This window comes from Streptomyces sp. NPDC048211 (assembly GCF_043202315.1).
GTDB lineage: Bacteria > Actinomycetota > Actinomycetes > Streptomycetales > Streptomycetaceae > Streptomyces.
Genome location: NZ_JBIDAD010000003.1, coordinates 458,440 through 689,125 on the forward strand (window position 1 = coordinate 458,440; position 230,686 = coordinate 689,125).

The window sequence follows — 230,686 nt, forward strand, 5'->3', positions numbered from 1 at the left end:
GTGCGCCCACACGGTCGCGGACAGTCCGGCGATGGAGATCGTCGCGGCCACCAGGCCGATGTAGCCGAAGATCGGCTTGCGGCTGAAGACGGGGATGATCTCGCTGACGATCCCGAAGAACGGGAGCGCGATGATGTACACCTCCGGATGGCCGAAGAACCAGAAGAGGTGCTGCCAGAGCAGCGCGCCGCCGTTGGACGCGTCGAAGACATGCGCACCGAACTTCCGGTCGGCCTCCAGCGCCAGGAGCGCCGCCGCGAGCACCGGGAAGGCCAGCAGGACCAGCACACCGGTCAGCAGGACGTTCCAGACGAAGATCGGCATGCGGAACATCGTCATACCGGGGGCGCGCATGCAGATGATCGTGGTGATGAAGTTGACCGAGCCGAGGATCGTGCCGAAGCCGGAGAAGGCCAGGCCCATGATCCACATGTCCGAGCCGACCCCGGGCGAGCGGACCGCGTCCGTCAGCGGGGAGTAGGCGAACCAGCCGAAGTCGGCCGCGCCGTTCGGGGTGAGGAAACCGGCCACCACGAGGAGCGAGCCGAAGAGGTACAGCCAGTACGCGAACATGTTCAGCCGCGGGAACGCCACATCGGGCGCGCCGATCTGCAACGGCATGATCCAGTTGGTGAATCCGGCGAACAGCGGCGTCGCGAACATCAGCAGCATGATCGTGCCGTGGATCGTGAACGCCTGGTTGAACTGCTCGTTCGACACGAGCTGCGTGCCCGGACGGGCCAGCTCGGCGCGCATGACGAGTGCGAGCAGGCCGCCGATGAGGAAGAACGCGAACGAGGTGACCAGGTACAGCGAGCCGATCGTCTTGTGGTCGGTGGTGGTCAGCCACGTGACGACGACGTTCCCCGGCTCCTTGCTGCGCACCGGAAGCTCGTTGGCGTACGACTCCTCTTCGTCCGTCGGCTCTGCTGTGCCCGTCGTCGTCACTGGGACGCTCCTTCGGTTGTCTTCCGCGGGTGGACTGCGCACCCGGTGTGGCGCCGCTCCAGCGGGTCGGCCGAACGGCCCTCCCCGCGCGTCGCGCATGTTTCCGGTTGCAGCAAACCAGCCACGGGCCCGCCGAGGGCGGCCCGGCGCCCGCCACGGCGCCACTTTCACTCGTCAGGGCGTCCCCCGGTCCCTCGGCGGCCGGGCCAACTGGGCCGCGCGGGAACGGTGCTGAAAACAGCTCCGCCCCGGCTCGACGGAGAGTCGGCCGGGGCGGAACGGTCACAGGGCGTACGGGCGGGGCAGAGGCGCGGAGCCCCCGCCCCGTCCGCCCTGCTCACCTCAGGCGAGGCTCGCGATCGCCTGGTTGAACGTCGCCGACGGGCGCATGACGGCCGCGGCCTTGGCCGGGTCGGGCTGGTAGTAGCCGCCGATGTCGGCCGGCTTGCCCTGGACCGCGACCAGTTCGCCCACGATGGTCTGCTCCTGCTCGGCCAGCGTCTTGGCGAGCGGGGCGAACGCCGCGGCGAGCTCGCTGTCGGCGGTCTGCTGCGCCAGCTCCTGGGCCCAGTACAGGGACAGGTAGAAGTGGCTGCCGCGGTTGTCGATGCCGCCGAGCTTGCGGCTCGGGGACTTGTCCTCGTTGAGGAACGTGGCGGTCGCACGGTCCAGCGTGTCGGCGAGGACCTGGGCGCGCGCGTTGTCCGTGGTCTGCGCGAGGTGCTCGAAGCTGACCGCGAGGGCGAGGAACTCGCCCAGGCTGTCCCAGCGGAGGTAGTCCTCCTTGACGAGCTGCTGGACGTGCTTGGGCGCGGAACCGCCGGCGCCCGTCTCGAACAGACCGCCACCGTTCATCAGCGGCACGACGGAGAGCATCTTCGCGCTGGTGCCGAGTTCCAGGATCGGGAACAGGTCGGTGAGGTAGTCACGCAGCACGTTGCCGGTCACCGAGATGGTGTCCTCACCGCGGCGGATGCGCTCCAGCGAGAAGGCGGTGGCCTTCTCCGGGGTCAGGATCTCGATCTGGAGACCGTCGGTGTCGTGGTCCGCCAGGTAGGTCTTGACCTTGGCGATGAGCTGCGCGTCGTGGGCGCGGGTCTCGTCGAGCCAGAACACGGCCGGGTTGCCGGTCGCGCGGGCGCGGGTGACGGCGAGCTTGACCCAGTCCTGGATCGGCAGGTCCTTGGTCTGGCACATCCGGAAGATGTCACCGGCGCCGACGGTCTGCTCCAGCACGGCGTTGCCGGCGGCGTCGACGACGCGCACGGTGCCCGTGGCGGGGATCTCGAAGGTCTTGTCGTGGCTGCCGTACTCCTCGGCCTTCTGCGCCATCAGGCCGACGTTGGGCACCGAGCCCATGGTCGAGGGGTCGAAGGCGCCGTGCGCACGGCAGTCGTCGATCACGACCTGGTAGACACCCGCGTAGCTGCTGTCCGGCAGGACGGCGATGGTGTCGGCCTCCTGGCCGTCCGGACTCCACATGTGGCCCGAGGTGCGGATCATGGCCGGCATGGAGGCGTCGACGATGACGTCGCTGGGGACGTGCAGGTTGGTGATGCCCTTGTCGGAGTCGACCATCGCCAGGGCGGGGCCCTCGGCGAGCTCGGCCTCGAAGGACGCCTTGATCTCGGCGCCGACGTGAGGCACCGAGTCGAGGCCCTTGAGGATCCCGCCGAGGCCGTCGTTCGGGGTCAGGCCCGCTGCGGCGAGGACGTCACCGTACTTGGCGAAGGTGTTCGGGAAGAAGGCGCGGACCACGTGGCCGAAGATGATCGGGTCGGAGACCTTCATCATCGTGGCCTTGAGGTGCACGGAGAAGAGCACGTCCTCGGACTTGGCCCGGGCGATCTGCGCGGTGAAGAACTCACGCAGTGCGGCGACGCGCATGACGGCCGCGTCCACGACCTCGCCGGCGAGCACCGGTACGGACTCGCGCAGCACCGTGGTGGTGCCGTCGTCGCCCACCAGCTCGATGCGCAGCGAGCCGGGCTCGGCGATCACGGCGGACTTCTCGGTCGAACGGAAGTCGTCGACGCCCATGGTGGCGACGTTCGTCTTCGAGTCGGCCGTCCAGGCACCCATGCGGTGCGGGTGGGTCTTGGCGTAGTTCTTGACCGACGCGGGAGCACGGCGGTCGGAGTTGCCCTCACGCAGGACGGGGTTGACCGCGCTGCCCTTGACCTTGTCGTAGCGCGCGCGGACGTCCTTGTCCTCATCGCTCTGCGGGTCGTCCGGGTAGTCCGGAAGCGCGTAGCCCTGCTCCTGGAGCTCGGCGATCGCGGCCTTCAGCTGCGGGATCGAGGCCGAGATGTTCGGCAGCTTGATGATGTTCGCACCGGGAGTGGTGGCCAGCGCGCCCAGCTCGGCGAGAGCGTCGTCGATGCGCTGGTTCTCCTGGAGGCGATCGGGGAAACTGGCGATGATCCGGCCCGCCAGGGAGATGTCACGGCTCTCCACGGTGACCCCGGCCTTCGAGGCATAGGCCTCGACCACGGGCAGGAACGAATACGTCGCCAGGGCCGGGGCCTCGTCGGTGTGTGTATAGATGATGGTCGAGTCAGTCACCCTGTGCTCCGCTCCACGTCTGCAACATTGCTTGACATCAAGATATCTCGTGATCGCCCGTGTCTCGACAGGGCCCTGCCCCACACGATTTTGCGATGTCCTCGTCGGCCTGACAGCGTGCGGCAGCATGAGCACCGACAGCGAGCACGAGACGGCGGACGCGGCACTGGCGCAGGCGGTGCGCCTGCGCGAGGAGAGGACCCCCCGGGCGCACGAGGAGCTGGTGAGCCTGGCGGCGCGCCGTCCGCACGATGCCGCCATCGCCTATCAGACCGCCTGGTCGCACGATTCCCTCGGGCTGGAGGCGCAGGCTGTGCCGTTCTACGAGCGCGCGCTGAACGGCACGGGGCTTGCGGCCCGGGACCGCCACGGGGCCTTCCTCGGGCTCGGCAGCACGCTGCGGGTGCTGGGCCGCTACGAGGAGGCGCGCGAGGTGCTCGGCCGGGGGCTGGGCGAGTTCGCCCAGGATTCCGCCCTGCGGACGTTCCTGGCCATGACGCTGTACAACCTCGGAGAGTCCCGCGAAGCCGTACGGACCCTGCTCCTGGTGACGGCGGCCACCAGCGAGGATCCGCAGGTCCGGGCGTACCGTCCGGCGATCGAGTACTACGCCGATCGCCTGGACGAGACGGAGTAGGGCCGGTCAGGGCCGGTGCGACGGGGGAACCCTTTCCCCCGCCGGCACGGGACCGGGCGGGGTGCCGTCGCCGAACGGCCGGCCGCCGAGCCGCTCGCGGTGGTGCGGGGCCAGGAACCCCGACAGGTCGGGTCCGACGGGCACGATGCCGGTGGGGTTGATGCCGGTGTGGACACGGTAGTAGTGCTGCTTGATGTGGTGGAAGTCGACGGTGTCCCCGAATCCGGGGGTCTGGTAGAGGTCCCTGGTGTACGCCCACAGGACCGGGTCCTCGGCCAGTTTCGTACGGTTGCACTTGAAGTGGCCGTGGTAGACGGCGTCGAAGCGCACCAGGGTGGTGAAGAGGCGGACGTCGGCCTCGGTGATCGTGTCGCCGACGAGGTAGCGCCGGTCCGTCAGCCGGTCCGACACCTGGTCCAGGCGTCGGAAGAGTGCCTCGTAGGCGCTCTCGTAGGTGCTCTGACCGTCCGCGAACCCGGCCCGGTACACGCCGTTGTTGACGTCGCGGTAGATCCCGTCCATCACCGAGTCGATCTCCTCGCGCAACGGTTCCGGGTAAAGGTCGGGCGCCCCGGGGCGGTGCAGCGCGGTCCATTCGGTGGCGAGGTCCAGGGTGATCTGCTGGTAGTCGTTGGTGACGAGCCTGCCGCTGGGGACGTCGACGATCGCGGGGACGCTGACGCCGCCGGGGTAGCCGCGCTCCCTGGCGTCGTACGCGTCGCTCAGATAGCGGATGCCGAGTACCGGGTCCCGGCCGTCCGGGTCCAGGGTGAAGCGCCAGCTGCGGTCGTCCTGCAGGGGGTCGGCGACGGCGAGCGAGAGGGCGCTCTCCAGGCCCAGCAGCCTGCGGGAGACCAGGGCGCGGCTCGCCCAGGGGCAGGCGCGGCTGACGACGAGGCGGTAGCGGCCTGCTTCGACGGGCCAGCCGTCCCGGCCGTCGGCGGTGATGCGGTCGGCGAAATGGCTGCGGGACCGTTTGAAGGGTTTGTGTCCGTAGGCGCTGTTGCCGTCCTGCGCGGCGCCGTCGGGGTCGTTCATCGCGTCTCCTTAGGGCCCGCCGGGGAGGGTGCGGACTGCTGTGTACGGCTTCTGCCCCGCCGGGCCCCGCCCACGTCGGCCAGCGCCACGACGAGTCCCGCGAGCACGAAGGCGACGGAGACGATGAGCCCGTGGTCGTAGGCGGTGGACCATGCGGCGGAACCCACCTGGGCGAAGAACACCGAGCCGACGGCGGCGATCCCGATCGCGGAGCCGACACGCTGGCCGGTCTGCAGGGTGCCGCCGGCGCTCCCCGCGGTGGCCACGGGCACCTGCGACAGCGTCAGGGTCTGGTTGGGTGCGATGACCAGGCCGCTGCCCAGTCCGGCCAGCAGCAGCGGGGCGGCCATCGCCCATCCCGCTCCCCTGCCGGGCACCAGGTGGACGGCGAGCGCGGTGGCCGCGAGGCCCACCGCGACGGTGGCCATGCCCACGACGACGAGGGGGCGACCGTACCGGCCGACCATCCTGCCGCCGGGGCCTGCGGCGACGGCCGAGCCCAGCGCGAACGGGGTGATCGCCAGGCCCGCCTGCAAGGCGGTGTAGTGCAGACCGCTCTGCAGATAGAGCGTGGTGATGAAGAAGATGGAGGTGAATCCGGCGAAGTACAGCAGGATCAGCAGGCAGCCCAGCCAGTAGGAGCGGACCCGGAAGAGCCTGAGGTCGACGACCGGCTGCGTGCCACGGCGTCCGCACCGGGATTCCCAGGCGACGAACGCGGCGAGCAGCACGGCGGCGACCAGCAGGAGCAGCCACTTCCCGTTCCCGGGCCACTGATGGGCCTGGACGAACGGAAGCAACAGGGCCAGCACTCCCGCGCCCAGCAGCAGGATCCCGAGGGGGTCGAGGTCCCGCAGCCGCACCGGACCCGCGGAGGGGGTGTCCGGCAGCAGCCGGCGCGCCAGCAGAAGGCAGACGAGCCCGAGTGGCAGGTTGACGTAGAACACCCAGCGCCAGCCCTCCTCGGCCCCGGCCGCCTGGATGAGCAGTCCGCCCAGCAGCGGGCCGACGGCGGTGGAGATGCCGACCACCGTGCCGAACATGCCGAACGCCCGGCCCCGCTCCCGCCCCGAGAACATCTGCTGGATGAGGGCGGAGATCTGCGGCGAGACCAGACCGCCGGCCAGCCCCTGGACCAGTCGGGCGATCACCAGCCAGGTGCTGGACTGGGCGGCGCCGCAGGCCGCGGACGACAGGGTGAAGAGCACCAGCCCGGTCATGAAGACCTCACGACGCCCCCGGGCGTCACCGAGGCGTCCGGCGGGGATCAGGAAGAGACCGAAGGCGAGCGAGTATCCCGAGAGCACCCACTGCAGATCGGACTCCGGTGTGTTCAGCCCTTCGCGGATGGACGGCAGGGCTACGTTGACGATCGACACGTCCAGCAGGGTCATGAAGCCCGCGACCAGGCAGACCGCGAGCGCCTGCCACCGCCGGGGGTCGGGGGTGTCCGGCCCGGCACCGGGGCCCGTATCCCGCCCCGCAGAACCCCGGTACCCCGCGCTCTCTGCCATGGCTCGCACCCTAGGCCGCACGCCCCGATTCCTCATCCCGGCAGGGCCACCCGGCCCACCGGCCGGGTGACGGCTTCGCATCTGCCAGGTTTCATGGTCAATATTCTTGCATTTGCAAACTTTTCTGCCTTAGGATGCGGTACATGCAGTCCTACACCATCGGGCAGGCCGCACGCCTGCTGGGCGTCAGCCCGGACACCGCACGCCGCTGGGCGGATGCCGGCCGCGTCGCCACGCATCGCGAGGAGAGCGGCCGCCGCCTCATCGACGGCCGCGACCTGGCCGCGTTCTCCGTCGAGGTCGCGCAGAGCGGCACCGGCGAGGAGGAAGCGTCCTACACCTCGGCGCGCAACGCCTTTCCGGGCATCGTCACCGCGGTCAAGCTCGGGGACGTGGCAGCGCAGGTGGAGATCCAGGCAGGCCCCCACCGGCTCGTGTCACTGCTGACCCGGGAGGCCGTGGAGGAGCTTGGGCTGGAGGTCGGCATGACGGCGACCGCCCGCGTGAAGTCGACCAGCGTGCACATCGACCGCACCTGAGGAAAGACGACCACCCTCCCCCGCGAGGTACGGCCCGGGACGCTCCACGGGGCCGCGCCGGGTGGTCACCACGGACGCCGCACGGGCGGCACCCTGCGCCTCAGGCCGGTGCGGGTCCCGTGGAGTCCCGGACGACCAGCTGCGTGGCCAGCTCCACGTGCGCGGTGTCCACCGCGTGTCCGTCCAGCAGCCGCATCAACAGGGACACCGCCATCCGCCCCATCTCCTGCACCGGCTGACGGACCGTCGTGAGCCGGGGCACGGTACTGCGGCCCAGGTCGGTGTCGTCGAAGCCGGTGATCGACAGGTCCTCCGGCACCCGTAGCCCGCGTTCGTAGGCCGCCCGCAGCGCGCCGACCGCCGCCTTGTCGTTGAACGCGACCAGCGCGGTCGGGCGTTCGGGCAGACCGAGCAGTTCGCGCGCCGCCGCGTACCCCCAGTCGGCGGTCGGCTCGATACTGCGCAGCAGCGCCGGGTCATGCAGCACACCGACGTCGGCCAGCGCCGAGCGGTGGCCCGCGAGCCGCGCCTGGCAGGCCAGCCATTCGGACGGACCCCCGATGACTCCGATCCGCCGGTGCCCGAAACCGGCCAGATGCGCCGTCACCTCCCTGGCGCCCGCCAGGTGCGCAGCCGAGACCGAGGCGATGTCACGGGGCGGCGGCGTCCGCGGGTCCACCACGACGAACGGCAGTCCCTGCCCCCGCAGCGCCTCCAGTTCCGGACCGGGTTCGGGCGGCAGGATCAGCAGGGCGCCGCCGACGGCCGGGTCCGCCGCCAGTCCGGGCAGCACGGAGCGTTCCCGGGCGGCGTCGCCCGCACTGAGCACCAGTCGCCTGCCGTGTACGTCCAGGGCCTCGGCGATCGAGGAGACGATCACCCCGAAGTAGTCGGTGAGCACGTAGGGGCAGCGCACGAAGACCGCGCCCTCCGCGCTGCCGCGCCGCGCGGGCGGCGAGGCCCCCAGCCGTTCCGCGGCCGTACGGACGCGCTCCTGCGTGCCGGGCGCCACCCGGGCCTGCCCGCTCATCACGCGCGACACGGTCGCGATCGACACGCCCGCCTCGGCCGCGATCATCCGCACCGTCACCTGGGACCCCACCGGCCTAGCCACGTGTTACACAATCCCGTTTCATACGCGCAGACTACCGCGCCTCCGTAACCGCCGAAGCGGAGTATTGACAAGCGCGCGGGGCGGGGCTTTCCTGTGAGCGCCGCGTTCCACAGTTGTTACATTCCGTTTCATGGATGGTGGATTCCGGCGCCGCCGCACGCCAACCGTCAGCGAGGAGAACCATCATGAGACGCGCCCTCGGCGCGTCGGCCGTCATGGCCGCCGCACTCTGTCTGACCTGTCTGCCGGCCACCGCGTCGCCGGCCCCCGCCTCGCCGCCGCACACCGCCGCGCAGGCACAGGTGTGGGTGACCTCGGCCGACGGTGCCGAGCACCTGCAGAAGCGGACGCCGGTCGCCTTCCACGCCGGCGGGTCCGACCGGACCACGATCACCGTCGACCCGACGCAGGGCTACCAGCGGATGGACGGTTTCGGCGGCGCGCTCACCGACTCCTCGGCCGCGGTGCTGAGCCGGCTGCCGGCCGAGGACCGGGACGCCGCCATGCGGCGGCTCTTCGATCCGGAGCAGGGCATCGGCGTGAGCTTCCTGCGCCAGCCGGTCGGCTCCTCCGACTTCACCGCCTCGCCCGAGCACTACACGTACGACGACATGCCCGCCGGGCAGAGCGACTTCGCGCTCCGGCACTTCAGCATCGCCCACGACGAGCAGCAGATCCTGCCTCTGCTCCGCCAGGCCAGGAAGCTCAATCCGCAGCTGACCGTGATGGCCACGCCATGGAGCCCTCCTGCGTGGATGAAGGACAACGGTTCGCTGGTGGGAGGCCACCTCAAGGACGATCCGGCCGTCTACCGGGCGTACGCCCGGTACCTGGTGAAGTTCGTGCAGGCGTACGCCGAGGCGGGCGTACCCATCGACTACCTGACCGTGCAGAACGAACCGCAGAACCGCGCCCCCAGCGCCTATCCCGGCACCGACATGCCCGTCCGGCAGGAGGCGCGGATCATCGAGGAGCTCGGCCCGCTGCTGCACCGGGCCGGCCTGCGCACCAAGATCCTCGCGTACGACCACAACTGGAGCACCCACCCGGACGACATCGCCACGGCCGAACGGCTCGGCGAGGCCCCGGAGACCGACTACCCGTACCAGCTGCTGGACGGCCCCGCCGCCAAGTGGATCGCGGGTACCGCCTATCACTGCTACTCCGGCGATCCCAGCGCGCAGACCGCTCTGCACGACGCCCATCCGGACAAGGGCATCTGGTTCACCGAGTGCTCGGGCTCGCACGGCGCCGCCGACACGCCCGCCCAGTTCTTCCGTTCCACGCTCACCTGGCACGCCCGCACGATCACGGTCGGTACCACCCGCAACTGGGCCAGGTCGGTCGCCGACTGGAATCTCGTCCTGGAGGCCGACGGCGGTCCGCACAACGGCGGCTGCGACACCTGCACCGCACTGCTCACCGTGCAGAGCGACGGCACCGTGACACCCAACGCCGAGCTGTTCACCATCGGCCATCTGTCGAAGTTCGTGAAGCCCGGTGCCACCCGCATCGCCAGCACCAACTACGGCACCACCGGCTGGAACGGACAGCTGACCGACGTCGCCTTCCGTAATCCCGACGGCTCCACCGCACTGGTCGTCCACAACGAGAACGACGCCCCGCGCTCCTTCACCGTGGCCGTCGGAGACCGGTCGTTCGACTACACCCTGCCGGGCGGAGCACTGGCTACGTTCACGTGGCCCACGTCCGCGACGCCGCGCGGCCTGCTGCACGCCGTGCCGCTGGACGACGCCACCGCCACGGCGCAGCCCGCCGGCGAGGGCCCCGCCCGGCTCATCTCCGACGCCGACGGGTCCACCCGCTGGAGCGCCGGTACGGCGCAGACCCCGGGGCAGTACGTGCAGCTCGACCTCGCCCGGCGCACCACGTTCCGCCGGGTCGCGATCGACAGCGGGGACAGCCTGGGCGACTACGCGCGCGGCTGGCAGCTCTCGGTCAGCGACGACGGCAGGCGCTGGCGCACCGTGGGCAGCGGTACGGGCACCGGCCAGCTCACCACCGTCGACCTGCCGCTTACCGGCGCCCGCTTCCTCCGCGTGACGCAGACGGGCAGCTCCGACAGCTGGTGGAGCCTCGCGGACGTGCGCCTGTACCGCTGATCCGACCCCTTCAGCTTCCGCAGCAGCCGCCGGCCGGGGACTCCCCCGCCTCCTCGGATGTGCCGGCCGGAACGACGGCGGCCAGGTGCAGCGGTACCGGAACGGGTGCCGCACAGCAGCCCCCGCCGTCGGCCCGGCCCGCGGCGGGGGCGTCGAAGAGCCCGGCACCACCGCAGACCCCGGTCTCGGGCAGGGTGAGTTCGACGCGGTCGGCGGCTTCGATGTCGCCGGCGAGGGCCGCGGTGACGGAGCGGACCTGCTCGTAGCCGGTCATCGCGAGGAAGGTCGGGGCGCGCCCGTAGGACTTCATGCCGACCAGGTAGAAGCCCTGTTCGGGGTGGGACAGCTCGCGGTGGCCGTGCGGGTAGACGGTGCCGCAGGAGTGCTGGTTCGGGTCGATGAGCGGGGCGAGCTCCACGGGTGCCTGAAGGCGCTCGTCCAGGGCCAGGCGAAGCTCCGACAGGAACGAGAGATCGGGGCGCAGCCCTGTCAGGACGACGATCTCGTCGACCGGGTCGAGGCGTCGGCCGTCCTCACCGATGAGGGTCAGGCGGTCATCTTCAGCGGCCTCGACGACTTCGGTGCGGAAGCCGGTGACGGCGTCGGCGTGTCCGTGGTCGACGGCGGCCCTGGCGGCCAGGCCCAGTGCGCCGCGGGCGGGAAGCTGGTCGGCGCTGCCGCCGCCGAAGGTGGAGCCACTGATGCCGCGGCGCAGGATCCACACGCAGTGGGTGCCCGGGGCGTCCTTCGCCAGGTCGGCGAGGGTGGCCAGGGCGGTGAACGCGGAGGCTCCGGAGCCGATGACGGCGGTGCGCCTTCCGGCGTACCGGGCACGGACGAGGGGGTCCTCGAGGTCGGGGATGCGGTAGGAGATGTGGGCGGAGGCGGCGCGTTCGCCCAGTGCGGCAAGTCCGTCGGCGCCGATCGGGCTGGGGGTGGACCAGGTACCGGACGCGTCGATCACGGCCCGGCCGAGGATCCGCCCCTCGGTGCCATCGGCGCCCGTGACGCGGATGGTAAAGGGCTGCTGCTCGCGGTCGGCGTCGACGATCCGGTCGCGGCCGAGGCGGGAGACGCCGGTGACGGTGGCACCGTAGTGGACCTTGTCGCCGAGGACGTCGGCGAGGGGCTGGAGGTACCGCTCGGCCCAGTCGCCGCCCGTGGGGTAGGTGTCCGCGTCGGGCCGAGTCCATCCGGTGGGCGCGAGAAGCTTCTCGGCGGCCGGGTCGGTCAGCTCGCTCCAGGTGGAGAACAGCCGCACGTGCGCCCAGCCACGGACCGCGGTGGCGGCGGTCGGGCCGGCTTCCAGGACCAGGGGCTCGATCCCGCGTTGGACCAGGTGGGCAGCGGCCGCGAGCCCGACGGGGCCGGCGCCGATGACGACGACCGGGTGGTCTGCAGGGGTGGTCATGGCGGTGATGTCCTCCGCGTTGGGCGGCCGTCGGCGACCGCTGTTTCGATCCTTGTCTATATTCGAAGCTTGCCACTCACATAGATGGGCGTCAACATAGACACATGTCGAATTCGAAGAGCGCGGAGCTGCCGGTCCTGGACGCCGGGACAGTCGTGCCGTGCTGCCCGCCGATCACCGCGGGAGAGCTGTCGCAGGACGACGCGGAAAGAATGGCCGCGATGTTCAAGGCGCTGTCCGACCCGGTGCGACTGCGCCTGTTCTCGAAGGTCGCGTCGCATGCGGGCGGTGAGGCGTGCGTGTGCGACATCTCCGATGTCGGCGTCTCCCAGCCGACCGTTTCGCATCATCTGAAGAAGCTGCGCGAGGCGGGGCTGCTGACCTCGGAGCGGCGTGGAACCTGGGTCTACTACCAGGTCGCGCCGTCCGTCGTCGCAGCCATGTCCGCCTTGCTCGACCTGCGAGCCTGACGGCACCGGCACTCCGCACACAGCACCTGCGGGGCAGGCGCGCCGTCAGCCCTCCCGGCCCGCCGCCACGGGCGACACGAACCTGTCGCGCCAGGCCAGGGCGACGTACACCAGTCCGATCAGCACCGGGACCTCGATCAGCGGACCGACGACACCTGACAGCGCCTGGCCGGAGGTGACGCCGAAGGTGGCGATGGCGACGGCGATGGCCAGCTCGAAGTTGTTGCCGGCCGCGGTGAAGGCCAGAGTCGCGGTGCGGTCGTAGGCCAGCCCGAGGGCCTTGCCGAGCAGGAAGGACCCGAAGAACATGATCGCGAAGTAGACGAGCAGCGGCAGTGCGATGCGTACGACGTCCAGCGGTTGCGAGGTGATGGTCCTCCCCTGGAGCGCGAAGAGGATGACGATCGTGAAGAGCAGCCCGTACAGGGCCCAAGGTCCGATCCTCGGCAGGAAATCGGCTTCGTAGGCGTCGCGGCCCGTCCTCCGCTCGCCGAAGCGGCGAGTGAGGAAGCCGGCGAGCAGCGGGACGCCGAGGAAGACGACGACGTTGAGGGCGATGTGCCAGACCGGAACATCGAGGCCCTGCCCGTCCCCGAGGCCCAGCCACCGCGGCAGCACGTCCAGGTAGAACCAGCCCAGCACGCCGAACGCGATCACCTGGAACACGGAGTTCAGCGCGACCAGGACGGCCGCCGCCTCACGGTCGCCGCAGGCGAGGTCGTTCCAGATGATGACCATGGCGATGCAGCGTGCGAGTCCGACGATGATCAGGCCGGTGCGGTACTCGGGCAGGTCGGACAGGAACATCCATGCCAGGGCGAACATGACCGCCGGTCCGACGATCCAGTTGATGACCAGCGAGGACACCATCAGCCTGCGGTCGCCGGTGACGGCGCCGAGCCTGTCGTAGCGGACCTTGGCGAGTACCGGATACAGCATCACGAGCAGTCCCAGCGCGATCGGCAGGGAAATGCCCCCGACCTCGGTCTTGGCCAGCGCGTCGTTCATCCCGGGGATCGCCCGCCCCAGCCCCAGGCCGACGGCCATGGCGAGCAGGATCCACAGGGCGAGCCAGCGGTCGAGAACGGAGAGCTTCCGGACGACCGAGTCCGCACCGGACCCGTCTGCGGCCCGGCCGTCCGTGTGCACCTTCGCGGCGCCCTCGCCGGTCACGGGCAGGCCCTCTTGTTCCCGGCTGCCGTACGGGCGGACTCGGCCAGCGCCGCGAACTGCGCGGAGAGCCCGGCGAGAACCTCGGGGCGCAGCTTGTAGTAGGTGAAGCGGCCACAGGGTTCGGTGTCCACCACACCGGACTCCCGGAGGACCTTCATGTGGTTGGACAGGTTCGTCTGCTTCGCACCGGTCTCCTCGACCAGGTGCGTCGTACACAGCGTCTCGCGCGCCAGGAGGGTCACGATCCGGAGGCGGAGCGGATCGCTCAGCACCCGCATCAGATCAGCATCGACTGAAGTCAGCATGCGGGGATACTCTCACATCACTACCCGCTGATATCAGCCGGGAGTGATTCATTGACGGGCTGGATCCGTCACACGACGAGGGAGCACGATCACCATGGCCGAGCCCGGTCGCAAGCCGTCCGTCCTGTTCGTCTGCGTACACAACGCAGGCCGCTCCCAGATGGCCGCGGCCTGGCTGACCCACCTGGCCGGGGACCGCGTCGAGGTCCGGTCCGCCGGATCGGACCCCGGCAACGCCGTCAACCCCGCCGCAGTCGAGGCGATGGCGGAGGCAGGGATCGACATCTCCGCGCAGACCCCGAAGGTGCTGACGGCCGACGCGGTCCGGGAGTCCGATGTGTGCGTCACGATGGGCTGCGGGGACACCTGCCCCGTCTTCCCCGGCAAGCGCTACCTCGACTGGGAACTGGACGACCCGGCCGGCCTGGGAGTCGAGGCGGTGCGCACCGTCCGCGACGAGATCAGGGCACTCGTCGAGGACCTCGTCGCGGAGATCGCCCCGAGCACCGCGGCCTGACGGCCCGTTCCTCAGGCCGCGCCCTTCTTGGCCGCGGCGAGGATCTTCACCACGGTGTGGAAGAAGCGCGTCGTCGCGTCGTGGCCCAGGACGCGCTCCTGGAAACCCTTCGCGGCGGGCGCCTTGCCGTTGATCAGATGCCAGACGACGAAGGCGTCGTACCCGGAACTGCCGATGATCTCCATGTCCTTCTTCGGTGAGAGCATCGGCAGCGAGAGCGCGGGATCGATCCGCTCGGTCGCGAACACCACACAGCAGCGCAGGTCGTCGGTGACCGTGACGTCCTTGAACGGGTCGAGCGCGATGAGCGCTTCCAGTTCCGGCACCGTACGCAGACAGACCGCGACCTCGTAGCCGAGCGCCCCTTCGAGGTGCTCACCGATTCGCGCGCCGAGCGCGGACCGGTCCGCCTCGTCGGACTCGAAGAAGACGTTGCCGCTCTGGATGTAGCTGCGTACGGAACCGAACCCCATGTCCGTGAACAGACTGCGCAGATACTCCATCTTCACGGAGCGGCCCGGCACGTTCATCCCGCGCAGGAACGCGATGTACAGCAAATCAGATCACCTGTCCGCAAGGAGGTGTGGAAAGTGAGGGCGAGCCACGGTCGGCGCCCGACAGCGTAGCCCGCGCGCCGCCGGACGAGGGGGTGGCAGGTCCGAGCGCTGCGGTGCATTCGCCGCCGGGTCACGCGGCGTCCCCCAACGGCCGCTCGACGGGCGACGACTGCGCGATCCCGGTCGCCGTGCCCGCCAACGCGATGCCCAGCACGGCGATTCCGATGACGACGAAGACCGCGGTCACCCCGAATCCGGCCGCGGCAGTGGTGGCGGCGGCCGCGCCCAGCGGGCCGAGAGCCGAGTGGATGGTCCAGAACGTGGAGGTGACCCGCCCCAGCAGCCGACTCGGGGTCACCTCCTGACGCAGCGACATGGAGGAGATTCCGGCCACACCGGTACACACGGCGTTGACCGTCATCAGAACGGCGACCACCGGTACGCTCCTCGCCGGACCCATGCAGGCGACGGTCACCCCGGCGAGCGCGAAGGCCGTGATCCAGCTCGCCCCGAACCCCATCCGCGCGCGGACCCGGGCGACCACGGCGGAGGCGACGAACGCGCCGACCGTACCGGCCGCCAGCACATAGCCGACCGTGGTGTCACTGTGGCCGAGATCGTGCTTCAGCAGATAGATGACGAGGTCTGTCATCCCGTAGGTGAGGAAGGTCAGCAGCGCCAGCAGCACGGTCAACGGCCGGAGCACCGGATGTGCCCGGAGGAATTGTGCGCCTGCCAGGAACTCCCGCCGCACCGCACCGCGTCCGGCCCGCTCCGCGTCCACCCGCGGGGTCGTGCGGATCCTGATGAACAGCACCCCGATCGCGGAGACCGCGAAGGTCACCGCGTCGATGCCGATGGCAGCGGCCGGCCCGGCGGCCGCTGCCACGAAACCCGCGAGTGCCGGGCCGGCGACTCCGGCGACGGCGAAGGTGGCGAAGAGATGCCCGTTGGCTCTCGCGATCTGGTCGGGCCCCACGATGGCCGGGACGACGGTCACATAGGTGACCTGGAAGAGCATGGCGAAGGCACCGACGACCGGCACGATGAGGTAGATCAGCCAGATCGGCGTCGCGAACAGCCAGACCAGCGGGACGATCGCGTAGAGCAGACAGCGGGCCCCGTCGCTGATCACCAGCAGCCACCGACGGTCGAACCGGTCCGCGATCACCCCCGCGAAGACACCCGTGACGATCGACGCGACACCCGTGAGGCCGGTGACGACCCCCATCTGGACCACCGAACCCGTGCTGTGCAGCACCAGGAGCGGGATCGCCACGTACGAGAAGGAGTCCCCGAGGGCGGACAGGGCCTGGATGACAAGGAACATACGGTAGGCGGGGTTTCTCCGGAGCGCGGGGGAACCACGTTCACCCGCTGCCGTCGCCGACTCCTTCTGCGGCCCTTCACCTGCACCCACTGCATGCCCTCCCCGGTCCGGTCCGCCTCGACGGTATGCGTCCCGGTGCGGAGAGGCCCGTCATTTTCCGGCCGTCCCGGGGACATCGTCCACGAGCGGACACGTGCGGTTCTTCGCACGGGACCTCCGGCGTCCTACGGTGGTGGTCCACCGTCGACAGCCTTCCTGGGAGATTCCGTTGCGCATGCTGATCAACGTCCCTGAAACCGTGGTCGCCGACGGGCTGCGCGGCATGGCCGCCGCCCATCCCGAACTGACCGTGGACGTCGAGAACCGTGTCGTCGTGCGACGCGACGCCCCCGTTGCCGGAAAGGTCGCCCTGGTCTCCGGCGGCGGGTCCGGGCACGAACCGCTCCATGCCGGGTTCGTCGGCCCCGGGATGCTGTCGGCCGCCTGCCCGGGCGAGGTGTTCACGTCGCCCGTCCCGGATCAGATGGTGCGGGCCGCCGCCGCCGTCGACAGCGGTGCGGGCGTGCTGTTCGTCGTGAAGAACTACACCGGTGACGTGCTCAACTTCGAGATGGCCGCCGAACTCGCCGACGAGGAAGGGGTACGGGTCGCCCAGGTGCTCGTCAACGACGACGTGGCGGTGACCGACAGCCTCTTCACGGCCGGGCGCAGGGGCACGGGAGCGACCCTGTTCGTGGAGAAGATCGCCGGGGCGGCGGCGGAGGAGGGCGCGCCCCTGGACCGGGTGGCGGCCCTCGCGCGGCAGGTCAACGAGGCGTCGCGGAGCTTCGGGGTGGCCCTGACCTCGGTGACCGCGCCCGCCAAGGGCTCCCCCACCTTCGATCTGCCGCCGGGCGAACTCGAACTCGGGGTGGGGATCCACGGCGAGCCCGGACGGGAGCGGCGCCCGATGATGACGTCACGGGAGATCGCCGACTTCGCGGTGGACGCGGTACTGGAGGACCTGCGGCCACGGGGGCCGGTCATCGCGCTCGTCAACGGGATGGGGGCGACACCGTTGCTGGAGCTGTACGGATTCAACGCCGAGGTACAGCGGGTGCTCTCCGAGCGCGGTGTGGTGGTGGCCCGTACCCTCGTGGGGAACTACGTGACCTCGCTCGACATGGCGGGCTGTTCGGTGACGCTCTGCCAGGTGGACGAGGAACTGGTACGGCTCTGGGACGCACCCGTGCAGACACCCGCGCTGCGCTGGGGCCGTTGACCCGCCCGTTCCCCTGGAATGCCCTTTCGTCCGACGTACCGAGGAGCGCATGTGCTCGACGCCGAATTCTTCCTCCGCTGGATGTCCACGACCACTGCCGCGGTCGACCGTGAGGCGGCGCATCTGACCGAACTCGACTCCGCGATCGGGGACGCCGACCACGGCAGCAATCTGCAGCGCGGTTTCACCGCCGTCGCGGCAGCCCTGGAGAAGGAACCGCCAGTGACACCGGGCGCCGTGCTGATGCTCGCCGGGCGGCAGTTGATCTCGACCGTCGGCGGGGCGTCGGGCCCGCTGTACGGAACGCTGCTGCGGCGCACGGGCAAGGAACTGGGGGATGCCCCGGCTGTCGGCGCCGAGGAGCTGGCGCGTGCGCTCGGGGCAGGTGTGGCCGCGGTGGCCCAGCTGGGCGGCGCGCAGGCCGGGGACAAGACGATGCTCGATGCGCTGCTGCCCGCGGTCGAGGCACTCGGGACGTCGTTCGAGGCGGGACGGGACGCGGCCGGGGCGGGCGCACTGGCGACCGTCCCCCTCCAGGCGCGCAAGGGCAGGGCGAGTTATCTGGGTGAGCGGAGCATCGGGCATCAGGACCCGGGGGCGACGTCGGCCGCGTTGCTGATCGCCGCGCTCGCGGAGGCGGCCGGTGCGGACGGAGGTGACGCGTGAGCGCGGACAAGCAGGTCGGCATCGTGCTGGTGTCGCACAGCGGTCCGGTGGCCGCGGCGGTCGCCGAGCTGGCGAGGGGGCTCGCGGCCGGTGGGGCGACGGCGCCGGTGGCCGCGGCGGGCGGTACTCCGGCGGGCGGGCTCGGGACCAGCGCGGAGCTCATCGCGGAGGCGGCCCGGTCCGTCGACGGCGGGGCGGGGGTCGCGGTACTCGTCGACCTGGGCAGCGCCGTGCTCACGGTGAAGGCGATGGTGGCCGAGGGCGACGAGCTCCCCGACGGGACCCGCCTGGTCGACGCGCCCTTCGTGGAGGGTGCGGTGGCCGCGGTGGTCACCGCTTCGGCTGGCGGCGATCTCGACGCGGTGGTGGCCGCGGCCACGGAGGCGTACGACTACCGCAAGGTGTAGGCGGCCTGTCGTCCGCGCGGTTGCGGTCCTGCCACCCACACTTGACGGCATGGCACCCCACGCGCACTCCGGACGCAGCGCCGGTCTTCTCCTGTTCCGCCGCCGCGGCACCGGCTTCGAGGTGCTCGTCGGGCACATGGGCGGACCGTTCTGGGCGCGCCGGGAGGAGGCGGCGTGGTCGGTCCCCAAGGGCGAGTACGGGCCCGAGGAGGGGGCCGGGGCAGCGGCACGCCGCGAGTTCGAGGAGGAGTTCGGCCACCCCGTCCCGGACGGGGCGTGGGTGGCGCTGGGCGAGTCGCGCCAGGCCGGCGGCAAGACGGTGACCGTGTGGGCGGTGGAGGCCGACGTCGATCCGGCCACGGCGGTGCCGGGGACGTTCACCATGGAGTGGCCGCGGGGATCCGGCGTGCGGCGGGAGTTCCCGGAGATCGACCGGTTCGCCTGGTGTACGCCGGAGGTCGCCGCCGAGCGGCTGGTCAAGGGCCAGCGCGTCTTCCTGGACCGGCTGCGGGACCACCTGTCCGACGGACAGGAACCGGCCGGGCACGACGACGGGGCCTGAGTCCGCCCGCGGCGGACTCGGGCCCCGTCGTGCGGCACCGCGGTCAGGTGCGGGTGACGGTCCTGCCGGCCCGCAGTCGCAGCCGGTCGCCGGTGAAGCGGCTGCGGAAGCTGCGGTCGTGCGAGACGACCACGACGGCTCCCTCGTACGCCGCCAGTGCCGCCTCCAGCTCCTCCACCAGGTTCAGGGCGATGTGGTTGGTCGGTTCGTCCAGCACCAGCAGATCGGCGGGCCGGGTGACCAGCCTGGCCAGCGCCAGTCTGCGTTGTTGTCCGACGGAGAGCGCGGCGACCGGGACGGGCAGGTCCTCCGGGCGGAAGAGCCCGAGTGCGAGAAGCATGTCAGTGTACTCGTCGGCGTGACCGAGCCGTCCCGCCGCGAAGGTGTCCAGCAGGGTGCGCCGGGTCGGCCGGGCGGGAAGCTCCTGCGGCAGATAGCCGACCCTGGCCCGGCGGCGCACCGTGCCCGTGTCGGGGGCGAGGTCACCCGCCAGTACCCGCAGGAGGGTCGATTTCCCGGCCCCGTTCGCCCCGGTGACCAGCAGACGCTGCCCGCTCTCCACCCGCAGCTCCGGCATGCTCAGCCGCTCGCCCACCGCGACGGATGTGAGCTCCACGAGTGGCCCCGGCTCCCGGGCGCCGTCGGAGGCCAGGGTCAGCCCGGCGGAGAACCGCAGCGGCTGGGGCGGAGCCGGCACGGGCGCCCTGCGCAGCCCTTCCAGCCTCGTCCTTGCCGCTCTGACCTGCCCGGACAGCTTCGCCTCGTGCGACCGGCGATGCTTGCCCCAGCCCTCCCCGGGGTCCGTTCCGGTGACGGCGAGCCGCCGGCCCGAGGCGTTCACGAGTTCTTCGGCACGGGCCAGCTCGTCCTGCCATTCCTGGTGGTCCTGGGCCCAGCGGCGGCGTGCCGCGGCCTTCGCCGTGCGGTAGCCGTCCCAGCCGTCCCCGTACCGGACGGCGCTGCGCAGATCGCGGTCGACCTCGACGATGACGGTGGTCGTCCGCTCCAGGAACGCCCGGTCGTGAGTGATCACGACGAGGGTGCCGCGGTGGGCACGCAGCTGTTCCTCCAGCCAGGTGGTGGCCCGGAGGTCGAGGTGGTTGGTCGGCTCGTCGAGCAGCAGCAGTTCGGGGTCGGATGCCAGGACGCAGGCGAGCGCGAGCCTGGACTGTTCGCCCCCGGAGAGGCTGCCGAGCGTGCGCTCCCGGGTGATGTGCCCGAGCCCGAGTCCGTGCACGGCGGCGTCGACCCGGGCATCGGCCCGGTATCCGCCGCGTTCTTCGTACTCCGTCAGCAGGTCTCCGTACACGGTCAGTTGTGCCTCGTCGATTCCCCCGGACGCGGCGAGTGCCGCCTCGGCGGCACGGATCCGCCGCTCCAGTACGCGCAGTTCGGCGAAGGCGGCGTCCACGGCGTCCTGGACGGTGCGGGCGGGGTCGAGGGCGAGCGTCTGCGAGAGGTAGCCGGTGCCGCCGTGGAAGCGGACGGTGATCTCGCCGCTGTCCGGCGTCTCGGCTCCGGCGATCAGCCGCAGGAGCGTGGACTTGCCGGATCCGTTCTCGCCGATGACCCCGACGTGGTCGCCGGGGCGGACGGTGAGTGAGACCTGGTCGAGGACGGCACGGTCTCCGTATGCCTTGGAGACGTCCTTGAGGGTCAGCTGGGAGTGGTCGTGCGAGAGGGGCATGGTTGCTTGTCCCTGGGGTGGGTGCCTCGGCGCCTGTGGCAGGGCGCGGCGGGCGGGGCTTCCGGACGGTCCGAGGGGAGGGCTGCACGCGGCGCGGCGCGGACGTCACGGTGTGACGGCCCGGCGTCGCGCGGCGGTGGCCCTGCGCGCAGTCAGCGGAAGTAGTAGTACCAGCCCATGCAGGCAGTCTAAGGGGTGCCCATAGCCGGACACCGCGCCGACTGTCACAGCTTCTTGCGGGAGCGACCACGCGGGAGCGACCGTGAGGACCTGCCGTCCTGTGGGGCTCCCGCGCGGCAGAACGACACGCGTCGGCGCCTACGGGCTCTCGCCCTGTGCGATCTCGATGCTGCTGTGCAGGTCGTACGTCGCGTCGAGTGCGGCCGTCCCCGACACCACCAGGCAGGCGAGCAGCGCCGCGGCGGCAGCCCTGCCGACGCGCGGGCGTGCGGCGGCCTTGCCGAGAAGGGCAGCGACGCGGCGCGGGACGGGCCCCGCGGCGGCCGCGAGCGCATGGGCGGGGCGGGACGCGGGCGGCTCTCCGGCGGCCCGTACGGCGAGTGCGGCGCGCCCGACGGCCCGGGCCGCGACCCGGCGGTCCCCCACCGCCTGCGCGGCTGCCTCGTCGGCCCAGCGCTCCAGTGCGTAGGCCAGGGGAGCCCGCAGGGCGCGCAGGGCGGGATGGCAGCGCGCGGACAGTTCGGCGGCTGCGAGGTACAGGTGGTGGCGCCCGGCGAGGTGAGCGCGTTCGTGGGCGAGGAGCGCTTCCCTTTCGGCCGGGTCGAGGGCGTGCAGCATGCCGGTGGTGACGACGATCCGGCCGGGACTGCCGGGCCGGCCGGGCAGTGCGTAGGCGTCCGGCCGGTCGTCCCGCAGGACCGCGAGTTCTCCCCCGTCGCCCCGGTCCGGACCGGCGGACCGGTGAAGCCGGCCCCAGTGGCCGCGCACCGCGCGTGTCAGGGCGGCGGCGCAGCCGGTGATCAGCACCAGGGCGGCAGCGGCGAGCGGGACGGCCGTGCCCGGTGCGGGTACCGCGAGCGGGTGGACGAAGTCCCCCGCGGCGGCGACGACGGAGAGGCGGCCCGCACCTGGTACGACGAGCAGCGCGAGGGCGGACAGGGCGCAGAGCGCGAGGCCCGCACCGGTCGCGGCGAGGAGCCGGGCGGCCTGTACCGGGGGCAGGGCGTCGGCCAGCCGGCGGGCGGCGGGGACGACCGCGAAGGGCACCAGCAGCGGAATCCACACGGCGTAGATCACCGGGGGTCACCGTCGAGGAGATCGCGGAGCAGCCTCTCGTCCTCGTCGGAGAGCTGTGAGACGAACCGGGCCAGCACCGTGCTGCGGTCCTGTTCCTTGCGCAGTTCGCTGTGCATCCGGCGGGCGGTCAGTCCGGCAGCGTCCTCGGTGGGCGTGTATGCGAAACCGCGCCCCACCCTGCCGCGGGTGACCGAGCCCTTCTCGTAGAGGCGCGACAGGATCGTGGTGACGGTGGTGCGGGCGAGTTCCGTCTCGATCGCGCCCTGCACCTGGCCGGGTGTGAGCGGCGTCCCGGCCGCCCAGAGCGCCGCCAGGACCGTCGATTCCAGTTCGCCGGAGGGACGTCGCTCGGCGGCGCGGTCCGCCGGGCCGGGCACGGGTACGGCGGGGGGACTCGCCCCGGGCGTGTCCGATGGGGCCGGCTCGCCGGGCGCCGCACCGGACGGCCGGTGGGCGGATTCCCCGCCCGGTATCCCGTTCACCTGGGACATGGGAACGCTCCTCCCCGCTCGATCGTCTACAGTGACGTAGACCGTCTACGTTACTGTAGACGATCCGGGCGTTCCGCAAGGCCGCCCGCTGACCATTATGGAGACCCGCCACCGTGTCCGTACTTTCGTCGGCGCCCCTGCCTCAAGCGGTGAACCTGCTGGATGCCGGTTCACTGCTCGGCACGTTCGGCGCGCTCGGCATCGCCGTCGTGCTCTTCGCCGAGACGGGGCTGCTCGTCGGCTTCTTCCTGCCCGGCGACTCCCTGCTGTTCACCGCGGGCCTCTTCTGTGTGCCCGGCGCGCACGGACCGGTCGAGCTTTCACTGCCGCAGGTGCTGATGGCCTCGGTGGCCGGCGCGCTGATCGGCGCACAGGCCGGCTACTGGATCGGGCGGCGCGGCGGCCGGGCGCTGCTCGCCCGCAGCGGCTCCGGGCGCCTGCGCGAAGGCGCAGCCCGCGCCGAGGAGCTGCTCGGGAAGTACGGCCATGGCCGGGCGATCGTGCTGGCCCGTTTCGTCCCCGTGGTGCGGACCGTGCTGAACCCGCTGGCCGGGGCGCTCGACGTCCCGGTGCGGGTGTTCACGCTGTGGCAGGCGGTCGGCGGCGTGGTCTGGACCGTCGGACTGGTGCTCGCCGGATATGGGCTGGGGTCCTCGGTTCCCAACGTCGACCGGTACCTGCTGCCGATCGTCGCCCTGGTCGTCGCGGTCTCCCTCGTCCCGCTCGCCGCCGAACTGATCCGCGCCCGGCGCACCACCGAAGGAGACACCCACCGATGACGCCCGCCTCCACCGCTTCCTCGATCGACGGGGGGTTCTACACCTGGGTCACCGAGCTGGCCCAGCGTTCCCCCGCCGCCCTGGATTCAGCCGTCCGCGTCTGGTCGGACTACGGCCTGGCCCTGTTCGCCCTGCTGATGCTCGCGTCCTGGTGGCGCTCGCGGACCGCGGATCCCGCGCGGACCGCCATGGCCCTGTGCACCCCGCTGGTCGTGGTGGCCGCGTACCTCGTCAACGACCTGTTCAAGTCCGCCTTCCATGAACAGCGGCCCTGCCGGACGCTGCACGTCGTGACGGTGGAGGCCTGTCCCGCCCTCGGCGACTGGTCGTTCCCCAGCAACCACGCCGCCATCGCAGCTGCCGCGGCGACTGCGATCTGGCTGACCGACCGCCGGATCGGCGCGGTCGCGCTCGCCGCCGCTCTGCTGATGGGTGCTTCCCGGGTCTGGGTCGGGGCGCACTACCCGCACGATGTGCTGATCGGCCTGCTGGCCGGCGCCCTGGCCGCCTGGCCCCTGGCGGTGGCGGCCCGCCGCTGCGCGCCGGCGGTCGTGCGATTGCGCGAAAGCCGGCTGCGCCCGCTGGTCGCGGCGGGGTGAGCAGACGCGTGCGCCGTTCGATCCGCCGGAGGCCCTGCTGTGCCCGTGCGCCTCGCATGCGCACTGTGCGGGTCGCGAGGCTCCGTCACTCCCCCGGCAGACGGATGACGGCGAGGCCGCCGTCGAGGTCGACGGTGGAGCGGTGGGGCGGTGCTCCGTCCTCCTCGTCGTCGCGCAGCAGCAGGGCGCTCTGGCGTTCCTTGAGCTCGCTCTGCTTGCCGGGTGAGAACGTCGCATGCAGCTGCTCGAAGCCGGTCGCCGAGATCTGGCCCTGTCTGGCGCTGTTGCGCCACGGCAGCAGCCCCGCCCGCCCCGCCCTCAGCAGCAGCTGATCGAGGAAGGCGGCGACGGTCAGCCCGATCACCAGTACGGGCAGCGTCATCAGGGCGGCGAATTCCATGGGGGGAGTATCCGTCCGGGGCGGTGCGGTGTCCATCGGCCGCGAGGTACGACGATGCGGGCCGGCGCGCGGTGCGACGGCCCGCAGGGTCGTGAGGGAGGGGTCGGCCGGTCAGCCGTTGGGAAGGATGACCGCGCGGCCGTTGATCTTGCCGTCGTGCAGCCGCTCGTACGCCAGCGGGGCCTCGTCCAGGGAGTACGTCTCGACGTGGACCTTCACCGCGCCCGCGTGGGCCAGGTCGAGCACCTCGGCCAGTTCGGACCGGGATCCCCAGTACGGGGCGGTCACCGTCGTGCTGAACGGCAGGGAGCCGAAGCCCACCGGCAGCGCTCCACCGCCGATGCCCACGATCGTGACGTCGGAGTCGATGGCTGCGGCGGCACCGGCCGTGGCGACGGTCGGCGGCGCACCGACGAAGTCGAGGACGACCTGCGCGCCGATCCCTCCGGTCAGTTCACGGATCCGGTCCGCGGCGTGCTGGTCGGACAGGACGGTCTCGTGTGCCCCGACCGTACGGGCCAGGGCGAGCTTGTCCTCCGAGACGTCGAGGGCGATGACCCGGACGGCCGTCATGGCGCGCAGCAGCTGGATCGCCACGTGGCCGAGGCCGCCGGTGCCGATGACGACGGCGGTTGCTCCGGGCACCAGCTTCGGCAGGGAGCGCTTGATCGCGTGGTAGGGCGTGAGGCCGGCGTCGGTGAGCGGCACCGCCTGCACCGGGTCGAGGTCTCCGAGGGGCACCAGATGGCGCGGGTCGTCGACGATCATGTACTCGGCCATGGCACCGGGCGAGCCCAGTCCGGGCGGATTGATGCCGAGCTCCTTGGCGCGCAGGCAGTAGTTCTCCTTGCCCTCGGCGCACTTGATGCACGTACCGCAGCCCCAGGGGCCGTAGACCGCGACGGACTCGCCGGTCGAGAGTCCGCTGACGCCGTCGCCGAGCGCGGCGACGGTGCCGACTCCCTCGTGGCCGAGGGTCAGCGGCAGCGGGTAGGGGAACTGGTCGGCCGGCCAGGACATCACCGCGATGTCGGAGTGGCAGACGCCCGCCGCGGTGACCTTCAGCAGCACCTGGCCGGGGCCGGGCTCCGGGTCGGGCACGGTGACGACCTCGGGTGCGGCGCCGATTTCGCGGTACTGAACGGCTTTCATGGGGTCCTCCTTGACCTCTGCTGATCTATTTCTCGCCCCCCTGTCCCCCGTCCGATACTCAGGAGGCGGAGTATCCGCCGTCCACCAGGTGGTAGCTGCCGTGGATGAACGAGGCGCGGTCGGAGAGCAAGAAGGCGGCGAGCTCCGCCACTTCCTCCGCCGTGCCGAGGCGTCCGGCCGGGTGCAGCGAGATCAGGTGGTCGCGGGCGGGGCCCTCGGTGTCGCGCAGGAGCGGGGTGTCGATGAAGCCGGGTCCGACCGCGTTGACGCGGACGTTCTGCGCGGCGTATTCGAGGGCTGCCGTCTTGGTGAGGCCGACGACTCCGTGCTTGGCCGCGACATACGCGGGCGAGCCGGCGAAGCCGTTGGTGCCGAGGATCGACGACATGTTGACGATCGCGCCGCCGCCCGCGGCGACGATGGCGGGAAGCTCGTAGCGCATGGAGTAGAAGACGCCGCTCAGGTTGGTGGCGACGACGCGGTCCCAGTCCTCGACGGCGTAGTCACCGGTCGGGTTGCTGGGGCCGCCGATGCCGGCGTTGTTCACGGCGAGGTGCAGAGCACCGAAGGTGTCGACGGCGAATCGCACGCCCGCTTCGACGGAGGCGGGGTCGGTGACGTCCATGGCGACGGCGGCGGCCTTGGCGCCGGCCGCCTCCAGTGCGGCGACCGCCTTGCGGGCGCTCTCCTGGTCGTAGTCGGCGACGACGACGGACGCGCCGGCGGCGGCGAGCCGGTGGGAGAGGGCCAGACCGATGCCGGAGGCCCCTCCGGTGATGAGGGCGGTGCGGCCGGCGAACTCCTGGTCGGCGGGGGTGGTGGTGCTCATGATGTTCTGTTTCCTTCCGTGATGCTGTGTGACGCCGGTCCGGCGGGCAGCTGCGCGAGCAGGTCCGTCGCAAGGGCGTCGAATGCCTGCTCGACGAGCCGGGGCAGCTCTTCGGGGCAGCCTCCGCGCACCCAGGCGGCCTGGGCGGCGAGGAGTGCTCCGGCTCCCGCGGCGACGGTGACGGCGGGGCGGATGTCCTGCCGCGGGTCGACGCCGAGCCGTTCGGCGATGAGGGCGACCGAGTCCTCCTGGGCGTCCACCCGGATGTGGTGGAACGCCGCGTAGAGGGTCGGTTCCCGCTGCGCGAGGACCAGCAGCTCGAAGATCCTCGGGCGGCGGTGCCAGGCCTGCGCCTCGGGGTGCGCGAGCCAGTCCATGACGGCCCGGCGGTACGCGGTGAGCGGGGGTTCACCGGCGGGCCGGTCCCGCAGGGCGTCGTTGATCCGGTCGCCGTCACCGCGGACCGAGTCCAGGACCGCGTCTTCCTTGCTCGCGAAGTACCGGCTGAAGGTGCGCCGGTCGACGTCCGCGCGTTCCGCGATCTCCTCGACCGTCACGTCCCGCAGCCCTCGGTCGAGCACGAGCTCGAACGCGGCCTGGGCCAGCGTGTCCCGGGTCTGGCGCGCCTTGCGGCTCCGCCTCTCCGGGGTCTTCCGTTCCCGGTTCATATCTGCACCGTACACCTAAAAATGTCCCGACGCGACAAAAGTCGCATCGGGACATCTTCAGTCCGTCGTGGCCCTTCGGGCCGGGAGCGGGCGCGGTGCGAGGCATGGCCGCTACCGCCCGCTGAAAGCCTCCGCCGCCCGCCTCGCGCCATGGCCCGACGGCTCGGCGGGACGGTTCCCGGATGGCGTCCGCCGCACCGAGAGCACGGCGATGTCATCGCGCCGCACACCGCCGGAGAACTCCTCCAGGTCGCGATGGAGCGCGTCGAGCAGCTCCCGGGGGCCCAGGTGCGCCCAACGGCCCAGCCGGGTGTCGAGCGGGTAGAAGTCCCCGGCCGCGTCACGGGCCTCGGTCACTCCGTCGGTGAACATCAGGAGCGTCGCGTCGGACGGGACGTCCAGCCATTCGGTGACCCGGGCCTCGCCGCTGAGCTCGGCCATGCCCAGCGGCACCGACGTACGGCGCAGGGGGACGGGGCCCGCCACGTTGTCGTGCAGCAGCCGGGGCGGCAGGTGTCCGCAGTTGACGGCCTGGACGCGCCCGTCGTCGTCGAAACCGAGCACCAGGGCGGTGACGAAGCGCTCGATCTCCCCGGTCTGCGCGGAGAAGGCGTTGTGCCGGGCGACCGCGTCCTCGAGAGCGTCGACGACCCCGGTCAGCGTGGGTTCACGGATGGCCGCCTCACGAAACGCCCCGAGGACGGCGAAACCCGCCCCGATCGCGGCGAGCCCCTTGCCCTGGACGTCCCCGATGATCACCCGGGTTCCGTAGGGCGACGACACCACCTCGTAGATGTCCCCGCCGACCAGACGGTCCTCCTCGATCGGCGCGTAGGTCCCGTGGGCGGCCACCTGGTCGGTCACGATGGGCAGCGGGCGCAGGATCTGGCGCTGGAGCGCCACGGCGGCGGAGCGCAGCCTGGCTATCTCGATGGCGTGGCGGATACGCAGCGCGCACGCCCCGACGCCGAGGAAACAGGCGAGCACCGTGAAGACGACACTGCTGGTGATGTCCCAGAAGGTCCCGCCGCTCACCAGACGTGAGCCGACGACCACCACCATGACCCAGGAGGCGACGCCCACGGTCTGACGGATCGTGCCGAAGACCGAGACGAGCGCGGGCACGACGACCATCAGCGGCACGATGCGCAGTTCGTCGCCGGACCCCATGTCGAGGAGGACGATCATGGCGGTCAGCAGTGCCAGACCGCCGAACAGCGTCCGGTTGCCGACCCTGGGGGCCCGGACGGCCGCCTCTCCCGCGTCCGTACCCGCGAGCGCTGTTCCACGCGTCGCGGACAAGCGCTGAAGCCCGATCGTCACAGCCGTCTCCTCCCGGGACCTGCCGGCCCGACGCCGGCGTTCCCTCCCAGTGCACCCGAGTGGGGCGGGGCGGCACACGAGGCTTACGGCCTCACCCCCCGCGCCGAAGGTCCCGGAGCGCGGCGCCGGCACGGGCGTCGGTCCGCAGGCCGAGGGTCCATCTCGCGGACCTCCCGCCTGCCGCCCCCGGCCGGGCCGTCAGCGCGTGGCCGCCTCACGGACATCGCCCCGGACGCGTATCGGCGGGTTCTCCGGGACGAGCGCCGAGAGGAACGGCGTACGGCGCCGGAGCGCGAAGCCCAGCGACTCGTAGAGCCGGACGGCGTTGGTGTTGGAGGCGGCGGCGTGCAGGAAGGGGGTTTCTCCGCGTTCCCTGATCTCGTGGGCGACGGCCCGCACGAGTCCGCCGGCCAGCCCCTGCCCGCGTACGGACTCGTCCGTGCAGACGCCGCTGATCTCGCTCCAGCCGGGCGGATGCATCCGTTCGCCGGCCATGGCGACGAGCAGCCCGTCACGTCGTACGCCGAGGTAGGTGCCGAGCTCGACCGTACGGGCCTCGAAGGGGCCGGGCCTGGTGCGTGCGACCAGGTCCAGCATCTCCGGCACATCGGCGGGGCCGAGCCGGACGGCCTCCGGGTACGGCGCGGCATCGACTCCCGCGTCGACGAGCTGGACGCCCTCGGCACTGAAGACGACCTCCCAGTCGTCCGGCGGCGGCTCCCGGAAGGCGGTGATCGTGACGGCACCGCCCGGGCCGGCGAGCGCGGCCGCATCCGCCCAGTCGGCGGCCTGCGGCCTGTCCGGCAGGGCAACCCAGGGGGTGACGGCCGCCGGGTAGCGCAGAACGCGACCCCGGCGCTCGGCGAAGTGGGCGTGCGGACCCCTCAGCGAGGCGCCCACCGGGTCGTCGAGGGGGTGCGCCGCACGGCCGGGGACGGGGAGCTCGCTCATGCGGTCACCTCGATCACGGTCTTTCCGAGGGTGTGGCCCTCCTCGACCGCACGCAGCGCCTCGCCCGCCCCTGCGAGCGGGTGGCTCCGGGTGATGTGTGTGCGCAGGACGCCGGCGACGGCGAGGTCCGCCACTTCGCGGAGCACCGCGGCGGTACGGGCCCGCTCGACGGGCGCCCCGCCGAGCTCGGCCGCGAGCTGCTTGCCGCCGGCGCTGATCAGCGTGGCGGGGTCGGCGAGGAGCGAGGCCGCCTCGCTCAGCGTGTCACCGCCGACCAGGTCGAAGACCGCGTCGATCCCGTCGGGCGCCGCCGCCCGTACCCGGTCCGCGAGTCCGGCGCCGGATGCGACATGCACCGCGCCGAGCGACTCGACGAACTCCTTCTTGGCTGCGCTCGCGGCGCCGATGACGCGGACCCCCTCATGACGTGCGAGCTGCACGGCGGCGCTTCCCACCCCGCCGCCCGCCCCCGTGACGAGCAGGACGGCCCCCGGGGCGAGGCCGAGCTGACGCAGTCCGTCGTAGGCGGTGGCCGCCGCGACGGGCAGTACCGCGGCATCCGCGAACGAGAGCCCGGCAGGCTTGTGGGCGGTCACGGCCACGGGCAGCAGGGTGTGCTCGGCGTACCCGCCGGTCAGCGGGCTGCCGAAGACCTCGTCCCCGACCTCGAACCCCTCGACGTCCCGGCCGATCGCCTCGACGACCCCTGCGGCCTCGCTGCCGAAGACGGTGGGAAACGGCTGCGGCCCACTGCCGGGCCGGGTGTATCCCGTGCGCAGCTTCCAGTCCACCGGGTTGACCCCGGCGGCCCGGACGGCGACGAGGAGCTCCCCGGGGCCGGGCACGGGCGTGTCCTGGTCGACGAGGGCCTCCACCTCCGGACCGCCGTTGCGGGTGAACACGTACGCCTTGGACATGGGTTCCCTCTCCGTTCCGTTCATGTCTGTTCTGTTCTGCTCCTGGCCCGGGGCCGTTCTGCTCCTGGCCCGGGCAGCCGGGACGGACGCCGGCTCCCCAGCAGCGGGAAGTCCGTCGGCCGCGCAGGTATTCCCCGGGACCGGGGCGTTCACCGGGCCGCAATGTTCCGGCGCGGCCGACGCGGGCCGGGGCGCGGTCAGCCCGCTGTCGGGCGCAGCACCAGGGTGACGAATCCCCAGGTCTCCCGGTACACCCGAAGCCACTCGGTGCGGCGGGTCGCCGCCGTCGCCAGCACCTCGGCGCTCTCCGGGTCCGCGGGGTGGTCGAGGGCCCAGGAGGCCAGCGAGCCCCAGCAGGACCACTCGTAGGCGTCCAGTTCGGCGCGTGAACTGACGTGGCCGTGCACGGGTGTCCAGCCGTCCGCGGTGACCCGGTCCAGGGTGGTCGCCAGGTCGGCGAAGTCACCGAGCATCTCGACCGCCTCCGGCGTCGGCTCGCGTTCCCAGAAGCCGTCACCGATCAGGACGCGGCCGCCGGGAGCCAGGTGCTTGCGGGCTGCCGCGAGAGTCGGCAGCAGCCCGCCGAACACGTGCGCGGCCCCGACGCTGAGGACGAGATCGAACGGGTCCACGGACGCGAACGCAGCACCGTCCTGCTGGTGCAGGACGAGGCGCTCGCGCACCCCGAGGCGGTCCGCCGCCGCACCGGCCGCCAGGAGCGAGCCCTCGGAGATGTCGACGCCCTCGGCCCGTAGGCCCGGACGGCCGCTCAGGGCGCGCAGCAGCCATTCCCCTCCCCCGCAGCCCAGATCGAGGGCTCTCGCGTCAGCGTGCGGAACGGCGTGGTCCAGGAGCCGGCGTACCGAGTCGTCGTCGAGCGGCGCCTTGATCGGGTGGCCGGCGTGGGCGAGGGCGGAGATCTGATCATGGTTCACCGGCGCAGCCTGTCAGCGTCACCGGTCACGTGCACGTCGTTTTCGGAGCCGTCCGGGTATCCCGGCATCCGTGCCGCGTCCATGGCTCACCGACCGGCAGGGGAATCCACCCATCGAGAAGGCTTCGCACCTTTCATCACCTTATGAGGCATCAATCCCTCTTGGCCGTCCACCCCTTGGACGGTTATTAGCCACCCTTTGACGCCCCCAAAGGGTTCGGATACTGTCCACGCCCAGTTGGGCAGTTCCAGTGGACAAAGTGAGATGGGTGGTTCCCGATGACCTCGGAACCGGGTGGCAAGCTCAGCCGACGCCGCATGCTGCGCCTGGCCGGCGCGGGTATGGGCGTCCTCGCCGCGTCCGGTGTGCTCGCCGCGTGTGCGCCGCCGCCCCGGGAGAACTCCGGCGACGGGACAACGGGCTCGGGGACCGGGGCACAGGGCGCGGACGCGCCGATCGACACGCTGACCCTGGCCCTGCCCTCGTCCCTCTCCAGCCTCGATGTGGGCCGCGAGTCCGGCGTCCTCAACTACCTGGTCGCGGTGCTGGCCCAGGAGTCCCTGCTCGCGGTCGACCCCTCCGGGAAGCTCGGCCCCGGGCTCGCCTCGTCCTGGAAGCAGCCCGACGCCAGGACGTACGTGTACACACTGCGCCGCGGCGTCACGTTCACCGACGGCACCCCGTTCACGGCGGACGACGTGGTGGCGTCCATCGACGCGATCCGGGACCCCGAGAGCGGCTCCGCCCTCGGTTACGCCTACGCGGGCGTCGAGTCCGTGAAGTCCACCGGCGACCACGAGGTCACCATCCGGCTGAAGGCCCCGGACGCCATGTTCGCCTGGACGACGACCGCCGGCGGGCTCCTCGTCAGCAGCCGTGCCTTCCTCACCCGGAACAGGGGCAAGGTCGGCACCGCGAAGACACTGCTGCTCGGCACCGGCCCGTACCGGATCACCGGGTTCGCCGCCGACGACCACGTCCTGCTGGAGCGCAACGACGCATGGTGGGGCGAGAAGCCCGCCGTCCGGAAACTGAAGCTCTCCTTCGTCCCCGACGCCGGTACGCGGCTGGTCGCGATGAAGTCCGGTGCGGTGGACGGCGCCCTGGGGCTCGCGTCGGACGAGGCCCGTGGCTGGGAGTCGAGCGCACGCGTCTCGTACACCGGAGACCGCTCGGTGGTGTCGCTGGCCTTCGACACCGCCCAGGCCCCCTTCGACGACGTGCACGTGCGACGTGCCATCGCCCACGCGGCCGACCGCGAGGGCATGGTGAAGGGCATCCTGCACGGCCGGGCCGAGGTCGCCGACGCGCTGCCCTCCCGCGAGATGTGGGGCGACCTGATGCCGGCGGACCGGGTCCGCTCGGGCTACGACGCGATCCCCGCCCTGTCCTTCGACCTGGACGCCGCACGCGCCGAGCTCGACAAGTCCTCGGTGAAGGGGGGCTTCACGGCCGAGCTGCACTATCCCAACAGCGGTCCCCAGCTGGGCAAGGCCGCACTCGCGCTCGCCGCTTCGCTCAAGAAGATCGGCATCACGCTGAAGGTCAAGGAGATCACCCTGGAGCAGTGGGTCGCGGAGCTCGGCTCCGGCAAGCAGCCCCTGCAGTTCCTGTGGTACTTCCCCGTCACCGGCGACCCCGCCGAACTGGCCGACCCCTACCTCAACGCGGCGGCCACCGCGACGGACATCGCGCACTACGACAACAGCACGGTCAACACGGCGCTGGACACGGCGAAGTCCGCCACGGACAAGGACGTCCGCGCCCGGGAACTGATGAAGGCCGTGCAGACGGCCGGCGCCGATCTTCCGTACCTGCCGCTGTGGTGGGCACAGACCGCGTCCGCGTTCTCCAAGGAGTTCGTGCTGCTGGACCAGGGGCCTTTCGCGTTCATCGGCCCCTGGGCGACCCGGATCCGCAAGTCCGCGTGACCGGCGCCACCGCCACCGCCACCTCCTCCTTCACCTTCAAGGAACGGACTCCCATGCCCAGTACCGCCGCGACCCTCGTGCGGCAGGTCCGCGAGGCGATGCTGCGCCTGGTCCACCCGGTCGAGGCCAGGATCAGCCCGGACGGCCGCTCCGTCGCCGTGGCGGCATCCGGTCCCGAGCGGGCCGAGCTGGTCCTCGCCCCGGTACCGGCCGGACTGTCCGGCGGGAGCACGGACGCGCCGCCGCCCGTGCTTCGCGCGCCGGCCCGGCCGGACGCCCCGACGGACCGTCACAGCCCGCGCTGGCTGCCGGACTCCCGGACCCTGCTGCACATCGCCGAGCACGAGGGCCCGTCCGGGACGGAGGTGTGCCTCGCCGCTCTGGACACGGTCTCCGGCACCGTGCGCACCGTCGTCCGGGCACCCGGCGCGGTGGAGGAACTGCTGGTCTCCGACGACGGAGGCCAGGCCCTGCTGCTCTGCGCGGCGGACGGCGCCGAGCAGGACGGCATGCACCTCGGCCTGCCCGTGCGGCTCGGAGCCGTACCGGCACCGGAACGCTTCGCCCCGGGCACCGGCCGCCGGTCGCTGCATCTCGTCGACCTCGCCGAGGGCAGGCTGCGCGAAGCCGGGCCCGCGGGGCTCACCGTGTGGAACGTCGCCTGGCGCGGCGGGCCGACAGCGGTCGCCACGGTCGGCGAGGACACCCTGCCCGCCGGGTACTACGGTGCCCGGTTCGCCGCGCTGGATCTCGAAGCCCGTACCGCCAGGACCGTGTACACGCCCCACGGGCAGCTGGGCGCCCCCGCGCTCACCGCCGACGGCCGGTCGGCGGCGGTCTGCGAAGGCATCTCCATCGTCGCCGGACGCCCGGTCGTCGCCGACCTGGCCACGGGGAACACCACCGTGGTGGCCGGCGTCGAGGACGCGACCTGGCTGCGGTTCGACGACACCTCGCCCGGCGCCCTGTGGTTCGCGGGCTGGGACGGGACGGGCTCCCGCGTCGGCCGCACCGGCCGATCCGAGACCGTCCGCTGGTCGGGCCCCGTGACCCTCGGCGGGGCCGGATACCAGCCCGGACTGTCGCTCAGCCGCGACGGGCTGCTGGCCGCGACCGTGCTCGACGCACCGGGCCGTCCTCCCGAGGCCGTCGTCACCCGTACCGAAGGACCGGGCGCCTGGAACTGGACGCCCGTCACGGTGCTCAACGCGCCCGGCGCTCCCGAGCTCGCCGGTGTCCGCACCGAACAGACCCACTGGTCCGCGCCGGACGGCCGCACCGTACAGGGACTCGTCCTCTCGCACGGCGGCGGCACAGGGCCCCGCCCCCTCGCCGTCCTCGTGCACGGCGGCCCGGCCTGGCTCTGGTCCGCCGGATACGCGCCGGGCGACGTGCTGGGCCTCGCACCCGCCCTGGCGGCCGCCGGCTACCTGGTCCTGCTGCCCAACCCGCGCGGCAGCAACGGCCGGGGCCTCGAACACGCCCGCGCCGTGGTCGGCGACGTCGGCGGAGCCGACCTGGACGACGTGCTGTCCGGCGTGCGCCACCTGATCGACGCCGGTCTGGCCGATCCGGACCGCACCGCGGTCCTGGGCCACAGCTACGGCGGCTTCCTCGCCGCCCAGGCCGCGGCGCGCACCGATGTGTTCCGGGCCGCGGTCGTCGTCTCGGCGCCGACCGACTGGCTGAGCTTCACGCACACCAGCAACATCGGCGGCGGCTACGACCGGACGTACGCGATCGGGGACCCGGACGCCCCGCAGGAACTGATCCGGCGCTCGCCGGTCTTCGCCCGCGGCGGCAGCGGCACCCCGACGCTCATCGTGCACGGCTCCGCCGACCGGGTCACTCCGGTCGGCCAGGCCCACGAGCTGTACCGGTCGCTGCTGCGGGCCGGCCGCGCGCCCGTCGAGCTGTACGTGTACCCCGGCGAGGGCCATGAGTTCACCGACGGCGGGCATCTCCTCGATGCCGCGGCCCGGGTCGAACAGTGGCTCGCCACCCACCTGGCGCCGCGCCCCGCGGCCGCCCACCCGACCGCCGTGCCGGGGGACGCTTCCCCCGAGCCGATCCCCGGCACGGCTTCCCCGGCAGGGCCGGACGGTGACACCCCCCCGGAACCGTCTGGCCCTGCCATCCCGCGCCCGGTTTCCGCAGGCCCGGACGGAGGCACGCGATGACGGCCACCGCCCGCGCGCGGCTGAGCGCCGCGCTGCCCGCCCGGCTCGTGCTGCGCCGCCTCGGCGGCACGCTGGGACTCCTCGTCGTGCTGTCCGTCGCCGTGTTCGCCCTGCTCCAGGCCGCACCGGGCGACCCCGCCCAGACACTGCTGGGCCCGCGCAGCGCGACCCCCGAGGCGCTTGCCGCCGTCCGGACCCGCTACCACCTCGACAGCCCGATGGCCGTGCAGTACTGGTACTGGCTGAGCGACGCCGTCCGGCTCGATCTCGGCACGTCGATCCGCACCGGCGAGAACGTCGCCGGTGCGCTGGGCGACCGCCTGGTGCTCACCGGTCAGCTGGTCGGCCTGGGATTCGCCGTGGCCCTGCTCCTCGGAGTGCCGCTGGGCGTCCTGGCGGGCCTGCGCAACCGGCGCGCCACCGACCGCGTGGTGCAGAGTCTCGGCGTGGTGGCGCTGTCCACCCCCGCGTTCGCGGGCGGACTGGTGCTCATCTACGTGTTCGCGCTGATGCTCGGCTGGTTTCCCGCATACGGACCGGGCGAGGGGACGGGCGGCGACCGGCTGACGCACCTGGTGCTGCCGGCCTTGGCGCTCGGACTCGCCGTCACCGCCGTCCTGCTGAAACTGACCAGGGCGGCGGTGATCCGGGAACTCGACCGGGAGCACGTCACGTTCGCCCGCGCCCGGGGTGTGCGGGAGCGGGACATCCTGCTGCGCTACGTGCTGCGCGGCACCGTCGTCCCCGTACTCACCGGCATCGGTCTGATCCTCGCCTACCTCCTGGCGGGAACGGTCATGGTGGAGCAGGTCTTCGCGCTCCCCGGGCTCGGCTCCCTGCTCGTCGACTCGGTCACCTTCCGGGACGTGCCCGTCGTCCAGGCCGAGGCGCTGCTCATCGCCGCTCTGGTCTGTCTGGCCAACCTCGTCACCGACCTCGTACAGCCGCTGCTGGATCCGCAGTTGCGGACCGCACCCGCGGCAAGGACATCACCCGCCGCGAAGCCGTCCGCCGCGGCACTGCCGTCCGGCGTCCGTGAGGAGGAGAACGGATGAAGACCCGTACCCCCCGCAGGTTCTCCCCGCTCACCGTATGCTGCACCGTCCTGCTGGTGCTGTTCGCACTGGCCGCGGCAGTCGGCCAGCTGGTCCTGCCCGACTGGGACGCACAGGATCTCGCCACCGGCGCGGCCATGCCCGGCGGCGGGCATCCGCTCGGCACCGACGAACTCGGCCGCGACATCGCCCGGATGGTGGTCGCCGGCGCCCGGAGCACCCTGGCCGGTGCGGCCCTGGTCGCGATCGGCTCGATGGTCATCGGCAACGTCCTCGGTCTCCTCGCCGGATACCGGGGCGGCTGGATCGACACCGTCGTGCGGCGGTGGGCCGATCTCCTGCTGGCGCTGCCCGCGCTCCTGGTCACGATCGTCGTCGCCGGCATCGGCGGTGGGGGTTACGCGCTGGCCGTCGGCGTGCTCGTCGTGCTGACGTCGCCCGCCGACATCCGTCTGGTGCGGTCCGCCGTGCTGGAGCAGCGGCACCGCGCGTACGTCGAGGCGGCACAGACCCTCGGGCTCTCCCGCTTCACGGTGATGACGCGGCACATCTGGCCCAATGTGCTGCCCGTCGTGGTGGCCAACACCCTGCTGAACTTCGCCGGTGCCATCGTCGCGCTGAGCTCCCTGTCCTTCCTCGGTCTCGGCGTGCCCCCGGGCGCCCCGGACTGGGGCCGCATGCTCTCCGAGAACCGCACGCTGCTGTACGACAACCCGTCCGCGGCCCTGGCTCCGGCCGTCCTCATCGTGGCCGCGGCCGTAGCCCTCAACCTCCTCGGCGACCGGCTGTTCGAGGCGTTCTCCGACCGTGGGAGGTCATGATGACAGCGCACCCGGCGACGGACAGCCCTACCCTGCCCGCCGCACCGGCCACCCGGCCGCTGCTCGCCGTCGACGGTCTGCGGGTGGCGGCGACGGCCGCGCCGGGCGGGCCGGTCCCGATCCTGGACGGCATCTCGCTGGAGGTCGGCCGGGGCGAGTGCATCGGCGTCGTCGGCGAGTCCGGCAGCGGCAAGTCCCTGGCCATGCGGGCCGTGGCAGGGCTGCTGCCGTCCGGGACCGGGCTGACGGGTGGCTCCGTACGCATCGACGGAGACGAGGTCCTCACCCTGTCGCCGCGCGAGCGGCACGCGTTGCGCGGCCGTCGCGTCAGCCTGCTGATGCAGGATCCGTTCACCATGCTGCACCCTCAGCTCACCTGCGGGCGTCAGATCGCGGACGGGCTCCGTGGCCTCGACGGCGGGCGCCTGCGCAGGGACAAGTCGGCCCGGCGCGCGGAAGTGGAGCGGCGGCTCGCCGAGGTCGGCCTCTCCCCGGACGTCGCCGACCGCTATCCGCATGAACTGTCGGGCGGGATGCGGCAGCGCGTGGCGGCGGCCGCGGCGCTCGCGGGCGACCCCGAACTGCTGATCGCGGACGAACCGACGACGGCACTGGACGCCGCCAGCCAGCTGGCCGTGCTGGACCTGCTGCGCGGTCTGCAGCAGCGCCGCCGGATGGGTCTGGTCCTCATCACGCACGACCTGCGGGTCGCCTTCTCCGCCTGCGACCGGGTGTACGTGCTGTACGCGGGCCAGGTGCTGGAGCACGGCCGCTCGCAGGAGCTCGAATCGGGCCCGCTGCATCCGTACACCGCCGGTCTGCTGGCCTCCGAGCCGTCCGTGCGCGAGCGCTTCGCCGAACTTCCGGCCATTCCCGGCTCCGTGCCCGCCCCGGGGTCCAGGGGGCGGGGCTGCCCGTTCGCCGACCGCTGCGCCCACGCGGCTCAGGTGTGCCGCAGCGAGCCGGTCGAGCTGCTGCCGCCCAGGAGGGCCGAGGAGCCGGCCGGCCGTACGGGCCGGCTGTCGGCCTGCGTGCGGATCGCCGAGATCGGCGGCGAGCTCGCCGCACCGTCGGCGCGCAGGGCCGCCGTACCGGCGGCGGTGCCCGGTCAGGGCTCCGGTGGACAGCCGGACCCGGACCGGGATGCCGCCCTCGTGGCCACGTCCGTCGACCGCACGTTCCGCTCGTCGGCCGGGGATCACACCGCGCTGCTCGACGTGAGCCTGACGGTGCCGCGCGACACGGTCGTCGCCCTGGTCGGCGAGTCCGGCTCGGGCAAGACGACGCTCGCCCGGATCGCGGTCGGCCTGGAGACGTTCGACGGCGGCACGGTGTCCGTGGGCGGGACCGCCCTGCCCGCCGGGCGGCATCCCACCACGGCGGACCGGCGGCGTCTGGCGGAGCAGGTCCAGATCGTGTTCCAGGACCCGTACTCCTCGCTCAACCCGCTGCGCACCGTGGGCGCGACGCTGCGCGAGGCCCTGGCCGCGGCCGGTGGCGGGCGGGGCAGGAGCACCGTGTCCGGGGTGGAAGCCCTGCTCACGCAGGTGGGGCTGCCCGGGTCGTACGCCTCGCGGCGTCCGGCGGCGCTCTCCGGAGGCGAGCGTCAACGGGTGGCCCTGGCACGGGCGCTGGCGGCCCGGCCCAGGCTGCTGATCTGCGACGAAGCGGTGGCCGCGCTCGATGTGTCGGTCCAGGCCCAGCTGCTCAACCTGCTCGTCACGCTCCAGCGCGAGGAGGGCTTCGCGGTGCTGTTCATCACCCATGACCTGGGTGTGGTGCGGCAGATCGCGGACCTGGTCGCCGTGATGCACCGGGGGCGGATCGTCGAGCAGGGCACCGCCGCCGAGGTCCTGGACGCGCCGCGCCACCCCTGGACCCGGCGCATGATCGACGCACTGCCCGGAGCCGCGGAGACCCGCCGCACCGACTGACCGGCCCGCGTCCACGCGGGTAGAGTGTGCCGCCGGTCCGCGCGTACCACCGAGAGCGAGGAGGAACGGTGTCCGAACCGAACGCCGCCGCCGGACCGCCCCCGGTCACGCGGGGGCCGCAGGCCCACGAGTCCGGCGCGTCCGGTGTCCGGGCATCGCTGGCCGGGAACCTCAACCGGCGTCGTCTGGCCCGTGGTTGGAGCCTGCGCGAGCTGTCCGCGGCGACTGGCGTGAGCAAAGGGCTGCTGTCCCAGATAGAGCGGTCCGAAGCCAATCCGACCATCGACGTGCTCGTCCGGATCGCCGACGTGCTGGGCACCAACTGCACGGATCTGCTGCGCCAGCCCCTGCTGGAGCCGGAGATCATCCGGGCGGCCTCCCTGGACGAACCCGAGGACGAGACCTCGGTCAGCCTGCTCTACTCCGGCCACGAGCAGGGCCGCATGGAGATCTACCGGACCCGGCTCCACCCGCACGCACAGAGCCAGGTCAGCTCGCACGGCGCGGACTCGGTGGAGACGGTGCTCGTGATGTCCGGTCAGGTGACGCTGGTGGTGAACGACGTTCCGTACCTGCTGGAAGCGGGCGACACCGCACGGTTCTCGGCCCAGTGCAGCCACTACTACACGACCGAGGACTCGCCGGCGGTCACTCACACGGTCGTCGGCTATCCGCGCGACTGAGGCGCCATGGCCGGGACACCCGGCCGGGGGGACCGTCGATTTTGACTCAACTGCCGCCGGATATGAGTCGGCCGGCCCCTCCGAGGGCTGTGGCTGTGGCACTCTGGTGAAGACCGCCCCACCGGGCTCCCCCGTACCGGTGGGGCGGTTCTGCGCGACGGTCTCCGGCAGCACGCCGTGGGGCGCATCACCACGTCGCTTATCGGCCATTGACACCCCGTCATCTGATCGACTTCCGTTTGTGCGCATGGGCGGATCCTGACGGGGCAGACGCTTAGACCTCATGGCCTACCACCAGGGGAGCGTGAAGAGATGACGGCGCACACTGCGCGGACTGCCGGGGCGGGGCGAGCGGAGAGTGCACGGTCGGCACCGGCCGGCAACGGGGTGGCGGCAGTCGCCGGGCAGCGGGGACACACGGGCACCGCCCCGTCCCCCGCAGACCTCGGTGAACTGCCGTGGATCGAGGACGCGGGCAAGGTCGCGCCCACCGACGCACGGGAGCTGTCCCGGTTGTTCTTCGACCGGATCCAGGTTCTGGAGGAGGGGACGCCCGCTCATCAGTACGCGCGGAACACTCTGATCGAGATGAACCTCTCCCTCGTCCGGTTCGCCGCCGGCCGGTTCAGGAACCGGGGCAGCGGCGACATGGAGGACATCGTCCAGGTCGGCACCATCGGGCTGATCAAGGCCATCGACCGGTTCGACCTGTCCCGCGAGGTCGAGTTCACCTCCTTCGCGGTTCCGTACATCACCGGGGAGATCAAACGATTCTTCCGCGACACCAGCTGGGCCGTCCATGTCCCGCGCCGGCTGCAGGAGTTGCGGGTCGACATCGCCAAGACGAAGGAATCCCTCGCCGGAGAGCTCGACCGGGACCCCACGGTGCACGAGCTCGCCGAACACCTCGGGCTGAGCGAGGAGGAGATCACCGAGGGCATCGTGGCGGCCAACGGCTACACCGCGGGGTCGCTGGACATGCCGGCCGCCACGGCCGACTCGGGGCAGCACAGCCAGACGGGACGGACCTTCGCCGATGTGCTGGGCAGCCCGGACCCGGCCATGGAGACCGTCGAGAACCTGCACGCCCTGGCACCCCTGCTGGGCGATCTGGACGAGCGCGAGCGTCGCATCATCGACATGCGGTTCGGTCAGGAGATGACGCAGTCCCAGATCGGCGCGGAGCTCGGCATCTCCCAGATGCACGTCTCCCGGCTGATCAGCAGGATTCTGAACCGGCTCCGCGACGGGATGTTCGTCGAGGAGTGAGCCGGACGTTCGGGCCCCCGGCCGCTGTGGCGCCCGGGGGCCCGAACGTGTTCCCGTAACGTCCGCCCGCGGCCGGCCCAACATTGCGGCCCGATGAAATCGCCGCGCCCCGCCGCTCCGCCGGCCGCCCCTCCCCGCCGGACGTGACAGCCCTCCGCCCGCGGCGCGTACGCGCAGGTCGGGCGACGGAAACGGCGCGCTTCGCACGGCGGCCGGCCCGGCCCCCTCGTGGTCCCGGCGGGCCCGGGGCCGCACGGAGGGCGATTGACGCCCTGTTGAGCCGCTGCCACGCTCACCCGCACTGCCCGCGACCCCGGTTCGCATCCCCTGGAGTTGTTCATGAGATCCGTTGCTCCGTCCGAGGCCGCCTACGACGGAAGGCGGCTGCGCCAGTGGTCGCGCGGCGCCGCGCGCTCCGCGGGGATCGACCGCCGTGATCTGCTGCGGCTGGTCGCGGCGGCTTCGGTGGCGGCCCTGCCGGCCGGGCTCGCCGCCCCCGCACACGCGGCGGACAGAACCGTCTCCGCCGCCCCGGGCATCGTGAAGCCGCTGCCGCCCGAGGTGTTCACCGTGCGCGGCACCAACGCGGAGACCAACTTCGCGGCGCTGCGCTCGACCGGTCTGCTCACGCCGGCCGAGCGCTTCTTCGTACGCAACCACACCGTCACCCCGCGGATCGAGGCGGCCGACTGGCGGCTCAGGGTGTGGGGCGACGGGCTCAGCGGTCCGGCGGTGGAGTTCACGTACGACGAGCTGCGCGCACTGCCCTCGGTGAGCCGTACCGCGTTCGTCGAGTGCGCAGGCAATGCCCGCAGCTACTACACGACGCAGCAGAACCAGCAGGTCAGCGGAACCGCCTGGACCCTGGGGGCGATCGGCACGGCTCGCTGGCGCGGGGTACGGCTCGCCGATGTACTGCACCGCGCGGGCATCGCCCGGCACGCGGTCGACGTGCTGCCGAGTGGTCTGGACGACGAGGTGGTCAGCGACGGGATCAACCTCGGGCACGTGCGTCGGCCGCTGCCGGTGGCGAAGGCACTGGACGACGTTCTTCTCGCGTACGAGATGAACGGCGAGCCGCTGCCGCCCGACCACGGCCATCCGGTGCGGCTGATCGTGCCGTCGTGGGTCGGCATCGCGAACATCAAGTGGGTCGGCGACATCGAGGTCAGCGCGCAGCCGCTCGTCTCCCCGTGGAACACAGGTCTCTACCGGCTGTTCGGACCGGGCTACCCGGCGGAGGGGAGCGCGCCGCTGACCCGGCAGACGCTGAAGAGTGCCTTCGAACTGGCGCCGGGTGCGGCGATCCCGGCCCATCGGCGTCACGAGCTGACGGGGCGTTCGTGGTCGGGCGGGGCGCCTGTGCGCTCGGTCGAGATCAGCACCGACGGCGGTGCGCGGTGGCGCCGGGCGCGGCTGCGTGACGAGCCGCGGAGCGGGAGCTGGGTACGCTGGTCGGCCGACTGGCTGCCGAAGGACCGGGGACCGGCTGTCCTGCTGGCGCGGGCGACGGACCGGACGGGCCGCACCCAGCCCGCGACCGCCGCGCACAACACGCAGGGCTATCTGTTCGACGCGGTGGTCCGGCACCAGGTGCAGGTCGTCTGACGCACGGGGCGGTCCCCGGGTGCCGGAGCGTTCGCTCCGCGCCGGCACCCTCGGGAGGACGGAGGTCAGTCGCCGTCCTTCTCCGGGGCCCGGCCCGCGTAGTAGGTGGCGATCATGTCCTCGCCGCCGTGCCCGGCCGCTTCGGCGCGCTCGAAGCGGGCGGCCGACGCTTCCGTCAGGTCGAGCCGGACGCCGGAGTGCCGGGCCGCTTCGAGGATGAGCCGGGTGTCCTTGAGGGCCGTGGACAGGGCGAAGCTCGGGGTGAGGTCGCCGGTCAGAACCGCGGCGGACTTGCCGTGCAGGTAGGCGGAGTCGAGCGGTCCGCCCTTCATGACGTCGAGGAACGACTGCGGATCAATGCCCAGTCCCTCGGCGAGGTTGAGGCATTCCGCGACGCCGCCCACCATGTTGATCACCCAGGTGTTGACCACGAGCTTGAGCCGCGAGGCGGCTCCCGGTTCCTCCGCCACCCAGACGGTGCGCTGCCCGATCGCGTCGAGCACCGGTCCGGTCACCGCGCGGGCGGCGGACGGTCCGGAGACGAAGACGGTCAGCGTGCCCTGTTCCGCGGGCTGCCTGGTTCCGGAGACCGGTGCGTCGAGGTAGACGAGGCCGAGGTCCACGGCGCGCTGGGCCAGATCGGCGGTGGCCTCGGGTCCGACGGTGGAGCTCTGCAGGAGGACCTGCCCGCGGTGCAGTCCGTCGGACGCGGCAGTGAGGGCGGCGGCGACAGCGGTGCTGTCGTTGAGCACGGTGAGGACGACGTCGGCGCCGCGTACCGCTTCGGCCGCGGTCTCCGCCACGGTGGCGCCGTCGGCGGCGAGCGGTGCCGCCTTGGCGTGGGTCCGGTTCCAGACGCGGACGTCGAGACCGGCTCGGAGCAGGCTCCTGGCCATGCCCGAACCCATGATTCCGGTGCCGAGCACGGCGACGGCCGGCCGGCCGGGGACTGCGTCGACTGCTGAGGTCATGAGAGTTGCTCCCTTCGTCGGCCGCGCCGAACCCGGCTCGCGGCCCTTCGGATGCTCAGGATTGCCGCAGTGCGCCGTCGAGGACGGCAGCGTGCACGGCCCTGGCGAGTCGGGCGCCCCAGCGTGAGCGGGGACCCGCGAACGGCTCACCGGCCCCGGTGTCCGGGGAGGGGGCGGGGGCCGCCACGCAGACGGAGTCGGTGGGAGTGCCGGAACAGTCGAGTCCGGCATCCAGCAGCGCCTGCACCTTGGCCTCGGTGGCGGTGGCGACGGCGTTGACGAGTGCCGCGTCGGTGAGGGCCACGGGCAGCGTGACGACGATGTTGACCGTCCCCGGCGGCTGCGGTCCCGCGCTGCCCTCGGCCACTGCCGCCGCCCAGCCCCGTACGCCGAGACCGCAGGTCGCGGTCGCGGTGACACCCTGGTCGGCGGCGACCGCGTACGCGGTGACATCGGCAGCCGTCATCAGCCCGGCGCCGGGGCCGCTGAGCCGCTCGGCTTCGGCGATCTCGGCCAGGTGACGGTCGGGGTCCATCCGGGGATAGCCGCCGGGCACCTGGGCGTTGAGGATCCAGTCACGCGGTCCGATACCGCCGCCGAGCACCGCACTGCTGCACACCCGCCAGCCGGGCCCCAGCCGCCACACGAGATGGTGCAGCTCCCGGCCTTCCTCACGCCTGGCCAGCAGTTCACCGCGCTGTTCGGGCAGCCGGATGCTTACGGGACGGATGGGATACCCCCGGTGGTGCGGCAGGACGGTGGCCGTATGGGACCCGTCGATCATAGGTGCCGGGTCAGGGCTCCTCCGGGGCGCCCCGGCCGTCGCCGCGCGAGGTCAGGCCTCGCCGCGCGCCATGGCGATCAGCCGGTCCAGTACGGCGGCGTCGGCCCGGACGCCGTCGTGGGCGTAGGCGTCGGTGACCCAGGTACGCAGTCCCCGTACACCGTCGGCGGTGGTCAGGGCGTGCTCCCGGTCGACGTACATGTCGTCGTGGTAGACGGCGGCGACGACGGGGACCTCGTTGGCTGCGAGCCGGTCCAGGTCGTAGAGGGCGGGCCAGTCGGTACGGGCGGCGAGCGCCTCGGCTGCGCCACGCAGCGGGACGAGCGCGGGATCCTCCTCGAACTGCCAGGGGTAGACCATCTCGCCGGTGAAGCGGAGAGGGCCGCCTGCGGTGGCGTCGAAGGCCGGGAACTCCTGGCGGGTCCGGTGCGCGGACCATGCGGTGGGGCGGCCGCCCTGGGCGTAGATCGGCTCGTGCAGCGCGGCGTACAGGGGCCGTTCGGCGAAGGACACGGCGGCGTCGACGCCGCGCAGGAAGGTGTCGGTGAGCGCCGGACCGTCGGCGCCGTCGGTGAACGCCGTCTCCAGGAGGTAGTGCAGGGAGTCGAACTTGGCCGCGGTGCCGAACGTGATGCCGAGAGTCTGGAAGCGGCGCACGGTGAGGCGTTCGCCGGTCGGCATGCGGACGTCGTGCGTGTCCAGGTGTGCGGCGACCGCGTCGGCGAGGACCTGGTCGCCCGGATAGCGCGCGAAGAAGCGCTCGTTGTGGGCGAGGGTGCGGGCGTAGGCGGCGCGGTAGACGTCGTCGGCGTGACCGGTGAGCGTCGGCAGCCCGCCGGTGATGTAGGCCTGGGTGAGGCCTTCGGGGGCTAGGGAGAGATAGGTGAGGGTGGAGAATCCGCCGAAGCTCTGGCCGAGGACGCTCCAGGGCAGGTCGCCCTGGAGGTGGCGGCGCAGGCGTTCGGCGTCGCGGACGATCGAGTCGGCGCGGAAGTGCGCGAGATGGCCGGCGGCGGCTTCGGAGTCCGTACCGAAGCGGGCCAGGGTGACCCGGTCGGCCGGGGTGGAACGGCCGGTGCCGCGCTGGTCCATGAGGACGACGCGGTAGTCGGCGAGGGCGCGGCGCAGCCAGGCGCCCGCGGCGTTGGGGCGCTCGGCACGGCCGCCCGGACCACCCTGGAGCCACAGGAGCCGGGGCAGGTCTTCGTGCTCGCGGCCCTCGGCGACGACCTCGCGGGCGAACAGACCGATGGCGGCGCCGTCCGGAGCGCGGTGGTCGAGCGGCACGTCGAGGGTGTGGTCGGTGCAGACCAGGCCGCCATGGCGGTAGGAGACGGGGGCGGGGGTGGTCATGGGCGCTCCTTGCGCGTCTCGGTGCGGTTTCGCGGGTGCCGGACGGGCCCGCACGCGGCGAGTGCGGGCCCGTACGGAGGGTGCGGCCCGCATGGAGAACGTGCGGGGCCGTACGGAAGGGTGCGGAGCCGCACCGGGAAGGTGCGGGCCCCGCATGGAGGAGGTGCCGGCCCGTACGGGAGGGGTGCGGACCCGCACCGGGAAGGGCGGGCCCGTCCGGCGGTCGGCTCAGTAGCCGGCGACGCCCAGGTCGCGGCAGATCTCGACGAGTTCGGGGTGCACGTAGCGCCCGTTCTCCTCGATGGCGACGCCGTCCAGGTAGATGGACGGGCCGAGAACGCTGCCGTCGGTGTGGGCGGCGGCGACCCACGGCTCGCCGCCGATCCAGGCACCCTTGGTGCCGATGCCGAGTTCCACGCAGCCGAAGACGCGCTCGTCCTCGACGATGCGGCCGGTGGGGGCGAGGACGCCGGGGTTGAAGCCGAGCGACCAGTGGGCGACGCGGAACATGTTCGGGTCGTCGAAGGACTCCATCCAGCGACGGAAGGTGTCCGCGTCGGCGTCGCCCTCGATCTTGGTGACGACACCCTTCTCGACGGTGCAGCGGACCGGGGAGCGCAGCAGGCCGATCTCGTCCGGCGGCCACAGGGCCCCGTCGAAGACGAGCACGCCGTCCTGGGTCTCCTCCAGGGGGTTCCAGGAGATCTGGCCGGAGAGCATCACGGTCTCGCCGGGCTTCTCGGCGGGCTTGCCGCGCAGGTTGATCGGCCGGTCACCGTTGCGGCCGACCAGGTCGGTGCCGTTGGCGGAGGTGATCCGGACCTCGTCCGCGGCCTCCAGGAGCGCGACGAGCGCCTTGCCGAGGCGGATGACGCCCTGGAAGTCCGGACGGCCGACGGTGGCGACCAGCATCTGGACGTCCATCGCGGTCAGGTTGGTGTAGCGGCAGCCGTTGGCCATGGCGGCGCGGAAGGCGTCGGAGTGCATCAGGTACGAGACGGCGAACTCGATCCACACGTCGGCGTCGGCGATGGCTCCGGCGACGGGCCGGGGCGGCTCCATGGAGGCGCCGGGCAGCGTCTCGTACCAGACGACCACGGGGTGGGCGCCGGCTGCGGCGACGGCCTGGGCGGTGGCCTCGATGACGCGGCGGTCGCTGCTGGTGTCGCCTGTGAGGACGACGTGCTCGCCACGCTTGACGAGCATGACCTCCTCGACGAGCTTGCGGGCGGCCAGGGCGAGTTCGAAGCTGAGGTACTCGGGGCGCGGTTCGAGCCTGCTGTACATGTCCACGGGGTGGTTCTCCTTGCCATGCGGGTGGTGCTGAGTGGTGCGGTGGTGCGGGATGCGGTTCGGGGGTGGTGTGGCGCCGGGTCCAGAGGGCCTGGGGCGCCGTGGCATCAGGTCTTGAGGATCTGGGCGGAGTCGCCGAGCGAGCTGCCTGCGATCAGTCCGGCACCGACCAGGTTCAGCTCCTCGTCGGCGGCGGGGCCGCGCAGCTTGCGGTAGCCGACCCGGACGACGAGCGCGCCGAGGACGAGCCAGCAGGCCTGCGGGGTGAGGATGAGCAGACCGGTGGCGAGCATGACGCCCATCTGCCGGCGCGTGCCGCCGAGCAGTTGGATGGCGGCACCGGGAATGGCCCAGATCAGCATGGTGCGAACGGCGTCGGGGTCGCTGAGCCCGCTCTTGATGGTGTCGGCGTACACCTTGGCGACGGGCGGGATGAGTCCCTGTCCGAAGTAGGAGCGCCAGGCGAGGGCGACGACGACGAGGGCCACGGCGAAGCCGATGAGGGCGGCCAGGAACTGCTGGCGGCGGCCCTCGCGCTCGAAGGGGTCCCAGGGGCGGTGCTCGCGCCGCAGCAGCCAGCCGGCCTTGAGGTCGTAGCCCATGTCGGCGAACGCGGGCCCGGTGGCGGATACGTACCCGACCAGCAGGGCGAGGGGCACCGACGGGATGCCGATGGCGAGGCCCAGAATGAGGAAGATCAGGGTGACGGCGAAGGACGGGAACCAGCCGGACTGCATGGCGGCGAGGCCGACGATCAGTTCGTGGACCAGTGCGGCGAACGCGGCGAACAGCACCCAGCCGACGATGCCCAGGGGACTCATGTCGCCGATGAGTCCGCCGAGGACGGCGAGGAGGGCCGCTCCCCCGGTGAAGAGCGCGAAGCCTCGGATCAGGGAGAGCCGCAGGGCCCTCTCGTCGACGGTGTGGGCGGTGGTCGGGTCCGTGTCCTGGACGGTCGCGACGCTCGTGGCCTGTGCTGCGGCCTCTTTCCGCTTGCGTTCGCGTCGGCCCATCAGCAGATGGACGGCCTGGCCGAGGGCGACGATGCCCGCGCCGACCATGACGCCGTGCGGGATGTAGCCGGCGCCGAGATCGGTGTGGAAGACGTCGGGGCTGTACTGGCGCAGCATCAGGCCGATGCCGAACATCATCAGCGCCCAGACGTTGCCGAGGAAGGCCACACCTGCGGCGGAGAGCGGCAGGCTGAAGAGCGTCCCGGCGAGCCCGACCACGGTGCCGCCGGCCAGGATCAGGGCGCGGCGTCCTCCCCGGTCGCCGGCCTTGATCGTCTCCGCGGCGGCGGTGCCGGGCGGCCAGGCGGCGTCGGCGGGCAGCAGCCGGGAACCGAAGGCCCGGTAGAGGACCCAGGCGTCCACGACGAGGCCGATGGACGCACCGGCGAGCATGGGCCAGACCAGGTCCTTGCGGCCGAAGACGTACGGCACGGCGACGGACGTGAGCAGGGCGTTGGCCGAGGCGAAGGTCGCGGCGGAGATGGCGCTCTGGGCGAGGTTCTGCCGGTGTACGGAACGCATCCGGCGCAGGAAGCCCAGAGGGATGCGCCCGATGAGCATCGCGACGAGTGCGCCGACCACCGAGGTGTTGGCGGAGATGCCCAGTTTGGAAACCAGGTCGATGCCGATGACGGCTCCCACGGCGGAGAGCACCACCAGGATGACCAGCAGGACGGGTTCCATCACCCTCGGGTGGGACCGGGGCTCGTCGGGACCGGCCGACGGTGGGGCAGGGTGCGGCGCGGAGACGTGGTGCGCCATGAGGCACCCCCTTCGGTGAGCAGGGCTGGGAGGGGTCGGGGTGTCCGTGTCCCCCGGTACGTGCGCGGGAGAAATCGGGGGTCCCCCGGTGCGTGCGAGGTCGGGGCGTGAGGTCAGCCGCCGAGGGCGGCGGTGATCTCCGCCGCTCCGGCGCGTACCTGCGTCACGAGGGTGTCGGCGGCCCGGTCCACGCGGTGGGAGGGGCCGATGACCGTGAGGGAGGCAGGGACGCCGTCGCCCTGGAAGACAGGGGCGGAGACCGCGGTCACGGCTTCGTCGTACTCGCCGTGGCTGATGCAGTAGCCGTCGGCACGGACCTGCGCGTAGCAGGCGAGCAGGGCGTCCAGGTCCGTGATGGTGCGGTCGTTGAAGCGGGTCAGTCCGGCGGCGCCGAACATCTGCCGGATCTCGCGTTCGGGGTGGTACGCGAAGAGGGTGTGACCGGACGCGCCGGCGTGGCCGGGCATGACCGCGCCGATGATCGCGGTGTAGCGGACCGGTCCGGTGCCGTCGACGGCGGCTTCGCAGCGGTAGCTGCCGCCGTGCGGGACGTTAAGGACGACGCTCTCGCCGGTCTCGCGGAGCAGCCGGGCGAGTATCGGCCGGGAGATCGAGGACAGCACTCCGCTGTGCTCACTGACCCGGGCCAGCCGCGACAGGGCGGGACCGGGGCGGTAGCGGCGGCTGTTGTCGTCGCAGAGCAGGAACCCGCGCGCGCTCAGGGTGGTGAGCAGGCGCTGGACGACGGCCTTGTCCCAACCGTGGTGGCGGGCCAGTTCGCTGACCCCCCACTCGGGCCGCTGCTCGGTGAAGGTGAGCAGGACGAGCAGGGCGCGGTCCACGGTCTGCAGGACGCCGGGGGCCTGCTGTCCGGCCGGTGCCTGGGGGGTGGTGTCCGTGCCGTGCTCAGCCATGGGGCCGGGCCTCCTTCGTCCACATCGTTCGTCTGTCGGTGCGGAAATCGCAACGCCGTTGCGATTTCTGGCGAAAGAATGCGGCTGGGTCCAGCGGGTGTCAAGGGTTTCCCGGAAATTCGCTCCGCGGCGGGAACTGCCTGCTCAGGAGGGAGCAAGGGGGCGGGCAGGCCCGTGACCGGGAATGGGACGGTCGCGGTGGGCATCGTGCGGAGCCGGTTCGCTCCCCGGTCGGGCGCCCGCAGAGAACCGGGCCCGCACCACCTGTCCCACCGGCTCCTGCCACCGACTCCGGCCACCGACGAAGGCCGCCCGGCCCGAGGCGCACGGCATGCGAACGCCTCGGACCGCCGGCCCGCCCGACGGACATGCGGGAAGGACACACAGGAGGGGCCGGCGGCGAGTCGCCCCCGCACCCGCCACGGGCCGGTCCGGCGGCCGCTTCGTCAGCGTGCCGCCCGACGGGACGTCTGCCACCGGCCGGTCGGACAGCCGCCTCGTCGACACGCCGCACGACGGGCACCCGTAGCACGGCACCGGCGGAGCGCATCCGCGCCGGCCGGCGCGGCGTCCGCCCGCAGCCGGAGGAGGGAGACGGCGGAGGAGGGAGACCGGCGGAGGAGGGAGACGCGCGGCGGCGTGCACGGCCCGGTCGCCCTTTCACCCGTCACCCGATTGGCCTAATCGGGCGGGCGGCCCCGCAGTGGCATCGCACGGGGCCTGCACCGACGTGGGGCGGGTGCGGCCCCCGGGCTCCGACGGCCGGGCGGTTGCAGCGTCCATCCGGGTGAGGCGCGATGGAATCCGGACGCGCCTCCCCTGCTGGACCCACCCACAGGACGCGCCCGGGCGAGGAGGAATCGGTCATGGGAGCCGCTGACGGTTTCACGGATTCCGGAGAGCTCGACGGCCTGACGGTGTACGACACCGAGGGCGAGAAGATCGGCAACGTGGGGCGGGTGTATGTCGACGACAACACCGGCCGACCGGACTGGATCACGGTGAAGACCGGCCTGTTCGGTATGAAGGAGAGTTTCGTGCCTCTCGCCGGAGCCCGTCGCGTGGGCTCCGACCTGCACATCTCGCATCCGAAGGACCGGGTCAAGGAAGCCCCGCGGGTGGACGCGGACGCCCATCTGTCCGTCTCCGAGGAGGAGGAGCTCTACCGGCACTACGGCCTGAGCCGGAACACCAAGGCCAATCTCGGCGACCGCGCGGGGGCCGGCGGCACCACGAGCGCCGACGCACCGACCACGACCGGTACAGGCACCATGGGAGCGGCCGGAGCAGGAGCCGGAGCGGCAGCCGGGGCCGGGGCCATGGGCGCCGCGGGCACGGGGCGCACGGCCGACCGGACCACATCGGCCGGCATGGCCGGTGCGGGAACCGGGACCGGGACGGGCAGGCACCGCGACACCGAGACCTCGGGCACGTCCCGTCCGCTGGTCGGAGCCGGCGCGGGCGCCGAACGCTCGGCAGCCGACCTCGGCGGCAAGGAGGAGCTGATCCGCTCCGAGGAACAGCTCCACATCGGCACCGAGGAATACGAGAGCGGCAAGGCCCGCCTGCACAAGTACGTCGTCACCGAGAACGTCACCAGGACCGTGCCGGTGTCGCACGAAGAGGTGCGCGTGGTCCGTGAACCGCTCCGGCCGGGTGAGAAGGCGGCCGGCCGGACCGACATCACCGAGCAGGACGTGGAGGTCACCCTGCACGCCGAACGCGCCACGATGCGCAAGGAGACCGTGCCGGTCGAGCGGGTGCGGATGGAAACGAAGAAGGTGACCGAGCAGAAGGAAGTCTCCGCCGAACTGCGCAAGGAGCAGATCGACTACGCGGACGGCACCACCAAGAGCGGCAAGGACATGGGCGACAAGGACATGGGCGGTGAATTCGGTAAGGGGCGGCGCCGCTGACCCCCCGCGTACCGCGCCGCACGGCCGTACCGCACCAGCGAGGGGCGGGCCCCGCACGGGGGTCCGTCCCTTGCGTTCCACGGCTCGGAGCGCACCACGGCCGCCGCGCGGAGCCGGGCACGCAGCGTGCGCTCAGGACCGCTCCGGCCGGAAGCGCACCGAGGGACGCCCCTGCGGGCCGTCCGGTGTCACCACTGCCCGCACCCGGTAGACGTCGGCGATGAGCTCCTCCGTGATCACTTCCGCCGGGGTGCCGCCCGCGACCACGCGCCCGCCGTTCATGACCACGATCCGGTCGCAGAACATAGCGGCCAGGTTCAGGTCGTGCAGAGCGACGACAGCGGTCAGGGGCAACGAGGTGACCAGGGAAAGCAGTTCCAGCTGGTGCTGAATGTCCAGGTGGTTGGTCGGTTCGTCGAGCAGGAGTTCCTGTGGCTGCTGGGCCAGCGCGCGGGCGATCTGCACCCGCTGGCGCTCACCGCCGGAGAGCGTGTGCCACGACTGGTCCCGGCGTGCGGCGAGACCGGTCCGCTCCAGGGCCTCCCGCACCGCGCTCTCGTCCGCAGCGGTCGGCGCCGACCAGGCGCGCCGGTGCGGGATGCGGCCCAGGCGTACGACGTCCACGACGCTCAGCTCGACCTGGGTGACCGCGTGCTGGTCGACCACCGCAAGGCGTCGGGCCACGGTGCGGCGGCCGAGGGCGGCCAGCGGTTCGTCGTCGAGGGTGACCACGCCCGCGTCCGGGGCGAGGACTCCCGCCAGGATCCGCAGCAGGGTGGACTTCCCGGAGCCGTTGGGGCCGATCAGCCCGACGGTGGCGCCGGGCGGCGGGGCGATCGACACACCGTCGAGGATGAGACGGCCGCCCGCCTCCCTGCTGACCCGGCCGGCCCGCAGGCCGCCGGGGACGGTCCCGGTCACGGGGACCGCCGTGTGCGGTGGAGCACCAGCACGAAGGCGGGCACCCCGATCAGTGCGGTGACGACGCCCACCGGAACCTCCTGCGGGTCGAGTACGGTCCGGGCGAGCGTGTCGACCCAGACCAGGAAGACGGCCCCGGCAAGCGCGGTGACCGGCAGCAGCCTGCGGTGTCCCGAACCGGTCAGCGCACGGGCCGCGTGCGGCAGCACCAGTCCGACGAACCCGATGGCACCGGCCGAACTCACGAGTGCGGCGGTCAGCAACGCGGTCGTGCACAACAGGACGATCCGGGTACGGCCGACGTGGACGCCGAGGGCCGCTGCCGCGTCCTGGCCGAAGGCGAAGGCGTCGAGCGTGCGGGCGTGGCCGAGGCAGATCAGCAGCGTCACGGCGAGCACGGCGGAGCAGATCCACACATCGCCCCATCCGACGCCGCCGAGCGAGCCCAGCAGCCAGAACAGCACCCCGCGGGTCTGTTCGGCGTCGGCGGCGGTCATCACGACGAAGGAGGTGAGCGCGGAGAAGAGCTGCATGGCCGCGACCCCCGACAGGACGACCCGGTCGGTGCTGCCGCCGAGGGTGTGGCTGAGCAGCATGACCAGGGCGAAGGAACACAACGCCCCGATGAACGCCCCGGCCGAGAGGGAGACCGCTCCCCCGCCGACGCCGAGGACAACGACCACGACCGCGCCGGTCGAGGCCCCGGAGGAGACCCCGAGGACGAACGGGTCGGCGAGCGGGTTGCGCAGCAGCGACTGCATGACGGTGCCGCAGACCGCGAGCCCCGCACCGCAGACGGCGGCGAGCAGGGTGCGGGGCATGCGCAGGTTCCAGATGATGCCGTCGCGGATCGGGCTGATCCGCGAGTCGCCCGCTCCGAGGTGGGAGGCGACCGCGGACCAGACGTCGGCGACGGAGATCCGGGCCGGGCCGATGGTGACGGCGACGGCGACGGACAGGGCGAGCAGCACGAGTCCGCCCGCCCACAGGAGTCCTTCGCGGATACCCCGGACGCGGGGCCCGGCGGGCGCGGCCGTGTCCTCGCGCGCGGCCGCGGCCTGTTCGGTGTCCGTCACCCGGCGAGCCCGAAGGTGCGCAGGCCGGCGGCCACGCGCTCCACGCCTTCGACGGTCCGGATGGTCGGGTTCATCGCCTGGCCGCTGAGCAGTACGTAACGCTTGTGCCGGACGGCGTCCATGTTCTTCGTGACGGGGTTGGACTCCAGGAAGGCGATCTTCTTGGCGGCGCTCTCGGCGGTCTGCGACTTGCGGGTCAGGTCGCCGATGACCAGCACGTCCGGGTTGCGGTCGGCGACCGTTTCCCAGTTGATCTGCGGCCATTCCTCGTGCGTGTCGTCGAAGGCGTTCTTCGCGCCGAGCTCCCGGGTGATGATGCCGGGCGCACCGCAGCAGCCTGCCAGGTACGGGGCCTCGGAGTTGGCGAACCAGTACAGCAGCGTGGCCCCGGAGGCGTCGATGCCGCTCGTCGCCTTCCGCACCCGGGCGCGCAGCCCGGCGACGAGCTTCTCACCGCGCTCCGGTACACCGAACACCTGGGCCAGGTCGCGTACTTCGGCGTAGACGCTGTCCATGGTCAGGGCGCCGGTGCGGACCCCGTCGCCGTCCTTGCTGTTGTCCTTGGCGGTGCAGTCGGCGGGCGAGACGTAGGTGGGGACGCCGAGCTTCTCGAACTGCTCGCGGGGGGCGACACCGCCCTTGGCGAGGGTCGATTCGAAGGAGGCGCTGACGAAGTCGGGCTCCTGGTCAAGGACCTTCTCCGACGAGGGGCGGTTGTCGGAGATCCTCGGGACACCCGCGTTGGCCTTCTCCAGGCCCTTCAGTACCGGATCGGTCCAGGTGGCCGTGGCGGCCAGCCGGTCGGCGAGGCCGAGCGAGAGCAGGATCTCGGTCGATCCCTGGTCGACCGGCACGGCGCGCTTCGGCGCCGCGTCCACGGTGACGGTCCGTCCGCAGTTCTTCAGGATCACCGGATAGCCTTCGCCTCCGCCGGACTTGGCGGCGGAGCTGTCCGTGCCGCCGCCGCAGGCGGTCAGCAGGATCAGTGCGGCGGTGAGCAGGGCGGCGGAGCGGGCGGGGCCGGCTATGGGCGGCACGGAGTACCTCGGCGTCTCTGGGCCCATGCGCGGGGCCCGGTGTACGGAGTTCCGCGGCCCGGTACCGGACCGCGGGTGCCAGCAGGTCTTCGGACTCGGGTTCGCGCGGACGGGACGCCTTCCCGGGAAACCGTGGGTCTCCCAGTGGCCGTGGCCCCGCCCGTCCCCCTCACCGCTGCGCGTCAGTTCCGGATTCGCACCGGATTCCCTGACCCCTACGTGGAGTTCGACTGGCTCCGGGCACGCTACCACGGCCCTCCGCGCAGCTCAGCGGCGGTGCGGCCGGCTGACACGGGCCTGCCGCCGCGGGCGCCGGAGCGGTGCCGTGCACCGCCCCGGCGCCGGCGCGACCGCGCAGCGCCTCTCCGGCTACACCTTGCGGCGAACCGATTCGCCTGCGTGGCCGCGCTCTCCCCCGCACCACCGTGAGAGCACGGCCGGGGTCCCCCAGAAGGCCAGCAGGACGAACCGGACGCCCAGACCGCGCACCGTGTCCGCCGCCCGGCGCGGCAGCACGGCGGTCTCCTCTCGCGGTGTGCCCGTCATCGCTGGCCCCCGGCGGGTTCTCCGGCCGGGGCCGTGTGCCAGGACGCGCCCGGGTCGTCGTACGCGTCCGTATAGCGGGCTCCCGCGATGGGCCAGTCGGCGAGCAGTTCCCCGGGCAGCGCGAAGGACTCGGCCAGTTCCGGCAGATGACCGCTCACGGCGGCGACGAGCCGCTCGACGGCGTCGGTCAGCCCGTCGACCTGGCCGGCGGTCAGGTGGCCGGCGGCCAGCAGGTCCCCGCTGTGGCGCGCGACCCGGCGCAGCGCGAACAGCCGGGCCAGTTCGTCAAGACGCTCGCGGTCCTCACCGGGAGGCAGAGCCGCGAGCGCGCTCTCGTACGCGAGGGCCGCCTGCCGGACCGCATGGGCCTCGACCCCCCGCAGTGCGGGCCCGGAGGCCGCGTTCCAGCGCTCCAGCGGGCCGCCGTGCGGCACCCGTGCCATCCGTGCGGCCGCCCGGTCGAACCAGATCCGCTCCACCAGAGCCAGGAGCCGGACGAGGAACCGCAGATCGGTGAGGTCACCGCTCGCCCGACCTGCGGCCGGTTCCTCCTGCGCTGTCGCCCGTGCCGCGTCGAAGAGCAGTCCGGCGGCCGCCCGGGAGTGGATGGCCAGGTTGTCGCCCTCGGCGGTGATGGCGCCCTCGATCCCGGTGACGAGTTCGGTCATCCCGTTGTTCTCCAGCAGCCCCTGGGCACCGCACCGCTCCCGGCACTCGACGATCACCGACCGGGCCTGCCAGGTGATCCATCCCTTGGCGATGTCGACCAGCCGCTCGGCGGTCTCCCGCTCCGCGGGAGGCCGCGCCGCAGCCCGTTCCCAGCGGTCCAGGACGCGCCGGTGCAGCAGGCTCATCGCGAAGACGGCGGCCATGGCCTCGGCGAGCGGGCCGTGGTGGCTGCGGTGGGCGATCACCGGCACCGGCGGCGCCGAGCGGCTCCCCGAGACGAAGCGGTGGCCCCCGTAGCGGACGGCGATGGCCAGCGTGACGCGGGCCGAGCCCACCGCACTGGCGCTCATACAGATCCGGCCCGTGGTGACCCGTCCGATCGAAGCGAGGAAGCGTCGTCGGCGCCCCTCGGTGTCGCTGCGGAACACCCCGTCGCCGCCGACCCGCCCCTGGGCGCCGCCGAGCAGCGCCCCGCGGTCCACGAAGACCTGGTCGAAGGAGGTCAGGCAGTGGTCGACCGGACTGCCCATCCGTGCGGGGAGCCGGCGCACCCGGATCCCGGGCAGGGCCCGGGAGGCGTCCGTGAGCGGCACCAGCAGCAGGAAGACCCCCTGGTCCACGCCGTCGACGAGCAGCCGGGCGGCGACGAGTCCCGACTTGGGGCCGCCGGCCGGGCTGGTGTTGGGCATGAACTTCTGGGCGCCTGCGTGCGGGGTGTGCAGCACGAACCCGTCCCGGCTGGGATCGTAGGTGGCGGTCGTCTCGACGGCGGCCGCGTCATTGCCGTGGGCCACCTCCGTGCAGAGGAAGGTGCCGATCCGCCGCAGCTGGAGATAGTCCGACAGATCGCGTGGGCTGTCGGCGTCGTGGTCGAGGAGGCTGCCGAGGAAGAGGTTGTAGTGGATGCCCGCGACCGTGGCGAGCGCCGGGTCCACCGGGGCGAGCCATTCGTGCAGAGCGGCCAGGGCGCGTGGGTCGGCGGCCGGGCGGGCGGCGCTGTCCAGTGCGCCGTTGAGCGCGCGAAGCCGCGCGTGGGCGAGGGCGAGCCGCTCGTCGGAGGTGGGGCCGGAAGCGGGGCTGACGGGGCGGCGGAACGGCTCGGTGGCGACGAGCCGACGCCAGAACCCGTGCTCGCGGCGGGCGTCCGGACCGAGGAGCACGGTGGAGAGCAGGCCGGAGAACGGCCGGGTTCCGGCTCCCGAGGGGCCGGCGCTGTTGAGAATGGTGGTCATACAAGCGGGAACGATCAGAAAACGTCCAGGACACCCCATAACCGGCGCCCAAAATCGATTCTCCCCTGCCCGGCCGCGTCACCGGCTCCACTGCCCCGGCGACCGCCCGTCACCCGTATGCAGCAACCCGCCGCGCTGTGCGGCCGACCAGGACATCCCCTTGGTTCATGGAACGCCACCCCGGTCAGTCGCCCGCACCGGACGAGCACGCCGAACTGGAAGCCCTGCGCGCCCGGGTGGCGCAGCTGGAGATCCAGGCCCCCGCCCGCTCCCGGCCGCGCCTGCGCTCCTTCTTCGCTGCCCTGTTGATCCTGGTGGCGGCTGTGCTCACCCCGTTGAGCATCGTGTCGAGCTGGGCGAGCGACGTCGCCGGGGACACGGACCGCTATGTGGGGATGATGGAGCCGCTGGCCTCCGATCCCGATGTGCAGGCGGCGGTGACCACCCGCGTCACCGATGCCGTCATGGCCCATCTGGACATCGACGCGCTGCTCGCGGACGTCGCTCCGGCCGACCGGCCCGTGGTGGACAAGGCGCTGCGCAGGCTCGGCGATCCGCTCACCGCGGGCGTCACGAACTTCGTCCACGGGGCCGTGGAGAGGTTCGTGACCAGCGACGAGTTCGAGCGGGTGTGGAGCAACCTCAACAGGTCCGCCCACGCCTCCGTCGTGAAGGCGCTGACCGGCGAGGGCGGCGGCGCGGTGAAGCTGACCGACGACACCGTCACCCTGGACCTCGCCCCGGTCATCGACCGGGTGAAGCAGCGCCTCGTCGACCGCGGCCTGGCGGTCGCCGGGAAGATCCCGGAGATCCACACCGACTTCACGATCCTGACCTCCGACTCGGTCGGCAAGGCCAAGCGGGGTTTCCGGGCGCTCGAACTCCTCGGATTCTGGCTTCCCGTGGTCACTGTGGTGGTGGCGGCGGGCGGGGTGCTGCTCGCGGTTCGACGCCGGCGGGCCCTGGTCACCGCGGCGCTCGCGGTCGCGGCGGGTGCCGCACTGCTCGGGATCGGTCTGTGGGCCGGACGCGCCTTCTATCTCGACAGCCTTCCGGGGGACGTCTCGCAGCCGGCGGCAGGCTCGGTCTTCGACGCCCTGGCCGGCTATCTGCGTGCCGGGGTCCGGCTGGTGGTGACCGTCGGCGTCGTGGTGGCGCTCGCCGCCTGGCTCACCGGCGAGGGCCGCGCCGCGACCCGGGTCAAGGCGATGTGGAGCGGTGGCATCGGAGCCGTACGGGATGCGGCCGGAGTCACCGGCGGTCCGGTCGGCCGGTGGGTGCACCGGGCCAGGCGGCCGCTGAACTGGACGGTCGTCGTGGTGGCCGTCGCGGTGCTGGTGGCGTGGGACCGGCCGACGGGCCTCGTCACGGTGTGGATCGCCCTGTGCGCCCTGTTCGCCCTGGCCGTGGTCGAGTTCCTCGACGACGACAGCACACCGCATCTGGCGTCACCGGCCTGAGGGCTGTGGCGGCGGGGCGGCCCTGTAACGCCCGAGTAACGGACGGCGGGTACAACAGTGCCGTGCCGGTGACGGCTGGGCGGTGAGGAATGGGCAGCATCTCCGGAGCCACCGCTCCAGCATCTCCTCGTCGGTACGAGGGCGGTGCCGCCGTTCCCGTGGGGGGTGACGGGGGCACCGCCCGGTTCACATCCGGCTCAGTGCCGCGTCCAGTTCGGTCCCGTCGGGCGGGTTGGCGCCCGCCCGGCCGACGGTGACCGCCGCCGACGCAGCCGCGTGCCGCAGGACGTCCCTCATCGTGGCCCGGTCCACCGCGCGCAGTCGTTCCCGGCCGGAGGCGCCGAGCAGTCCGTGTGCCGCGAGTGCGTGCAGGGTGCCGGACATGAACGCGTCACCCGCCCCCACCGTGTCGACGACCTCGACCGGGAGCGCATCGACGGTCACCGGCCCCCCGGGCAGGACCGCACATGCTCCGTCCCCGCCCCGGGTGACGAGGACGACGGCCGGGCCGGTGGCGAGCCACCGCTCGGCGGCCTTCACCGGGTCCTGGCCCGGATACAGCCACTCCAGGTCCTCGTCGCTGGCCTTGACCACGTCGCTGAGGGCGACACAGCGCTCGGCTCTGCGCACGGCGGCCTCGTGGTCCCCCATCAGCGCCGGCCGCACATTGGGGTCGTAGCTGACGGTCGCCCCCGTCCGCAGCGATTCGACGGCCGCGACGACGGTGGCCGCACCCGGCTCCATCACCGCCGCGATCGACCCGGTGTGGAGGTGCTGCGGCGCCCTGTCCAGCGAGACCGCGCCGAGCGTCCAGGTGATCTCGAAGGTGTACGCGGCCCGGCCGATGCCGTCCAGGGCCACGACGGCGGACGGGGTGGGGGCGGCGGAGCCGTCCGTGCGGACGTCGACCCCGGCTCCGGTCAGGTGGTCGCGGATCAGCCGCCCGTTCTCGTCCGCCCCGAGCTGGGTGAGCAGCGTCGCACCGTGTCCGAGCCTGGCCAGGCCGTACGCGACATTGGCCGGGCTGCCTCCCGGGTGGACCCGGTCGGCCGCGTCCGGCGACCGGACGATGTCGGCGACGCATTCGCCGATGACCAGCAGGTCGAATCTGTCGAGCATGAAGGTGGGGTCTCCTGTTGTGCGGTGGCGTGGGCGTCCGGGCAGAGGTCACCGCCCGCGAACGCGTTGAGCCCGATCCTGCCGTGTCCGGAGCGCTCGGGTCCGCAGCGGGGGCGGAGCGCCCGCGATCGCGTCGAGGTCCAGCGGGGCGGCCCGCGCGAGCGTGCACGGCCGCGCAGGGCCCGGCGCTGTGAACGGCGAGGCCGGCCCGGGTGCGCCCCGCATCCTCGGTTACGCCTCCAGCGCGTCGGCCACGAGCGCCAGGAACCGCGCGTGGGCGTGCGCGCTGCACACCGGCTCGGGGTTCCAGGGCACGATCCGCGCGGAGCGCTCGACCGACGCCCAGTGCTCGTTGGTCCGGAGCTCGCCGAGCGGAGTGGCGTTGGCCCGGATGTCGGCGAGCACGACGGCCGGACGCAGCGCGGCGGCCTGCCCCCAGCCGACCGTCGACCAGTTGGCGCCGGGCCCCTCGGCGGGTTCCACCAGACCGACGCCGAGTTCGGCGAGCACCCGCAGCTCGGGCCACATGCGGGGGCGGGCCAGGTGCGCCTGCTCCTGGCCGGCCGGGGACAGCGCGAGGACCCGCGCCCTGTCCGGCCCCGCGGTGAGTGCGCGCAGCCGTGCCCGGGCCGCGTCCAGCTCCTGCGTGGCCGCCGCGGGCTCCTCGGCGCCGAGCGAGCGTGCCAGCTCGGCGAACCGGTCACCGATCTCGGCGAGGGTGCGCGCCTGGCCCACGTCGATGACGACGACCGGGACGTGCCCCTCCAGGTGCTTGGCCGTTTCCGGATCGAGGCCGTAGACCTGGCCGCCGCCGTAGCTGACGGCGACCACGAGGTCCGGTTCTCCGCTCAGCAGCGCGTCCACGTCCAGCGTGGTGCCGGCTCCGGCGTAGGCGATGTCGGCCAGGGGCAGCGATCCCGTCTTCGCCGCGTCCGGCACGGCGGGGTCGTCGTGCCCCGAGCCGAATATCCCGCTCGGGCGGATGCCGTGGTCCCATAAGGTCGCACCGGCCTGGACGTAGGCGAGTACCCGGGCCGGGCGCCGCCCGGCCGTCGCCACCTGCCCACGGTCGTCGGAGAACTGCCACACGGTCTGCTCGCTCACGTCACACGCCTCTCGCCACGCCATGCCCGCCCCCGTCGGGGGGGGCTCGTCCAGGACTACCTGCCCAGCGAAACCCCGTGGCACCCGCGGCACCTGGGACGGACTACAGGTCCGCCGCCGTGGAGCGCACCAGGTAGCTGACCGGGCCCGGGTCCGGGACCTCGACCTCGGCGAAGCCGAGCCGGTCGTAGAAGGCCCTGGCCGGGGTGTTCGCCGTGAGCATGGACAGGTGAACGCCCTTGACACCCTTGGCGTTCAGGGCAGCGAGGAACGTGCGCATCAGCTCCCTCCCGTACCCCTTGCGCTGCCAGTCGGGCAGCAGGTCGATGTGCAAGTGGGCCGGGTGGTCCGCGAGTTCGGGCAGGACCATCCGCTCCGGGTTGTGCAGGAGGCCGATCATCTCGTCGCTGGGGCTCTGCGCCTCACCGTCCGGCCGCGGGTACCGGTCCTCGACGAGGGGCAGCCAGCGCGTGCGGAACTCCGTCACGAAGCGGGGCGTGTCGGCCGTCCCGAGGATGTAGCCGACCGCCCGGCCCGTGCCGTCGTCGATGACGAAGGCCAGGTCGGGTTCGAGGTACGCGTACGGCGCGGCGAAGATCGACGGCATCAGTTCCGGGTCCGGGTACAGGTGCCGGGAGTCGCCGCCGTTGTCGGCCGTCCTCACGCAGATGTCGGCGAGGGCGGCGCGGTCGTCGGATCGGTAGGCCCGTGGGCCGGGGAGGAGGGTCACCGCCTCATCCTGCCGAACGTGAGAGCGCTCCCACAAGAGGTTCGGGGAGATCGCGCGACGGCCGGTGCGGGCCGGACCGGCGGCGGCCGTCAGTCGTTGACCGCGGTCAGCAGCACCACGGCGTCCTCCAGCGCGAGCAGCCCGTGCCGCTCCTGGGGGATGGGATGCAGGAGTCCGGCGGCCAGTTCCACGTCACCGGACGCGGCCGTGAGCCGCACCGAGCCGCGCAGTACCTGGAGGGAGGCCGCGGGCGGTGCGTTGTGCTCGTCGAGGGCGCGGCCCGAGGCCAGCGCGATGACGGTCTGGCGCAGCGGGTCCTCGTGGAGCAGGAGGTGGGCACTGCGGCCGTGCGGGGAGGTACGGGCCGCGGCCAGGTGTTCGTCGGCCAGGGCATTCAGATCGTTCGGAGCGTCCATATGCCCCACTCTGCCGCAGCCCCCGCTCCCCCGCGATCCTGCCGGACCCGGCCGTGCGCCGTACACGGCCGGGTCCGTCGGCAGGTGGGTCTTCGGCCGGACCGTCAGGCCCGCAGCCAGACCGCGGTGTCCTGCGGCAGCCTCCCCGCAGGGTCGAGTGGGCCACTGGCCAGGAGGACCTCGGTGTGCGCGGGCAGTCCGGCGGCCTCGGGGGCCAGATTGACCACGCAGAGGAGACCTTCGGTCCGGGCGAAGACGAGCACTCCCGGCCCCGCGTCCAGCCAGGTCAGCCGGTGTATCCCGGGCTCACCCGCCGTGTCGAACCCCGGTTCGGTCCGCCGCAGCCGCAGCGCCTCGCGGTACAGGCTGAGCATCGACTCGGGGTCGTCGGCCTGGAGGTCGGCCGCGTACGCGGCCCAGCCGGCCGGCTGCGGGAGCCAGGGGGCGGTGGTGGCGCCGAATCCGGCGTACGGCTCCTGCGCCGACCAGGGCAGTGGTACCCGGCAGCCGTCGCGTCCCGGGTCGGTGCCGCCCTTGCGGAAGTGCATCGGGTCCTGGATGCGGTCCAGCGGGATGTCGGCCTCCGGCAGTCCGAGTTCCTCGCCCTGGTAGAGGTAGGCCGCGCCGGGCAGGGCCAGCGAGAGGAGTGCGGCCGCGCGGGCGCGCCGGGTGCCGAGGGCGAGGTCCGTGGGGGTGCCGAAGGTCTTCGCGGCGAAGTCGAACCCGGTCTCCTTGCGGCCGTAACGGGTGACGGTGCGGGTCACGTCGTGGTTGCACAGGACCCAGGTGGCCGGTGCGCCGACCGAGGCGTGCTCGGCGAGCGTGTCGTCGATCGCGGTCCGCAGCAGCGCGGCGTCCCAGGGGCAGGCGAGGAAGTTGAAGTTGAAGGCGGTGTGCAGTTCGTCGGCCCGCAGGTACCGGGCGAAGCGCTCGCTGTCCGGGAGCCATACCTCGCCGACGAAGACGCCGCCGAACTCGTCGGCTATGGCGCGCCAGGAGCGGTAGATGTCGTGCAGTTCGTCGCGGTCGACGAAGGGGTGCGGGTCGCTGCCCCGGACGAAGTCGGGCAGGGCCGGGTCCTTGGCGAGCAGGGCCGCCGAATCGATCCGTACGCCCGCCACCCCGCGCTCGAACCAGAAGCGCAGTACGTCCTCGTGTTCCTGGCGGACCGCCGGGTGCGCCCAGTTGAGGTCGGGCTGCTCGGTGGCGAAGAGATGGAGGTACCACTCCCCGTCGTCCAGCCTGGTCCAGGGCGTGCCCCCGAATTCGGAGACCCAGTCGTTGGGCGGGATCTCGCCGTCGTCGCCGCGGCCGGTACGGAAGTGGAAGAGGTCGCGCTCGGGGCTGCCGGAGCCGGCTTCGAGGGCGGCCCGGAACCACGCGTGCTGGTCGGACACGTGGTTGGGCACGATGTCGATGATGGTGCGGATGCCCAGTTCGCGGGCCTCGGCGATCAGCTTCTCGGCCTCGGCGAGGGTGCCGAACGCGGGATCGATGGTGCGGTAGTCGGCCACGTCGTAGCCGCCGTCGGCGAGCGGCGAGAGGTACCAGGGGGTGAACCAGAGTGCGTTCACGCCCAGTTCGACGAGGTAGGGCAGCTTGGCCCGGACCCCCGCGAGGTCGCCGGTGCCGTCACCGTCGCCATCGGCGAAGCTGCGTACGTAGATCTGGTAGATGGCGGCGTCTCGCCACCAGTTCGCGGTGGCCTCGGACGGACGGTTGGCTGCCACGTGACGTTCCTTTCGGGCAGGTGGTACTCCGCCGCCGGCCCGGTGAGCGGGGCAGGACGGGAGGGCCGGCGGCGGAGTGCTGAGGGGAAGGCGGCGGGTCGGGACTCCGGCCGGGCGGGCGCGGTCCCGGAGGGGTCTACCCCTTGAGGCCGCCGGCGGTGAGACCGCCCATGATGTTGCGCTGGAAGAGCAGGAAGATGAGCAGCGTCGGGATCGACGCGATGGTGAGAGCGGCGATGAGCACGTTCTCGGGTACGCCGCTGGCCAGCGAGTAGATGCCCACGTTCAGGGTCTGCTTGCCCGGGTCGGGCAGGGTGAGCATCGGCCAGAGGAAGTCCTTCCACACTCCGACGACGGCGAAGATGGAGACGACGCCGAGGATCGGCCGGGAGATCGGCAGGACGATCGACCGGAGGGTGCGCAGGGGCGACGCGCCGTCGATGGCGGCGGCATCGAGGAGTTCGCGCGGGATGGAGTCGAAGAACCGCTTCAGCAGGAAGATGTTGAAGGCGTTGGTGACCGACGGGAGCCAGATCACCCAGGGCGAGTTGACCAGATTGCGCTGGAAGACCGGGACGTCCAGGACGGTGAGGTACTGGGGCACGACCAGCACGGTGGCCGGGATCATCAGGGTGGCCAGCATCATCCCGAGGATGACCTTGCCGAACACCGGCCGCAGCTTGGACAGCGAGTACGCGGCCGCGACGTCGAAGACGAGCTGGAACGCGAGCGCCCCGAAGGCGTAGTACAGGGTGTTGAACAGCAGCTTGGACAGGTCCATCACGGTCCAGGCCTGGCTGTAGTTCTCGGTGTGGAGGGAGCTGGGGAAGGCCGTGGGCGGGCTCTGCACCGCCTCCTGGGTGGTCTTGAGGCCACCGGTGACCATCCAGTACAGCGGCCCGAGGAAGACCACCGTGAACAGGATGATCACGAGGGTGAAGACGATCCAGTAGAAGGCCTTGCCGCGGGGCCTGCCGAGCTGGGCCGGTGAGATCAGGGTCCGCTGGCGTCCGAGGTCGGCGGGACGTGCCGCCCTGCGCCGGCCGGTCTTGCGTACGTCGCTCCCGCGCCGGGAGACAAGCGTGTTCGATGCCATGGTCGTGCTCCCGTCCTAGTCTTCGCTGCTGCGGCTCAGTCGTACGTACACCGCGGAGAATCCCGCGAGGACGACGAGCAGGACGAGGCCGAGTGCCGCCGCGCTGCCGTAGTTGTTGAAGTTGAAGGCGTATTGGTAGATGAGGTAGACGACGGTGGTGGTGGAGCCCTCCGGGCCGGCTCCGTTGGTGAGCAGGAACGGCTCGGTGAAGACCTGCATCGTGGCGATGACCTGCATGAGCAGGAGCAGGGAGAGGATGAGCCGGGTCTGCGGGATGGTGACGTGCCAGACCTTGCGCAGGAGCCCGGCGCCATCCAGTTCCGCGGCCTCGTACAGCTCTCCGGGGATGCCCTGCAGTGCGGCCAGGTAGATCAGGGTGGCGCCGCCCATGTTCATCCAGGTCGCCGCGATGACGACGGAGAGCATGGCGGTGTCGGTGTCCTGGAGCCACTGCTGGGCGGGCAGATGGAAGATGTCCAGGATGCGGTTGAAGAGTCCGTATCCGGGGTCGTAGAAGTACTTGAAGAGCAGGACGGAGGCGACCGGCGGCAGCATCACGGGGAGGTAGACCAGCAGCCGCAGGTAGCCCTGCCCGTGCCGGAACTCGTTGAGCACGACGGCGACCACGAACGGGACTACGAAGCCGAGCAGCAGCGCGAGCACCGTGAACAGCAGGGTGTTGCGCCAGGCCTGCCAGAAAGCCGGGTCGTTGAAGACGTAGGTCAGGTTGGACCAGCCGGCCCAGGTGGTCTTGCCGTCCTCGGTCTTCTGGAAGGCCAGAACGAATTCCCTGACCATCGGATACCAGGAGAAGAGCGAGAAGCAGAGCACCGCTCCGATCAGGAAGCCGTGCGCGGAGATGTTGCGGCGCACGGTGCGCAGGAACTCCTCGCGGGCGGAGTTCCGGCGGACGGGGCCTGGATGTCCCGGACGAGGCAGGGGCGCCTTGTGGGAGGACAGGGTAGGGGCCGACATGGTGTGTCTCCTCGGTGCAGGTGAACTCAGGGGGGCGGAATGCGGGACCGGGTCCGCGTGACCCGGTCCCGCGCGTCCGTTACTGGTTCGCGAGGACCTGGTTGACCTGCTGCTCGGCGGTGGAGAGCAGCTTGTCGATGTCCGCGTCCTTGTTGGTCAGCACGCCGGACATGGCGTTGTCGAGGATCTTGTAGATCTCCTGCGCCTTCGGCGGTTCGGCCTTGCCCTGGACGGGGTTGTCCATGAACGCCTTGAAGTTCTCGATGGGCATCGACGCGTTGGTGGTGCGCGACGCGTCGTCCTTGGCCTTGCTGTCACCCAGGAAGAAGTTCGGCTGCGGAAGCCCGACGGGCAGCTTGTCGGCCTTGGTGCGGGCCCAGTCGAACTGTCCCTTGCCCGGCGAGAGGTTCTTGAAGTTCAGCCAGGCGACGGCGGCCTTGATCTGGTCCGGCGAGCTGCCCTTCTTGATCAGGTAGTTGTTGCCGCCGAAGAGGGTGCCCTTGGCGCCGGGGATCGGGCCCAGGCCGAAGGTCTCGTACGAGGCGCCGAGCTGCTGCACCATGTAGGCGATGTCGTCGGGGGCGGCGAGGAACATGCCGAGCTTGTCGCTGGCGATCTGCTTCTGGAGGTCGCCCCATTTCAGCAGCTGGGTCTTGCCCATGCTGTCGTCCTCCCAGCGCATGTCGTGCAGCTGCTGGAGGACCTGCTTGCCGGTGGCGTCGTTGAAGGCCGCCTTCTTGCCGGACGCGTCGACGACGTCACCGCCGAGGCCGAACTGGGTGGCGGCGAAGTGCCAGCCGCCGTTGTTGCCGGCGCTGTACTCGCCGTAGCCGGAGATGCCCTTGCCCAGGCCCGCGATCTTCTTGGCCGCGGTGCGGACCTCGTCCCAGCTGGCCGGCGGCTTGTTCGGGTCGAGACCGGCCTGGGTGAACAGCTTCCGGTTGATCATCAGACCCATGGTGTAGTTGCTGGTCGGCAGGCCGTAGAGCTTGCCGTCCTTGCGCGCCACGTCGACGACCTGGGGCTGTATGTCCTTGAGCGCGGGCACGGTCTTGTCCGTGACGTACGCGGAGATGTCCTCGGCACCATCGTTGTCCAGCACCTGCTGGAGGTCGCTGAAGTACGCGTAGAAGACGTCGGGTTGCGACTTCCCCTTCAGCATGGCGGTGAAGCGGGGCGGCTCGTTGCACTGTCCGGGGGTGGACTTCCCGTTGATCTTGACGTTCGGGTAGGTCTTGTTGAACGTCTTGATGTCCTCGTTCCACTCGCGCAGTTCCGCGGCCTTGGCCGCCGGCGGCATGCAGTCGATCGAGATCGTCACCTTCGCCTTCGGGTCGAGCGGGGCGGAAGGGTCGGACGATCCCTTGGACGCACTGTTCGAGTCCTCGTCCTTGCTGCTGCTCGTGCCGCAGGAGGCGAGCGAGGTCAGGGCAAGTGCGGTGACAAGGGCAGCCGCGGAGGCACGGCTGATACGGCGTGTGCGGCGCAACCCAGCACTTCTCATCGATGGTCCCCTTTGGGCATGAGCGTGGATGGCCCTCGGCCGACTCTCTGCCGGGGCGAGGCACACTCAACCAGCGCCGACATGTGAACGCAATATCTCGCGCAGTTTTCGTAAAAGTTTGACAGCACTGCGCACGCGGCGTGCGGCCACCAGCGTGCGCACAGCACGGAGCGCCGTCCGGCGTACCGGACGGCGCCCTTGGATGCGGTGCGGACTACGGGTTGATGTTGATCTTCATGGTGGACGTCGTGTTCCTCACGTCCAGGGCGTTGCCGCTCAGCTTCAGGCCGTTGAACGTGACCTCACCGACGGCGGGCCCCTGGCCGGCCTCGGGCATCTCGTTGGCCCACAGTCCGAAGCCGGACTTGGCGTCGTAGGCGTCGCCGCTCTTGCGCGCGCCGGAGATCGAGATGTCGGTCAGGATCGTGTCCTTGATGGGGAACTGGGGCTGTCCTCCTACGTAGTTGGTCTGGAACATGATGCCGCTGTACGTCGGGTCGACGATGTCCACGTGGTTGATCCGGATGCCCTGGAAGACCTTGGAGGCGGAGAACAGCCAGATGCCGGGGAAAGTCTGCGACCCCCAGAAATGCCCGCCGGAGCGGAGCACCGAGACGTTCTCGACCGTGGTCGGATCGGTCCCGAAGCCGTTCATCGGGTAGCCGAAGTCCAGCGAGCTGACCGTGATGCCGGAGTAGACCAGGGTGTCCGCGATGAGGATGTTGCGGAAGGTGTTGTTGTACCCGCCGTAGACGGCGACACCCGCGGCCCGCCAGGTCAGCAGGGAGGTGAGGTTCTCGTAGACGTTGTTCTTCATGTCCGCGCCGCCGGAGTCGATCGCCGAGAACAGCGCGAAGCTGTCGTCGCCGGTGGCCCGGGACTCGTTGTTGAGAACGTGGTTGTCCGTCGAACCGTTGGTCATGTTGATGCCGTCGGCGAACGTGTTCCGGATGCGGGAGTTCTTGATGGTGATGCTGTCGGTGTTGGCCCCCCAGTAGAGGCACACCTGGTGCTCGTTCCAGACGTTGTCGATCACGATATCCGAGACGTTGGAGAAGTCGAACACCTTGCCCGGGCCGTCGATGCGCGAGGTGTAGTTCCCGAAGTACGCGAAGTTCGCGAACGACGAGCCCTTGGCGCTGGCCTCGGCACGGAAGCCGTTGTCCGTGTTCTCCTGGCCGGAGGGTGCGTAGAACCTGGTGTACCAGGGACCCGCGCCGACGACCTTGACGGCCTTGCCGTAGACCTGGAACTTGCTCGCGGTCTGGTAGTCACCGGCCGGCAGGTAGACGCCGACCAGCTTGCCCGTGGTGTCCATCCGGACCTTGTCCAGGGCGTTCTGGACGTCCTGGTGGGTGAACCCGGCGGGAACGGTGTAGGCGGCCGGGTCCGGGTTCGGGATCTGGGTCGCCTGCTCCAGGCTGATGAAGTCGATCGCGTACGTGCTGGTGTTCGCGGCGTCCTTCTGGAGCCGGATCTTGCTGCCGGCCGGGACGGTCTTGCCCAGCAGCATGTTCGCCTCGTCGTAGATGTGCCGCGGCGAGCCCGACCCCGGGGAGTTGCCCGGTCCGGTCTCGGCGCCGTACAGCCACGCGTACTTCGAGGTGAGGTCGATCGCCTTGAGGAAGGTGCCGTCCACGTAGACGTTCAGCTTGGAGTCGATGCCGCCGCCGCCCGCGGAATCCGGGATGGAGAAGCGGGTCACCAGGGAGTTGGTGCTCGCCCTGGTGGTGAACTCGACGTAGTTGCCAGTGCTGTTGAGGGTGACGGCCTTACGGCCGGACGCCTCGCCCGCGACGTCGCCGACGGTCCTGTTCGGGCCGACGACCTGCGCGCCGCCACCGGTGACCCCGTCCTCCGCCTCGTACATGTCGTACGGCATGTTGGCGCCGCGTCCGACGAAGAGGGAGCTGGTGGCGGTGTTGTTCGCGCGCTTCACCGGGAGTTCGTTGGTGTCGTCCGCGATCACCGTCTTCACGGAGTACGAGCCGTTGACCGCGGTCCAGCTGCCCAGGTTCACCGGGGCGCCGGTCGCGCCCGCGGCTATCGCCCCGGTGTAGGTGCCCGTGAGGGTCTTCACCGTGGCACCCTTGGAGTCGAGCAGGGTCAGCGTGACGGCATGGCCGCCGCCGGCGGAGGCCACCGAACCCTGGTTCTTGATGGCGACCGAGAAGGCGACGTTCTGCCCGGCCGACGGTGCCGAGGGGGAAGTGCTGACGCCGGTCGAGACCAGGTCCGAGCTGGCGACCGGCTTCACGACCAGGCCGGCCGCGCTGGTGTAGGTGTTGTCGGTCTCGTTCTGCTCGATGACCTCGCCTCCCGGGTCGGCGACCGCGCTCAGCGCGTACGTGCCCGCGTCGCGCGCGCCGATGTCGGCACTGACCTGGGTGGAGGCCCCGCCCGCCAGCGCGCCCACGGACGCGGTGGCGACCTTGGAGCCGCCGAGCCGGAACTCGACCTTGCTGGCCGGCGCCGCGACCGAACCGCTGTTGCGCACCGTCGCGGTGAGCGTGACCGGGTCCGACTCGACGGGCGCGGCGGGAGCCGCCGTCACCGAGCTGACCTGGAGGTTCGGGTTGGGAGCCGGAGCGCCCAGCACCTGGAACTCGGCGACCTGACCGGCACCCGATCCGGTGTTGGAGTTGAACTTCAGCTGGACGTCGGCGACCCGGCCGCCGACCGGAATGGTCACCGTGTTGCCGCTGCCCGGACTGAACGCGTAGTCCTTGGCCGCGACCAGGCTGGTGAACGCCGAGGCACTCTGCTCCCGGCCGAGCACCTGGATGTTCTGGGTCCTGGCGCCCCAGCTGCTGTCCGGGTTGAGCTTGACGACGACGTTCTCGGTGTCGGCGTTGGCACCCAGCTTCACGGTCAGCGTGTTGGGGTAGCTGCCCCCGGCGCCTTCCCAGTAGGTGGTCACGCTGTTGTCGTTGGCGTTCTCCGCGACGAACGTGTGGACCACGGACGAGGCGGTGATGGGCTTGCCGACCGCGAGGTTGGACGCCGTCCCGGTGCTGCCGTTGCGGGTGACGGTGTTGCTGTCGCCCGACACGTTGCCCGCCGCGTCCTTGGCCCGGACGGTGTAGGAGACCGTGGTGCCGGCGGACTGGGTGTCGGTGTACGTGGTGACATCGCCGGCCACGCTCTTGCGCAGCACGTTGTTGGCGTAGATGTCGTACCCGGTGACGCCCTTGTTGTCGGTGGACGCCTGCCAGACCAGCTTGATCTGGCCGGCGGTCGCCTCGGTGAAGCTCAGGTTGGCCGGTGCGGTCGGCGCCTGGGTGTCACCGGTACTCCCGGTCCTGGTCACGGTGTTGCTGTTCGCCGAGGCGTTGCCCGCCGCGTCCTTGGCGCGGACGTAGTACGACACGGTGGAGCCGGCCGGGCGGGTGTCGGTGAACGTGGTGACGTTGCCCGCCACACTGGTGAGCAGCGCGTTGTCGGCGTAGATGTCGTAGCCGGTGACGGCGGTGTTGTCCGTCGAAGCGTTCCAGGTCAGTTTGATCTGACCGGTGGCCGGTTCGGTGTACGCCAGTTGGGTGGGTGCCGTCGGCGCCTGGGTGTCACCCGACTCGGGTCCGTAGATCTCCAGCTCGGAGACCTGGGCGCCCGGCTGGACGGTGTTGGCGCTGACGAGCACGCGCACATAGCGGGTGGTGGTGGCGTCGAAGGAGATCGTGGCCGTCTCACCGGCCGTGGGGCTGAAGGTGTACGCCTTGGGCTGCGTCAGGTCGCTGAAGTCCGAGCCGTTGGCGCTGCCCTGGATCTTCAGCGTCTGGCTGCGGGTCTCCCAGCCGTCCGGTAGCCGGAAGACCACACGGTCGACCCGCACCGAGGACCCCAGGTCGGCCTGGATCCACTGCGGCAGTTCGCCGTTGCGGCTCTCCCAGTAGCTGGCCGCGTTGCCGTCGTTGGCGTGGGCAGCGATGTACGTCTGGGTGTAGCTGCTGGCCGTGAGCGTACGGCCGGCCGCCAGGTTCACCGACGACTCGGCGGCCGCTCGAACCTCCAGCTCGGCCAGCTGGCCGTTCTTCGACGCGGTGTTCGCGGTGATCTCCGCCCGTACGAACCGGGCCCGGGTGGCCGGGACGTCGATGGTCACCTGGTTGGAGCTGCCCGGCGCGAAGGTGTAGGCGGCCGAGGTCTTCAGTGTGGTGAAGCTGGTGCCGTCGGCGCTGCCCTGGAGCGAGAGCGTCTGGCGGCGGCTCTTCCAGTCCGCGGGGAGTTTCAGCGTGACCCGGTCGATGCGGGTGACCTTGCCCAGATCGCTCTGCACCCATTGGGGCAGCGCGCTTCCCGCCCCTTCCCAATAGGTGGACGGGTCTCCGTCCGCGATGTTCCCGGCAGCTCTGCCGCTGCCGGCACTGCTCGCCGCCGTCCTGTGACCTGCGGCGATGTTCGGCCCGCCGGCCGCCGACGCGTTGAGCGCCGGCCAGCCGACCACCAGCAGGCTGGTGGTGACGGCGGCGGAAAGGGCGCGCCATCTCCAGCGTTGGGTTCTCATCTGTCCCCGATCTTCGGCCTCGGCGCAGGGCGCGACCAAGGCGCGGCTCTGTCTGCGTACCTGCGGCAGCATTGGATTCCTGCAGCAACAGGATGGACTTTTGCGTTTTGCGGTCAGAGAGTTGCAGAGAATTGAGAGCGAGTCCACTGTTGCGGCAGAAGAGGAATCCTCGACCGACCAGACAGGTGCGCCTCAACTAACCTGACATTCATGGCATTTGACCGATCGAAGGGCAGAAGTACGGACACCCGGCTTTCCCGCAAGGAATGTGCGCTCCGATGAAAGGCTTTGAGCGGTTCCAGCTCGGAAGGGTGCGAGATAATGGCCGACGGCCCGTCCGCCGAGCGTAGGATCGGGCCGTTCGTACACCCGAGACCTCATGAGAGACCTCTGCCCGGTGACGGAGTCGGCGTGGGGCGCGCGTCCCCGCTCCACGCCAGCACTGGACGGTTCCAGGCGATGACCACGGGTCGGCACATCAGGACGCCGACGACCCCGGGTGGCCCGCCCCGCCGGGCAGCGAAAGAGACGCGCCGTGCCGTCGGCGACCTATCTCACCCTGCTCCGCATCCCCGGGGCCGTAGCCTTCTTCCTCACCGCCACCACCGGCCGCCTGGGCATCGCCATGACCAGCCTCGGCATCATCTGGCTGGTCCACGGCCGAACCGGCTCCTACGCCACGGCCGGGCTGGTGACCGGCGCCTTCGCCGTCGCCGAGGCGCTGGCCGGTCCCCAACTCGCCCGGCTGACCGACCGCTTCGGCCAGACCCGTGTACTGCCACCCGTTCTCCTCGCCCACGCCGGCGCCGTGACCTCGCTCCTGGCCCTCGTCGAAAGCGGCAGCCCGCACGCACTGCCGACCGCGGCCGGAGCGCTGGCGGGCGCCACGATCCCGCAGCTCGGCGCGCTGTCGTCCGCCCGCTGGTCGGCACTGCTGCGCGGCGAGCGGGCCGAGGCACTGCCCACCGCCTTCGCCCTGGAATCGCTCGGCAACGGACTGTGCTACCTGACCGGGCCGGCCCTGGTCACCGCGGTCGCGGCGAGCGGCGACCCGGCACACGGCATGGTGCTCGCCACATCCTTGGTGGTGGGCGGCGGGCTGGCCTTGGCCGCGCAGGGCCGCACGGCGCCTGCGACGACGGCCGACGCCACTCGGCGCAGGCGCGCGGGCCGTTCGCTGCTGCGGCCCGGATTCGCCGTTCAGGTCGGTGTCAACCTCGTCCTGGGCCTTCACTTCGGCGCCATGCAGGTCTCGGTGACGGCCTTCGCCGCGCAGCACGGCGCGGCAGACGCCGCCGCGCCGCTCTACGCGGTGTCGAACTGCGCCGGCCTGCTGGCCGGCTGGCTCTACGGCCTGCGCCGATGGCGGGGCGCACCTCGGGCACAACTGTCCATTGCGTCCGCCTGGCTGGCCCTCAACTGCCTGCCCCTGTTCGTCGCCGACTCGATTCCGGTGATGGGGCTCGTGCTCGCTGTCACCGGCCTGGCCATACCCCCGATCCTGGTGCTCTCCTCGGTGCTCACCACGGCAGCTGTGGACCGGGCCGCCCTCACCCAGGCGTTCACCTGGCTGAATTCGGCCAGCGCCGCAGGTTCTGCCGGTGCGGCAGCGCTGTCCGGGCGCGCGGTGGACGTGTACGGCGCGAACGGCGGCTTCGCGATCGCCTCGGCGGCTACGGCGACGATGGCCGCCCTGGCCGCGGCCCACGCGCGCGCGGCGTGGGGCCGCCGTACCGGCTCCGGACTCCCACCTCACCGACCGATGAGGTGATCACGGCTTGAGTAACGGGCCAAAGTCGCGTGCCACGGCTTCATGAAGAGCGGGCCGCGGCCGTGGGCCACGGCCGCATCAGGAGCGGGGCCCATGGCCGCGGGCCCCGCTCGTCCCCTCCGATTCCGTACGCCCGCCGGTTCAGCCCGCCGGGCTCCAGCGGTATCTGACGTCCGGCTCGTTCTCCTCGTTCCGGCTGCCGTCGTCGAAACCGACGGCGGTGAATCCGTGCCGCTCGTAGAAGGCCCGGGCATCGGCATTGCGCTGGAAGGTGTACAGGGCAAGCCCCTGCGGGCTGCGTTCCCTGGCCTTGGCCAGTAGCTGCGTTCCGATGCCCCGCCGCCGCATGTCGGGCCGCAGATAGAGGTGTTCGATCTCGTCGCCGTCGACCGAGACGAAGCCGACCGGCTCCGCCGCTCCCCCGTCCTCCTGGAGCTCGGCCACCCAGACGTCCGTGCCGGGCAGCACGACGTGTGTCATCCAGCCAAGAGTCGCCTCGTCGCTGTGCACCCTCGGCAGGTACGGCAGGGCGGCAGCGCGGGAATCGAGAAGGAGCCGGGTGAGGACGCCCGCGTCCTCGACGCGGGCCTCACGCAGCAGTGCCGCGCCCGAGTACGGCCGGCGGTCCGATGACATACGGGGTCTCCTGTCCGAGGGGGCCGGGCGGCCGGAAAGCCCGCCGCACCTCGTGAGCGCGCCGAACTGGCCACCCCTTGATCGAACATATGCCTGCCCCTGCCCGGACCTCCATAGGATATCGGTGACCGCTCCGCCGTGACACGCCCTCACGGCGCCCTACCCGGCGAAGGAATCGACGTAACGGTGTATCAGCCCGAGATGTTCGCATTCCCCGAGGACGGTCAGCGGATCCCTCCCCTCCGCCTCCCGCCCGGCCTCCCGTCGCTGTGGCTGGTGGACGCGGTGCGCCACGGTGGGATCGCGCGGCGCGTCGCGCCGGAGATCCTCGATGCCGGTGAACTCGCCAGGGCGGCACGCCTGGTCGTCGCGGCCGACCGCGATTGCTACGTCGCCGCGCATGTGGCCCTGAGACTGCTGCTGGGAGCGCGACTGGGGGTCGCTCCCGCCGCCGTGCCCCTCACCCGGGAGGCGTGCCCGTCCTGCGGTGGCCCGCACGGCCGTCCCGTGACCGGAGGCGGTCCGCACTTCTCCCTGTCGCACACCCCTCACATGGCCCTTCTGGCGTTCGCCGACGTGCCGGTGGGGGTGGACGTCGAGCGCATCCCGAAGCCCGGGACCGTGTCCGAGGTCGCCGGTCAGCTGCACCCGGAGGAGACCCGCGAACTCGCGGATCTGCCCGGGGAACAGCGGCCGGCCGCCTTCGGCCGGGTCTGGACCCGCAAGGAGGCCTATCTGAAGGGCGAGGGCATCGGCCTGGCCGGCGGCCTCGCGGCCGAGCACGTGGGCACCGGTCCCCTGCCCCGGCCGGGCCCTGCGGGCTGGAAGATCACCGACGTGGCGGTACCCGCCGGGTACGCGGCGGCGGTGGCCGTCCGTGCGGCGGGGCAGCCGCCCGCCGGTGACGGTGACCGGCGAAAATAGCGGGGCGGGCAGATCGTACCGACCGACCGATACGGAGGAGTGGCAGATGCCGCAGACACGAGCCGGGCAGCAGGCCCGCCCGGAGGACCTGACCGATGTGGCGCGGCTGGTGACGGCGTACTACACGCTGCACCCCGATCCGGCCGAACCGGGCCAGCGGGTCGCCTTCGGCACCTCGGGGCACCGCGGGTCGTCGACGGCCACCGCGTTCAACGAGGACCACATCGCGGCGACGAGCCAGGCGATCAGCGAGTACCGGGCACAGCAGGGAACGGACGGACCGCTCTTCCTCGGCGCGGACACCCACGCACTGTCGGAGCCCGCGCGGGTCACCGCCATCGAGGTGTTCGCCGCGAACGACGTGACCGTGCTGATCGACTCCGAGGACGGCTACACGCCGACCCCCGCGGTCTCGCACGCCATCCTCACGTACAACCGCGGCCGCACGGCGCAGCTCGCCGACGGTGTGGTGGTCACCCCGTCGCACAATCCGCCGGGCGACGGCGGCTTCAAGTACAACCCGCCGAACGGCGGCCCGGCCGGGTCCCAGGCGACCGGCTGGATCCAGGAGCGGGCCAACGAGATCATCGCGGGCGGCCTCAAGGACGTGCGCCGCGTGCCGTACGTCCGGGCGCTGGCGGCGCCGTCGACCGGAACGTACGACTTCCTGGGCAGCTATGTGGCGGACCTGCCGTCCGTGCTCGATCTGGACGCGGTGCGCGCGGCCGGCGTACGGATCGGCGCCGACCCGCTGGGCGGTGCGTCGGTCGCGTACTGGGGCCGCATCGCCGAGCAGCACCGGATCGACCTGACCGTCGTCAACCCGCTCACGGACCCCACCTGGCGGTTCATGACGCTGGACTGGGACGGCAAGATCCGGATGGACTGTTCCTCGCCGTACGCGATGGCCTCGCTGATCGGGCAGCGTGACCGCTACCAGATCGCCACCGGCAACGACGCCGATGCGGACCGGCACGGCATCGTCACCCCGGACGCGGGGCTGATGAACCCCAACCACTATCTCGCCGTGGCCATCAACTACCTGTACACGCACCGGGACCGGTGGCCGGCGGGTGCGGGCATCGGCAAGACCCTGGTGTCGTCCGGCATGATCGACCGGGTCGCCGCCGATCTCGGCCGGCAGCTGGTGGAGGTGCCGGTCGGCTTCAAGTGGTTCGTGGACGGCCTGGCCGACGGCTCGCTCGGCTTCGGTGGCGAGGAGTCGGCCGGGGCTTCGTTCCTGCGCCGCGACGGGTCGGTCTGGACGACGGACAAGGACGGCATCCTGCTGGCCCTGCTCGCTTCCGAGATCCTCGCGGTGACGGGCGATTCGCCGTCCCAGCACTACGCCGCGCTGACCGCCCGGTTCGGTGAGCCGGCCTACGCCCGGATCGACGCCCCCGCGGACCGCGAGCAGAAGGCCGTGCTGGCACGCCTGTCCCCCGAGCAGGTCAGCGCCGACACCCTGGCGGGCGAACCGGTCACGGCCGTCCTCACCTCGGCGCCCGGCAACGGGGCCGCGATCGGCGGGATCAAGGTGACGACGGAGAACGCCTGGTTCGCGGCACGGCCCTCGGGCACCGAGGACGTCTACAAGATCTACGCGGAGTCGTTCCGGGGTGCGGAACACCTCGCCCTCGTCCAGGAGGAGGCCAAGGCCGTCGTCTCCGCCGCCCTGGAGGCCTGACACCGCGGCGTGAGGCCGCCTCCCCTGCTCCGTCCCGAACGGGAACATGGGCCCTGCACGCAGCCTGCCGGCTGGGCACATATCCGTACCGGTCGATAGAATTCGGGCATGGGAGAGCGGCCTGTCGCGCCGACTGCGCCCGAGCTGGTACTCGAAACCGACGCAGGACCCACGGTGATGAGTCCGGACCGGGAGTACCACGTCGGACGCGACCCCTTGAGCGACGTCGTCATCGACGACGTCCGTGTCTCGTGGCATCACGCGGTGCTCAGGCCGTCGGACGGCCATTGGTCGATCGAGGACGGGAACAGCACGAACGGCACCTACACCGACGGGCGGCGCGTCCACGAGTCGGACGTCGGACCCGGCACCGTCCTCCGTTTCGGCCACCCGGAGGACGGGCCGCGGGCCCTGCTGAGCGGACGGCCCGCGCCGGCCCCGGCGGCCCCGGACCGCCCGTCGGCCGTCTCGATGCCCGCCGCCACCGGCACGTTCCGGCAGCCGACCACCGTACGGCCGCTTCCTTCGCGCACCGTACGGATCGGCCGCGGGTCCGGAAACGACCTCGTCGTCGACGACCTGAGCGTGTCACGCCGCCACGCCGAACTGCTGGCCCATACGGACGGCACGTACGAGATCGTCGACCTCGGCTCGCACAACGGAACCTTCCTCAACGGCCAGCCCGCCGACCGGGCACCCGTCTCCGCCGGAGACATCGTCGGCATCGGGCACTCCGCCTTCTGCCTGGTCGGGGACACGCTGCAGGAGTTCGTCGACACCGGTGAGGTGTCGCTCGACGTCCAGGACCTGGCGGTGGCGGTCGACAAAGGGCGCAAGACGCTCCTCGACCACGTCACGTTCCCGGTGGGTGAGAAATGCCTGCTGGGCGTGGTGGGGCCCAGCGGCGCGGGCAAGTCCACGCTCCTGAACGCCCTGACCGGACTGCGTCCGGCCGACGAGGGGACCGTCCTCTACGACGGCCGCGATCTCTACCACGACTACGCCGAACTGCGTCAGCGCATCGGGCTGGTGCCCCAGGACGACATCCTGCACGCCCAGCTGACGGTACGCCGGGCACTCGGTTACGCCGCTGAGCTCCGTTTCCCCCAGGACACCGCCAAGTCGGAGCGCCGGGAGCGGGTCGCCGAGGTGATGCGCGAACTCGGGCTCGAACAGCGGGCGGACCAGCCGATCCACAGTCTCTCCGGTGGCCAGCGCAAGCGCGTCAGTGTGGCGCTGGAACTGCTGACGAAACCGTCGCTGCTCTTTCTCGACGAGCCGACGTCGGGCCTCGACCCCGGTATGGACCGCTCGGTCATGCACATGCTGCGCGGTCTCGCCGACGACGGGCGCACGGTCATCGTCGTCACGCACAGTGTGCTGAGCCTGGACGTGTGCGACCGGCTGCTGGTCCTCGCTCCCGGCGGCAAGATCGCCTACTACGGTCCGCCCGAGGACGCGCTGGCCTTCTTCGGCTTCGCCGAGTGGCCGGAGGCGTTCGAGGCCTTCGAGAACGACCGCGACCGGCCCTGGGCCGAGGAGTTCACCGCCTCCCCCTTCCACCGGCGGTACATCGCCAACGCCACGTCCCAGCCCCGGCTGCCGCACGCCGCGGCCGCGCCGGTCGCGCCGCCGCCGAAGACCCGCAGCTGGGGTGCGCAACTGCGGACCCTCGTACGGCGGTACGCGGCCGCGCTGAGCGCGGACCGGACGTTCCTCGTCATCATGATCGCGCTGCCGTTCGTGATGGGCGCCATGACACGGGCCCTGGCCGGGAGCCGGCTGACGCAGGAGACGGCGATGAACGCGCTGCTCATCCTCTGTGTCGGCGGTGTGCTGACGGGCGCCGCCAACGCCGTCCGGGAACTGGTCAAGGAACGGGTGATCTACCAGCGGGAACGGGCCGTCGGCCTGTCCAGATCCGCGTACCTGATGTCCAAGGTCGTGGTGCTGGGCACCATCACGGTGCTCCAGGCCGTCGTGCTGACCCTGGTCGGTCTCGCGGGTGTCGATCTCAACGCCCCGGGCGGCCAGGGGGTGCTCCTGCCACCCCTGGCCGAAATCACCCTGACGGTGGCGCTGTTGTCCTTCACCGCGATGATGCTCGGCCTCCTGGTCTCCGCCCTGGTGCGCAAGGAGGAGGTCACCATGCCCCTCCTGGTACTGCTCGCGATCGTCCAGGTCGTCTTCTGCGGTGCGCTGCTGAAACTGCACGGGGTGCCCGGCGTCGAGCAGTTGTCCTGGCTGGTCCCGTCGCGCTGGGCGCTCGGAGCCATGGCGGGGACGATCGACCTGGCCGGGATCGTGCCGGGGAAGCTGACCTCGGACCCGCTCTTCGAGCACTCCGCCGGAATCTGGCTCCTCGACATGGGGATGCTGGTGGTGCTGTCGGCCGTCTTCGGAATCGCGGTGGCCCGGCTGCTGCGCCGGCACGAGCCCGCGATCATGCGGAAGTAGGAGCGGCCCGTGGAGACCGATGACTTCCGCCCCACCCATGTCGTCCCCCAGGACGGGCTGCCCGCCTGGGAGGCTCCCGACGTCTCCCGGCCGACCGAGCCGCTCGACCCGCTGCTCCCCGTACAGCTGGTCGACCGGCGCGGCGACTGGGGGCATGTGCTGTGCGCCAACGGCTGGTCGGCCTGGGTCGACGGCCGGTTGCTCGTGTCCGTACCGCGCGACCCGCCGCAGGCCGGGCAGCCGATGGCCCGTACGGCGGACCCGCGCCCGCTGATCGCCCGGGTCCAGGAGTCGCTGGACCGGTTCCGGCGGGCATCCGAGGAACTCGTCGAGGGCCGCATCGACGGCGAGACCTTCCGCCGTCGCACCCAGGGGCTGCGCGCCGGCGTGGTCATCGACGGCGAGGCCGTGTGGCTGTTCGACGCCGAGCACGCGCGCTGGGTGTACACGGACGGGACGCGGCTGACGACCTACGCGGCGCAGTCCGGCCCGGGCCGGCCGAGCAGCGCTCCGGCGCCCGATACAGGCCCGGAGCCGACCCGGCTCGTCGATCCGGCCACACATCCGCGGACCCGGCCGGGTGACGCGTGATGTCCTCGGACGATTCCTCCCTGCCGGCCGGCCGGCCGTCGGACCTGACCGGCCGGCAGATCGCCGACTACCTGGTGGAGGGCGAGATCGGGCGCGGCGGCATGGCGGTCGTCTACCGGGCCAAGGATCTGCGGCTGGACCGCACCGTCGCCCTCAAGCTGCTCGCCCCGGAACTCGCCCGCAACGACACCTTCCGCAAACGGTTCACCCATGAGTCACGGGTGGCGGCGGCGATCGACCATCCGCACATCGTGCCGGTCTTCGAGGCCGGTGAGACCGAGGGCGTTCTCTACATCGCCATGCGCTACGTCGCCGGTCAGGACCTGCGCGCCCTCATCGACCGGCAGGGCCCGCTGCCGCTGGGAACCGCGCTGCGCATCGCCGCCCAGGTGGCGTCCGCCCTCGACGCCGCCCACGACCACGACCTGGTGCACCGGGACGTCAAACCCGGCAACATCCTGGTCGCCGCGGGCACGGACAGCGATCACCCGGAGCACGTCTACCTCACGGACTTCGGCCTGACGAAGAAGTCGCTGTCGCTGACCGGGTTCACGTCCGTCGGCCAGTTCGTCGGGACGCTCGACTACGTGGCACCCGAACAGATCTCGGGCCGCCCGGTGGACGGGCGGTGCGACGTCTACAGCCTCGCGTGTGTCGTGCACGAGATGATGGCGGGTGCGCCACCGTTCCAGCGGGACGACGACATGGCGCTGCTCTGGGCCCACCAGTTCGATCCGCCGCCGGCCCTGACGGGAGTGCGCCCCGATCTGCCGGCGGGTGTCGACACGGTGCTGGCGAAGGCCCTGTCGAAGAGCCCGGACGCTCGTTACGACTCCTGCCTCCAGTTCGCCGCCGCGCTGCGCGCCGTCGCGCGGGGCGAGGTGCGGGGCGGACATCCGCCCACGCAGGTGGACCGACGGATCGGCGCATGGCAGTCGGGGCCCGAGCCCCCGCCGTCGCCTCCGCGGTGGGCGCTGCCGGTGTTCTCCGGACAGCCGGACAGCCGGTACCTCTAGACGCGCTGTCCCGAGCCCCGTAAATGCGCTGTCCCGTGGATGTGCTGTCCCGAGCCCCGTGGATGCGCTGTCCCGGACCCCGCCCGACCCGGCTGATCGAACGAGGCCCTGGCCGAACCCGCGTCCTGCTACGTTCCGAATGTCGCCCGCACGGCGACGACCGTAACGACAGTGGGGGGTCCACGTGCACGGCTACAGTCACGCCCGCTTCAGACGCGCGAGAGGTCTGCTCGTCGCACTCGCGCTCAGTGCCGCCGTTCTGACCACGGGAACGCCGGGCGCCCGAGCGGCCGAACCGGGCGAACCGTCCGACGTCACGGTCCAGCTGCCGACCCACACCTACTCGCGCATGCTGGTCGACGAGGCGCGCCAACGGTTGTACGTCACCACGGGCGGTCTGTCGGCGACCGTACACGCCATCCTGGTGTACGACTTCGACGGCAATCTGCTCCGCACCGTCACCACCGAGGCCATGACCGCCGCGGGCGCCATGACACTGTCCGCGGACGGCAGCATCCTGTACGTGGCCGTGGCCGACTACGTACTGGTCTTCGACCCGGACACCTTCGCGTACATAGGCGGCGGTTGGGTGAAGAGCGACTTCAGGGACGGCCTGTGCTCCGGCGACCTGGGCATCACCGGCGGTCGGCTGTGGGTCACCAGAATGGGCAGCCAGGAGTACCCGAAGGACTGTTCCACCGAGGTCCAGACCCTGTGGAGCGGAGCTCCCACGGGCGGCACCTTCACCGACAGCGGAAGCCTGGTGAGCGCGAAGTTCGCCACCTCTCCGGGACTCCCGGGCAAGCTCGTCCAGGCCTACGCGACCTACGGGACGCCCAAGCTCGTCGTCGGCGTCTACGACGCCACCACCGCCTACACCAGGCAACTGGCCCTGCGGACGTACACCGCCGCCACCGACCCGGCCGCCCCGCCGAAGGATGTCGCCGTCAGCCCCGACGGCTCTGTGGTGGCGGTCGCGGCCGGGACCGGCGGCACCCGGACGTTGTCCACCACGGGTCTCACCGACGCAGCGCCCGGTTACGGTTCGCTGCCGGCGGGCACGAGTTCGACCGCGGTCGCCTTCAGCCCGGACGGCTCGCTCGTCGCCCGCGGCGGCGCGGTCGACGGCACGGCGGCCGACCTGCTGGTCCAGCGGGCCCGACCGGTGGAGGGCGACACGCCACGGGAGTACGCCTTCACGGACGGATCGGCCGGCGGAGACCAGGTGGCCGACCGCGGACTCGCCTTCAGCCCGGACGGGGCACGGCTGTTCGCCATGACCACCAACGCCGCCAAGAACTCCTACTGGCTGCACATCATCACGAACCCCGGCGCCCGCTACCACTCCGCGTTCGACGGTCCGCCGGCCGTGGAGCCCGGCACCCCCTTCGCGGGCCAGGCCGTGCGGATCTCCGGCACACTGCGGCGCAACGGTCCGGCATCCGCCGAGCCGGCGCGGGTGACCGCCGTACGCCACGACGCGGACGGCGACCACGCGCTCCCGGCGGCGACCGTCGGCCCGGACGGCGCCTTCGCCCTGGACGACACCCCGTCCACCACGGGCAGGAGCACCTACACCGTCTCCTTCGCGGGCGACGCCGCGCACGACCCCGCCCCGGACTCCACGGTGGAGGTGGAGGTGGCCAAGGCCCCGACGGAGTTGACGCTCGACGGGCCCGAGGGCGCGACCACCGCGGGCGTGGTGGTGCACGGCACCCTGAGCACCGCCGGGACGCCGCTGCCCGAGGGGACCCTCGTCGCCGTCCAGCGCTGGTCGAAGAAGGGCGTCGCCGATCTGCCCGCCGCACTCGTGGGGCCCGACGGCGGCTTCACCGTGACGGACGCACCACCCGCCGCCGGCAGCATCCTCTACACGGTCTCCTATGCCGGTGACGCGTTGCACGACTCCTCGGCGGACTGGGTGACGGTCCCCGTCACCGGCTGAGCCGGGCTCCTTGACGGGACGGCGGACGCCCAGCGGGCCGACGCCGTCCCGTCGAACCGTGCGTGCCGTTCGCCCGTCGGTGCCGGAATCCGTGCCTGCCGCCTCTGTCCCCTCCGTTCACCCGTCCGCCCGGCACCTGCCCGCGCGGCCTATCGCGTCCGGAGCTCGCCGCCCGGCGGAACCGCCTCTCCGCGCCGGTGCACACGGGAAGCGAGCAGACCGCCCAGGAAGCCCGTCACCAGACCCCACAGAACGGCCAGTCCGAGCGCACCCCACAGACGCGGCCGCAGCAGCACCTCGCCGCCCAGCCCGCCGCCGAGGTCGCCGAGACCCAGGAGCGACAGGCCGTAGTGCGCGGAGATCCGCACTAGCAGACATACGGCGAACACGGTGAGGGTGAGCGCCGCCGCCATGCGCAGAGCGTGCTGCCAGGGGCGGATCCGGGCCGGCGAGCGCGCGGCCATCAGGAACCCGGACGCCAGGGTGAACAGCGCGGCTGCGACGACGCACCACCAGACGCGGCCGTCCTGCTCGGCGAGCGTGCCGACGTTCAGGGTGGACACGTCCGGGGTCCGCAGGACGGAGTCCAGCACCTGGGGCATCGGCAGCCCGAACGGCCCGTCCACCTTTCCCTCCCAGGACGCCCCGAGGCCCAGAGTGAGCACGAGCCAGACGAGGTTGGGCAGTCCGAGCAGGATCACCGCGAACGTCTCGGCGGGATGCCCGCGGGTCACCGCGACGACGAGTCCGGTGACCAGCCCCACGGCCACGTAGGCGAGCAGCAGCGCCACCATGGCGTACGCGGCCGGGCGCACCGATTCCTGGAAGCGGACCAGCCGGACCGGCAGCGGCGCGCCGCTCGACACGAGCAGGGCCAGGACGAGGACTCCGGCCAGCCAGAACACGCCGAGGACGAGGGTGAGCGGGATCTCGGCCCGGAATCCGGCCTGCGGCGAGGCGTCGAGCACGTCGCCGATGACTCCGCCCGTGGGGTCGGCGCCGGGGATGTCGAAGGTCTGCCGGGCCAGCAGGGACAGGCCGATCAGCACCAGAACCCACAGCAGCGCGATCCGGGCGGCCCAGCCCGCCAGTTCGCGCGCGGTGGCGACGGCGCGGTGTCGCAGGGGGCGGAGGAATCCGGCGGCGAGGACCAGCGCGCCGACGAGGGTGACCGAGAGCGGCAGTGCCGAGATGTCCGCGTGGGTCCGGGCGAGGTCCCCCGCGTTCCCCGACAGGGCGACCGAGCCGCCCGCCGCCATGACGACGACGGCCGCGACCACGCGGGGGAATGAGCCGCCGGGGAGTTCCGCCGCTCCGGCCGACCACAGGCCGAGGGCTGCGGTGACGCCCATGACCAGGAGTCCCGTGAGAACGGTCAGGAGGGCGTCGCCCCAGCCATGCGCGACGCGGACTCCCGTACCGCTGCGGCCGCCCGATCCCTGTGTGCTCACGGGCCCACGCTAGGCAGCCGCACTGCGGGCCGCCCCTCGGGTGGGCCGACCGCGTCGGCTTGCGGGCCTTGCCGGTGTGGGGAACACAATGTCTGATACCTGAAGAAAGACCGAAGAATCCGGTATCGATCCTGGTATGGGGAAGATGACCCGTGAGTGACCAGCCGCCGTCGTCGGGCCGCCCCACGGGGCCGCCCTCAGGACCGCTGTCGGGTCCTTCGCAGGAGGGTCCCGTCCCGCCGCCTCCCGAGCGCCCGTCCGGTCCGCCGGCCGGTCCGCCCTCCGGCGGCGGCCATGGCGGACCCGGTGGTCCGGGCGGTCCCGGAGAGACCCCTCAGGGTCCGGGGCACACCCCCCGCACCCCGTGGTGGCGCTCGGTCCCGAAGGTGGCGACGATCGTCGTCGCCCTCGTGGCGGCGGTGGTGATCACCGTCGTCCTCACCCGGCCGGACGGATCCGACAAGGCCGGCGGGGAGGTGTTCCTCCAGGCGGCCGGTTCGACCGGCCCCGACCCGTTCACCGGCTCGACCGCACGCGGCACGGCCGGGGACGCGACGCCGTCGGCCGTACCGAGTCCGGTGGCGAGCGCCTCGGCGACACCGTCCAACGTCACGCGGGCCGTGGACGGTTCGGCGCCCGGCCTGTACGGCGGAACCCGCAAGGTCGCCAGCTGCGACGTGGAGAAGCAGATCACCGCCCTCACGGACCAGCCCGCCAAGAACAAGGCCTTCGCGTCGGTGGAGGGCATCGCCCCGTCCGGCGTCCCGGCCTATCTGCGCGCCCTGACACCGGTCCGGCTGCGGCTCGACACCCGGGTCACCAACCACGGGTACGAGAACGGCGCCGCCACGAGCTACCAGGCGGTGCTCCAGGCCGGTACGGCGGTCATGGTCGACGACCGCGGTGTACCGAGGGTCCGCTGCGCCTGCGGCAACCCCTTGCTGCCGCCGGTCGCGTTGAAGGGCACGCCGCAGGTGAAGGGCGATCCCTGGCCCGGGTACCGGGCCGGCCGGGTCGTGGTGGTGCAGCCCGCCCCGCGGCCGGTGAACGTGTTCGTCATGTTCGACCCCGGAACCGACGGCTGGTTCGCGCGGAAAGCCGGTGACACGGGCGACGGCGACAAGAAGACCGACCCGCCCGCCGACTCGAGTGCTTCCCCGTGTCCGCCGAAGGACGGCGGGGGCAGGGCCGACCCCTGTCCCCCGGGCTCGTCCTCCCGCTCCCCGGGAGCCGATGAGCCGTCGTCGCCCGATGCCACGGATTCCGGCGAGCCCTCCACGGAACCTCCCCCGGCACCGCCGACGTCCGAGGAGCCGCCTCCCTCCCCTCCGCCCTCCTCCGAGGAGCCGCCGCCGACCTCGGAGTCGGCCCCGGAGCCCGTGGCACCGCAGACCGGGGAGTCCGAGGCCCCGCCGCCCGCCCCGCCGGCCTCCGACGGCGGGGCCTCGGACGGAACGGCGTAGCGCCCGTACCGGCCCGCCGGTCCCCCGGCGGGCCGGAACGCCTCAGGGCGTCGACACGGTGGGCCGGGGCGCCGTCGCCATCCCGCTGCCGATGAAGAAGCTCGGGTGCGGCGGCTGGTTGTACGCGGTGTTCTGCCAGGCCAGGGCCGTGCGGTACGTGGTGTCGTGGAGAAGTGTGGTGATCTTCGTGGTGGTCTCGTACGGCGTGGAGTAGATCCGCAGAGCGGTGTTGTTCGTGGTCGCCCAGACCACTTCCTCACGCCAGTCGCCGAAGAGGTCGCCCGAGATCGCGGGGGTGGCCTTGGTCCCGTTGTTCGAGTGGACCGATGCCCCGGTCAGCTGCCGGGTGTCGGCGGAGGTCCCGTACTTGTCGATGTGGGTACCGTCGAGGAGTTCCCGGGTGGTGTCGCCGTCCCACCAGGACAGGAAGTTGGCGCTGGAGGGCTTGCGACTCGCGACGACGGCGCCCTTGGGGCTGCGCAGGCCGTCGGCCGCGGACGACCAGGACTCGGCGCCGGCGCTGCCGGACCAGATGTCGTCGCTGACGCCGCGTCCGTTGTCGCCGTCGGCGGGCGTCGACCAGATGACCTGGCCGGTCTTCGCGTCCGCCATCCAGGACGAGGGCTTGGAACTGTCCTCGTCGACCTTGAACTCCTCCAGGCCCGAACGGGACGGGTCCAGGTCGCCGACGTGCATGGCGTCGCCGTGGCCGTTCTTCGTCGTCCACAGGGCGTTGCCGTTGTCGTCGACGGCCATGGCTCCGTAGACGATCTCGTCCTTGCCGTCGGCGTCGACGTCGGCGACCGCGAGCTGGTGGTTGCCCTGGCCGTCGTACCCCTTGCCGGAGTTGGTCGAACTGTTGGTGTCGAAGGTCCACCGCCGGGTGAACGCGCCGTTCCGCCAGTCCCAGGCGGCGATGACCGTACGCGTGTAGTAGCCGCGGGCCATGATCAGTGAGGGCCTGGCACCGTCGAGGTAGGCGGTGCCGGCGAGGAAGCGGTCGACCCGGTTGCCGTAGCTGTCGCCCCACGAGGAGACCGTGCCGCGCGCGGGGACGTAGTCGACGGTGCCCATGGCGGCGCCCGTCTGACCGTTGAACATGGTCAGGTACTCGGGGCCGGAGAGGATGTAGCCGGAGGAGTTGCGGTAGTCGGCCGACGCGCTGCCGATCACCGTGCCCCTGCCGTCGACGCTGCCGTCGGCGGTCTTCATCGCGACCTCGGCCTTGCCGTCGCCGTCGTAGTCGTACACCTGGAACTGGGTGTAGTGCGCGCCCGAGCGGATGTTGCGCCCCAGGTCGACGCGCCACAGCCGGGTGCCGTCGAGTCTGATCCCGTCGACGATGGTGTTGCCCGTGTAGCCGGACTGGGAGTTGTCCTTGGCGTTGGTGGGCTGCCACTTGAGTACGAAGTCGAGTGCGCCGTCGCCGTCGAGGTCGCCGACGGACGCGTCGTTGGCCTCGTAGGTGTAGGCGACGCCGTCGGGGGTCGTGCCGCCGGCGGGCGGGCTGATGGGCACGTCCTTGTAGCCGCTGCGGAACTGCACGGCGTGGACGGAGTCGCTCTGCTCGACACCGCCGACGATCGCGCGCACCGTGTAGTCCGCCGAGTTGGGGGCCCCGGCGTGGAAGTAGTTCGTCGAGCCTGTCACCGGCGAGGCGTTGACCTTCGTACCGGCCCGGTAGACGTTGAAGGACACGTCGTCCGCGTCGGTGGCGAGCCAGCGCCAGCTGATCAGGTTGCCCGCGTCGGTGTGGACGCTGACGACGCCGCGGTCCAGTGCCTCCGCCTGGCGCGCGGTCGCGGCATGGGAGGTCTGTCCGGTGGCGACCAGTCCGGCGGCGGCCAGCAGACCCGCCGTGACGGCGCCTATCAGCGTCCGAACGGGGGTGGTGCGGCGTCTGCGGGGGGAACGGGGATGCTCAGGAGCCACGGTGCGTGCCTTCCGGAGTGGGGGTGGGTTCGGGTACCCCTCAGTGCCCGCCGGGACCGGAAAGGTTGCCGTCCGGACGCACCGGATCCGCGGCAGGCCGCCCGGGCCGCGCTCTCACCCGTTTGCCGCAGCGCGGTGGCGACCCGGGTGGGGGGGTGCGCAGGCTGTCCGGAGAGCTACCGATTCACAGAGGTGGCGGAGCCAGATGGGGGTGCGACGTGCCGGACGCCGGTGCACCGGTCCCAGGAAGCGCGCCCGCCGACAGGATGGCGGGCGCGCTCCTGGACACACTGTTCAGCCAGTCCGCGGTGGGGCTGCACGTGCTGGACACGGGACTGCGGGTGGAGCGGGTCAACGCGCTGTCCGACGCGGTCGCGCCCGAGCGGATCGTGGGACTGCACTTCACGGAGGCGTACCGGCTCCATGCCCCCGCGGAGTCGGAGGAACTGCTGCGCGGCGTGCTGGAGACCGGTGTGCCCGTGCTGAACCATGTGATCCGCGGACGGCTCATGGGGGCTCCCGGGCCCGACCGCAGCCTGCTGGTCACGGTCCACCGCCTCGACGACCCGGCCGGCCGGCCGCTCGGGCTGCTGGCCGCCGTCGTCGACGTCAACGAGCGGGAGAAGTCGCGCGACCGCGTGGACACCTTGGCCGCGGTCCGCAGGAATGTGGGCCACTCCCTCGACATGGAGGCGATCTGCCAGGGGTTCGTGGGGGCGCTGGTGCCCCGGTTCGCGGACTTCGCCGTGGTCGAGGTGGTGGACGAGGTGCTGCGCGGTTCGAGCGCACCGCTCAGCCCGGTGGGATCCGATGTCCCCCTGCGTCGTGCGGCCCAGACGGGGACCGACGGGGACACGCCGGTGGGCGTGACACGGCGGCTTCCCGAGGGCACGCCCTACTCCCTCGCCGCCGGCGATCTGCGGCCCCGGCTCATCCAGCTCGGACCGGACACCCCGTGGCTGGACTCGGATCCGGTCACCGGGCACATGGTCTCGGCGATCGGCGCCCACTCCCTGATCGTGGCGCCGCTGAAACTGCACGGGGCCTTCCTCGGTCTGGTGAGCCTGTACCGCTGCCCCGGCTCCGAGCCGTTCAACGAGAGGGACCTCACCCTCGTGCTGACCGCCGCCGCCCATGCGGCGCTGAGCATCGAGACGTCGCGGCGCTACGCGCGCGACCATGTGATCGCCTCGACCGTCCAGCGCAGGCTGCTGCCGCAGTACAACGGCACCCGGATCGCCGTCGAGACCGCGCATGTGCTGCTTCCGGGCCGCAACAGCGGCTGCTGGTTCGACACCATCGGCCTGTCCGGTGCCCGGACCGCGCTGATCATCGGGAACGTCGCCGGCCACGGACTCCAGACCGCCATCATGATGGGGCAACTGCGGACCGCCCTCCACGCGCTGTCCGGTCTCGACCTGGACCCCGACGAGGTGCTGGCCCGTCTGAACGACACGGCCGACCGCCTCGCCCGGGAGCGCCGGTCCCTTCCGCCGGGTGACTCGCTGCACCGCCAGCCGCTGACGGCGAGTTGTCTGTACGCGGTCTACGACCCCTTCGCCCGGACCTGCACCGTGGCGCGGGCGGGGCATCCGGCGCCGGTCGCCGTCGATCCGGACGGCCGCCCGGTCGCCCTCGACGTGCCCGAGGGACCACCCCTGTTCTCCGACGACAGCGCCCCCTTCGCCACCGCGACCATCGAACTCGCCGAGGGCAGTGTGCTGGCCTTCCTCACCGGTTCCCTGCTGTCCGACGAACACGCCGTGACCCGGGTGCAGGACGCGCTCGCCTATCCGGAACGGCGGCTGCAGGAGCTGTGCGACGCCGTCGTCTACAACCTCCCCGCCGACGCGCACCCCGACGGTGCCGCCCTGCTCCTCGCCAGGACGGGCGTCGTTCCGCCCGACCGGGTCGCGACATGGGAGCTGGCCCACGACCGGACCACGCCCGCCATGGCCCGCACCCTGGTGCGCGACCGGCTCGAAGGCTGGAGCCTCGACGAGGAGACGATCGAGGCGACCGAGCTGATCGTGAGCGAGCTGATCACCAACGCGGTCCGCTACGGGACGCCGCCGCTGCACCTGCGCCTCCTGCTGGACCGCACGCTCACCTGCGAGGTCCACGACACCAGCCCGGTGTCCCCGCATCTGCGTCACGCGCGCACCGTCGACGAGGGCGGCCGTGGTCTGTTCATCGTCTCCCAGCTCGCGACGCACTGGGGTACCCGGTACAGCACCGACGGGAAGGCCCTGTGGACCGAGCAGGAGATCCCTTCCGACGACGGCTTCTGACGGCCCGGCACGAGCCGGCGGCGGCTCCGGCTCGCAGCTCGGCCCGCGGAGACGGAGCATGAGGGCATGGGCACGGGCATGGATACCTTCCGCGGGGACCCGCACCCCCTGCGCGCCGTCGCGTTCGTACTGGCCGCCCTGTGCACACTGGTGATGGCCCTGACCGCGACCGCGCGCAGCACCCTGGTCTCGCCGTCCTTCTACCGGTCGGTGCTCGACAGCCAGGACGCCTACGACCGGTTGTACGACGAGGTGCTCGTCGATCCCGCGGCGTCGGGTGTCACCAGGGACCTCCTCGCGCGGCTGCCGGTCCCGGAGGCGGTCGTCACCTCGAACATCAAGGTGGTGCTGCCCCCGGAGACGGTCCGGGACCTGACCCACCAGCAGATCGACGGCCTGGTCGGCTATCTGCGCGGCGACGTCGGCACGCTGCGGCTGGCCGTGGACCTGCGGCCGGTCGCCGGCCATCTCGGCGACCTCACCCAGATCTACTTCGGCGATCTCGTCGCCTCGCTGCAGAACAGGACCGAGCCGGACTTCGCGGCCTTCTCCGCCGATCTGGCCCGGGCGCTGGAGGGTCTGGTGGCAGGGCGGGTCCCGGACGCCCTGCCTGCGCTGCCGCTCTCCTCCGGGCAGGCCGAGCAGGCGACGGACGCGCTGCTGCGGTCCGTGCCGGAGGACAGCCGGGCGGCGCTGCGTCCCGAGGTCTCGGTCGCCCTGGCCGAGGGCGACGTGGCCACGGCACTGGCGGCGGTGGCCCCCGGAGCGGTGTCGGAACGGACCCGGGCCTCGGCGGCCGAGCTGCGTGCGACCGTCGGCGACGGCACGTGGGATGTGACGCAGACCCTCGCCGCGTCGGGAAACGATCTGGACGCCGTCCACCGGGCGCGGGCGGTGACGCACGAGGGCCTCGCTCTGGTGGAGGCGATCGCCACCGTACTGGGCGTGGTGTCCCTCGCTCTGCTCTGGTTCGCCTCGGCGGCCGGTGCCGGCGTACGGCTGACGGCGATGGGCTGGGCCCTCGCGTCCGGCGCCGTTCTCACCGGCCTCGTGGTGCTGATCGCGCGCCTGCTCACCGGCGGGCGGGTGGTTGCTCCGCCGGACTCCTGGCCGCCCGGCGTGAGCGGCCTGGTGGACGACCTCCAGCGTGCGGCCTTCGACCGGATCGCCGTCACCGCGCTGACCGCCGCGCTGGTCCCGCTCGTGATCGGAGCGCTCCTGGCGGCGGCGGGCTGGGCCGTCCGGACACGGCCCCGGCCGGCGTTCACCGTGCCACGCGTCCGTGGGCTGGCCGCGGGCGCCGGCTGTGCGGCGATGGCCGGGGTGCTGCTCGTGCCCCTGGCGGTGAACCAGTCCGTCGCGCGCGCCTGCCAGGGCAGTACCCGGCTGTGTGAGCTGCGGTACGACGAGGCGGCCTACGTGACCTCGCACAACGCCAACTCGACGACGTACGACCGGTTCATCGGACCGCTGCAGGATCCCGCCATCACGGCGCAGCTGAACGCGGGCGCGCGGGCGCTGCAGATCGACACGTACCACTGGGAGACGTCGCAGGAGATCACGCAGCGGTTGGACACGCCCGACTTCTCACCGGAGCAGCGGCGGCTCATCGCCTCGGCGGTCGACCGGCTCAACCCGCCGCGCGAGGGCCTGTGGCTGTGCCACGCCGTGTGCCGGGCGGGAGCGATCGAGCTGGTGCCCGCCCTCACCGCCCTGGGCGCCTGGATGCGGGAGAATCCGGGTGAGGTGGTCACGCTGATCGTGCAGGACGCGATCAGCGGCGAGGAGACCGAACAGGCCTTCCGGCAGGCCGGACTCGATGACCTGCTCCACACACCGGACCCCGATCCCCGGAAGGCGTGGCCGACGCTGGGCGAGATGGTCGACAGCGGCCGGCGGCTCGTGGTCTTCGCCGAGGAGGCCGACGGGCCCGCGCCCTGGTACCGCAATTTCTACCGGTACGGGATGGAGACGCCGTTCGCGTTCCGCTCCCCCGCCGCGATGAGCTGCGTCCCGCACCGCGGGGACACCGGCAAGCGGCTGTTTCTGCTGAACCACTTCATCACCGTCGCGGGCGGCAGCCGGCTGGACGCGGGAAAGGTCAACGCCCGTGACTATGTGCTGGACCGGGCCCACAGGTGCGAGCGGGAACGGGGCAGTCCGGTGAACTTCGTCGCCGTCGACTACACGACGATCGGGGATGTGCGCGGGGCCGTGGCCGCGCTCAACGAGGAGCGGGCGGCGGCGGCCGACGCCTCCTGAGGGGCAGCGGACACGGGTGCGGCGCACCACGGCGGTCGGGCCGTGGTGCGCCGCGGTCAGGGCGTCGGCAGCCGCCCCGGGTTCAGAGGGCGGGCCGCCGACGGGTCAGCGGTGGCCGCCGTAGCGGTGGCCCCAGGACTTGGAGTCGACCTTGTGGCCGCGCGCGTCGCGCAGCGTCGCGGTGTCGCTGTTGTCCCAGACGTAGCGGCGGAGGTCCTGGTAGACGTCGGTGCGGCTGTCGCGGCCGACACCGGTGTGCACACGCACCGAGGAGCGTCCGGGCAGACGCAGGTCGAAGCGGTAGGTGCGGTGGCTCTCGTCACGCAGCGTCCAGCCGCGCAGGTTGACCGACTGACGGCTGGTGTTGGTGACGGTGACCCACTCGCCGTTCAGGCTGCGGTTCGAGCCGTTGTCGCGGCCGGGGCTGTTGTACTGGATCTTGCCGAGAACGACGGCCGACCGCGGGGCGTGACCGCGGCCGTGACCGTGGTCGTGGTCGTGGCCGTCTGCGACCGCCGGCAGGGCGGCGGCAGCGACCAGCGCGCCGGAAGCGAGAACAGCGGCGGTGATCCGTCGTGCGGAACGGGACATGAAGACCCCTCAAGTGCAGGCCCGGACCCTGCGGTCCGGGCGTTTTTCGGTCCCGGTGTAGTGCCGGGAAGGCATACTTTGACCCGGTTGCCCGCTGTCCGGATACCGCCCCAGCACGTGTTACAAGACGCAGACATTTCCGTCACAGGCGGTTGTACGCGACATCCACCGAATCCTCCGGGTACCTGTCAATCGCTGCCCGCTGCACCCACCCGCACGGCAGCGGGTTGACGGAAGCCGGCACACCGTCCCACCCCCGCCGCGCCTCCGCCCGGGCCCGCCCGGCCCGGCCCCGGGATCCGTAACAACGGCGGCCTCACCGGATCTGAACGCCCGTTCCGTTACCCCCGGAAAGAAGCACAGGAGTTCTCTCGAACACCGGCCGGGCGCGGCGAGGCGGCCGTCCGGACCGGAGGGGACGGGTACGAGGCCGAGCCGCGGCTTTCCGCCATGCCGCCGGTCGCGAGTCCGCCGGGGGCGGGAGGCGGTGCGGGCGAGGAGCGGGGCGGCGCAGCAGGCGCGGCCGCCCGTCGAGGTGGTCTCGCGCCGCGCGTCCGTCACGGCCCGGCAGGGCGGGCGGGACGGTCCGCGGACCCGGCCGGCCGCCTCCCGGACCAGCCGAGCAGCACCACCGAACAGACGGCGGCGAACGCACACCAGGTGGAGATGAACTCCAGGCGCCACAGCGCGGCGCAGACCGCGGCCCCGCCCGCGACCACCACACCGAGCCACACAAGCACCCGGTCACCGGACAGCAGCAGTGATCCGACGGTGGCCACGAGGTAGCCCGCCACGAGCAGTTCAGGACGTGGGAGATCCAGGACGTACCCGAGGGTGTGCCCGCGGATCTCCGCCGTCACGGACCGGGTCGCCAGGCTGTACGCGAGAACGGCCGAGGTCGCCGCCCCCGCCGCCAGCGGCACCGCGAGCCGGCGCCGGGCCTTGGGCGGGGCGGCGCACAGCACACCCAGCGGCACCCACAGCGCGAGGAGCGGCAGGGCGATGACCGCCCACGCCACGGTCGCCGGGCCGGTTCCGCCGTCCGCCCTCCAGACCACGGACTCGATGATCTGGTGGGCGCCCAGGAGCAGCGGCAGCGCGGCAAGCGGTAGGTCCCGGGCCCGGCGGACCCGGATCACACAGGCCGCTCCGATCGCCGCGATCGCCGTACCCGCGACGAGATCGGCGGTCGCACTCCAGCACATGGCGCCACCCAGGGGTTTCTCGAGTCCGTAGGCCCGTCACGCTACGGCCCGCCCCACGGCCGCCGAACCATGACACTCCCACTTCTTGACCGGTCCATGCCGTTGACGTACCGTCACCGCTGTTCTCATACAAGAACTCGGTTCACCATACGGAACATCACGGTACGTCGTTCCGATGGTCGAGGGATTGCCTACCACCGCACCAAACCACTCATTGGTGCCTGCGGAGGACACCGCAGGCGGTGAAAGGAACACCCAGTGCGTACCAGAAATCAGCATGCCAGACGCAGAGGCGGACGGGCAGCCGCCGCGTTCGTCGCGATAGCCTCGCTCGTTCTCGCGGGGCTCACTGCACTCTTCGCCACCGGTTCCGCCACGGCGGCCCCCGCGGCGGGCTCGTACAGCCTGTCGAACGCGGCGAGCGGACTGTGTCTGGAGGTTCCCGGCGCGGGAACCTCCGACGGCGTCCAGCTCGGCCAGCGGTCTTGCAGCGGCGCCTCGAACCAGACGTGGCAGCTCAAGGCCTCGGGCAGCGGCTACACCCTGAGCGCCGCGCACAGCGGCAAGTGCGCCGGGGTCCGTGGCGCCTCGACGAGCGCCGGCAAGGCCGTGGAGCAGCAGAGCTGCACGGGCGGGGCGGGCCAGGTGTGGACGCTCGCCCAGGTCAGCGGCGACACCTACCAGGTCGTCAACGCCAACGGCGGCAAGTGCCTGAACGTGAAGGACAGTTCGACCGCGGCCGGCGCCCTGGTCCAGCAGAACTCCTGCGACTCGGTGAGCAGCAAGCGCTGGACGTTCACCGCGGCCGGATCGGTCCCGACGGACCCGCCGACCGACCCGCCCACGGATCCGCCGACCGATCCCGGCTCCCCACCCGCCTGGCCGACGGCCACCAGCAGCCAGGCCGTGACCGCGACCATGAAGGTCTCCGGTAGCTACGACGGCGGTCTGAAGCGCTTCTACGGAAGTGGCGACCTGGGCAGTGACGGCCAGGACGAGGACCAGCCGGCCCTGATCGAGCTGGCGGACGGCGCCACCCTGCAAAACGTCATCCTCGGCTCCCCCGCCGCCGACGGCGTGCACTGCCTGGGCGCCTGCACCCTGAAGAACGTCTGGTGGGAGGACGTGGGCGAGGATGCCGCCACCTTCCTGGGCGGATCCTCCTCGCTGGTGCGCACGGTCGACGGCGGCGGCGCGAAGCTGGCCGACGACAAGGTGTTCCAGCACAACGGCGGAGGCACCCTGATCATCAAGAACTTCCAGGTCAGGGACTTCGGCAAGCTCTACCGCTCGTGCGGCAACTGCTCGACCCAGTACGGCCGTCACGTCCAGGTGCAGAACGTGTGGGTCACCGCACCGGGCGACGGTCTCGTGGGGATCAACCCCAACTACGGTGACACGGCCCGTCTCTCCGGTGTGACGATCTACGACGACGGCGACCGTGACATCGACGTCTGCACCAAGTACAAGGGTGTGACGAGCGGTGAGCCCAGCAAGACGGGCACCGGCCCGGACAGCACGAACTGCCTGTACGCCACCTCCGACATCACCTATGTCGACTGATCACCGGTGACGTGGCGGACCGCCCGTCCCGGACTCGGGGCGGGCGGCTCCGCGACCGCCGGCCCCGCACGCCGGGGCCGGACCGTCCTCAGGCCGTCCCGTCCGACCAGGCGTACGGGGGTGGCACGGGCCCTTCGCCAGTCCCGGCGCCTGCCCGGCCCAGCTCACGGTCGGCCACACTCATCAGCTGACCCGCGACATCGCGCATCGCGCGGCTCGCCGCCAGTTCGTCACCGATGGTCGGCACGTCCGGGTCCTGCGGGCTGCATCGGGCTACCCCGTGGCCGGTCAGTTTCGCCGTCCCGGTGTCCAGCACCGCCTCCGCCTTCGTCGTTCCGTCGTCCTCCGACAGGTCGACACGGACCGTCCACTCCATCGTGCGGTTCATCGCATACCTCCCGGACCGCACCGGCAGGCGGGCGCCCGCCGCCCTACGGGTCCGTTTCCAGCATCCACCCAACCGGGCCCGCACGCCCGTTCCGGCTCGGCCTGCGCGGATCCCCGGACCGAAATAGGATGCAGGGACCACGCCCGCAGCAGCCGGGCCGGGGCCCATGCCCTCCGGGTCACCAGCGTCGGCCTCCCGGACCGACCCGCCACGACCGAACCTGTGGTGCGGATGGCCACCACCTGCCCTGCGGAGCGGCCCATGAACCGGCGTCGTCCTCCCCGCCCGGCCAGCGCCGAGGAGCTGCTCACCACCCTTCAGCAGCTCACGTCGCGGGCACGCCGCGAGGTGGAGCTCCACCAGGCACAGGTGGAGCTGGCCGAGGCACTGCAGCGCGAGATGCTCCCCTCCGCACTGCCCTCCCTTCCCGGTCTGCAGACCGCCGCCCGGTACACCCCCGCGCAGAGCGGTCTGGACATCGGCGGTGACTGGTACGACGGGTTTCTGCTGCCGGACGGTGCGCTGGCCTTCGCCATCGGGGACGTACAGGGGCACGACGTCGAGGCGGCGGCCTTCATGGGCCAGGTCCGGATCGCGATGCGCGCGCTCGCGGTCACGGTCACGGCGGCCGATCCGGGTGAGGTGGTGCGCCGGACCAATGACCTGCTGCTGACCGTGGACTCGGGCCTCCTGGCCACCTGCACCTTCGTGCGGCTCGATCCGCGGACCCGCGTACTCCAGAGCGCCCGTGCCGGTCATGTGGGCGCGGTCTGGGCGACCGTCGACGGGCAGGCGGGTGTCACCGAGGACGAGGGCGGTCTGCCGCTCGGGATCCAGAGCGGCGAGGACTACCCGGTCACCACCCGGCGACTCACGACCGGCGGGGCTTTCGTCCTGCTCACCGACGGCGTGATCGAAGGGCCGTCGTACCCCATCGACGAGGGACTGGACGCCGTCGTGCGGCTGGTGCGCTCACGCGCGGGCGACAGCGCGGACGAGCTGGCCGACGCGATACTGCGGGCGGCGGAGCGTACCGGGCACGAGGACGACGCCGCCGTGCTCGTCCTGCGCCACGAGTCATTTCCCGGCGTCCCCTGAGGAGGGCGACGGGAGCGGCGCGTGTCACGCAGCCGCCTCCCGTCACGCCCGGTGTCTGATGAGAGACGTGATCCGCAGCGAGAAGAACCGAAGCAGGGCCGCGGCCGCACTGCGCATCGTGGCTGTCGCCGGCGCCTACTACGTGGCCGCGGACCTGGGGCTGCTCCGGAAGGTGACCGTCCACGGGGCAGTGATCACTCCGCTGTGGCCACCGACCGGAATCGCGCTGAGCGCCCTGCTGACCCTGGGACTGCGCGTCTGGCCCGGGATCGCGCTCGGCTCCCTCCTCGTCATCACCAACCTCACCGGATCAGTGACGACGTCCACCGCACTCGTCGTGACGGGCAGCACGCTCGCGCCCGTCTGCGCCTTCCTTCTGCTGCGCCAGGTCGGCTTCCGTACGGAGCTGGACCGGCTGCGCGACGGTGTCGTCCTGGTCTTCCTGGGCGCGATGACCGGGATGATGATCAGTGCGACCACGGGAACCGCCGTGCTGCTGCTCGACGACAAACTGCCCGCGAGCGGGTTCTGGTCGGTCTGGGCAGCATGGTGGGCGGGCGATGTCATGGGCGTCCTGGTGGTCACCCCGCTGCTGCTCGTCCTGCACAGGCTGCGGATGCCCCGGCTCACCGACCGGTGGGCGGAGGCGGGCGCGCTGCTGGTCGTCGCGGTGGCGGGATCGCTGCTGGCCACCCGCAGCTCGCTGTCGATGATCTATCTGCTGTTCCCGATCCTCATCTGGGCGGCGCTGCGCTTCCAGCTCGCCGGCAGCGCGCCGTGCGCCCTGCTGATGTCCGTCATGGCGATCATCGCGGGAACGGAACGGGTGGGGCCGTTCGCGGATCACACCATCATCGAGGTCATGATCAACCTCACGATCCTGAACGGGGCCGTCGCACTCACCGCGCTGCTGCTGGCCGCCGTCGTCGCCGAGCAGCAGAACGTACGGCGCCGGATCCAGGGGGCCTGCGAGGAACTGGCCGACCTGGTGGACCAGCTCGCCCCGGGCCGCTCGGCGGCAGCCTGGCCGTCCCGGCCGAGGGACGAGCGCGAGACGCGCTGACCGGGGCGGGCGGTCGGCGGCCCGCCCCCACTTCACCGCCGGAAGTGCCGGTCCAGGAAGTCGTTACGGAAGGTGCCCGCCGGGTCGTAGCGTGCCGTCAGTTCCTCGAAGTCCCGGTACCGCCCGTACAACGTGCGCAGGAGATCGGGACCGGTGCCGAAGACCTTGCCCCAGTGCGGGCGGGCACCGAACGGCGCCAGCGCCTCCTCGACCTCCGCGAGCACCGGGGCGACGGCCGCGCCGTCGGGGACCCAGGTGAAGTGGAAGGCGACCGAGTCCCTGCCCGACGCGGGGCTCAGCCACAGGTCGTCGCGTGCCACGGTACGGATCTCGGAGATCTGCAGCAGCGGGGTGATCCGGTCCCTGAGCCGGCCCACGGCCTCGTACGCGGCGGCGGCGTCCTCGCGCGCCACGAAGTACTCGGACTGCAGCTCGTCGCCGTTGCTGGGAGTGAACTCCAGCCGGAAGTGCGGCAGCCTCCGGTGCCAGGCCCCGGGGACGCCCTCCTGACGGGTGCAGTTCCCGGCCGGCACCCCGGGGATGGGATGGCGCGGGCCGTCGGCGAGCCGTGCGCCGAGCCAGGCGGCCGGCGCCTGCTGCGGGCCCTCGTCCCCCACCCGCTGCTTGAGCCACACCTGGCCCACCGGTCCCGGCCGCCAGTCGGTGAAGACGCTGACGCTGTACGCGGCCGACATCACCTCGTCGAATCCACCGGTCAGCGCGGACTCGGGCAGCTCCTCGTACACCCACTGCTGCACGTCGAACGCGGGCACCAGGTCCAGCGTCAGCCGGGTCACCACGCCGAGGGCGCCCATGGACACCACCGCGCCGGGGAAGTCCGCGTCGCCCCGCCGCAGGGTGGCCGTCCCTCCGTCCGCCGTCACCATGTCCAGGGACCGTACGGCCCCCGCGAGGGAGCGGTTCCCGACACCGGAGCCATGGGTTCCGGTCGCGCAGGCGCCGGCCACCGAGATGTGCGGCAGCGAGCCCAGATTGTGCAACGCGAAGCCGCTCTCGTGCAGCTCACCGGCAAGCTCACCGAAGCGCAGTCCGGCACTGACCGTGACCGCCCGCGCCGCCGGGTCGATCTCGACGAGTCGCGGGAGTCCGGCCACCGAGACGAGGTCTCCGGCGGTGTCGGCGACCGTGTTGAACGAGTGCCGGGTACCCAGGGCCCGCACCGTGGTGGCGGCGGCGACCGTCTCCCGCAGTTCGGCCTCCGTGCGAGGTGTGCACAACCGCCTCGCCCCGAACGTGATGTTGCCGGCCCAGTTCGTCTCCGCGGGAGTCACCGTGCGTTCCTCTTTCACTCGTGGCCGGGCAGGGTCCCCGGCACCGCATTCTCCCAGACAGCGGCGTGGACGGCGGAGGCGAGCAGGCCCTGATGATCAACGCAGGCTCCACTGAGCGTAGTTGGCGGGTGAAGGTACATATCCGCACACCATCCGATTCCGGCTGGGACCAAATACCAACAGCCGACCACAGAACCTGAGATCCAGTACGGAACGGGACGAGTCCCGGGTGACCTCGCATGTCTGAACTTCACTGGAACTCCAGCGAAATGGCACGTGTGTGGATATCGTGCACCGAGCGAGGGCGCATCCGTCAGTCCACAGGATCGGCGGATGCGCCCCGTTTGTGGAGATGCAACTGTGACTGGGGGGTTCATGGGGCATGTCGAGCTACCCGAATCCGACATATCAAGGCCCGTGGGACTGGCGGGGGCGCCTCGTCCACGGACTGCTTCGCACCGGCCCCGCCGGCAGGACTTCGACCGCCTGCGGCAGGACCAGACCGTACAGCGCGACCGTTCCGCCCGGCCGGGGCCGAAAAACGGACCCGGCCGGTATCTGCCACTCGTCATCGGCTTCGACTTCTTCGGTCTGGGCATTCCCGCCTGGCTCGTCCTGCGCACCGACGGACAGCCCAGGGCCCTGGCAGGTGCGGCCGCGGCCGCGGTGGTGTGGTCCGGCGTACGGGCCGCGCGTGGCCGGTACGCCGCGCGAGGCCCGGGCCGGCCGCCGGGGGTGCTGACCGCCACCGGGGACTGGCTGCTGCTCATCGGGCTGATGGCGGTGCTCTGGACCGCGGCCGACGGCACCATCGACCCGGCGACGGCCGTCGTGGCCCTGATCCCGGGCCTGCTCGCGTCGGCGGCGCTCTCCGGGGCGCGGCGGCTGCCGTGGTCCGTACGGCGCCGGACGGCCCGCCGGGTCCTGGTGGTCGGCGAGGCCGCGGGGGTGGACCGGGCGGTGCGGCTGCTCGGCTCCCGGGCGGATCACGGCTACCGCGTGGTGGCCGTCGTACCCGTCGGGACGACCACCCTGACCTGCGAGGCTCCGGTGCCGGGGCGGCTCGCCCCCGAGCCCGCCGACGACGACGCCTCGACGGTCCTGGGGGCGGCCTTCGCCCACGAGGCGGACCTGGCGCTGGTGGTGCCCGGACCGCGGCTCGCCGAGGAGCGGCTCCGGCTGCTGTCCTGGGGGCTGCACGACGGCGGGCTCGACCTGTCCGTGCTGTCGCACCTCTCGGAGATCGCCGAGAGCCGCGTCCGTCCCTCGTCGGCGGCCGGGCTGACCCTGCTGCACATCGTGCCGCCGCTGCGGCGCGGCCCGCAGCAGGCGCTCAAGGCCGCGGTCGACCGCACCGGCGCGGCTCTCGGCCTGATCGCGCTGGCTCCGCTGCTGCTGATGGTCGCGGCCGCGGTCCGGCTCACCTCGGCCGGGCCGGTCTTCCACCGGCAGATCCGTCAGGGGCAGCACAACCGGCCGTTCACCATGTGGAAGTTCCGCTCGATGGTGGTGGACGCCGAACAGCGCAAGGCCCAGCTGGCGCCGTCGAACGAGAACGACGGCCAGATGTTCAAGATGCGCCGGGATCCCCGGGTGACCCGCATCGGCCGGCTGCTGCGCCGCTCGTCCCTCGACGAGCTGCCCCAGCTCTTCAACGTGCTACGGGGTGACATGTCCCTGGTCGGCCCACGGCCTCCGTTGCCGGACGAGGTGTCCCGCTACGAGGAGCACGAGTTGAGGCGGCTCGCGGTCAGGCCGGGCCTGACCGGCCTCTGGCAGGTCAGCGGACGGTCCGACCTGTCCTGGCAGGAGACGGTCTCACTGGACCTGTGGTACGTCGACAACTGGTCGGTGGCCACGGACATGGGGCTCATGGCCCGTACGCTGCGCGCCGTCACCGACGGCCGCGGGGCGTACTGAGAGCGGGCGGGCGGATGAGGGGAACGAGAGTGGGCCGGGTGGCGGGTCGCGTGGCCGCGGCCGTCCACCCGGCCCGGAAGTCCGGCCCCGGGGGCCGGTCAGACCTGGGCGCCCTGCTGTTCCAGCCACCACGCGTAGGTCCGTGCGACTCCGTCACGCAAAGGGATCTGCGGCTCGAAACCGAGGGAGGACAGCCGGGACACGTCCAGGAGCTTGCGCGGGGTTCCGTCCGGCTTGGCCGTGTCCCAGTCGACCCGTCCCTGATAGCACGTCACATTTGCTATTACGGAAGCGAGTTCACGGATCGTCAGGTCCTTGCCGGAACCGACGTTGACGGGCGCGTCGCCGTCGTACCGCTCCAGCAGCAGGACGCAGGCGGCGGCCAGGTCGTCGACGTGCAGGAATTCCCGGCGGGGGCTTCCCGAGCCCCAGAGGGTGACGGCCGGGGCGTCACTCTGCCGAGCCTCGTGGAAGCGGCGGATCAGCGCGGGCAGGACGTGCGAGGTCGCCAGGTCGAAGTTGTCGCCCGGCCCGTAGAGGTTGGTGGGCATGGCGCTGATGTACGAGGCGCCGTACTGGCGGCGGTAGGACTGGGTCTGCACGATTCCGGCGATCTTCGCGAGGGCGTAGGCCTCGTTGGTCGGCTCCAGCGGGCCGGTGAGCAGGGCGGACTCGGGGATGGGCTGCGGGGCCAGTTTGGGGTAGATGCAGGACGAGCCGAGGAAGAGCAGCCGCTCGACCCCGGCGGCGTGCGCACCGGCGATCACACTCAGCTGGATGCGCAGGTTGTCCTCGATGAACTGCACGGGATACGTGCTGTTCGCCATGATCCCGCCGACCTTCGCGGCGGCCAGCACCACGGCGTCGGGACGCGTCTCGCGCAGAAAGGCGCCGGTCCGTACGGCGTCGCACAGGTCGAGGCGGTCGCGTCCGCGGGTGATGACTTCATAGCCGTCGGCGGCGAGTCGGCGCACCAGCGCCGAACCCACCAGACCGCGGTGGCCGGCGACGAACACACGGGCGCCGGGACGTAGCAGGGACGGGACGGATTCCTGGGGAGGGCCGGGGAGATCAGTCGTCATGGCTCGGATTGTGCCAGCAGGTGCATGACGCGGTGACGTTTTGCCGCAGATCGCTCAAACTCTGAAATTTCGGTGTTCCTGACCGCCTTTCAGGCGACCACAGAAGGGGGAGACGTGGCGAAGACCGCGCTCATCACCGGCGTGACCGGACAGGACGGGTCCTACCTGTCCGAGCTGCTGCTCCAGAAGGGATACACGGTCCACGGCCTCATACGCCGCTCGTCGAGCTTCAACACCGAGCGGATCGACCACATCTACCAGGGCCCCGAGGAGGAGAACCGGTCGTTCGTGCTGCACCACGCCGATCTCGCCGACGGGGTCGCGCTGGTGAACCTGCTGCGCGACATCCGGCCCGACGAGGTCTACAACCTCGGCGCCCAGTCGCACGTCCGGGTCTCCTTCGACGCCCCGCTGTACACGGGTGACATCACCGGGCTCGGCACGATCCGGCTGCTGGAGGCCGTGCGGGCCAGCGGCATCGACACCCGCGTGTACCAGGCGTCGTCGTCGGAGATGTTCGGCGCCAACCCGCCGCCGCAGAACGAGCAGACCCCCTTCCACCCGCGCAGCCCGTACAGCGTCGCCAAGGTCTATTCGTACTGGGCGACGGTCAACTACCGCGAGGCGTACGGGATGTTCGCGGTCAACGGGATCCTGTTCAACCACGAGTCGCCACGACGGGGCGAGACGTTCGTGACGCGGAAGATCACCCGTGGGGTGGCCCGGATCAAGGCGGGGCTGCAGACGCATCTGCACCTGGGGAACCTGGACGCGGTACGGGACTGGGGGTACGCCCCCGAGTACGTCGACGCGATGTGGCGGATGCTCCAGTGCGACACGCCGGACGACTACGTGGTGGCGACCGGCGAGGGGGTCAGCGTCCGGCAGTTCCTGGAGTACGCCTTCGAGCACGCCGGCCTCGACTGGCGCGACCATGTCCGCTACGACGCGAAGTACGAGCGCCCCAGCGAGGTCGACGCGCTGATCGGGGACGCCTCCAAGGCTGCGGAACTGCTGGGCTGGAAGCCCGCCGTGAAGTCGCAGGAACTGGCCCGGATCATGGTCGACGCCGATGTCCGGCAGCTGACCGACCAGCTCAGCGGAGCAGCGGTGCGGGTGGACCGATGAGCCCGCCGCGACGCCCCGGACGCCACCGCAGCGGCGTGTTCGCCGCCGTCCTCGCCCTCGCGGCCGGAGCCCTGACCGCTTCCGCGGTGTCCGCTCCCCCGGCCACCGCGCTCACTCCCCCGGTCGGCTTCACCGCAGACAACCTCGCCACGTACCAGACGAACGGCATCGTCTGGTCGCTCGCCGAGGCCAACGGAATCGTCTACGCCGGCGGCACCTTCAGTAACGTCCGCCCGGCCGGCTCCCCCGCCGGGAGCAACACCACCCCGGCCGTCAACTTCGCCGCGTTCAACGCCGCCACCGGGGTGCCGACCGGCTGTTCGCTCTCCTTCACGCGCTCCAGCGGCACCGCGACGGTGCGGGCCCTGGCCGTCTCCCCCGACAAGTCCACGCTGTATGCCGGCGGTTACTTCAACGCGGTGAACGGGACCGCCGCCAACGGCCTCGTAGCGATCAACACCGCGACCTGCACGCTTCGTTCGGGGTTCACGCCGGGCTTCGGAGCGACGGTGCGGGCGCTCGACGTGGCGGCGAACGGCACGGTCTACGCGGGCGGTGACTTCCAGAGCGTCAACGGGCAGGCCCGCCGCTTCTTCGGCGCGGTCACGGCCGCCGGTGTGCTCACGGCCTGGAATCCCGACGCCGACGAGCCCGGCCGGACGCTGAAGATCACTCCGGACGGGCAGAGCGTGCTGATCGGCGGGGACTTCTTCACGGTGGGCGGCGCGGACTCGCACGCGCTCGCCGTGACCGCCGCCGGCACGGGCGCGCTGACCCGCGCGTATCCGAACAGCTTCATCCCGTCGTCCGCCGTGATCAAGGACATCGTCACCGACACCGCGTCCAAGGGGTGGTACGCGGGCGGCGAGGGGGTCGGCGGGGCCTCGTTCGACGGCCGGCTGGCGATGGACCTCACCTCGTTCGACCAGCGCTGGCGGGACACCTGCCAGGGCGCCACACAGGCCCTGCGGGTCTACCGCGGCGTGCTGTACGCGGGCAGCCACGTCCACGACTGCTCCACGATGGGCGGCTTCCCCAACCAGGTCCGCAAGCACCTGACCGCGCAGTCCGTCGACGATCCGGCCATGCTCGGCTGGCTGCCGGACACCAATGACGGCATCGGTGAACCGGTGGGACCGCGGGCCCTGACCGTCTCGTCCCGCGACGGGCGCGACTTCCTGTGGGTGGGCGGCGAGTTCACCACGGTCAACGGCGTCGCCCAGCAGGCGCTGACCCGGTTCGCCGACTCCCCGGACACCGGGGCGCCCTCCACGCCCGTGGTCAGTCTCTCCGCGCCCCGGGCCGGTGAGGTCCGCGTGTCCTGGCGCGCGAGCCTGGACCTGGACGACAGCCGGCTCACCTACCGGGTGTACCGCGACGGCGGATCGACGCCGGTGCACACCGCGACGGGTTCCTCGCTGTTCTTCAGCCGGCCGCAGCTGACCTTCACCGACACCGACGTCGTGGCGGGCCGCAGTTACGCGTACCGGATCACCGCCAGCGACGGGACCAACACCAGCGCGCTCTCCGCCAACGCCTCCGTCACCGCGGCCGGGTCGTCGAGCCCGTACGCGGAGCGTGTGCTCGCCGACGGGGCGGACCTGTACTGGCGGTACGACGAGGCGGGCGGCGCGTTCGCGGCGGATGCCTCGGACAACGCCGACGGCGGGGTGTACATGAACGCCCCCTCCTACCGCACGGCCCCGTCCGCCGTGTCCGGCTCCGCCGCCCTGACCCTCAACGGCACCGACGAGTACGTCTACAGCGACCGGCTGCACCACTACACCTCACCGGCTCCGTACTCCATCGAGACGTGGTTCCGCACGGGCACGGCCCGCGGCGGGCGGATCGTCGGGTACGGCAGCAACATCGGCACCGCCCAGGGGCACACCAGCGGGATCTCCGACAAGCTCCTCTACCTCACCGACAACGGGCGTCTCGCCTTCGGCGTCCAGGTGGGCAGCTCCAGCAGCCGGCCGACGATCACCTCGGCCGCGTCCTTCAACGACAACGTCTGGCACCACGTGGTCGCCACCCAGGGCGCGTCCGGCATGCGGCTGTACGTGGACGGTGTACAGGTCGGCACCAATGCCGCCACCGGCAACCGCTCGTACAACGGCTACTGGCGGGTCGGCGGGGACGCGATGGCCGCCGCCTGGCCGAACCGCCCGACCAGCACCTACTTCGCGGGACAGGTCGACGAGACGGCCGTCTACCCGACGGCTCTGACCGCCGCCCAGGTGGCCGCCCACCACGATCTGGCGGACACCCCGTCCGGTCCCGGCGACACCACGCTCACGCTGACGCCCACGGAGGACGCGTACGTCAACGGGGTAGCGGCGAACACCACCTACAACGACACCCAGCTCGCCTCCCGGGGCACCACGCCGTACCTCGGCTACCTCCGGTTCAGCCTGCCCGCCGCCCCGGCCGGACAGGAGCTCAAGAGCGCCCGGCTCACCTTCCGTACCTCGTCGGACTCCACCGCGGGCTCGGCCGAACCCCACACACTCGTGCCGGTCACCGGCACGTGGACCGAGTCGGCGGTCACCTACAACACCCGGCCGTCGCTCGCCGCGACAGCGCTGGGGACCATTTCCGGCGCAACCGCCGTCTCCACCGACTACTCGGTGGAGCTGAACGCGCCGGCGCTGGGCGGGGCCCTGGGCTCCGCCTACTCACTCGCCCTGACCAGCGGCGGGACGGACAGTCTCCGCATCTGGTCGAGCGAGGTCGCAACCGCGGCCTACCGGCCGCAGCTCGTTCTCACCTTCGGAGCTGAATGATGAACGAAAGTACGGTGCGCAGACCCGGCGCACGCGCCCGGACGCGTGCCGCGGCCGCCGCGCTCTGCCTGCTCGCCGGGGCCCTGAGCACAGCCGCCGCCGGAGGTTCTCCGGCGGCGGCCCTCACGCCGCCGGTCTCGATCACCGCGGACGACCTGTCCACCTGGCAGACCAACGGCATCGTCTGGTCGATGGCCGCGTCGGCCGACGGAGTGGTCTACGCGGGCGGCACCTTCTCCACCGTACGGCCGCCGGACGCGGCGGCCGGCACGTCGGAGCAGCCCGCGGTGAACTTCGCCGCGTTCGACGCCGCGACCGGAGCGCCGACGGGGTGCAGCCTGTCGTTCACCCTCTCCTCCGGAACGGCGACCGTGCGGTCCCTCGTGCTGTCCCCGGACGGGGACACCCTGTACGCGGGGGGCCAGTTCGGGGCGGTGAACGGGGTCGGGGTCAGCAACATCGCGGCCATCGACACGGCCACCTGCACCCCGCGGGAGAACTTCAAGGTCGCCGTATCGGCGACCGTCCGGGCCCTCGCCGTCACCGACGACACGGTGTATCTCGGTGGCGACTTCAACAGTGTCGCGGGGCAGACCCGGAACAAGTTCGCCGCCGTCACGACCGGCGCCCAGCTCAAGCCGTTCACCGCGAACACGGACGAGGTCGGCCGGGCCGTGGAGGTCACGCCCGACGGTCAGCACGTGGTGATCGGCGGCGACTTCTTCACCGTCAACGGGACGAACTCGCACGCGCTGGCCGTGGTGGACGCCACGACGGGCGCCCTGGACAAGAGCTATCCGGGGTTCATTCCGAACACCTCCACGGTGCAGGACCTCACTTCGGACGCCACCCAGTTCTACACCGCCAACGAGGGCACCGGCGGTGGCGTCTTCGACGGCCGGATCGCACTCGACCTGGCCACCTTCTCCCAGGTCTGGCGCGACACCTGCCTGGGCGCCACACAGGCACTGCTGGTGCACAACGGCGTGCTGTACAGCGGGAGTCACGCCCACGACTGCGCCTCCATGGGCGAGTTCCCCGACCAGCCCCGCAAGCACCTGCTGGCCCAGTCGGTCGACGACCCGAAGCTGCTGCCGTGGTTCCCGGACACCAATGACGGCATCGGTGAGCCCGTCGGTCCGCGGGTGATGGCGCAGACGGACAAGGGCGGGCACCACTACCTGTGGGTGGGCGGCGAGTTCACGACCGTCAACGGCACCGCGCAGCAGGGACTGACCCGGTTCGCGGACGGCCCCGACACGGGGGCACCCTGGGTACCCAACGCCAGCGTCTCCACCGTCCGGACGGGTGAGGTGGACGTGAACTGGCAGACCAGCTTCGACACGGACGACGGCGCGCTGACGTACCGGATCTACAAGGACGGCGCGAGCACTCCCGTCCACACGGTCACGGGGTCCTCGCTGTTCTGGGACCGTCCGCAGCTGACGTGGACGGACCAGGACGTGGCACCGGGTGAGACGCACACGTACCGGATCAGCGCGAGCGATGGCACCAACACCAGCGCCAAGTCGCCCGCGGTGACGGCCGTCGTGGCGTCGGCGCCCGAGGCGTACCCCGCCAAGGTGATCGCCGACGGCGCTTCGCTGTACTGGCGTTACGACGAGTCCACGTCGACGTTCGCCGCCGACGCCTCGGGCGGTCTGGACAACGGCTTCCTGCGCAACGCGCCCTCCTACCGGCAGACTCCGGCCGCGATCGCCGGACCGTCGACCGCGATGGGCTTCAACGGCACGGACGAGTACGCCTACAGCAACAAGCGGCATGCCCAGCCGACCACGTTCTCGCTGGAGACGTGGATCAAGACCACGACCACCAAGGGAGGGAAGATCATCGGCTTCGGGAATCTGACCATGCAGAACAGCGGTCAGTACGACAAGCACATCTACATGCGGAACGACGGACGGCTGATGTTCGGGGTCTACAGCGGAGGCACCCGGACCGTGACCACCACCGCCGCGTACAACGACGGCGCCTGGCACCACGTGGTCGCCACCCAGGGCTCCGGAGGCATGGCGCTGTACGTCGACGGGCAGCTCCGTGGCCTCAACCCGCTGTACACCGGCAACGAGAGCTACCCGGGTTACTGGCGGGTGGGCGGGGACAACCTGGCCAGCTGGCCGAACCGTCCGACGAGCAACTTCTTCGCCGGGCAGATCGACGAGACGGCGGTCTACCCGACCGCGCTGAGCGGCTCGCAGGTCACCTCCCACTACGCGCTGAGGACGGGTGGATGAGGTATCCGTTCCTCGCCGGCGCCGCCGTCGTCCTGATGACGGCGGCGCTGGCCGCCTGCGGCTCGCCCTCCGACCGGGGCGAGGAGAAGGCGGCCGGCGCCGGTCCTGCGGCATCGTCGGGGCCCGCCGCGGCCCCGGAGTCCGGACCCGGCAGTCCGGCCCCCGCCGGCCCGGAGGCGTCCCCGGCCGACGCGCCTGCGAAGATTCCGGACGCCGGCCTCACCCCGGCCACCGGCTCGTTCACGAAGAAGCAGAAGGAGTACCTCGTCGACCGGGTCCCCAAGGGCATGGACCCCGCGGCCGTGCTCCAGACCGGGCAGGAGACGTGCGACCGGCTGACGTATCTCGTCAAGGTGGACCGGGACACGGCCGTCGGCGCGATCGTCACCGGTGAGATCGCCGACGCGAAGCCGGCCGTCGAGCACCTGTGCGTCCAGCACAAGGACTTGGTGGACCGAGCGTCGAGGGGCTACGCCGACGGCACGCACCAGGGCAAGAAGCTGCGCCCGGGGCACTACCGGGACGTCACCCCGACCAGGACATGCAGCTGGCAGGTCACCGGGGCGAACGGCAAGAACCTGGTGACGGGCTCCTCCGACGACGGCAAGCGGACCGCGATCACGATCCCGGAGGCGGCCCGCGCCTTCACCTCCACAGGCTGCTACGCCTGGCTGCCCGAAGGAGACAACGGATGAACAAGCTGCCGATAGCCGTGGCGATCCCCACGAAGAACGAGGGGCTCAACATCGCCGAGGCGGTGAAGTCGGTCCTCGGCCACTTCGAGGCGGTCGTCGTCGTCGACTCGCACAGCACCGACGACACGGCGAAGATCGCCGCGGAGTGCGGGGCCGAGGTCGTCCTGTACACCTGGGACGGCGGACATCCCAGGAAGAAGCAGTGGTGCCTGGACCATGTCCGCACCGACCTGGACTGGATCCTGCTGCTCGACGGGGACGAACGGCTGAGCCCGGGGCTCCTGGCGGAGCTGCGGCAGGTCTTCGCCGATCCGGACGCGCCCCGGCCGGCGGCGTACGACATCCCGCTCGGGTACTGGTTCTCGGGGAAGCGGCTGCGGCACGGGTACACCATCCGCAAACGCTCCCTGACCGACCGCACCCGCAGCCGCTATCCGGAGGTGGGTGATCTCGCCGCGCCCGGCATCGGCGAGGTCGAGGGCCACTACCAGCCGGTCGCGGAGAGCGCGGGATCGCTCCGCAACCCGATCGAGCACCAGGACCTCGACCCGGTGACCGCCTGGTTCGAGCGGCACAACCGCTACTCGGACTGGGAGGCGTGGCTGGAGCACCACCCCGAGGTCAAGGAGCAGGTGCGCCGGGTCAAGTCCCGGCAGGGGCAGCTGTTCCACAAGGCGCCGTTCAAGCCGCTGGTGTCCTTCGCGTACATGTACGTGTACCGGCGGGGCTTCCTGGACGGGCGGGCGGGGCTCGACTTCGCACTGGCGATGAGCTTCTACCGGTGGCAGATCGCTCTCAAGTCGCGTGAGAAGTCCCCTGCCTGAGCCGACGGGGCTTCCGGCGGACCACGTCCTCGTAGGTCCGCCGGAGCGTCCCGGTCACGACGTCGATGGTGAAGTGCTCGTTGACCAGGTCCCAGGCGGCCCGCCCCGCCTGCGCGTTGGTCTCCGGCTCCAGCAGCTCCAGGACGGCCTGCGCGACCTTCTGCGCGTTGGCCGCGTCCTCGCCCACCCGGCTGTCGATCACCCGGCCGGCCCCGGCCCGAGCGACGTCCGGCCCGAGGCCGCAGGTGCGGGTGACGACCACGGGCGTGCCGACGGACATCGCTTCGAGGACCGAGACGCCCAGGGGTTCCTCGATCGACGGCAGCACGTACACATCGGCTTGTCGTCCGGCATCCAGCACCTCCTCGTGGCCGAGCGGCCCGACATGGTCGAGCGAGTCCCGCACGCCCAGCCGGGCGGCCAGTTCGAGTGTGGCGGGAAGGGCGCCGGTGTCGGGGCCGGCGAGCACGAACCGGGCATCCGGGTGCTTCGCCAGGACCGCCGGCATCGCGGCGACGAAGTCCTCCGGCCGTTTGCGTTCCTGGATCCGGGCGAGGAAGAGCACCGTCGGCGGACGGGCAGGATCGCGGGCGGGCTTGAACTCCTGCGGGCGCACGCCGTTGACCAGACGCACCGTCCGGGTGAGCGCGACGGGCGCCGCGACGGCGTTCACATCGATCCGCTCGGTCTCGGTCAGGTGCAGCACCGCGTCGGCGCCGCGCAGCACCTTGCGTACTCCCAGCAGGTCGGTCAGTTGCGCCACGCGCTTCTCGGTGGGGTCCACCATGCCGTGGGTCTGGACGACGAGCGGGGTGCGGGTGGCCAGCGCGAGCAGCGCGGCGGGCAGTGTCACCAGGTCGCGCATCAGGTGTACGTGGACGAGGTCGGCGCCGCGCATCATGCGGCGCGCCGACCTCAGCAGCGCGCCGGAGGTGATTCCGCTGACCTCGAACATCGGCAGCAGGTGGCGGGCGCGGAAGAGGTGGACGGGCACCCCCTCCACCTCGTCGGGCAGCGGGCCGTCGAAGCCGTCGCCCAGGGCCATGATCCGGGCGTCGTCGCCCCCTGCGCGCTGGACCTTCGAAAGATTCAGGGCCACCCGGGTCGGACCGCCGAAGGCGTGGTCCGGAGTGTGCAGCGTGACGATGTGCAGGATCTTCACCAGGGTTCCCCTCGCCCTCGGCCGGCTGTTCACAGACTAGCCATCACATCACCTCAAGTGGGTTGATTCGTTAAGGTGTTCACAGGCTCACGGAACGGGGAGAAGATGACGTCCGTGCACGGGGCGATGCCGTCCGCACCCGTACGGGGCGGCGGTCCGCGCACTCCCGTCGAGCCCCCCGCCAAACCGATGTCCTGGGCGATGCTGTCGCGGGCACTGGCCGTGCCGCTCATCCTGGGCCTGGTCTGCTTCCTGCCGGCGCTGATCGCCGCCCAGCCCGGGACCGGTGCACGGGACACGGCGTACTGGCTGCAGCTCGTACTGACGTGTTACGCCGGGGCCCGGCTGGCCACCATGGTCCTTTCCACGCGGCGGCGGCTGCTGCAGGGCGTCTTCTGGATGTTCGTGTACATCGCGATGGGGGTGGCGCCGTTCGCCCAACTGGTCATCGGGCAGACGCCGACGCCGATGGTCGGGCCGCGCTCCGATCTGGTCACGGCGATCGCCCTGATCCTGGTGGGGTGCGCGGCCTTCGATCTGGGGGCGCTGCTGGCGTCCAGGCGACCGGTGCGGCGGCGCGCCACGGCCCGTGGAGGCGGCGGCCGGTCCGCCACGGCACACCCGGTCCGGCTGCGGCTGCTGGTGCTCCTCGCGTGCGCGGCGAGCGGCTACTACGTGCTGAAACTCGGCGGGCCCGCCGTGTTCTTCTCCAGCAGGCAGGAGATCAGTGCCTCGGTCGCGGAGAGCGGGGTCGCCTCCGGGGAGTCCAACGTGGGCTCGGCGTTCCTGAAGGGCTTCGGTACGGTGCCCGCGCTGCTGGCGCTGCTCTTCTACACCCGGCGGCTGGTGACCTCGCGCCGGGCGCGGCGCTCGCCGTCCACCGTCCTGGTGTGGATCGTGCTGGCAGCCGTCAACCTCGTCGTGAACAACCCGATATCCAATGCCCGTTACTGGTTCCTGACGGTGCTGGTCTCCCTGTTGTTCACGGCGTTCCCCAGCAGTGCGGCGATGTACCGCTCGGTGCTGGCCATGGGGGTGATCGGCGCCCTGGTGCTGTTCCCGTACGCGGACCGGTTCCGCTACGACGACTCCGGGTACCGGCCGGTGCAGTCCTCGTCGGTGTTCGAGCCGCTGGCCACCAAGGACTACGACCAGACGGTGATGTTCGCCAACACGATCTCCTGGGTCGACACCCGCGGCCACACCTACGGACGCCAACTGGCGGGCTCCGCCTTCTTTTTCGTGCCGCGGTCGGCGTGGAGCGGCAAGCCGGAGGACACCGGGGTGCGCGTCGGGCAGTGGATGGGGATGAACATGACCAACCTCTCCGCGCCGCTGTGGACCGAGCTCTGGGTGGACTTCGGGGCGCCGGGCCTGGTCGGGGGTCTCGCCCTCGTCGGTTACGCGGCCGCGCGCACCGACCGCCGGTACGCGCGAGCGGTGTCGCGCGACGGCCCCGGGCCGGGCAGTGTCCTCGCGATCGCGGCTCCGCTGATCGCGGGATACACGTTCATCCTGTTGCGCGGTCCGCTGCTCCAGGCTGTCGGGAAGCTGGCCATCGCCGCCCTGTGCCTGCTGCTGGTCACGAGTTTCACGGAGCGGAGCCGGCGGCGGTCGCGCTGACCGGGGCCGGTCCGGTCTCGGCCCGGCGCGTCAGCCGGGCCACCCGGGTCCAGGTGGCGACCGCCTTGCAGACGGATCCCAGGCACAGCCCCCACGCGGCGCCCATCACTCCGCCGAGGAGGTAGCCGCCGGTGAGGAAGGCGACCGCGGCGAGGGAGAAGACCACCTGGATGGAGAGTGTGGTGCGCGGGTCGAGGAGTCTGAGGGCCAGCAGTCCGCAGGTGCCGACGGCCATCGCGGCGTACTGACTGCCCGTAGCCGGGAGCAGTGCCGCCGCCGTCGGCCAGGTGTCGCCGAGCAGATGGCGGCCCACCGAACCGGGGAGCAGGGCGAGGACGGTGGCCCAGCCGGCCGCGGTCAGCGCCAGGACGGCGGCCAGCGCGGCGGTGGCCCGCACCCTGAGCCGTTCGGTGGCGAGCCGTCCCAGGAGCGGGGGCCCGAAGCCGGTGGCCGAGGTGAACAGCACGTTCAGCGGGCCGAAGAGGGTGGTGGCGCCGCGCAGGGCGCCGACGACGAGGGGGTTGCCGACCGCGCCCAGCCCGAGCACGGACAGCTGGCTGGTCGCGTTGCCCACCCCGAACTCGACGACGAACCGCCGGCCGAGGTGGCCTTTCCCGAGCAGGGGTCTCAGCAGCACCGGAGTACCGGCCGTTCTGCGGTGCAGCACCACGGCGGACAGCAGGAGAGCGGGCAGTGCGGAGAGACCCCATACGACGACCAGCCGGGCTGCCGGGGTGCCGTGCGGCTGTGCGGCCAGCGCACCGAGCACACAGACGAGTCGGAGCGTGTCGGCGCCCAGCGCCACATGCTGGACGTGCAGCGTGGCGAAGGCGTAGCGGGCCGTGTCCTGCCCGAGGACGACCGGCAGCACGATCCCGAGCATGGTCAGGGCCTGCGCCGTCTCCCCCGGCAGCATCGCGCAGACGGTGGCGAGCAGGCCGCCGATGACGGCGGAGACGAGCAGGGTGAACCCGAGCGCGGACCGGCAGGCGCCGCGTGTCTCCTCACCCGCCCCGCGGCGCAGCACCAGTGGCTGTCCCGTGTAGGCGCCGGACACCCCGAGGAGGACGGTGAAGACGAGGTAGACGGCGGAGAAGCGGGCGAAGTCGGCGACGGTGGAGAGCCTGGCGGCCACCACCAGCACCAGGATGTTGGTGAGGGCGGCCACCGCCTGGTCGGCGACCGAGCAGACGACCGCGGTGCGTGCCCTCATCTGTGTCCCGCGGTGCTGCTGTGGTCGTTGCCGCCGCGCCCTGCGCCACTGTCCAGCGTGCGCAGGCCGAGTGTCTCGGTGGGGTCGCCGGTGTGTCCGGCAGTGTCCGCCCGGCCGGGGCCGTCCACGTCCGTGCCGTCCTGCCCGCCGTGGCCGTGCGGGGGTGCCGGCCGGCCGCGCCCCTGGCGTTTGGCCGCCTTGCGGCGGGCCCGGCGCTCCAGGCGTCCGTAGCCCGGGTGGAGCAGGGTGCCGAGGACGGAACCGCCCGCGGCGCCGATGATCTCGCGGATGCGCTCCAGGTCGCTGCGGTGCACCTCGCGCGGGTCGCAGACCACCACGACGCCCTCGACGCGGTCGATGAGGGCGACGGCGTCGGCGTACGAGAGGACAGGCGGAGCGAGCACGATGACGACGGCTCCGGGCCGGCCGCCCTCGGCGAGGATGCGGCCGACCGGATCGGAGGTCAGGGCGCGCGGCACGTTGTCCGTCCGGCGGCCGGCGACGAGTGCGAAGGCCCCTGATCCGGGCACGTCCACGTTGATGCGGCTGTCCGACGGCCAGGTGCGCTCTTCGCGTTCGGCGGCCCAGCTGGGCCGTCCGCCGCGGCCCGCCGCGCCGAGTTCCCCGGCCAGGGACGGATCCCTCAGATCGGCCTCGACCAGCAGGACGTCGCGTCCCATCTCGGCGAAGGCGGCCGCGAGGTTGGCCGCGGCGGCGGTCGCCATGTCGTTGTCCCCGCGGGGCGCGGTGACCAGGAGCCGGCGGCGCTCGGCGAACGAGGGGTCGTACGCGAGGCGGAAGGCGACGGCCCGGTACTCCTCGGCCAGTCTGCTCCCGCCGCGCCCGATGGCGAGCAGTGTTCCGGCCGCGGCACGTTCCCGGGGCAGGGTGCCGAGCAGCGGAGCGCCGAGCGAGCGGACGAGTTCCCTGGTGGAACGGACGGCGGGATCGAAGACGAGCCGGACCCAGGACAGCAGCAGGCCGAGTGCCAGGCCGACGACGCCGCCGAGTCCGAGAAGCAGGGGCAGCCCGGCCCCGCTGGGTGTCTCGGGGACGACGGGCTTCTTGTTCAGATAGCCGGGTGTCGTGTCGAGCGCGCGCAACTCCGAGATCTTCTGGCTCAGTTCGGAGATGGAGACGATGAGGTTGGCCCGGGCGCTGGTGACGTCGTTGCCCACGGTGGCGGTTTCCTGCTCGGCCAGCCGGTCGCGTTGTTCGGTGAGCGGCTTCAGCTGGGCACGGTAGCCGTCGACCATGTTGTCGATGCTGTTCTCGGTGCGCTCCCGGCGTATCTCCAGATAGGCCTCGGCGAGCGCCTGCGCACGGGCCTTCGCCTGTCCGGGAGTGCGGCTGGTGTAGGAGAACCTGAGCACCAGGGTGTTGGGCGGGTTGGTGACCTGGAGTCCGGAGAGCAGTGTCCCCACCTCCACCGTGTCGCCGGATTTGGCCAGCGAGCCGACGGCCACGGTGCCGACGGCGTCACTGACGGCGGTCTGGCGCTCGGAGCCGATGTTGATGCCCTTGTCGGCCGAGGCGCCCGCGGCGAAGGGGTCCGAGGTCGCGGAGCGTACGGACACCTCGCCGGTGGAGGTGTAGGTGTCCTCGCCGCTCAGGGCCAGCCAGCCGGCGCCGAGCAGTCCGACGACGACGCCGCAGGCGAGCAGGGCGCGGTAGCGCAGGAGCTGGCGGAACTGGTCCCTCAGCAGCGCGGGTTCGTCCTGGTCCTCCAGGGCGCGGATCGGGTGGGTCATCGGCGGTCTTTCCCTTCGGCTTCCTGAAGGACCTCGGTGAGCAGTGCGTCGAAGCGGGCGAGCCCGGCTTCCCGGCCGAGGTGGCGAGCGACGTACCGGGGTCCGTGGGAGCCGAGTTCGTCGGCTGCTGCGGGCTCCTCGACGAGCTTGCGTACCGCTGCGAGGACCGCGGCCGGATCCTCGGGTGCGACAAGGAGTCCGGCGCCCGAGCGCTGCACCTCCTGGGCGGTGCCTCCCCCGTCGGCCACGGAGGCGATGACGGGGCGTCCCGAGACGAAGTACGAGGTGAGCTTGGAGGGCACGCTCATGTCGAGCACGGACGCGCGCTGGGTGACGGCGAGGACATCGGCGGCGGCCAGGATGTCGGTGAACTCGTCCGCGTCTGCGGGCGGCAGGAAGTCGAGGTTGGGCAGGCCGGACGCGCGGGCCAGCAGGGCGTCGCGCTGGTTGCCGTCCCCCATCAGGACGACGCGTATCTCGGGGGCGAGCCGTGCCGCGTCGACCAGGACCTCCAGCCCCTGCTTGAGTCCCATGTTGCCGGAGTGCAGGAGCACGGGGATGCCCTCGCGCCAGCCGAGGCGGTCCCTGGTCGTGGCCCGGTCGGCCGAAGGCGCCTGGACGTGGCTCCAGTTGGGGACCAGCCGGATGCGGGCCGGATCGACCCCGTAGGCGGTGACCCGGGGGACGAAGCTCTCGTGGATGACGCCCACCAGCGTCGCGGCTCCGAGGGCGTACCGCTCGGCCCGTGAGGCCAGGGCGGCAGCCCGGCCGCCGCCCCGGATGCCGCTCTGAGCGGCGGCGGCGCCCATCAGGTCCTGCACGACGGGCACGTAGGGAACGCCGTGGCGGCGGGCGAGCCGGGCGCCGATGACACCCCCGGCGAGGCTCGGCAGCTGGGAGAACACCGCGTCGGGCCGCAGCGCGGGCGGGGCGAGGAGGCCGTGCGCGAGCACGCTCGCCTCGAACGCGGCCCTGCGCAGGGCGCTCTGCCGGGGCGGCACATAGTGTCTTCGCCGGTGGACCGTGACGCCCGCGCGCCGCTCCTCGGCCCGCCACACCCCCCGATAGGCCGCCTCGGTGCGCCAGGACGGGTAGTGCGGCATCCCGGTCAGCACATGCGTGTCGGCCCCGGAGCGCGCCCAGTGCTCCGCGAGCTGCGCGGCGTACGGCCCTATGCCGGTCAGCTCCGGCGCGTAGTTCGTCGAGACCACCAGCAGGCGGCGGCCGTCGAGCGGTCTGTGGTGCTCTGTTTCTGGCATCGGACGATCGCCTTCCCCCGGAGCCACCTGTGTTCCCCCCAAGGAACAGCCCCAAAAGTGAGCTTATCCGTTCACGTGATGCGCAAGTGGTCTTCACAGTAAGGTCGTTGCACGATCAACACCGATACCGATATCCCACCGGACCGGATGCCATGTCCGGACACCATCCGAGGGGGCTCGGACATCACGTTCACACCGTGGGGGGAGAGAACGGATGGTGCACAGGGTCGGCTACGCGCCGGGGGTCTACGACCTGTTCCACATAGGCCACCTCAACATCCTGCGGCATGCCCGCAGTCAGTGCGACTACCTGGTCGCCGGGGTCGTCTCGGACGAGATGGCCGCACTCGCCAAGGGCCACAAGCCGGTCATTCCGTTGCCGGAGCGGCTGGAGATCGTCCGCAGCGTGCGGTACGTGGACGCCGCCTTCGTCGAGACCGTTCCCGACAAGGTCGAGACATGGCAGCAGGTCAGGTTCGACGTCATCTTCAAGGGGGACGACTGGCGCGACACGGAGAAGGGCAAGCGCCTCGAACGCGATTTCGCCGAAGTCGGCGTGGAGGTCGTCTACTTCCCGTACACCGTGCACACGTCCAGCACCCAGCTGCGCCGGGCGCTGGACACGCTGGTCAGTCTGCCCGGAGCGCTCTCAGCTCCCTGAACCACTTGACCAGGAACGCCACCAGGAACAGTGCGTGCACGGCGGCGAGCACGGCGTATCCGGTCCGGAACGCCGCCTCGTCGCCGAGCAGCAGGAACACCAGGCAGAACACCCCGTAGTCGGCCGGCAACAGCGCCACGGCCCGCAGCGGGGACACGGGTACGGACGCTGCCCCGGCCGGGGCGGATCGGGCGGCCGCCTTGCCCAGCTGCTCGCGCAACAGCCCCGCGCAGAAGGTGAGTACCGCGACGAACAGGAAACCGAGCGGCAGGAGCAGCCAGCCGTCCGCCGGCAGACCGAAGTAGCGGTGGAACGAGATCAGGACGACGGTGTGGACCAGGATCATCTTGGCGCAGTCGACGACGTGGTCCAGCCATTCGCCGTCGGGCCCGCCACGGCCGGTGAGCCGGGCGAGCTGCCCGTCGGCCGAGTCGAGGGCGAAGCCCACGGCCAGCCCCAGGTAGACCAGGACGGCCAGCCCCCAGCCGGGGCGGACCAGAGCCACCGAGGCAAGGGCGGCGAAGGTGAACGCCGCACTCACCAAAGTGACCTGATTGGGTGTCATACCCAGGCGGAACGCGCCGGCCGCGAAGATCCGCCCGGCGGGCCGGTTCAGGTACCGCGAGTACAGCGACACCCCCTTGGCCGACTTCTGCGCCCCGCGCAGCTCACGCAGCACCGCACCCGTGCTTTCCATACGCCCCCCAGCGTGTCGCCGTTCCCCACAGCTCCGGCGACATCCGAACCTCGCCGCCGGAGCCGCATCATGGCACGCGCGCGCCCCCGCGGGGGCGGGATCACCGCGACCCGGCCGGGACCGGCCGCGCCGGGCGCCCTGCCGGTGCTCCGCGTCAGGCGGTGGCGGTCCGGCACTCGGGGTGGCCCCAGCCGTGATCGTTCTTGGCGATCATGTCCTTGGCCGCGTACGGCTTTCCACAGTGGCACCGGCCGGAGAACTTGGCGCGGATGGTCGCCCCGGCCCGGGACGCGCTCCCCGCCTTCTTCGCCGCGCCGCCTGTCCTCCGTCCTTCGGTGGCACGGGAAGGTGCGGGAACCGGCAGGTCCGCGGAGCCCTGCGAGGTGCCGGCCGCACGCTGCGCGACGGCCACTTCACTGGCGGCCTGGTCGGCCAGGGCGTTCAGCGGGTCGCCGTTCACCTGATGGGCCGGCACATAGACGAACTGCACGGCCCGCCCGGTCAGCAGGGAGTCGATGCGGACCACCAGGTCGCGGTTGGCGACGGGCTTGCCGGCCGAGGTCTTCCAGCCGTTTCGCTTCCAGCCCGGCAGCCACTTGGTCACGGCGTTCATCGCATACTGCGAATCCATCCGGACTTCGAGCGCCACGGCCGGGTCGAGCGACTCCAGCAGTTCCTGCAGGGCGGTGAGCTCGGCGACGTTGTTGGTGGCGGTGCCCAGCGGCCCGGCCTCCCACCTCAGCGGCCTGCCCTCGGCGTCGGCCACCACATAGGCCCAGGCGGCCGGCCCCGGATTACCCTTCGACGCCCCGTCACACGCGGCGATCATGCGCTCGTTCATACCCCTGATCATGCCAGCGTCGCCGTGTCCGGATCACGCCGGTCGCGCGGTGGGTGCCCCGGACGTCGGGATCCGGCCCCCACGCCCCCCTCACCAGGCACTCTCACCGTCGGTAACGGTTCGGGGTGCGCTGCTCACACAGCGCTGTTTCTCTGGGAGTGCCCGCTCTTCCCTACCGTTCAAGGAGCGACGATGAGCGTTGCAGGAGAAACCGACCGTGCCCAGCAGATGCGCGAGAAGGCCCGGCACATGACCGAGGCCGCGGAGCGCACGAGCGATCCGGAGCAGCGTCGTCGGCTCCAGGAGAAGGCCCGGAAGCTGCACGAGCAGAGCGAGCAGCAGGGCGTCCGCAGCGGCGACCGTCCCCTGTAGGCACCCGCGCCGCACACGCGGAGTATGGGCCGTCACCCTTCCATGAGGGGGTGGCGGCCCATCGGCGTGCGCGCGCCGCGCAGGCGCCCGCAGCCCCGCACCGAAGGCCCGCGCGGGGGAAGTTGATCACCGCTCCTAGGATGGATCCCACCGGACCGAGGACGTCACGTCGTCGTACACAGGAGCGAGGGGCCTTTCATGAGTCGTTATCCCATCACCGTGGTCACCGGCGGCAGCCGCGGTATCGGGGCCGCCGTCTGCACCCGGCTGGCGGCCGACGGACATGACATCGCCCTGGGCTACCGCTCCGACGCGGCAGCGGCGGAGAGCGTCGCCGCGGTCGTACGGGGCACGGGCAGGCGCTGTGTCACGGTCCGGGTGGACACGACCGACGAGGCCGCGGTCGATCTGCTCTTCGACACCGCCGCGACCGAACTCGGCCCGGTCACCGGTCTCGTCAACAACGCGGGGGTGGGCGGCCCGACGGGCCCGCTCGCCGATGCCGACGCCGCCGGGCTCCGGCGAGCCCTGGACGTCAACGTCGTCGGCTATCTGCTCTGCGCGCGCCGCGCCGTGCGCGACATGAGCCGCTCGGGCGGCGGGGCCATCGTGAACATGTCGTCGGCCGCCGCCACACTCGGCAGTCCGGGCGAGTACGTCCACTACGCCGCGGCCAAGGCGGCCGTGGACACGATGACCATCGGGCTGTCGAAGGAGGTCGCGGCGGACGGCATCCGCGTCAACGCGGTGTCCCCCGGCATCATCCGGACCGGTTTCCACGCCGACCCGGAACGTCCCGACAAGGCCGCCGCGGGGATCCCGCTGGGCCGGCCGGGACAGCCCGAGGAGATCGCGGGCGCCGTCGCCTGGCTGCTCTCGGACGACGCCTCGTACGCGACCGGGGCGATCCTGCGCGTGGCCGGCGGCCGCTGACCACCGGCGGTACGGTGCGGCGGTGACTGGTTCCGGCGGCGGCCTTCCGTTGCTCTTCCTCGATGTCGACGGTCCCCTCATCCCGTTCGGCCCACGGGCAGGCGACCGTCCGGTCCACCCGGCGGGGGCGAATCCACCGGAGGCGGGGGCGAATCCGCTGCTCGACAGGATCGACCCGGCACTCGGGCCGAAACTGGACGCGCTCGCGTGCGAGCTGGTCTGGGCGACGACGTGGACGGACGAGGCGAACGCGGTCGTCGCGCCACGGCTCGGGCTGCCGGACCTCCCCGTGGTGGCCTGGCCCCCTCCTTCGGAGGAGGAGGAACGGGACGCGCGGGCGGGGCTGCACTGGAAGACGCGCACGCTCGTCCGCTGGGCGGCGGGGCGCGCCTTCGTGTGGGTGGACGACGAGATCACCGAGCGGGACCGGCGCTGGGTGGCGGCTCACCACACCGGACGGTCCCTGCTCCATCGCGTCGACCCCGGACTCGGTCTCACGGACACCGGCATCCGCCGGATCGGGGAGTGGCTGCGCATGGAGTGAGGGGCACGGCCCGGGATCACACCGGGGCAGAACCACGCACTCCGCCGGATCGAGGCCGGCTGCGCACGGAGTAAGGGGCACTGCCCCGGGTCACACCGGGGCAGTGCCACGTACCAGCAGGAGCGCCACGTCCGCCGCCGCGACGACGGCCGCCGCGGCGAGCGGCGCCTTGCGCCAGGTCCGGGCGAGGACCAGCCCCGCGAGCGCCGCGGGCGCCGCGACGGCGAGCGTCACCACTCCCCACAGGCCGGGCGGTCCTGCCGGGCCGAACGCCAGGACCGCGGAGGCCGCCACGAGGGGCACCGGCAGCAGCAGCCGGGTCGCGTGAGCGCCCAGCCGGTGCGGAAGGCCGGTCACGCCGGCGCGCAGATCCTCCTCGATGTCGGGCAGCACATCACCCAAGTGGGCCGCCAGGCCCAGCAGCGCGCCCGCGGTCACCGCCCACCACGTCGGCCCGGGACTGCCGGGCAGGGTCAGCGCGGCCACGGCGGGCAGGGTGCCGAACCCGATGACGTACGGGAGCCAGGACAGGGCGGTGGCCTTCAGTCTCAGGTTGTAGGCCCAGGCGGCCGCCACCGCTGTCAGATGCAGCACGCCGGCCTGCGGCCCGCAGGCCAGGGAGAGCGGCACGCACAGCAGGGCGGCGATACCTGCCGCCGTCCAGACCGTACGGCGGCTCACCGACCCGTCGGCCACCGGCTTGCCCCGGCGTCCGGCGGCGGCATCCCGCCGGGCGTCGAAGGCGTCGTTGCACCAGCCCACCGAGAGCTGGCCGGTCAGTACGGCGGCGACCAGCAGGGCGCAGCGGCCGGTGTCGAGGCCGACGCCCGCGCCCAGGGCGCCCGCGGTCGCGGTGACCGCGACCACGGGCCCGGGGTGGCAGGAGCGCGCCAGCCCCGACGTGCGGCGGAGCGGCCACGCGGTCGCGGCACAGGCGCGCGACGGGTCCGGAGTGCCCATGCCGTGATCGTAGGTACTCCGGACACGGCGGACCTGACAGCCGCACGGGTTGTTTGCGGTGTTTTGTCCATCGAGCGGGGCAGGGATGGGCCATGAAGCCCGCGAAGCAGGACCCCGGATGACCCGGATCGCCGCCGTGCACGGCACCCTGGCCCCGTACCGCCACACCCAGCGGGAGGTCACCGACATGGTGGCCGGCACCTGCCTGCCGCCGGGAGCAGACCGGCGCGTCCTGGACCGACTGCACGAGAACGCCCGGGTACGCACCCGCAACATGGTGCTGCCCCTGGAGCGCTACGCGGAGCTGGACGGTTTCGGGGACGCCAACGACGTGTTCATCCGCGCGGCGGTGGACCTGGGGGCCGAGGCGCTGCGCGGCGCGCTGCGGACGGCGGGGCTGCGGCCCGCCGATGTGGACCTGCTGATGTTCACCTCCGTCACCGGGGTGGCCGCCCCGTCCGTCGACGCCCGGCTCGTGCAGCGCCTGGGCCTGCGGCCCGACGTGAAGCGGCTGCCGGTCTTCGGGCTCGGCTGCGTCGCCGGGGCGGCGGGGATCGCCCGCCTCCACGACTACCTGCTCGGCCGGCCCGACGACGTGGCGGTACTGCTCTCGGTCGAGCTGTGCTCCCTCACCTTCCAGCGCGGCGACGCGTCGCCCGCCAATCTGGTGGCCACCGCACTCTTCGGTGACGGGGCAGCCGCCGTCGTGGCACTCGGCGGGGGCAGGGCATCCGCTGCCGGGCCCGAGGTGGTGGCCACCCGCAGCCGGATGTATCCGGACACCGGGCATGTGATGGGCTGGGACATCCGCGATTCCGGCTTCAAGGTGGTGCTGGATCCGGGCGTCCCCGATGTCGTGCGCCGGTATCTGGCGGACGACGTGAGTGACTTCCTAGCCGAACACGGGCTGAAGCCGAAGGACATCGCCCACTGGGTGTGCCATCCGGGCGGGCCCAGAGTGCTGGAGGCCGTCAGCGACGTCCTCTCCCTCCCGGACGGTGCGCTCGACGTCACCTGGCGCTCGCTGGCCGAGGTGGGGAACCTGTCCTCCTCCTCGGTGCTCCACGTCCTGCGGGACACACTGGAGCAGCGGCGGCCCGAGCGGGGCTCGCCCGGTCTGCTGATGGCCATGGGCCCCGGATTCTGCTGCGAACTGGTGCTGCTGCGCTGGTAGGTCGGAGGACACATGATCTGGTACACCGCACTGGTGCTGGCCGTGGCGGGCGAACGCCTCGCCGAACTCGCCGTCGCCCTGCGCAACACGCGCTGGGCACTGGCCAGGGGCGGCACCGAGTCGGGCCGCGGCCACTATCCGGCGATGGTCGTCCTGCACACGGCGCTGCTCGCGGGCTGTCTCGTCGAGGCCGGACTGGCGGACCGGCCGTTCGTACCCCGGCTCGGCTGGACCATGGTGGCCGTGGTGGTCGCCGCGCAGGCCCTGCGCTGGTGGTGCATCCGTACGCTCGGCCACCGCTGGAACACCCGCGTCATCGTCGTCCCGGGACTGCCACGGGTGACGGGCGGACCGTACCGCCTGCTGCGGCACCCCAACTACGTCGCCGTCGCCGCCGAGGGGATCGCGCTGCCGCTCGTTCACGGGGCGTGGGTGACCGCGGCGCTCTTCACCGCGCTCAACGCGGCACTCATGGCCGTGCGCGTCCGGTGCGAGGAGGCCGCACTCTCCTCCGCGCCGGCCGGGGACGTGCCGGCGTGATCGACCTCCTGATCGCGGGGGGCGGCCCGGCCGGCCTCTCGGCGGCCATCCGGGCGGCCGCTCGCGGCATGGAGGCGGTCGTGGTGGAGCCACGCACCGCCCCGGTCGACAAGGCGTGCGGCGAGGGCATCATGCCCAGCGGGGTGGCGGCCCTGCGCGAGCTCGGCGTCGCGGTGTCCGGCCACCCCCTGCGCGGAATCCGCTACGTGGAGGGGGCGCGGGGGACGGAGGCGGCGTTCCGTGGCCCACCCGGGCTCGGTGTGCGACGGACCACGCTGCACGCCGCGCTGCACGCGCGGGCGGTGGAGCTCGGCGTGCGGATCGTGCCGGGAAAGGTCGCGGAGGTGCGGCACGGCCACGACCGGGTGGCCGCCTGCGGGCTCACCGCCCGCTGGCTGATCGCCGCCGACGGTCTTCACTCCCCCGTCCGCCGCGGTCTCGGCCTGGACGGCCCCGTGAGCACGGTGCGCCGGTACGGGCTGCGCCGGCACTTCCGCGTCGCCCCGTGGACGGAGTTCGTGGAGGTCCACTGGTCCCGGCACGGTGAGGCGTACGTGACGCCGCTCGGGGACGGCCTGGTGGGCGTGGCCGTGCTCAGCGGGGAGCGTCGCGCGTACGAGAGCCACCTGGCGTCCTTCCCCCGCCTGGCCGCCATGCTCGCGGGCCGGGACACCGGTCCCGTACGGGGAGCCGGACCCCTGCGCCAGCGGGTGCGGGCACGGCAGGCCGGACGCGTGCTGCTGGTCGGCGACGCCGCGGGCTACGTGGACGCGCTGACCGGCGAGGGCGTGGCCCTGGCCGTGGCGACGGCCGGTGCGGCGGTGGACGCGCTGGCCTCCGGCCGTCCGCAGGACTATCCGGCCCGCTGGGACCGGCTGACCCGTCGTCACCGGCTGCTCACCGGAGGGCTGTTGGCGCTGGCCGGACATCCCGCCACGGCGCGGATGATCGAGCCCGCGGCGCACCGCGCTCCGGCCCTGTTCCGTGCGGCCGTCCGAGCCCTGCAGTAGGGACCGCGTCATGCCGGACAACCGCCGGCGCGGAACACCGGCCCGTCCCCCGGTCCGCCACACCTCAACGCCGTACGTACGGAGAGGATTTGCTGTGCCAGACTTCACCGAAGGGGCTGTCTCACCTCATCCGCAAAGCTTCTCGCCCTGACGGCAGGGACGCCCCGGCCCCGAGTCGTTTCGCGGGACAACCCCCCGGAGTCCGGGCTCAGCGCGCTGTACGCGGCTGCCGCCCGCTGTTCCCGCAGCGCGACCGCCCCAGAAGGAGGAATCCCACGATGGATTCGGAAAAGCCCCGCACCGCCGCGACCGTCTTCGATGCTCTCGGCGCCGACTACGAGCAGGCGTTCGCCGGATCGGCCGCCCACCGCGCCTCTCTGGAAAGCCTGCTGGAGCGGCTCGCTCCGGGCAGCAGGGTGCTGGACATCGGAAGCGGCACGGGGCGGCCGACCGCGCAGACCCTGACCGACGCCGGTCACGAGGTGCTCGGTGTCGATGTCTCCCCGGTCATGGTGGACCTCGCGTCCCGGCAGGTGCCCGCAGCCGAGTTCCGCTGCGCCGATGTCCGTGAACTGCCCCTGGAGGAGGCGAGCTTCGACGCCGTCTGTGTGTACTTCTCGCTCCTTCAGCTCTCACGCGCCGAGCAGGGGGACGTACTGCGCCGGGCCGCTCGGGCGCTGCGGCCCGGTGGCCATCTGGCGGTGGCTACGGTGCCGTTGGACGTGGAAGGGGTGAACGGCACCTTCATGGGCCAGCCGGTGCAGGTGAGCAGCTTCGGTGAGGACGCGTTCGCCGAGCTGGTGGCAGAAGCCGGATTCACCGTCCTGGCACGGGAGAGCAACCTGTTCGTCCCGGATCATCCGGCGGCGGTGCCGGAACCGCATCTGTTCGTGCTGGCGCGGCTGCGCAGCTGACGCGGCCCGGTGCGGGCGGTCCTGAAGATTTTTTCCGCGGACGTGTCACGTTTCCCCGTCGAGGCGTTTCAGTGCAGTGCCGGACCGGCCACCGAGGCCGGCGCGAACACTCCGGCACCCGCCCGATGAGGAGTCTCCACCATGTCCGTCGCCCACGTCGTCGTCACTCTCGTCGCTGCCGCAATGGCCGGCTACTCGGCCGGCGCCCTGCTCTTCCGCGCCCAGTGGGTCGTCCAGGCCCTGACCGACTACAGCGTCCCCCGCTCCTGGTGGACGTGGCTGGGTGCGGCGAAGGCCGCCGGGGCCGTGGGTCTGGTCGCCGGGCTGTTCGTGCCATTCGTCGGCGTCCTGGCCGGGGCCGGGCTGGTGCTGTACTTCGCCGGCGCGGTCGTCACGGTGATCCGGGCCCGCTGGTACACGCACATCCCGTTCCCGCTGGTGTACGCGGCACCGGTCGTCGGGGCCATGGTGCTGGGGCTCGCGTCCTGATCACCCCGGCGGTGGGCCGGGACAGCCGGGCTGACACCGTGCCTCCTCCCGGCCCGCGCTCGGGGATGAGTGACGCCCCGGCGAGAACCGGCCGGTACAAACGCTCGTCGGTGGCACGTCCGCCGCACGGAGACGCAACCACTGCGACGCGTTTCGCATGTACGTGAGTTGCGTCTGCCCGGCCCCACCGCGCCGGTCAGGCGCACGTGTGCCCCGGCGCGGCACCCTCCGCCACTGAGATGCCGAACCTCTGTTGAGGACATACCGTCCAGGTGGCTCATACCGCACTTCGGGAGGTGCTGATGCGGAAGGCGGCTCGCACGCGGTGCGGTGCCTCCCACGGGTCCGCTCAGGAAGCGACCGGTCCAGGAGGTGTGCCGCGGCGCCGTCCCGTGACGGCGTTCACCCGTACGGCGGTCCGTGGCGGGTCCGCCGTCCTGCTCGGCGTCGCTCTGGTACTCGCCGTGCTGTCGCCTCCCTCGCACGCGGGCACTCCTCTCCTGGGCCGGGGCACCGAAGCCGTCAGCGAGGGCTGCGAGGACGGCCCCGCGTCGTGCCACGGCGGCGTGAAGTGGCTGTACCGGTACGGCTTCTCGATGGGGTTGCACCCGTTCACCAGCCCCCACGACGTACGCCGGCAGCTCACCGACCACTTCTGGCTGTTCCCGGTGAGCGGGGGGTGTCCGGCCCGGATCCGGCCCACGGACGAGTGCGATCTGCTGGGCGGGAACCCGGTCCGGGTGGAGGCCGTCGGCGACTCCGACCTGCAGATCGCGACCCTGCCCGGCCACGACCTGGGCAACGGTCTGCACATCCGCTTCGCGTTCAGCCGCTCCCTCGGATTCCACTTCCTGGTCGTGAGCGCCTGGCAGGACCGGCCCACCCGTTGCACGGAGAGCATGCTGTGCGGTGCGGCGAGCCGTACGGGTGCCTGGGTGCTCTGGAAGGTGCTGTCCGGGACCTTGGCGGTGACCGCGTACGCCGCCTGACGGGCCCGGCCGGGCCGGCGGTCTTGCCTTCGTGTGCGCTTCAACACCTAGCGTTCCCGGCCATGGAGACCATGAACGGCAGGACATTGGGACGCAGCGGCATCGGGACCGGCGGGCTGGGATTCGGGTGCTGGGCCATCGGTGGCGAGTGGACGGACCCGGCCGGAGCGCCACTGGGCTGGGGCAGGACGGACGACGCGGAGTCGGTCGCCGCGGTGCGGCGGGCCGTCGATCTGGGCGTGACGTTCTTCGACACGGCGGACGTGTACGGGGCCGGGCACAGCGAGCGGTTGCTCGGCCGGGCGCTTCGGGGACGACGGGCCGAGGTGGTGATCGCCACGAAGTGGGGGAACGTCTTCGACGAGCGGCGAAAGGTGATGACCGGCGGCGACGACGGCGTCGAGTATGCCCGTGAGGCGCTGCTGGCCTCGCTGCGCAGGCTCGGCACCGACTACGTGGACCTCTGGCAGTTGCATCTCGGCGACGCCGAACCGGAGCGGGCAGCACTGCTGCGCGACGCCTGCGAGGGCTTCGTGCAGGAAGGTCTGATCCGGGCCTACGGATGGAGCACGGACGACCGGCCCGCGCACGGGTCTTCGCCCGGGGGCCGCACTGCGCGGCTGTGCAGCACGGGCTGAACGTCCTGGTGGACGCCCCCGAGATGGTGGAACTCTGCGAGCGGGAGGAGCTGGCGAGCATCAACCGGGGACCGCTCGCCATGGGCCTGCTCACCGGGAAGTACGGCCCGCGGAGCAGGAGCGCCGCCGGTGACATCCGGGCCACACCGCCGCCGTGGCTCGACTGGTTCGGCGCGGGCGGAGTTCCCTCACCGGAGTGGCTCGCCCGCGTCGAGGCCGTACGGGAGATCCTCACGTCGCAGGGGCGCACGCTCGCGCAGGGCGCCCTCGCCTGGCTGTGGGCGCGCAGCCCGCGGACCGTACCGATCCCGGGTTTCCGCACCGTCGCCCAGGCGGAGGAGAACGCGGGCGCACTGGCGTACGGCCCGCTGGCGGGGGAACAGCTGACGGAGGTCGAGAGCCTCCTCGGGCGCTAAGGGCTGTCCCGCAATTCCTGGTGGATCAGCGCACGGCGTCAGATGCGGTGCATCGCAAGGCGGAGAGGCGCCCGCATACTGGATGTATTCGGGTGTTTCGACAACGCGGCGAGGTGCCGTAGCTGTCGTCGTGCGCCCGCCAGGAATTGCGGGACAGCCCTTAGGGCGGGACGCCCGGGGCCGTGGGTCTTTCGTGTGGATCAGGCCGGACTCCGCAAGCCCGGCATGATCCAAACGAGAGGCAGCCCTCAGGCGTCGAGTGCGGCCGTGAGGCGGTTGAGCCGGTCCCGCAGATCGCTGATCTCCTCCAGGTCGAAACCTGTCGCGGCCGCGATCCGACGGGGTACGAGCAGCGCCCGCTCCCGCAGGGCCGTGCCTTCGTCCGTGAGGTGCGCCTGCACGGAGCGCTCGTCCCGGGCGCTCCGCTCGCGTCGCACCAGGCCGGCCGCCTCCAGCCGCTTCAGCAGTGGCGAGAGCGTTCCGGAGTCGAGCCGCAGGTGCTGCCCCAGCGTCTTCACCGGCAGTTCGCCGTGCTCCCAGAGCACCAGCATCACCAGGTACTGGGGGTAGGTGAGCCCCAGGTCCTTGAGGAGCACCCGGTAGACGCTGCCGAAGGCGCGCGAGGCCGCGTTCAGGGAGAAACAGATCTGCTGGTCCAGGCGGAGATAGTCGGCCTCGGGCGAGGCGCAGGCCGTGGCCGTGCGGTCGGGGCTGGGCGTGGCGGTCATGGACTCAGCATAACTCCGGACACCCGATTCGATTGTGCACAATTTAATTGTGTGCTTCACTTCAGGTCAGCGGGCGGACACCGCCGCCGGAACATGACCTTCGAGAGGAACGGTTTCCATGGACACGATCTACACCGCCGTCGCCACCGCCACCCACGGCCGCGACGGCCGCGCCGTCAGCAGCGACGGCAAGCTGGATCTGCAGCTGGCGGTCCCGGTGGAGATGGGCGGCAACGGGCTCGGCACGAACCCGGAGCAGCTCTTCGCCGCGGGATACGCCGCTTGCTTCGCGAGCGCCCTGGGTCTCGTGGGCCGTCAGGCCAAGGTCGATGTCACGGATGCCGCCGTCACGGGCGAAGTGGGCATAGGCAAGCAGGGCGAGGGCTTCGGCCTCGCGGTCACGTTGCGCGTGGAGCTTCCCGCGTCCGTCGACGAGGCCACCGGCCGCAAGCTGGTCGAGCAGGCCCACCAGGTCTGCCCGTACTCGAACGCGACCCGCGGCAACATCCAGGTGGATCTCGTCATCGAGTAGCCGGCGGACCTGACGTCCCGCGCGCGGAGCCGGGTGCGGGCGGGCCGTGTCAGGCGTGGAACCCGTTGCAGACGACGGACGTGTACGCCGACGGCCCGCCCTCGACGTGGTAGATCACGACGGTCCAGTCGCCCCGGTCCTCCCCCACCGGGATCGCGTCGACGGCGCGTTCACCGAAGTGAGCCCGGAAGTCGGCCGGGTAGCGGAGCCTGACCGTGCCGCCGGACGACCAGAGGGAGTAGAGGTCGACCGGTTTGCTGGTGAATCCGATGCCCTTGGCGACGGTGGTGAGCGGTCGGCCCGTGGTGCGGTCGGTCTCGTGCGGAGGCCGTACGCCGACGGAGACGTAGTAGGGCTTCGGCCGTTTCCCCTTCCCGGCGTCCTTGGGGCTCATCGACACCGTGGCCGTGTCGGATCCGGTGGTGTGCGAGACGGAGGACCTCAGGCCGTCCGGCGGCGTGTTCTCGGGGAAGCTGTCCGGGTCGCAGGAGCCGCTGCCCAGGGCAGCCTGCTCCGCGTCCTCGGACAAGGTCCAGCGGTCGTGCGAGACACGGTCGTTCACGAGGTGGTCCGGCGGCCCGCCGTCCGGGCTCCCGCTCCCGGGACTCCCCGCGTCGGGGCTCCGGCCGGCGGGGCGGGACGCCTCCGGCTGCGCGGAGCGGGTGACCTCGGAGCCGGCCGTTCCGCCGCCCTTGCCACCCGATTCGGGGAGCAGCCAGACGGTCAGCGGAGTGGCGAGCGCCACCGCGCACACGGCGAGCCAGGTCCTGTTCCGCGGGGCACGGCCCGGACGGTGCTGCCGGTCGGGCCCGCCGGACGGCACGGTGGTGCCGGACGACGCCGTGGTGCCGGGCTGCACGGGTGTGCCGGGCGAGGCCGTCGTGCCGGACGACGCCGTGGTGCCGGGCTGCACGGGTGTGCCGGGCGAGGCCGTCGTGCCGGACGACGCCGTGGTGCCGGACAGCACCGGCCCGCCGGACGACGCCGTGGGTACGGACGCAGCCGGGCTCCCGGCTGTCCCGTCTCCCTCCGGCCGGGTCCGGGCACCGGTTTCCGCGGCCTCCGCGGTGTCCGGCCCGGGCCCCCGTCGGGGCTGCGCACCGGCGAGGCCGGCCGGGGTGTCCTCGTCCCGCTCCCGCGGTACGAGGACGGGATCGACGGGCCGGGCCACGGCACGGTAGTGGGGGTCGGATGCCAGTGGGGAGTCCACCGCGCATCCGGCTATGACGGCGGCCGGGTCCGGCCGCCGCGCCGGGTCCTTGGTGACGCACGCACGGATCAGCGCGGCCAGATCCGGCCGCACACCTTCCAGGTCGACGTCCTCGTACACGGTCCGGTAGTTGACGGCCGACGCCTCACCCGTCCCGTACGGCGGCCGGCCCGTCGCCGCGTACGCGAGGGTCGCGCCCAGCGCGAAGACGTCCGCCGCCGGTCCCGTCTCGTTGCGCAGCAGCACCTCGGGGGCCGTGAAACCGGGCGTTCCCGAGGCCATCCCCTCCTGCGTCAGGATCGTCTGTTCCAGTCCCCGCGCGATCCCGAAGTCGATGAGCTGCGGCCCCTGCGGCGAGAGGATGACGTTCTGCGGCTTCAGGTCCCGGTGCGTGACGCCGTGGACGTGGACGGCCGCCAGGCCTTCGGCCAGCGCAGCGAGCAGGCGCAGCGCGCTGCCTGGGGGGAACGGACCGCCCGCACCCACGGCGCCGCGAAGAGTGGGCCCGGCCACGTACTCGGTAGCGAGCCAGTAGGGCGACGCGTCGAGCGAGGCCTCGATCAGCTGGGCCGTGTAGACGCTGCGTACCGTCTCGACCGTCGCTGCCTCCCGTCTGAACCGGGCCAGCACGTCGGGGTGATCACTGATCTCGTCACGGATGACCTTCACGGCCACCAGCCGTCCACCGGGAGACCGGCCGAGGTACACCTGCCCCATGCCGCCCGCGCCGAGGCGGGCAAGCAGCTGGTAGGCGCCTATGCGCGCGGGATCCCGGGGCCGAAGTCCATCCACGTCCCGACTGTGCCATATCCGCCCGCGCGACGGGCTCGCAGGCGGCAACTGGGGCCGTACTGCCGGTCGGTGGGCCCGTGTGCCCGCGCCCCGGGGCTACGTCGAGGACAGTCGTGGGTCGGCAGTCCTTCCGGCCGGAGGGCCGCTGCCGTCCCCGGACCGCAAGGCGGACGCTTCTTCCCCTCGCAGCGCCTCGCTCCGGGCCCGGCGTCCGGCGCCCGGGCCCGGGGGCGCGGCGAGGGGGCGATCTCGCTTCGGCGCCGAGTCGGAGAGTGTGTGCCGAACCGACACGGCACACCGGTCCGGGCGCCGGCGCTCCCGGGCCTCAGCCGGGGATCGACAGCCCCCTGGACACACGGATCGCTGAGGACAGCAGCCCTTCCCGGAACTGAGTGGTCCGGTACATCCGGTCCGACCGGAAGGAGATCCCGAGGGACCCCACCTGATCACCCCGGTACACGGGCACAGCGACGCAGGTGGTGCCGCGGGCGTACTCCTCCCTGTCCATGATGAACGGCGCTGTCGGCGAGGCGTCGAGCTGCTGGATCAGTTCCTCCGGGTGCGTGATGGTCCTGGGCGTGAGCCCGGTGAGCGAGTGCCGGGACAGATAGTCGGCCCGCCCCTCCTCATCCAGTTCACTGAGCACGCTCTTGCCCAGGGCGGTCGCGTGCCCGGCGTCCTCGAACCCCACCCAGAGGTCGACCCGTGGTGTCCTGGCGCTGTCGACGATCTCCATGACCCGGATCTCGCCGTCCACGTACAGAGTCAGATAGACAGCGGCCGAAAGATCGTTCCGCAGTGCGGTGAGAACGGGGCGCACCCGCTCCAGCAACTCCTGGCCCACGCGTCGCTCGCCCGGTCCGGTGGCCGTGTCGGCGAGTGTGTACGTCCCGTCGCCCAGCTCCGTCACGAATCCGTCCCGGGCCAGTCCGGGCAGCAGCTCGTGGACCATGACCAGGGGAAGCCCCGCTTCCCGGGCCAGCTGCTCCGCGGTGGCCTCGCCCGCGCGTGACCCGACGGCATCCAACAGGCGCAGGGCACGCCTGACGGCCGTGACAGGCTCAGGTCCGGCTTGTTCGGCCATGCCCCCAAGCATCACCCCGGGACCCGGGAGCGGCAACGCGTCCCGTCCCGGAGCGCGGGATGAGCGGGCCGGGACGGTGCACTCGTCCCCGGCTGCCCGGGGGCTGGGCAGCCGGCCCGGGGGTCGGCGCACGACGGATTCCGGTGGCGAGGCCGGCAGTGGCGGCGCCGGCGCTGTGCGGCCCAGGCCGTGACCACTGCGCACAGCGCGGTCGCTGCCCCGGCGTGGTCGCTGCCGCGGCGTGGTTCGGGTCCGACCGGATGACCGGCGGCAGCAGCACCATGCCGACCAGCCCGCACAGGGCGGCGGCGGGTTCCTCCGCGACAGGGTCGGAATTCCTCGTCGTAGCACAGGACGGCGGCCCCCGCCGCCGAGCACCGGAAGCGTGCGCGGCAGGGGCCTCTCCGGCCGGATGGCGGGGGTACGGACCCGGGCATAGCCTGCCGGAAAGCGTCGTTCTGCCAGCCGGCCCCACACGGTTGAAGGGTTGAGAAACTTGAGCACCAACGGTGACGGCCAGGAACCGCTGGGGTCCGAAGTCGGCCCCGCCCCGGCGGGGGCTCCCGCATTCCGGCCCTACCGTCACCCGGCGGCGGGCTGGGGCGCGGCGAAGAGTGTGAGCCGCTTCCTGGTGCGCGAGGGCGCGCTGGTGGACGGCCCGCGGGCGATCATGCGGATGAACCATGAGAACACCGGGTTCGACTGCCCCGGATGCGCGTGGCCCGACGACACCAAGGGGCTGCACCTGGACATCTGTGAGAACGGCATCAAGCACGTCACCTGGGAGATGACCCGCAAGCGGGTCGGGCGCGCGTTCTTCGCCGCCCACTCGGTGACGGAACTGGCCGGGTGGAGCGACTACGACCTGGAGAACCAGGGGCGGCTGACCGAGCCGATGGTCTACGACGCCGAGTCGGACCACTACGTCCCGATCAGCTGGAAGGACGCGTTCGAGCTGGTCGGGCGTACCCTGCGCGAGCTGGACAGCCCGGATCAGGCCTCGTTCTACACCTCGGGGCGGCTCGGCAACGAGGCCACGTTCCTGTACCAGTTGATGGCCCGTGAGCTGGGCACGAACAACCTGCCGGACTGTTCCAACATGTGTCATGAGGCGAGCGGCCGCGCCCTCACCGCTTCCCTGGGTACGGGCAAGGGGACGGTCGACCTCAAGGACTGGGAGTCCGCCGACGCGCTGTTCATCCTGGGAGTGAACGCCGCTTCCAACGCACCGCGGATGCTGACGGCGCTCGCCGAGGCCCACCGCCGCGGCGCCCGGATCGTGCACGTCAACCCTCTGGTCGAGGCAGCGGCCACCCGCACCATCGTCCCGCACGACTTCGTGGACATGGCCCTGTTCAGGCCGACCCGGACCAGCACCCTGAATCTGCAGCCGCGCATCGGCGGCGACATGGCCCTGCTGCGCGGCATGGCCAAGGCCATCCTGGAGCAGTCGGCGACCGACCCCAAGGCGCTGGACCAGGAGTTCATCGACCGCCACACGGCCGGCTTCGCGGAGTACCGCACGGTCTGCGCGGCGACGCCGTGGGAGGAGATCGAGACCCAGTCCGGTCTGAGCCGCGCCGACATCCTCGAAGCGACGCGTGTGTACCGCGAGGCGGACCGCTCCATCGTCAGCTGGTGTCTCGGACTCACCCAGCACGAACACGGCGTCGACACCGTCCGGGAGATCGTCAACCTGCTGCTGCTCCGCGGCAATCTCGGCCGGGAAGGGGCGGGCCCCTCCCCCGTGCGGGGGCACAGCAACGTGCAGGGCAACCGCACCTGCGGCATCGACCACCGCCCGACCGACGCCTTCCTGGACCGCCTCGGCGATGCCTGCGGGATCGATCCGCCCCGTGCGCACGGTCTGGACACCGTCCGCACCATCCGGGCGATGCACAGCGGCGAGGTGAAGGTGTTCGTCGGCATGGGCGGCAACTTCGCCCTGGCCGCGCCCGACACCCCGTACACCTGCGAGGCGCTGCGCGCCTGCGAACTCACCGTCCAGGTGAGCACCAAGCTCAACCGCAGCCACCTCGTCCACGGCAGCCGAGCCCTCATCCTCCCGTGTCTCGGCCGTACCGAGAAGGACCATCAGCGCAAGGGGATCCAGAGCACGTCCGTCGAGGACTCGATGAGCATGGTCCACCTGTCGATCGGCATGAAGCGCCCCGCGTCACCGCATCTGCTGTCCGAACCGGCCATCGTCGCCGGAATGGCGCGCGCCGCTCTTCCCGACAGCGCCACCCCCTGGCACTGGTACGTCGAGGACTACGACCGCATCAGGGACACCATGGCCCGGGCCCTGGACGGTTTCGAGGACTTCAACCGCCGTGTGCGCCTGCCCCTGGGCTTCCGCATCAGGCAGCCTGCCCGCGAACTGGTCTTCCTCACCCCGTCCGGGCGCGCCGAGTTCTCCGCCGCCGCCCTGCCCGACGTCGTCCCCGCCGCCGGAACCCTGGCCCTGGGGACCATGCGGTCCCACGACCAGTGGAACACCACGATCTACTCCGACAACGACCGCTACCGCGGCATCGAGAACCTGCGCACGCTCGTCTTCATGAACCGGGCCGACATGCGCGAACGCGGCATCGCCGACCTCGGCCCCGTCGACATCACGAGCACCGCGAAGGACGGCAGCCGACGTTCCCTCAACGGCTACCTCGCGATCCCGTACGACATCCCCCGCGGCTGCGCGGCCGGCTACATGCCGGAGATGAACGTGCTGTGCGCCCTGAGCGACTACAGCACCCAGAGCGACCAGCCGATCATGAAGCACGTCAAGGTCACCATCGGCCCCGCCGCCTGAACCGAAGTCCCGGTCACGGAAACCGACGCAGCGCCGGCACCCGTTCGCCGCGCCGTGCGATCCGGACGGGACGGGGCAACCGCATCGTCTCGCTGCTCCAGAGAGGCGAGAGCGGTCCAAGGGTCACGATCGTCGCCGATCTACGGGGCTGTGGCTGATGTCCGGGGTGGCCGGCAACTTCCCCGCGGCCTCGCACACTTCGAACGTGGGCCCTGCGCGGACACGGCGCCCGCTCCCGGCCTGGAGGTGTTCGACGATCTCCGACAGGTCCTCACCGAGAACCCGGCCAGTCAGGTTAGGCTTAGCTAACTTCTCTAACGGGGTGGGGCAGACATGAGACCGGTCGTCACAGAGCGCGCGCACAGGGACGTGGACGCGCCCACCGGATCACCGACCGCGCCCGCGGAGCCGCGGCACCGCACGGTCGTCGTCAAGTTCGGCGGAAACGCCATGGTTGACGCGGACCTGCAACGCCTCTTCGCCCAGGACGTCGTGGAGCTGTGGCGCGCGGGCCTGCGCCCCGTCGTCGTACACGGCGGCGGCCCCCAGATCAGCGCGATGCTCGACCGCCTCGGCCTGGAGAGCCGCTTCGAGGCGGGCCTGCGCGTGACCACGGCGGAAACCATGGAAGTGGTACGCATGGTGCTGTCCGGCCGCGTCCAGCGGGAACTGGTCGGTGAGATCAACGCCCACGGGCCCCTCGCCGTGGGCATGACCGGCGAGGACGCGCACACGATGACCGCGGTGCGGCGGTCGGCCCAGGTGGACGGCCGCCCCGTGGACATCGGTTTCGTGGGAGACGTCGTGGAGGTGAACCCGGGCATGATGAACACCCTTCTGGCACAGGGGCACATCCCGGTCGTCTCCCCCGTGGCGCGCGGCGACGACGGGCAGGTGTACAACGTCAACGCCGACCTGGCCGCGGCCGCGCTGGCCGCGGCCCTGGGGGCGGAACGGCTTGTCGTGCTCACCGACGTGGAGGGGCTGTACGCGGACTGGCCGCACAGCACCGAGGTGATCAGGCACCTGACGGCCGACGCGCTGGCCGGGCTGATGCCGGGGCTGGCGAGCGGCATGCTGCCGAAGATGGAGGGCTGCCTGCGGGCCGTCCGGGGCGGCGTCCCCCGGGCGCAGGTGCTCGACGGCCGGGTCCCGCACGCGGTGCTGCGCGGCGTGCTCGGCGACAACGGCCCCGGCACCACCGTGGTTCCGGGCACCGCCGCGATTCCGGCTCCCGGCGCCGCTCCACGCACCGTCGCGGTCCCGGGCGGCACCGTCGCGCCCGGGACCGGCGCGGACCGCGACCTGAGCAGCGTATGACCGTCGGCGACGGCCCGGCACGGGCCGCCGCCCGGTGCCGGAGGCAAGGCGCCACGGCGTCCCGCCCCCGGCACCGACGCTCTACACGGCCCTCGCGAGGATCTGCGCATCGCGCCGCGGGTCCAGCGACTCCACCCAGGACCGGGGCGCCGGACACCCGGCCGCCGAGGTGAACCCGTGGCGCCGGAACAGCCGCCCGCCACCGGTCGTCGCGGTGAACAGCGCGCCGAGCGACCGGGCACGCGCCCAGGTCACCGCCGTACGCAGCAGTACCGCACCCACACCGCACCCCTGACGGTGCCCGGCCACGCAGAAGTTGTACAGAACACCCGCGGGCGCGCCGTCACCGGCCGGACCTCCCGGGTACACGCCCAGGCCCACACAGCCTTCGAGCCGGCCTCCGGCACCCACTGCCACCAGGAAGTCGGCCGCTCGGGCGGCGTAGAGCGGGATCGGCCGCTCCCGCAGGGCGCCCGAACGTACGAAGGGCCGGGAGAGTGCGGCGAGTTCGGCGGCGTCCTCCGCACGGCCGAAGCGGACGGTGAATGCCGGCGCGCGAAGCACACGCGCCGAAGGAGCAGGACGCGGCGTGGCCGTGGTCAACGCTTTCCTTCCTCGGTTCCACGAACGGACAGCACTGCGGACCGTCCCTCCCGGATCCGGGCGGGACGGTCCGAAACGGGTCAGACGTCCACGGACGCCGCGAGGGACCGGGGCCGCAGATCGGTCCAGTGGGTCTCGACGAAGTCCAGGCAAGCCTCCCGGGTGTTCTCGTCGAAGGCGATCGTCCAGCCGCCCGGCACCTCCACGAAGGACGGCCACAGCGAATGCTGGCCCTCGCCGTTCACCAGGACGAGGAACCGGCCGTCGGGGCCGTCGAACGGGTTGGTGCTCATGTGTCAGTACCTCCTCGGGTCCGACGGGCCACGGTCAGCCGCGTCGAGCGTGTACATCTGTGCACCGGACCGCCCGGGCCGCCCGGGAGCAGGCCCGGGGAGCTCGTTCGATCGCGGGACCGGGGCATGGAACAAGAAGCCGAGCTTAGGTTAGGCTCCCCTAATTGACCTGAGCTTAGCCCTTTTCCCTTCCCTCTCACAAGGAGACGTCCATGCCCCCGGTGACCGAACGGATCCAGGCCGAGGACGACTTCGCCGCGTACGGACTGCCGGGCGCGCCCGGCACCGACGAGTTCTGGGAGGCGGCGCGGACGCCCGCTTCGGTCCCGGCGGGCGACGGCGGGTGGACGACCCTGTTCCTCTGGCGCGGCTCCCCGGCAAGCATCGGCTTCGAGAGCTGGTCGGAGCCGGTGCCCCTGAGCCGGTGGCGCGACACCGACTGCTGGTACGCCCGGGTGCCCATGCCGCAACGCCTGCGGGTGACCTACCAGTTCATGGTGGCCGACGCGGCCCACGCCGACCCGTTCAACCCGGTCGGCGCCGGCCCGGACCGCTCCATCGCCGCGACGCCCGACGCCCCCGCCCAGCCGCACTGGCCGGTCATCGGCGCCGACGACGTGCCACCCCTCCCCCGCACCCGGCTCCGCTGGACCAGCGAACGGCTCGGCGGACGACGGACCGTGCGCGTCCATCCGGCGGGCGGCGGCGGGCCGGTGGTCCTGCTCCTGGACGGGGACGACTGGCTGTACCTGCATCCGGCCATGGCCGCGTTCGACTCGGCCGTCGCCGCCGGCGAGATGCCGCCCGTGACGCTCGTCTTCCTTCCCGCCAAGGACCGGGCGGCCGAGTTCACCGGCGGAACCGGGCTGTGGGAGGCGGTCCGGGACGAACTGCTGCCCCTGGTCGCGGAGTCCGGGGTGACCGCGGACCTGGACCGGCTGGTGGTCGCGGGGCAGAGCCTCGGCGGGCTGAGCGCGATGGACGCGGCGCTGGAGCTCCCGGAGCTCGTGTCCCGGGTCGCCTGCCAGTCGGGATCGTTCTGGTGGACACCCGGCGTGAAGGACCTGGCACATCCCCTCGACGGTCCGGCAGGCGGCTCCGTGGCCGCACGCCTCCGGGAGCGCCCGGACCTGTCCGGTCTGCGGATCGCGTTCGACGTGGGGGAACACGAGACGCGCATGCTCCCCCACTGCGAGCCGGTCGAGGCCCTCACCGAAGCGGCGGGCGCGACCGTCCGGGTCTCACGGTCGGCGTCCGGCCACGACCGGGCCGGCTGGCGGCAGGCCCTGCTCAGGGACGTCGCCTGGGCGCTCGGCTGAGGGCTGCTCCAGAGGCCCTCACCCCAGGTGGATCGGCGCGGGCCGTCGGATGCGGTGCTTCGCCAGGCGGAGGGACGCCCGCGTACTGGAAGTACGCGGGCGTTCCGACGACGCGGCGAAGTGCCGTAGCCGTCGCCGTGCGCGCGCCTGGGATGGCGGGACAGCCCTGAGGACCGTTGGCCCTGACCGGAACAGACGGCCACGAGCCCGGCCGTCATCCGCACGGGACGCCGGCGGCTACCTCGCCACCGCCAGGCAGTAGGCCTCGTCGGTGGCGAGCAGGTGGCGATGGGTGTCCTCGGCCGTGATGACACCGTCGTCCAGGACGAGGACCCGGTCGGCGGCATCCAGCACGGCAGGGCTGCTGGTGATCACGACGGTGGTGCGGCCCCGGCGCAGCTTCACGAGGTTGCGCGCGATCAGCTGCTCGGTGACCGCGTCGACGGCCGTGGTCGGGTCGTGCAGGACCAGGACGTCGGTGTCGGCGGCCAGGGCGCGGGCCAGGGAGAGCCGTTGACGCTGCCCTCCCGACAGGTTCGCGCCACGGTCGCGGACGCCGTGGTCGAGTCCCTCGCGGTGCAGGGCGACGACATCGGTCAGCATGGAGGCTTCGACGGCCTCGGGAACCATCCGGCTGGTACCCGACGGGTCGATGTTCGTACGGAGAGTGCCCGCGAAGATCTCCGCGTCGTACGGATTCACCAGCATGTGCTCACGGACCGCCTCGACCGACAGGTCCGCGATCTCCCGCCCGCTGACCCGTACCACTCCCTCGTAGGCGTGCGGGGGGACGTTGACGGCCAGGATCGACGCGAAGTCGGCCGCCGCGCGCGGCTGGTAGGCGGCGATCGCCACGAACTCGCCGGCGGACACCCGCAGATTCAGCGTCCGCAGCGTCCCGTACCGCACGCCGTCGATCTCCAGGTCCCCGCCCGCCGCCGGGCGCCGCGGCCCCGGGGCCGTCACCGCCGGCGCCGCCAGTACCAGGGCCATCCGCTCGGCCGAGGCGCGCGCCATCATCACGTACTTCGGCATCTCCGAGAACATCTTGAGCGGTTCCATGATGAACTGCGCGAGGCCCACCGCCATGACGAGTTCCCCGATGGTGATCTGGCCGTCGAAGGCCAGCCAGCCCGCCGTCAGTGTCACCGCGGCGGCCAGCACCGCGTTGAGGGCCTGCGCGACGCCGGCGTACGCGCCGTTCACCCTGGCGACGGTGATCGCCTGGTGCTTCGCCTCCGTGCTGACCCTGCGGTAGGACACGAACGCCGCGTGGTTGCCGCCGAATCCGTGCAGCGGGCGGAGGCCGGTGATGAGGTCGGCGACCTTCGCGCCGGCCCGGGCCACCCGGGCCTGCTGTTCCTGGGTACTGGCGCCGATCCGCTTGGACATCACACTCAGGATCGTCAGGATCACCACCGTTCCCATGATCACCAGCAGTCCCAGCCGGAGGTCCGCCAGTCCCAGTGCGACGGCCGCGACCAGCACCGCCACCATCGAGCTGATCAGCAGCGGCACCACCTCGATGATGTCGGCGGTCGAGTCGGCGTCCTCGGTGGCGATGGTCAGCACCTCGCCGGACTTCAGATCGATGTCCCTGTCCACCGGCTGGAGTCCGCACGCCGCGACCTGCACCCGCCAGCGGTGCGCCTCGGTCGTGTTGGCCTTCTGCAGGATGCGCATGCCGAACCGCCACGACAGGGACACGGTCGTGATGATCACGGCCAGCGCGCCGATCGCCACCCCGAGCGAACCGGGGCTCCGGTCCTGCAGGGTGTGCTCGACGATCAGGCCGAGCGCGATGGGGAAGGCGGTCTCGCCCGCCTGGTACAGGCCCATGAGGACGGTGCCCCAGGCCATGGCACCCAGGTTGCGGCGCAGGGCGGTGCGGAGGATACCGGTTCCCTGGAGGGGCCGGTGTGGGTCAGGAGTTCGCATCGAGGTGACCGGCAATCGCTTCGGGGGTTCGCAGGGTGAGCAGGTCGCGGATCGTGATGACTGGACCGTACTCCCGGCGGAGCAGTCCGATCAGACGTACCGCCAGCATGGAGTGGCCACCGAGGGACACGAAGTCGCTCACCGCGCTCACCTCGTCGTCGTCCAGGTCCAGCGCCTCGGCGAAGAACTCGCACACGGTGATCTCAGTGTCGGTCTCCGGTGCGCGTCCGGCCACCGTGGTCAGCACGCCCAGGGGCCTGGCCTCCGGCAGCGCCTTGGTGTCGGCCTTCCCGTTGACGGTCAGCGGGATGCGGTCCACCTGCGCGTAGTGCGTGGGGCGCAGGAAGTCCGGGAGGGCGGCGCCCACTTCGGCGGCGACGGACGCCAGATCGGAGCCGTCGAGCACCAGGTAGGCGGCCAGTCGGTACGCCCCGTCGACCTGCGGGTCGGGCTGGGCGACGGCGGCGGCGAACCGCACCGCCGGGTGCGCGGCGAACGCCGCCTCCACCTCGCCCGGTTCGACCCGGTGCCCCCGGATCTTGACCTGCTGGTCGGTGCGGCCCAGGTACATCAGGTTCCCGTCGGGCCGCCGGATCACCAGGTCCCCGGTGCGGTACATGCGCTCGCCGGGCTCACCGAACGGACACGCGACGAACCGGTGCGCCGTCTGCGCGGGCTGCCCGAGGTAGCCGCGTGCGATGCCGACGCCCGAGACGTACAGCTCCCCGGGCACGCCGTCCGGCAGGGGGCGCAGCCACGGGTCCAGTACGTACACCTCGGTGTTGTCGATCGCGACGCCCACCACCGGATCCGCGCACTCGAAGGTGCCGACGCCGAGGGTGTTGATCGTGTACTCGGTGGGTCCGTACAGGTTGTACCCGGCCGTCCCCTCAGTCTCCCCGAGGCGCTGCCACAGGGCCGGGGTGACGGCCTCGCCGCCCAGCAGCACCAGGGCGGGCCGCCGTTCGGGGTGGTCGAGCAGCCCTTCGGACACCAGTTGCTGCGCGTACGTCGGGGTCACGTTGATGACGTCGATCCCGTGCTCCAGGCAGTACTCGACCAGCCGGGGCGCGTCGCGGCGCAGTTCCTCGTCGCAGATGTGCACCTCGTGGCCGTCGGCGAGCCACAGCAGTTCCTCCCACGACATGTCGAAGGCGAACGACACGGTGTGCGCGATCCTGAAGACCCGGTGTCCGTGCTGCGCCAGCACCGGTTCGAAGATGCGGCGCTGGTGGTTGATCAGCATGTTGGTGAGTCCCGCGTACTCGGTCACCACGCCCTTGGGCCTTCCGGTCGATCCGGAGGTGAAGATCGTGTACGCGGGGTGCCGCAGGCGGTCCGGGTCCTGCGGCGCGAACGTGCGGAAGGGTTCGGCCTCGGGCAGCGGGCGGTCCAGCTCGATCAGCGCACCGGTCAGCCGGGGCGACACCGCGCTCACGGTGAGGGTCACGTCCGGGCGGGCGGCGTCGACGATCGCGGCGATCCGCTCGTCCGGATGGTCGAGCTCCAGCGGCACATAGGCGGCTCCGACGCGCAGTACGGCGAACAGCGCCACGATCGAGTCGAGTGAACGCGGGATCGCGAGGGCCACGGTCCGCTCGGGGCCGATACCTCGGCCTGCCAGCACACCCGCCACCGCGCGGCTGCGGTCCCGCAGCTCCGCGAAGGTCATGGACGCGCCGTGGGCGACGAGCGCGACGCGCTGCGGGTCGCGGTCCGCGGCCCGGTCGAACCGGTCGACGACGGTGTCCGTGCCGACGTCCGTACGAGCGGCGGGCGCGGGCAGCGAACCGGCCCCGCGCAGGGCTCCGACCGGCCCGGTCGCGCCGGCCAGGTCCTCCAGCACGCGCAGGTAGCCGGCGAGGAGGAGCCGGGCGCCCTCGGGGTCGTCGTCGCGGTGCTCCAGCTTGACGGTGAGCCGGTCGCCCGGCGTGACGACCCAGGTGAACGGGTAGTGGGTCGAGTCGTCGGCCTGCACCGACGTGATGCCGTGGGCGGCGTTCATCTCGGCGAACGAGTCCAGGTCCAGGAAGTTCTGGAGCACGAACAGGTTGTCGAACAGGGCGTCGTGTCCGCCGGCCCGCTGGATCTCGCCGAGTCCCAGGTGTTCGTGTTCCATCGCCTCGACCCTGGCCGCCTGAACGGCCGCCAGGTACTGCCGGACCGTGTCGTCGGGCCGGGCCCGCGTCCACATGGGAACGGTGTTGAGCAGCACTCCGACGATCTGGGACAGGCCCTCGCCCTCCCGGCCGGAGACGGTCACGCCGAACACCGCGTCGGCGCGTCCGGTGTGCGCGCCCAGCAGGAGGCCGAACGCGCCGGTCAGCACCGTGTTCAGCGTGACGCCGTGCGCCTTGGCGGCCTCCCGCAGCAGGTCCGACAGCTCGGCGGACATGGTGTGCACGAGCGCGCGCGGCAGCGCGTCCGTGACGGGCGGCCGCGGCCCGGCGAGCAGGGTGGGACCGCTGAGGCCGGCGAGGTGGTCCGCCCAGAAGCGTTCCGCCACGGCGGGGTCCTTGGCGGCGAGCGCACGGGCGTAGTCCTCGAAACCGGGCGAGGGCGGGACCGCGTCCGGGGCTCCGCCCGCGACGACGGCCCGGTAGGCGTCGAACAGGTCCCGCAGCAGGATCTCGCGCGACCAGCCGTCCCACAACAGGAGGTGGTAGCTCAGCAGCAGGCGGTCGCGGCCGTCGGGCAGACGCACCACGGTCAGCCGGACCAGCGGCGGCTCACCCGGGTCGAATCCGGTGTCGCGGTCCTCGGCGCGCAGGGCGTCGGCCTCGGCCTCGGTCGCCAGGGTGACCGTGCGGACTCCGACGCGCCGGCCCGCCTTGAGGACCTGGACCGGATTCCCCCGGTCGTCCGTGGTGAAGCCCGCGCCCACGACGGGGTGCCGGGCGATCACGTACGCCATCGCCTCGGCGAGGGCTTCGGTGTCCAGGCGGCGGTCGAAGGTGAAGTAGCTCTGCGCGACATAGTGTCCGGCCGTGCCCGCCATCTGGGCCTGGAAGTACAGCCCCCGTTGGAGGGGGGTGACCGGTGCGGTGCGCTCGGCCGTGGCGGCGGCGTCCGCGATGTGCTCCAGTGCGTTCTGCCAGTGCCGGGTGATCTCGTCGGGGATGCCGTCGGCGAGGGTGAAGGCCGCGTGCAGGCTGCCGGTGGTGTCGTCGGTCCAGGCGTTGACCTCGACGGCGTACGGGCTGCCCTGGTCCGCGCCGGTGAGGTGGGGCGCCTGGGACTCCCCTCCCCTGCCCAGGTAGTTGAACAGCACCTGCGGCTGGGCCGTCAGCAGCGGAGCCGTCTGCGGGTTGAGGTATCTGAGGCGGCCGTAGGCGACGTGCCCGTCCTCGTCCGGCTGACGTGCGGCGACTTCGCGCGCCGCCTCGACGGGGTCGGTGTGCGGCGTGAGGCGGACCGGTGCGATGGCGGTGAACCAGCCGACCGTACGGGTGTAGTCGTGGTGTTCCCGTACGGGGACGCGGCCGTGCCGCTCCAGATCGATCGCGAGATCGCCGGCGGACGGCTGGATCCGGGTCAGCGCGGTGCGGAGCGCGCCGCACAGCAGCTCGGTGAGGCCGACGCCGAGTGCGGCGGGCGCGGTACGCGTCACCCGGTCGCTCACGTCGGGCGCGAGCACGACGGTGGTCTCGCGCAGGCCCTCGACGGACGGCAGCAGCGCGGGGGCGCCGAGCGTCGTGATCCACTCCCCCAGTCCGGTCACCTCGGCGGCCCGGATGCCCGTCGCTTCGGCGTATTCGGCGTAGGGCGTGGTCGGCGGCGCCAGGGGCGCCCCGCTCAGTGCGGTGGCCAGGTCGTCGAGCAGGATCAGCCAGGACACCGCGTCGACGGCGAGGTGGTGCACGGCGACCACGAGGGTCCGGCTCGCCGCCTGCCAGGAGAACGCGATGACGTCGCCGGACTCGGGGTCCAGGCGCCCGGCGGCCGCGTTCGCCGCGGCCGTCACGTCGTCCGGGTCCGTCGTGACGACGGAGACCTCGCGGCCCGGCGCGGTGCTCAGGGCCCACACACCGTGCTCGGTGTCCAGCGTCAGCCGGAGGACCGGGTGGGCTGCCACGACGGCGTTCGCGGCGCGTTCGATGTCGGCGAGTCCGGCGCCCTCGGGGGCCACCAGCGACCTGGCCTGGGCGAACCGGGCGAGCGGGCCGCCCAGTTCCCGCCGGCGCAGGATGACCGGAGTCGGGACCAGCGGGCCGTCCTCACGGCGCACGGGTCCGGCCGCCTCGGTCCGCGGTGTACGTGACTCCAGCGCCCCGGCGAGTGCGCGCGGGGTCTTCAACAGGAAGACGTCCCGCGGGGCGATCGACAGCCCGAGGGCCCTGGCCCGGTTGATGACGGTGATGGCGAGAATGCTGTCGCCGCCGGCCATGAAGAAGTCGGTGTCGGCGTCCGCGCCCGAGCCCGGAAGTGTCTCGCCGAAGATGCCGGTCAGCGCGGCGAGTGCGGAGTCGGTCCCGGGCCCGGTCTCCTGGACGGGCTCCGCCGCCGCCTGCGCGGCCAGGGCCTTGCGGTCCAGCTTTCCGTTGACGGTCAGCGGCAGCGCGTCGACCGTCACCAGCCGGCCCGGCACCATGTGCGCGGGCAGCTTCGCTGCGAGGAGGCCGGTGAGGTCGCCGGGCACGCGGCCCACGACGTGCGCGACCAGGTGGTCGCCGCTGTCCGCCACGCTGACGGCCACGTCGACCACGCCGTCGAGTCCCCTGACCGCGGACTCCACCTCGCCGAGCTCGATCCGGAAGCCCTTGAGCTGGACCTGGTCATCGGCCCGGCCGGCGAACTCCAGCTCGCCGTCGAGCGTCCGGCGGGCGAGGTCGCCCGTGTGGTACATGCGGGAGCCGTCGCCCGCGAACGGATTCGCCACGAACCGGCCCGCGGTGAGCCCCGGCCTGCCGAGGTAGCCGAGGGACACCTGGTCGCCCGCGACGTAGATGGCGCCCACCCGGCCGGGCGGCACCGGCCGGAGCCGGTCGTCGAGCAGATAGGTGTCCAGACCGGGGATCGGACCGCCGATAGGGCTGACGTCGGCACCGAAGTCCTCGTCGGTGAGCACCCGGTGGGTGACGTGGACGGTCGTCTCGGTGATGCCGTACATGTTGACCAGCTCGGGCGAAGCGGTGCCGTACCGCTCGACCCAGCCGCGCAGTCGCGCGGGATCCAGTGCCTCGCCGCCGAAGATGATCCGGCGCAGTGCGGTCACCGGTTCACCGGCGTGCCGGTCGGCCTCGATGAACCGGTAGAAGGCCGACGGGGTCTGGTTGAGAACGGTCACTCCGCGCTCGCGGACCAGCCGGTGGAAGTCCACCGGGGAACGGGTCAGGGCGTGGTCCGGCACCAGCAGTTCACCCCCGTGGACCAGTGCGCCCCACAGCTCCCAGACCGCGAAGTCGAAGGAGTACGAGTGGAACTGGACCCACACGTCGTGCGGGCCGAAATGCATGTCGGGCCGGGTGTTCGCGAGGAGCGCCACCACGGCGGTGTGCGGGACGACGACGCCCTTGGGCCGGCCGGTCGATCCGGACGTGTAGATCACGTACGCGGGGTCGTGCGGGCTCGGGTCCGCGGTCTTCGCCGCCGGTCCGTCCGCGTGCGGCAGTGCCTCCCCGAGCACGAGCACCCGGGCTCGCACGCCCGCCCGGGCCAGCAGCCCGGTGAAGCGGTCGCGCTGCTCACGGTCCACGAGAACGGCCTGCGGTGCGGCGTCGGTGAGGATGTACTCCAGCCGTTCGTCCGGGTAGGCCAGGTCCAGGGGTACGTACGCACCGCCCGCGGAGACGATCGCGACCAGGGCCACGACCTGCTCCACGGAACGCGGGACGGCGACGGCGACGCGGCCGCCCGGTCCGACACCGGCAGCCCGAAGCGCGCCCGCCAGTTCGTCCTTCGCCGAGGCCAGTTCGCCGTACGTGAGCGACTCGGAGCCGCCGCCGATGGCGCACTGGGTGACGGCCGGGGCGGCGGGATCGCGCAGAGCGGCGGCGTCGAACAGTGCGCCCAGGGTCGTCGGGGCGACCGCTGCGGGGCGCCGGTCGTGCGCGGCCGTCAGGTCCTCGACCCGGGCGTCCGGCCGGGTGAGCAGGCCGGTGAGGGTACGGGTGAACGTACCCAGGATCGCCTCGGCGCTCGATTCCCGGAGCAGCTCACCGTCGTAGATCAGGTTGAAGCGCGGACGGCCGTCGCGTGCGCGCTCCACGACCAGAGTCAACGGGTAGTGCGGAGCTCCCTCGTTCACGATGCCGGTGATGACCAGTTCGTCGTCGGGGCCGCGCAGGGCGCTGACGTCGGTCGCCACGTCGAACACCACCAAGGTGTCGAAGCGGGCGCCGGCGCCCGTCTGCCTGCCGATCCGCGCCAGGGAGACGTGCTGGTGGGGCAGCACGGTGCTCTGGTGCTCCCGCACCGAGTCGAGCAGACCGGACGCCGTCGTGGCGGTGTCCCAACGGGCCCGTACGGGGATCGTGTTGATGAACAGGCCCACCATGTCCGCGATGCCGGGAACCTCCGCGTCGCGTCCGGACACGGTGGAGCCGAACACCACGTCCTTGCCGTGCAGGAGGCCGCCGAGCGTCACCGCCCAGGCGCTGTGCACGGCCACGCTCAGCGGCACGCCGGCCGACCGGGCGGCCGCGTCGATGTCGTCCGCGGGCTCCACGGCCGTGTCGGCGAACCGGTCGGACGGGGTGTGGCCCTCGGCGACCAGGGAGGGGCCGGGCAGGCCGGCGAGCTGGTCGCGCCAGACGCGGTCGCTCTCGTCCTCGTCGCGTCCGGTGAGCCACTGCACGTAGTCGGGGAAGCCACCGGCCCGGTAGGCGGTCCCCGGCCGGTGGTACTCGGCCAGCAGTGTGCGGAGCATCGGAGGCACCGACCAGCCGTCGGCGATGATGTGGTGCACGGTCTGTACCAGCACGTTCCGGCCCGGGCCGCCGCGGATGAGCGTGTAGCGCATCAGCGGACCGGTGGCCAGGTCGAACCCCGCCCGGCGGTCCCGTTCGGCGTGGTCGCGGATCTCGGCGTCGGTGATGCCGGGACGGTCCAGTGTGGTGAAGGGTGCCTCGGCGCCGCTCTCCAGCACGGAGACGACCCGGCCGTCGGCGAGGGCGGTGAACCGGGCGGCCAGGTTGGGGTACAGCGTGAGCAGCCGGGTGGCCGCCGACGCGAGCCGGCCGCCGTCCACCTCGCCGTCCAGTGTCAGCAGTTGCTGCTCCACGTAGCTGCCCGCCGAGTCGCCGTCGAAGACGGAGTGGAAGTACAGGCCCTCCTGCAACGGGGTCAGCGGCAGGATGTCGTGGAGTCCGGGGCCGTCCAGTGCGTCGACATCGGCCTGCGTCAGCGCCACCGGGGCGAAGTCGCTGGGCGAGTGGCCGCCCCGCTGGAGCGCGGCCAGTCCCGTCAGGGCCTCCCTCAGATACTCGCCGACTGCGGCGATGTCCTCGTCGGTGAACAGGCCCTCGGGCCAGGAGATGGTGGTGACCAGCTCGTAGGCGCCGGTCGCCGCGGGTTCGGCGATGAGGTTGAACTCCAGGGCGCGCGGCAGGCGCATCCTCGGGTCCCGCTTCTCGCCCAGCTGTCCCGTGGTTCCCGCGAGCCGCCAGTCGCCGGAGGTGTCCGAGTCGAAGCGGCCCAGGTAGTTGAAGAGCACCTGGGGCGCGGGCGCCTCGAACCGGGCGCCGGCCAGGTAGCGCAGGGCGCCGTAGGAGACTCCGTTGCTCGGCATGCGGGCAAGGTCGTCCTTGACCGCCTTCAACGCGGCGGTCAGGTACACGGGTGAGGTGAGGTCGGCTGCGGCTCCGGGGTCGACGGTCACCGGGAAGAGGGTGGTGAACCAGCCCACGGTCCGCGACAGCTCCGGCTCGAAGCCCGCGGCGTCCGCCACGAACCGTCCTTCGCGGCCGTGGCCCTCCAGTTCGATGTGGGCGAACGTCTGGTCCTGACCGAGGTCGCGGCGCCACCGGGCGAGTGCGACGGCGAGCGCGGTCAGCAGGACGTCGTTGACGCCCGCGTGGAACAGCGCGGGGATCTCGCTGAGCAGTGCCGTCGTGATCTCGGGACCGACCGAGACGGTCCGCTCCCGTTCCTGGGCGACGGTGTCGGCCCCGGACAGCGCGCGCCTGCCCACCGGCCCGTCAGGTCCGGGCAGGGGACGGCCGAAGTAGGCACGGTCCTCCTCGAACGGGGCGCGCCCGAGCAGCTCCGTCCAGCGCCGGAACGACGTTCCGGCCGCGGGCAGTTCGACCGGCGCACCCGCGGTGATCTGCCGCCATGCCGTGGCCAGGTCCTCCATCAGCACCCGCCAGGAGACGCCGTCGACCACCACGTGATGGACGACCACGACCAGCTGCCGTGCCTCGGGACGCCAGACGGCACGCAGCATGACGCCGCCGTCCGGGTCGAGCCCGTCGGTGGCGCGTGCGACGCAGGCGTCGAGCGGCCCGTCGCTCTCCTCCCAGCGGGCGACGGCGTCGGCCGCCTCCGGTATGTCGAAGCTCCAGCGCTCCCCGCGCACCAGCCTGGCCCGCAGCATGGCGTGGTGCCGGACCACGGCGGTGAGGATCGCGTCCAGGGTGCCGGCGGTCAGGCCGGCCGGGGTGTTGAGCACCACCGACTGTACGAAGCCGTCGACCGCGTCCGTGGTCCCGCCGAGCCACTGGACGATGGGCGATCCCACGACGGGCCCGGTCGCCACGTCGTCGTCCTCGGTCGTGGAGACGTCCTCACGGCTCGCGACCGCGGCGAGGGCGCCGACGACGGTGTGGGTGAAGATCTGCCGTACCGTGACATGGAGGCCGGCGTCGCGCACCGCGCTGAGCAGGGAGATCGCCAGGATGCTGTCCCCGCCGAGGCGGAAGAAGTCCTGGTCGACGCCGACCTCGTCCAGCCGCAGCACCGCGGCGACGGCCGTGCAGACGATGCGCTCGTTGTCCGTGGTGGGTGCGAGGACCGGTCCGGCCGATGTCGCGGGTTCCGGCAGCGCGGCGCGGTCGAGCTTGCCGTTGGCGGTGAGCGGGAACTCCTTCATGACGACGGTGTGGGCGGGCACCATGTACTCCACCATGTGCTCGACGGCCCACGCCCTGACCTCGTCCGCGTGCAGGTCCTCGCTCCCGGCGGCAGGGATCACGTAGCCGACGAGATAGGTACCGCCCGCCGTGTTCTTCCTGGCGACGACACAGCTGTGCCGTACGCCGGGGTGTTCCGCGAGTCCGGCCTCGACGTCCTCGATCTCCAGGCGCATACCGCGGATCTTGATCTGGTTGTCGGCCCGGCCGAGGAAGTCCAGCGAGCCGTCCGGGGCGAACCTGGCGAGGTCGCCGGTCCGGTAGAGCCGGGAGCCGTCGGCCGCGAAGGGGTTCGCCACGAAGCGGGACGCGGTCAGACCGGGCGCGTTGACGTATCCGCGGCCCAGGAGGAAGCCGCCCACGTACAGTTCGCCGCCGACCCCGACCGGGACCGGGCGCAGCTCGTCGTCGAGTACGTACAACTGGGTGTTGGGGTTGGCCTTGCCGATCGAGGTCGACAGGCGCTCCGCCGCGCCCCGGTAGATGACGTGGGAGACGCCGATCGTCGTCTCGGCGGGGCCGTAGCCGTGGTACATGGGGATGTCGAGGCGGGTACGGAAGCGCTCGTAGAGCTCGGGGGTCAGGACCTCGCCGCCGCACCACACGTGGCGCAGGCTGTCCAGCCGTCCGGAGTCCCCCGCCATCTCCAGCAGGACGTCCAGCATGGACGACACCAGGTAGGTGAAGGTGACGCGCTGCTCCGCTATCACGCTGAGCAGGTGGTGCGGGTCGCGCTCGCCGCCGGGCCGCAGGACGACCAGCCGGCCACCGCACACCAGCGGGAGGAAGATCTCGTTGATGGAGATGTCGAAGGACAGCGGCGCCTTGAACAGGGACGCGTCGTCGTGGCCGAAGTGCAGAATCTCGTCGACCTGCCACAGCAGCCGTTCACTGATGGCTTCGTGACGGATCATCGCGCCCTTGGGCCGCCCGGTCGAGCCGGACGTGAAGATCACGTACGCCAGTGCGGGGCCGGGGACGGTGACCTCGGGTCCCTCGCAGGGGTGGGAGGCGAACCTCCAGTCGTCGAGGTCGACGGCCACGGCCTCCGGCTCGCCCGGGCCGTGCTCGCCCGAGGTGTTGAGCTGGAGCACGACCCGGGCGTCCTCGACGACGACGGCCCGGCGCGCGGCGGGCCACGCCGGATCGAGCGGGACGAACGCGCATCCGGCCCGGAGCACGCCGAGCAGCCCGATGACCATGTCCGCGGAACGGACCAGGGAGATGCCGACCACCTCTTCGGCGGCGAGTCCGCGCTCCGTCAGATGGTGTGCCAACTGGGCAGAGAGCGCGTCCGCCTGACGATAAGTCAGTGACCGCTCTCCGTCGACGATCGCGACGGCGTCGGGCCTTGCCCGCGCCTGCTCACGGAACATCTCCACGATGGTCGGGCGGTCCCGGCCGGCCTCGGTGTCGTTCCACCGGGCCAGGGCCTCGATCCGCGTGCCGACACCGGAGGGGCCGATGGTCCCGAGAGGGCGGTCGGGGAAGTCGGCGAGGTCGTCCAGGGCGAGCTGGGCATCGGCCGGAGAGATCCCCTCGGGGACGGCGATACTGCGGCCGTCCGCACCGATCCCCCAATCACCCGCCCCGGAACCGCCGTTGTCGACCCATCCGAGGACGTCGGCGAACAGCGTGCCGGGAGTGAGGTCGATACCGTCGGGGCTCCGGCCGGTCGCCCAGTAGGACAGACCGACGGCACATGCCGTGACGAGGGTCCGATCGCTGTAGTCACCGGTTCTCCGCCGCAGGCCGGCCAGGCCCGATTCAGAAAGCAGTGCGGGACGAGCGCCCGGTTCCATCATCGAAGACTCCGCTTCCCAGTCCGAGGTGTTCAACTTAGCCTAGCCTAACTAAGGCTCACCTAACTACCCTCTCGCCAGGCCTGCCACAGGCGCGCGTACCGGCCCCCCAGCGCCACCAGTTCCTGGTGCGTCCCCTGCTCCACGACGCGTCCCGCGTCCAGCACGGCGATCCGGTCGGCAGCCATCGCCTGGGTCAGCCGGTGCGCCACGAACAGCGTGGTCCGGCCCGCGCACGCGGCAAGCACACCGCGCTCCAGCTCGGCCGCACCCTCGCTGCCTGCCTCCGCCGTCGACTCGTCCAGGACGACCACCGGTGAGCGGGCCAACACCAGCCGGGCCAGGGCGATCTGGGCAACCTTGGTGACGTCCAGGCGCTCACCGCCCTCGCCGACCATGGTCCGCAGCCCGTCCGGCAGGGCGTCCGCCCAGACTCCCGCACCGACCGTCCACAGCGCGCCCATCAGCTCGTCGTCGCTCGCCTGCGGCGCGGCCAGCCGCAGGTCGTCGGCGAGCGGGCCGGAGAAGACGTGCGTCTCCTGCGTCAGGATGCTCACCAGGGCCCGCGCGCCCGCCTCGTCCAGGCCTGCGAGGTCGTTCGGCCCGATGTGCACCGAGCCCGCCAGGGGCGTCCCGATGCCCGCGATCAGTGCGGCGAGGGTCGACTTGCCCGCACCCGTCGCTCCCACCAGCGCGAGAGACCCGCCGGCCGGGATCGTCAGGCTGACGTCCCTCAGGACCGGTTCCTCGGCGTCGGGGTAGCTGAACGTCAGCCCCTCCACCGTCACCGGGTACGTCACGGAGTCCGCCGGCGTCACGGCGGCATCGCCCACCAGGCGGTCCTCCGCGTCCTCCCCCAGCACCCCGACGAGCCGGGTCAGGCTGGCGCCCGACTTCTGCGCCTCGTCGAACGTGAACATGATGGCGCCGAGCGGGGTGAACAGCCGGTGGAACATCAACGGGGCGGCCGACACCTCTCCGAGGGTGGCCGCGTCGCCCTCCAGCAGGGCGTATCCGACCAGGAGGATCAGAACCAGCCCGATGAACTCGGCGCGGTTCTCCCTGCCGACGAAACGGCCGAAGAACCGGAAGACCTCGATGCCGAGTTCACGCACCCGCCACGACTCGCTCGTGACCTTCTCGCGGAACGCGCCCTCCAGGCGGTACGCACGGACCGTGTCGATCCCGTTCAGGCCGCTGATCAACGCCTGCGCCCGGTCCGCCTGCGCCGCCCGTTGCTTCCGGTAGAGCGGCGCGGACCGCGGAAGGTACCAGCGCAGCGCCAGCGCGTACGCGGGCAGCGCACCGGCACCGGCCAGGCCGAGCCGCCAGTCGAGCCCGAACATGCCGGCCGTGGCGATGGCGACCAGCACCCCTGCCGTGAACACGGTGGGGATGGCCGACCGGATACCCCGGGAGAGCACGGCCACGTCGTCGCCCACACGGGAGAGCACGTCGCCGCGGCCGACCTGCTCGATGCGCGCGCTCGGCATCCCCAGCACCGCGCGAACGGCGCTTTCCCGCAGCCGGGCGAGCAGGTCCGCACCCAGCCGCCCGATCAGATACGTCGATCCCGCGGTGGCCGCCGCCCCGAGGAGCGCGGCCACCACCATCAGCACCCCGATGCGGACGAGGAGCGAACGCGAATCACCGTCGACCACCCCGTCGACCACCTGGCCGAGCAGGAGTACCGGGAGCACCTGGAGCGCCGCCCCGGCCACCGTGGTGAGCACGGTGGCCGTGGCCAGCCACGGCACCTCACGACAGTGCGCCGTGATCCACCGGGCGGCCTCACCCCCGGTCGCCGTACGCAGGGTGGCCGGGGCGGGACGGGTGCCGGTGGCGCTCACACGCGGGCCGGGGCGGGCCGGCCGAAGGTGTCGGCCGACGTCACTGGTCGACCGACTTGACGAGCTCGTCGATCGCGTACGGCATCGACAGCAGGGTGCCCTGGGAGATGGCCGCGCCAACTGCCGGCCCCTCGCTGTCGAGCAGGTACGACACCCGACCCTCCTTGACCACGGACAGGTTGCTGAAGAGTTCGGACTTCTTCAGCGCCTCCTGGTCCGCCTTGTCGTTGATGACGAAGACACGGTCGACGTCGACGAGGTCCATGCGCTCCGGGGAGAGCGTGGTGTAGAACTTGCCGCCCGCAATCTTGTCGATCTCCGTCGCGCCCTTGAAGCCGATACCCGTCACCAGCCGGCCGCGTACGTCGGTGGTCGTGAACGGCGCCACGGACTTCTCGTACCAGGACAGTGCGACACCGGTCTGCTTCGCGAACTCCGGGTGGGCCTTGGCGGCAGCGTCCAGCTTCGCCTGGATGCCCTTCACCATGGCGGCACCTTCGGTCTCCTTGCCGAGCGCCTTGGCGATGTGCAGCGCGTTGTCCTGCCACGGCGCGCTGAAGGGCTCCTTCTCGGCCTTGGTGCGGCCGACCGTCGGGGCGATCTTCGAGAGCTTGTCGTACGCGGCCTGGTCGACCTCGGAGTAGACCGCGATGATCAGATCGGGCCGAAGTGCGGCGATCTTCTCGTAGTTGGGGCCCGTGTCACCGTTCTTCATGATGACCTCGGGGCGGGCGTCACCCCACTTGTCCTTCACCCAGGGCCACTGGGTGTTGATGTCGGGGGTCTTGCCCGCGGGGTTCGGGTACTGGTCGACCATGCCGACCGGCTTGATCCCGAACGCCAGGATGGTCTGGTCGTCCGTGTAGCCGACCGAGACGACCCGCTGGGGCGCCTTGGTGATCTTCGTGGATCCGAACGCGTGCTCCACGGTGACCGGGAACACGCCGGAGGAGGCGGCGGGAGCCTTGTCGCTCGCCTTGTCCGTGTCGTCCGACGAGCCGGAACCGCATCCCGCCAGGAGACCGATGCCGAGGGTCGCGGCCGACACCGTCGCCGCCAGCCGCCGCCAGGGCTTCGTGAGCATCGTTCTATGGGTGAGCATCCGGAATCCCTTGCTTTCGCACTGTCTACTGAGCCCCTGCATAAGGGCAGCCAAACCTTACCCCGACCGAGTGAGGGCAGCCTAGCCTAACTAGCGTATTGCCCCTGTTCGAAACCTAGTTGAGATGAACGTGGGTGCGGCCGATCGGCACGATGAGGGGCCGGTCCCCCACCGGATCGTCGATCACCATCGCGCGCAGCCCGAACGCCTCGTGCAGCAGCTCGGCGGTGATGACGTCACGGGGGTGCCCCTGCGCCAGGATCGCCCCGTCCCGCATCACGACGAGGTTGTCGCTGTACCGCGTGGCCAGGTTGAGGTCGTGCAGCACCATCACCACGGTGCATCCCGACTCGTGCAGATCGTCCACCAGGTCGAGCACGTCGATCGCGTGTGTCAGGTCGAGGTAGGTGGTCGGCTCGTCCAGCAGCAGCAGGTCGGTGCCCTGGGCCAGGGTCATCGATATCCAGACGCGCTGGCGTTGTCCGCCGGAGAGCGAGTCGACGGCGCGGTCGGCCAGGTCGGACACCCCGGTCATGGCGAGCGCCTTCTCCACGACGCCGGCGTCGTCCGACGACCACTGCCGCAGCCAGCTCTGGTGCGGATGACGCCCCCTGGCGACCAGGTCGGCCACCGTCAGCCCCTCCGGGGCGACCGGGGCCTGCGGAAGCAGGCCGAGCTTCTTCGCCACGTCCCTGGTCCTGAGCCCGGCGATGTCCTCACCGTCCAGCACGACCGCCCCCTTGGCCGGCTTGAGCAGGCGCGTCAGGGTGCGCAACAGGGTGGACTTCCCGCAGCCGTTGGGGCCGATGATCGTGGTGATCACACCCGGCGGGATCGCGACGTCCAGATCGTCGATGACGGTCCGGCCGCCGTACCCGACCGTGATGCCCCTGGCCGCCAGCCGTGCGGTGTCACCGCCCACCGGCTCGACCTCGGTGATGGTGTGGTGAACGGCCACAGGCCCCCCTCTGTCCGGGTAGTCCAACTCGTCTGTCATCTATCGGAGGTTCGCCCGCACCAGCAGGTACACCAGGAAGGGTCCGCCGATCGCGGCGGTGACCACACCGACCGGGAGACCGATCGGCAGCGCCGAACGCGCCACCAGGTCGGACCCGATCAGCAGCAGTGCGCCGACCAGGCCGGAAGCCACCATCGGCGGTGTCGGGCATCTCGCCAGACGCATCGCCACCTGCGGCGCCACCAGCGCCACGAACGGGACCGGACCCGCCGCGCTCACCGCCACCGCGGCCAGCAGCACCGCGCACAGCAGCAGGACGGCCCGGACCCTCGTGTACCGGACGCCCAGCCCCGCGGCGACCTCGTCCCCCAGATGCATCGGCTTGAACTGGAAGGCGACGCAGGCCACGACGGTCATCAGCGCGAGCGAGCACCAGAGCGCCACCCGGACCTCGTCCCACGACCGGTTGTCCAGCGAGCCGACCAGCCACACCTGGGCCCTGGCCACATCCCTGATGTCGGCCGAGACCAGCAGCCAAGTTGTGACCGCCTCCGCCATGGCGCTCACCGAGATGCCGATGAGGATGAGCCGGAAGCCGTCGATGCCGCGCCGCCACGCCAGGAAGTACACCAGCAGGCCCGCCCCGAGACCGCCCGCGAGGGCCGCCGCCGACACGCCGACGGCACTGACGACCGCCGCGGCGGTCCCGCCCGACACCGTCACCAGGAAGACCGCGACCACGCTCGCACCCCCGGTGATTCCGAGAATGTCCGGGCTGGCCAGGGGATTGCGCGCGACGGACTGGGTGATCGCCCCGGACACGCCGAGCGCGATCCCGACCACGAGACCGGCCAAGGCACGCGGCATGCGCAGATCCATGATCACGAACTCGTCGACCGCTTCGCCCCTGCCGAGGATCGTGGCGAACACCCGGGAGAGACCGATCGGGAAGTCCCCGACGGCGATGGAGAGGCAGAACACCAGGAAGGCCGCGGCCGCCAGCACCAGCGTGACCAGCACGATCCAGGGCCGCCATACGAACGACACCCGGCCGAACCGCACGCCCGGCGCCAACGAGGGCTTCGTCTCTGTCACCTTCATGCGCTCCTGAACTTTCCACGCCACACCAGAGCGGCGAAGAACGGGGCACCGAGGAGGGAGACGACGACACCCGCGTCCAGCTCACCCGGTCTCACCACCAGTCGGCCCACGATGTCGCAGACCAGGAGGACCACGGCCCCGAGGAGGCCCGCGTACGGCACCAGCCAGCGGTAGTCCGGTCCGGTCAGATAGCGGGCCACATGAGCGACCATGAGCCCGAGAAACGCGATGGGACCGCACGCCGCGGTCGCCGCGCCCGCGAGCAGGGTGACCGCGAGGATGCCGACCGTCCGGCTCAGCGCGATGTTCACACCCAGCCCCCGTGCCACGTCGTCACCCAGGTTCAGCAGGTTGAGCGACGGCAGCATGACGAGCGCCAGTACCAGCCCGACGGCGACGAACGCGGTCACCGGCCAGATGACCGCGAAGTCGACGCCGGCGACGGAGCCGGAGTTCCAGAACCGCAGCGCGTTCAGCGACTTCTGGTCCGACAGCGCGACGGCGGTCGTCATGGCCGCGAGGAACACGGTGATCCCCTGCCCGGCCAGCGCGAGGGTCAGCGGATTGCCGGCGCCCCTGCCGATGCTCGCCAGCCCGAACACGACGACACCGGCCACCGCCGCCCCCAGGAAGGCGAACCAGACGTACTGGAACGGATCGGTGAACCCGAACACGGCGATGGCCGACACCACGGCGAACGAGGCGCCCGCGTTCACCCCCAACAGGCCGGTGTCCGCGATGGGGTTGCGGGTGTAGCCCTGGATCAGCGAGCCGCCGACGCCCAGGGCGACGCCCGCCACGACGGCGAGCACCGTCCGGGGCACCCGCACGGTCTGCACGATGAGCCGGATCCCGGTGAGCCGCTGATCGGACTCCGGTGCCGCGAACAGCCCGTGCCACACCTCGGCCGGACTGAGCGCCCGCGCACCCACGGCCAGCGACAGCGCTCCCGCGACCACCAGGATCGCCAGAAGCGCGACCAGCCCCACAACCCGCCTGCGGCGGGCCGTCGTCGTGCCCCGGGGAGCGGAGCGCTCAACTGCAGTCGTGCTCATGTCTGCGTACGTTATCCCTTTGATCCACTCGAACGGCACGGCGGTCCGGGCCGTTTGACCGCACTAGCGCGGCGAACCGCCTGCGACCGGCTGAGCCTCGCCGACGGCGGGTTCGGCACCCCGGTCGAGGAGCGAGTCCAGGATCTCGCCGACCCTGATCGCGGTGTTGGACAGCAGGGCGGACGTGATGCCGTGCGTGTGCTCCGTGCCCCCCTGGAGGTAGATGCCGCAGCGCAGGCCGGAGTCCGTCGCGATGCGGTAGTCCCGCTCGACGCGGACGCGGCCCTCTTCGTCCCGCAGGCACCGGTCCGCCACATCACCCAGGAGACCGAGCGGGTCGGCGGGGCTGTAGCCGGTGGCGAGCACCACGACGTCGGCGTCCAGGACTGTCTCCTCACCCGTGACGAGGGACCGCACGGTGGCGCGGGCGTGGTCGGGTGTCTCCTTCACCTCTTCGAGGCGCGAGACGTTGAGGAAGCGCAGCCGTTCGGTACCGAGCACCTTCTCCTGGTACATCTGGCGGTACAGGTCGTCGATCAGGTCGATGTCCACCACGGAGTAGTTGGTGTTTCCGTGGTAGTCCATGAGTCTGCGCTTGACGCCCTCGGGGGCGGCGAAGTACTCGTCGACCGCCCCGGGGTCGAATATCTTGTTGGCGAAGCTGCTGTCGTCGGCGGGGCTGTAGCCGTAGCGGGAGAACACCGCGCAGATCTCGGCCCCCGGGAAGCGGCGGTGCAGATAGGCGACGTTCTCGGCGGCGCTCTGCCCGGCGCCCACCACCACGAACCGCGAGGGCGAGGTGCCCTCCAACGTGTCGACCTTCGCGAGCAGTTCGGAGTTGTGCCAGACGCGGTCGCCGCGCTCCACACCCTCCGGCACGAGGGGGCGCAGCCCGGTGCCGATGACGAGGTTGCGGGCACGGTGAACCGTGAGCCCCTCCCCCGACCGGACCGTCACGTCCATGTACTCCACGGCTCCGTCGTGGACGACGGGGGTGACGCCGACGACCTCGTGATCGTAGGAGACCATGCCGGCGACCTGCGCCGCGGCCCACTCGAAGTAGTCGTGGAACTCCACGCGCAGCGGGAAGAGGTTCTTGTGGTTGATGAAGTCGATCAGCCGCCCCTTGCTCTGCAGGTAACAGAGGAAGCTGAACTTGCTGGACGGATTCCGGAGCGTCACCAAGTCCTTGAGGAAGGAGACTTGCATGGTTGCGTCGTCGATGAGCATGCCGCGGTGCCAGCCGAATCGCGGCTGCTGCTCGAAGAAGTGAGCACTGACCGCCTCCTCGGTGCCACTGCGTGCGTTGTGCTCACTGATCGCGATGGCCATGGCCACATTGGACGGCCCGAAGCCGATGCCAATGAGGTCGTGGACCGGTGGTGCGTCGCCAGGACGAACCTGTGACATGTCACTCCCATCGTGCGGGGAAGCCGCCTGTCAGGTGTGGGGAAAGCGCGAGAGACGGGCACGCCGATGGAGCGACCCGGTGGAACTTAGGTGAGCCTAAGCTAATCCTGTGACGCTGTCGATAGGCGCGGGCCGTACGACCGTCCACTGCGGCGGACCAACTGGATAACTGTATGCGCCCATTGCCAGATTAGGTAAGCCTTGCTTTACTGAGCCTCGCTTCATTCCCACGCTGAGGAGGAACCCCTATGCGGGTCGTCATGTTCGGTTACCAGACCTGGGGGCACCGCACCTTGCAAGCCCTCCTGGACTCCGAGCACGACGTGGCGCTGGTCGTGACGCACCCCGCGAGCGACCACGCGTACGAGAAGATCTGGAGCGACTCCGTCGCGGACCTCGCCGAGAAGCACGGCGTTCCGGTACTGATCCGCAACCGCCCCGACGACGAGGAACTGTTCGAGCGCCTCAAGGAGGCCGCCCCGGACATCATCGTGGCCAACAACTGGCGTACCTGGATCCCTCCGCGCATCTTCGCTCTGCCGCGCCACGGCACGCTGAACGTCCACGACTCGCTGCTGCCGAAGTACGCCGGCTTCTCGCCGCTGATCTGGGCGCTGATCAACGGCGAGCAGGAAGTCGGCGTCACCGCCCACATGATGAACGACGAGCTCGACGCCGGTGACATCGTCCGGCAGGAGGCGGTTGCGGTCGGTCCGGCGGACACCGCCACCGATCTCTTCCACAAGACCGTCGACCTCATCGCCCCGGTCACCACCGCGGCTCTCGACCTCATCGCCGCCGGGCAGACGGAGTTCACCAAGCAGGACCGCTCCCGGGCAAGCTTCTTCCACAAGCGCTCCGCCGAGGACATCCGCATCGACTGGACGTGGCCGGCACAGGACCTCGAACGCCTGGTGCGCGCCCAGTCCGCGCCGTATCCCAGCGCTTTCGCCTTCCATCGGGGCAAGCGCCTGGAGGTCGTCACCGCCGTGGTGTCCGAGGGCCGCTACGGCGGAACGCCCGGCCGGATCTTCTACCGCGAGGGAGAGGGTGTGGTGATCGTCGCCGGCGCGGACGCACGCACCGGACGCAACCACGGTCTGGCCGTGACACGGGTACGCACCGAGGACGGCCGGGAGATGCCCGCGACGGAGTACTTCACGTCCATGGGCGGATACCTGACCAGCCGCCCCTGACACGCGGAACTCCCCGGCCCCACGCTCCGCGACGGACACGGCCTCGCTGCCGGGGCGTCAGCGAGTGGGGCGTCGTACTCGTCGGCAGCCTGATCGCCACAGCCCCCTCGTTCACTCAGCGGGCTGTGGCGATCAGGCGTCGCAGTGCGGCCCGGGCCGGTGGGCCCCACGTGGCCTTGCCACCGAGACGGCCATGGACTCCGGCATCTCCGACGAGGATGCCGGTGAGAGCCTGCCGCACGGCCCAGCCGCGGGCGCGGCGCAGGGTCGCGGCGTCAACGGCCGGCTGGTAGGTGTCATGGAAGCGGTCGACTCCGCCGTCGGGCAGAAGCACCCAGGGCGCGGCGAGGTCGCAGGCCGGATCCCCCGAACAGAGATCGCCGAAGTCGATCACGCCGGAGATGGTGCCCTCCGCTGTGAGGACGTTGGCCGGATGCAGGTCGCCGTGGAGCCACAGCGCCGGGCCCGCCCACTCGGGCGCGGCCACCGCGTCCTCCCAGACCGCGCGGACGGCATCCGGTTCGGGGACCAGCCCCTGCTCGGCAGCCGAGGCGAGCGTCTTGAGGACATCCTCGGAGAGGCCGGCCAGCGACCCGCCCCGGCCGAACCGTCCGACGGGCGCCGCGTCGGGGGCCGGGTGGTGGAGGGCGCCCAGAAATCCGGCCAGGGCATCCGCCGCGTCCATGGTCCTGGTGGCGGGAGTCCGGTCGGCCGGCTCGCCCGGCAGCCAGGTGGTGACGATCCAGGGCCGCGGAAACCGCTCGGAGGGCTCTCCGAGGCGCTGCGGCACGGGAATCCGGAGCGGAAGGACCGGGGCGAGGACCGGCAGCCAGGTGTGCTCCTCGCGCAGCAGCGCGTCCGCCGACTGCGTCGCCCAGGGCAGCCGGACGGCGAGGTCGTCGCCGAGCCGCCACAGCTGGTTGTCCCAGCCCCGCGCGCCGAGCCGGACAGGGCGATCGGCCAAATCGGGGTGCTGGTCGCGCAGCAGTTCCCGTACGAGCTCCGCGGTCATCTCGATCTCGGTGGTCCCGGTGTGCGTCATGCGGACCCACGGTAGCCGGACTCACCTGCCGGGCCGGGTCCGGGGATGCCGAGCGGCAGGCGGTGCCGGCCGCCGTGGCGGGACCGTGCCTCACGGCTCCCCTCCCGCGGCCGTCGGCGAGAGCCTGCGCAGCGTCTCCTCGGCGTCGGGGACCGAGACCGCCAGCCTGCTGAGCGGTGAGCTGCGGTGCAGTTCCACACACAGCACCGGGCCGCCCGACCGCACCAGGGTGAAGTCCTGGCCTTCACGGTGTTTCCGGGTGCCCGCACACAGCCTGCCGGGAACGCAGATGCCGCGATCGCGTTCACCGCGCAGCGCGCGCCACCAGTCGGGCTCGACGTACACACGGCGCAGCGCGGATCCCGGCACCCGCACGTCGTGACGGCGGGCCGCCGCCTTCTCCCACCACGACAGCCGTACGACGATGTCCGTGCCCTCGATCAGTACCCGCGCCATGGCTCCGCCCTTCCCGGCGCCCGGTTCCCGCCTTCTCGTAGGGGCATCCCTGAGGTGGTGCGGCTTCCTCTCGGATCCTGTGGCTCACTTGGCCAGTTCGACCCGGACCAGGGCAGCCGCCAGCCTCGGGAGGTCGTCGCCGGTGACGAGGCGGGCAAGCTCCTTCGGCGTCCTCGGCAGGTTCAGCCCGGCGGCGGCGTCACGGGCCCGGGTGTCGAATGCCGGGCGCAGCTCCGGCCACAGGCCCTGCGCCTCCCGGCTGAAGATGTCCGCGCCCACCGGTCCGATCCGGGGGAACTCCCGCAGCAGCCCGCGTATCCGCTCCGGATCCCCGCCCGCCTCCTCGCGCAGTCGCCGCAGATCCCCGCGGTACCGGTCGAGCAGGAGTTCCGCGCCGTCTCCGAGCGCGGTGGCCGTGCTCTCGTCGTAACGGCGATAGTGTGCGCGGCCCAGGGCGTCCACCCTGTCCTGCCAGGTAGCCTCCGCCATCGCGCGCGGCGTACGCATCCCCGCTGCGGACAGCTCCCGGGCGGCGGTCACCGCGATGTCGGCCTTGATGCGAACCGACAGCAACACGCAGAGGGTCAGCAGTCGGTAGAGCGGTGAGGGCGTGTCCCGGAGCCGGATGCCGGCTTCCTCGGCGTACGTACGCCCGTGCTCCTCCAGCAGACGCTCGACCGTCGCCGTCCGGGACATGGAGCACCTCCCGTGCCCTGCACACGGTGCGACCCGGCCGACTTGTCCACCGCGTGTCGCGGTTCGTCACCGTGCCCGCGCGCGTACCGGGCCGTCGACCGGCCTTCATTCTACTCGTGGGCGTGAGGTCAGGCCCTCGTGCGCACCCGGTCCCCGCCTCTGAGCGCCGTGCCGCCCGGGGTCACCCGAGCGGCACGGCCCGATGCGCGTTCGCATGGCCGGGGTGGCATGTTTCGGTCGTGGACCAGTGGTAACCCGCTGATACGGCGGCACCCGCATCAGTGCTACCGGTGCGGACCGCGTGCCGCCGGCAGGACACCCGACAAGCATCAGGAGGAGTACGCCATGCCGGCAGGATCCAGCCGCAAGCGCGAGCGTCAGTACGAGCACGTCAGGGAGAGCGCCAAGGACCGCGGCGAGTCGGAGAAGCGTGCGAAGGAGATCGCCGCCCGCACCGTCAACAAGGAACGCGCCCGCGCGGGAGAGTCGAAGACATCGAGCAGGACGTCCACGCGGGACCCGAAGTCCGCTTCCCAGCGCGGCGGGGAGCGCTCGCACAAGGGTGCCCAGGGCCGTACCAAGGACCAGTTGTACGAGGAGGCCAAGAAGAAGAACATCGAGGGCCGCTCGACGATGAACAAGGAGCAGCTCCGTAAAGCCGTCAGCCGTTGAACTACCGGACGCAGCCCGTCGCCCGCGGCCGCAGGGCGGTGACGGCCTCGCGGCCCCGTCCGGCTGCCGGTTTCACTGACCGGAGCGCAGGGCGGGCAGGAGTTCTTCCCGCGCCCACCGGATGACCGGATGAAGGGCTGCCGGTGCGCACCGCCGATCCGGGAGGTGGCCTGTGCGGCCGCGCCCAGCACGCTCCACGCGTAGGGGCGTGTCCTTGCGACTCCCGCCACGGGACACGGGGGTCGGAGGTCACGGACTGACGGCTCCCGGTGCCCGGCCGCCGCGCTGTCAGCCGCGTGTTCGGGACACGCACTCCGCCACCACGGCCCGCAGGCTGCCCGTGCGGGCGAACACGTCCCGTTGAGTCCTCGCCCCTGTCCCTCGCTCCATCAGGCGCCCGACCGCTTCCTCGGCCGCCGCGAGGTCACCGGTGTCCTCCATCGCGTCGCGGACATGCGCGAGCAGCGCGCCGACCACCTCGGAGGCGGGCTCGGGCCGCATGGTCAGGGGATGAAGCAGGTGGCCGTCCAGACCGGAACGGCCTGCCTGCCAGGTGGCCATGCGCAGAAGGCCCACCCCGACGGGGTCGGGCGGTTCCTCCGCGCGCCAACTGCGTGCCGCCGTCTCGACCAGACCGCGCACCAGCGAGGCGAGCAGCGCGGCGTCGGCCGGGTCCAGGCACACGTCCGCGACTCTGACTTCGACGGTCGGATAGCGGTGCGAGAGCCGTGCGTCGAAGTAGATCATGCCCTCGTCGCGCAGCACGCCGGTGTCGACGAGGGCCTGAACCTGCTCGTGGTAACGGCGCGCGGAGCCGAAGATCTCGACCGGACCGGCCGAGGGCCAGCGTCCCCAGACCATGCTGCGATAGCTGCCGTAGGCGGTGTCCTGCCCCTGCCAGAAAGGTGAGTTGGCGCTCAGCGCGAGCACGACCGGGAGCCACGGGCGGACCCGGTCCAGCACTGCGACGCCCTCCTCGTCCGAGTCCACGGAAACGTGTACATGGCATCCGCAGGTCAACTGCTCCTGGGTGGTCAGGCCGAACCTCTCGGCCAGCCAGCGGTACCGCTCCCCCTCCCCGATCGCCGGACTGACCGGAAGCGGCACGGTCGCGAGGGCGGCCACGTCGGCGCCGGCCTGTGCGGCACTCTCGGCGGCCTCGGCTCGCCAGCGCAGGATCTCCTCCGCGAGTTCATGCATGTCGCTGCACGGCTGGGTGGCGAACTCCATTTGCTGGAGATGGAGTTCGGACTCGAAGGCCGAATCGCCCGCTGCGCGCTTCTCGGCCAGCGCCAACACCGCTGTCGACAGCGCCCGGGGCTCACCACTCCGCGCGTCGACGAGCAGCAGTTCCTCCTCCACTCCCACAGTCCGCACCATCGCGTCCCTCTCAGCCGGACGCCGTGGGGCACGCCGTGTCATGCACCGTGCCCGTCACGCGCGTGCGGGCACCGTCGCGCCCGACGCCGCCTCCTGTGTCACTCCAGCTTCCCGCACAACGCCGGGAAACACCTCCCGGGCCCGTGTCGTACTCGCTGCTGCCGGCCCGCTACGGCCCTACGCCGTTCGGGCGGCCTGCGGTTGCGGGCGCCCCGGCGCGACCGCAGGCTGCCGGAAACCGGGCAGGCCGCGGGCATGACCGCCGCCACGAGCGGGAACCAGAGCCTGCGGTCCCCGAGACGCCGGATCGACGCACTCCGCACGGACCCGGATCGACGTACCCGGCACGGACACGGAAAGGACGGACGGAACCGATGAGCGACCATGAGGTGAGCAAGCGGAAGGTGCTGGCCATCGTCACCAACTACGGTGTGGAGCAGGACGAGCTCGTCGTTCCGGCCGACCACCTCCGTGGATGGGGCGCCCAGGTCGATGTCGCGGCCGTGACGAAGGACCCGGTCGGGACCCTCGTCGGCGACAAGGAACCCGGCAGGACGCTGCACCCCGACCTCACGCTGGATGACGTCGATCCGTCCGCGTACGACCTTCTGCTCGTACCGGGCGGGACGTTGAACGCCGACACGCTGCGCACCCAGAGCTCCGCGGGCAGCATCGTGCGCGCGTTCACCGGATCCGGCCGCCCCGTCGCCGCCATCTGCCATGGCCCCTGGGTGCTCGTGGAAACGGGGGCCGTCGCGGGCAAACGCCTCACCTCCTATCCCTCGCTGCGGACCGACATCCGCAACGCCGGCGGCGACTGGACCGATCAGCCGGTCGTCACGGACGATTCGGGCGGCTGGACGCTCATCACCTCACGGAACCCCGGCGATCTGGAACCGTTCGTCCGGGAGATCGACGCGGCGCTCGCCGTCCCCGGCCTGTCCGGCACCTGATATCCGCAGGACGGCCCACGGGACCCTTCGGGACTTCCCCTCGAAGGGTCCCGGCCCCATCGCCTCGATGCGGGCGCTACGCGGGTTCGGGGACGAAGAGGAGGAACGCGTCGACGCCCGGCCGGATGACCCCGTAGCTGCTCTCGGGCACCTCGTTCCACTCGCCGGGCAGTCCGCCCAAGGGCTCCGAGACCACCATGCGGGTGCCGTCCGAGGCCTCGCTCAGGACCTCCAGGTCCGGCTGGAGTGCCTGCACGGTGTCCGCGCCCGTGCTGCAGAACAGCGACCTGGAGGCCCGCAGGCTCGAATAGCGGAACGCCCACAGCCGCTCACCGTCGGACACCGCCGCGGTCATCCGGAGCGGGAGTTCAACCCCCTGCTCGTGGCCCAGCCCTTCGATCGACCCGGCCATGCGTGCCACGGCGCCCGGCACGTCCTGGTCGAGACCGAAGGTGATGGCCAGGTAGAACATCACCTCCGAGTCGGTGGATCCTTTCAGGGCGGAGAACAACGCCGGATCCCCGGCCAGGGAGAAGGGGCGCCGCAGGCGCGTGAAGCGGCCGCCCCACTGCCGGACGGCCCGATCGCGCCTCCCGAACCACCGGAGGGCTTGCGGGCCGGTGGAACGTCGGGCCTGGGGGAAGAAGGTCACGGCTCGCCGCCCCAACGAAATCGGTGGTGCGATGCGGGGCCGAGGCCGAGAATCGCCGGATGCGTGAAAGAGAGCTGTCCGACGGCGTCATCACCCTGTCCCCGCTGCAGCCGGAGGATGTGGAACCGCACCTCGCAGGGGAGGACGAACTGCTCGTTCGCTGGCTCAACGGCGGTCCGGGGACGCGTGAGGGCGTCGAGGCGTACGTCCGGCACTGCCGGGATCAGTGGGAAGGCGCCGGACCGCTCCGCGCCTTCGGGATCCGGGCGGGCGCCGACAGAATACTCGCGGGAACCGTCGACCTGCGGTTCGCAGGTGAGGGCCTGGCTCCCGGCCAGGTGAACGTCGCGTACGGCCTCTATCCCTCCTGGCGAGGACACGGTCTGGCCACCCGAGCGGTTCTCCTGGTGATGCGGTACGCGGCGAGTGAGGGCGCAGCGGAGGCAGTGATCCAGGTGGATCCGGACAATCCCGGATCCGGGGCCGTCGCGCGGCGGGCAGGATTCACCCCCGTCGGACGCACACGCAGGCAGGACGGCACACGGTTCGACCGGTACGTCCGGGACCTCCGAGGCGGCGCAGCGGAGCAGCCCGGGTCAGGCTCATGAGGCGCTGTCCGGCCGCCCGCACCGCATCGCGCCCGTCAATGGGGCCCGCGCTGCGGAAGCCGCCACGTCCGGCGGGACGCGCGCCCGTGGGCGAAGCCGCTCCGGGTGACCGCCCCGGCCCGTGCGGCACGGCGCCGCGCCCGGTATGAGGAATGTGCGGTGTGCGGGACGTGGTCCGGGTGCGGTGGCGCGGCGGCCGTGCCCACAGTTGCAGAGGTGAGTCGGCGGTCAGGGCACACCGGCCGGACGCTTCGGGGCGGCCGGCGGTCGAGGCGTGCACATGCTCCGTCCGCGCCCGGCGGCGGCGCCGCGCGGACGACGGGTCGCAGTCGGGACCCGAAGAAGCCGGCTTCCACGACCAGGCAAGGAGTCTTCGATGCCGGCCCTCGGAATGACGACACCGGTGACCGGCGCGCCCTGCTGGGTGAGCCTGGTGACGCCCGATCCGCATGCGGCCCGGTCCTTCTACTCCCAGGTGATGGGGTGGGAATTCCGTGACAGCTCCCTCGGGCGCGACTTCTCCGTCGCGACGGCTCGCGGAGAGCCCGTCGCGGGAATGGGGTACTGCCACGGCAGCGGGCTCACCGCCCGCTGGACGCCGTACTTCGCGGTGGCCGACGCCGATGCGGCGGCGGACCGCGTGAGGGAGCGGGGGGCCACGCTCGCCGTGGGGCCCGCGCGGCTGGGTGAAGGACGTGCCGCCCTCGCAGCGGACCGCGACGGCGCCGCCTTCGGCTTCTGGGAGGGGCCGGCCCTGGCCTGGACCGTGGGCCGGGGCAGCGCGCCCGCACGCCTGGACCTCAGGACGCGTCACGCCTTCGAGGCGGCCATCTTCTACGCCGAGATCTTCGACTGGGCGGAGCCGAAGGCCGGGTGCACGGTGGATTACGCGCAGGATCACGTCGTGGTCCGGGTGGCCGGACACACCGTCGCCACGTTGCGGGGCGGGAGCGTCGAATCCGCCCCGGACCCGAGGATGCGGCCTCGGTGGATGGTGGACTTCCGCGTGGAGGACAGCCGTGCGACCGCGGCGGCAGCCGATGCGGCGGGCGGTGAATCCTCACCGGCTCCTCCCCCGCTCGGCTGCTCGAAGGACACCCGCATCATCCGGGACCCCGGTGGCGCCCTGTTCACCGTCTCGGGCCCCGGCGGGGTGTGATGCCGGGTCCGCCGGTCACCGCGGGGGTCAGTGGCTGGTGAGTTCTCCGGTGAGCTTCCCGTGGAGATCGGCGCTCGGATCGTTGAGACCGATGATCTCGACGGTCTTGCCGCGCTGGGCGTACTTGGTCTCGATGGCGTCGAGGGCGGCCACGGACGAGGCGTCCCAGATGTGGGCGGCGGACAGGTCGATGACGACTCTGTGGGGGTCGCCGGCGTAGTCGAACCGGCCGACGAGGTCGTTGGAGGAGGCGAAGAACAGTTCGCCGGTCACGGCATACACCACGCTGGTGCCGTCGGGATCCCTGACGGCCGTGACGTCCGCGAGTCGGGCGACGCGCTTGGCGAAGACGACCATCGCGGTGACGGAGCCGACGACGACCCCGATGGCGAGGTTGTGGGTGGCGACGACGACCACCACGGTGATGACCATGACGGCGATCTCGCCGGCAGGCATCCGCTGGAGGGTCTTCGGGGCGATGGAGTGCCAGTCGAAGGTGCCGAAGGCCACCATGACCATGACGGCGACGAGGGCGGCCATGGGGATGTCGGAGACGACCGGACCGAAGACCACGCACAGCACCATCAGGAACGCCCCGGCCAGGAAGGTGGAAAGGCGGGTGCGGGCGCCGGAGACCTTCACGTTGATCATCGTCTGGCCGATCATCGCGCAGCCGCCCATGCCACCGAAGAATCCGGTGACGATGTTGGCGATGCCCTGGCCGATGGACTCGCGGGTCTTGGAGGAGTGGGTGTCGGTGATGTCGTCGACCAGCTTGGCGGTCATCAGGGATTCCATCAGGCCGACGAGCGCCATGGCGAGGGCGTAGGGGGCGACCGTGGTCAGGGTGTCCAGGGTGAAGGGCACGTCCGGCAGGCCCGGGACCGGCAGCGAGGAGGGCAGTTCCCCCTTGTCCCCGACCGTGGGCACGGCGATCCCGGCCGCAACGGTGATCACGGTGAGGATGAGGATGGAGACCAGCGGCGCGGGGACCACCTTGGTGAGCTTCGGGAAGAACACCAGGAGCGCCAGGCCGCCGATGATCAGCGGATAGACCGCCCAGGGCACGTCGTGCATCTCGGGGACCTGCGCCATGAAGATCATGATGGCGAGGGCGTTGACGAAGCCGGTCATCACCGAGCGGGGTACGAACCGCATGAGCTTGGCCACGCCGACGGCGCCCAGGATGATCTGGAAGAGGCCGGCCAGGATGACGGTGGCCACCAGGTAGCCCAGTCCGTGCTCCCGGTTCATGGGGGCGATGACGAGTGCCACGGCGCCGGTGGCCGCGGAGATCATCGCGCGGCGTCCTCCGACGATGGAGATCGTGACGGCCATGGTGAACGAGGCGAAGAGGCCGATGGCCGGGTCGACGCCGGCGATGATCGAGAACGAGATCGCCTCGGGGATCAGCGCGAGCGCGACGACCAGGCCGCCCAGAACCTCGGTACGCCAGACCTTCGGGTCGGACAGCCAGTCGGGCTTCAGGCCCCGCAGAACAGCGGCGGGCGTCATGACGGAAGAAGACAAGGTGGTGAGTACCTGTCGTGCTCGGGCAGTCCCGCCCAGCGGGCCGGGGCGTGCGGTACAGACGCGGAGGGGCCGGGCCGGCACTCCGCGGACGGCCCCGACGGGCCGGAAGTCGAAGGGAGGGACGAAGCGCGGCGCAGGGCCGGGCGCCTCACGTCCGGGGACGAAGAGTTACGGCGGGCAGGCGGCGGCCGTCAGCACCTTGGGCTCGCGCACGCATACTCCTGCAAGAATCGGATCTTCATCGGGGCGCCATCGGCCCGGAACAGCACGGGCGCGGCAGTTGGGCCGCCCCACCGTCACAACTCTACCCTAACGTTAGAGTAGAGGTTGGTGACGGCCCGCGCCAGGATGCGGCCGTCACGAGGAGAAGGGCCAGGACCACGGGCGTGGACGACAAGCACATGCAGATCGGCGAGGTCGCCGCGCGGACCGAGCTCTCCCTGCGCACCATCCGCCACTACGAGGAGACGGGGCTCGTCGTCCCCTCGGCCCGTTCGCAAGGCGGCTTCCGGCTGTACACCGAGAGCGACGTCCAGCGGCTCATGGTCATCCGCCGGATGAAGCCGCTCGGCTTCACCCTTGACCAGATGCGCGACCTGCTCGACGCCACGGACCGCCTCGACGCGGGCGCCGGCCTGGACGCCTGCGAACGCGATGGTCTGCTGGATCGCGTACGCGCGTACGAGCGGGCGGCAGCGGAACAGGTCACCAAGCTCCGCGTCCAGCTCTCCCGGGCCGAGGACTTCGCCGGCACCCTCCGCGCGCGCCTGCCCCGGGAGACCCGACCCCCTTCCGCCGGGCACTCCTGACCGACCCCACCGGCCTCATGGGCCACCGACCGCACCGCCCTGACGGGCCACCGCCTTCCGCCCGGCGCGACCGTGGCGGGGAGTCAATTGCCGCCGAGGCCCCATCCATCAGGTCCACCGTAGAGGTGGACCCCCAAGCACTGCGGGGCGGCGAAGGCGTGGCGGCGTGCAGCGGTGTCCAGTGGTCGGCGTCCGGCAGCCGTGCTGCGGCAAGGGCGGGAGGAGGCGAGGCCGGTGGTCGTGCGGCGCAGCCCAAGGGCCCCCGGCGACGCCTCGCCCGTGGTTGCGGCCGGCCAGGGAACCGCCCACGCGCTCTCGCCGCCCATCGGCGTATCCACGGGCGGCGAAGGGCGCATGGCCTTCCGGGACGAGCTGACCCGGCCGGTCACCCCGGCTCAGGTGGCGGACCGGCTCGCCAGGTACTCGGTCATGCCCTCGCCGGTGAGCGGGTAGTAGTCGGACAGACGCCCGCCCTCGTCGAGACGGCGGCGGGCGAACGCCTCGCGGTCCTGGTGGAGGAGGGAGTCCTCGGCCAGCGGGATCGCGTTCCGCTGGGGCACGACGACGGCGCCGTCCTCGTCGGCGACGATCAGGTCTCCCGGCGTCACGAGTGAGCCGCCGACACCGACGGGCACGTTGAAGGCGGACGGGAACAGTTCGGTCTGCGAGGCGTAGTGAGGGGTGACGCCGGTGCACCAGATGGGCACGCCGAGCGCGCGCACCCGGGCCGCGTCCCGTACCCGTCCGTCCACGACGATCCCGGCGCCGCCGCGCAGTTTGAAGTAGCGCACGAGCATGTCGCCGAGGCAGCCGGTGAAGTGACTGCCGTGGGCCGAGATGACCAGCACGTCGCCGGGCCGGATGGATTCCAGGACACCCCAGAGCGGGGTCTTGCGCTCGATGTCCTCCTGCTCCGCCCCGTTGAAGACGTCTTCCCGCTGCGGAAGGAACTGCAGCGTCACGGCACCGCCGGTGACCTTGACGTCCGCTTCGCGGTGCAGCGGCACCGGGCCGTCGATGAACGTCCGGGTGATGCCCATCTGGTGGAGCTTCGCACAGGCCGTGGCCGCGCTCACGTCCTTGAGAGCGTCCACCATCTGTGACGTGGGCCGAACGTAGGAGGAGGTGTGGACCGGCGCTCGCATCGACTCGTAGACCTGGCTCCCCTCCGTCCCGCCGGTGCGGGCCTCCGCCGTCGACGCCGCTTCCTGGTCCCCGATCGAGTGCATGCACGTGCCTTTCCGCGCGCTCGTCGCACGCAACGCCAGTGACATCATCGCCTATCGATGGTAGATAACAGCCAATCGATTAGTGCTGTCAATGCGTCAGGAGCTCTCATGAACGGTGCGTCCACGAATTCCGCCGATTCCACCGGTGACACGGGGTGGTTCGAGGCGGCACGCTTCGGGCTCTTCGTCCACTTCGGCCTGTACAGCCTGGCAGCGCGGCACGAGTGGGTCCGCAGCCGGGAGTCCATGTCCCAGCAGGAGTACGACCGTTACCTCACCCGATTCGATCCTGATCTCTTCGACGCACGTCAACTCGCGCGTACTGCAAGGGAGTCGGGTATGCGCTACGCGGTTCTTACGGCCAAGCACCATGACGGCTTCTGCCTGTTCGACTCGGCACTGACCGACTACAACTCGGTACGGACGACAGGCCGCGACCTGGTCCGTGAGTTCGTGGACGCGATGCGGGCCGAGGGACTGCGCGTCGGTCTGTACTACTCGCTCCTCGACTGGCACCACCCCGACTTCACCGTCGACGAGCACCACCCGCTGCGGGGCACGGCAGCCGAGCGGGAGCCCCGCGACATGGAGCGCTACCGCGCCTACATGGAGGGGCAGATACGTGAGCTGCTCACCGGATACGGCCAAATCGACACCCTCTTCTTCGACTTCACGTATCCGGAGAAGGGCCCCGAGGAGTGGGGCGCCAGGCACCTGCTGGCCACGGTGAAGGAACTGCAGCCGGGCATCCTCGTCAACGACAGGCTCGGCATACCCGGCGACTACGTCACGCCCGAGCAGTACCAGCCCGACCGACCGCTGGAGCGTGGCGGGAAGCGGGTCACGTGGGAGGCCTGCCACACGCTCAACGGCTCATGGGGGTACGACCGCGACAACCACGACTACAAGGACCCCGCGCTGCTGGTCCGCATGCTGGTGCAGTCGGTCGCCTGCGGGGGCAACCTCATCCTGAACGTCGGGCCCACCGGCCGCGGCGCCCTGGATCCGCAGGCCCGCTCCACGCTCCGGACCATCGGGGAGTGGACCGAGCTGCACGCACGGTCCGTGCACGGCGCGGGGCCGAGCGCGTTCGAGCCGCCCGCCCACACCCTGTACACGCAGTCCGGCAACCGCCTCTACCTGCACCTGCCGGTCTGGCCGCTCAAGCACCTTCATCTGCCGGGGCTGGCCGGACGTGTGCGCTACGCCCAACTCCTGCACGACGGCTCGGAGATCCTCTTCCACGAGACGGACGGCTCACGGCACGAGCACAACAACCTGGCGCCGCCGAGCCAGCCGGCGGGAACCCTCACCCTGACCCTGCCGATCGCCCGGCCCGACGTACTGCTCCCGGTGATCGAGCTGGAGCTCGACGTACAGCAGTGAACCCGGCCGGCCAGGCCGCCTCCGACCTCCGGACGCTCGCTTCGAACTTCGCCTCGCCACAGCGGAGATGAGCGCCGGAATCGGACGGCCCGGCCGGCCGCGGGGCGAAATCAGACCCAGAGGTTGCGGCAGCACCCTTGAAGAAGCACGGAGCCGGCTTTAGCATCAACAATCGATAGACGATAGACGTGATCGAGGCGCAGGCCCCGCCCCGCCTCCGTCGCATCGCACCACCCACCGGGCGACACGCACCCCCGACCGCCCGCACCCCCTCGCGCCGTCGCTCCACCGGGAGTTCTGCGGCTGAGCACCAGCTATCGATTATTCACGACTACGCAACGGAGCGTGTCCGATGAAAACAATGTGGCGTCGCACGTGCGGACTCGCCGTGGCTCCCCTGGTGATGGCGTCGGCCGTCGCCTGCGGGGGCGGGTCCGACCAGGCGTCGGAGGGCACGACCCTCCGCGTCATCGTGAACATCACCCCTAACCTGACGGAGAAGTACTGGAACGACCTCTTCGCCACCTACGAGAAGGGCCACCCCGGTGTGCACGTCAAGCTCGAACTGACGGGCACGATCTCGGCGGACGCGAAACTGAGGCAGGACCTGGCGGCGGGCGACCCGCCGGACGTCGCCCAGCAGATCGTCCCGACCGCCGACACCGCTTCGCTCTTCGCAGACCTGTCCGACCAGCCCTGGACCGCCAAGACGCCGCTGGCCGACCAGTACACCGTCGGCGGCAAGCGCTACGTGGTCGGCGTGGGTGAGCAGATCCAGTCGCTCGTGTTCTACAACAAGGCCGCCTTCGAGAAGGCGGGGCTCGACGCCTCGAAGATCCGGACGTTGGATCAGTTCACCGCGGCCATGGGCGACTTGAAGAACGCGGGCTACAAGCCGCTGCAGGCGGCCGGTCAATGGGTCACGGGCTCCCAGTTCTCGATGATGGCCGACGCGGGGGTCCTCACGGCCGATCCCGGGTGGACGGTCAAGCGCAACAACGGCAAGGCCTCCTTCGCGAAGAGCGGCTACCTGCCCTACCTCCAGCAGTACAAGGGCTGGATCGACAAGGGCTACCTGGAGAAGAGCGCCCTCGGTCTCACCTACGCGGACGGTCAGACGGCCTTCCTGAACGGCAAGTCCGCGATGTACGTCATGGGTTCGTTCTTCGTGCCCGCCGCGGACGCCGCCAAGAAGAGCGACGACATCGGGGTCTTCACGATGCCGACCGACGGGGCCTACCCGTCGGGCCAGTTCGGCAACATCTCGAACCCGTACGTCGTGGTGAACAAGTCGCGGCACAAGGCCGAGGCGATCAAGTTCGTGAAGTGGGCGACCACCGATCCGAAGGCCATCAAGAGCCAGCTCGCCTCCGACGCGAACCTGCGGGAGGGCTTCACGTACCCGATGTCCAGCCTGGGCACCTCCGTGCAGCAGATCCTGGACAAGGCGCCGTCCGTGATCGTGAAGTCCGGTGAGAGCCAGCCGATAGCCGGCTTCAGCGACGAGCTCAACAAGCAGGTCCAGTCCCTGTACACGGGGTCGTCCGCCTCGGGTGCGGCCGACGGATTGGACAAGTGGTGGAACTCGCAGAGCTGAACGCAGGCCTGAACGACCGGGCGCGGCGCCGGGCACGCCTACAAAATTTGGCCGTGTCCTTGGGGATGATGGGCCCGGCCGTCCTCCTCTACACGGTCATGACCGTCGTGCCGGTGGGAGTCGCCGTCTATCTCAGCCTGACCGACTGGGACGGCTTCTCCACCGCCACGTTCACCGGGCTCGACAACTACAGGCACCTCTTCGACGATCCGAGCTCCTCGGACGCCTGGTATGTGACAGCGCTGATCGCCGCGGCCGGCACCGTCCTCATGGTGGGTCTGGGGCTCGTGTACGCGCTCGCGCTCAAGGGCCGTTCGCGCGCCAACTCGTTCTTCCGGGCCGTCGCCTACTTTCCGCACGTCATCAGTGCCCTGATCCTCGGGTACCTGTGGGCGGCGATCCTGGGCACCAACGGTGCCATCAACAACACGCTCGCCAAGTTCGGAGTCGAGCCGGTCGGGTTCCTCTTCGACGAGCAGTTCGCCCTGATCTCACTGATCGCCGTGATCGTGTGGGCGGGGTTCGGCTTCAACGTCGTGCTGTTCGTGGCAGCCCTGCAGACCGTGCCGGCGGAGCTGCTGGAGGCAGCGGCGATCGACGGCGCGTCCAAGCGACAGATCAATCTGCGGATCGTGATCCCCATGATCGCCCCCGTGGTGACCGTGGCGACGGTGCTGAACCTGGTGGGGCTCATCCGGGCCTACGACATCGTGGTCAGCCTCACCGGCGGCGGTCCGGCCGGGTCGACGCAGACCTTCACCTATCTCATTCTCGCCCGGTCCTTCGAGGGCACCAAGGTCGGATACGCGACCGCGCAGGCGGTGTTCCTGATGGTGGTGTCCGCAGTGCTCGCCCTCCTTGTGACGGCGCTGCGCAACCGCCAGGACCAAGCAGCGACAAGTTAGTCAGGAGCCGTTGGTGGTCGTACTGGAAGCAGAGGTCCGCGAAAGGCCGAAGGCCGCGCCGGCCAAGAGCGCCGACACACAGGACACGGGGCGCAAGGAGCGCCGTTCGCCCCTGGGATGGGCCCTGCTCGGTGTGCTCTTCGTCGCCATGATCGTGCCGGTCTACCTGCTCGTGGTGAACGCCTTCAAGTCTCAGCAGGACATCCTCGACAACCCCTTCTCGATCCCGCTGAACGGGCTGACCTTCGAGCACATGTCGGCCGCGATCAACAGCCCGCAGTTCAACGTCATCGACGGCTACGGCTTCACGCTGTTCCTCGTCGTGCTCGTGGACGTGCTGTGCATCCTGCTGGCCGGCCCCGCCGCGTACGCGATCGCGCGCAGCCTCAAACGGCGTACGCAACTGGTCCTGCTGTACTTCCTGGCCGGCACGTTCATTCCGGGCGCCGCGGTGATCATCCCGGTGATCTACGTGCTGCGCGAGATCGGCCTGGCCAACACCGTGACCGGCCTGGTCGCGCACGATGTGGCCTCCACCCTGCCGGTGAGCATCTTCCTGTTCGTCGGCTTCATCCGCACCATCCCGGTGGACATCGACAACGCGGCGACGATCGACGGCGCAGGCCGCTACCGGACGTTCTGGTCCATCATCTTCCCCCTGATGCGCCCTGCGGTGGTCACCGTGCTCATCCTCAACTCCATAGGAATCTGGAACGACTTCATCTCCCCGCAGATCCTGCTCAGCCCGTCCTCCGGGCACTACACGGTCACGACGGCGGTCTACGCCGGCATCAGCCAGTACTCGACCGATCTGACGAAGGTGTTCCCCAACCTTCTGCTCGCCATCGCACCCGTCGTCATCTTCTTCATCTACATGCAGCGCCACATCATCAGCGGTCTCACCGTGGGCGCCGTGAAGGGATGACCCCGTACGTCATGCCCCGTCCGAAGAGAAGCCGAGAGTAGAGAAAGGACCACGGAGTGCTGAGGAGTTGGAAACCACGGTCCCGCCAAGGGCCCTGGTCCGCAGCCGCCCTGCTCGCATCGCTGGCCATGGTGGCGGTCGGCCATCCGGCCGCCGCCCATCCCGTCAGACCCCAGGCGGGCACGGTCTACTACGTGTCGTCCTCCGGCCGGGACGCGGCCGGCGGCAAGACCGCCACCTCCCCGTTCCGGCACATCCAGAAGTGCGCCGATGTGATGGTGCCGGGCGACACCTGCCTGATCCTGTCCGGAACCTACGAGGAGACCGTGGTGCCGGCTCGTTCCGGCAGCGCCCAGCTTCCCATCACCTATCGCGCGGCACCGGGTGCGAAGGTGACGGTGAGCGGTGCGTCGAGGATCGGCGGCTTCGATCCGGTCACCGCAGCCGATGTCACGCAGATCGCCGCCACCGACCCGTTCGCCGCGGACTCGGCGTTCAGCGACGCGGTGGCCGACGGCCACGTCTACAGCACAGCCGTAGACCTCGGTCCTGACGTGACCACCGTGCAGGTGTTCACCGACAGGGCGGCGGGCGTCGAGGCCCAATGGCCTTATCCCGGCCTCGACCTGCTCGCTCCCACGCTCCAGTACGCCGGGGAAGGCAGCGCGGACGCCACCGTCGCCGATGCGGACCTGACCCGCCCGGCGGGGTACTGGAACGGCGCGCGCGCCCTCACCGGGTACTGGTATGTCTCGGCCACCACCACGGTCAAGAGCTCCGCCGTAGGCTCGGTGACGCTGGACGCCGCGCCGCCCTGCGTCCACAAGGTCGTGCCGAAGGAGACCCGGTACGCCCTCTCCGGAAAGATAGGCGAACTCGCCCACCCGGGCGAATGGTTCTACGACCCGGTCGCGAAACGCCTGTACGTGTACGGCACCGATGACCCGGACACCCGCACCGTCGAGGTGAAGCGTCGCACCCTCGGTTTCGACCTGACGAACACCTCTCACACGACGGTCGACGGCATCGGTCTGTTCGCCACCACGATCACCACGGGACCCTCCAGCACCGGCATCACCCTGGACGGCATCCGCGGCCAGTACCTCTCGCACTACACGGACATCACCCGGGGCGCGACGGACTGCGGCAGCACGGTGACGCGGGGCGTCGGCGACAGCGGCATCGTCCTCGACGGCACCGGGAACAAGATCGTGAACAGCGATCTGTCGCTGAGCGCCGGGAACGGCGTCGCGCTGCGCGGACAGAACAACACCGCGACGGACAACGTGATCCACGACGTCGACTACATGGGTACCTACGCGGCGGGGATCGCCGTGCAGGGCAACAGTCAGACGGTCACGCACAACACGATCTCCCGGGTCGGCCGCAGCGGGATCAACCTGCAGTGGAACGAGGTCGCCGGCCTCACCCCGGGCAAGGACCTGATCGCGTACAACGACATCTCCGGGTACGCCCGGATGAGCCTCGACGTGGCGGCCGTCTACACCTGCTGCAGTGCCTGGATGATGGGCACCTCCATCGATCACAACGTGCTGCACGACCCGGCACCGGCCACGACCTCGACCACCTTCGGAATCTCGGGAATCTACGCGGACAACGGCCAGAGCGATCTGGTGATCGCGAACAACGTCGGCTGGGGCAACCGGGAGGGCACCGTGATGCTGAACGGGCTCGGTACCGGGTCGCACGACAACGGCGTCTACAACAACACCGGCGGAATGACGCTGTTCTACGTGAAGGAGCCGGGGCAGTCGACCGGCACCAGGATCTACAACAACCTCGGTACGATCCGGGGCCTGACCGGCGCGACCGATGGCGGGCTCGTTCTCTCCAACAACCTCCCGGCGGAGACCGATCCGCTGTTCGTCGACGCGGCGGGCCACGACTACCGGCTCACCGCAGGCTCACCGGCCCGCAATGCGGGGATAGCGCTTCCCGGCATCAACGACGGTTCCACGGATCCGGCCCCGAGCCTGGGCGCCTATCAGTACGGGGCGCCCGTGTGGACTGCGGGCGCCCGACGGTAGCCCGGACGCGGACAGCGTCATGGGCCCGGTCCGGAGTATCCGGACCGGGCCCATGACGGTTTCTCAGTTCGACTTCGGCGCGGTCTTCCTGGACGTGGCGCGCTTCGCCGCGGCGGCCTTCTTGCGCGGCTGCTTCGTCTCCCGCGCATCCGGAACGGGACCTCGGCCGGCGGCGTGGTCGCCGAATGCCTGGGCCGCCTTACCGGGCTCCCTCTGCCTCAAGAGGGCTACCAGGCGCCCGTGTTCGTCGGCCATCGCACGCCTGTCACCGTCGAAGAGCGGGTCGGAGATGGCACGAAGAGTGCGCAGACTCGGCTCGATGACCTCCCACATGCGGGCGAGGAAGGGGTTTCCCGCGAACTGGCTGACCAGGGAGTGGAACTCGACGTCGGCGTCACGGAAGCCGCTGACGTCGTTCGTGGCGACCGCCTCGTGCATCCGCTCGACCTGTGCGTCGAGCTCGGCGAGCTGCTCATCGGTGATGCGCTCCGCAGCGAGCTGCGCGGCGAGGCTCTCCAGCGGCTCACGCACCTGACGGGCGTACTCCGCGTCCTGCGAGGAGACCTCGACGACGAAGTGACCGCGTCGCGGCACGTGCGTGAACAAGCCCTCACGGGCCAGCCTCTTGACCGCCTCACGCACCGGCGCCTGGCTCACGCCGAGCCGCCGCGCGATCTCGGATTCGACCACGCGGTCGTTCGGCGCGAGATCGCCCTCGACGACGGCCTGGCGCAGCAGGTCGTACACCTGGTCCGAGATCAGGGTCTTGCGGAACCGGTCCTTGTTGGTGGCCAGTGTGGAGACGAACCCACCGGACGCATTCGATGCCATGAATTCCCAATCCTGCACTGGGGCACGTCAGTTGCGACATAATACGCGCCCGTCTTCCCTCGATGGAGTCACACCGAGGTTTCCAGCTGATCGGCCAGCCACTCCAGTTTGACTACCTCGTGGGCAGGCCCGCCGCCCTCGTGGTCGTTGAAGGGATACACCTGTATCTGCTTGTCGGACTGATCGACATCTCCCTGGGCGCCGTAATGATTGAAGGCCGCGTACACCGTGGAGGGCGGGCAGATGCGGTCCATCAGACCGACGGAGAACAGCGTCGGCGCGTTCGCCCGACGGGCCAGGGCGGCGCCGTCGAAGTAGGACATGGTGCGGGCCACCGTGGCCGCGTGCTCGCGGTGCCGCTTCACGAACCTGGTGACCTCGTCGTAGGGGGGCATGTCGGTGATCGTCGTCGCGCGCGGGAAGTGGCACAGGAACGGCACGTCCGGCATGGCCGCCACGAGGTCGGGGACGAGGCCCGCGGCGGCGAGGGCGATGCCGCCGCCCTGGCTGGTGCCGGTGACGACCACGCGGGCCGGGTCGACGTCCGGATGCGTGCGCACCGCGGCGACGGCACGTACCGCGTCGGTGTACAGGCGCCGGTAGTAGTAGCGGAGCGGGTCGAGCACGCCGCGGGTGAGGAAGCCGGGCGCCGCGATGTCCCCGCTCGCCGGGTCGGGGTCGGGTGTCTCGGCCCCCTGGCCGCGGGTGTCCATGACGAAGTGCGCGTAGCCCGCGTCCGCCCACAGCCGTATCTCGTGCGGCGCTCCCCGGCCGGTGCCGTAGCCGAGGTACTCCACGACGACCGGCAGCGGGCCGGTACGGGTCACCGGGAGATGGAACCAGCCGCGCACCGGGTGGCCGCCGTAGCCGGCGAAGGTCACGTCGAAGGTGTCGATCGTGGCGAGCCCGTTGGGCACCGGATCGAACGTCGCGGCGAGGCCGAACCCCTCCTGCTGCGCGAGTGTCTCCTGCCAGAAGACATCGAAGTCGTCCGGCTCGGAGAGGGCCGGACGGTAGCGCTCCAGCTCGTCCAGGGGAAAGTCGAATTGTGCCATGAGTGTCTCCGCGGAGGTCGGGGCCGACTCACGTCCAGGCGGAGTCGGTCACTGATCATCGCCTATCGATCATCGAGGGAATCGAATCAGGGGCCTTCGAGCACTGTCAACCACCGGACGGTGAGTCACGACCACGGTCGTCGTCGAGTCCGTACACGCGGACCGCGGTCGTGTGCAGGACGCTCTCGCAGTGTTCGGCCGTCAGGTGGGCAAGGCCGAGCCGGGATGTCGCGAGCGAGTCGGCGCGGGAGCCGCGGGGCAGGCAGATGGGCCAGTCGGAGCCGATCAGGCAGCGGTCGGGGCCGAGCGTGTCCACCACGTGCCGCACCATGTGGGCGATATGCCGCGGCGGGGTCCCGTGCTGCTGGGTGAGCAGCCCGGAGACCTTCACCACCACGTTCGGGCTCGCCGCGGCCCGTTCGATGTCCCGGTACCACTGCGCCGCCCCCGGCAGACGCGGGTCCGGAGGGTTTCCCAGGTGGTCGACGACCACGGCCAGCTCCGGGAATCGCGTGGAGACGTCGGCCGCCGCCGTCAACGCCCCCCGGTACAGGTTGAGCTGGAGCACCAGACCTTCGTCGGCCAGTACCGGGACGAGTGCGCGGGCCGGCTCCGGGGTGTCCGTCCACGAGGCCCCGCCCAGCCGCATCCCATCGGGACGCGAGCCACCCCACCGGTGCAGGAGAGAGCGGAACGCGTCGGGCCCGTCCGCGCCGTGCACGTGCAGGTTCGCCACGTACCCGGCGACCAGGTCCGGGCGGCGCAGGCGCAGTTCACGCAGGGCATGCGTCTCTCCCGCATCCCCGCGCGACGCCTCGACCAGCACCACGCCGGCCAGCCCTAGGCCAGCGCCCGACTGGGCCAAGTCGGCCTCGCCGAAGACGTGATGGTGTTCGCTGCCGGGTCTGATCCACGGGAATCCCTCTGCCGGATCCCACAGGTGAACGTGGCAGTCGATCACGGTGTGCCTCCTCCTCGGGGCGTGCGGGGCGGCTCCTGAGTATTGACACGTCGGCTCCCCGCCAGTGAGTCTAACCATCGGCTATCGATGGGCGATTATTCAATGCTTACGTGACGAGGGAGCAGGTGTTCTCGATGCTCAGGCCTGAGCGGACCGGCACACACACAGGGGCGGCGGCCCACGGACCACTACTGACCGCGACCCGGAGCGTCACCGGCCTCCCCCGATGGGCGGAGCTGGAACGGCAGTTGTTCGACTTCCAGAACAAGGCGTGGCGGCTCTTCGCCGACCGCTACACCGAGGGGGACGGCCGCCTCGTCTTCCGTGACACGCTCGGTCAGGGGCTGGACGGGCGGGACGGCGTGGACGACTTCTACGAACCGTTCTTCAACTGGCCGACGCTGTACGTACTGGGCGGCAGCGCGGATCTGCTGACCGCCGCGCGGCGGCACTGGCGCGGCGTCACCGCGCAACTGACCGAGATGGGCATGCTCTCCGGCGGCCTGGAGCGGGGCTACGACTGGTTCCACCAGGGCGAGGGAATGCTCCTCTTCTACGGCCTGTGCCTCGCGGACCCGGACGACGCCGAGCTGCGCGAACTCGCGCTCCGCTTCGCCGATTTCTACCTTCCCGGCGGCCCCAACTACGACCCCGAGCACCGGGTCGTGCGCGCCCCGCACAACGGTTCGGGCGGTCCGCGTTTCGGCTTCAGCGACGAGGAGCCGTACTTCCCGTGGAGCCTGGCCCTGCGCCCGTACGGTATGCCGCTGGACGGGGTCGATGACCTCGCGTCCTTCGACGACCTGGCCGCGTCCCCGGCGCGTGCACGCGCGTACGGCCGTGCGATGTGGGACAGGATGGGCCGCGGTGACACGATCGCGAATCTGGCCTCCACCGGGCTCGCGACGCAGGCCTTCCTGCTCAGCGGCGAGCAGCGCTACGCGGACTGGGTGGCCGAGTACGTGGGCGTGTGGCAGGAGCGGCTCACGGGCCGCGACGTCGTGCCCGATAATGCGGGCCTGAACGGTGTGGTGGGCGAGTACCTCGACGGCCGCTGGTACGGCGGCCACTACGGATGGTCCTGGCCGCACGGCCTCTCCCCCGTCGCCGGCGCCACCCTTGTCGGCGCGGCCAACGCGACGCTCCTCACCGGGGACCGGGGCTATCTGGAACTGGCCCGCAACCCCCTCGACGCGGTGCTGTCCCACGCCGAAGAGCGCGGCGCGGACGGGATGGGCACGCTCGGCGAGCGCTGGGAGCCGCATCTGCGCGCGATGACGGCCGAGCGGACGCTCATGGTTCCCCAGCGGCACAACGACTCCGGCTGGTTCGACTACACCGTCATGCCCGGACAACTCCCCTTCGGCCTCTGGCACTTCAGCCGGGACGACCTCGACAGGGACCGGATCGAGCGGCTGCGCTCCGCATCCCGCTGGGACTGGACCGCTGTGCACACCCAGCGCATCAAGGACGAGGCCGGGCACGAGGAGCCGTGGTACGAGTTCCTGCACGGGCGGAACCCGCACTACCCCGAGCGGATGCTGCGCAGCGCCCTGGCCAGTTGCGCCGAGCGGGTCGAGGCCATCGAGAACGACACCGTCGACCCGGCCGTCGGCCCGGACGCACTGGGCATCCACCACTGGCAGCACCTCAACCCCGTCGTGACCGAAGCCCTGTTGCAGCTGACCACCGGCTCCCCGCAGGTCCTCTACAACGGCGGCCTCGTCAACCTGCACGTCCGCTACCACGATGCGGACGCCCGCCGTCCCGGCCTGCCGCCGGACGTCGCCGCACTCGTCTCCGACATCCGCCCGGACCACACGGTCGTGGAGCTGGTCAACCTGGGCGGCGCGGCACGCTCCCTGCTGGTGCAGGCCGGTTCGTTCGCCGAGCACCACGTCGCCACCGTCCGCATGGACGACGGCCCCGAGCAGCCGGTCGAGGGACCGTACTGCCGGGTCGGCCTCCCGGGGCACTCACGGATCCGGCTGACCCTGACCATGACACTGCGCGCAGGCCGCGCGGCCTGTGCCTCACCGTGGGAGACGGCATGACCGACCGACCGGCGAAGCGGCTGCCCTTCGCCCTGCCCCGCCTCGGCCTGGGCACCGCACCCCTGGGCGGTCTCTTCGAGGCCGTCACCGACGAGGACGCCGCCGCGACCCTCAAGGCGGCGGGCACCGCCGGCATGACGTACTTCGACACCGCTCCCCGCTACGGACACGGCCTCGCCGAACAGCGGCTGGGCCGGCTGCTCGGCCCCTGCGGGGTCACCGCCCCGGTGATCTCCACCAAGGCGGGCTGGCTGCTGCGCCCCCTACCGGACGGCTCCCCCGGCGAGGTGATCACCGACTGGACCGAGCGCGGCATCCGGGAGTCCCTGGAGTCGAGCCTGAGCCGCCTGGGCCGCTCCAGCGTCGACATCCTCTATCTGCACGACCCGGAGAAGTACCCGGACGAGATCCGCCGCACGGCCTATCCGGCGGTGCGCAGACTGCGCGACGAGGGTCTGATCAGGGCCATCGGATTCGGCATGAACCACAGCGGTCCGCTCGCCTCGTACGTGGCGGAGTTCGAGGCCGACGTCGTACTCATCGCGGGCCGCCTCACCCTCCTCGACCACCAGGCGCTCGCGACATTGCTGCCGGTGTGCGCCAGGACGGGTACCTCGGTGGTCGTCGGCGGTGTCTTCAACACGGGCCTGCTGGCCGACCCCTCTCCCGACGCCATGTTCAACTATCACCCGGTTCCCGCCCGGGTGCTGGAGCGGGCCCGGCAGTGCCGGGAGCTGTGCGACGCGTACGGGGTGCCGATCCATGCCGCAGCGATCCAGTTCCCGCTGCTGCATCCCGCCGTCGACTCGGTCGTCCTCGGCTGCCGGTCGGCGGCCGAGGTGGAGGCGAACGCGGCGGCTGCCCGCTTCCCGGTGCCGGAGGAACTCTGGCAGCGGCTCGCGGGGGCGGGATTCGTTCCCGAGCAGCTGTTGAAGGAGCGCGTCGGGTAACAAGGAGTGGTGGTTCCCTGCGTCGTCCCGGACGCAGGGGCACGCACGAGCCGCCCACTCTCCGAAACGGGGTTGTCCTTGTCCAGCGCCACCGAGTACCCGGAGTCGGCCGCCACCGCATCCCGTACGTTGAAGGGTCTGGACGCGCGGCTGGTGTCGTGCCGGGCCTGCCCGCGTCTCGTCGCCTGGCGCGAGGAGACCGCCGCCGTCAAACGTGCCGCGTTCCGCGACTGGGAGTACTGGGGGCGTCCGGTACCCGGATTCGGGCCGTCGACCGCCTCGCTGGTGATCACGGGGCTGGCGCCCGCCGCGCACGGGGCGAACCGGACCGGCCGGATGTTCACCGGTGATCCGTCCGGTGACCTGCTGTTCGCGACGCTCCACGAGCTCGGTCTGACCTCCCGGCCCACGGCGACACATCGGGACGACGGACTGGAGCTGTACGGGGTCAGGGTCACCGCCCCCGTACGCTGCGCCCCGCCCGCCAATCTCCCGACGACCGGTGAGCGCGACACCTGCCGCCCCTGGGCGGTGCGGGAGTGGGAGCTGCTCCGGCCGACGGCACGCTCCCTCGTCGTGCTGGGCGGCTTCGGCTGGCAGGCCACGCTGCCGGCCCTGCGCCAGGCGGGCTGGAGCGTGCCACGCCCCCGTCCGCCCTTCGGTCACGGCGCCCGGACCACGCTGGAGCCCCTGGACGGGTCCGGACGCCCGTTGACCGTTTTCGGCTGCTACCACGTGAGCCGGCGCAACGTGTCCGCCGGTCGCCTCACTGCGGCCATGCTGCGTGAGGTACTCGCCGAGGCCGCGCACACGGCCGGGCTCCCCGTCCTTCGGCCGGGGGCGGCCTGACCACCGGACACCACACCTCCTCGCGAGCCGTTTCGGTACGCCCCGCTGCCGCGCGCCCATGTGGCCGAGCGCCAAGGGGTGTGCGGCGGCGGCAGCCGGGCACCTGGCCGATAGTGGATGCACTGCGCTCAGGCAGTGCGCACCCGGCCGGGAGAGGAGACGACCGCTGTGACGTCCGCCGCATCGGAGGAGCCCGGAGACGGTAAGGCAATGGCGGCGCCGGGTGAGTCCGGAACGGGCGTGGTCACCACGGCCGTACCGGCACGGCTGGACCGGCTGCCCTGGTCACGCTGGCACTGGATGATCGTCATCGGCCTCGGCACGGTGTGGATCCTCGACGGGCTGGAAGTGACCACGGTCGGCAACATCGCGAGCCGGCTGTCGGAAGAGGGCTCGGGCCTGGCCATCACGTCCGCACAGGTCACCGGCCTGGCCGCGGCTCTCTACGTCGCGGGGGCCTGCTCGGGAGCTCTGTTCTTCGGCTGGCTCACCGACCGGTACGGCCGCAAGAAGCTGTTCATGGTGACGCTGGCGGTCTACCTCGCCGCGACCGCGATGACCGCCCTGTCCTTCAGCGCGTGGTGGTTCTTCCTCTTCCGCTTCCTCACCGGCTTCGGCATCGGCGGGGAGTACGCGGCCATCAACTCGGCGATCGACGAGCTGATCCCCTCGAAGTACCGGGGCCGGGTCGATCTCATCATCAACGGCAGCTACTGGCTCGGCGCGGTCGGCGGGGCGCTGCTTTCGATCGTCATGCTGAACACGGACTACTTCCCGAAGGACCTGGGCTGGCGTCTCACGTTCGCCCTGGGCGTCGTCCTGGGCCTCGTGATCCTGCTCGTACGCCGGCATGTGCCGGAGAGTCCGAGGTGGCAGTTCATCCACGGGCACAGTGAGGACGCCGACGAACTCGTCGGCTCGGTCGAACGGGAGATCGAGGAGCAGCGTCAGGAGGAACTGCCGCCGCCGGCGGGTGAGATCACCATCCACCAGCGCAAGAGCATCGGCTTCGGGCTCATCGCGAAGACGGTCTTCCGGAGCTATCCCAAGCGCGCGGTGCTCGGGCTGTCCCTCTTCATCGGGCAGGCCTTCCTCTACAACGCGATCACCTTCGGATTCGGCGCGATCCTCACCACGTTCTTCGACGTCGAGAGCGGCCACACCGGTTACTACTTCGCGGTGATCGCAGCAGGCAACTTCGTCGGCCCCCTCGTCCTCGGCAAGCTGTTCGACACGATCGGACGGCGCGTCATGATCGCCGCCACGTACATCGTGCCGGGCATCCTGCTCTTCATCACGGCCTGGCTCTTCAACCGGGGCTCGCTCGACGCCACCACCCTGACCGCGTGCTGGTGCGTGGTGCTGTTCTTCGCCTCGGCCGGGGCGAGCAGCGCCTATCTGACCGTCTCCGAGGTCTTCCCGATGGAGACCAGGGCCATGGCCATCGCCTTCTTCTACGCGGTCGGTACGGCGGTCGGCGGGATCAGCGGCCCGCTCATCTTCGCCGACCTCACCGAGTCGGGCGTCCTCTCCGATACGGCTCTGGCCTTCTCCATCGGCGCCGGGCTGATGTGCGCGGCGGGCATCGTCGCGGCCTTCCTCGCCGTCGACGCCGAGCAGCGCTCCCTGGAGGACATCGCGAGGCCGCTCTCCCAGACGGACGACGCCGACGGTGACGCGTCCTCCGCGGGTACGACGACGCGCTGAGCGGACGCGCGATGTCCGCGCCCCGCGCCTGCCCCTGTGCCCTGTGCGGGGCCGCGGGACAGCACGGGCAGTGCGTCCGGGCGGCGGTGCGGGCAGCCGCCGCGCCAGGCCGGTTCGCACAGCGGCACCGCGGGCGTCAGCCGCGGTCAGCGGTCGAGGAGGACGGCCGGGGACCGGTGGTCTACGTGCGCAGCCCACGCCCGGGGGCTGTGAGCGTGTACCGGCGTCGAACCTGTGTCCAGCCGTTCCCATACCGGGGGCTCGTACGTTCTGTCTCAGCCGGCGCAGCAGTCGCCGTCCATCAAGGAGGACCGGATGCCCGAGAACACGAACCCGGAGCAGGAGCAGGACGACACCGAGGCCGAGGTCGTCGCGCACAGCGAGAACGACGGGTTCGAGCCGGAGGTGCCCGGCTGCATCGTCAACGGCAGCAGCGCACTCTGACCCGGTTCATCGAGTCCTGAGCACTGGGCGGGCTACTCGGCTCTCGGCTTCGTGCCGCGAACCGGGCAGCCCGCGCCTGCGTCCGCCCCGAGCTCACGGCAACGGGCTCGCCCGCCTCCGGCCACGCCATGAGAGAGCGCCGAATGACTTACGTCGCCCGCACTCCGGCACAACACCGGTCCTCCCGCACGGTCCGGCAGGACCGGGTACGCGAACTCCCCGAGCCGCTCGCCCTCTTGACCGGACGGCCGGGCCCCATCGAGCCCGGCCACGGCCGTCCCGGCCGGGTGACGTCGTGAGGATCCTGCTCTGCCCGCTCAGCGACGGCGGCTACCTCTACCCCGTGATCGCTGCCGGGCGTGAGCTGACGCGCCGGGGTCACCACGTCGGTGTCCTGGGCCGGTCGAATGCCGCGCCCGTCGCCGCCGAAGCCGGACTCTCCTTCATGACGGCGGAGGACTACGGGGGCCTGCGGGCGTTCTCGGCCGCCTGGTGGGGAACGACCGGCCAGGCGCAGTATCTGGCGACCGTGCGTGCCGCCCGGGAGGCGGGAGCCGATCTGCTGGTCACCTCCGTCCTGTGCAACGGGGCCCTGCTGGCCGCCGAGGTGCTGGACATTCCGGTGGTGGTGGTCGGTCTCTCGGCCCATCTGTGGGACTACCGGTCGGGCGGGGACGGGGAACCGCAGCTGGGCAGGACCCGGAGGAGCCGCACCGTCGAAGGGCTGCGGTTGTACGCCGAGGTGCGGGAGCGGGCCGGTGAGGCCGCACGCGCCTGTCGCTGGGGGGGCAGTCCGCTGCTCGGTGACGCGTTGCTGCTGCGCGGCGACCCGGCGCTGGAGCACCCGGGCGCCGAACTGCCCGAGCGGGTACGCCACGTGGGACCGCTGGCCTGGGAACCGGCCGCCGACCCGGCCGAGGTCGCGAGGATCGAGGACCACCTCGCACGGTCCGGCAAACCCGTGGTCTACGTCCACATGGGCCGCTTCTTCGGCGGCCGGAGCCTGTGGCCCCTGCTCAACGCGGCCTTCACCGGCGGCCGGTTCCAGGCCGTGGTCGAGCAGGGCCGGTCCACGGACCCGCAGCCCGCGCCGGAGGCCGATCTCGTCCTCGTACGCAAGCCGTGGATGGGCCCGCTCGTGGACCTGGCCGGCCTGGTGCTGGCCAACGGCACCTCCGCCCCTGTGCTGAACGCCCTGCTGCGCGGACGGCCCCTCGCGGTCTCACCCAACGGTGCCGAGCAGCCGCTGCTGGCGGGCGCCTGCCTGCGGGCCGGTGTGGCGGCGCACATCCCGCACACCCCGTCCGGGGAGTCGTCCGCCGCGCTGGAGTCGGTGTGGGAGGACGAGGGCCTGCGGACCCGGGCGCGCGCCCTCGGCAGCCGGCTGGCCGCGATGGACAGCGCCGCCCGCGCGGCCGACATCGTCGAGCGGACGGCCCGGGCCTCCGCCACACCGAAGGAGGATCATGGGTACGCCATCAGCAGCCCTTGAGGAGACCGCGAAACGTCTGTCCGCGGGCACACGGCAATGGGTGGGACGTCACGCCGACTACCTCGGTTCACCGGCCGCCCACGCCGAGCTGCCGACGACCCCGCATGTGAAGGCGCTGCTGCAACTCGCGCTGCTCTGCCGCTTCTGGGGCAGGATCGCGCCGACGGACGCGGGCCTCCTCGAACCGGCCGCGGTGGTGGAACGCACCTGGAGGCGTGCGGACTTCCCCCGTCTGATCACCGCCGACCCGAGGTACGCGCGGCAGTTCCAGCTGATGTACGCGGCACTGGCACCGGCCGGGGCCGTTTCGGACGCGCACCGCGTCGCGCCGGCGCGGCCGGAGGCCGACGGCTTTCTGGCACCGCGGCGGAAGTCGCCGTACCTCCACCTGGAGACCCGGTTCTACGCCGATCTGGCGGGCGTCGCGCACCGGTTGCCTTCCTACCGGGAGCTGTACGCGTGCAGCCTGCTGGCTCGGGCCGCCACGCTGCGGGTGGCGGACCTGGACGTCTGCGAGATCACGCACACCGTCTTCCACCTCAGCGAGTTCGGGTTCCGTGATCCCGGGCTGACCCCTGGCGAGCGGAAACGGGCGGTGCACGTCGTGGAGAGCCTCACGGAGCACTGCGTAGGGCAGGGGGCGTGGGACCTCACCGCGAAGCTCGTGCTCGCCCAGTACTGCCTGGGTGCCGATCCGCTGAGGACGTCGTCGGGGGCGGCCGGCATCCGGATGCTGGCGGACGCGATGTCGCCCGACGGTGCGATTCCGGGGAAATCCCTGGCCGAGCGGGCAGCGCCGACCGCGACGCCCGTGGCGTTCTTCCGGCGTGCCTACCAGGCGACCCTCGGTACGGCCCTGGCGATGCTGATCGTCACCGGTGGCCGGTCCGGCGGACTCACGACAGCGGGTGTATCAGCGATGGGGAGTGTGCGATGAGCCTGGACCAGATAGCCCGTACCGGGGGCGAGCGCCTCCTGCGCGGCAAGCGGAACTGGTGGTTCCTCGGTGCCGGTGGAATCGCCCGCCTGGGCTCCCGGCACCTGACCGCCGACGGGGCGCTGCTGCCCGAGACGGAGCGCTGGCTGGACGAGAAGGGGCTGTACACCACCAGTCCGGTCCGTGCCTATTCGTTGACCGTCCTCACCAGCACCCATTGCAACCTGGGCTGCGGATACTGTTTCCAGAACACCGCCCAGGACCCGGCGGGCGGCGGGCGCCCGCCACGGATCGCCCGGAGCCGGCTCACCTCGCGGACGATCACCTCGGTCCTCGACTTCACCCGTCGGCAGATGGCCGCCGCGGAGCTGGAGAGGCTGCGGATCCTCCTCTTCGGCGGAGAGCCCCTGCTCAATCCGCGCGGCTGCCTGGAACTGCTGGAGCGGGCCGCGGACATCGGGCAGACGTCGGCCTGGATGATCTCCAACGCCACGCTGCTCACCCCGCGGCTGGCGCGGCAGCTGAGCGAACTCGGACTCGACTCCATCCAGGTCACCTTCGACGGCGACCGCCCCGACCACGACCGGATCCGGATCGGCAGAGCGGACGGCGGCGGGACCTTCGACACGATCATCGGCAACATCGTCGGAGCCTCGGAGGCCGCACCGGTCCGGTGGACCCTGCGGGTCAACGTCTCCCAGGAGAACATCCACGGAATCGACGGCCTGATCGACCGTCTCGCCGCCGCGCTCGACCCCGCCCGGTGCACGCTGTACTTCGCCCGGGTGGGCGACGTCGGCATCGGATACGCGAACGACCTGCAGACGGGCGAGCTCTCGGCCGCCTTCGTGCGGTGGCAGCGCCGGGCTCTCGGCCTCGGCTTCACCGTGACCCGCCCCGGCGCCCGTCGGCCCTGTGCCACCTGCGGTCACTCCGGCGGACGCTACGGGGCGGTGGTGAGTGCGGACGGGACCCTCTCCAGCTGCTGGGAGACAGCGGGCAAGTCCGACTGGGAGGTCGGCACCGTAGCCGACGGATACGTGTCCGGCGCGAAGGCCGACGACCGCTGGATCGCCTGTGAGGATCTCTACCGCTACGACGAGGGCGCGCGGGCGCTCGCGGAGTTCCGCGACACCGTCGACACGGCACTCCTCGACCATCTGGACGAGACGGGACGCCTGTGACCGTGACCTCCGCACTCGACCAGCTCTCCGGCGGCGCGCTCGACTGGCTGGAGGGAAGCCTGGACCACTTCGACCCGTACTCGTCGAGCGCCCCGTCGGCAACGCACACGAAGGCGAAGGCGGCACTGGAACTCGCGCTGCTCTGCCACTGCGCGGCGCGCCTGGACGGCGTCCCCGACTCGCTGCCGGGGGCCGGGAACCTGGTCCGGACACTCTGGCGGCGTCCGGACTTCCCGGACCTCTTCGACGTCCACCCCGGGCACGCGTCGTCGTACTGGCTGATCTACGCGGCACTCGCCCCCGCCGGGATCGACGGCATGCCGATGCGGCTGAGCCCTGATTTCCTCTCGCCGCACGGGAAGTCCGCGTACCAGCGCATCGAAATCCGCTACTACGCGGACAAGGCCGGTGTCCGCCACGGGATCGAGCCGTACGCCGGCCTCGTCGCGCTCAGCCCGCTCGTCGCGCACCCGGCTCCGGAGCCGGAGGCCGCGGAGCCCGGGCACACGGAGCCGCTCCCGGCCCCGCAGGCGTACGCCCTGACGCACACCGCCTTCTATCTCGGCGACTTCGGCCGGACCGACCCCGGGCTGTCCGGCGATGTCACGGCGCACGCGCTGGGCCTGGTGCGCCGCATGCTGAACCACTGCGTCGCGCATGACCGGTGGGACCTGGCGGCGGAACTCCTCCTCACGGAGTTCATCCTGGGCTCCGATCCGCTGCGTACACCTTCGGGAGCCGCGGCCGTGGAGTGCCTGGCGCGGGCCCAGTCGCCCGACGGCTCGATACCCGGCAGGTCGGCCGCGCTCAGGGCTACGGGGTCGGACACGGCGGGGGAGTTCTTCGGCAAGGCCTACCACACGACTCTGGTAACCGCCCTGATGGCCCTGATCGTCTCGTCGGGGAGGACGTCATGACCCCACGTCTGGTACTCATCAACCGCGACTACACGCGGCTCTGGTTCGGGCAGGCGGTCTCGTCCGTCGGGGACGCCGTCTTCAGCACCACCCTGGTGCTGTGGGTGGCCACCGTGCTGGCGGAGGACCAGAGCTGGGCCCCGATGGCGGTCAGCGGGGTCCTGCTGGCGACGGGCATCTCCGTCCTGGTCATCGGTCCGCTCGCGGGCGTGTTCGTCGACCGCTGGGACAAACGTCGCACGATGCTCCGCACCGAGGTGGTCCGCGGCGGGCTGGTAGCCGTGCTGACCGCCTTGTCCTTCCTGCCGGTCGACGCCCTCCCGGTCGGGATCTGGCTGGCGATCGTCTACGCGACCGTCCTGACGCTCAACGCGGCGAGCCAGTTCTTCACTCCGGCACGCTTCTCGGTCATCGGTGATCTGGTGACCGGGGAGGCCGACCGTGCCCGGGCGGCAGGCATCGCCCAGGCCACCGGTCAGACCGCCTGGATCATCGGGCCGCCCCTCGCCGCGCCGCTGCTCTTCACCGCCGGCCTCCAGTGGGCGCTGCTCCTGAACGCACTGTCGTACGCGGTCTCCTACGTCGTGATCCGCTCGGTCGGGGCGGACCGCCGAGCGGCCGGAGCCGAGCAGCCCGACAGCGGGGCCACCGCTCAGCCCGGCAGTCTGCTGCGGGAGTTCGCCGCAGGCATCCGCTTCTTCCGGCGCAGCAGGTTCCTCGTCGCGCTGACCGTGCTCGCCGTCATCGGCCAGTTCGGGACCGGCGCACTGAGCACCCTCAACATCTTCTTCGCGACCGACAACCTCCATATGCCCGTCCACCTCTACGGCTACATCGGCACGGCCATGGGGCTGGGCGGCATCGCCGGCGCGCTGTGCGCCGGGCGTGTGGTGCAGTGGATCGGGGCGAGCCGCACCACCTGGGCGGGCCTCCTCGTGAGCGGCCTCCTGCTGTTCGTCTACTCCCGGCAGACCGGCTTCGTCGGAGGCGTCGTCCTGCTCTTCCTCTTCACCGTTCCCCTCACCATGCTGAACACGGCGATGGCGCCGCTCCTGCTCGACGCCGCGCCTGCCGAGTTCCGGGGTCGCGTGGTCTCCGTGTTCTACCCGGTGACGCGGCTGGCGTCGATGCTCTCCGCCGTGCTGTCCGGCTGGCTCGCCAGCTCCGCGTTGCGGGACGTAGGGGGCTCCGTCGCCGGTATCCGGTTCGGCCCCGTCGACACGGTGTTCGCGATGTCCGGCGTCCTCGTCGTCCTGTCCGGCGTCTACGCCTGGACCGCTCTCCCGCGCGGGGAGGCCGACGCCGGGCCGGCCGCCGCACCGGGCGAGTCGCTACCCGTCGCACCTCGTGAGAGCGCCCAGTGATCACAGGGCGCGGGGCTCACGATCATCCGCCGCGGGGGCGCGCCCGACTTCACCCTCGGCCCGATGCGGGACCTGCTCGGCGCGAAGGGCCGCCTCGACACCGGTGACGGTCCGGGCGCCGGTGAGCGCGATGGCGTGCTGGGCCGCGTACGCGGGTGCGAACGGGCCGGCCCCTGCGGAACAGGTCACCGGGATCCGCATCCGGCCTTCCCGGGCCGAGGGCTTCACCGGCGCCCTGCGCGCCCGTCTGCCGCAGGAGACCCCGCCCGCGCCCGCTTCCGTACGGCCCTGATCGACCGCAGCGCCGGCGGCCTGGAAGACGCCTCGTTCCCGTCTGCACGCCTGCCCTGCCGCTCCTCGGGTCGGACCGGTGGAGGCGTGGTGGTGGGCCGGCCCCTGTCGTTGACTGGAGCTCCGCGGGACCGCCGACGCCTCAACTGCCGTGCGGGCCCTGCGGAGGCATGCCGTTGAGCAGCACGTCCCGCAGCGCGTCCACGAGCTCCAGGCCCCTCACGCGAACCTCCGCCGGTGCCTCGTCGCGCCGCCGTTCGGTGACGACCGCGAGGGCTGCCGCGGCCTGGCGGGCGAAGAGGGCGAGCAGATCGAGTTCGGAGAGGCTGGAGCGGGACTGCTCGACGGGGTCGAGCACCTCGAGCACCCCGAGCACCCGGTCGCGGTGGGCCAGCGGGGCCGCCATCAGCGCGTCCGGCACGTACCCGGTCGACTTGGCGACGTCCCGGGCGAACATGCCCTGCTTCCTCAGGTCGTCCGCGACCATGGGCTCACCCGAGACGAGCACCCATCCCGCCAGCCCCCGGCCGGCCGGGAACCGGGAGCCCACCAGGGACTCCTCGCCCTCCCCGGCCACCGCCTGGAACACCAGCTCGTCGGCGTCCCGGTCGTGCAGCAGGACGGAACTGGCCGCCGCGCCGAAGATGGCCCGCGCGGTCTCGACGACGGACTGCAGCAGATCGCGCTCCGCACTGCCGGCCTGTGTCGCGGGGCCCACGTCGGTGGCGGGGACGAGGCCGTGGGACTGGCTCATGATTCACCTCGGGTTTCTGGTGCGCCGATACGTACGTTCGCGGCGGAGAGGTAGAGCGCGTGCTTGATCTGAAAGGGCGTCAACTTCGGTCGGCTGCCGAGCAGCCGCGCGCACATCCCGCTGATGAAGGGGGTCGCGAAGCTGTTCCCCGTGGTGCGGATGGTCCTGCCGCCCGTCCAGGCCACCTGCACGTTCTGGCCGGGTGCGAAGAACTCCACGGGTGGTGCGGGGTTGTAGAGGAAGAGCCCGGAGTCGTCCTCGCGGTGCGTGCCGACGGAGATGACCGACGAGAACCGCCAGGGGAAGCTCTCCACGGGTGTGTTGTGGGCCGATGCCACCAGCGTGGTGCCGGTGAAGAACGCCTGGTCGGCCAGGGACCGCAGGGTTTCGAGGAACTTCGGACGGGTCGTGGACAGGCTGAGGTTGACCACGTCGAAGCCCTGGTCGACGGCCCAGCGCAGCCCCGTGAGAAGAGCGTCGCCGCTGCCGGTGAAGCCCTCACCCAGGACGCGCACGCTGTACAGGTCGCAGCCGGGCGCCACGCGCCGGATGATTCCCGCGCACGCCGTTCCGTGCCCGCAGCCGTCGCCGGCGCCGTCGGGAAGCGGACCGCTGTCGACGACCCGAAGGGTCCCGTCGGGGGCGGGTGCCACCTCGTAGGAGCCCTGGACCGTGCCGACCGCGGGATGTCCGCACTCCACCCCCGTGTCGACGACACAGACGCGTACCCCCGCGCCGTCCGACCAGGCCGAGGGGTCCACGGGCAGGGCCGGGACCGTGTCGGCGAGCATCGTGAGGTCCTCGGGGGTACGGTCGCGCAGGCTCCAGGTGAGCCCTCCTGCCGTCCCGGAAATCATGTGGTCCTGCCTTTCCGCCCGGCCGGGCGGCCGGTGCTCCGGGCCTCGGCCGCGCTGTCGTCGGCGCACGTGACCGCGGCTCCGCTGCCGTCGGCGAACGCGGCCGCTGCCGCGCTGTCGTCGGCGAACGCGGCCGCGCGGTCCGCGCCGGGGCGGTGGCCCTTGGCTGTGAAGTGCCGCTCCGCCGCACGTGCCTCCCGCTCCGCTTCCGCGGGGAGATCCAGGGTGCGCAGGGTGTGCGCGCGGTCCAGGGCCGCCGTGCCGCGGACGACCGGCGAGTCCGTGTCACCGGCCGCGACGGTGGCCCGGTCCGCGCAGACGAGCGCTGCGGCGGCCTCCCCGGTGAGGGCGAGGGCTCGGGCCCGCAGCCCGTTCGCGTCGGCGGACTCGGCCGGGGGCAGCCCGGCCTTCCGGGGGTCGGGCAGGGCCAGGGCCGGTGCCGGATCCCCCCGCTCCAGCAGGATGCGGGCCCGTTCGCGGGCGATGCCGGGCAGCGCACCCGTGGCGCCGAGCTCACGGCCGGCGCGGGCGGCCTCGTCCAGCAGGGCGAGTCTGCGGTCCGGCGTACCCGTCAGTGCCTCGACCTCGGCGGCGAACAGCGGGACGAACAGCGCGCTTTCGGCGTAGCCGAGGCCGGCAGCGAGCCGGGCCGCCTCGGCCAGCCGCTCGCGCGCCTCGTCGGGGCGGCCCTGGAGGGCCAGGAGCACGGCCAACGGGCAGGCCAGGGTGGCCCGGACGGTCGGCCGGCCGGCACCGTGGGCCGTCAGCAGTTCCTCGCAGCGGGCGACGGCACACGCGACCGGGGTCGGGCCCCGCCACAAGGAGATACCGACAGCGCCCAGCGCCAGGGCCCGTTCGGGTTCCGCGTCGGCGCGGTCGGCATGGTCCAGGGCCAGGCACAGTCGCGCCTCGGCCTCGGCGTGCCGGCCCCGCCGCTGGCGGTCCTGGGCGATGCGGACGCAGGCGCGGGCGATGCCCTGGTCGTCGCCCGCCACGGTGAACAGGGTCAGTGCGTCCTCGGCCACGTCGGCCGCCGACCCGTGGCGGGGATCGAGGGCGGTCAGGGCGAGCCGGGCATGAGCGGCGCCCAGCCGGTCACCGGCCCGCTCCGCCGTGGCGAGAGCGCCTGCCAGCAGTTCCCGGCCGCGCACCGGCTCGCCGCGGGCGACCTTCGTCTCGCCGAGCCGGCGGGCGGCCTCGGCGGCGGCGGGCTCGCCGGGCGCTGCCAGCTCCAGCCCCTGAGTGAGGAGGTCATCGGCCCACGGCAGGTCGGAGCGCGCCAGAGCGGCGGCGCCGGCCCGGACGAGCAGGCCTGCGGCGCGCGTCCGCAGCACGTCGGTGTCGTCGTCGTGCATCCCCAGTTCGGTGAGGAGGCGGTGGGCGCGGGCCAGATGCGTACCGACGGCCGCGTCACCCGCCTCGTGTCCGACGAGCACACGGGCAGCGTGCTCATGGCGCCGGGCACGTACCTTCTTGGCCATCCCCCGGTAGGCGGTCTCCTGCACCAGGGCGCTGCCGAACCGGAGCACGGCACTCGCGCCCTGGGTACGGCCCCCGGCCTCGATGAGCCTCCGTCGTACGAGTCCGCGCAGCAGGCCGGCGGCGGACTCCGCGGGACCTGAGTGCTCGGCGGTGGCGAGTTCGGTCAGATCCGCGCGGCGGAACTCGCGTCCCAGGACGGCGGCCAGTTGCAGCAGGGTCCGCTCCTCGGGCGGCAGCGCGTCGATGCGGGCGCCGAGCAGCGCGTGCACGGTGAGCGGCAGGTCGTCGCACTCGGCCGCCATCGCTGTCAGGTGTTCCAGGTACAGCGGGTTGCCCTCCGCGCGGTCGAGGGCGCCTTCCAGCACGCCCTGCCGGTGGGCCGCCACCTCGACCAGCTCACCGGCGAGTACGGCGGCCTCCTCCCGCGTCAGCGGGGCGAGCATCAGCGCCGCTGAACGCATGCGGCCGCTGCCCCAGCCGGGGTGGGTCTCCAGCAGTTCGGGACGCGCGGCGCACACCAGGGCGACGGCCGAGCGGTCCAGCTCGTCCAGCAGGCGGTCCGCCATGTCGAGCAGCGGCGCACAGGCCCAGTGGCAGTCGTCCAGTACGAGCACCACGGGCCGCTCACGGGACAGCCCGTCCAGCAGGCACGCCAGCGCCATCAGGGTGTCGTCGGCGGAGGGGCTGGGTGTGCCGTCCGCGAGCAGTCCGGTCCGCAGCAGGCGCAGCGCCTGCTCCGCCTCCGTCCGCTCGTGCGCCGGCAGTCCCGCGAACCCTGCCTCCTCTCCGACGCTTTCCAGCACCTGCCGTACCGCTTCGGCGAGCGGCGACAGGGTGCCGGTCTCGCCGTACGGGCGGCACCGCCCCTCGCCGTAGGCCGGGCGGTCCCTGAGCCATTCGCGCAGCAGGCGCGTCTTGCCGAGGCCCGCCTCGCCGTACACGGTCACCAGATGCGAACGGGGGTCCGCCGCCAGCTTGCTCGACAGCAGGCGCAGTTCGGCCAGTTCCTGTTCGCGTCCGATGAACGGGGTGTCGAAGCGGCGGACCCGCTCGGGGTCGTCCTCGTGCAGGGCGACCAGGCGGCGGGCGGGTACGGGGGCGTCGACGCCCTTGAGGGACAGCGCTCCGGCGGGCTCGGTGACCGCCGAGGGCCCGGCGGCGCGCAGGGTGGCGGGCCCGATCAGGATCTCGCCGGGGCCGGCGTGCTGCTCCAGCCGGGCGCCGATGTTGACGACCTCGCCGGAGACCAGGGCCTGCCTGGCGGTGGGGTCGACGTTCACCACGACCTCTCCGGTGTTCACACCGATGCGGACAGCGAGCCGCACTCCGTGCTCCCGTTCCAGTTCGGCGTTGAGTCCGTCGAGGCCGGTGACCATCTCGCGAGCGGCGGCCAGGGCCCGGTGGGCGTCGTCCTCATGGCGTGCGGGGACGCCGAAGACGGCCATGACGGCGTCGCCGATGAACTTCTCCACCGTGCCGCCGTGTTCCTCGATCCGGGCCCGCATCAGGGCGAAGTACCGGAGCGTGACGGTACGCAGCGTCTCCGGGTCGAGCCGTCCGGACAGGGCCGTGGATCCGACGAGGTCACAGAAGACCACGGTCACCACCCGGCGTTCCTCGGCCGTCGCGGGACCGGCCGCGGGCACACACGCGGTTCCGCAGCGGGGGCAGAAGGCCGCACCGTCCGGCGGCGGTTCGGGGCACCGGGGGCACATCCGCGCCGTCCCGGGCATCAGAACAGCGCTCCGCCGGCGATCTCGCTGTGCGCCTGTACCTCCGGCTCGGCCGCGTCCAGCCGCTCCTTCAGCCCCAGCAGCAGGGTCAGTTCCTCCGCGCTGAGCTCCTGGAGCACCTCGCGCTGCTCGGGGGAAAGGCTGTGCAGCGGGAACCCGGCGTCCTCCAGTGCGCGGAGGCGGTCTCGATCGTGCGCGTGGTCATTCATGGGGCGCTCTCCGATGCGTGGGGTGCCGTGGCGATGCGGTCGAACAACTCGGCGAGGGCGGCGACCGTGTGCAGGGCGCTGACCGCGACCAGCGAGCGTTGCGTGCGGTTCAGGGGCAGCCCGCCGATGAGCCGGTCCAGGTCGGCGCTGTGCCCGTCGTCGAGGTCCGCGTGGAGGCGTACGGTCTCGAAGGCGGCAGGCGGCAGCCCGGTCTCCCGCGCGAGCCGGACGGCCAGGCCGGGCGCCGGTGCGTTGCCCTCCAGCACCGCGATATAGCCGAGCAGGGCTACGGGGTGGCTGTGCTCGATCCAGTAGTACTGCGCGCCCACCAGAGCGGCGACGTGGGCGGGCGGGGCGGTACCGGTCAGCTTGCCCGGCGCCGTCCCGGACGCCTCGGCGTCGCTGAGCAGCCAGTCGTCGTGGCCCCTTTCCTGTTCGGCGTGCACCCGCAGGTACCGGGCGAGAGGCCGTGCCACCGGGTCGTGCGGCAGCGTCTCGCATCGTGCGGCGGCCCGCTCCATCAGCGGGACAGAGGCGCGGATCACCTGGTGCATGGAGCGGAGGTAGTGCTGGTACCGGCCGGGAAGCCCGGTGTCGGAGTGCCACATGCGGGCGGCCGCGGTCCTCAGTACGGGCTCCACGAGGGAGAGTTCGAGACGCAGGCCCGCGACGGCCGACGGGCTCATGCGGGCGTCTCCTCGTCCTGTCGACCGCCGAGCAGGACGAGCGGCGCGTATTGCTCGTTTCCGTACCGCCGCAACAGCGCCGCGGCTCCCGCGTCGTGCTGGAGCCGGGCGCCGAGGGCGTCCATCGCGCCGGCCGCCGGCCGGGAGCCGGCCCGTTCGGCGGCGGCCAGGGCCACAGGCCGTCCGGCCAGGCCGCGGCAGTCGGCACAGGACCCGACGCCGGCGGTACGGATGGTGCGCAGCACGGGTGATTCCTGGCAGCGGCGCCGGATCGACGGCCAGTCGTCGGCGGCGATGTGACCCAGGCGAAGGTGTTCCGGCAGGGGGCGGGCGTCCACCACACGCTGGTTGCAGCAGGCCGTGACGGTGCCGTCGAAGGCCACCACCGGCCAGGCCGCCATCGCGCAGGGAGCAGGCGGCCCTCCGCTGCCGTCGAGCGGGACCTCGCGCGCGGCCGCCCACGCCGCCGCCCGCCCCACCGGCCTCACGTGATTGACCAGTACGGCCGCCCGGTCGCGGAACTCGGCCCGTATGGAAGCGGTGATGTCCGCGAGATAGGGGTCGTCCGCCGCATTACCGACCACGTGAAAACTCACGTCGATGCCGCTTTCCATGATGCGATGGACCGCGCGAAAGGCCGCCGCGCGCGGTACTTCACGTTCGTGGAATACGTCGATGCTCGCCGAGAAGTGGGCCACGTGCCGTAGCGCCCGCATGATGCGGGCGGGTAGCCGCCCGTCGGCCGCGAAGAACATTCCGCTGAGTACCGAGGTCCGTGTTCCGGCCGCGGCGGCGAGCGCCGCCAGTTCACCCACGAGCGCGGGGCGCAGCAGCGGCTCGCCGCCCGTGAGCATGAGCACCTCCGGACGGTCCCCGGGGGTGAAGCCCCCGACGAAGCGGCGCAGCGCCTCGGCCGGGACGTCCTCGCCCCTCGGCCCCGACGAGGTCGAGCAGTGGGCGCAGCTCAGGGGACAGCGCCTGGTGAGCGTGGCGAGCAGTCCTGCGGCCGGCACCGGACGCAGCTCGATGATCTCCGCCAGTCGCATCGCGTCACCTCCGTCGGTCCCCCCGGGCATGCGGCATCAGCTTCCTCGGGACCGGTTCGGTCCCGGTTGGTGTCCGGTTCGGGTCCGGTAGGCGGCGCGGGGCTCTCCGGCGGTGCGTCAGGGGCCGCACGGCGCTTGCCGATTCGCCGTGCTATGTACGTGTATTCAACCTTTATCCCGGCGGGTGCGTTGCTGCATGCACCTTGAGCCACCCCCGAGTCGGTAGCCCCGCCATCGACTTGTGACCATGCTGTGAAGAACGGAAGGAATTCCATCGAATTCCCTACGTATTCACGGCTCCTCGCGGATTCGCTCACCCCCCGACCGCTCCCCGGAGGCTTTCGTGCACGGAATTGTTCTCTTCTCCCAGAACTCCGACGACACCGGCTGGGGAAAGGGCTGAGGAAAATGACCGACACTTTCACGGAACGCCGTGACAGGGCGGCGAATCCCGGGATTCCGCGAGAGGGCGCAGGCGACGGCGGCACGCTCTCCCCCGCACCTCTGTGCCTCTCCCTCCTCGGTCCGCTGCGAGCGTCCCGCAACGGTCTGCCGCTGCCTCTCGGTCCGCTGAAGCAGCGCCTCGTACTGGCTGTCCTGCTCACCCGTCCGAACACACCGGTGTCCCTGGAGGAGCTGACGGACGCCGTCTGGCCGGACGATCCACCCCGCACCGCTCGCAAGAACCTCCAGGTGTACGTCTCGACTCTCCGCCGCGTACTCGACCCTGACGATCTCGGCCGACTGCACCACGGGCCCGGCGGCTACGTCCTGCACCTCGGCGCGGACGAGTGCGACAGCCTGCGGTTCGAGGAGCTGGCCCGGCGCGGCGATGCCGAGGCCCGCGCGGGCGCGCCGAGCCGGGCCGCGCTCTTCTACCGCCGGGCACTCGACCTGTGGCGGCATGATCCGTTCAGTGATCTCGCCGCCCGCGCCGATGTGCTGCTCGCCGCCGTCGAGCGACAGCACGCCCGCCGGCTGGCCGTCTACGAGGCATGGGCGGAGGCCCAGCTGGAGACCGGCGAACCGGCCCCGGTCGCCGACACCGTGGACGAGATGGTGAGCCGCCACCCGCTGCGGGAACGGCTGCGCGCCGCTCAGCTCACCGCACTGCACCGGGTGGGCCGCAGAACGGAAGCACTGGCCGCCTACGACGAATGCCGCCAGCAGCTCTCACGGGAACTGGGGCTGGAACCGGGGGCAGCACTGCAATGTGCCTACCGATCCCTGCTGGAGGACGTGGCGCCGCCCCGGCCACGCGGCGCGGCCACCGGGTCGCGACTGCTTCCGCCGGACCTCACCGACTTCACCGGGCGGGGACGGGAACTGGCAGCGGTCAGCGCGCAGCTGGGCCGCGAGGACGGCCCCCCGGTGGTTCTCACCGGCCCGGCCGGCGTCGGCAAGACGGCCCTCGCCGTCCACGTCGCGCACCTCCTCGCCACGCGCTTTCCCGACGGCGTCGTCGCCACCCGGCTCTGCGCCGAGGACGGCTCCACGCGCCCGTGGCCGTCGGTGCTGGCCGAGCTGGCCCGCGCCCTCGGCTGCACCGAACGGCTGCCCGCCGACCGTGAGGAGGCCGCCACCGCCTGGCGCTCCTGGCTGTCCGGGCGCCGGATCCTGCTGCTGCTGGACGACGCCCCCGACGCCGCCGCCCTCGGCCCGCTGCTGCCACCGTCCGGCCCCACCGCCGCGCTGGTCACCTCCCGCAGCCGGCTGCCCTGTCTGGAATCCGCGCACCGGACGGAACTTCCACCGCTGTCCGACGACGAGGCACTGGACCTGCTCGGCGGAATCATCGGCCGGAGCCGGCTGGCGGCGGAGCGGGCTGCCGCCGGACGGATCGTCACCGCCACCGGGTCCCTGCCCTTCGCCCTGCGGGCGGGCGGGAACCGGCTGTCCGTGCTGCGCCACATGTCTCTGGGACAGTACGCGGACCGGCTCGAACACCCGCTGGAGGCCTTGGACGAACTCGCGGCCGGCGGTCTCGGGGTGCGCGCCCGTCTCGCCGACGCCTGGGCCCGGCTGACCGTTGCCGCCCGCGACACACTCCATGCCCTGGCCGCGCTGCCCGATCCCTCCTTCTCCCTGCCCACCGCCGCCCGCGCCCTGGGCCTGGACGGGCGGAAAGCGCAGCGCGCCTTGGAGGACCTGATCGACGCCGGCGTCCTGGCTCCGCCGCCCGGCCCCGACGTGGCCGCGCACACCGCGGCGGCAGAGGAGACCGTTCACTACGAACTGCCGTGGCTGACCCTGCTGTTCGCACGGGAACAGGCGGCCGGACCGGATATGCGGTGCTAGGGCGTGTGGTGAAAGGAGCGTCGTCCGCCCGGAGGGCGGGGCTCGCGGCGTCCGGTGCGGTGCATCGCAAGGCGGAGGGTCGCCCGCGTACCGGACGTACTCGGGCGGTCCCGACAACGCGGCGGGGTACCGTGCCAGGCGTCGCGAGCCGGACGGGACTTTCACCGTACGCCCTGGGGACACGCCGGCGCGGGAACCCCCGTGCCGCGACGGCACCGGGATCCGCTCCCCGGCCCGGAGCCGCCCGCCCGGCTCCGGGCCGGGCCGGGCGGGGGCAGCCGGGCCGGGGCGCGCCGCGGCGGGCGCACAAGGCGGGCCTCCGCAGACCGCTCTCCGCGGTGAGGTGGTCAGGCGCCGCCCGCGGCCGCCGCGGCAGGCCCGGACGACTGCACGCGCGCCAGATAGCCGGCCTGGAAACGGCTCGCCGCTCCCAGCTGCTCCATGATCTCGGCGATGTGCTTGCGGCAGGTACGCAGCGACATGCCCAGCCGCCGGGCCACCATCTCGTCCTTCATCCCCTCCGCCAGCAGTCTCACGATGGCCTGCTTCACCTCGTCGCGGGCCGAACTCTCCGTCCAGGCAGGGTGGTAGGGCTCAGCCAGCGACCAGGTGTGGTCGAAGGTCGCGCACAGGTACGCCACCGTGGACGGCTCCTGGATGACGATGGCCGCGTCGAGGTCGTCCTGGTGCGGGATGAACACCGTCTCCTCGTCGAAGGCGACCATCCGGCCGAACAGTTCACTCATCGTCCTGATCTCGGCCCCCTCGTCGGTCATCCGCCGCGCGTACTCCTGCGTGGGCAGGTGGTAGCGGGCCGTGTGCTGGTAAAGGGTGCGCATCCGCACGCCGCGGCGCAGCATGTCCCGGTCCCGGATGAATGCCTGTTCCAGCAGCGTCGGGGAGCGGCCACCGCCGGGGTGGCAGGTACGGACCTCCTGCCGGCACCGCATGGTCGCCTCGGTGATCATGCCCACGACGGTCTTCAGGTCCGTGACCTCGGTCAGCGGCGCACGCCCCTGCCACCGGCGCCGCCCCTCCGCGTAGAACGGCGTCAGGAGGGACAGTTCGCCCCGCAGTTGGTCGATCTCGGCCAGCTGTCTGCGCAGCCCGGCCTCCTTCGGTGCGACCAGCGCGGCGATGGCCGCGTCCGGGGCCACCGGGACCAGCCGGTCCGAATCCTCCGGCAGGTATCGCAGCAGCAGCAGTTCGGTCAGCGTCACCACCGCCGATGCGGCGCAGCCCTCCGGCAGCCCCAGCGTCGTGCCCAGCGTCTTCGCGTCGCACGATCCCTGATCACTCACCCACCGGAACACCCGGACGGCGTCCTCGGACAACTGCGCGCCGGACGCCGTGCTCCCGGCCACTCCGCGAGGACCCGCTAACGTGCCGTCCTCGTCCATGCCGCCCATCCAACCCCCTCATCAGCCAGATGGCTCCGCTCTCGCCCGTACCGATGTCTATTGTTCAGATGCGCGGTAGATATTCCCAGACCCCCTGGAAGGAATCACCGTGGAACGAATCAAAGGGGCAATCACCCTGCTCCTGGGCCTCGTCGCCCTCCTCCTCGGCAGCCGGGCCCATGGCCAAAAGTCCCCCTCCGGAGGCGACAGGGGAACGGCTCGCGAGGTGCTCAACCAGCCTCCGCGACGGGTACGGAGCGACGATGACGACACTCCGACCGTGCCCACGCCGCATTGGTGAGCGACCTCTTTTCCAGGCCCGCATTCGCAGCAGGCGGGCGGGGTTGCGGCCCCGAAAGGGCTGCGCACCATCCACACGGCGGGCCCGGCCCCACACACCGGGAGACATCACGGCATTCCTCGCCGCGAACCGCCGCAAGCGGGATCAAAAAGAGGAGTTGACGATCGACACGCATAAGGACCCGTGATTTTCGGTCAACCTCACTGACGCCGGACCCGACGCCCGGCAACACGGATGCCGTCATGACCGGTTCGATTTGATGCAGCATGCAGAGATCTTTGTCATTTGAACCCGCCCATCCGATTCCAGACTCTCCGAAGAGGCGAAACCGACCACATCCCGAGGGGGTCGCTCCGCGACATGGAGGCGGGGGAGGCCGGTCGGGCCCGCCCCGCGGCTGCCGAATGAGGCAGCAGCCAGGCATTCGGCCCCGGCCGCGGCGAGGAAATCGGGCAAAGCCCCCGACTTGCGGATCAATATGACGTCGCACCGATGCCGGTGCCCCGGCGAATGACGTTCACCTCACCCACCAGTTCAGGCCAATATCCAACAGAGGCACGCCACTTCTGTGTCGTACGTCACAGCCGTCCGGGACTCCCTGTGAATATCTTGTGCCCCTCATCTGCGAGGCACGTGACCGCCTCCCAGTTCGAGCGCACACACCGGGGGGTCGGTTTCACATGGCTACAAGAAAGATCATGCGCATGGGTCCGTGCGCCGCTTTCGTTGCCGGAGCGGAGACTTCCGCTCCTTCGGCCGAGGCTGCGAGAACCCGGCATTCCTGAAGTCGGCGCGTCTTCACAGGACGCCTCGATTCCGTTTCGGAAGCGCGTCGCACCGGGCGACATGAATCCGACCACGCCATCAGGCTCACCCTGGGCATCAGCCCCCCACGTGCGACGACCTTGATCTGCGCCGAGCGCGAACCCGTCCTCACGACGGGGTTTCCGCACGCCTTGATTCAGCGTGGCAGCACACTTCTCGATTTTGCGATGTGCGTCACGCCCGGCATGTCACAGAGTGCGGAATCTCCTCGGCGCACCGAACCCACACCACCGGAAGGAACACTCGTTGAAACGCGGCATTTTCAGATATGCACGAATACCAGTAATTGCGCTCACTTTGTCACTTTCTGCGGGAATTGCCACCAACCAGTCCCTGGCAGCACCTGCTCCCCATGAGGCCGTGGAGGGCACGGCGGGAGCTGCGGCGAACGACACGAAGGCGAACACCTCCGCACAACCGTCGGCTGTGCCCGAGACGGCACGCCGGGCCACCCTCGGTTCCGACTACGCGGGCTCCTCGGACCAGGCGTTCACCACCTCGGGTGACGGCACCGGCTTCCACGTGATGATCGCCGACGAGCGCGACGGATACGCGTGGAAAACAGCCGCGTCCCTGTCCGAACCGGGATTCGACACCGACACCTGGATCGGCAACGCCTGCATCACCGAGTCGGGTGCGTACGCCGCTGTCGCATACGCCCCGCGTACCTTCACCAACAAGCCTGAACTGATGACACGCGGCGCGTTCACCGCGGTGGTGAACCTGCGCGACGGCCACGTCACGAAGCTTCCGTTTCAGGGGACACTGGCCTACTTCTCCCCCGGATGCGGGCACGGCGACGAGACCGTGTTCACCGCCATGAGCGACGACGCGACGACGAAGAGCCAGACGCGCCTGGTCACGGTCGACGCCCGGACAGGGAAGACCGCCACCCGGCAGACCGTCGTCGGCCAGGTCACCTCCGCCGTGCCGACCGAGAACGGAGTGGTCGCCGCTGCCGGCAACCGCATCGTCGCGGTGGCGGACAACAAGGTGAGGACCGTCGCGAAGACGGCCTCCTGGCCCTTCCAGCTGAAGGCCGACGCCACGGGGGGTGTGACCTTCATCGACCCCGCCGCACCGTCCGCCGCGCCTTCCGCCGCTCAGAAGACCGCCGGGGCCTCCGCGGCCCCCACCACCGCGGCCGTCTCGCGCGTCACAGCCGACCAGATCAGCGCACCCGACGCGAAGTCCGAGCCCCTGCGCCTCGCGCAGGGCGAGCTGACCGGCTTCGACCTCACCTCCACACCGGAGGGCGAGGTGTATGTCACCGGTGACGCCAAGAGTGTCTCGCGGGTCGGAGGCGGCCTGCACAATCCCGGCAGCCTCGACAAGGACGCCCGGGTGTCGAGCAAGGGCCAGGCGTTCGTGTCCTCGCGCTGGGCGGACGGCAAGGACTCGCGCATCCGCCCGGAGGAGGCCCTGGAAGCGCGCACGATCCGGACCACGATCACGACGGCCGACACGCACAAGTCGGTCGTCCTGGACGCCCCTCCGGCGAGTGCCTACATCGGTAGCCAGAAGCAGGTGACCGGGGGAACGCAGACCAGCCCGGTCCTCCTGGCGCAGGGTGCGGCCACCGCCGGCACGGCAGGCGTCGCGGCGAGCAGCGTGGTCGAGGACGACCGGTACTGCTCGGTGCCCCGCAACGATCCGAAGAAGCAGGCCTTCCAGCCGACGCCGCGCCAGGTCGAATGGGCAGTGGACCAGGCTGTCGTCGGCACCCTCAACAAGGGTGCCACCAGGGCGGCGAACTGGAAGAACACCGGCATGTCGGCCTATGCCCCGCAGTCGCTCTTCCCCTTGGACCCGCTGGACGGCGGTACGAGTGCGGACTGGCACGTTCCCGCGCAGGTGATGCTCGGCATCACCGCGCAGGAGTCGAACATGTGGCAGGCCACCCGGCTCGCGGTGCCCGGAGTCACGGCGAACTCGCTGATCGGCAACTTCTACGGCATCAAGTACTCCGCCTCCGGTCAGCAGACCGACCCCTGGGCCGTCAATTTCGCGGAGGCCGACTGCGGCTACGGGATCACGCAGGTCACCGACGGCATGCGGATGCACGGCAAGGAGAAGGACGGCGAGCAGCCCAAGACCACGGTGCAGCAGGAGGCCGTGGCGCTGGACTACGCCGCCAACATTGCCGCCGGTGTCAACATCCTCACCGAGAAGTGGGACTCCACCCGCAAGGATGGCCTGATCATCAACGACGGTCACCCGAAGTACATCGAGAACTGGTTCTACGCCCTGTGGGCGTACAACTCCGGCTACTACCCCAAATCAGCCCCGAAGAACGGCAAATGGGGAGTGGGCTGGACGAACAACCCGGCCAACCCGCTGTGGAAGGAGAACCGCACCCCGTTCCTGGAGGGTGCGGACGGCAAGGACGACTACAGCCACGCCTCCACTCCGCAGTACTGGCCCTACGAGGAGAAGGTCATCGGCTGGGCGGCCCGACCGATCGCCGCCATGTTCGCACCGGGCGACATGCAGGCCGGCTACCGTGCCGCATGGTGGAACAGCAACGATGCCCGTACCTCGGCGAAGCCGCCGATCTTCACCTTCTGCGGGAGCCAGAACACCTGCGTGCCCTCGATGATCGGTGAAGGCGCCTCCAACGATGACGGCAAGGGGCCGTGCGCCCTGCCCGGCGACCCCTACACGGACAACCCGCTCTATCTGAAGTGCTGGTGGAACGAGCCCGTCGCCTGGAAGAACTGCACCACCGAGGCCCGGTGCGGAAATCCGGTTCACCGCTTTGATGACACCTACCCTGAACAACCGGATGCGAACTCGTATCCGCCGCGCTGCAACACCGGGCTGCCGACGGGGTCGTTGATCGTGGACGACCTGCCCAACGGCACCGTTCCCGCCGGATCCGCCGGGCGGACCTGCGCGGTCAGCTCCAATGGTTCATTCGACTTCACCTTCGCCAGTGAGAACGGCAAGTACCCGTCCAAGGTGGACCTGCATCAGATAGGCGCGGGCAACGGGAACCATTTCTGGATGGGCCATACACGCTGGCTCGCCACAGCTGATGGCAAGCGACTCGAAGTCAGCGGAAAGTGGACACTCAACAGCTCCACCCGGGGCTGGATGCGGGTCTTCGTCCACATGCCGGACCACGGCGCACACACGCGCCAGGCCGCGTACAAGATCGGGGGCACCGGCGCCGCAGCCGGCAAGGAGCCGGTTCGCGTCCATCCTCAGCGGATCAGGAAGAACGAGTGGGTCGACCTCGGTGTGTTCAACTTCACCGGCACCCCGTCCGTGACGCTCGACACCGACACGGACGACGGGACAGGTGACGAGGACATCGCCTGGGACTCGGTCGCCTTCCAGCCGCTGTCGGCCAAGCCGAAGGACTTCGTCGTCGCCATGGGCGACTCCTTCTCCTCGGGTGAAGGGGCGTCCGAAGGCAACCGGGACTACTACCCGGAGACGAACTACCTCGACACGCAGAACGGGAACACCCGGGACGCCTGCCACCGCTCGACCCAGGCGTGGTCCCGGCAGGCCACCATTCCCGGCCGGTCCGCGTCGATCGGCGCACTGGCCGACGGCAACGGATCGAGCATGGACTATCACCTGATCGCCTGCTCGGGCGCTCGCACCTACAACGTGGTGCACAACGGAAACCGTCAGGGCAATGGCGGTGAGAAGGCTCAGATGGACCAGGGATACCTCGACGCCAATACCACCCTGGTCACGATCTCCGTCGGCGGCAACGACACCCGGTTCTCCAGCATCATCCAGAAGTGCCTGCTCGCCGTGAACACCAACTGCAAGGACAAGGTGTTCACAGAGGACGATATGGACGGCCCGGTCGGTGATCGCGACCGCAAGTTCGTCGGCCAGCCCCTGGAGACAGCCATGGTCGGCATCGTGAAGGAGATCGTCCGACCGGACATCGTGAAGACGCTGAAGGAGATCCACGAAAGGGCTCCGAAGGCGAAGATCGCGCTCATGGGCTACCCGCCGCTGATCGAGGACCGCGGCGCATGCCTGAGTATCACGATCCCCGGATTCCAGATCGGTCTGTCGGCCGGCTCCTCGGACTGGCTCAACTCCGTCGCCGACACCCTCTCGACGGAGATGCAGGGAGCGGTCAACGACGCCACCGCGGCAGGCATCAGTGCCTGGTTCTCCAACCCGAAGACCGACTTCGCGGGGAAGGCCATCTGCGGAGACCCGGAGTCGATCCATGGCGTCGTCAAGACGCTTGTGGACTCCGACAAGCCCGCGACGGACTACCCGATCCTGGAGAACTTCGGCCTGTCCGCCCAGTCGTTCCACCCGAAGATCGCGGGAGCCCGCCTCTACGCGAACGCGTTTGAGCGCACCCTCGCTGGGATGAACATGTAACACGCGTACGTACGACCAACCCGTGCGGGGCTCCTCTTCGAGGGGCCCCGCACTCACGCAACGGGAGGAACGGCGCCGGATTGCGGGCGACTGCTGAGTACCCGTACTCAGGGTGCCGTGGTCTCTCCCGGGGAGAATGGCAAGCATGACCCGACGTACCAGGACGGCCTCGATCACCCTGCTCTGTGTCTTCGCTCTGACGAGCTGCGGGAAGAGCGCGGATGATCTCTTCTCCAATCTCAACGGCACCCAGACGTCGAACGAGTCGGACCGCCGGACACCTTCCGGCGACGGCACCCCGGTGAATGAGCCCCCCGGCCACGGCGACAACAACCAGGCCCTGCGCCCGGAGCCCCCCACTGCGGCGGACGAGGAGCGCGCGCACGAGAAGGCCGAGGAGATCCGGTCGGCCCTCGAGAAACTCAGGCGTCAGAATCGGATTCAACCCGAGCAGGTCCGGCCGGCGCTCGCGCGGCTGGCCTCTCCCGCCCGCCTGGCCGTGGAGCCGTGGTCCACCCACAGCGGCCAGGAGTCCGCCCGGGGCAGCGTCTACGGAATCTGGATCGGTACGTCCGCCTGCGTCACCGGCGCCATCACCCGGGAGCGCGTCTGGACGGACGTCAACGGCCATTTCCCGGAGACCGGCTGTCTTCCCCCGGCGCCCACCCACTGAAACCGGACGAGCGGTACCGCCCCGCGACGGCTGACCCGGGCCCTGGGACTTCGGGCTCGGTCACCGCCGCCGTGCCCGGGTCCCGAGGGGGATTGTCCCGGCCCAGCGGTTGTCGCGGACGGCCGTTGCCCCGACGATGGGCAGGAATGCCACCGCGGACGGGAGGGCGAGTTGACGGATCCCTGGGTGGCTCTGGCCGCCGACGCGAACCCCGGCGTCCGGCTCGGTGAACTGCGACGTGCGCACGAGGTGTTCACCTCCGACGGACGGCTGGAGACACCGGTCCGGTCCGTGGTGGCGCAGTCGTGGCGACGGTCGGCCCGCGCCCGGGTCAGTCCGGACGGGGCGGCATCGGTCGAGCTCGGCGCGAGCGAACTCGGCCCGTACCGGGACACGCATCCACTGGCTCACGTCATGCCGGTGATCCGCGAGCTCATGAGTGCCTACGCCATGGACGGCGAACATCTGCTGGCGGTCTGCGACGCGCACGGCAGGCTGCTGTGGGTCGAGGGGCATGCGCGAGCCCGTCGGCGCGCGGAGCGGATGAACTTCGTCGAGGGCGCCCGCTGGGCCGAGTCGGAGGCCGGGACGAACGCGCCCGGCACGGCACTCGCGATCGACCGGCCGGTCCAGGTGTTCGCCGCCGAGCACTTCCTCCGGCCGGTCCAGCAGTGGACGTGCGCTGCGGCGCCCCTGCACGATCCGCATACGGGGCGGGTGCTCGGTGCCGTCGACATCACCGGAGGGAACGGGCTGGCGCATCCGCACAGCCTGGCCTTCGTGCAGGCCGTGGCACGTGCGGCAGAGTCCCAGCTCGCACTCGTCGCCCCACGGCCCGTGGCTGGGTCGGCACGGCTGTCCGCGCTCGGCGGCGACGAGGCGCTGCTGGTCCTGGGCGGGCGCGGGATCCGGCTCAGCAGACGCCACAGCGAGATCATGGTGACGCTGGCCCTCCATCCGGAAGGTCTCGGAGGTGACGAACTGCTGATCGCGCTGTACGAGGACGAGTCGGTCTCCCCGGTGACGATGCGGGCCGAACTCGCGCGGCTGCGACGGCTTCTGGGACCCGAGCTGCTGCGCTCGCGTCCGTACCGGCTGGGTGAGCCGGTGGACGCGGACTTCGACACCGTCGCGCGCAGGCTGGAGTCCGGGGCGGTGGCGGCGGCGCTCGGCGCGTACGCGGGCCCCCTGCTGCCCCACTCGCAGGCACCGGCGGTCGTCCGGCAGCGTGACCGGATCGCCGGCCGGCTGCGGGCCGCGCTGATCGGCCGCGGCGATCCGGGATTGCTCGCCGACTGGGCGCACAGCCCGTGGGGCGCGGAGGACCTCTCCGTCTGGCGGGCACTCGCGGCGGCGGCGCCCCCGGAGCGCCGGGCGGAACTCCTGGCCAGGGTCCGGGCGCTCGACGCGGAGCTGCGCGCCTGAGGTCACAGGGACGGTCCGTCGCAACGGTGTTGCAACGTCGTGCTGCCTAGTCTCGCGCCGAGGGCCGCCCAACGGCGGGCGGCACCGGATCCGGGAGGCCACAGAGATGACCCGTTACGCCGCGCCGGGCACCGAGGGCGCCATCGTCTCGTACGAGTCCCGTTACGACCACTGGATCGGTGGCGCCTACGTCCCGCCGGCCCGTGGTCAGTACTTCGAGAACCCGAGCCCCGTCAACGGCCGCCCCTTCACGGAGATCGCCCGCGGGACCGAGGCCGACGTCGAGAGCGCCCTGGACGCCGCCCATGCGGCGGCCCCAGCCTGGGGCGCCGTGTCCGCGGCCGACCGCGCGACCGTCCTGAACAAGATCGCCGACCGCATGGAGGAGCACCTGGAGGAGCTGGCGGTCGCCGAGAGCTGGGAGAACGGCAAGCCGGTGCGCGAGACGCTGGCCGCGGACATCCCGCTGGCCATCGACCACTTCCGGTACTTCGCGGGTGCGCTGCGCGCGCAGGAGGGCTCGCTCAGCGAGATCGACGAGGACACCGTCGCGTACCACTTCCACGAGCCGCTGGGTGTGGTGGCTCAGATCATTCCGTGGAACTTCCCCATCCTGATGGCGGTCTGGAAGCTCGCTCCCGCGCTGGCTGCCGGAAACGCGGTGGTCCTCAAGCCGGCGGAGCAGACCCCCGCGTCGATCCATGTGTGGATGAGCCTGGTCGCGGATCTGCTGCCCCCTGGCGTCGTCAACATCCTCAACGGCTTCGGCGCGGAGGCGGGCAAGCCGCTCGCCTCGAGTCCGCGGGTCGCGAAGATCGCCTTCACCGGCGAGACCGCGACGGGGCGGCTGATCATGCAGTACGCCTCGGAGAACCTGAAGCCCGTCACGCTGGAGCTGGGTGGCAAGTCGCCGAACCTCTTCTTCGACGACGTATGGGCGCTGGACGACGACTTCCGCGACAAGGCACTGGAGGGCTTCACCATGTTCGCCCTGAACCAGGGCGAGGTGTGCACGTGTCCCTCGCGGGCGCTGATCCAGCGCGGACACTACGGCGAGTTCCTCGAAGCGGGCATCGCCCGTACGGAGAAGATCGTGCCGGGGCACCCTCTGGACACCGACACGATGATCGGCGCGCAGGCCTCCGACGAACAGCTGAAGAAGATCCTCTCGTACCTCGAGATCGGCCAGCAGGAGGGTGCGAAGGTACTGACCGGTGGTCAGCGTGTTGAGCACGGAGGTGAGTTGGCGGGCGGTTACTACGTCCAGCCGACGATCTTCGAGGGGGACAACCGGATGCGGGTCTTCCAGGAGGAGATCTTCGGCCCCGTGGTTGCCGTGACGTCCTTCTCGGACTTCGACGAAGGGATCAGGACGGCGAACGACACGCTCTACGGGCTCGGCGCGGGGGTATGGACCCGGGACACCAACACCGCCTACCGGGCCGGCCGGGCCATCAAGGCGGGCAGGGTCTGGACGAACTGCTACCACGCCTATCCCGCCCACGCGGCTTTCGGCGGATACAAGCAGTCGGGTATCGGCAGGGAGAACCACAGGATGATGCTGGAGCACTACCAGCAGACGAAGAACCTCCTGGTCTCGTACGCGCCGAAGAAGCTCGGCTTCTTCTGAGGGCTGTCCGGGACTGACGTCGTCCGCCCGAAGGCCGGGGCCCGCGGCGTCCGGTGGGTGCTGTCGCAAGGCGTCGGAGTGCCCGGGCAGCGGAGCTGCCCGGGGACCTCGGCGACGCCGCGCGTGTGCGTGCCGGATACCGCGGGCCGGACGGGACTCCGCGGACACGGCGTCGGGACGTGCCGGAGCGCTCCGGACCGAGTGACGCGGGTGCGCGGGGCGGAGCCCCGAGGGCCGGACCACTGGCTGACCAGGTCTGTCTCCGTATCCTGTAAGGGAGTTGCTCCCCCTGCCGGGCTGGTGCGGACGATGCCGGTGAGGAAGCATGGGCGTGCGCGGTACGGAGTCGTACGCGCAGCCGATGCAAGACACGAAGAGGGCCGATGACTGACGAGCAGGGCACCCGGACGCCGGTGGACGAGATCGACACGGGCACGCCGCATTCGGCGCGGGTGTGGAACTACTGGCTGGGCGGCAAGGACAACTACGAGGTGGACCGCCGGCTCGGGGCGACGATGGAGGAGCTGTACCCGCAGATCATCGAGATAGCGCGCGCCTCCCGGGCGTTCCAGGCGCGAGCGGTGCGCTATCTGGCCGGTGAGGCAGGGGTGCGGCAATTCCTGGATCTCGGCACGGGTCTGCCGACGGCCAACGCGACGCACGAGGTGGCCCAGGACGTCGATCCGACGGCACGCATCGTGTACGTGGACAACGACCCGATCGTCCTGGCTCACGCACGCGCCCTGCTGACCAGCCGGCCCGAGGGGGCGACGGACTATGTGCACGCGGACCTGACGGACGCGAAGACCGTGCTGCGCGAGGCCGCCAGGACCCTGGACCTCGACAAGCCGGTCGCCGTGATGGTGCTCTCGACGCTGGGACACATCGCGGACTCGGGTGAGGCGGCGGCGCTGCTCCGCAGCTACTTGGACGCCCTGCCCGCGGGCAGCCACCTGATGCTCTGCGACACCATCGGCACGCCGGAGACCGAGGCCGGTTCCGAGGAGTACGCGAGTGGCGGGGCCATGCCCTACATCTCGCGCCCCAAGGAGATCATGGGGACCTTCGCGGACGGACTCGAACTGGTGGAGCCGGGCTTCGGCTCGATCAGTCTGTGGCGCCCGGACGGACCCGTCGTCGGCGAGCCGGTCGACCAGTGGGGTTTCGTGGCCGCCAAGCGGTAGTGGGCGCCGTTCCGAACGAGGACGGACAGTTCGTCGATGCCTTCGGCGACACACCGGCCGGAGGCCGCGGTGTCGCCCTGCGGGGCGTGTCCGGGCAGGGCCACGAGCGCCGTGCCCGGGCCCGCTCACCACGCCGGTCTGCAGCAGGCCGGCGCACCACGCGGGGAAGCCGGCGGCAGACGACGCGGGGAAGCCGCCGGCGGACCACACGTCCGCTACCCCGCGCCCCTGCGCCACCGCGGCGCGGGGTGGCGGTCCTCGGACCGTGGGGCCTCCGGCGCATCAGGCGGTGCGCAGCTCAGGAGCTCCGGCAACCACCGAACCCCGCACGGCCGGTAGAGGTCCTGAGCCTCCCCCGTACTCGGGTCCCACCGGCCGGGCAGGAACGACGTCGGCACGGCCGCCGGGAGTGGAGGTCTGTGGCCGGGCCGGGTGCACTCCCCCGATCGCCCGCGCCCCAGGGACGGCCGAGGCGTCGGGCTGACGCCTCGGCCTGTCCCGATCAGTGCACGCGCGTTCGCGCCTCGGGGAGCACTGGCGCGGCCGCTGCCGGTCAGACGGGGCAGGGACGGTATTCGAGGCTCAGTTCGCGGTCGACGGCGTAGCTGGTGCGCATGGCGGCGTCGCTGACCTTCTTCCACGAGCCGTACTTGGCGTAGAGCTGATCGGCGGTGGGGCCGAGGGGATTGCCGTACTTCTCGCGGTTGCGCTGTTCCAGGATGGCGACCTCGCCCGGGGTCATGCCCGCGCGGGTGATCTCCTTCGCCTGGTTGCGCATGTCGACGAGTTCCCGGGCGATCTCCTCCTCGGAGGCCCCGGCCGACCGCATGGCGGCTTCGGTACGGTGCATGTCTTCCAGGAGGGCGTGGTAGCGCATCCGGGTCCGCTGAGCCTCGACCTTCTGGTCCATCGGCAGGACGCGGATGCGGCACACGACCGGGTCGGCGCTGGGGCAGGGATCGCCGTCGGCCACGCGTGGGGCCAGCGGTGCGGTGATGACCGAACCGCAGGGCTCGACCGCGGTGGCCACTGATACGGCCGCGGTCGACACCAGTGTGACCGCACTCAGGACGGGGAGCAGCACGCGAAGCGGCCGTGAGGGAAGTAGACGCATGGCGCGCATCCTGGCGGGGTCGTCCCAGGACTTCTCCGGAACACACCGGTGATCACCCGATCAACCCGTGCAACACGCTGATGTTTCCCCTGCGTGGACGCAGCCCACGCGGCCAGCCGGCGCTCAGGGCCCGCAGGCTCCCGCCTCCACGGAGGTCGCCCACTCCCACGACTACGGAGCCGATGCCACCCACCCTCCATGAGCGCGCCCCGCACCCCGTCAACGTGTAAATATCGGACAGTCGCACGACACGGGAGGCGCGGCCTCACGTGAGGTTGCCGACCTCCGTTGTCCAACCCCACCGCCGGTGACGTCCGAGGTGGCAGCCCATCCAACTGCCGTTTGCCGAGCGTTTAGTTCATCGCGCTCACTCAAATGAGGGAGCGAAGCCGGACTTCTCTCCGTTGTGATCACCACGCGGAGATCATGGAGTTGTCACTTCGACACCACACCCCTGCCATGGAAGGCGGCCCCAGCCATGCCCGTTGACGAAAACTCGCCGAACCCGTTCGCGATCAGCGCCGACGACAGCTCCAAGCTGGACGCGATCGAGCAGGCGTTACTCGACCCCTCGCCGCGCCGCATCGGCCGGCTGGACCAGTGGGGCCTGGCGGACGCCTACGAGACGTACGCGGAGATCGCCGGGTACCAGCAGCTCTCGATCGCCATGGCGGACGGGACGCTGATCGATGCATCGCTGAGCGTCCCGCGCGACGTCCCGGCCGGGAAGTGTCCCGCGATCCTCATGCCCGCCCCGCTGTCCCCACTCGGCCGCTTGTCCTACCTGGCCATGCTCCCGCGCTGGGCGATCGGCGGCTATGTGGTGCTGACCTACAGCCAGCGCGGCCTGGCCAAGTCCGGGGGCGAGATCCACGTCGCCGGACCGCAGGACGTGGAGGACGCCATCGAGATCGTCACGACGCTGGCCGAGCTCGACGCGGTCGACCCGGACCGGATCGGCTGCTTCGGCGCCTCCTACGGCGCCGGTACGAGCCTGCTGCTCGCCGGGAACGATCCCAGGATCAGGGCCGTGGCCGGCACGAGCGCCTGGGGCGACCTGTTCGCGTCGCTGTACGAGAACGGCACCCGGCACCTGGCGGCCTTCGAGGCACTCGTGAAGCTGTTCGGCGAAGAACGGTGCTCGGAGGAGTTCCGGGACGTCATCCAGAAGATCCGCGGGAACGTCATCGACGACGTGGTCAGGGAGTTCGCCGCGACCAGGTCGCCGAAGAACTGCCTCCAGGCGTACAACGACAACCAGGTCCCGATCCTGCTGACCACCGCCTGGCACGAGACGATCTTCTCTGTTCCGGCCGTCGTCGACATGTTCAACCGCCTCACCGGACCCAAGTCACTGCTCGTCCAGATCGGGGACCACGGCAACGGCGAGCTGCCCGGCCTGGCCGGCCTGGTCTCCAAGCCGACCGAGATGGCCTACCGGTGGATGGACCACCACCTCGGGGGCACGGCGAGCGACGGGGCCACGCCCTCGTACGGGGTCCGTTCGGAGTACATGCACAACCTGCTGTCCGACCTCCACCACGACGACTGGGAGAGTTACGCCCTCCCCCCGAAGCGGTTCCACCTCACCGACGCGGCCGCCGGTGAGCGCGACGGGCTGCTGACCGGGGAGGCGCCGCAGTCGGACTGGGTCCGCCCCGTCAAGGTCTCCGTGCAGAACGACGAGGTCGTCGTCGCCCCGAAACTCATCGAGACCGGCCTGGCCGAGCGCACGGGCTTCCCGCACGTCTACAGGACCGCCGAGGTCGACCGCGGTCTCGCCGCCGTCTGGACCACGGAGCCGCTGGAGCAGCCCATGCGCGTCCAGGGCGAGCTGGAGCTGCGGGTGACCGTGACGCCGCAGGCCCTGGAGGCCACGATCGTGGCGTACCTGATGGACTGCGACCCGGCGACCGGAAAGGCCGCGATCATCACCAACGCCCCCATCACCGTCACCAACGAGCAACCGGGCCGGGCCACGACGGTGACCGTTCCCCTCCAGCCGGCCCACTACGTCCTGAACAAGGGGCGCCGGCTCCAGCTGATCATCGACACCCACGACCCGTTCTACGCGGACGCCAACCGCGCCCCGTCCGGGATCGAGCTCAGCTCGTCGCAGGACGCCCCGTCGTACGTCAGCATCCCGCTCAGCACTCTCACGTAACACGGCGCACCCGTAAGTCCACGCCCCTCCCCCGACGGGCGAGTCCGCAGGCACGAGCGCCTTCTGCGACGGCAACCGGCAGGAGCCACAACCGAGCAGTCCTGTGCTCCTTGTGGCCGACGTCTCTGGATGACCACTGCGCGCGATCACCGAGCCGTGGGTGAGGACATGGCCACGCTCCTGAGGCAGGGGCGTGGCCATGGGTGCGACCGGGCGGACAACCACGGGCCAGGGATGAACACATGGCAGGACCGAGGTCCTTGCCGCCCAGCGCGGTACGGAAGCCGGCCGGCGGATACGCGCGGTCCGCCATGGCGCTGCCGTAGCCCTGGAGCAGACGGCGGGCCATGCCCCGGCCCATGTCGCCGAGGCCTCCCTCACCGGCCGTCAGATAACGGACTTGCCGAGACCGCCGTCGACCTGGAGGGTCTGACCGGTCACATATGAGGCGAGGTCCGAGGCCAGGTACACGGCAGCTGCCGCGATCTCCTCCGGCCGCGCCCACCGCCCGAGGCGGATCCCGAGGTTCTCGACCATGCCGTCCCGTACCTGCTCGGGCGTGATGCCCTTGGCCTCCGCGGTGGCCGCATGACGGTCCAGCCAGGTCTGCGTCAGCGTCATGCCCGGCGAGATGGCGTTCACGAGGACTCCCCGGGGGGCCGCTTCGGCGGCGAGATAGCTGGTCAAGGCGACGACCGCGCCGTTCACCACCGCGGCCACACCGATGTTCGGAACCAGCACGTGCGCCGCCATCCCCGCCACGTTGATGATGCGTCCGGTGCCGCCCTTCTCGATGAGCGGCAGCGCGGCACGAGCCACCCGGTGGTAGCCCACGGTCTTGGCCCGGAGCGCTTCGCTCACCGCCGCTTCGTCGGCATCGGCCAGCGGACCGACGGCCAGCAGCGGGGCGGCGCAGTTGATGACGATGTCCAGCCGCCCCTGCCACTCATGCACCTGACGCAGCGCGCCGGCCACCGCGTCGTCGTCGTTCACATCGGCGGCCACGGAAAGCACCCGGCCGTCGCCGGCCGCGGCGATCCGCTGCTCGGCGGCCTCCAGCTTCGCCTTGGTGCGCCCCAGGACGGCCACCGCGGCGCCCTGCGCGTGCAGCGCCTCTGCCATGGCCAGACCGAGGCCGCTGCCGCCCCCCGTGATCAGCGCCGTACGTCCGTCAAGTCGAATTCCGAGCGTCATCGTCCGAGATCTCCGTTCGCTTTTCACCTGCGCAGCGTCAATGCCGCTGCCGGCGAGCGTGCGCCCCGAACAGGCCGGCGACAAGCGCGACTAACGGCCCGGCTCACTCCGTACGGATTCGGTTAACGAGCGGCTAACACGCGTGTCCCTACGATCTTCCAGATCTCTCCGGGTCCGACGCGTGACGGGATCCGATGTGTTCCAGCTCAAGAAAGCGGAGAACTGCCATGGCGCAATCTGCTGACCCAGGAATTCTGGTCGACGGCATCGTCCGCCGGTCGAGTATCGAGATCATTCCCCTGAAGGGTGCACAGGAGAAGGCGGCTGCCGTGCCGGCCGGAACGACCATCAGCGTGACGTGCTCGCCCAGGTTCGGGCTCTCCCGCACGCTCGACCACGTGGCCGCGGCCTGCCGCTCGGGTCACCGGGTCGTCCCGCACCTGGCGGCCCGCATGGTCGAGGACCGGCGGGCACTCCGGGAGTTCGTGCGAACGGTGACGGATCTCGGGGTCGACGAGATGTTCGTCATCGGCGGCGACGGCGAGAAGCCCGCAGGCCGATTCGGCGAAGCTGCGGAAATCCTGGAGGAACTGGGCGAGTTCGACCACGGGCTGACACGGCTCGGGATCGGCTGCTACCCGGAGGGGCACCCGAAGGTGGCGGACGACGTGCTGTTCGACGCCCTGTTGCGCAAGCAGAGTTACGCCGACTACATGGTCAGCCAGCTGTGCTTCGACGGGGCGGCCCTCGCCGGCTGGCTGCGGACCGCTCGCGAGCGCGGGATACGTCTGCCCCTGCGTATCGGCGTGGCCGCCCCGCTGCAGATCAGGAAGCTGATCGAACTCTCGGTGCGGATCGGTGTCGGCCAGTCCGTCCGGTTCCTGTCCAAACAGCACGGCATGGTCGGCAGTCTGCTGCTCGGGCGCGCCTACGAGCCCATGGACCTGCTGCACGCGGTCCACGACGACATATCCTTCGCCGATTTCTCGGTCGAAGGCCTGCATTTGTTCTCCTTCAACCAGGTCGACGTCACACTCGACTGGCTGTCCCGCACCGGCGGTGCGAGAAATCCGGATGGTTCCCACCATCTGGCTTCGTGACGACCATCATCTTCTGCGCACAGAGGGACAAGCGTGAGTTCCATGAATCTCGAAGAGAAGATCCAGCAGGCCGGCAATGCCGCGCACATGCTGCAGAACGCGCCCCAGGGCCCGTACGCATATCCGATGCGCGCGGAGTACACGAACTGGCGGGACGAGCAGCGTGCGTGGCGGGAGACCGCCGTGCTGTTCGACCAGTCCCACCACATGACGGACATCTACTTCAAGGGCCCGGACGCGCTGCGGCTGATGTCCGATCTCGGTGTGAACGGTTTCAAGAACTTCGGCAGGAACAAGGCGAAGCAGTTCGTGGCATGCAACTTTGACGGGTACTTCGTCGGTGACGCCATCCTGTTCGCCTTCGAGGACGACGAGTTCAGCCTGGTCGGACGCCCGGTCGCACCCAACTGGGCCGCCTTCCACGCCGAGACGGGGAACTACCGGGTGGATGTCACCCGCGACGAGCGATCCCTCGCCAACGAGGGCAGAAGGCTCACGTTCCGGTTCCAGCTCAACGGACCGGCCACCCACAGGATCGTCGAGAAGGCGGTGGGAGCACCGCTCCCACGCATCAGGTTCTTCGCCATGGGGGAGTTCGAGATCGCGGGCGTCCCGATCCGCGCGCTGAACCACACCATGGTCGGGGCCCCCGGCGAGGAGTTCACCGGCCTCGAACTGGTCGGTCCGTCGGAACACGGCGATGCGGTCCGGGCGGCACTGCTGGCGGCCGGGCAGGAGTACGGGCTGCGCCAGGGCGGCGCACGCGCCTATCCGGCCACCGCCGTGGAGTCCGGCTGGATTCCCGCACCCGTACCCGCCATCTACACAGGTGAGGCGATGAAACCCTTCCGGGAGTGGCTGTCCGCGGAGGGCTTCGAGGCGAACGCCTCCGTCGGCGGAAGTTTCGTGTCGGACGATATCGAGGACTACTACGTCACACCGTGGGACCTCGGCTACGGGCGCGTCATCAGGTTCGACCACGAGTTCGTCGGACGCGCGGCTCTGGAGCGGATGGCCGACGGGCCCCACCGCAGGAAGGTGTGGCTGCGCTGGAACGACCGGGACACGGCCGCGCTGATCGGTGACAGCCTGTTCGGCGCCGGACCTCACACGAAGTACCTGGAGATGCCCGTCTCCAACTACGCCACCGGGTCCTACGACAAGGTCCTCGTCGACGGACGGCTGGTGGGCGTCTCCGCGAACGCCGGCTACACCGTCAACGTGGGTGGCTGGTCGTCGCTGGCCATGGTCGACGAGGCCGAGGCCGTCGACGGTCGTGAGGTGACGATCGTGGTCGGTGAGGAGAACGGCGGTTCGGCCAAGCCCACCGTCGAGCGGCACGTCCAGCGACACATCCGCGCCACCCTCAGCACCCGGCCGCTGGTGTGACCGGGCCACGCCGGTGCCGTCCGGGCGCCGACCTCCGCAGCGCGGGAGGTGACACCGCATGACCGCGCCCCGTTACGTCCTCACCCTGAAGTGCCCCGACCGCCCCGGCATCGTGCACGCGGTCTCGGCGTTCCTTCTCGGGAACGGGTGCACCATCGTGGAGAGCCAGCAGTTCGGCGAACACCGTGAGGGCACCTTCTTCATGCGGGTGGAGTTCGAGGCACTGGACCCGCTGACCACCTTGGAGACGCTGCGAGCGGACTTCACCGGCGTTCCGGAGCGGTTCTCCATGGAGTGGCGGCTGATCGACGGCAGCAGACCGCAGCGGATTCTGATCATGGCCAGCCGGTTCGGCCACTGCGTCAACGACCTGCTGTTCCGTGCCTTCAACGGCGGCCTGAACGCCGAGGTCGCCGCGGTGGTGTCCAACCACCCGGATCTGCGTCGCCTGGCCGGGACCTACGGCACCGCCTACCACCACATCCCCGTCACGCCGGAGACCAAGCCGGCCGCGGAGGCCGAGGTCCTCGATCTGATCGACGACCTCGGGGTGGACCTCGTGGTGCTCGCCCGTTACATGCAGATCCTCTCGCCGGAGCTGTGCAAGAAGCTGGAGGGGCGTGCCATCAACATCCACCATTCGATGCTCCCCAGCTTCAAGGGCGCCCGGCCGTACCACCAGGCCCACGCACGAGGGGTGAAGCTTGTCGGTGCCACCGCGCACTACGTGACCCCGGATCTCGACGAGGGCCCCATCATCGAGCAGGAGGTCGCGCGCGTCGACCATTCCATGACCGCTGCCGAGGCCACCACCCTCGGCCGGGACGTGGAATGCCTGGCGCTGTCCCGCGCGGTCCGCTGGCACACCGAGAACCGAGTCCTGCTGGACGGGAACCGGACCGTGGTCTTCCCGTGACCCGCCCACCCCACACGACAGAATCCTTCCATGGAGGTCTGATGCCCATCCCCGGTCTCACCCGCGTCGATCACTTCGGGATCACCGTTCCCGATCTGGACCAGGCGCGCGAGTTCCTCGAAGACGTGCTCGGCTTCGAGTACCTGTACCGGCTCGGGCCGCTGCGGGACGACGAGGGCCACTGGATGAGTGAGAACCTCAACGTGCACGACAGGGCGGTGTCGCCGCGGATCAACTTCTTCCGCGTCGGCGGTCAGGCGATCCTTGAGGTCTTCGAGTACGAGGCGCCGGACCAGCGGCTGGACCCGCCGCGCAACAGCGACGTCGGTGGCCATCACCTCGCCCTCTACGTCGACGACTTGGACGCCGCGGTCGCGGATCTGCGGCGGCGCGGTCTGCGCGTGCTCGGGGACCCGAAGAACAGCAGGGGCCCGCACGAGGGACAGCGGTGGGTCTACTTCCTGTCCCCGTGGGGGCTGCAGTGCGAGCTGGTGTCCTACCCGGACGGCAAGGCGTACTTCCGCACCCCGGAGGCCTTCGGATGACACGGTCCCCCGGCACGGCCTCGCGCCGGGGACAGGCCTGTTAATCACGGAGAAACCACGCTTGACCGGTGCCACGGTGGTATCGATGATTGACACCGTGGGATCGCGGCCGCCGCGTGGTCCGGGCCGGCGGCAGAGGCCGCCGGCCCGGCGGCGCGTGGTGCTGACCAGGATGGGGCGGGCCAGGTGGACGACGATCGCGGTTCCGGTGCGGACGGCCGGCGGATGGTGATCCGGCGCAAGCTCGCGGCGCCCGAGCCCGGGGACGACATCGTCGGACGGGACCGGCTGACCGCGCGGATCCGCTCCCTCGTCGAGCACCACCCCGTGGTCACCGTGTGCGCGACCGCCGGTGGCGGGAAGACCACGGCAGTCGCCCTGGCGCTGCGCGATCTCGGCCGCCCCGTCGCCTGGCTGTCGCTCGACGGCACGGAACAGGCGCCCGGCCGGCTGCTCGTGTATCTCGAAGCCGCTGTCGAGTCCAGCGTTCCCGCCGCCGCCCGTATCGCCTCCGACGCCCTGCGCAACGGCATCCGGACCGGTGAGGCCGCCGGGCTGCTCGCGGAGAGCCTGCAGGACAGCCGACTGGTGCTGGTGTGCGACAACGTCGAGCGGGTCACCGCCGACGAGGCGTCTGCCACGGTCCTGTCGTCCCTGGCCCGGTACCTGCCCGCAGGCGTCAACCTGGTGCTGATCTCCCGTACGGCTATCCCGCTGGCCCCGGAGTCGATCAGCGACCTCTCCCGCGTGGGTGAACTGGGCGAGGAAGACCTCGCGTTCGACACCGGCGAGGCGGCGCAGGCCCTGCGGCTGATCGGCAGACCCGACGTCGACGTCCAGGGTGTCGTCGACCTGACGGGCGGCTGGGTGGCGGGGGTGCTGTTCGAGGGGTGGCGGTCGGCGGAACTCGCCGGTCACCGGCCCGACGCCCTGCGCGACTACCTCTCCGCCAACATCCTCCGCACCCTCTCAGCGGACGAACGCACCTTCCTGCTGCACACCAGCCCCCTGTCCGAGATCTCGGCCGCGGACGCGATGGCGCTGGGCCAGGCCGACGCCGCCCGGGTGATGACCCGGCTGCGCGCCAAGCGGCTGCCCGTAAGCTGGTCACGGGACGGTGCCAGACTGACCCCGCACCCCCAGTTCCGGGAGTTCCTGGCCGGTGAACTGGCCGGCACGGAGGACCCGGGGACGGTGCGCCGCCTGCACCGGCTGCACGCCGACCTCCTGGTGCAGGAGGGCGCTCTGGAGGAGGCCGTGGACGCGCTCCTGCGCCTGGGCGACACGGAGGACGCGTGGCGGCAGGCCGCCGTAGCCCTCCCCGATCTGGTGGCCAGGATGGACTTCGCTTCGGCGGCCCGGTGGCTGGACGCCATGGACGCCTCCGGAAGGACGCCGACGCCGGAGGTCGGCACCGTGGTCCTGCGTGTCTCGTTCGCCCTCGAACAGTGCGGGCGCGGCAACGAACTCCTCGCCCGCTACGGCTACGACTGGCTCCCCGGACCCGACTCACCTCATTTCGAGGAGGCGTTACTCCTGGCGGCGTGGTGCCTGTGGCACTCCGGCCGCCTGAGCGAGGCACGCACGCTGGCCGACCGGCTCCCCGCAGGCCGCGCCCGGGAGGTCGCCGAGAACCTCCTGGCGCTGGCGGACGGCAGTTCGCCGCCTTTCCCCGACTACGCGCCGACCCCTTCGGGCACGGTGGACGGGCTGCTGATGCGGGTCGCGTACTTCCGCGGCCGCCTCAGCGGGCTGGACCGGCCCGCCGCGTTCGACCCGTGGCGGACGGTCCTCGGAGCGCCGTGGGTGATCGCCGGCCTGCGGGCGACAGGCCGCCTCGACGAGGCCATGGAGATGTACGAGGTACGCCGCGACGCATGGCAGCCACCCTGGCTGCACGCGTTCGACGCGGTCGACCTGATGGTCGACCTCGGCCGGGAGGACGAGGCGTGGGCCGCGCTGGAGCGCGGCCGCCGGCTGATCGCCGAGACGGGCTCCCGGCTGTACCACGTCTTCGGCCTGCTCAACGAGGCGAAGCTGTGCCTGCGCCTCCACCAGGACACCGAGGCGGCCGATCGCGCCCTTGCCGAGGCCGAGGCGGGCGGCGCGGCCGAGTACGCGTTCAGCCGGGAGCTCAGCCGGCTGTGGCGGGGACTGTCCCTCCTCCTCCGCAACCACGACGACGAGGCGCGCGCCGAACTGGAGGCCTGCGTCGACGGAATGCGGCGCGGTGACCGGCGCCTCGAACTGGCCACGGCCGCGGTCTACCTGGCGGAGGCGTACTGGCGGCACGGCGAGGAGGAGGCGTCGGACGCGGCGGCCGAACTCGCGCTCACCGAAGCGACGGCGCAGGGATCACAGCATCTGCTGCTCGCCGCCCTGACCGACGTTCCCGCCGTGGCGGTCCGGGAGGCGGACGCCTCGTCGACCCGGATGTCGCGCTGGCACGAGCTCACCGCCACGCTGGCGAGCCAGCACACGCTGCGCGTCACCATGAGGGCTCCGCGGCTGCTGCTGGAGGAGTTCGGGGACCCGGTCCTGACCGTGGACGGGCAGCCGACGGCCCTGCGGCTGAGCAAGAGCGTGGAACTGCTGAGCTATCTGCTCGGAGCCCGGCGTGCGGTATCGCGTCAGGAGCTGCTCGACGCCCTGTTCGACGGCCGCGACAACGCCGCAGGCCGCAGCTACCTGCGGCAGGCGCTGTACCGGTTGCGAGAAGTACTCCCCGGGGAACTCGTCCCGCACCAGGAGGGCGACCGTTTCCACTTCACCTGCTCCGAACTTGTCTGCGGTACGGCCCAGACGGTCCTGGACTCACTGGTGCAGGCCGACCACCAGGACGGCGAGACCCGCCTGCGGACGATGACGGACGCGCTGGCCCACGCCGACCGGGGACCGTTCCTCACGTCCCTGTCCAGTCTGTGGGTGGAGCGGCGCCGCTCCGAGATCGGTGAACGCGTCACCAGCGGCCGTATCGAAGCGGCCAGAATGGCGTTCCGGCTCAGCCGGTACCGCGAGGCCCGGCACCTCGTCGACGACGTACTGAAGACAAGTCCGTACCGCGAGCAGGCGTGGCAACTGGCGATCTCGCTGGCCCACGCCAGCGGCAGCGACGACTCGGTGCTGGCGCTGTACCAGCGGTACACGGTGGCCATGCGCGAGTTCGGGGTCGCGCCGTCAGCCGAGGTCCGCCGCCTGGTCACGCAGCTGCGGCGGTAGGCGGCTCCGCGATTTCGAGGGGATTAACGCCCCGCCGTCCACACTCGTTCCCACCACAACCCGCTCGCCGTGGAGGGAAACTCATGGCTGGTCCCCGCACCTTCGCGGTCGGCAGCGCGTCGCCCGCGCGGCGCAACGCGTACGTCAGGTGCCGTGAGTCACATGGACCGGGCCACCGCTCTCGTGAGACCGGGGGCCACCACCACGGACATCGTGTCCGTCCGGCCGACCGCCCAGGAGTTCGGCCTCCCGGACGAGGAGGCCGCGTTCGCCCTTCAGTACGGCCACGGTATCGGCCTGTCCATCCGGGAGACGCCGATCTTCTCCCGACCGGTCTCGCTGGCACACCCCGAGGTCCTCGAAGCGCGCATGGTCTCCGCGTTGGAGACCTACTGGCCCTCCGCCGACGGACCGGGCGCGGCCCGCATCGAGGAGGAACTGGCGGTCACCGAGAACGGCTGCGAAGTGATCACCCAGTTCCCCGCGGAGGAACTGCTGGTCGCGGGCCGGCGCTACCTCACGGTGGGCGGCCAACTGCCCACGCTGCGGGGTCCGCAGTGGCCTCGTAACCGTCCGCGGTCCCGGCCGGCCGGCCCACACGGCGCGGCACCACACAGTGCCGGGGCCCGACGTCCGTCGGGCCCCGGCGAATCGTCTGTCCGAAATGCGAGGAACGATGACGCAGACAGTCTCCGGCTTCGAGATTCCCCCGATTCCCCGGAACGCGACCGGCCCCCGGGTGCCGAGCTGCGGATACCTGGTCCAGGAGATCAAGGACGGCGTCCACTGGATCACCGACGGTGGATACCAGTGCGCGTTCGTGGTGTGCGAGGACGGGGTCGTCGCCATCGACGCGCCGCCCTCGCTGGGCGGACTCGTCACACAGGCCATCCGTGACGTGACGAGCAAGCCCGTCACCCACGTCGTGTACACGCACTCCCACGGCGACCACATCGGCGCGGTGAACCAGTTCCCGGACGACGCCATCCGCATCGCGCAGCGGGAAACGCACTCGATCCTGCTGGAGAGCGGCGACCCGGCACGTCGTCTTCCCGACGTGACCTTCAAGGACTCCTACCGTCTGGAGGTGGGCGGCCGGGTACTCGACCTGCACTACAAGGGGAGCAACCATGCCCCGGGCAACAGTTTCGTCCATCTGCCGCAGCAGCGGATCCTGATGCTGGTCGACGTGATCTACCCCGGGTGGGTGCCGTTCACCAACATCGCCCAGTCCAAGAACATCCGCGGTTTCATGGCGCATCACGATCACGCGCTCGCCTTCGACTTCGACACGATGATCACCGGGCACCTCACCCGTCTCGGCACCCGCGAGGACGTCGAGACGCAGCGCGCGTACATGCACGACATCCGCCGGGCGGCCCAGCACGCGTTGGAGATCACCCCCGAGAAGCGGGAACTGGCCCGTGAGGCGGTCGGGCTCGACCACATCTACCTCTACTTCAAGACCATGTACGAGGCCGCGGCGGCGGAAGCGGCCCGGCCGGTCATCGAGAAGTGGTCCGGGAGACTGGCCGGCGTGGAGACCCTCGGGGTGAACCACACGCTGACGATGTACCACAGCCTGCGCCTGGACGAGAACGCCGAGCCGCACGTGGTGTTCTTCCCGCCCCTCGCAACGTGACGGCCGTGCCGGCCGCCTGACGACGGTGCCGCCGTACGCCCTCGGGGCGTATGGCGGCACCGTCGTGCGACCCTGTCGGACGAGCAGCCGGAGGGGCTTTCCCGGAGCCGTCGAATCATCACGAACTGCGCGCATCGGATAGCGCTCGTTCCTGCCGCCTTCGCGCCCCCGCACCTCCCCTTCCGCACCCGGCATGGTGGCCGCACGCATAGCCGGACCCCGAGCTATGCCACCCCGCCACATGTGCGCCTGACCTGCGTGTTTCTACGGTGTGGCGACACGTTCCCGTCCCCGCCCAGCGCCCGGAAGTGGTACCCATGGCCACCCCAGCATCCGCTCCCCCGCCCGCGTCCAACCTCCGCCGTATCGTCGCCGCCAGCCTCATCGGCACGACCATCGAGTGGTACGACAACTCATTCGATCAGGGCTGCGACCTGCGGCTTTCCTCCCTCCAGACCTCGACCGCATCGTCATCGCGCTCGATCGCCCGCCGGGCAGGCTGCTGCCAGCTCCAGCCGTGCCGCTTCAGCAGCCGCCCCCTCGACCGTGCAGGAGACCTGGAAAAGCCGACCGATCATGGTCTTGATCCGTGCCAGTGTCCACCGCTGGTCCACCCACCCGTGGGCGAGTGGGCCGCGCTCCAACTCACGCTCCAGCGTGGCGAGCTGGGCTTCGCCGAGCCGAGGTCTTCCCGGAGACCCCTTCCACAGCAACCCCGCCTGGCCGCACTCGCGCCAGACCCGGCGCCCCCGCTCCACGGACCGCAAGCTGATCCGCAGCGCAGTAGCGACCTCCGTGTTCTTCTGCCCGCCCTCGAAGCGTTCGACGGCCTGGAGCCGTAGCCGCTCACGAGCGGCTCTCTTGGCGTCTGTCAGCCCGCCACCCTGCGCATACCTCACGCCTCCGGACTACCGGTGCCGAACGCCGACTGTCGGGCGAACGGCCCCGACACCACCCAATCAAGTTCAGTAGCAATCCAGTCACTGTCTCTATCTGGCTACCAGCAGCCACGACCTTGCCCTCGTCGTCTCGCGCCTCGGAAAGTCTCCTCCGGCCTGGCCGCCGAACGGCATCATCGCCGACATGATTATCAATCACCAGGGCGCATCGCCCACAGTCCACCCCTCGGCCTACGTCGCCCCCACCGCAACCCTGTGCGGGGACGTGCGGGTCGGGCCCGGATGCCGTGTCCTGTTCGGCGCGGTGCTTACCGCCGAGGGTGGCCCGGTCGAACTCGGCGCCAACAGCATCGTGATGGAGAACGCGGTCCTGCGGGGAACCCGCCGCGACCCCCTGACCCTGGGGCGCCAGGTCCTGGTCGGGCCCGGCTCCTACCTGACCGGGTGCACGGTGGAGGACGAGGTGTTCCTTGCCACCGGCTCTCGCGTCTTCAACGGGGCCCGCATCGGCACCCGCTCTGAGGTCCGCATCAACGCGGTCGTGCACCTGCGCACCGTCCTTGCAGCCGACGCGATGGTGCCGATCGGCTGGGTCGCGGTCGGCGACCCAGCCCGGATACTGCCGCCCGACCAGCACGAGGCCATCTGGGCCACGCAGAAAGAACTAGACTTCCCCGGCTACGTCTTCGGCCTGGAACGCCCCACGGAGGGGCAGAGCCTGATGCCGGCCCTGACCGAACGCTTCGGCCGCGCACTGGACCGCCACCACGCCGACCGCTCCGCAGAGGAAGCCCCTACGGAAAACAGTGAGCCTTTTCCATCTTGATCAGGTGGCGAGTTCGAGGGCGACGATGGCACGGACGATGGCGGTGGTCCGGTTGGTGCTGCAGCGGAGCTTCCGCAGGAGCCGCCAGCATTTGAGGGTTGCCATGGCACGTTCGCCGAGGCCGCGGATTCGGGCATGATCGCGGTTGTAACGCTGACGCCAGCCGCGCAGGTTCTTGCCCCGGAACGGGACGCGGACACCAGGGCCTGCGCCCTGATACGCCTTGTCCGCCCAGCATTTGATGTCGTCGGCGGCCAAGGCGGCGGGAATGCCGTGGGTCCGGGCCGCAGTCAGGTCGTGCACGGCTCCGGGTAACGCATCCGAGGCCCAGATCAGACGGCCGGCTGGATCGGCGAGGACCTGCACGTTCATCCCATGGTGTTTCTTCTTCCCGAGTAGTACGGGCTTGATCCGCTTTGACGGACATTCGAGATCTGGGGTTCAGCCCCGGGAGGATGTCCATCATGGAGAGCATGGGGAAGAAGAAGCCTCGCCGCCCTCGTCGTTCGTTCACGCCGGATTTCAAGGCTGAGATCGTCGGTCTGTGCCGACGAGGCGACCGGTCGGTCGGTCAGGTCGCCAAGGACTTCGAACTGACCGAGACCGCGGTGCGGGACTGGGTGAAGCAGGCCGAGGTCGACGCGGGCGAGCGCAACGGGCTGACCAGCAGTGAGCGCGAGGAACTGGCCGCGTTGCGGCGGGAGAACCGTCGGCTGCGTGAGGATGTCGACGTCCTCAAGCGAGCCACAGCTTTCTTCGCGAAGGAGACCCGGTGACGGTGCACCCGTTCATCGAGGCGGAGAAGCGTGCAGGTCACAGCGTCAAACGGGCGTGTGAGCTGATGAAGGTCTCCAGGACCGCCTTCTACGCCCGTCGCTCCGGCCTGCCCGGCCCCCGGGCGGTGCGGGATGCGGAGCTGACCGAACAGATCACCGAGGTCCATGCGCGATCGCGCGGGACCTACGGGGCTCCGCGCGTGCATGCCGTGCTCACAGCCCGTCTTCAGCCGCCCGAAACCGGCGCTCGCAGTCTCCATTCCGAGGACGCCACCCGCTCGTCCCTGGGATGGGTCCATACCTGCGGCAGCGTCGGCGTCGCCGTCCTCACAGCCCCCTTCGAGACTGAGACACGCGCCTCACGGATCTGCAGCAAGGACGCGTCCAAACGGAAGAAGCTTCAGGCGTCCGCTCCGCACCGAAATGCCCGACTGCAACGCAGCGTAGTCAGCACCAAGTCAGCACGGGAGAGGTGAAGACGGGTGATGACGTGGGCTTTTAGTCAGCACCAAACCAGCACGGGAGTCAGCACCGCCCTTGCG

General features: G+C 71.4%; 182 protein-coding genes, 5 pseudogenes and 1 riboswitch (1 of these 188 cut by a window edge). Of the genes and pseudogenes, 96 read left to right on the plus strand and 91 right to left on the minus strand.

The annotated features are described in order from the left end of the window. Together ctaD and ACGFZA_RS14830 are read right to left on the minus strand one after the other, a co-directional pair. Nucleotides 1-1,047, minus strand: partial view of a cytochrome c oxidase subunit I gene (gene ctaD, locus ACGFZA_RS14825; protein WP_385282777.1) — the 5' portion only. 783 nt of this gene lie to the left of the window's left edge; only the first 1,047 of its 1,830 coding nucleotides appear in the window; the start codon lies at nucleotides 1,045-1,047; its stop codon lies beyond the left edge, outside the window. A 243-nt stretch (nucleotides 1,048-1,290) separates the two neighbouring features. Then, nucleotides 1,291-3,513 carry an NADP-dependent isocitrate dehydrogenase gene (locus tag ACGFZA_RS14830; RefSeq protein ID WP_393679238.1) on the minus strand — a complete coding sequence of 741 codons (2,223 nt, stop codon included), beginning with the start codon at nucleotides 3,511-3,513 and terminating at the stop codon, nucleotides 1,291-1,293. Between the two features lie 127 nt (nucleotides 3,514-3,640). Between ACGFZA_RS14830 and ACGFZA_RS14835 the strand changes: the two genes are divergently transcribed. Next, nucleotides 3,641-4,150 carry a tetratricopeptide repeat protein gene (locus ACGFZA_RS14835; protein ID WP_385282782.1) on the plus strand — a complete coding sequence of 170 codons (510 nt, stop codon included), beginning with the start codon at nucleotides 3,641-3,643 and terminating at the stop codon, nucleotides 4,148-4,150. 6 nt (nucleotides 4,151-4,156) lie between these two features. Here the strand turns inward: ACGFZA_RS14835 and ACGFZA_RS14840 are convergent, their stop codons facing one another. Together ACGFZA_RS14840 and ACGFZA_RS14845 are read right to left on the minus strand one after the other, a co-directional pair. After that, nucleotides 4,157-5,188, minus strand: coding sequence for a glutathione S-transferase family protein (locus ACGFZA_RS14840; RefSeq protein ID WP_385282785.1), 1,032 nt, complete (start codon nucleotides 5,186-5,188; stop codon nucleotides 4,157-4,159). Continuing rightward, entirely contained in the window at nucleotides 5,185-6,702 is a 1,518-nt protein-coding gene (locus ACGFZA_RS14845; RefSeq protein WP_393679240.1) for an MFS transporter, read from the minus strand. The genes ACGFZA_RS14840 and ACGFZA_RS14845 overlap by 4 nt, the downstream gene beginning before the upstream one ends. Before the next feature lie 143 nt (nucleotides 6,703-6,845). On the opposite strand from ACGFZA_RS14845, the gene ACGFZA_RS14850 reads away from it, so the two are divergent. Beyond that, nucleotides 6,846-7,241, plus strand: coding sequence for a molybdopterin-binding protein (locus ACGFZA_RS14850; protein ID WP_385282791.1), 396 nt, complete (start codon nucleotides 6,846-6,848; stop codon nucleotides 7,239-7,241). Between the two features lie 100 nt (nucleotides 7,242-7,341). Here the strand turns inward: ACGFZA_RS14850 and ACGFZA_RS14855 are convergent, their stop codons facing one another. Further along, the gene (locus ACGFZA_RS14855) at nucleotides 7,342-8,355 is read right to left on the minus strand and encodes a LacI family DNA-binding transcriptional regulator (protein WP_385282794.1); all 1,014 of its coding nucleotides are present in this window, start codon (nucleotides 8,353-8,355) and stop codon (nucleotides 7,342-7,344) included. Nucleotides 8,356-8,540: 185 nt separating this feature from the next. Here ACGFZA_RS14855 and ACGFZA_RS14860 point away from each other — a divergent pair, with 185 nt between their 5' ends. Next, a complete protein-coding gene (locus ACGFZA_RS14860; protein ID WP_393679243.1) occupies nucleotides 8,541-10,478 on the plus strand; it encodes a discoidin domain-containing protein in 1,938 nt (645 codons plus the stop codon). A 10-nt stretch (nucleotides 10,479-10,488) separates the two neighbouring features. Here the strand turns inward: ACGFZA_RS14860 and ACGFZA_RS14865 are convergent, their stop codons facing one another. Next, nucleotides 10,489-11,889: an NAD(P)-binding domain-containing protein gene (locus ACGFZA_RS14865; RefSeq protein WP_385282800.1), complete on the minus strand. Its 1,401-nt coding sequence runs from the start codon at nucleotides 11,887-11,889 to the stop codon at nucleotides 10,489-10,491. Nucleotides 11,890-11,993: 104 nt separating this feature from the next. On the opposite strand from ACGFZA_RS14865, the gene ACGFZA_RS14870 reads away from it, so the two are divergent. Beyond that, the gene (locus tag ACGFZA_RS14870; RefSeq protein ID WP_385282803.1) at nucleotides 11,994-12,359 is read left to right on the plus strand and encodes an ArsR/SmtB family transcription factor; all 366 of its coding nucleotides are present in this window, start codon (nucleotides 11,994-11,996) and stop codon (nucleotides 12,357-12,359) included. 45 nt (nucleotides 12,360-12,404) lie between these two features. Here ACGFZA_RS14870 and arsB read toward each other — a convergent pair whose 3' ends face one another. Both arsB and ACGFZA_RS14880 read right to left on the minus strand, forming a co-directional pair. Then, nucleotides 12,405-13,532, minus strand: a complete 1,128-nt coding sequence (gene arsB, locus ACGFZA_RS14875; protein ID WP_393679246.1) for an ACR3 family arsenite efflux transporter — start codon at nucleotides 13,530-13,532, stop codon at nucleotides 12,405-12,407. Beyond that, nucleotides 13,529-13,837, minus strand: a complete 309-nt coding sequence (locus tag ACGFZA_RS14880) for an ArsR/SmtB family transcription factor (RefSeq protein WP_385282808.1) — start codon at nucleotides 13,835-13,837, stop codon at nucleotides 13,529-13,531. Before ACGFZA_RS14880 ends, arsB begins: the two co-directional genes overlap by 4 nt. 94 nt (nucleotides 13,838-13,931) lie before the next feature. Between ACGFZA_RS14880 and ACGFZA_RS14885 the strand changes: the two genes are divergently transcribed. Then, complete coding sequence (locus tag ACGFZA_RS14885; RefSeq protein ID WP_385282811.1) at nucleotides 13,932-14,354, plus strand: arsenate reductase ArsC; 423 nt, start codon at nucleotides 13,932-13,934, stop codon at nucleotides 14,352-14,354. A gap of 11 nt (nucleotides 14,355-14,365) precedes the next feature. Here ACGFZA_RS14885 and ACGFZA_RS14890 read toward each other — a convergent pair whose 3' ends face one another. Both ACGFZA_RS14890 and ACGFZA_RS14895 read right to left on the minus strand, forming a co-directional pair. After that, nucleotides 14,366-14,911, minus strand: a complete 546-nt coding sequence (locus tag ACGFZA_RS14890) for a DUF1697 domain-containing protein (RefSeq protein ID WP_385282814.1) — start codon at nucleotides 14,909-14,911, stop codon at nucleotides 14,366-14,368. A 130-nt stretch (nucleotides 14,912-15,041) separates the two neighbouring features. Next, a complete protein-coding gene (locus ACGFZA_RS14895; protein WP_393679249.1) occupies nucleotides 15,042-16,331 on the minus strand; it encodes an MFS transporter in 1,290 nt (429 codons plus the stop codon). A 184-nt stretch (nucleotides 16,332-16,515) separates the two neighbouring features. Between ACGFZA_RS14895 and dhaK the strand changes: the two genes are divergently transcribed. Genes dhaK through ACGFZA_RS14915 form a run of 4 tightly spaced genes read left to right on the plus strand, consistent with a single transcriptional unit; the run spans nucleotide 16,516 to nucleotide 19,137 of the window. Continuing rightward, nucleotides 16,516-17,502, plus strand: a complete 987-nt coding sequence (dhaK, locus tag ACGFZA_RS14900) for a dihydroxyacetone kinase subunit DhaK (protein WP_393679251.1) — start codon at nucleotides 16,516-16,518, stop codon at nucleotides 17,500-17,502. Between the two features lie 51 nt (nucleotides 17,503-17,553). Beyond that, nucleotides 17,554-18,168, plus strand: a complete 615-nt coding sequence (gene dhaL, locus ACGFZA_RS14905; protein ID WP_385282823.1) for a dihydroxyacetone kinase subunit DhaL — start codon at nucleotides 17,554-17,556, stop codon at nucleotides 18,166-18,168. Next, entirely contained in the window at nucleotides 18,165-18,575 is a 411-nt protein-coding gene (locus tag ACGFZA_RS14910) for a PTS-dependent dihydroxyacetone kinase phosphotransferase subunit DhaM (protein WP_385282826.1), read from the plus strand. The genes dhaL and ACGFZA_RS14910 overlap by 4 nt, the downstream gene beginning before the upstream one ends. A gap of 49 nt (nucleotides 18,576-18,624) precedes the next feature. Further along, nucleotides 18,625-19,137, plus strand: a complete 513-nt coding sequence (locus ACGFZA_RS14915) for an NUDIX domain-containing protein (RefSeq protein ID WP_393679255.1) — start codon at nucleotides 18,625-18,627, stop codon at nucleotides 19,135-19,137. Between the two features lie 43 nt (nucleotides 19,138-19,180). Here the strand turns inward: ACGFZA_RS14915 and abc-f are convergent, their stop codons facing one another. From abc-f to ACGFZA_RS14930, 3 genes are all read right to left on the minus strand, one after another. Next, complete coding sequence (abc-f, locus tag ACGFZA_RS14920) at nucleotides 19,181-20,824, minus strand: ribosomal protection-like ABC-F family protein (RefSeq protein WP_393679257.1); 1,644 nt, start codon at nucleotides 20,822-20,824, stop codon at nucleotides 19,181-19,183. 318 nt (nucleotides 20,825-21,142) lie between these two features. Further along, nucleotides 21,143-22,081, minus strand: a complete 939-nt coding sequence (locus ACGFZA_RS14925; RefSeq protein WP_393679259.1) for a M56 family metallopeptidase — start codon at nucleotides 22,079-22,081, stop codon at nucleotides 21,143-21,145. Beyond that, nucleotides 22,078-22,458 carry a BlaI/MecI/CopY family transcriptional regulator gene (locus tag ACGFZA_RS14930; protein ID WP_385282871.1) on the minus strand — a complete coding sequence of 127 codons (381 nt, stop codon included), beginning with the start codon at nucleotides 22,456-22,458 and terminating at the stop codon, nucleotides 22,078-22,080. The genes ACGFZA_RS14925 and ACGFZA_RS14930 overlap by 4 nt, the downstream gene beginning before the upstream one ends. Before the next feature lie 227 nt (nucleotides 22,459-22,685). Here ACGFZA_RS14930 and ACGFZA_RS14935 point away from each other — a divergent pair, with 227 nt between their 5' ends. Both ACGFZA_RS14935 and ACGFZA_RS14940 read left to right on the plus strand, forming a co-directional pair. Then, a complete protein-coding gene (locus ACGFZA_RS14935) occupies nucleotides 22,686-23,351 on the plus strand; it encodes a DedA family protein (RefSeq protein ID WP_393679261.1) in 666 nt (221 codons plus the stop codon). After that, nucleotides 23,348-23,950: a phosphatase PAP2 family protein gene (locus ACGFZA_RS14940; protein ID WP_393679263.1), complete on the plus strand. Its 603-nt coding sequence runs from the start codon at nucleotides 23,348-23,350 to the stop codon at nucleotides 23,948-23,950. Before ACGFZA_RS14935 ends, ACGFZA_RS14940 begins: the two co-directional genes overlap by 4 nt. 85 nt (nucleotides 23,951-24,035) lie before the next feature. Here the strand turns inward: ACGFZA_RS14940 and ACGFZA_RS14945 are convergent, their stop codons facing one another. The 8 genes from ACGFZA_RS14945 to ACGFZA_RS14980 form a co-directional block, all read right to left on the minus strand. Next, a complete protein-coding gene (locus ACGFZA_RS14945; protein WP_393679265.1) occupies nucleotides 24,036-24,350 on the minus strand; it encodes a DUF6191 domain-containing protein in 315 nt (104 codons plus the stop codon). Nucleotides 24,351-24,461: 111 nt separating this feature from the next. Further along, the gene (locus ACGFZA_RS14950; RefSeq protein ID WP_393679267.1) at nucleotides 24,462-25,502 is read right to left on the minus strand and encodes an NAD(P)-dependent alcohol dehydrogenase; all 1,041 of its coding nucleotides are present in this window, start codon (nucleotides 25,500-25,502) and stop codon (nucleotides 24,462-24,464) included. Between the two features lie 58 nt (nucleotides 25,503-25,560). Beyond that, nucleotides 25,561-26,331, minus strand: a complete 771-nt coding sequence (locus ACGFZA_RS14955) for an SDR family NAD(P)-dependent oxidoreductase (protein WP_385282843.1) — start codon at nucleotides 26,329-26,331, stop codon at nucleotides 25,561-25,563. Continuing rightward, nucleotides 26,328-26,999 carry a TetR family transcriptional regulator gene (locus ACGFZA_RS14960; RefSeq protein ID WP_393679270.1) on the minus strand — a complete coding sequence of 224 codons (672 nt, stop codon included), beginning with the start codon at nucleotides 26,997-26,999 and terminating at the stop codon, nucleotides 26,328-26,330. Before ACGFZA_RS14960 ends, ACGFZA_RS14955 begins: the two co-directional genes overlap by 4 nt. Before the next feature lie 111 nt (nucleotides 27,000-27,110). Next, the gene (locus ACGFZA_RS14965) at nucleotides 27,111-28,322 is read right to left on the minus strand and encodes a PP2C family protein-serine/threonine phosphatase (RefSeq protein WP_385282849.1); all 1,212 of its coding nucleotides are present in this window, start codon (nucleotides 28,320-28,322) and stop codon (nucleotides 27,111-27,113) included. Nucleotides 28,323-28,520: 198 nt separating this feature from the next. Beyond that, nucleotides 28,521-29,273: a GNAT family N-acetyltransferase gene (locus ACGFZA_RS14970; RefSeq protein WP_393679272.1), complete on the minus strand. Its 753-nt coding sequence runs from the start codon at nucleotides 29,271-29,273 to the stop codon at nucleotides 28,521-28,523. Beyond that, nucleotides 29,270-30,190: an NADP-dependent oxidoreductase gene (locus ACGFZA_RS14975; RefSeq protein WP_385282873.1), complete on the minus strand. Its 921-nt coding sequence runs from the start codon at nucleotides 30,188-30,190 to the stop codon at nucleotides 29,270-29,272. Before ACGFZA_RS14975 ends, ACGFZA_RS14970 begins: the two co-directional genes overlap by 4 nt. Before the next feature lie 197 nt (nucleotides 30,191-30,387). Beyond that, nucleotides 30,388-31,125 (minus strand): SAM-dependent methyltransferase, encoded by a 738-nt coding sequence (locus ACGFZA_RS14980; RefSeq protein WP_385282855.1) that lies wholly within the window; start codon nucleotides 31,123-31,125, stop codon nucleotides 30,388-30,390. Nucleotides 31,126-31,403: 278 nt separating this feature from the next. Between ACGFZA_RS14980 and ACGFZA_RS14985 the strand changes: the two genes are divergently transcribed. From ACGFZA_RS14985 to ACGFZA_RS15020, 8 genes are all read left to right on the plus strand, one after another. Beyond that, the gene (locus tag ACGFZA_RS14985; protein WP_393679275.1) at nucleotides 31,404-33,056 is read left to right on the plus strand and encodes an ABC transporter substrate-binding protein; all 1,653 of its coding nucleotides are present in this window, start codon (nucleotides 31,404-31,406) and stop codon (nucleotides 33,054-33,056) included. 53 nt (nucleotides 33,057-33,109) lie between these two features. Then, a complete protein-coding gene (locus tag ACGFZA_RS14990; RefSeq protein ID WP_393679277.1) occupies nucleotides 33,110-35,236 on the plus strand; it encodes an alpha/beta hydrolase family protein in 2,127 nt (708 codons plus the stop codon). Beyond that, entirely contained in the window at nucleotides 35,233-36,291 is a 1,059-nt protein-coding gene (locus tag ACGFZA_RS14995) for an ABC transporter permease (RefSeq protein ID WP_393679279.1), read from the plus strand. Before ACGFZA_RS14990 ends, ACGFZA_RS14995 begins: the two co-directional genes overlap by 4 nt. Then, nucleotides 36,288-37,112, plus strand: coding sequence for an ABC transporter permease (locus ACGFZA_RS15000; RefSeq protein WP_385282863.1), 825 nt, complete (start codon nucleotides 36,288-36,290; stop codon nucleotides 37,110-37,112). Before ACGFZA_RS14995 ends, ACGFZA_RS15000 begins: the two co-directional genes overlap by 4 nt. Next, nucleotides 37,109-39,046, plus strand: coding sequence for an ABC transporter ATP-binding protein (locus ACGFZA_RS15005; RefSeq protein WP_393679281.1), 1,938 nt, complete (start codon nucleotides 37,109-37,111; stop codon nucleotides 39,044-39,046). Before ACGFZA_RS15000 ends, ACGFZA_RS15005 begins: the two co-directional genes overlap by 4 nt. Nucleotides 39,047-39,114: 68 nt before the next feature. Beyond that, the gene (locus tag ACGFZA_RS15010; protein WP_385282866.1) at nucleotides 39,115-39,729 is read left to right on the plus strand and encodes a helix-turn-helix domain-containing protein; all 615 of its coding nucleotides are present in this window, start codon (nucleotides 39,115-39,117) and stop codon (nucleotides 39,727-39,729) included. 312 nt (nucleotides 39,730-40,041) lie between these two features. Further along, nucleotides 40,042-40,998, plus strand: coding sequence for an RNA polymerase sigma factor SigF (locus tag ACGFZA_RS15015; protein WP_385282869.1), 957 nt, complete (start codon nucleotides 40,042-40,044; stop codon nucleotides 40,996-40,998). Nucleotides 40,999-41,337: 339 nt separating this feature from the next. Continuing rightward, entirely contained in the window at nucleotides 41,338-42,606 is a 1,269-nt protein-coding gene (locus ACGFZA_RS15020) for a sulfite oxidase (protein ID WP_393679284.1), read from the plus strand. Nucleotides 42,607-42,671: 65 nt separating this feature from the next. Here ACGFZA_RS15020 and ACGFZA_RS15025 read toward each other — a convergent pair whose 3' ends face one another. From ACGFZA_RS15025 to ACGFZA_RS15050, 6 genes are all read right to left on the minus strand, one after another. Next, on the minus strand, nucleotides 42,672-43,577 hold the full coding sequence (locus tag ACGFZA_RS15025; RefSeq protein WP_385271287.1) for an NAD(P)-dependent oxidoreductase: 906 nt from the start codon (nucleotides 43,575-43,577) through the stop codon (nucleotides 42,672-42,674). Nucleotides 43,578-43,632: 55 nt separating this feature from the next. Then, nucleotides 43,633-44,361, minus strand: a complete 729-nt coding sequence (locus ACGFZA_RS15030; RefSeq protein WP_393679287.1) for an adenosylcobinamide amidohydrolase — start codon at nucleotides 44,359-44,361, stop codon at nucleotides 43,633-43,635. A gap of 51 nt (nucleotides 44,362-44,412) precedes the next feature. Then, nucleotides 44,413-45,714 (minus strand): alpha/beta fold hydrolase, encoded by a 1,302-nt coding sequence (locus tag ACGFZA_RS15035; protein ID WP_393679289.1) that lies wholly within the window; start codon nucleotides 45,712-45,714, stop codon nucleotides 44,413-44,415. Nucleotides 45,715-45,942: 228 nt separating this feature from the next. Next, nucleotides 45,943-47,001, minus strand: a complete 1,059-nt coding sequence (locus ACGFZA_RS15040) for a hypothetical protein (protein WP_393679696.1) — start codon at nucleotides 46,999-47,001, stop codon at nucleotides 45,943-45,945. Between the two features lie 113 nt (nucleotides 47,002-47,114). Continuing rightward, entirely contained in the window at nucleotides 47,115-48,782 is a 1,668-nt protein-coding gene (locus ACGFZA_RS15045; protein WP_393679291.1) for an OPT/YSL family transporter, read from the minus strand. A 113-nt stretch (nucleotides 48,783-48,895) separates the two neighbouring features. Next, a complete protein-coding gene (locus ACGFZA_RS15050; RefSeq protein ID WP_385271299.1) occupies nucleotides 48,896-49,696 on the minus strand; it encodes an IclR family transcriptional regulator in 801 nt (266 codons plus the stop codon). A gap of 866 nt (nucleotides 49,697-50,562) precedes the next feature. Between ACGFZA_RS15050 and ACGFZA_RS15055 the strand changes: the two genes are divergently transcribed. Continuing rightward, complete coding sequence (locus ACGFZA_RS15055) at nucleotides 50,563-51,612, plus strand: PRC and DUF2382 domain-containing protein (protein WP_385271302.1); 1,050 nt, start codon at nucleotides 50,563-50,565, stop codon at nucleotides 51,610-51,612. 132 nt (nucleotides 51,613-51,744) lie between these two features. Here ACGFZA_RS15055 and ACGFZA_RS15060 read toward each other — a convergent pair whose 3' ends face one another. The 5 genes from ACGFZA_RS15060 to ACGFZA_RS15080 all read right to left on the minus strand — a co-directional run bounded on the left by ACGFZA_RS15060 (nucleotide 51,745) and on the right by ACGFZA_RS15080 (nucleotide 57,093). After that, nucleotides 51,745-52,533, minus strand: a complete 789-nt coding sequence (locus ACGFZA_RS15060) for an ABC transporter ATP-binding protein (RefSeq protein ID WP_393679294.1) — start codon at nucleotides 52,531-52,533, stop codon at nucleotides 51,745-51,747. Further along, on the minus strand, nucleotides 52,530-53,609 hold the full coding sequence (locus ACGFZA_RS15065; protein ID WP_393679296.1) for a FecCD family ABC transporter permease: 1,080 nt from the start codon (nucleotides 53,607-53,609) through the stop codon (nucleotides 52,530-52,532). The genes ACGFZA_RS15060 and ACGFZA_RS15065 overlap by 4 nt, the downstream gene beginning before the upstream one ends. Then, a complete protein-coding gene (locus ACGFZA_RS15070; RefSeq protein WP_393679298.1) occupies nucleotides 53,606-54,646 on the minus strand; it encodes an ABC transporter substrate-binding protein in 1,041 nt (346 codons plus the stop codon). The genes ACGFZA_RS15065 and ACGFZA_RS15070 overlap by 4 nt, the downstream gene beginning before the upstream one ends. 62 nt (nucleotides 54,647-54,708) lie before the next feature. Then, nucleotides 54,709-54,896: riboswitch (cobalamin riboswitch) on the minus strand. A gap of 119 nt (nucleotides 54,897-55,015) precedes the next feature. Then, a complete protein-coding gene (locus ACGFZA_RS15075) occupies nucleotides 55,016-55,192 on the minus strand; it encodes a hypothetical protein (RefSeq protein WP_393679300.1) in 177 nt (58 codons plus the stop codon). Continuing rightward, nucleotides 55,189-57,093, minus strand: coding sequence for an acyl-CoA dehydrogenase (locus ACGFZA_RS15080; RefSeq protein ID WP_393679302.1), 1,905 nt, complete (start codon nucleotides 57,091-57,093; stop codon nucleotides 55,189-55,191). Before ACGFZA_RS15080 ends, ACGFZA_RS15075 begins: the two co-directional genes overlap by 4 nt. 167 nt (nucleotides 57,094-57,260) lie before the next feature. On the opposite strand from ACGFZA_RS15080, the gene ACGFZA_RS15085 reads away from it, so the two are divergent. Further along, a complete protein-coding gene (locus ACGFZA_RS15085; RefSeq protein WP_385271320.1) occupies nucleotides 57,261-58,553 on the plus strand; it encodes a hypothetical protein in 1,293 nt (430 codons plus the stop codon). Nucleotides 58,554-58,739: 186 nt separating this feature from the next. Here the strand turns inward: ACGFZA_RS15085 and ACGFZA_RS15090 are convergent, their stop codons facing one another. From ACGFZA_RS15090 to ACGFZA_RS15130, 9 genes are all read right to left on the minus strand, one after another. Beyond that, nucleotides 58,740-59,672: a carbohydrate kinase gene (locus ACGFZA_RS15090; protein ID WP_393679305.1), complete on the minus strand. Its 933-nt coding sequence runs from the start codon at nucleotides 59,670-59,672 to the stop codon at nucleotides 58,740-58,742. A gap of 231 nt (nucleotides 59,673-59,903) precedes the next feature. Next, a complete protein-coding gene (locus tag ACGFZA_RS15095; protein ID WP_385271326.1) occupies nucleotides 59,904-60,776 on the minus strand; it encodes an ABC transporter substrate-binding protein in 873 nt (290 codons plus the stop codon). A gap of 103 nt (nucleotides 60,777-60,879) precedes the next feature. Next, complete coding sequence (locus ACGFZA_RS15100) at nucleotides 60,880-61,506, minus strand: GNAT family N-acetyltransferase (protein WP_393679307.1); 627 nt, start codon at nucleotides 61,504-61,506, stop codon at nucleotides 60,880-60,882. 89 nt (nucleotides 61,507-61,595) lie between these two features. After that, a complete protein-coding gene (locus ACGFZA_RS15105) occupies nucleotides 61,596-61,922 on the minus strand; it encodes a cupin (protein WP_385271332.1) in 327 nt (108 codons plus the stop codon). 104 nt (nucleotides 61,923-62,026) lie between these two features. After that, entirely contained in the window at nucleotides 62,027-63,652 is a 1,626-nt protein-coding gene (locus ACGFZA_RS15110; protein ID WP_393679310.1) for a glycoside hydrolase family 13 protein, read from the minus strand. Between the two features lie 136 nt (nucleotides 63,653-63,788). Further along, on the minus strand, nucleotides 63,789-64,748 hold the full coding sequence (locus tag ACGFZA_RS15115; RefSeq protein ID WP_385271338.1) for a carbohydrate ABC transporter permease: 960 nt from the start codon (nucleotides 64,746-64,748) through the stop codon (nucleotides 63,789-63,791). A 15-nt stretch (nucleotides 64,749-64,763) separates the two neighbouring features. Further along, the gene (locus ACGFZA_RS15120; protein WP_385271341.1) at nucleotides 64,764-65,723 is read right to left on the minus strand and encodes a carbohydrate ABC transporter permease; all 960 of its coding nucleotides are present in this window, start codon (nucleotides 65,721-65,723) and stop codon (nucleotides 64,764-64,766) included. A 79-nt stretch (nucleotides 65,724-65,802) separates the two neighbouring features. Then, nucleotides 65,803-67,227, minus strand: coding sequence for an extracellular solute-binding protein (locus tag ACGFZA_RS15125; RefSeq protein ID WP_393679313.1), 1,425 nt, complete (start codon nucleotides 67,225-67,227; stop codon nucleotides 65,803-65,805). Between the two features lie 214 nt (nucleotides 67,228-67,441). Next, on the minus strand, nucleotides 67,442-71,731 hold the full coding sequence (locus ACGFZA_RS15130) for a discoidin domain-containing protein (RefSeq protein ID WP_393679315.1): 4,290 nt from the start codon (nucleotides 71,729-71,731) through the stop codon (nucleotides 67,442-67,444). A gap of 535 nt (nucleotides 71,732-72,266) precedes the next feature. Here ACGFZA_RS15130 and ACGFZA_RS15135 point away from each other — a divergent pair. Then, the gene (locus ACGFZA_RS15135) at nucleotides 72,267-73,502 is read left to right on the plus strand and encodes an MFS transporter (RefSeq protein WP_393679317.1); all 1,236 of its coding nucleotides are present in this window, start codon (nucleotides 72,267-72,269) and stop codon (nucleotides 73,500-73,502) included. 141 nt (nucleotides 73,503-73,643) lie between these two features. On the opposite strand, the gene ACGFZA_RS15140 is transcribed toward ACGFZA_RS15135, so the two are convergent. Next, a complete protein-coding gene (locus ACGFZA_RS15140) occupies nucleotides 73,644-74,138 on the minus strand; it encodes a GNAT family N-acetyltransferase (protein WP_385271353.1) in 495 nt (164 codons plus the stop codon). Between the two features lie 201 nt (nucleotides 74,139-74,339). Here ACGFZA_RS15140 and ACGFZA_RS15145 point away from each other — a divergent pair, with 201 nt between their 5' ends. From ACGFZA_RS15145 to ACGFZA_RS15170, 6 genes are all read left to right on the plus strand, one after another. Then, nucleotides 74,340-75,062, plus strand: a complete 723-nt coding sequence (locus ACGFZA_RS15145) for a 4'-phosphopantetheinyl transferase family protein (protein ID WP_385271356.1) — start codon at nucleotides 74,340-74,342, stop codon at nucleotides 75,060-75,062. A gap of 46 nt (nucleotides 75,063-75,108) precedes the next feature. Then, nucleotides 75,109-76,749: a phosphoglucomutase (alpha-D-glucose-1,6-bisphosphate-dependent) gene (pgm, locus tag ACGFZA_RS15150; RefSeq protein WP_385271359.1), complete on the plus strand. Its 1,641-nt coding sequence runs from the start codon at nucleotides 75,109-75,111 to the stop codon at nucleotides 76,747-76,749. 108 nt (nucleotides 76,750-76,857) lie between these two features. Continuing rightward, a complete protein-coding gene (locus tag ACGFZA_RS15155; RefSeq protein ID WP_393679321.1) occupies nucleotides 76,858-79,206 on the plus strand; it encodes an FHA domain-containing protein in 2,349 nt (782 codons plus the stop codon). Between the two features lie 9 nt (nucleotides 79,207-79,215). After that, nucleotides 79,216-79,797, plus strand: a complete 582-nt coding sequence (locus tag ACGFZA_RS15160) for a hypothetical protein (protein ID WP_393679323.1) — start codon at nucleotides 79,216-79,218, stop codon at nucleotides 79,795-79,797. Next, a complete protein-coding gene (locus ACGFZA_RS15165) occupies nucleotides 79,797-80,813 on the plus strand; it encodes a serine/threonine-protein kinase (protein ID WP_385271368.1) in 1,017 nt (338 codons plus the stop codon). The genes ACGFZA_RS15160 and ACGFZA_RS15165 overlap by 1 nt, the downstream gene beginning before the upstream one ends. Before the next feature lie 184 nt (nucleotides 80,814-80,997). Further along, on the plus strand, nucleotides 80,998-82,758 hold the full coding sequence (locus ACGFZA_RS15170) for an Ig-like domain repeat protein (RefSeq protein WP_393679325.1): 1,761 nt from the start codon (nucleotides 80,998-81,000) through the stop codon (nucleotides 82,756-82,758). A gap of 149 nt (nucleotides 82,759-82,907) precedes the next feature. Here the strand turns inward: ACGFZA_RS15170 and ACGFZA_RS15175 are convergent, their stop codons facing one another. Then, the gene (locus ACGFZA_RS15175; RefSeq protein WP_393679698.1) at nucleotides 82,908-84,110 is read right to left on the minus strand and encodes a streptophobe family protein; all 1,203 of its coding nucleotides are present in this window, start codon (nucleotides 84,108-84,110) and stop codon (nucleotides 82,908-82,910) included. 251 nt (nucleotides 84,111-84,361) lie between these two features. Here ACGFZA_RS15175 and ACGFZA_RS15180 point away from each other — a divergent pair, with 251 nt between their 5' ends. Then, nucleotides 84,362-85,672, plus strand: coding sequence for a DUF6777 domain-containing protein (locus tag ACGFZA_RS15180; protein WP_393679327.1), 1,311 nt, complete (start codon nucleotides 84,362-84,364; stop codon nucleotides 85,670-85,672). A gap of 42 nt (nucleotides 85,673-85,714) precedes the next feature. Here the strand turns inward: ACGFZA_RS15180 and ACGFZA_RS15185 are convergent, their stop codons facing one another. Further along, the gene (locus ACGFZA_RS15185; RefSeq protein ID WP_385271380.1) at nucleotides 85,715-87,604 is read right to left on the minus strand and encodes a rhamnogalacturonan lyase; all 1,890 of its coding nucleotides are present in this window, start codon (nucleotides 87,602-87,604) and stop codon (nucleotides 85,715-85,717) included. A gap of 266 nt (nucleotides 87,605-87,870) precedes the next feature. Here ACGFZA_RS15185 and ACGFZA_RS15190 point away from each other — a divergent pair, with 266 nt between their 5' ends. After that, nucleotides 87,871-89,895 carry a SpoIIE family protein phosphatase gene (locus ACGFZA_RS15190; RefSeq protein ID WP_393679700.1) on the plus strand — a complete coding sequence of 675 codons (2,025 nt, stop codon included), beginning with the start codon at nucleotides 87,871-87,873 and terminating at the stop codon, nucleotides 89,893-89,895. Nucleotides 89,896-89,973: 78 nt separating this feature from the next. Beyond that, nucleotides 89,974-92,157, plus strand: a complete 2,184-nt coding sequence (locus tag ACGFZA_RS15195) for a hypothetical protein (protein WP_393679330.1) — start codon at nucleotides 89,974-89,976, stop codon at nucleotides 92,155-92,157. 105 nt (nucleotides 92,158-92,262) lie between these two features. On the opposite strand, the gene ACGFZA_RS15200 is transcribed toward ACGFZA_RS15195, so the two are convergent. Together ACGFZA_RS15200 and ACGFZA_RS15205 are read right to left on the minus strand one after the other, a co-directional pair. Beyond that, on the minus strand, nucleotides 92,263-92,748 hold the full coding sequence (locus tag ACGFZA_RS15200) for a lamin tail domain-containing protein (protein WP_393679332.1): 486 nt from the start codon (nucleotides 92,746-92,748) through the stop codon (nucleotides 92,263-92,265). A gap of 557 nt (nucleotides 92,749-93,305) precedes the next feature. After that, entirely contained in the window at nucleotides 93,306-93,953 is a 648-nt protein-coding gene (locus tag ACGFZA_RS15205; protein ID WP_385271389.1) for a DUF6629 family protein, read from the minus strand. Nucleotides 93,954-94,211: 258 nt separating this feature from the next. On the opposite strand from ACGFZA_RS15205, the pseudogene ACGFZA_RS15210 reads away from it, so the two are divergent. Then, a pseudogene (locus tag ACGFZA_RS15210) lies at nucleotides 94,212-94,751 on the plus strand (RICIN domain-containing protein); the annotation flags it as partial. A 75-nt stretch (nucleotides 94,752-94,826) separates the two neighbouring features. Next, nucleotides 94,827-95,516 (plus strand): annotated as a pseudogene (locus ACGFZA_RS15215) (pectate lyase); the annotation flags it as partial. A gap of 88 nt (nucleotides 95,517-95,604) precedes the next feature. Here ACGFZA_RS15215 and ACGFZA_RS15220 read toward each other — a convergent pair. Beyond that, complete coding sequence (locus ACGFZA_RS15220) at nucleotides 95,605-95,904, minus strand: DUF1876 domain-containing protein (RefSeq protein ID WP_393679334.1); 300 nt, start codon at nucleotides 95,902-95,904, stop codon at nucleotides 95,605-95,607. 261 nt (nucleotides 95,905-96,165) lie between these two features. Here ACGFZA_RS15220 and ACGFZA_RS15225 point away from each other — a divergent pair, with 261 nt between their 5' ends. Continuing rightward, nucleotides 96,166-97,002: a PP2C family protein-serine/threonine phosphatase gene (locus ACGFZA_RS15225; protein WP_393679336.1), complete on the plus strand. Its 837-nt coding sequence runs from the start codon at nucleotides 96,166-96,168 to the stop codon at nucleotides 97,000-97,002. A 67-nt stretch (nucleotides 97,003-97,069) separates the two neighbouring features. After that, a complete protein-coding gene (locus ACGFZA_RS15230; protein WP_385271907.1) occupies nucleotides 97,070-98,065 on the plus strand; it encodes an MASE1 domain-containing protein in 996 nt (331 codons plus the stop codon). A gap of 32 nt (nucleotides 98,066-98,097) precedes the next feature. Here the strand turns inward: ACGFZA_RS15230 and ACGFZA_RS15235 are convergent, their stop codons facing one another. Continuing rightward, nucleotides 98,098-99,357 (minus strand): FAD-binding protein, encoded by a 1,260-nt coding sequence (locus ACGFZA_RS15235; RefSeq protein WP_393679338.1) that lies wholly within the window; start codon nucleotides 99,355-99,357, stop codon nucleotides 98,098-98,100. 417 nt (nucleotides 99,358-99,774) lie between these two features. Here ACGFZA_RS15235 and ACGFZA_RS15240 point away from each other — a divergent pair, with 417 nt between their 5' ends. Next, nucleotides 99,775-101,277: a sugar transferase gene (locus ACGFZA_RS15240; protein WP_385271401.1), complete on the plus strand. Its 1,503-nt coding sequence runs from the start codon at nucleotides 99,775-99,777 to the stop codon at nucleotides 101,275-101,277. 98 nt (nucleotides 101,278-101,375) lie between these two features. On the opposite strand, the gene ACGFZA_RS15245 is transcribed toward ACGFZA_RS15240, so the two are convergent. Beyond that, nucleotides 101,376-102,359 carry a GDP-L-fucose synthase family protein gene (locus ACGFZA_RS15245; RefSeq protein ID WP_393679340.1) on the minus strand — a complete coding sequence of 328 codons (984 nt, stop codon included), beginning with the start codon at nucleotides 102,357-102,359 and terminating at the stop codon, nucleotides 101,376-101,378. 114 nt (nucleotides 102,360-102,473) lie between these two features. On the opposite strand from ACGFZA_RS15245, the gene gmd reads away from it, so the two are divergent. Genes gmd through ACGFZA_RS15270 form a run of 5 tightly spaced genes read left to right on the plus strand, consistent with a single transcriptional unit; the run spans nucleotide 102,474 to nucleotide 110,047 of the window. Continuing rightward, nucleotides 102,474-103,487, plus strand: a complete 1,014-nt coding sequence (gene gmd, locus ACGFZA_RS15250; RefSeq protein ID WP_385271407.1) for a GDP-mannose 4,6-dehydratase — start codon at nucleotides 102,474-102,476, stop codon at nucleotides 103,485-103,487. Beyond that, nucleotides 103,484-106,273 carry a LamG-like jellyroll fold domain-containing protein gene (locus ACGFZA_RS15255; RefSeq protein WP_393679343.1) on the plus strand — a complete coding sequence of 930 codons (2,790 nt, stop codon included), beginning with the start codon at nucleotides 103,484-103,486 and terminating at the stop codon, nucleotides 106,271-106,273. Before gmd ends, ACGFZA_RS15255 begins: the two co-directional genes overlap by 4 nt. Further along, entirely contained in the window at nucleotides 106,270-108,528 is a 2,259-nt protein-coding gene (locus ACGFZA_RS15260) for a LamG-like jellyroll fold domain-containing protein (protein ID WP_393679345.1), read from the plus strand. Before ACGFZA_RS15255 ends, ACGFZA_RS15260 begins: the two co-directional genes overlap by 4 nt. Further along, entirely contained in the window at nucleotides 108,525-109,223 is a 699-nt protein-coding gene (locus ACGFZA_RS15265) for a hypothetical protein (RefSeq protein WP_393679347.1), read from the plus strand. Before ACGFZA_RS15260 ends, ACGFZA_RS15265 begins: the two co-directional genes overlap by 4 nt. Continuing rightward, entirely contained in the window at nucleotides 109,220-110,047 is an 828-nt protein-coding gene (locus ACGFZA_RS15270; protein ID WP_385271419.1) for a glycosyltransferase family 2 protein, read from the plus strand. Before ACGFZA_RS15265 ends, ACGFZA_RS15270 begins: the two co-directional genes overlap by 4 nt. Here ACGFZA_RS15270 and ACGFZA_RS15275 read toward each other — a convergent pair. Continuing rightward, entirely contained in the window at nucleotides 110,019-111,209 is a 1,191-nt protein-coding gene (locus ACGFZA_RS15275; protein ID WP_385271422.1) for a glycosyltransferase, read from the minus strand. The genes ACGFZA_RS15270 and ACGFZA_RS15275 overlap by 29 nt on opposite strands. Before the next feature lie 105 nt (nucleotides 111,210-111,314). On the opposite strand from ACGFZA_RS15275, the gene ACGFZA_RS15280 reads away from it, so the two are divergent. Further along, complete coding sequence (locus ACGFZA_RS15280; RefSeq protein WP_393679350.1) at nucleotides 111,315-112,832, plus strand: hypothetical protein; 1,518 nt, start codon at nucleotides 111,315-111,317, stop codon at nucleotides 112,830-112,832. On the opposite strand, the gene ACGFZA_RS15285 is transcribed toward ACGFZA_RS15280, so the two are convergent. The 3 genes from ACGFZA_RS15285 to ACGFZA_RS15295 are packed head-to-tail and all read right to left on the minus strand — an operon-like array spanning nucleotide 112,801 to nucleotide 117,055. Next, nucleotides 112,801-114,045 (minus strand): hypothetical protein, encoded by a 1,245-nt coding sequence (locus ACGFZA_RS15285; RefSeq protein ID WP_385271428.1) that lies wholly within the window; start codon nucleotides 114,043-114,045, stop codon nucleotides 112,801-112,803. The two genes, ACGFZA_RS15280 and ACGFZA_RS15285, sit on opposite strands and share 32 nt — an antisense overlap. Then, a complete protein-coding gene (locus ACGFZA_RS15290; protein ID WP_393679353.1) occupies nucleotides 114,042-115,796 on the minus strand; it encodes a lipopolysaccharide biosynthesis protein in 1,755 nt (584 codons plus the stop codon). The genes ACGFZA_RS15285 and ACGFZA_RS15290 overlap by 4 nt, the downstream gene beginning before the upstream one ends. Further along, the gene (locus ACGFZA_RS15295; RefSeq protein ID WP_393679355.1) at nucleotides 115,793-117,055 is read right to left on the minus strand and encodes a glycosyltransferase; all 1,263 of its coding nucleotides are present in this window, start codon (nucleotides 117,053-117,055) and stop codon (nucleotides 115,793-115,795) included. The genes ACGFZA_RS15290 and ACGFZA_RS15295 overlap by 4 nt, the downstream gene beginning before the upstream one ends. Nucleotides 117,056-117,269: 214 nt before the next feature. Between ACGFZA_RS15295 and ACGFZA_RS15300 the strand changes: the two genes are divergently transcribed. After that, nucleotides 117,270-117,716: an adenylyltransferase/cytidyltransferase family protein gene (locus ACGFZA_RS15300; RefSeq protein ID WP_219568850.1), complete on the plus strand. Its 447-nt coding sequence runs from the start codon at nucleotides 117,270-117,272 to the stop codon at nucleotides 117,714-117,716. Here ACGFZA_RS15300 and ACGFZA_RS15305 read toward each other — a convergent pair. Continuing rightward, entirely contained in the window at nucleotides 117,685-118,413 is a 729-nt protein-coding gene (locus tag ACGFZA_RS15305) for a CDP-alcohol phosphatidyltransferase family protein (protein WP_393679357.1), read from the minus strand. The two genes, ACGFZA_RS15300 and ACGFZA_RS15305, sit on opposite strands and share 32 nt — an antisense overlap. Nucleotides 118,414-118,567: 154 nt before the next feature. After that, nucleotides 118,568-119,254, minus strand: a complete 687-nt coding sequence (locus ACGFZA_RS15310) for a ribonuclease H (RefSeq protein ID WP_385271442.1) — start codon at nucleotides 119,252-119,254, stop codon at nucleotides 118,568-118,570. Nucleotides 119,255-119,446: 192 nt separating this feature from the next. On the opposite strand from ACGFZA_RS15310, the gene ACGFZA_RS15315 reads away from it, so the two are divergent. From ACGFZA_RS15315 to ACGFZA_RS15325, 3 genes are all read left to right on the plus strand, one after another. Continuing rightward, nucleotides 119,447-119,626 carry a DUF6381 family protein gene (locus ACGFZA_RS15315; RefSeq protein ID WP_385271445.1) on the plus strand — a complete coding sequence of 60 codons (180 nt, stop codon included), beginning with the start codon at nucleotides 119,447-119,449 and terminating at the stop codon, nucleotides 119,624-119,626. Between the two features lie 198 nt (nucleotides 119,627-119,824). Beyond that, on the plus strand, nucleotides 119,825-120,559 hold the full coding sequence (locus ACGFZA_RS15320) for an SDR family NAD(P)-dependent oxidoreductase (RefSeq protein WP_385271449.1): 735 nt from the start codon (nucleotides 119,825-119,827) through the stop codon (nucleotides 120,557-120,559). Nucleotides 120,560-120,581: 22 nt separating this feature from the next. Next, nucleotides 120,582-121,103, plus strand: coding sequence for an HAD domain-containing protein (locus ACGFZA_RS15325; RefSeq protein ID WP_393679361.1), 522 nt, complete (start codon nucleotides 120,582-120,584; stop codon nucleotides 121,101-121,103). Nucleotides 121,104-121,193: 90 nt separating this feature from the next. On the opposite strand, the gene ACGFZA_RS15330 is transcribed toward ACGFZA_RS15325, so the two are convergent. Beyond that, the gene (locus ACGFZA_RS15330) at nucleotides 121,194-122,063 is read right to left on the minus strand and encodes a UbiA family prenyltransferase (protein ID WP_393679363.1); all 870 of its coding nucleotides are present in this window, start codon (nucleotides 122,061-122,063) and stop codon (nucleotides 121,194-121,196) included. 118 nt (nucleotides 122,064-122,181) lie between these two features. Between ACGFZA_RS15330 and ACGFZA_RS15335 the strand changes: the two genes are divergently transcribed. The 7 genes and pseudogenes from ACGFZA_RS15335 (at nucleotide 122,182) to ACGFZA_RS15365 (ending at nucleotide 128,233) form a co-directional block, all read left to right on the plus strand. Next, entirely contained in the window at nucleotides 122,182-123,237 is a 1,056-nt protein-coding gene (locus ACGFZA_RS15335) for a type III polyketide synthase (protein ID WP_393679365.1), read from the plus strand. 12 nt (nucleotides 123,238-123,249) lie between these two features. Next, entirely contained in the window at nucleotides 123,250-123,777 is a 528-nt protein-coding gene (locus tag ACGFZA_RS15340) for an isoprenylcysteine carboxyl methyltransferase family protein (protein WP_385271461.1), read from the plus strand. Next, the gene (locus tag ACGFZA_RS15345; protein ID WP_393679368.1) at nucleotides 123,774-124,787 is read left to right on the plus strand and encodes an NAD(P)/FAD-dependent oxidoreductase; all 1,014 of its coding nucleotides are present in this window, start codon (nucleotides 123,774-123,776) and stop codon (nucleotides 124,785-124,787) included. The genes ACGFZA_RS15340 and ACGFZA_RS15345 overlap by 4 nt, the downstream gene beginning before the upstream one ends. A 278-nt stretch (nucleotides 124,788-125,065) precedes the next feature. Then, nucleotides 125,066-125,701, plus strand: a complete 636-nt coding sequence (locus tag ACGFZA_RS15350; RefSeq protein ID WP_385271468.1) for a class I SAM-dependent methyltransferase — start codon at nucleotides 125,066-125,068, stop codon at nucleotides 125,699-125,701. A gap of 141 nt (nucleotides 125,702-125,842) precedes the next feature. Beyond that, nucleotides 125,843-126,190, plus strand: coding sequence for a DoxX family protein (locus tag ACGFZA_RS15355; protein ID WP_385271471.1), 348 nt, complete (start codon nucleotides 125,843-125,845; stop codon nucleotides 126,188-126,190). A 392-nt stretch (nucleotides 126,191-126,582) separates the two neighbouring features. Then, nucleotides 126,583-127,179 carry a hypothetical protein gene (locus ACGFZA_RS15360; protein ID WP_393679371.1) on the plus strand — a complete coding sequence of 199 codons (597 nt, stop codon included), beginning with the start codon at nucleotides 126,583-126,585 and terminating at the stop codon, nucleotides 127,177-127,179. A 62-nt stretch (nucleotides 127,180-127,241) separates the two neighbouring features. After that, nucleotides 127,242-128,233, plus strand: a pseudogene (locus tag ACGFZA_RS15365) (aldo/keto reductase). Between the two features lie 248 nt (nucleotides 128,234-128,481). Here the strand turns inward: ACGFZA_RS15365 and ACGFZA_RS15370 are convergent. Further along, complete coding sequence (locus ACGFZA_RS15370) at nucleotides 128,482-128,961, minus strand: MarR family winged helix-turn-helix transcriptional regulator (RefSeq protein WP_393679373.1); 480 nt, start codon at nucleotides 128,959-128,961, stop codon at nucleotides 128,482-128,484. Between the two features lie 118 nt (nucleotides 128,962-129,079). On the opposite strand from ACGFZA_RS15370, the gene ACGFZA_RS15375 reads away from it, so the two are divergent. Next, nucleotides 129,080-129,493, plus strand: coding sequence for an organic hydroperoxide resistance protein (locus tag ACGFZA_RS15375; protein ID WP_385271483.1), 414 nt, complete (start codon nucleotides 129,080-129,082; stop codon nucleotides 129,491-129,493). A gap of 49 nt (nucleotides 129,494-129,542) precedes the next feature. Here the strand turns inward: ACGFZA_RS15375 and ACGFZA_RS15380 are convergent, their stop codons facing one another. Both ACGFZA_RS15380 and ACGFZA_RS15385 read right to left on the minus strand, forming a co-directional pair. After that, nucleotides 129,543-131,495, minus strand: a complete 1,953-nt coding sequence (locus tag ACGFZA_RS15380) for a serine/threonine protein kinase (RefSeq protein ID WP_393679375.1) — start codon at nucleotides 131,493-131,495, stop codon at nucleotides 129,543-129,545. A 325-nt stretch (nucleotides 131,496-131,820) separates the two neighbouring features. Next, complete coding sequence (locus tag ACGFZA_RS15385) at nucleotides 131,821-132,579, minus strand: IclR family transcriptional regulator (RefSeq protein WP_385271489.1); 759 nt, start codon at nucleotides 132,577-132,579, stop codon at nucleotides 131,821-131,823. Nucleotides 132,580-133,075: 496 nt separating this feature from the next. On the opposite strand from ACGFZA_RS15385, the gene ACGFZA_RS15390 reads away from it, so the two are divergent. Together ACGFZA_RS15390 and argB are read left to right on the plus strand one after the other, a co-directional pair. After that, nucleotides 133,076-135,388 carry an FdhF/YdeP family oxidoreductase gene (locus ACGFZA_RS15390; RefSeq protein ID WP_385271491.1) on the plus strand — a complete coding sequence of 771 codons (2,313 nt, stop codon included), beginning with the start codon at nucleotides 133,076-133,078 and terminating at the stop codon, nucleotides 135,386-135,388. A 450-nt stretch (nucleotides 135,389-135,838) separates the two neighbouring features. Next, nucleotides 135,839-136,708, plus strand: coding sequence for an acetylglutamate kinase (argB, locus tag ACGFZA_RS15395; protein ID WP_393679702.1), 870 nt, complete (start codon nucleotides 135,839-135,841; stop codon nucleotides 136,706-136,708). An 81-nt stretch (nucleotides 136,709-136,789) separates the two neighbouring features. Here the strand turns inward: argB and ACGFZA_RS15400 are convergent, their stop codons facing one another. Beyond that, nucleotides 136,790-137,311: a GNAT family N-acetyltransferase gene (locus ACGFZA_RS15400; RefSeq protein ID WP_385271494.1), complete on the minus strand. Its 522-nt coding sequence runs from the start codon at nucleotides 137,309-137,311 to the stop codon at nucleotides 136,790-136,792. An 80-nt stretch (nucleotides 137,312-137,391) separates the two neighbouring features. After that, nucleotides 137,392-137,604: an MbtH family protein gene (locus ACGFZA_RS15405; RefSeq protein WP_393679379.1), complete on the minus strand. Its 213-nt coding sequence runs from the start codon at nucleotides 137,602-137,604 to the stop codon at nucleotides 137,392-137,394. Nucleotides 137,605-137,816: 212 nt separating this feature from the next. On the opposite strand from ACGFZA_RS15405, the gene ACGFZA_RS15410 reads away from it, so the two are divergent. Continuing rightward, nucleotides 137,817-138,923, plus strand: coding sequence for an alpha/beta hydrolase-fold protein (locus ACGFZA_RS15410; RefSeq protein WP_393679381.1), 1,107 nt, complete (start codon nucleotides 137,817-137,819; stop codon nucleotides 138,921-138,923). A 237-nt stretch (nucleotides 138,924-139,160) separates the two neighbouring features. Here ACGFZA_RS15410 and ACGFZA_RS15415 read toward each other — a convergent pair whose 3' ends face one another. From ACGFZA_RS15415 to ACGFZA_RS15450, 8 genes are all read right to left on the minus strand, one after another. After that, a complete protein-coding gene (locus ACGFZA_RS15415) occupies nucleotides 139,161-140,861 on the minus strand; it encodes an ABC transporter ATP-binding protein (RefSeq protein ID WP_385271503.1) in 1,701 nt (566 codons plus the stop codon). Continuing rightward, on the minus strand, nucleotides 140,848-151,737 hold the full coding sequence (locus tag ACGFZA_RS15420) for an amino acid adenylation domain-containing protein (protein WP_393679384.1): 10,890 nt from the start codon (nucleotides 151,735-151,737) through the stop codon (nucleotides 140,848-140,850). The genes ACGFZA_RS15415 and ACGFZA_RS15420 overlap by 14 nt, the downstream gene beginning before the upstream one ends. 59 nt (nucleotides 151,738-151,796) lie before the next feature. Next, nucleotides 151,797-153,584 carry an ABC transporter ATP-binding protein gene (locus ACGFZA_RS15425; protein WP_393679386.1) on the minus strand — a complete coding sequence of 596 codons (1,788 nt, stop codon included), beginning with the start codon at nucleotides 153,582-153,584 and terminating at the stop codon, nucleotides 151,797-151,799. A gap of 40 nt (nucleotides 153,585-153,624) precedes the next feature. Next, nucleotides 153,625-154,686: an iron-siderophore ABC transporter substrate-binding protein gene (locus ACGFZA_RS15430; RefSeq protein ID WP_385271512.1), complete on the minus strand. Its 1,062-nt coding sequence runs from the start codon at nucleotides 154,684-154,686 to the stop codon at nucleotides 153,625-153,627. A gap of 115 nt (nucleotides 154,687-154,801) precedes the next feature. Beyond that, the gene (locus ACGFZA_RS15435) at nucleotides 154,802-155,683 is read right to left on the minus strand and encodes an ABC transporter ATP-binding protein (protein ID WP_393679389.1); all 882 of its coding nucleotides are present in this window, start codon (nucleotides 155,681-155,683) and stop codon (nucleotides 154,802-154,804) included. Further along, complete coding sequence (locus tag ACGFZA_RS15440; RefSeq protein ID WP_393679391.1) at nucleotides 155,684-156,745, minus strand: FecCD family ABC transporter permease; 1,062 nt, start codon at nucleotides 156,743-156,745, stop codon at nucleotides 155,684-155,686. It lies immediately after the preceding gene. After that, nucleotides 156,742-157,800 carry a FecCD family ABC transporter permease gene (locus tag ACGFZA_RS15445; protein WP_385271521.1) on the minus strand — a complete coding sequence of 353 codons (1,059 nt, stop codon included), beginning with the start codon at nucleotides 157,798-157,800 and terminating at the stop codon, nucleotides 156,742-156,744. The genes ACGFZA_RS15440 and ACGFZA_RS15445 overlap by 4 nt, the downstream gene beginning before the upstream one ends. Nucleotides 157,801-157,863: 63 nt before the next feature. Further along, on the minus strand, nucleotides 157,864-159,210 hold the full coding sequence (locus ACGFZA_RS15450; protein WP_385271524.1) for a lysine N(6)-hydroxylase/L-ornithine N(5)-oxygenase family protein: 1,347 nt from the start codon (nucleotides 159,208-159,210) through the stop codon (nucleotides 157,864-157,866). A 248-nt stretch (nucleotides 159,211-159,458) separates the two neighbouring features. Between ACGFZA_RS15450 and ACGFZA_RS15455 the strand changes: the two genes are divergently transcribed. After that, nucleotides 159,459-160,406, plus strand: coding sequence for a methionyl-tRNA formyltransferase (locus tag ACGFZA_RS15455; protein WP_385271527.1), 948 nt, complete (start codon nucleotides 159,459-159,461; stop codon nucleotides 160,404-160,406). Nucleotides 160,407-160,521: 115 nt separating this feature from the next. Here the strand turns inward: ACGFZA_RS15455 and ACGFZA_RS15460 are convergent, their stop codons facing one another. The 3 genes from ACGFZA_RS15460 to ACGFZA_RS15470 form a co-directional block, all read right to left on the minus strand. After that, nucleotides 160,522-161,448: an aminoglycoside phosphotransferase family protein gene (locus ACGFZA_RS15460; RefSeq protein WP_393679394.1), complete on the minus strand. Its 927-nt coding sequence runs from the start codon at nucleotides 161,446-161,448 to the stop codon at nucleotides 160,522-160,524. A 90-nt stretch (nucleotides 161,449-161,538) separates the two neighbouring features. Then, a complete protein-coding gene (locus tag ACGFZA_RS15465; protein ID WP_385271530.1) occupies nucleotides 161,539-161,904 on the minus strand; it encodes a hypothetical protein in 366 nt (121 codons plus the stop codon). 84 nt (nucleotides 161,905-161,988) lie between these two features. Continuing rightward, a complete protein-coding gene (locus tag ACGFZA_RS15470; RefSeq protein ID WP_393679396.1) occupies nucleotides 161,989-162,600 on the minus strand; it encodes an endonuclease in 612 nt (203 codons plus the stop codon). A 345-nt stretch (nucleotides 162,601-162,945) separates the two neighbouring features. Here ACGFZA_RS15470 and ACGFZA_RS15475 point away from each other — a divergent pair, with 345 nt between their 5' ends. Next, the gene (locus tag ACGFZA_RS15475; RefSeq protein WP_385271536.1) at nucleotides 162,946-163,272 is read left to right on the plus strand and encodes a plasmid stabilization protein; all 327 of its coding nucleotides are present in this window, start codon (nucleotides 162,946-162,948) and stop codon (nucleotides 163,270-163,272) included. Between the two features lie 288 nt (nucleotides 163,273-163,560). Here ACGFZA_RS15475 and ACGFZA_RS15480 read toward each other — a convergent pair whose 3' ends face one another. Then, nucleotides 163,561-164,652: a glutamate--cysteine ligase gene (locus ACGFZA_RS15480; protein WP_393679399.1), complete on the minus strand. Its 1,092-nt coding sequence runs from the start codon at nucleotides 164,650-164,652 to the stop codon at nucleotides 163,561-163,563. A 374-nt stretch (nucleotides 164,653-165,026) separates the two neighbouring features. On the opposite strand from ACGFZA_RS15480, the gene ACGFZA_RS15485 reads away from it, so the two are divergent. Next, nucleotides 165,027-165,605 (plus strand): type 1 glutamine amidotransferase domain-containing protein, encoded by a 579-nt coding sequence (locus tag ACGFZA_RS15485; protein WP_393679401.1) that lies wholly within the window; start codon nucleotides 165,027-165,029, stop codon nucleotides 165,603-165,605. 76 nt (nucleotides 165,606-165,681) lie between these two features. Here ACGFZA_RS15485 and ACGFZA_RS15490 read toward each other — a convergent pair whose 3' ends face one another. Further along, the gene (locus ACGFZA_RS15490) at nucleotides 165,682-166,116 is read right to left on the minus strand and encodes a hypothetical protein (RefSeq protein WP_393679403.1); all 435 of its coding nucleotides are present in this window, start codon (nucleotides 166,114-166,116) and stop codon (nucleotides 165,682-165,684) included. A 200-nt stretch (nucleotides 166,117-166,316) separates the two neighbouring features. Between ACGFZA_RS15490 and ACGFZA_RS15495 the strand changes: the two genes are divergently transcribed. After that, the gene (locus ACGFZA_RS15495) at nucleotides 166,317-166,865 is read left to right on the plus strand and encodes a GNAT family N-acetyltransferase (protein WP_393679405.1); all 549 of its coding nucleotides are present in this window, start codon (nucleotides 166,317-166,319) and stop codon (nucleotides 166,863-166,865) included. A 376-nt stretch (nucleotides 166,866-167,241) separates the two neighbouring features. Continuing rightward, nucleotides 167,242-168,024, plus strand: a complete 783-nt coding sequence (locus ACGFZA_RS15500; RefSeq protein ID WP_385271552.1) for a VOC family protein — start codon at nucleotides 167,242-167,244, stop codon at nucleotides 168,022-168,024. Between the two features lie 27 nt (nucleotides 168,025-168,051). Here the strand turns inward: ACGFZA_RS15500 and ACGFZA_RS15505 are convergent, their stop codons facing one another. Then, nucleotides 168,052-169,539 carry a SulP family inorganic anion transporter gene (locus ACGFZA_RS15505; protein WP_385271555.1) on the minus strand — a complete coding sequence of 496 codons (1,488 nt, stop codon included), beginning with the start codon at nucleotides 169,537-169,539 and terminating at the stop codon, nucleotides 168,052-168,054. A gap of 404 nt (nucleotides 169,540-169,943) precedes the next feature. Between ACGFZA_RS15505 and ACGFZA_RS15510 the strand changes: the two genes are divergently transcribed. Further along, entirely contained in the window at nucleotides 169,944-170,366 is a 423-nt protein-coding gene (locus ACGFZA_RS15510) for a MerR family transcriptional regulator (RefSeq protein WP_385271558.1), read from the plus strand. A gap of 395 nt (nucleotides 170,367-170,761) precedes the next feature. Here ACGFZA_RS15510 and ACGFZA_RS15515 read toward each other — a convergent pair whose 3' ends face one another. Next, on the minus strand, nucleotides 170,762-171,595 hold the full coding sequence (locus ACGFZA_RS15515; RefSeq protein WP_385271561.1) for a ribonuclease activity regulator RraA: 834 nt from the start codon (nucleotides 171,593-171,595) through the stop codon (nucleotides 170,762-170,764). Nucleotides 171,596-171,703: 108 nt separating this feature from the next. Here ACGFZA_RS15515 and ACGFZA_RS15520 point away from each other — a divergent pair, with 108 nt between their 5' ends. The 5 genes from ACGFZA_RS15520 to ACGFZA_RS15540 all read left to right on the plus strand — a co-directional run bounded on the left by ACGFZA_RS15520 (nucleotide 171,704) and on the right by ACGFZA_RS15540 (nucleotide 178,456). Further along, nucleotides 171,704-172,981 carry an alpha-L-fucosidase gene (locus ACGFZA_RS15520; RefSeq protein WP_393679409.1) on the plus strand — a complete coding sequence of 426 codons (1,278 nt, stop codon included), beginning with the start codon at nucleotides 171,704-171,706 and terminating at the stop codon, nucleotides 172,979-172,981. A gap of 361 nt (nucleotides 172,982-173,342) precedes the next feature. Beyond that, entirely contained in the window at nucleotides 173,343-174,578 is a 1,236-nt protein-coding gene (locus ACGFZA_RS15525; RefSeq protein ID WP_385271567.1) for an ABC transporter substrate-binding protein, read from the plus strand. 53 nt (nucleotides 174,579-174,631) lie between these two features. Next, nucleotides 174,632-175,483 carry a carbohydrate ABC transporter permease gene (locus ACGFZA_RS15530; RefSeq protein ID WP_385271570.1) on the plus strand — a complete coding sequence of 284 codons (852 nt, stop codon included), beginning with the start codon at nucleotides 174,632-174,634 and terminating at the stop codon, nucleotides 175,481-175,483. Nucleotides 175,484-175,496: 13 nt separating this feature from the next. After that, on the plus strand, nucleotides 175,497-176,408 hold the full coding sequence (locus ACGFZA_RS15535; RefSeq protein ID WP_385271573.1) for a carbohydrate ABC transporter permease: 912 nt from the start codon (nucleotides 175,497-175,499) through the stop codon (nucleotides 176,406-176,408). A gap of 56 nt (nucleotides 176,409-176,464) precedes the next feature. Beyond that, nucleotides 176,465-178,456 (plus strand): right-handed parallel beta-helix repeat-containing protein, encoded by a 1,992-nt coding sequence (locus ACGFZA_RS15540; RefSeq protein WP_393679412.1) that lies wholly within the window; start codon nucleotides 176,465-176,467, stop codon nucleotides 178,454-178,456. Nucleotides 178,457-178,519: 63 nt separating this feature from the next. Here the strand turns inward: ACGFZA_RS15540 and ACGFZA_RS15545 are convergent, their stop codons facing one another. The 3 genes from ACGFZA_RS15545 to ACGFZA_RS15555 all read right to left on the minus strand — a co-directional run bounded on the left by ACGFZA_RS15545 (nucleotide 178,520) and on the right by ACGFZA_RS15555 (nucleotide 181,303). Then, nucleotides 178,520-179,287 (minus strand): GntR family transcriptional regulator, encoded by a 768-nt coding sequence (locus ACGFZA_RS15545; protein WP_393679414.1) that lies wholly within the window; start codon nucleotides 179,285-179,287, stop codon nucleotides 178,520-178,522. A gap of 68 nt (nucleotides 179,288-179,355) precedes the next feature. After that, the gene (locus tag ACGFZA_RS15550; RefSeq protein ID WP_393679416.1) at nucleotides 179,356-180,342 is read right to left on the minus strand and encodes an acetylxylan esterase; all 987 of its coding nucleotides are present in this window, start codon (nucleotides 180,340-180,342) and stop codon (nucleotides 179,356-179,358) included. Between the two features lie 106 nt (nucleotides 180,343-180,448). Next, the gene (locus ACGFZA_RS15555) at nucleotides 180,449-181,303 is read right to left on the minus strand and encodes an amidohydrolase family protein (RefSeq protein ID WP_385271585.1); all 855 of its coding nucleotides are present in this window, start codon (nucleotides 181,301-181,303) and stop codon (nucleotides 180,449-180,451) included. 110 nt (nucleotides 181,304-181,413) lie between these two features. Between ACGFZA_RS15555 and ACGFZA_RS15560 the strand changes: the two genes are divergently transcribed. The 11 genes from ACGFZA_RS15560 (at nucleotide 181,414) to ACGFZA_RS15610 (ending at nucleotide 193,201) form a co-directional block, all read left to right on the plus strand. Further along, nucleotides 181,414-183,357, plus strand: coding sequence for a hypothetical protein (locus tag ACGFZA_RS15560; protein ID WP_393679419.1), 1,944 nt, complete (start codon nucleotides 181,414-181,416; stop codon nucleotides 183,355-183,357). Further along, nucleotides 183,354-184,307 carry an aldo/keto reductase gene (locus tag ACGFZA_RS15565; RefSeq protein ID WP_385271591.1) on the plus strand — a complete coding sequence of 318 codons (954 nt, stop codon included), beginning with the start codon at nucleotides 183,354-183,356 and terminating at the stop codon, nucleotides 184,305-184,307. Before ACGFZA_RS15560 ends, ACGFZA_RS15565 begins: the two co-directional genes overlap by 4 nt. A gap of 78 nt (nucleotides 184,308-184,385) precedes the next feature. Then, nucleotides 184,386-185,156: a uracil-DNA glycosylase gene (locus tag ACGFZA_RS15570; protein WP_393679421.1), complete on the plus strand. Its 771-nt coding sequence runs from the start codon at nucleotides 184,386-184,388 to the stop codon at nucleotides 185,154-185,156. A gap of 210 nt (nucleotides 185,157-185,366) precedes the next feature. Then, complete coding sequence (locus ACGFZA_RS15575) at nucleotides 185,367-186,863, plus strand: MFS transporter (protein ID WP_385271596.1); 1,497 nt, start codon at nucleotides 185,367-185,369, stop codon at nucleotides 186,861-186,863. Nucleotides 186,864-187,178: 315 nt separating this feature from the next. After that, nucleotides 187,179-187,307, plus strand: a complete 129-nt coding sequence (locus ACGFZA_RS15580; protein WP_350993337.1) for a hypothetical protein — start codon at nucleotides 187,179-187,181, stop codon at nucleotides 187,305-187,307. A gap of 143 nt (nucleotides 187,308-187,450) precedes the next feature. Next, a complete protein-coding gene (locus ACGFZA_RS15585; protein ID WP_385271599.1) occupies nucleotides 187,451-187,606 on the plus strand; it encodes a hypothetical protein in 156 nt (51 codons plus the stop codon). After that, nucleotides 187,603-188,799, plus strand: a complete 1,197-nt coding sequence (locus tag ACGFZA_RS15590; RefSeq protein WP_385271602.1) for a glycosyltransferase — start codon at nucleotides 187,603-187,605, stop codon at nucleotides 188,797-188,799. The genes ACGFZA_RS15585 and ACGFZA_RS15590 overlap by 4 nt, the downstream gene beginning before the upstream one ends. Further along, complete coding sequence (locus ACGFZA_RS15595) at nucleotides 188,774-189,736, plus strand: DUF6895 family protein (RefSeq protein WP_393679425.1); 963 nt, start codon at nucleotides 188,774-188,776, stop codon at nucleotides 189,734-189,736. The genes ACGFZA_RS15590 and ACGFZA_RS15595 overlap by 26 nt, the downstream gene beginning before the upstream one ends. Further along, nucleotides 189,733-190,920, plus strand: coding sequence for a radical SAM protein (locus tag ACGFZA_RS15600; RefSeq protein ID WP_393679427.1), 1,188 nt, complete (start codon nucleotides 189,733-189,735; stop codon nucleotides 190,918-190,920). The genes ACGFZA_RS15595 and ACGFZA_RS15600 overlap by 4 nt, the downstream gene beginning before the upstream one ends. A 2-nt stretch (nucleotides 190,921-190,922) precedes the next feature. Next, nucleotides 190,923-191,837, plus strand: a complete 915-nt coding sequence (locus tag ACGFZA_RS15605; RefSeq protein WP_393679429.1) for a DUF6895 family protein — start codon at nucleotides 190,923-190,925, stop codon at nucleotides 191,835-191,837. Continuing rightward, nucleotides 191,834-193,201, plus strand: coding sequence for an MFS transporter (locus ACGFZA_RS15610; RefSeq protein WP_385271614.1), 1,368 nt, complete (start codon nucleotides 191,834-191,836; stop codon nucleotides 193,199-193,201). Before ACGFZA_RS15605 ends, ACGFZA_RS15610 begins: the two co-directional genes overlap by 4 nt. Here ACGFZA_RS15610 and ACGFZA_RS15615 read toward each other — a convergent pair whose 3' ends face one another. From ACGFZA_RS15615 to ACGFZA_RS15645, 7 genes are all read right to left on the minus strand, one after another. Beyond that, a complete protein-coding gene (locus ACGFZA_RS15615; protein WP_385271617.1) occupies nucleotides 193,202-193,402 on the minus strand; it encodes a hypothetical protein in 201 nt (66 codons plus the stop codon). A gap of 232 nt (nucleotides 193,403-193,634) precedes the next feature. Further along, nucleotides 193,635-194,246 carry a GAF domain-containing protein gene (locus ACGFZA_RS15620; RefSeq protein WP_393679432.1) on the minus strand — a complete coding sequence of 204 codons (612 nt, stop codon included), beginning with the start codon at nucleotides 194,244-194,246 and terminating at the stop codon, nucleotides 193,635-193,637. After that, on the minus strand, nucleotides 194,243-195,103 hold the full coding sequence (locus tag ACGFZA_RS15625) for a S8 family serine peptidase (protein WP_393679435.1): 861 nt from the start codon (nucleotides 195,101-195,103) through the stop codon (nucleotides 194,243-194,245). Before ACGFZA_RS15625 ends, ACGFZA_RS15620 begins: the two co-directional genes overlap by 4 nt. Beyond that, complete coding sequence (locus ACGFZA_RS15630; RefSeq protein WP_393679437.1) at nucleotides 195,100-198,231, minus strand: adenylate/guanylate cyclase domain-containing protein; 3,132 nt, start codon at nucleotides 198,229-198,231, stop codon at nucleotides 195,100-195,102. The genes ACGFZA_RS15625 and ACGFZA_RS15630 overlap by 4 nt, the downstream gene beginning before the upstream one ends. A gap of 86 nt (nucleotides 198,232-198,317) precedes the next feature. Further along, nucleotides 198,318-198,527: an aroma-sacti cluster domain-containing protein gene (locus tag ACGFZA_RS15635; protein WP_385271629.1), complete on the minus strand. Its 210-nt coding sequence runs from the start codon at nucleotides 198,525-198,527 to the stop codon at nucleotides 198,318-198,320. After that, nucleotides 198,524-199,213: an iron-containing redox enzyme family protein gene (locus ACGFZA_RS15640; protein WP_393679439.1), complete on the minus strand. Its 690-nt coding sequence runs from the start codon at nucleotides 199,211-199,213 to the stop codon at nucleotides 198,524-198,526. Before ACGFZA_RS15640 ends, ACGFZA_RS15635 begins: the two co-directional genes overlap by 4 nt. Beyond that, nucleotides 199,210-200,259, minus strand: a complete 1,050-nt coding sequence (locus ACGFZA_RS15645) for a radical SAM protein (RefSeq protein ID WP_393679705.1) — start codon at nucleotides 200,257-200,259, stop codon at nucleotides 199,210-199,212. Before ACGFZA_RS15645 ends, ACGFZA_RS15640 begins: the two co-directional genes overlap by 4 nt. 408 nt (nucleotides 200,260-200,667) lie before the next feature. Here ACGFZA_RS15645 and ACGFZA_RS15650 point away from each other — a divergent pair, with 408 nt between their 5' ends. Beyond that, on the plus strand, nucleotides 200,668-202,557 hold the full coding sequence (locus ACGFZA_RS15650; RefSeq protein ID WP_393679441.1) for a BTAD domain-containing putative transcriptional regulator: 1,890 nt from the start codon (nucleotides 200,668-200,670) through the stop codon (nucleotides 202,555-202,557). A 347-nt stretch (nucleotides 202,558-202,904) separates the two neighbouring features. Here the strand turns inward: ACGFZA_RS15650 and ACGFZA_RS15655 are convergent, their stop codons facing one another. Continuing rightward, entirely contained in the window at nucleotides 202,905-203,957 is a 1,053-nt protein-coding gene (locus tag ACGFZA_RS15655; protein WP_393679443.1) for a LuxR C-terminal-related transcriptional regulator, read from the minus strand. A 1,552-nt stretch (nucleotides 203,958-205,509) separates the two neighbouring features. On the opposite strand from ACGFZA_RS15655, the gene ACGFZA_RS15660 reads away from it, so the two are divergent. The 5 genes from ACGFZA_RS15660 to ACGFZA_RS15680 all read left to right on the plus strand — a co-directional run bounded on the left by ACGFZA_RS15660 (nucleotide 205,510) and on the right by ACGFZA_RS15680 (nucleotide 214,360). After that, the gene (locus tag ACGFZA_RS15660) at nucleotides 205,510-209,448 is read left to right on the plus strand and encodes an SGNH/GDSL hydrolase family protein (RefSeq protein ID WP_393679445.1); all 3,939 of its coding nucleotides are present in this window, start codon (nucleotides 205,510-205,512) and stop codon (nucleotides 209,446-209,448) included. Nucleotides 209,449-209,593: 145 nt separating this feature from the next. Continuing rightward, nucleotides 209,594-210,121, plus strand: a complete 528-nt coding sequence (locus tag ACGFZA_RS15665) for a hypothetical protein (RefSeq protein ID WP_385271644.1) — start codon at nucleotides 209,594-209,596, stop codon at nucleotides 210,119-210,121. Between the two features lie 171 nt (nucleotides 210,122-210,292). Continuing rightward, a complete protein-coding gene (locus ACGFZA_RS15670; RefSeq protein WP_385271647.1) occupies nucleotides 210,293-211,546 on the plus strand; it encodes a GAF domain-containing protein in 1,254 nt (417 codons plus the stop codon). Between the two features lie 106 nt (nucleotides 211,547-211,652). Beyond that, nucleotides 211,653-213,176, plus strand: a complete 1,524-nt coding sequence (locus ACGFZA_RS15675; protein WP_393679448.1) for an aldehyde dehydrogenase family protein — start codon at nucleotides 211,653-211,655, stop codon at nucleotides 213,174-213,176. Between the two features lie 383 nt (nucleotides 213,177-213,559). After that, nucleotides 213,560-214,360 carry an SAM-dependent methyltransferase gene (locus ACGFZA_RS15680; RefSeq protein ID WP_393679450.1) on the plus strand — a complete coding sequence of 267 codons (801 nt, stop codon included), beginning with the start codon at nucleotides 213,560-213,562 and terminating at the stop codon, nucleotides 214,358-214,360. 553 nt (nucleotides 214,361-214,913) lie between these two features. Here the strand turns inward: ACGFZA_RS15680 and ACGFZA_RS15685 are convergent. Continuing rightward, nucleotides 214,914-215,474, minus strand: a complete 561-nt coding sequence (locus ACGFZA_RS15685; protein ID WP_385271656.1) for a hypothetical protein — start codon at nucleotides 215,472-215,474, stop codon at nucleotides 214,914-214,916. A gap of 478 nt (nucleotides 215,475-215,952) precedes the next feature. Here ACGFZA_RS15685 and ACGFZA_RS15690 point away from each other — a divergent pair, with 478 nt between their 5' ends. Further along, nucleotides 215,953-217,638 (plus strand): CocE/NonD family hydrolase, encoded by a 1,686-nt coding sequence (locus tag ACGFZA_RS15690; protein ID WP_393679453.1) that lies wholly within the window; start codon nucleotides 215,953-215,955, stop codon nucleotides 217,636-217,638. Nucleotides 217,639-218,025: 387 nt separating this feature from the next. Here the strand turns inward: ACGFZA_RS15690 and ACGFZA_RS15695 are convergent, their stop codons facing one another. After that, a complete protein-coding gene (locus ACGFZA_RS15695) occupies nucleotides 218,026-218,832 on the minus strand; it encodes an SDR family NAD(P)-dependent oxidoreductase (protein WP_393679455.1) in 807 nt (268 codons plus the stop codon). A 227-nt stretch (nucleotides 218,833-219,059) separates the two neighbouring features. Between ACGFZA_RS15695 and ACGFZA_RS15700 the strand changes: the two genes are divergently transcribed. The 7 genes and pseudogenes from ACGFZA_RS15700 to ACGFZA_RS15730 all read left to right on the plus strand — a co-directional run bounded on the left by ACGFZA_RS15700 (nucleotide 219,060) and on the right by ACGFZA_RS15730 (nucleotide 227,643). Further along, nucleotides 219,060-219,932, plus strand: coding sequence for a methylenetetrahydrofolate reductase (locus ACGFZA_RS15700; RefSeq protein ID WP_393679457.1), 873 nt, complete (start codon nucleotides 219,060-219,062; stop codon nucleotides 219,930-219,932). Nucleotides 219,933-219,974: 42 nt separating this feature from the next. Beyond that, entirely contained in the window at nucleotides 219,975-221,321 is a 1,347-nt protein-coding gene (locus ACGFZA_RS15705) for an aminomethyl transferase family protein (RefSeq protein ID WP_393679459.1), read from the plus strand. 58 nt (nucleotides 221,322-221,379) lie between these two features. Then, nucleotides 221,380-222,237, plus strand: a complete 858-nt coding sequence (gene purU / locus ACGFZA_RS15710) for a formyltetrahydrofolate deformylase (RefSeq protein WP_393679461.1) — start codon at nucleotides 221,380-221,382, stop codon at nucleotides 222,235-222,237. A 41-nt stretch (nucleotides 222,238-222,278) separates the two neighbouring features. Next, nucleotides 222,279-222,782, plus strand: coding sequence for a VOC family protein (locus ACGFZA_RS15715; RefSeq protein WP_393679463.1), 504 nt, complete (start codon nucleotides 222,279-222,281; stop codon nucleotides 222,780-222,782). A 186-nt stretch (nucleotides 222,783-222,968) separates the two neighbouring features. Then, nucleotides 222,969-226,001, plus strand: coding sequence for a BTAD domain-containing putative transcriptional regulator (locus ACGFZA_RS15720; protein WP_393679465.1), 3,033 nt, complete (start codon nucleotides 222,969-222,971; stop codon nucleotides 225,999-226,001). Nucleotides 226,002-226,096: 95 nt separating this feature from the next. Next, nucleotides 226,097-226,559: pseudogene (locus ACGFZA_RS15725) on the plus strand (M24 family metallopeptidase); the annotation flags it as partial. 118 nt (nucleotides 226,560-226,677) lie between these two features. Beyond that, nucleotides 226,678-227,643, plus strand: a complete 966-nt coding sequence (locus tag ACGFZA_RS15730) for an MBL fold metallo-hydrolase (RefSeq protein WP_393679467.1) — start codon at nucleotides 226,678-226,680, stop codon at nucleotides 227,641-227,643. A 421-nt stretch (nucleotides 227,644-228,064) separates the two neighbouring features. Here ACGFZA_RS15730 and ACGFZA_RS15735 read toward each other — a convergent pair whose 3' ends face one another. Further along, the gene (locus ACGFZA_RS15735; RefSeq protein ID WP_393679707.1) at nucleotides 228,065-228,175 is read right to left on the minus strand and encodes a winged helix-turn-helix domain-containing protein; all 111 of its coding nucleotides are present in this window, start codon (nucleotides 228,173-228,175) and stop codon (nucleotides 228,065-228,067) included. Between the two features lie 551 nt (nucleotides 228,176-228,726). Here ACGFZA_RS15735 and ACGFZA_RS15740 point away from each other — a divergent pair. Beyond that, on the plus strand, nucleotides 228,727-229,368 hold the full coding sequence (locus ACGFZA_RS15740) for a gamma carbonic anhydrase family protein (RefSeq protein WP_393679469.1): 642 nt from the start codon (nucleotides 228,727-228,729) through the stop codon (nucleotides 229,366-229,368). Here the strand turns inward: ACGFZA_RS15740 and ACGFZA_RS15745 are convergent. Further along, a pseudogene (locus tag ACGFZA_RS15745) lies at nucleotides 229,369-229,776 on the minus strand (transposase family protein); the annotation flags it as partial. It abuts the gene before it with no gap. A gap of 56 nt (nucleotides 229,777-229,832) precedes the next feature. Here ACGFZA_RS15745 and ACGFZA_RS15750 point away from each other — a divergent pair. Together ACGFZA_RS15750 and ACGFZA_RS15755 are read left to right on the plus strand one after the other, a co-directional pair. After that, a complete protein-coding gene (locus tag ACGFZA_RS15750; RefSeq protein ID WP_371930258.1) occupies nucleotides 229,833-230,144 on the plus strand; it encodes a transposase in 312 nt (103 codons plus the stop codon). Further along, nucleotides 230,141-230,620 (plus strand): IS3 family transposase, encoded by a 480-nt coding sequence (locus ACGFZA_RS15755; protein ID WP_393679472.1) that lies wholly within the window; start codon nucleotides 230,141-230,143, stop codon nucleotides 230,618-230,620. Before ACGFZA_RS15750 ends, ACGFZA_RS15755 begins: the two co-directional genes overlap by 4 nt. Nucleotides 230,621-230,686: the final 66 nt, after the last annotated feature.

Coding starts and splice junctions, on each gene's coding strand:
- ACGFZA_RS14835 (WP_385282782.1), top strand. CDS start 3,641: ATGAGCACCGACAGCGAGCACGAGACGGCGGACGCGGCACTGGCGCAG.
- ACGFZA_RS14840 (WP_385282785.1), bottom strand. CDS start 5,188: ATGAACGACCCCGACGGCGCCGCGCAGGACGGCAACAGCGCCTACGGA.
- ACGFZA_RS14845 (WP_393679240.1), bottom strand. CDS start 6,702: ATGGCAGAGAGCGCGGGGTACCGGGGTTCTGCGGGGCGGGATACGGGC.
- ACGFZA_RS14850 (WP_385282791.1), top strand. CDS start 6,846: ATGCAGTCCTACACCATCGGGCAGGCCGCACGCCTGCTGGGCGTCAGC.
- ACGFZA_RS14860 (WP_393679243.1), top strand. CDS start 8,541: ATGAGACGCGCCCTCGGCGCGTCGGCCGTCATGGCCGCCGCACTCTGT.
- ACGFZA_RS14865 (WP_385282800.1), bottom strand. CDS start 11,889: ATGACCACCCCTGCAGACCACCCGGTCGTCGTCATCGGCGCCGGCCCC.
- ACGFZA_RS14870 (WP_385282803.1), top strand. CDS start 11,994: ATGTCGAATTCGAAGAGCGCGGAGCTGCCGGTCCTGGACGCCGGGACA.
- ACGFZA_RS14880 (WP_385282808.1), bottom strand. CDS start 13,837: ATGCTGACTTCAGTCGATGCTGATCTGATGCGGGTGCTGAGCGATCCG.
- ACGFZA_RS14885 (WP_385282811.1), top strand. CDS start 13,932: ATGGCCGAGCCCGGTCGCAAGCCGTCCGTCCTGTTCGTCTGCGTACAC.
- dhaK (WP_393679251.1), top strand. CDS start 16,516: ATGCTGATCAACGTCCCTGAAACCGTGGTCGCCGACGGGCTGCGCGGC.
- ACGFZA_RS14915 (WP_393679255.1), top strand. CDS start 18,625: ATGGCACCCCACGCGCACTCCGGACGCAGCGCCGGTCTTCTCCTGTTC.
- abc-f (WP_393679257.1), bottom strand. CDS start 20,824: ATGCCCCTCTCGCACGACCACTCCCAGCTGACCCTCAAGGACGTCTCC.
- ACGFZA_RS14940 (WP_393679263.1), top strand. CDS start 23,348: ATGACGCCCGCCTCCACCGCTTCCTCGATCGACGGGGGGTTCTACACC.
- ACGFZA_RS14945 (WP_393679265.1), bottom strand. CDS start 24,350: ATGGAATTCGCCGCCCTGATGACGCTGCCCGTACTGGTGATCGGGCTG.
- ACGFZA_RS14950 (WP_393679267.1), bottom strand. CDS start 25,502: ATGAAAGCCGTTCAGTACCGCGAAATCGGCGCCGCACCCGAGGTCGTC.
- ACGFZA_RS14955 (WP_385282843.1), bottom strand. CDS start 26,331: ATGAGCACCACCACCCCCGCCGACCAGGAGTTCGCCGGCCGCACCGCC.
- ACGFZA_RS14960 (WP_393679270.1), bottom strand. CDS start 26,999: ATGAACCGGGAACGGAAGACCCCGGAGAGGCGGAGCCGCAAGGCGCGC.
- ACGFZA_RS14970 (WP_393679272.1), bottom strand. CDS start 29,273: ATGAGCGAGCTCCCCGTCCCCGGCCGTGCGGCGCACCCCCTCGACGAC.
- ACGFZA_RS14975 (WP_385282873.1), bottom strand. CDS start 30,190: ATGTCCAAGGCGTACGTGTTCACCCGCAACGGCGGTCCGGAGGTGGAG.
- ACGFZA_RS14985 (WP_393679275.1), top strand. CDS start 31,404: ATGACCTCGGAACCGGGTGGCAAGCTCAGCCGACGCCGCATGCTGCGC.
- ACGFZA_RS14990 (WP_393679277.1), top strand. CDS start 33,110: ATGCCCAGTACCGCCGCGACCCTCGTGCGGCAGGTCCGCGAGGCGATG.
- ACGFZA_RS14995 (WP_393679279.1), top strand. CDS start 35,233: ATGACGGCCACCGCCCGCGCGCGGCTGAGCGCCGCGCTGCCCGCCCGG.
- ACGFZA_RS15000 (WP_385282863.1), top strand. CDS start 36,288: ATGAAGACCCGTACCCCCCGCAGGTTCTCCCCGCTCACCGTATGCTGC.
- ACGFZA_RS15005 (WP_393679281.1), top strand. CDS start 37,109: ATGATGACAGCGCACCCGGCGACGGACAGCCCTACCCTGCCCGCCGCA.
- ACGFZA_RS15015 (WP_385282869.1), top strand. CDS start 40,042: ATGACGGCGCACACTGCGCGGACTGCCGGGGCGGGGCGAGCGGAGAGT.
- ACGFZA_RS15020 (WP_393679284.1), top strand. CDS start 41,338: ATGAGATCCGTTGCTCCGTCCGAGGCCGCCTACGACGGAAGGCGGCTG.
- ACGFZA_RS15025 (WP_385271287.1), bottom strand. CDS start 43,577: ATGACCTCAGCAGTCGACGCAGTCCCCGGCCGGCCGGCCGTCGCCGTG.
- ACGFZA_RS15030 (WP_393679287.1), bottom strand. CDS start 44,361: ATGATCGACGGGTCCCATACGGCCACCGTCCTGCCGCACCACCGGGGG.
- ACGFZA_RS15035 (WP_393679289.1), bottom strand. CDS start 45,714: ATGACCACCCCCGCCCCCGTCTCCTACCGCCATGGCGGCCTGGTCTGC.
- ACGFZA_RS15040 (WP_393679696.1), bottom strand. CDS start 47,001: ATGTACAGCAGGCTCGAACCGCGCCCCGAGTACCTCAGCTTCGAACTC.
- ACGFZA_RS15045 (WP_393679291.1), bottom strand. CDS start 48,782: ATGGCGCACCACGTCTCCGCGCCGCACCCTGCCCCACCGTCGGCCGGT.
- ACGFZA_RS15050 (WP_385271299.1), bottom strand. CDS start 49,696: ATGGCTGAGCACGGCACGGACACCACCCCCCAGGCACCGGCCGGACAG.
- ACGFZA_RS15055 (WP_385271302.1), top strand. CDS start 50,563: ATGGGAGCCGCTGACGGTTTCACGGATTCCGGAGAGCTCGACGGCCTG.
- ACGFZA_RS15075 (WP_393679300.1), bottom strand. CDS start 55,192: ATGACGGGCACACCGCGAGAGGAGACCGCCGTGCTGCCGCGCCGGGCG.
- ACGFZA_RS15080 (WP_393679302.1), bottom strand. CDS start 57,093: ATGACCACCATTCTCAACAGCGCCGGCCCCTCGGGAGCCGGAACCCGG.
- ACGFZA_RS15085 (WP_385271320.1), top strand. CDS start 57,261: ATGGAACGCCACCCCGGTCAGTCGCCCGCACCGGACGAGCACGCCGAA.
- ACGFZA_RS15090 (WP_393679305.1), bottom strand. CDS start 59,672: ATGCTCGACAGATTCGACCTGCTGGTCATCGGCGAATGCGTCGCCGAC.
- ACGFZA_RS15105 (WP_385271332.1), bottom strand. CDS start 61,922: ATGGACGCTCCGAACGATCTGAATGCCCTGGCCGACGAACACCTGGCC.
- ACGFZA_RS15115 (WP_385271338.1), bottom strand. CDS start 64,748: ATGGCATCGAACACGCTTGTCTCCCGGCGCGGGAGCGACGTACGCAAG.
- ACGFZA_RS15120 (WP_385271341.1), bottom strand. CDS start 65,723: ATGTCGGCCCCTACCCTGTCCTCCCACAAGGCGCCCCTGCCTCGTCCG.
- ACGFZA_RS15125 (WP_393679313.1), bottom strand. CDS start 67,227: ATGAGAAGTGCTGGGTTGCGCCGCACACGCCGTATCAGCCGTGCCTCC.
- ACGFZA_RS15130 (WP_393679315.1), bottom strand. CDS start 71,731: ATGAGAACCCAACGCTGGAGATGGCGCGCCCTTTCCGCCGCCGTCACC.
- ACGFZA_RS15140 (WP_385271353.1), bottom strand. CDS start 74,138: ATGTCATCGGACCGCCGGCCGTACTCGGGCGCGGCACTGCTGCGTGAG.
- ACGFZA_RS15145 (WP_385271356.1), top strand. CDS start 74,340: ATGTTCGCATTCCCCGAGGACGGTCAGCGGATCCCTCCCCTCCGCCTC.
- pgm (WP_385271359.1), top strand. CDS start 75,109: ATGCCGCAGACACGAGCCGGGCAGCAGGCCCGCCCGGAGGACCTGACC.
- ACGFZA_RS15155 (WP_393679321.1), top strand. CDS start 76,858: ATGGGAGAGCGGCCTGTCGCGCCGACTGCGCCCGAGCTGGTACTCGAA.
- ACGFZA_RS15165 (WP_385271368.1), top strand. CDS start 79,797: ATGTCCTCGGACGATTCCTCCCTGCCGGCCGGCCGGCCGTCGGACCTG.
- ACGFZA_RS15175 (WP_393679698.1), bottom strand. CDS start 84,110: ATGGGCGTCACCGCAGCCCTCGGCCTGTGGTCGGCCGGAGCGGCGGAA.
- ACGFZA_RS15190 (WP_393679700.1), top strand. CDS start 87,871: ATGGCGGGCGCGCTCCTGGACACACTGTTCAGCCAGTCCGCGGTGGGG.
- ACGFZA_RS15195 (WP_393679330.1), top strand. CDS start 89,974: ATGGATACCTTCCGCGGGGACCCGCACCCCCTGCGCGCCGTCGCGTTC.
- ACGFZA_RS15200 (WP_393679332.1), bottom strand. CDS start 92,748: ATGTCCCGTTCCGCACGACGGATCACCGCCGCTGTTCTCGCTTCCGGC.
- ACGFZA_RS15205 (WP_385271389.1), bottom strand. CDS start 93,953: ATGTGCTGGAGTGCGACCGCCGATCTCGTCGCGGGTACGGCGATCGCG.
- ACGFZA_RS15220 (WP_393679334.1), bottom strand. CDS start 95,904: ATGAACCGCACGATGGAGTGGACGGTCCGTGTCGACCTGTCGGAGGAC.
- ACGFZA_RS15225 (WP_393679336.1), top strand. CDS start 96,166: ATGAACCGGCGTCGTCCTCCCCGCCCGGCCAGCGCCGAGGAGCTGCTC.
- ACGFZA_RS15245 (WP_393679340.1), bottom strand. CDS start 102,359: ATGACGACTGATCTCCCCGGCCCTCCCCAGGAATCCGTCCCGTCCCTG.
- ACGFZA_RS15255 (WP_393679343.1), top strand. CDS start 103,484: ATGAGCCCGCCGCGACGCCCCGGACGCCACCGCAGCGGCGTGTTCGCC.
- ACGFZA_RS15260 (WP_393679345.1), top strand. CDS start 106,270: ATGATGAACGAAAGTACGGTGCGCAGACCCGGCGCACGCGCCCGGACG.
- ACGFZA_RS15265 (WP_393679347.1), top strand. CDS start 108,525: ATGAGGTATCCGTTCCTCGCCGGCGCCGCCGTCGTCCTGATGACGGCG.
- ACGFZA_RS15270 (WP_385271419.1), top strand. CDS start 109,220: ATGAACAAGCTGCCGATAGCCGTGGCGATCCCCACGAAGAACGAGGGG.
- ACGFZA_RS15280 (WP_393679350.1), top strand. CDS start 111,315: ATGACGTCCGTGCACGGGGCGATGCCGTCCGCACCCGTACGGGGCGGC.
- ACGFZA_RS15285 (WP_385271428.1), bottom strand. CDS start 114,045: ATGAGGGCACGCACCGCGGTCGTCTGCTCGGTCGCCGACCAGGCGGTG.
- ACGFZA_RS15290 (WP_393679353.1), bottom strand. CDS start 115,796: ATGACCCACCCGATCCGCGCCCTGGAGGACCAGGACGAACCCGCGCTG.
- ACGFZA_RS15295 (WP_393679355.1), bottom strand. CDS start 117,055: ATGCCAGAAACAGAGCACCACAGACCGCTCGACGGCCGCCGCCTGCTG.
- ACGFZA_RS15300 (WP_219568850.1), top strand. CDS start 117,270: ATGGTGCACAGGGTCGGCTACGCGCCGGGGGTCTACGACCTGTTCCAC.
- ACGFZA_RS15305 (WP_393679357.1), bottom strand. CDS start 118,413: ATGGAAAGCACGGGTGCGGTGCTGCGTGAGCTGCGCGGGGCGCAGAAG.
- ACGFZA_RS15310 (WP_385271442.1), bottom strand. CDS start 119,254: ATGAACGAGCGCATGATCGCCGCGTGTGACGGGGCGTCGAAGGGTAAT.
- ACGFZA_RS15315 (WP_385271445.1), top strand. CDS start 119,447: ATGAGCGTTGCAGGAGAAACCGACCGTGCCCAGCAGATGCGCGAGAAG.
- ACGFZA_RS15320 (WP_385271449.1), top strand. CDS start 119,825: ATGAGTCGTTATCCCATCACCGTGGTCACCGGCGGCAGCCGCGGTATC.
- ACGFZA_RS15330 (WP_393679363.1), bottom strand. CDS start 122,063: ATGGGCACTCCGGACCCGTCGCGCGCCTGTGCCGCGACCGCGTGGCCG.
- ACGFZA_RS15335 (WP_393679365.1), top strand. CDS start 122,182: ATGACCCGGATCGCCGCCGTGCACGGCACCCTGGCCCCGTACCGCCAC.
- ACGFZA_RS15340 (WP_385271461.1), top strand. CDS start 123,250: ATGATCTGGTACACCGCACTGGTGCTGGCCGTGGCGGGCGAACGCCTC.
- ACGFZA_RS15350 (WP_385271468.1), top strand. CDS start 125,066: ATGGATTCGGAAAAGCCCCGCACCGCCGCGACCGTCTTCGATGCTCTC.
- ACGFZA_RS15355 (WP_385271471.1), top strand. CDS start 125,843: ATGTCCGTCGCCCACGTCGTCGTCACTCTCGTCGCTGCCGCAATGGCC.
- ACGFZA_RS15370 (WP_393679373.1), bottom strand. CDS start 128,961: ATGACCGCCACGCCCAGCCCCGACCGCACGGCCACGGCCTGCGCCTCG.
- ACGFZA_RS15375 (WP_385271483.1), top strand. CDS start 129,080: ATGGACACGATCTACACCGCCGTCGCCACCGCCACCCACGGCCGCGAC.
- ACGFZA_RS15385 (WP_385271489.1), bottom strand. CDS start 132,579: ATGGCCGAACAAGCCGGACCTGAGCCTGTCACGGCCGTCAGGCGTGCC.
- argB (WP_393679702.1), top strand. CDS start 135,839: ATGGTTGACGCGGACCTGCAACGCCTCTTCGCCCAGGACGTCGTGGAG.
- ACGFZA_RS15405 (WP_393679379.1), bottom strand. CDS start 137,604: ATGAGCACCAACCCGTTCGACGGCCCCGACGGCCGGTTCCTCGTCCTG.
- ACGFZA_RS15410 (WP_393679381.1), top strand. CDS start 137,817: ATGCCCCCGGTGACCGAACGGATCCAGGCCGAGGACGACTTCGCCGCG.
- ACGFZA_RS15415 (WP_385271503.1), bottom strand. CDS start 140,861: ATGCGAACTCCTGACCCACACCGGCCCCTCCAGGGAACCGGTATCCTC.
- ACGFZA_RS15420 (WP_393679384.1), bottom strand. CDS start 151,737: ATGATGGAACCGGGCGCTCGTCCCGCACTGCTTTCTGAATCGGGCCTG.
- ACGFZA_RS15430 (WP_385271512.1), bottom strand. CDS start 154,686: ATGCTCACCCATAGAACGATGCTCACGAAGCCCTGGCGGCGGCTGGCG.
- ACGFZA_RS15435 (WP_393679389.1), bottom strand. CDS start 155,683: ATGACAGACGAGTTGGACTACCCGGACAGAGGGGGGCCTGTGGCCGTT.
- ACGFZA_RS15440 (WP_393679391.1), bottom strand. CDS start 156,745: ATGAAGGTGACAGAGACGAAGCCCTCGTTGGCGCCGGGCGTGCGGTTC.
- ACGFZA_RS15445 (WP_385271521.1), bottom strand. CDS start 157,800: ATGAGCACGACTGCAGTTGAGCGCTCCGCTCCCCGGGGCACGACGACG.
- ACGFZA_RS15450 (WP_385271524.1), bottom strand. CDS start 159,210: ATGTCACAGGTTCGTCCTGGCGACGCACCACCGGTCCACGACCTCATT.
- ACGFZA_RS15455 (WP_385271527.1), top strand. CDS start 159,459: ATGCGGGTCGTCATGTTCGGTTACCAGACCTGGGGGCACCGCACCTTG.
- ACGFZA_RS15460 (WP_393679394.1), bottom strand. CDS start 161,448: ATGACGCACACCGGGACCACCGAGATCGAGATGACCGCGGAGCTCGTA.
- ACGFZA_RS15465 (WP_385271530.1), bottom strand. CDS start 161,904: ATGGCGCGGGTACTGATCGAGGGCACGGACATCGTCGTACGGCTGTCG.
- ACGFZA_RS15470 (WP_393679396.1), bottom strand. CDS start 162,600: ATGTCCCGGACGGCGACGGTCGAGCGTCTGCTGGAGGAGCACGGGCGT.
- ACGFZA_RS15475 (WP_385271536.1), top strand. CDS start 162,946: ATGCCGGCAGGATCCAGCCGCAAGCGCGAGCGTCAGTACGAGCACGTC.
- ACGFZA_RS15480 (WP_393679399.1), bottom strand. CDS start 164,652: ATGGTGCGGACTGTGGGAGTGGAGGAGGAACTGCTGCTCGTCGACGCG.
- ACGFZA_RS15485 (WP_393679401.1), top strand. CDS start 165,027: ATGAGCGACCATGAGGTGAGCAAGCGGAAGGTGCTGGCCATCGTCACC.
- ACGFZA_RS15495 (WP_393679405.1), top strand. CDS start 166,317: ATGCGTGAAAGAGAGCTGTCCGACGGCGTCATCACCCTGTCCCCGCTG.
- ACGFZA_RS15500 (WP_385271552.1), top strand. CDS start 167,242: ATGCCGGCCCTCGGAATGACGACACCGGTGACCGGCGCGCCCTGCTGG.
- ACGFZA_RS15505 (WP_385271555.1), bottom strand. CDS start 169,539: ATGACGCCCGCCGCTGTTCTGCGGGGCCTGAAGCCCGACTGGCTGTCC.
- ACGFZA_RS15515 (WP_385271561.1), bottom strand. CDS start 171,595: ATGCACTCGATCGGGGACCAGGAAGCGGCGTCGACGGCGGAGGCCCGC.
- ACGFZA_RS15520 (WP_393679409.1), top strand. CDS start 171,704: ATGAACGGTGCGTCCACGAATTCCGCCGATTCCACCGGTGACACGGGG.
- ACGFZA_RS15525 (WP_385271567.1), top strand. CDS start 173,343: ATGTGGCGTCGCACGTGCGGACTCGCCGTGGCTCCCCTGGTGATGGCG.
- ACGFZA_RS15545 (WP_393679414.1), bottom strand. CDS start 179,287: ATGGCATCGAATGCGTCCGGTGGGTTCGTCTCCACACTGGCCACCAAC.
- ACGFZA_RS15550 (WP_393679416.1), bottom strand. CDS start 180,342: ATGGCACAATTCGACTTTCCCCTGGACGAGCTGGAGCGCTACCGTCCG.
- ACGFZA_RS15565 (WP_385271591.1), top strand. CDS start 183,354: ATGACCGACCGACCGGCGAAGCGGCTGCCCTTCGCCCTGCCCCGCCTC.
- ACGFZA_RS15575 (WP_385271596.1), top strand. CDS start 185,367: ATGGCGGCGCCGGGTGAGTCCGGAACGGGCGTGGTCACCACGGCCGTA.
- ACGFZA_RS15580 (WP_350993337.1), top strand. CDS start 187,179: ATGCCCGAGAACACGAACCCGGAGCAGGAGCAGGACGACACCGAGGCC.
- ACGFZA_RS15585 (WP_385271599.1), top strand. CDS start 187,451: ATGACTTACGTCGCCCGCACTCCGGCACAACACCGGTCCTCCCGCACG.
- ACGFZA_RS15595 (WP_393679425.1), top strand. CDS start 188,774: ATGGGTACGCCATCAGCAGCCCTTGAGGAGACCGCGAAACGTCTGTCC.
- ACGFZA_RS15600 (WP_393679427.1), top strand. CDS start 189,733: ATGAGCCTGGACCAGATAGCCCGTACCGGGGGCGAGCGCCTCCTGCGC.
- ACGFZA_RS15610 (WP_385271614.1), top strand. CDS start 191,834: ATGACCCCACGTCTGGTACTCATCAACCGCGACTACACGCGGCTCTGG.
- ACGFZA_RS15615 (WP_385271617.1), bottom strand. CDS start 193,402: ATGCGGATCCCGGTGACCTGTTCCGCAGGGGCCGGCCCGTTCGCACCC.
- ACGFZA_RS15620 (WP_393679432.1), bottom strand. CDS start 194,246: ATGAGCCAGTCCCACGGCCTCGTCCCCGCCACCGACGTGGGCCCCGCG.
- ACGFZA_RS15625 (WP_393679435.1), bottom strand. CDS start 195,103: ATGATTTCCGGGACGGCAGGAGGGCTCACCTGGAGCCTGCGCGACCGT.
- ACGFZA_RS15635 (WP_385271629.1), bottom strand. CDS start 198,527: ATGAATGACCACGCGCACGATCGAGACCGCCTCCGCGCACTGGAGGAC.
- ACGFZA_RS15640 (WP_393679439.1), bottom strand. CDS start 199,213: ATGAGCCCGTCGGCCGTCGCGGGCCTGCGTCTCGAACTCTCCCTCGTG.
- ACGFZA_RS15645 (WP_393679705.1), bottom strand. CDS start 200,259: ATGCGACTGGCGGAGATCATCGAGCTGCGTCCGGTGCCGGCCGCAGGA.
- ACGFZA_RS15650 (WP_393679441.1), top strand. CDS start 200,668: ATGACCGACACTTTCACGGAACGCCGTGACAGGGCGGCGAATCCCGGG.
- ACGFZA_RS15655 (WP_393679443.1), bottom strand. CDS start 203,957: ATGGACGAGGACGGCACGTTAGCGGGTCCTCGCGGAGTGGCCGGGAGC.
- ACGFZA_RS15665 (WP_385271644.1), top strand. CDS start 209,594: ATGACCCGACGTACCAGGACGGCCTCGATCACCCTGCTCTGTGTCTTC.
- ACGFZA_RS15675 (WP_393679448.1), top strand. CDS start 211,653: ATGACCCGTTACGCCGCGCCGGGCACCGAGGGCGCCATCGTCTCGTAC.
- ACGFZA_RS15680 (WP_393679450.1), top strand. CDS start 213,560: ATGACTGACGAGCAGGGCACCCGGACGCCGGTGGACGAGATCGACACG.
- ACGFZA_RS15685 (WP_385271656.1), bottom strand. CDS start 215,474: ATGCGTCTACTTCCCTCACGGCCGCTTCGCGTGCTGCTCCCCGTCCTG.
- ACGFZA_RS15690 (WP_393679453.1), top strand. CDS start 215,953: ATGCCCGTTGACGAAAACTCGCCGAACCCGTTCGCGATCAGCGCCGAC.
- ACGFZA_RS15695 (WP_393679455.1), bottom strand. CDS start 218,832: ATGACGCTCGGAATTCGACTTGACGGACGTACGGCGCTGATCACGGGG.
- ACGFZA_RS15700 (WP_393679457.1), top strand. CDS start 219,060: ATGGCGCAATCTGCTGACCCAGGAATTCTGGTCGACGGCATCGTCCGC.
- ACGFZA_RS15705 (WP_393679459.1), top strand. CDS start 219,975: ATGAATCTCGAAGAGAAGATCCAGCAGGCCGGCAATGCCGCGCACATG.
- purU (WP_393679461.1), top strand. CDS start 221,380: ATGACCGCGCCCCGTTACGTCCTCACCCTGAAGTGCCCCGACCGCCCC.
- ACGFZA_RS15715 (WP_393679463.1), top strand. CDS start 222,279: ATGCCCATCCCCGGTCTCACCCGCGTCGATCACTTCGGGATCACCGTT.
- ACGFZA_RS15730 (WP_393679467.1), top strand. CDS start 226,678: ATGACGCAGACAGTCTCCGGCTTCGAGATTCCCCCGATTCCCCGGAAC.
- ACGFZA_RS15740 (WP_393679469.1), top strand. CDS start 228,727: ATGATTATCAATCACCAGGGCGCATCGCCCACAGTCCACCCCTCGGCC.
- ACGFZA_RS15750 (WP_371930258.1), top strand. CDS start 229,833: ATGGAGAGCATGGGGAAGAAGAAGCCTCGCCGCCCTCGTCGTTCGTTC.